This window comes from Lysinibacillus sp. Ag94, from assembly GCF_023242215.1.
GTDB lineage: Bacteria > Bacillota > Bacilli > Bacillales_A > Planococcaceae > Lysinibacillus.
In genome coordinates this window covers 2,354,118-2,584,803 of record NZ_CP096780.1, presented here as the reverse complement: position 1 = coordinate 2,584,803, position 230,686 = coordinate 2,354,118, and the positions used below count along the sequence as shown (strand labels likewise).

210 protein-coding genes, 6 pseudogenes, 3 riboswitches and 1 other annotated feature (1 of these 220 running past the window's edge) are annotated in these 230,686 nt (G+C 35.4%); of the genes and pseudogenes, 120 read left to right on the top strand and 96 right to left on the bottom strand.

Annotated features, from left to right (window positions below; translation table 11 throughout):
• A protein-coding gene (locus MY533_RS11920; protein ID WP_248716118.1) for a class I SAM-dependent methyltransferase crosses the window boundary here: on the bottom strand, positions 1-98 show its 5' end (the start). The gene continues 817 nt to the left of window position 1, outside the view; 98 of the gene's 915 nt are visible here — the first part of the coding sequence; it begins with the start codon at positions 96-98; the stop codon falls past the left edge of the window.
• Positions 99-233: 135 nt separating this feature from the next.
• Positions 234-932, bottom strand: a complete 699-nt coding sequence (locus MY533_RS11915; protein ID WP_248716117.1) for a YetF domain-containing protein — start codon at positions 930-932, stop codon at positions 234-236.
• A gap of 335 nt (positions 933-1,267) precedes the next feature.
• Between MY533_RS11915 and MY533_RS11910 the strand changes: the two genes are divergently transcribed.
• The 9 genes and pseudogenes from MY533_RS11910 to MY533_RS22310 all read left to right on the top strand — a co-directional run bounded on the left by MY533_RS11910 (position 1,268) and on the right by MY533_RS22310 (position 8,424).
• Positions 1,268-2,074: an aminoglycoside adenylyltransferase domain-containing protein gene (locus MY533_RS11910; protein WP_248716116.1), complete on the top strand. Its 807-nt coding sequence runs from the start codon at positions 1,268-1,270 to the stop codon at positions 2,072-2,074.
• 291 nt (positions 2,075-2,365) lie between these two features.
• Complete coding sequence (locus MY533_RS11905) at positions 2,366-2,875, top strand: isochorismatase family protein (protein WP_248716115.1); 510 nt, start codon at positions 2,366-2,368, stop codon at positions 2,873-2,875.
• Between the two features lie 375 nt (positions 2,876-3,250).
• Entirely contained in the window at positions 3,251-3,532 is a 282-nt protein-coding gene (locus tag MY533_RS11900; protein WP_248716114.1) for a hypothetical protein, read from the top strand.
• A 23-nt stretch (positions 3,533-3,555) separates the two neighbouring features.
• On the top strand, positions 3,556-4,131 hold the full coding sequence (locus tag MY533_RS11895) for a DUF1697 domain-containing protein (protein ID WP_132360896.1): 576 nt from the start codon (positions 3,556-3,558) through the stop codon (positions 4,129-4,131).
• Positions 4,132-4,611: 480 nt separating this feature from the next.
• On the top strand, positions 4,612-5,016 hold the full coding sequence (locus MY533_RS11890; protein ID WP_371873349.1) for a BlaI/MecI/CopY family transcriptional regulator: 405 nt from the start codon (positions 4,612-4,614) through the stop codon (positions 5,014-5,016).
• Positions 5,016-6,051 (top strand): annotated as a pseudogene (locus tag MY533_RS22315) (M56 family metallopeptidase); the annotation flags it as partial. The gene MY533_RS11890 and the pseudogene MY533_RS22315, both read left to right, overlap by 1 nt.
• Positions 6,052-7,055: 1,004 nt before the next feature.
• Positions 7,056-7,160: pseudogene (locus tag MY533_RS11880) on the top strand (cell filamentation protein Fic); the annotation flags it as partial.
• 595 nt (positions 7,161-7,755) lie between these two features.
• A complete protein-coding gene (locus tag MY533_RS11875; protein ID WP_371873248.1) occupies positions 7,756-8,190 on the top strand; it encodes a DUF3267 domain-containing protein in 435 nt (144 codons plus the stop codon).
• A gap of 141 nt (positions 8,191-8,331) precedes the next feature.
• Complete coding sequence (locus tag MY533_RS22310) at positions 8,332-8,424, top strand: HTH domain-containing protein (protein ID WP_371873247.1); 93 nt, start codon at positions 8,332-8,334, stop codon at positions 8,422-8,424.
• A gap of 625 nt (positions 8,425-9,049) precedes the next feature.
• Here MY533_RS22310 and MY533_RS11870 read toward each other — a convergent pair.
• Positions 9,050-9,499: a putative iron-sulfur cluster-binding metallochaperone gene (locus MY533_RS11870; protein WP_248716111.1), complete on the bottom strand. Its 450-nt coding sequence runs from the start codon at positions 9,497-9,499 to the stop codon at positions 9,050-9,052.
• 350 nt (positions 9,500-9,849) lie between these two features.
• Here MY533_RS11870 and MY533_RS11865 point away from each other — a divergent pair, with 350 nt between their 5' ends.
• Entirely contained in the window at positions 9,850-10,023 is a 174-nt protein-coding gene (locus tag MY533_RS11865; RefSeq protein ID WP_185903505.1) for a hypothetical protein, read from the top strand.
• 731 nt (positions 10,024-10,754) lie between these two features.
• Here MY533_RS11865 and MY533_RS11860 read toward each other — a convergent pair.
• A complete protein-coding gene (locus MY533_RS11860; RefSeq protein WP_371873246.1) occupies positions 10,755-11,681 on the bottom strand; it encodes a DMT family transporter in 927 nt (308 codons plus the stop codon).
• Positions 11,682-11,889: 208 nt separating this feature from the next.
• Here MY533_RS11860 and MY533_RS11855 point away from each other — a divergent pair, with 208 nt between their 5' ends.
• Positions 11,890-12,375 carry an Lrp/AsnC family transcriptional regulator gene (locus tag MY533_RS11855; RefSeq protein ID WP_248716110.1) on the top strand — a complete coding sequence of 162 codons (486 nt, stop codon included), beginning with the start codon at positions 11,890-11,892 and terminating at the stop codon, positions 12,373-12,375.
• 69 nt (positions 12,376-12,444) lie between these two features.
• The gene (locus MY533_RS11850) at positions 12,445-13,014 is read left to right on the top strand and encodes a histidine phosphatase family protein (RefSeq protein WP_248716109.1); all 570 of its coding nucleotides are present in this window, start codon (positions 12,445-12,447) and stop codon (positions 13,012-13,014) included.
• Between the two features lie 371 nt (positions 13,015-13,385).
• On the opposite strand, the gene MY533_RS11845 is transcribed toward MY533_RS11850, so the two are convergent.
• The 3 genes from MY533_RS11845 to MY533_RS11835 all read right to left on the bottom strand — a co-directional run bounded on the left by MY533_RS11845 (position 13,386) and on the right by MY533_RS11835 (position 14,723).
• Entirely contained in the window at positions 13,386-13,778 is a 393-nt protein-coding gene (locus MY533_RS11845; RefSeq protein ID WP_248716108.1) for a YkvA family protein, read from the bottom strand.
• A 195-nt stretch (positions 13,779-13,973) separates the two neighbouring features.
• Positions 13,974-14,363, bottom strand: coding sequence for a spore coat protein (locus MY533_RS11840; RefSeq protein WP_132360856.1), 390 nt, complete (start codon positions 14,361-14,363; stop codon positions 13,974-13,976).
• A gap of 213 nt (positions 14,364-14,576) precedes the next feature.
• Complete coding sequence (locus MY533_RS11835) at positions 14,577-14,723, bottom strand: YjcZ family sporulation protein (protein ID WP_132360854.1); 147 nt, start codon at positions 14,721-14,723, stop codon at positions 14,577-14,579.
• Positions 14,724-15,206: 483 nt separating this feature from the next.
• Between MY533_RS11835 and MY533_RS11830 the strand changes: the two genes are divergently transcribed.
• Entirely contained in the window at positions 15,207-15,743 is a 537-nt protein-coding gene (locus MY533_RS11830; protein ID WP_248719199.1) for a helicase, read from the top strand.
• A 152-nt stretch (positions 15,744-15,895) separates the two neighbouring features.
• On the opposite strand, the gene MY533_RS11825 is transcribed toward MY533_RS11830, so the two are convergent.
• Complete coding sequence (locus tag MY533_RS11825) at positions 15,896-16,537, bottom strand: GDSL-type esterase/lipase family protein (RefSeq protein ID WP_248716107.1); 642 nt, start codon at positions 16,535-16,537, stop codon at positions 15,896-15,898.
• 163 nt (positions 16,538-16,700) lie between these two features.
• The gene (locus MY533_RS11820) at positions 16,701-17,468 is read right to left on the bottom strand and encodes a MerR family transcriptional regulator (protein WP_248716106.1); all 768 of its coding nucleotides are present in this window, start codon (positions 17,466-17,468) and stop codon (positions 16,701-16,703) included.
• A gap of 340 nt (positions 17,469-17,808) precedes the next feature.
• Between MY533_RS11820 and MY533_RS11815 the strand changes: the two genes are divergently transcribed.
• A complete protein-coding gene (locus MY533_RS11815) occupies positions 17,809-19,200 on the top strand; it encodes a hypothetical protein (RefSeq protein ID WP_248716105.1) in 1,392 nt (463 codons plus the stop codon).
• Between the two features lie 679 nt (positions 19,201-19,879).
• Complete coding sequence (locus MY533_RS11810; RefSeq protein ID WP_248716104.1) at positions 19,880-20,065, top strand: hypothetical protein; 186 nt, start codon at positions 19,880-19,882, stop codon at positions 20,063-20,065.
• Between the two features lie 285 nt (positions 20,066-20,350).
• On the opposite strand, the gene MY533_RS11805 is transcribed toward MY533_RS11810, so the two are convergent.
• The 3 genes from MY533_RS11805 to MY533_RS11795 form a co-directional block, all read right to left on the bottom strand.
• Positions 20,351-20,785, bottom strand: a complete 435-nt coding sequence (locus tag MY533_RS11805) for a hypothetical protein (protein WP_248716103.1) — start codon at positions 20,783-20,785, stop codon at positions 20,351-20,353.
• A 603-nt stretch (positions 20,786-21,388) separates the two neighbouring features.
• On the bottom strand, positions 21,389-21,721 hold the full coding sequence (locus tag MY533_RS11800) for a hypothetical protein (RefSeq protein ID WP_132360844.1): 333 nt from the start codon (positions 21,719-21,721) through the stop codon (positions 21,389-21,391).
• Between the two features lie 385 nt (positions 21,722-22,106).
• The gene (locus tag MY533_RS11795) at positions 22,107-22,301 is read right to left on the bottom strand and encodes a hypothetical protein (RefSeq protein WP_248716102.1); all 195 of its coding nucleotides are present in this window, start codon (positions 22,299-22,301) and stop codon (positions 22,107-22,109) included.
• 308 nt (positions 22,302-22,609) lie between these two features.
• On the opposite strand from MY533_RS11795, the gene MY533_RS11790 reads away from it, so the two are divergent.
• From MY533_RS11790 to MY533_RS11770, 5 genes are all read left to right on the top strand, one after another.
• On the top strand, positions 22,610-23,035 hold the full coding sequence (locus MY533_RS11790; RefSeq protein ID WP_248716101.1) for an acyl-CoA thioesterase: 426 nt from the start codon (positions 22,610-22,612) through the stop codon (positions 23,033-23,035).
• An 11-nt stretch (positions 23,036-23,046) separates the two neighbouring features.
• Complete coding sequence (locus MY533_RS11785; RefSeq protein ID WP_248716100.1) at positions 23,047-23,421, top strand: DUF423 domain-containing protein; 375 nt, start codon at positions 23,047-23,049, stop codon at positions 23,419-23,421.
• Between the two features lie 360 nt (positions 23,422-23,781).
• Positions 23,782-25,098 (top strand): SPFH domain-containing protein, encoded by a 1,317-nt coding sequence (locus MY533_RS11780; RefSeq protein WP_248716099.1) that lies wholly within the window; start codon positions 23,782-23,784, stop codon positions 25,096-25,098.
• A gap of 14 nt (positions 25,099-25,112) precedes the next feature.
• Positions 25,113-26,216, top strand: coding sequence for a TFIIB-type zinc ribbon-containing protein (locus MY533_RS11775; protein WP_371873348.1), 1,104 nt, complete (start codon positions 25,113-25,115; stop codon positions 26,214-26,216).
• Between the two features lie 470 nt (positions 26,217-26,686).
• Positions 26,687-27,892: an EAL domain-containing protein gene (locus MY533_RS11770; RefSeq protein WP_248716097.1), complete on the top strand. Its 1,206-nt coding sequence runs from the start codon at positions 26,687-26,689 to the stop codon at positions 27,890-27,892.
• An 865-nt stretch (positions 27,893-28,757) separates the two neighbouring features.
• Here the strand turns inward: MY533_RS11770 and MY533_RS11765 are convergent.
• From MY533_RS11765 to MY533_RS11750, 4 genes are all read right to left on the bottom strand, one after another.
• On the bottom strand, positions 28,758-29,090 hold the full coding sequence (locus tag MY533_RS11765; RefSeq protein WP_142510633.1) for a hypothetical protein: 333 nt from the start codon (positions 29,088-29,090) through the stop codon (positions 28,758-28,760).
• A gap of 125 nt (positions 29,091-29,215) precedes the next feature.
• Positions 29,216-29,605 (bottom strand): hypothetical protein, encoded by a 390-nt coding sequence (locus MY533_RS11760; RefSeq protein ID WP_248716096.1) that lies wholly within the window; start codon positions 29,603-29,605, stop codon positions 29,216-29,218.
• 5 nt (positions 29,606-29,610) lie between these two features.
• Entirely contained in the window at positions 29,611-30,699 is a 1,089-nt protein-coding gene (locus MY533_RS11755; RefSeq protein WP_248716095.1) for a hypothetical protein, read from the bottom strand.
• Positions 30,700-31,170: 471 nt separating this feature from the next.
• Complete coding sequence (locus MY533_RS11750; protein WP_248716094.1) at positions 31,171-31,512, bottom strand: ATPase; 342 nt, start codon at positions 31,510-31,512, stop codon at positions 31,171-31,173.
• A gap of 705 nt (positions 31,513-32,217) precedes the next feature.
• Between MY533_RS11750 and MY533_RS11745 the strand changes: the two genes are divergently transcribed.
• Positions 32,218-32,910 carry an SDR family oxidoreductase gene (locus tag MY533_RS11745; protein WP_248716093.1) on the top strand — a complete coding sequence of 231 codons (693 nt, stop codon included), beginning with the start codon at positions 32,218-32,220 and terminating at the stop codon, positions 32,908-32,910.
• Positions 32,911-32,937: 27 nt separating this feature from the next.
• Here MY533_RS11745 and MY533_RS11740 read toward each other — a convergent pair whose 3' ends face one another.
• On the bottom strand, positions 32,938-33,333 hold the full coding sequence (locus MY533_RS11740; protein WP_248716092.1) for an alpha/beta fold hydrolase: 396 nt from the start codon (positions 33,331-33,333) through the stop codon (positions 32,938-32,940).
• A 146-nt stretch (positions 33,334-33,479) separates the two neighbouring features.
• Here MY533_RS11740 and MY533_RS11735 point away from each other — a divergent pair, with 146 nt between their 5' ends.
• The 3 genes from MY533_RS11735 (at position 33,480) to MY533_RS11725 (ending at position 36,402) form a co-directional block, all read left to right on the top strand.
• A complete protein-coding gene (locus MY533_RS11735; RefSeq protein ID WP_248716091.1) occupies positions 33,480-34,091 on the top strand; it encodes a flavin reductase family protein in 612 nt (203 codons plus the stop codon).
• A 220-nt stretch (positions 34,092-34,311) separates the two neighbouring features.
• Positions 34,312-35,817 (top strand): serine hydrolase domain-containing protein, encoded by a 1,506-nt coding sequence (locus tag MY533_RS11730; protein WP_248716090.1) that lies wholly within the window; start codon positions 34,312-34,314, stop codon positions 35,815-35,817.
• A gap of 195 nt (positions 35,818-36,012) precedes the next feature.
• A complete protein-coding gene (locus MY533_RS11725) occupies positions 36,013-36,402 on the top strand; it encodes a RidA family protein (RefSeq protein WP_248716089.1) in 390 nt (129 codons plus the stop codon).
• A gap of 222 nt (positions 36,403-36,624) precedes the next feature.
• On the opposite strand, the gene MY533_RS11720 is transcribed toward MY533_RS11725, so the two are convergent.
• Together MY533_RS11720 and MY533_RS11715 are read right to left on the bottom strand one after the other, a co-directional pair.
• Positions 36,625-37,674 (bottom strand): DUF418 domain-containing protein, encoded by a 1,050-nt coding sequence (locus MY533_RS11720; RefSeq protein WP_248716088.1) that lies wholly within the window; start codon positions 37,672-37,674, stop codon positions 36,625-36,627.
• 93 nt (positions 37,675-37,767) lie between these two features.
• Positions 37,768-38,712 (bottom strand): helix-turn-helix transcriptional regulator, encoded by a 945-nt coding sequence (locus MY533_RS11715; protein ID WP_248716087.1) that lies wholly within the window; start codon positions 38,710-38,712, stop codon positions 37,768-37,770.
• A 102-nt stretch (positions 38,713-38,814) separates the two neighbouring features.
• Here MY533_RS11715 and MY533_RS11710 point away from each other — a divergent pair, with 102 nt between their 5' ends.
• Positions 38,815-39,348, top strand: coding sequence for a dihydrofolate reductase family protein (locus MY533_RS11710; RefSeq protein ID WP_248716086.1), 534 nt, complete (start codon positions 38,815-38,817; stop codon positions 39,346-39,348).
• A gap of 18 nt (positions 39,349-39,366) precedes the next feature.
• On the opposite strand, the gene MY533_RS11705 is transcribed toward MY533_RS11710, so the two are convergent.
• Positions 39,367-40,389 (bottom strand): serine hydrolase domain-containing protein, encoded by a 1,023-nt coding sequence (locus MY533_RS11705; RefSeq protein ID WP_248716085.1) that lies wholly within the window; start codon positions 40,387-40,389, stop codon positions 39,367-39,369.
• A gap of 353 nt (positions 40,390-40,742) precedes the next feature.
• Positions 40,743-41,066 (bottom strand): class I SAM-dependent methyltransferase, encoded by a 324-nt coding sequence (locus tag MY533_RS11700; protein WP_248716084.1) that lies wholly within the window; start codon positions 41,064-41,066, stop codon positions 40,743-40,745.
• 336 nt (positions 41,067-41,402) lie between these two features.
• Here MY533_RS11700 and MY533_RS11695 point away from each other — a divergent pair, with 336 nt between their 5' ends.
• The gene (locus MY533_RS11695; RefSeq protein ID WP_248716083.1) at positions 41,403-41,906 is read left to right on the top strand and encodes an AAA family ATPase; all 504 of its coding nucleotides are present in this window, start codon (positions 41,403-41,405) and stop codon (positions 41,904-41,906) included.
• A 45-nt stretch (positions 41,907-41,951) separates the two neighbouring features.
• On the opposite strand, the gene MY533_RS11690 is transcribed toward MY533_RS11695, so the two are convergent.
• Positions 41,952-42,770 carry a non-homologous end joining protein Ku gene (locus MY533_RS11690; RefSeq protein WP_248716082.1) on the bottom strand — a complete coding sequence of 273 codons (819 nt, stop codon included), beginning with the start codon at positions 42,768-42,770 and terminating at the stop codon, positions 41,952-41,954.
• 104 nt (positions 42,771-42,874) lie between these two features.
• On the opposite strand from MY533_RS11690, the gene MY533_RS11685 reads away from it, so the two are divergent.
• Together MY533_RS11685 and MY533_RS11680 are read left to right on the top strand one after the other, a co-directional pair.
• Positions 42,875-44,698, top strand: a complete 1,824-nt coding sequence (locus tag MY533_RS11685) for a DNA ligase D (RefSeq protein ID WP_248716081.1) — start codon at positions 42,875-42,877, stop codon at positions 44,696-44,698.
• Between the two features lie 571 nt (positions 44,699-45,269).
• On the top strand, positions 45,270-45,713 hold the full coding sequence (locus MY533_RS11680) for a PH domain-containing protein (protein ID WP_248716080.1): 444 nt from the start codon (positions 45,270-45,272) through the stop codon (positions 45,711-45,713).
• A 48-nt stretch (positions 45,714-45,761) separates the two neighbouring features.
• On the opposite strand, the gene MY533_RS11675 is transcribed toward MY533_RS11680, so the two are convergent.
• Entirely contained in the window at positions 45,762-46,682 is a 921-nt protein-coding gene (locus tag MY533_RS11675) for an MBL fold metallo-hydrolase (RefSeq protein WP_248716079.1), read from the bottom strand.
• A 339-nt stretch (positions 46,683-47,021) separates the two neighbouring features.
• On the opposite strand from MY533_RS11675, the gene MY533_RS11670 reads away from it, so the two are divergent.
• Positions 47,022-47,210: an NUDIX hydrolase gene (locus MY533_RS11670; protein WP_248716078.1), complete on the top strand. Its 189-nt coding sequence runs from the start codon at positions 47,022-47,024 to the stop codon at positions 47,208-47,210.
• A 41-nt stretch (positions 47,211-47,251) separates the two neighbouring features.
• On the opposite strand, the gene MY533_RS11665 is transcribed toward MY533_RS11670, so the two are convergent.
• Positions 47,252-48,208: an MBL fold metallo-hydrolase gene (locus MY533_RS11665; protein ID WP_248716077.1), complete on the bottom strand. Its 957-nt coding sequence runs from the start codon at positions 48,206-48,208 to the stop codon at positions 47,252-47,254.
• 137 nt (positions 48,209-48,345) lie between these two features.
• Here MY533_RS11665 and MY533_RS11660 point away from each other — a divergent pair, with 137 nt between their 5' ends.
• Positions 48,346-49,833, top strand: coding sequence for a methyl-accepting chemotaxis protein (locus MY533_RS11660; RefSeq protein ID WP_248716076.1), 1,488 nt, complete (start codon positions 48,346-48,348; stop codon positions 49,831-49,833).
• A 425-nt stretch (positions 49,834-50,258) separates the two neighbouring features.
• Here MY533_RS11660 and MY533_RS11655 read toward each other — a convergent pair whose 3' ends face one another.
• Positions 50,259-51,503 carry a nucleoside permease gene (locus MY533_RS11655; RefSeq protein ID WP_248716075.1) on the bottom strand — a complete coding sequence of 415 codons (1,245 nt, stop codon included), beginning with the start codon at positions 51,501-51,503 and terminating at the stop codon, positions 50,259-50,261.
• Between the two features lie 397 nt (positions 51,504-51,900).
• On the opposite strand from MY533_RS11655, the gene MY533_RS11650 reads away from it, so the two are divergent.
• Together MY533_RS11650 and MY533_RS11645 are read left to right on the top strand one after the other, a co-directional pair.
• Positions 51,901-52,113: a hypothetical protein gene (locus MY533_RS11650; protein ID WP_248716074.1), complete on the top strand. Its 213-nt coding sequence runs from the start codon at positions 51,901-51,903 to the stop codon at positions 52,111-52,113.
• A 985-nt stretch (positions 52,114-53,098) separates the two neighbouring features.
• Positions 53,099-53,530: an HD domain-containing protein gene (locus MY533_RS11645; RefSeq protein WP_248716073.1), complete on the top strand. Its 432-nt coding sequence runs from the start codon at positions 53,099-53,101 to the stop codon at positions 53,528-53,530.
• Between the two features lie 62 nt (positions 53,531-53,592).
• On the opposite strand, the gene MY533_RS22140 is transcribed toward MY533_RS11645, so the two are convergent.
• On the bottom strand, positions 53,593-53,721 hold the full coding sequence (locus MY533_RS22140; protein ID WP_256469532.1) for a YjcZ family sporulation protein: 129 nt from the start codon (positions 53,719-53,721) through the stop codon (positions 53,593-53,595).
• 97 nt (positions 53,722-53,818) lie between these two features.
• On the opposite strand from MY533_RS22140, the gene MY533_RS11635 reads away from it, so the two are divergent.
• The gene (locus tag MY533_RS11635) at positions 53,819-55,135 is read left to right on the top strand and encodes a hypothetical protein (RefSeq protein WP_305883942.1); all 1,317 of its coding nucleotides are present in this window, start codon (positions 53,819-53,821) and stop codon (positions 55,133-55,135) included.
• Between the two features lie 907 nt (positions 55,136-56,042).
• Here the strand turns inward: MY533_RS11635 and MY533_RS22305 are convergent.
• On the bottom strand, positions 56,043-56,132 hold the full coding sequence (locus MY533_RS22305; protein WP_369128051.1) for a helix-turn-helix domain-containing protein: 90 nt from the start codon (positions 56,130-56,132) through the stop codon (positions 56,043-56,045).
• A 334-nt stretch (positions 56,133-56,466) separates the two neighbouring features.
• Between MY533_RS22305 and MY533_RS11630 the strand changes: the two genes are divergently transcribed.
• The 6 genes from MY533_RS11630 (at position 56,467) to acnA (ending at position 65,589) form a co-directional block, all read left to right on the top strand.
• Positions 56,467-58,548 carry a serine hydrolase domain-containing protein gene (locus MY533_RS11630; protein ID WP_248716072.1) on the top strand — a complete coding sequence of 694 codons (2,082 nt, stop codon included), beginning with the start codon at positions 56,467-56,469 and terminating at the stop codon, positions 58,546-58,548.
• 126 nt (positions 58,549-58,674) lie between these two features.
• On the top strand, positions 58,675-58,863 hold the full coding sequence (locus tag MY533_RS11625) for a hypothetical protein (RefSeq protein ID WP_248716071.1): 189 nt from the start codon (positions 58,675-58,677) through the stop codon (positions 58,861-58,863).
• Positions 58,864-59,200: 337 nt separating this feature from the next.
• A complete protein-coding gene (locus MY533_RS11620; protein ID WP_248716070.1) occupies positions 59,201-59,746 on the top strand; it encodes a GNAT family N-acetyltransferase in 546 nt (181 codons plus the stop codon).
• Positions 59,747-61,052: 1,306 nt separating this feature from the next.
• On the top strand, positions 61,053-61,505 hold the full coding sequence (locus MY533_RS11615; RefSeq protein ID WP_248716069.1) for an SMI1/KNR4 family protein: 453 nt from the start codon (positions 61,053-61,055) through the stop codon (positions 61,503-61,505).
• A 116-nt stretch (positions 61,506-61,621) separates the two neighbouring features.
• The gene (locus MY533_RS11610) at positions 61,622-62,029 is read left to right on the top strand and encodes a GNAT family N-acetyltransferase (protein WP_248716068.1); all 408 of its coding nucleotides are present in this window, start codon (positions 61,622-61,624) and stop codon (positions 62,027-62,029) included.
• A gap of 854 nt (positions 62,030-62,883) precedes the next feature.
• Complete coding sequence (acnA, locus tag MY533_RS11605) at positions 62,884-65,589, top strand: aconitate hydratase AcnA (RefSeq protein WP_248716067.1); 2,706 nt, start codon at positions 62,884-62,886, stop codon at positions 65,587-65,589.
• 76 nt (positions 65,590-65,665) lie between these two features.
• Here the strand turns inward: acnA and MY533_RS11600 are convergent, their stop codons facing one another.
• Positions 65,666-66,058 carry a hypothetical protein gene (locus MY533_RS11600; protein ID WP_248716066.1) on the bottom strand — a complete coding sequence of 131 codons (393 nt, stop codon included), beginning with the start codon at positions 66,056-66,058 and terminating at the stop codon, positions 65,666-65,668.
• Between the two features lie 737 nt (positions 66,059-66,795).
• On the bottom strand, positions 66,796-67,938 hold the full coding sequence (locus tag MY533_RS11595) for an MFS transporter (RefSeq protein ID WP_248716065.1): 1,143 nt from the start codon (positions 67,936-67,938) through the stop codon (positions 66,796-66,798).
• Between the two features lie 176 nt (positions 67,939-68,114).
• On the opposite strand from MY533_RS11595, the gene MY533_RS11590 reads away from it, so the two are divergent.
• Entirely contained in the window at positions 68,115-68,966 is an 852-nt protein-coding gene (locus MY533_RS11590; protein WP_248716064.1) for a LysR family transcriptional regulator, read from the top strand.
• Positions 68,967-69,015: 49 nt separating this feature from the next.
• Here MY533_RS11590 and MY533_RS11585 read toward each other — a convergent pair whose 3' ends face one another.
• On the bottom strand, positions 69,016-69,600 hold the full coding sequence (locus MY533_RS11585) for a DJ-1/PfpI family protein (RefSeq protein WP_248716063.1): 585 nt from the start codon (positions 69,598-69,600) through the stop codon (positions 69,016-69,018).
• A 141-nt stretch (positions 69,601-69,741) separates the two neighbouring features.
• On the opposite strand from MY533_RS11585, the gene MY533_RS11580 reads away from it, so the two are divergent.
• The 5 genes from MY533_RS11580 to ileS all read left to right on the top strand — a co-directional run bounded on the left by MY533_RS11580 (position 69,742) and on the right by ileS (position 76,333).
• Positions 69,742-70,185, top strand: a complete 444-nt coding sequence (locus MY533_RS11580) for an Lrp/AsnC family transcriptional regulator (protein ID WP_248716062.1) — start codon at positions 69,742-69,744, stop codon at positions 70,183-70,185.
• Positions 70,186-70,307: 122 nt separating this feature from the next.
• Positions 70,308-70,829, top strand: coding sequence for a sigma-70 family RNA polymerase sigma factor (locus MY533_RS11575; protein WP_248716061.1), 522 nt, complete (start codon positions 70,308-70,310; stop codon positions 70,827-70,829).
• Entirely contained in the window at positions 70,822-71,775 is a 954-nt protein-coding gene (locus MY533_RS11570) for a YobA family protein (RefSeq protein WP_248716060.1), read from the top strand. The genes MY533_RS11575 and MY533_RS11570 overlap by 8 nt, the downstream gene beginning before the upstream one ends.
• Before the next feature lie 164 nt (positions 71,776-71,939).
• Positions 71,940-72,785, top strand: coding sequence for a DUF2785 domain-containing protein (locus tag MY533_RS11565; RefSeq protein ID WP_142510468.1), 846 nt, complete (start codon positions 71,940-71,942; stop codon positions 72,783-72,785).
• A gap of 146 nt (positions 72,786-72,931) precedes the next feature.
• Positions 72,932-73,171, top strand: a binding site (T-box leader).
• A gap of 54 nt (positions 73,172-73,225) precedes the next feature.
• Entirely contained in the window at positions 73,226-76,333 is a 3,108-nt protein-coding gene (gene ileS / locus MY533_RS11560) for an isoleucine--tRNA ligase (RefSeq protein ID WP_248716059.1), read from the top strand.
• Positions 76,334-77,136: 803 nt separating this feature from the next.
• Here the strand turns inward: ileS and MY533_RS22135 are convergent.
• Positions 77,137-77,259, bottom strand: coding sequence for a hypothetical protein (locus tag MY533_RS22135; protein WP_256469405.1), 123 nt, complete (start codon positions 77,257-77,259; stop codon positions 77,137-77,139).
• Positions 77,260-77,541: 282 nt separating this feature from the next.
• On the opposite strand from MY533_RS22135, the gene MY533_RS11555 reads away from it, so the two are divergent.
• The 5 genes from MY533_RS11555 to MY533_RS11535 all read left to right on the top strand — a co-directional run bounded on the left by MY533_RS11555 (position 77,542) and on the right by MY533_RS11535 (position 81,933).
• On the top strand, positions 77,542-78,027 hold the full coding sequence (locus tag MY533_RS11555; protein WP_248716058.1) for a DinB family protein: 486 nt from the start codon (positions 77,542-77,544) through the stop codon (positions 78,025-78,027).
• Positions 78,014-79,987, top strand: coding sequence for a S9 family peptidase (locus tag MY533_RS11550; RefSeq protein WP_248716057.1), 1,974 nt, complete (start codon positions 78,014-78,016; stop codon positions 79,985-79,987). Before MY533_RS11555 ends, MY533_RS11550 begins: the two co-directional genes overlap by 14 nt.
• A gap of 94 nt (positions 79,988-80,081) precedes the next feature.
• Positions 80,082-80,555 carry a GNAT family N-acetyltransferase gene (locus MY533_RS11545; protein ID WP_248716056.1) on the top strand — a complete coding sequence of 158 codons (474 nt, stop codon included), beginning with the start codon at positions 80,082-80,084 and terminating at the stop codon, positions 80,553-80,555.
• Positions 80,556-80,672: 117 nt separating this feature from the next.
• Complete coding sequence (locus tag MY533_RS11540) at positions 80,673-81,173, top strand: hypothetical protein (protein ID WP_248716055.1); 501 nt, start codon at positions 80,673-80,675, stop codon at positions 81,171-81,173.
• Between the two features lie 82 nt (positions 81,174-81,255).
• Entirely contained in the window at positions 81,256-81,933 is a 678-nt protein-coding gene (locus MY533_RS11535; protein WP_248716054.1) for a DUF3885 domain-containing protein, read from the top strand.
• A gap of 246 nt (positions 81,934-82,179) precedes the next feature.
• On the opposite strand, the gene MY533_RS11530 is transcribed toward MY533_RS11535, so the two are convergent.
• Positions 82,180-82,782: a LysE/ArgO family amino acid transporter gene (locus MY533_RS11530; protein ID WP_248716053.1), complete on the bottom strand. Its 603-nt coding sequence runs from the start codon at positions 82,780-82,782 to the stop codon at positions 82,180-82,182.
• 107 nt (positions 82,783-82,889) lie between these two features.
• Here MY533_RS11530 and MY533_RS11525 point away from each other — a divergent pair, with 107 nt between their 5' ends.
• The gene (locus MY533_RS11525) at positions 82,890-84,317 is read left to right on the top strand and encodes an aminotransferase-like domain-containing protein (RefSeq protein ID WP_248716052.1); all 1,428 of its coding nucleotides are present in this window, start codon (positions 82,890-82,892) and stop codon (positions 84,315-84,317) included.
• 107 nt (positions 84,318-84,424) lie between these two features.
• On the top strand, positions 84,425-84,577 hold the full coding sequence (locus tag MY533_RS11520) for a hypothetical protein (protein WP_248716051.1): 153 nt from the start codon (positions 84,425-84,427) through the stop codon (positions 84,575-84,577).
• A 352-nt stretch (positions 84,578-84,929) separates the two neighbouring features.
• On the opposite strand, the gene MY533_RS11515 is transcribed toward MY533_RS11520, so the two are convergent.
• A complete protein-coding gene (locus tag MY533_RS11515; protein WP_248716050.1) occupies positions 84,930-85,346 on the bottom strand; it encodes a YjdF family protein in 417 nt (138 codons plus the stop codon).
• Between the two features lie 720 nt (positions 85,347-86,066).
• Between MY533_RS11515 and MY533_RS11510 the strand changes: the two genes are divergently transcribed.
• Both MY533_RS11510 and MY533_RS11505 read left to right on the top strand, forming a co-directional pair.
• A complete protein-coding gene (locus MY533_RS11510; protein ID WP_248716049.1) occupies positions 86,067-86,657 on the top strand; it encodes an O-methyltransferase in 591 nt (196 codons plus the stop codon).
• 67 nt (positions 86,658-86,724) lie between these two features.
• Entirely contained in the window at positions 86,725-87,870 is a 1,146-nt protein-coding gene (locus MY533_RS11505; RefSeq protein ID WP_248719196.1) for an oxalate decarboxylase family bicupin, read from the top strand.
• A gap of 71 nt (positions 87,871-87,941) precedes the next feature.
• On the opposite strand, the gene MY533_RS11500 is transcribed toward MY533_RS11505, so the two are convergent.
• Positions 87,942-89,093 carry an MFS transporter gene (locus tag MY533_RS11500; protein WP_248716048.1) on the bottom strand — a complete coding sequence of 384 codons (1,152 nt, stop codon included), beginning with the start codon at positions 89,091-89,093 and terminating at the stop codon, positions 87,942-87,944.
• A 99-nt stretch (positions 89,094-89,192) separates the two neighbouring features.
• Here MY533_RS11500 and yeiL point away from each other — a divergent pair, with 99 nt between their 5' ends.
• Positions 89,193-89,855 carry a transcriptional regulator YeiL gene (gene yeiL, locus MY533_RS11495; protein ID WP_248716047.1) on the top strand — a complete coding sequence of 221 codons (663 nt, stop codon included), beginning with the start codon at positions 89,193-89,195 and terminating at the stop codon, positions 89,853-89,855.
• 6 nt (positions 89,856-89,861) lie between these two features.
• Here yeiL and MY533_RS11490 read toward each other — a convergent pair whose 3' ends face one another.
• Positions 89,862-90,152, bottom strand: a complete 291-nt coding sequence (locus tag MY533_RS11490; RefSeq protein ID WP_248716046.1) for a hypothetical protein — start codon at positions 90,150-90,152, stop codon at positions 89,862-89,864.
• A gap of 282 nt (positions 90,153-90,434) precedes the next feature.
• On the opposite strand from MY533_RS11490, the gene MY533_RS11485 reads away from it, so the two are divergent.
• Positions 90,435-91,415 carry a diaminopimelate dehydrogenase gene (locus MY533_RS11485; RefSeq protein ID WP_248716045.1) on the top strand — a complete coding sequence of 327 codons (981 nt, stop codon included), beginning with the start codon at positions 90,435-90,437 and terminating at the stop codon, positions 91,413-91,415.
• Between the two features lie 537 nt (positions 91,416-91,952).
• Here the strand turns inward: MY533_RS11485 and MY533_RS11480 are convergent.
• Complete coding sequence (locus MY533_RS11480; protein WP_248716044.1) at positions 91,953-92,501, bottom strand: GNAT family N-acetyltransferase; 549 nt, start codon at positions 92,499-92,501, stop codon at positions 91,953-91,955.
• A 110-nt stretch (positions 92,502-92,611) separates the two neighbouring features.
• Here MY533_RS11480 and MY533_RS11475 point away from each other — a divergent pair, with 110 nt between their 5' ends.
• From MY533_RS11475 to panF, 17 genes are all read left to right on the top strand, one after another.
• Positions 92,612-93,277, top strand: a complete 666-nt coding sequence (locus MY533_RS11475; protein ID WP_248716043.1) for a GrpB family protein — start codon at positions 92,612-92,614, stop codon at positions 93,275-93,277.
• Between the two features lie 418 nt (positions 93,278-93,695).
• On the top strand, positions 93,696-96,884 hold the full coding sequence (locus MY533_RS11470) for an AfsR/SARP family transcriptional regulator (protein WP_248716042.1): 3,189 nt from the start codon (positions 93,696-93,698) through the stop codon (positions 96,882-96,884).
• A 292-nt stretch (positions 96,885-97,176) separates the two neighbouring features.
• Positions 97,177-97,995, top strand: a complete 819-nt coding sequence (locus MY533_RS11465; protein WP_248716041.1) for an alpha/beta fold hydrolase — start codon at positions 97,177-97,179, stop codon at positions 97,993-97,995.
• A gap of 397 nt (positions 97,996-98,392) precedes the next feature.
• Positions 98,393-99,604 (top strand): substrate-binding domain-containing protein, encoded by a 1,212-nt coding sequence (locus MY533_RS11460; RefSeq protein WP_248716040.1) that lies wholly within the window; start codon positions 98,393-98,395, stop codon positions 99,602-99,604.
• Positions 99,605-99,695: 91 nt separating this feature from the next.
• Complete coding sequence (locus tag MY533_RS11455; protein WP_248716039.1) at positions 99,696-100,472, top strand: ABC transporter ATP-binding protein; 777 nt, start codon at positions 99,696-99,698, stop codon at positions 100,470-100,472.
• Positions 100,447-101,154, top strand: coding sequence for an ABC transporter ATP-binding protein (locus tag MY533_RS11450; RefSeq protein ID WP_248716038.1), 708 nt, complete (start codon positions 100,447-100,449; stop codon positions 101,152-101,154). The genes MY533_RS11455 and MY533_RS11450 overlap by 26 nt, the downstream gene beginning before the upstream one ends.
• Positions 101,155-101,169: 15 nt before the next feature.
• A complete protein-coding gene (locus tag MY533_RS11445) occupies positions 101,170-102,042 on the top strand; it encodes a branched-chain amino acid ABC transporter permease (RefSeq protein WP_248716037.1) in 873 nt (290 codons plus the stop codon).
• The gene (locus tag MY533_RS11440; protein WP_248716036.1) at positions 102,039-103,058 is read left to right on the top strand and encodes a branched-chain amino acid ABC transporter permease; all 1,020 of its coding nucleotides are present in this window, start codon (positions 102,039-102,041) and stop codon (positions 103,056-103,058) included. The genes MY533_RS11445 and MY533_RS11440 overlap by 4 nt, the downstream gene beginning before the upstream one ends.
• Positions 103,055-104,059 carry a 3-oxoacyl-ACP synthase gene (locus tag MY533_RS11435; RefSeq protein WP_248716035.1) on the top strand — a complete coding sequence of 335 codons (1,005 nt, stop codon included), beginning with the start codon at positions 103,055-103,057 and terminating at the stop codon, positions 104,057-104,059. The genes MY533_RS11440 and MY533_RS11435 overlap by 4 nt, the downstream gene beginning before the upstream one ends.
• A 12-nt stretch (positions 104,060-104,071) precedes the next feature.
• A complete protein-coding gene (locus MY533_RS11430; RefSeq protein WP_248716034.1) occupies positions 104,072-104,983 on the top strand; it encodes an intracellular short-chain-length polyhydroxyalkanoate depolymerase in 912 nt (303 codons plus the stop codon).
• On the top strand, positions 104,967-105,698 hold the full coding sequence (fabG, locus tag MY533_RS11425; RefSeq protein ID WP_248716033.1) for a 3-oxoacyl-ACP reductase FabG: 732 nt from the start codon (positions 104,967-104,969) through the stop codon (positions 105,696-105,698). Before MY533_RS11430 ends, fabG begins: the two co-directional genes overlap by 17 nt.
• Positions 105,699-105,714: 16 nt before the next feature.
• Positions 105,715-107,181, top strand: a complete 1,467-nt coding sequence (locus MY533_RS11420) for a class I adenylate-forming enzyme family protein (RefSeq protein ID WP_248716032.1) — start codon at positions 105,715-105,717, stop codon at positions 107,179-107,181.
• 199 nt (positions 107,182-107,380) lie between these two features.
• Positions 107,381-107,746, top strand: a complete 366-nt coding sequence (locus MY533_RS11415; protein WP_248716031.1) for a hypothetical protein — start codon at positions 107,381-107,383, stop codon at positions 107,744-107,746.
• A gap of 324 nt (positions 107,747-108,070) precedes the next feature.
• Positions 108,071-109,765 carry a methyl-accepting chemotaxis protein gene (locus MY533_RS11410; protein ID WP_248716030.1) on the top strand — a complete coding sequence of 565 codons (1,695 nt, stop codon included), beginning with the start codon at positions 108,071-108,073 and terminating at the stop codon, positions 109,763-109,765.
• A gap of 165 nt (positions 109,766-109,930) precedes the next feature.
• Positions 109,931-110,074, top strand: a complete 144-nt coding sequence (locus tag MY533_RS11405; RefSeq protein WP_248716029.1) for a hypothetical protein — start codon at positions 109,931-109,933, stop codon at positions 110,072-110,074.
• A gap of 204 nt (positions 110,075-110,278) precedes the next feature.
• Positions 110,279-110,542: a YhdT family protein gene (locus tag MY533_RS11400; RefSeq protein WP_248716028.1), complete on the top strand. Its 264-nt coding sequence runs from the start codon at positions 110,279-110,281 to the stop codon at positions 110,540-110,542.
• Positions 110,542-111,987, top strand: coding sequence for a sodium/pantothenate symporter (gene panF, locus MY533_RS11395; protein WP_248716027.1), 1,446 nt, complete (start codon positions 110,542-110,544; stop codon positions 111,985-111,987). The genes MY533_RS11400 and panF overlap by 1 nt, the downstream gene beginning before the upstream one ends.
• 961 nt (positions 111,988-112,948) lie before the next feature.
• Here the strand turns inward: panF and MY533_RS11390 are convergent.
• Entirely contained in the window at positions 112,949-113,731 is a 783-nt protein-coding gene (locus MY533_RS11390; protein ID WP_248716026.1) for a TSUP family transporter, read from the bottom strand.
• 124 nt (positions 113,732-113,855) lie between these two features.
• Here MY533_RS11390 and MY533_RS11385 point away from each other — a divergent pair, with 124 nt between their 5' ends.
• The gene (locus MY533_RS11385) at positions 113,856-114,638 is read left to right on the top strand and encodes a TrmB family transcriptional regulator (protein WP_248716025.1); all 783 of its coding nucleotides are present in this window, start codon (positions 113,856-113,858) and stop codon (positions 114,636-114,638) included.
• A 73-nt stretch (positions 114,639-114,711) separates the two neighbouring features.
• Here the strand turns inward: MY533_RS11385 and MY533_RS11380 are convergent, their stop codons facing one another.
• Positions 114,712-115,083, bottom strand: coding sequence for a nucleotide excision repair endonuclease (locus tag MY533_RS11380; RefSeq protein ID WP_132360684.1), 372 nt, complete (start codon positions 115,081-115,083; stop codon positions 114,712-114,714).
• 195 nt (positions 115,084-115,278) lie between these two features.
• Positions 115,279-115,389, top strand: a riboswitch (SAM riboswitch).
• 137 nt (positions 115,390-115,526) lie between these two features.
• On the opposite strand from MY533_RS11380, the gene metA reads away from it, so the two are divergent.
• Positions 115,527-116,462, top strand: a complete 936-nt coding sequence (gene metA, locus MY533_RS11375; protein WP_248716024.1) for a homoserine O-acetyltransferase MetA — start codon at positions 115,527-115,529, stop codon at positions 116,460-116,462.
• Positions 116,463-116,538: 76 nt separating this feature from the next.
• On the opposite strand, the gene MY533_RS11370 is transcribed toward metA, so the two are convergent.
• The 7 genes from MY533_RS11370 to plsY all read right to left on the bottom strand — a co-directional run bounded on the left by MY533_RS11370 (position 116,539) and on the right by plsY (position 124,221).
• Complete coding sequence (locus MY533_RS11370) at positions 116,539-118,002, bottom strand: GerAB/ArcD/ProY family transporter (RefSeq protein WP_248716023.1); 1,464 nt, start codon at positions 118,000-118,002, stop codon at positions 116,539-116,541.
• Between the two features lie 536 nt (positions 118,003-118,538).
• The gene (locus tag MY533_RS11365) at positions 118,539-120,146 is read right to left on the bottom strand and encodes a GerAB/ArcD/ProY family transporter (protein WP_248716022.1); all 1,608 of its coding nucleotides are present in this window, start codon (positions 120,144-120,146) and stop codon (positions 118,539-118,541) included.
• A 34-nt stretch (positions 120,147-120,180) separates the two neighbouring features.
• Positions 120,181-120,414 carry a hypothetical protein gene (locus tag MY533_RS11360; RefSeq protein ID WP_248716021.1) on the bottom strand — a complete coding sequence of 78 codons (234 nt, stop codon included), beginning with the start codon at positions 120,412-120,414 and terminating at the stop codon, positions 120,181-120,183.
• 3 nt (positions 120,415-120,417) lie between these two features.
• Entirely contained in the window at positions 120,418-121,617 is a 1,200-nt protein-coding gene (locus tag MY533_RS11355) for a Ger(x)C family spore germination protein (RefSeq protein ID WP_248716020.1), read from the bottom strand.
• 14 nt (positions 121,618-121,631) lie between these two features.
• On the bottom strand, positions 121,632-123,179 hold the full coding sequence (locus MY533_RS11350) for a spore germination protein (RefSeq protein WP_248716019.1): 1,548 nt from the start codon (positions 123,177-123,179) through the stop codon (positions 121,632-121,634).
• A gap of 129 nt (positions 123,180-123,308) precedes the next feature.
• The gene (locus tag MY533_RS11345) at positions 123,309-123,599 is read right to left on the bottom strand and encodes a HesB/YadR/YfhF family protein (protein WP_132360662.1); all 291 of its coding nucleotides are present in this window, start codon (positions 123,597-123,599) and stop codon (positions 123,309-123,311) included.
• A 19-nt stretch (positions 123,600-123,618) separates the two neighbouring features.
• On the bottom strand, positions 123,619-124,221 hold the full coding sequence (gene plsY, locus MY533_RS11340; protein WP_132360660.1) for a glycerol-3-phosphate 1-O-acyltransferase PlsY: 603 nt from the start codon (positions 124,219-124,221) through the stop codon (positions 123,619-123,621).
• Between the two features lie 665 nt (positions 124,222-124,886).
• On the opposite strand from plsY, the gene parE reads away from it, so the two are divergent.
• The 7 genes from parE (at position 124,887) to MY533_RS11305 (ending at position 133,487) form a co-directional block, all read left to right on the top strand.
• Positions 124,887-126,863 carry a DNA topoisomerase IV subunit B gene (parE, locus tag MY533_RS11335; RefSeq protein ID WP_248716018.1) on the top strand — a complete coding sequence of 659 codons (1,977 nt, stop codon included), beginning with the start codon at positions 124,887-124,889 and terminating at the stop codon, positions 126,861-126,863.
• On the top strand, positions 126,860-129,292 hold the full coding sequence (gene parC / locus MY533_RS11330; protein WP_248716017.1) for a DNA topoisomerase IV subunit A: 2,433 nt from the start codon (positions 126,860-126,862) through the stop codon (positions 129,290-129,292). The genes parE and parC overlap by 4 nt, the downstream gene beginning before the upstream one ends.
• A gap of 410 nt (positions 129,293-129,702) precedes the next feature.
• A riboswitch (TPP riboswitch) is annotated at positions 129,703-129,812 on the top strand.
• A 151-nt stretch (positions 129,813-129,963) separates the two neighbouring features.
• Complete coding sequence (locus MY533_RS11325) at positions 129,964-130,959, top strand: ABC transporter substrate-binding protein (protein ID WP_248716016.1); 996 nt, start codon at positions 129,964-129,966, stop codon at positions 130,957-130,959.
• Position 130,960: 1 nt separating this feature from the next.
• Complete coding sequence (locus MY533_RS11320; RefSeq protein ID WP_248716015.1) at positions 130,961-131,251, top strand: thiamine-binding protein; 291 nt, start codon at positions 130,961-130,963, stop codon at positions 131,249-131,251.
• A complete protein-coding gene (locus tag MY533_RS11315; protein WP_248716014.1) occupies positions 131,251-132,021 on the top strand; it encodes an ABC transporter permease in 771 nt (256 codons plus the stop codon). Before MY533_RS11320 ends, MY533_RS11315 begins: the two co-directional genes overlap by 1 nt.
• A complete protein-coding gene (locus MY533_RS11310) occupies positions 131,999-132,748 on the top strand; it encodes an ABC transporter ATP-binding protein (RefSeq protein WP_248716013.1) in 750 nt (249 codons plus the stop codon). Before MY533_RS11315 ends, MY533_RS11310 begins: the two co-directional genes overlap by 23 nt.
• Positions 132,738-133,487, top strand: a complete 750-nt coding sequence (locus MY533_RS11305) for a TatD family hydrolase (protein WP_248716012.1) — start codon at positions 132,738-132,740, stop codon at positions 133,485-133,487. Before MY533_RS11310 ends, MY533_RS11305 begins: the two co-directional genes overlap by 11 nt.
• Positions 133,488-133,978: 491 nt before the next feature.
• Here MY533_RS11305 and MY533_RS11300 read toward each other — a convergent pair whose 3' ends face one another.
• Positions 133,979-135,397 carry an aminotransferase-like domain-containing protein gene (locus MY533_RS11300; RefSeq protein ID WP_248716011.1) on the bottom strand — a complete coding sequence of 473 codons (1,419 nt, stop codon included), beginning with the start codon at positions 135,395-135,397 and terminating at the stop codon, positions 133,979-133,981.
• Between the two features lie 112 nt (positions 135,398-135,509).
• Here MY533_RS11300 and MY533_RS11295 point away from each other — a divergent pair, with 112 nt between their 5' ends.
• The 3 genes and pseudogenes from MY533_RS11295 to MY533_RS11285 all read left to right on the top strand — a co-directional run.
• Complete coding sequence (locus tag MY533_RS11295; RefSeq protein WP_248716010.1) at positions 135,510-136,433, top strand: DMT family transporter; 924 nt, start codon at positions 135,510-135,512, stop codon at positions 136,431-136,433.
• A gap of 142 nt (positions 136,434-136,575) precedes the next feature.
• Positions 136,576-137,238, top strand: coding sequence for an MBL fold metallo-hydrolase (locus tag MY533_RS11290; protein ID WP_248716009.1), 663 nt, complete (start codon positions 136,576-136,578; stop codon positions 137,236-137,238).
• Positions 137,239-137,344: 106 nt separating this feature from the next.
• Positions 137,345-137,530 (top strand): annotated as a pseudogene (locus tag MY533_RS11285) (DUF5360 family protein); the annotation flags it as partial.
• Here MY533_RS11285 and MY533_RS11280 read toward each other — a convergent pair.
• The 5 genes from MY533_RS11280 to MY533_RS11260 form a co-directional block, all read right to left on the bottom strand.
• Positions 137,527-137,709 (bottom strand): hypothetical protein, encoded by a 183-nt coding sequence (locus MY533_RS11280; protein WP_248716008.1) that lies wholly within the window; start codon positions 137,707-137,709, stop codon positions 137,527-137,529. The pseudogene MY533_RS11285 and the gene MY533_RS11280 sit on opposite strands and share 4 nt — an antisense overlap.
• A gap of 366 nt (positions 137,710-138,075) precedes the next feature.
• Positions 138,076-139,620: a solute symporter family protein gene (locus MY533_RS11275; protein ID WP_248719195.1), complete on the bottom strand. Its 1,545-nt coding sequence runs from the start codon at positions 139,618-139,620 to the stop codon at positions 138,076-138,078.
• Positions 139,621-139,628: 8 nt separating this feature from the next.
• The gene (locus tag MY533_RS11270) at positions 139,629-139,967 is read right to left on the bottom strand and encodes a DUF485 domain-containing protein (protein WP_132362119.1); all 339 of its coding nucleotides are present in this window, start codon (positions 139,965-139,967) and stop codon (positions 139,629-139,631) included.
• Positions 139,968-140,456: 489 nt separating this feature from the next.
• Positions 140,457-142,010 (bottom strand): solute symporter family protein, encoded by a 1,554-nt coding sequence (locus MY533_RS11265; RefSeq protein WP_248716007.1) that lies wholly within the window; start codon positions 142,008-142,010, stop codon positions 140,457-140,459.
• The gene (locus MY533_RS11260) at positions 142,011-142,346 is read right to left on the bottom strand and encodes a DUF485 domain-containing protein (protein WP_248716006.1); all 336 of its coding nucleotides are present in this window, start codon (positions 142,344-142,346) and stop codon (positions 142,011-142,013) included.
• A 586-nt stretch (positions 142,347-142,932) separates the two neighbouring features.
• Between MY533_RS11260 and MY533_RS11255 the strand changes: the two genes are divergently transcribed.
• From MY533_RS11255 to MY533_RS11225, 7 genes are all read left to right on the top strand, one after another.
• Positions 142,933-143,520: an SCO family protein gene (locus MY533_RS11255; protein ID WP_248716005.1), complete on the top strand. Its 588-nt coding sequence runs from the start codon at positions 142,933-142,935 to the stop codon at positions 143,518-143,520.
• Positions 143,521-143,756: 236 nt separating this feature from the next.
• Complete coding sequence (locus MY533_RS11250) at positions 143,757-144,161, top strand: 2-thiouracil desulfurase family protein (RefSeq protein WP_248716004.1); 405 nt, start codon at positions 143,757-143,759, stop codon at positions 144,159-144,161.
• Positions 144,162-145,030: 869 nt separating this feature from the next.
• The gene (locus MY533_RS11245) at positions 145,031-145,735 is read left to right on the top strand and encodes an ABC transporter ATP-binding protein (RefSeq protein WP_248716003.1); all 705 of its coding nucleotides are present in this window, start codon (positions 145,031-145,033) and stop codon (positions 145,733-145,735) included.
• A 2-nt stretch (positions 145,736-145,737) separates the two neighbouring features.
• Entirely contained in the window at positions 145,738-148,062 is a 2,325-nt protein-coding gene (locus MY533_RS11240) for an ABC transporter permease (protein ID WP_248716002.1), read from the top strand.
• A 387-nt stretch (positions 148,063-148,449) separates the two neighbouring features.
• Positions 148,450-149,409: a 2-hydroxyacid dehydrogenase gene (locus MY533_RS11235; RefSeq protein WP_248716001.1), complete on the top strand. Its 960-nt coding sequence runs from the start codon at positions 148,450-148,452 to the stop codon at positions 149,407-149,409.
• Between the two features lie 43 nt (positions 149,410-149,452).
• Complete coding sequence (locus tag MY533_RS11230; protein WP_132362134.1) at positions 149,453-149,836, top strand: cupin domain-containing protein; 384 nt, start codon at positions 149,453-149,455, stop codon at positions 149,834-149,836.
• Positions 149,837-150,290: 454 nt separating this feature from the next.
• A complete protein-coding gene (locus MY533_RS11225; RefSeq protein WP_132362136.1) occupies positions 150,291-151,544 on the top strand; it encodes an MFS transporter in 1,254 nt (417 codons plus the stop codon).
• A gap of 181 nt (positions 151,545-151,725) precedes the next feature.
• Here MY533_RS11225 and MY533_RS11220 read toward each other — a convergent pair whose 3' ends face one another.
• Positions 151,726-153,339, bottom strand: a complete 1,614-nt coding sequence (locus MY533_RS11220) for a PucR family transcriptional regulator (RefSeq protein WP_248716000.1) — start codon at positions 153,337-153,339, stop codon at positions 151,726-151,728.
• A 149-nt stretch (positions 153,340-153,488) separates the two neighbouring features.
• On the opposite strand from MY533_RS11220, the gene MY533_RS11215 reads away from it, so the two are divergent.
• From MY533_RS11215 to MY533_RS11145, 15 genes are all read left to right on the top strand, one after another.
• Positions 153,489-154,934, top strand: a complete 1,446-nt coding sequence (locus MY533_RS11215; RefSeq protein ID WP_248715999.1) for an allantoin permease — start codon at positions 153,489-153,491, stop codon at positions 154,932-154,934.
• 15 nt (positions 154,935-154,949) lie between these two features.
• Entirely contained in the window at positions 154,950-156,329 is a 1,380-nt protein-coding gene (allB, locus tag MY533_RS11210; protein WP_248715998.1) for an allantoinase AllB, read from the top strand.
• 427 nt (positions 156,330-156,756) lie between these two features.
• On the top strand, positions 156,757-158,382 hold the full coding sequence (locus MY533_RS11205) for a lactate permease LctP family transporter (RefSeq protein ID WP_248715997.1): 1,626 nt from the start codon (positions 156,757-156,759) through the stop codon (positions 158,380-158,382).
• 361 nt (positions 158,383-158,743) lie between these two features.
• The gene (allC, locus tag MY533_RS11200) at positions 158,744-159,973 is read left to right on the top strand and encodes an allantoate deiminase (protein ID WP_248715996.1); all 1,230 of its coding nucleotides are present in this window, start codon (positions 158,744-158,746) and stop codon (positions 159,971-159,973) included.
• A gap of 27 nt (positions 159,974-160,000) precedes the next feature.
• Positions 160,001-160,804 (top strand): (S)-ureidoglycine aminohydrolase, encoded by an 804-nt coding sequence (allE, locus tag MY533_RS11195; protein ID WP_132362148.1) that lies wholly within the window; start codon positions 160,001-160,003, stop codon positions 160,802-160,804.
• 131 nt (positions 160,805-160,935) lie between these two features.
• Entirely contained in the window at positions 160,936-161,985 is a 1,050-nt protein-coding gene (gene allD, locus MY533_RS11190; RefSeq protein WP_248715995.1) for an ureidoglycolate dehydrogenase, read from the top strand.
• A gap of 17 nt (positions 161,986-162,002) precedes the next feature.
• Positions 162,003-163,757 carry an acyl-CoA synthetase FdrA gene (locus tag MY533_RS11185; RefSeq protein ID WP_248715994.1) on the top strand — a complete coding sequence of 585 codons (1,755 nt, stop codon included), beginning with the start codon at positions 162,003-162,005 and terminating at the stop codon, positions 163,755-163,757.
• Complete coding sequence (locus MY533_RS11180) at positions 163,757-165,022, top strand: YlbE family protein (protein ID WP_248715993.1); 1,266 nt, start codon at positions 163,757-163,759, stop codon at positions 165,020-165,022. Before MY533_RS11185 ends, MY533_RS11180 begins: the two co-directional genes overlap by 1 nt.
• Positions 165,019-165,789: an oxamate carbamoyltransferase subunit AllH family protein gene (locus MY533_RS11175; protein WP_248715992.1), complete on the top strand. Its 771-nt coding sequence runs from the start codon at positions 165,019-165,021 to the stop codon at positions 165,787-165,789. Before MY533_RS11180 ends, MY533_RS11175 begins: the two co-directional genes overlap by 4 nt.
• A gap of 5 nt (positions 165,790-165,794) precedes the next feature.
• Positions 165,795-166,727 carry a carbamate kinase gene (arcC, locus tag MY533_RS11170; protein WP_248715991.1) on the top strand — a complete coding sequence of 311 codons (933 nt, stop codon included), beginning with the start codon at positions 165,795-165,797 and terminating at the stop codon, positions 166,725-166,727.
• Positions 166,728-167,663: 936 nt separating this feature from the next.
• On the top strand, positions 167,664-168,098 hold the full coding sequence (locus tag MY533_RS11165) for a GNAT family N-acetyltransferase (RefSeq protein ID WP_371873346.1): 435 nt from the start codon (positions 167,664-167,666) through the stop codon (positions 168,096-168,098).
• A gap of 391 nt (positions 168,099-168,489) precedes the next feature.
• Positions 168,490-169,437 (top strand): alpha/beta hydrolase fold domain-containing protein, encoded by a 948-nt coding sequence (locus MY533_RS11160; RefSeq protein WP_248715989.1) that lies wholly within the window; start codon positions 168,490-168,492, stop codon positions 169,435-169,437.
• A 290-nt stretch (positions 169,438-169,727) separates the two neighbouring features.
• Positions 169,728-170,249: a hypothetical protein gene (locus MY533_RS11155; RefSeq protein WP_248715988.1), complete on the top strand. Its 522-nt coding sequence runs from the start codon at positions 169,728-169,730 to the stop codon at positions 170,247-170,249.
• A 742-nt stretch (positions 170,250-170,991) separates the two neighbouring features.
• The gene (locus MY533_RS11150) at positions 170,992-171,177 is read left to right on the top strand and encodes a site-specific integrase (protein WP_248715987.1); all 186 of its coding nucleotides are present in this window, start codon (positions 170,992-170,994) and stop codon (positions 171,175-171,177) included.
• Complete coding sequence (locus tag MY533_RS11145; RefSeq protein ID WP_248715986.1) at positions 171,167-171,658, top strand: tyrosine-type recombinase/integrase; 492 nt, start codon at positions 171,167-171,169, stop codon at positions 171,656-171,658. The genes MY533_RS11150 and MY533_RS11145 overlap by 11 nt, the downstream gene beginning before the upstream one ends.
• Positions 171,659-171,777: 119 nt before the next feature.
• On the opposite strand, the gene MY533_RS11140 is transcribed toward MY533_RS11145, so the two are convergent.
• Both MY533_RS11140 and MY533_RS11135 read right to left on the bottom strand, forming a co-directional pair.
• A complete protein-coding gene (locus MY533_RS11140; RefSeq protein ID WP_248715985.1) occupies positions 171,778-172,491 on the bottom strand; it encodes an SDR family oxidoreductase in 714 nt (237 codons plus the stop codon).
• 32 nt (positions 172,492-172,523) lie between these two features.
• Positions 172,524-173,075 carry an NAD(P)H-dependent oxidoreductase gene (locus MY533_RS11135; RefSeq protein ID WP_248715984.1) on the bottom strand — a complete coding sequence of 184 codons (552 nt, stop codon included), beginning with the start codon at positions 173,073-173,075 and terminating at the stop codon, positions 172,524-172,526.
• A gap of 370 nt (positions 173,076-173,445) precedes the next feature.
• On the opposite strand from MY533_RS11135, the gene MY533_RS11130 reads away from it, so the two are divergent.
• Positions 173,446-173,784 carry a winged helix-turn-helix transcriptional regulator gene (locus MY533_RS11130; protein WP_132362202.1) on the top strand — a complete coding sequence of 113 codons (339 nt, stop codon included), beginning with the start codon at positions 173,446-173,448 and terminating at the stop codon, positions 173,782-173,784.
• Positions 173,785-174,720: 936 nt separating this feature from the next.
• Here MY533_RS11130 and MY533_RS11125 read toward each other — a convergent pair.
• The 8 genes and pseudogenes from MY533_RS11125 to MY533_RS11095 all read right to left on the bottom strand — a co-directional run.
• Positions 174,721-175,497: a GNAT family N-acetyltransferase gene (locus tag MY533_RS11125; RefSeq protein WP_132362220.1), complete on the bottom strand. Its 777-nt coding sequence runs from the start codon at positions 175,495-175,497 to the stop codon at positions 174,721-174,723.
• A gap of 262 nt (positions 175,498-175,759) precedes the next feature.
• Entirely contained in the window at positions 175,760-175,960 is a 201-nt protein-coding gene (locus tag MY533_RS22300; protein ID WP_371873242.1) for a YxiJ family protein, read from the bottom strand.
• Between the two features lie 278 nt (positions 175,961-176,238).
• Positions 176,239-178,095: an alpha/beta fold hydrolase gene (locus MY533_RS11120; protein WP_248715983.1), complete on the bottom strand. Its 1,857-nt coding sequence runs from the start codon at positions 178,093-178,095 to the stop codon at positions 176,239-176,241.
• Between the two features lie 57 nt (positions 178,096-178,152).
• Positions 178,153-178,719 carry a TetR/AcrR family transcriptional regulator gene (locus tag MY533_RS11115; protein ID WP_248715982.1) on the bottom strand — a complete coding sequence of 189 codons (567 nt, stop codon included), beginning with the start codon at positions 178,717-178,719 and terminating at the stop codon, positions 178,153-178,155.
• Positions 178,720-179,843: 1,124 nt separating this feature from the next.
• A complete protein-coding gene (locus tag MY533_RS11110; RefSeq protein WP_248715981.1) occupies positions 179,844-180,482 on the bottom strand; it encodes an HD domain-containing protein in 639 nt (212 codons plus the stop codon).
• A 211-nt stretch (positions 180,483-180,693) separates the two neighbouring features.
• Positions 180,694-182,217: a succinyl-CoA:acetate CoA-transferase ScpC gene (locus MY533_RS11105; protein WP_248715980.1), complete on the bottom strand. Its 1,524-nt coding sequence runs from the start codon at positions 182,215-182,217 to the stop codon at positions 180,694-180,696.
• Between the two features lie 196 nt (positions 182,218-182,413).
• Positions 182,414-183,337 carry a LysR family transcriptional regulator gene (locus MY533_RS11100; RefSeq protein ID WP_248715979.1) on the bottom strand — a complete coding sequence of 308 codons (924 nt, stop codon included), beginning with the start codon at positions 183,335-183,337 and terminating at the stop codon, positions 182,414-182,416.
• Positions 183,338-183,423: 86 nt separating this feature from the next.
• A pseudogene (locus MY533_RS11095) lies at positions 183,424-183,601 on the bottom strand (AsnC family transcriptional regulator); the annotation flags it as partial.
• Between the two features lie 343 nt (positions 183,602-183,944).
• Between MY533_RS11095 and MY533_RS11085 the strand changes: the two are divergent.
• Positions 183,945-184,580: a LysE family translocator gene (locus MY533_RS11085; RefSeq protein WP_248715978.1), complete on the top strand. Its 636-nt coding sequence runs from the start codon at positions 183,945-183,947 to the stop codon at positions 184,578-184,580.
• A 493-nt stretch (positions 184,581-185,073) separates the two neighbouring features.
• On the opposite strand, the gene MY533_RS11080 is transcribed toward MY533_RS11085, so the two are convergent.
• The 4 genes from MY533_RS11080 to MY533_RS11065 all read right to left on the bottom strand — a co-directional run bounded on the left by MY533_RS11080 (position 185,074) and on the right by MY533_RS11065 (position 187,310).
• Entirely contained in the window at positions 185,074-185,226 is a 153-nt protein-coding gene (locus tag MY533_RS11080; RefSeq protein ID WP_248715977.1) for a hypothetical protein, read from the bottom strand.
• A 637-nt stretch (positions 185,227-185,863) separates the two neighbouring features.
• The gene (locus MY533_RS11075; protein WP_248715976.1) at positions 185,864-186,115 is read right to left on the bottom strand and encodes a hypothetical protein; all 252 of its coding nucleotides are present in this window, start codon (positions 186,113-186,115) and stop codon (positions 185,864-185,866) included.
• 360 nt (positions 186,116-186,475) lie between these two features.
• Positions 186,476-186,835, bottom strand: coding sequence for a hypothetical protein (locus tag MY533_RS11070; RefSeq protein ID WP_248715975.1), 360 nt, complete (start codon positions 186,833-186,835; stop codon positions 186,476-186,478).
• Positions 186,836-186,884: 49 nt separating this feature from the next.
• Complete coding sequence (locus MY533_RS11065) at positions 186,885-187,310, bottom strand: hypothetical protein (RefSeq protein ID WP_248715974.1); 426 nt, start codon at positions 187,308-187,310, stop codon at positions 186,885-186,887.
• A gap of 249 nt (positions 187,311-187,559) precedes the next feature.
• Here MY533_RS11065 and MY533_RS22130 point away from each other — a divergent pair, with 249 nt between their 5' ends.
• A complete protein-coding gene (locus MY533_RS22130; protein WP_256469404.1) occupies positions 187,560-187,676 on the top strand; it encodes a YdhR family protein in 117 nt (38 codons plus the stop codon).
• Positions 187,677-187,852: 176 nt separating this feature from the next.
• Here MY533_RS22130 and MY533_RS11060 read toward each other — a convergent pair whose 3' ends face one another.
• The 11 genes and pseudogenes from MY533_RS11060 to MY533_RS11010 form a co-directional block, all read right to left on the bottom strand.
• Complete coding sequence (locus tag MY533_RS11060) at positions 187,853-188,794, bottom strand: oxygen-dependent tRNA uridine(34) hydroxylase TrhO (protein WP_248715973.1); 942 nt, start codon at positions 188,792-188,794, stop codon at positions 187,853-187,855.
• A gap of 523 nt (positions 188,795-189,317) precedes the next feature.
• A complete protein-coding gene (locus MY533_RS11055) occupies positions 189,318-190,187 on the bottom strand; it encodes a PhzF family phenazine biosynthesis protein (protein WP_248715972.1) in 870 nt (289 codons plus the stop codon).
• A gap of 30 nt (positions 190,188-190,217) precedes the next feature.
• Positions 190,218-191,264, bottom strand: a complete 1,047-nt coding sequence (locus tag MY533_RS11050) for an ornithine cyclodeaminase family protein (RefSeq protein WP_248715971.1) — start codon at positions 191,262-191,264, stop codon at positions 190,218-190,220.
• An 810-nt stretch (positions 191,265-192,074) separates the two neighbouring features.
• A complete protein-coding gene (locus MY533_RS11045; protein WP_248715970.1) occupies positions 192,075-192,506 on the bottom strand; it encodes a GIY-YIG nuclease family protein in 432 nt (143 codons plus the stop codon).
• An 82-nt stretch (positions 192,507-192,588) separates the two neighbouring features.
• On the bottom strand, positions 192,589-193,194 hold the full coding sequence (locus tag MY533_RS11040; RefSeq protein ID WP_248715969.1) for an undecaprenyl-diphosphatase: 606 nt from the start codon (positions 193,192-193,194) through the stop codon (positions 192,589-192,591).
• Positions 193,195-193,395: 201 nt separating this feature from the next.
• A pseudogene (locus MY533_RS11035) lies at positions 193,396-193,650 on the bottom strand (aminoacyl--tRNA ligase-related protein); the annotation flags it as partial.
• Positions 193,651-193,754: 104 nt separating this feature from the next.
• Positions 193,755-194,396, bottom strand: coding sequence for a 5,6-dimethylbenzimidazole synthase (gene bluB / locus MY533_RS11030; protein WP_132362230.1), 642 nt, complete (start codon positions 194,394-194,396; stop codon positions 193,755-193,757).
• Between the two features lie 219 nt (positions 194,397-194,615).
• Positions 194,616-195,248 carry a type 1 glutamine amidotransferase family protein gene (locus tag MY533_RS11025; RefSeq protein ID WP_248715968.1) on the bottom strand — a complete coding sequence of 211 codons (633 nt, stop codon included), beginning with the start codon at positions 195,246-195,248 and terminating at the stop codon, positions 194,616-194,618.
• A 75-nt stretch (positions 195,249-195,323) separates the two neighbouring features.
• Positions 195,324-196,286 (bottom strand): helix-turn-helix transcriptional regulator, encoded by a 963-nt coding sequence (locus MY533_RS11020; protein WP_248715967.1) that lies wholly within the window; start codon positions 196,284-196,286, stop codon positions 195,324-195,326.
• A gap of 63 nt (positions 196,287-196,349) precedes the next feature.
• Positions 196,350-196,563: pseudogene (locus MY533_RS11015) on the bottom strand (helix-turn-helix domain-containing protein); the annotation flags it as partial.
• A 1,462-nt stretch (positions 196,564-198,025) separates the two neighbouring features.
• On the bottom strand, positions 198,026-199,930 hold the full coding sequence (locus MY533_RS11010; protein WP_248715966.1) for an acyltransferase family protein: 1,905 nt from the start codon (positions 199,928-199,930) through the stop codon (positions 198,026-198,028).
• A 964-nt stretch (positions 199,931-200,894) separates the two neighbouring features.
• Between MY533_RS11010 and MY533_RS11005 the strand changes: the two genes are divergently transcribed.
• A complete protein-coding gene (locus MY533_RS11005; protein WP_248715965.1) occupies positions 200,895-201,239 on the top strand; it encodes a phosphoglycolate phosphatase in 345 nt (114 codons plus the stop codon).
• 818 nt (positions 201,240-202,057) lie between these two features.
• Here the strand turns inward: MY533_RS11005 and MY533_RS11000 are convergent.
• Both MY533_RS11000 and MY533_RS10995 read right to left on the bottom strand, forming a co-directional pair.
• A complete protein-coding gene (locus MY533_RS11000) occupies positions 202,058-202,309 on the bottom strand; it encodes a GNAT family N-acetyltransferase (protein WP_371873239.1) in 252 nt (83 codons plus the stop codon).
• A 299-nt stretch (positions 202,310-202,608) separates the two neighbouring features.
• A complete protein-coding gene (locus tag MY533_RS10995) occupies positions 202,609-202,950 on the bottom strand; it encodes a hypothetical protein (RefSeq protein WP_248715964.1) in 342 nt (113 codons plus the stop codon).
• 788 nt (positions 202,951-203,738) lie between these two features.
• On the opposite strand from MY533_RS10995, the gene MY533_RS10990 reads away from it, so the two are divergent.
• The 4 genes from MY533_RS10990 to MY533_RS10975 all read left to right on the top strand — a co-directional run bounded on the left by MY533_RS10990 (position 203,739) and on the right by MY533_RS10975 (position 206,221).
• On the top strand, positions 203,739-204,248 hold the full coding sequence (locus MY533_RS10990; RefSeq protein ID WP_132362254.1) for a DUF3231 family protein: 510 nt from the start codon (positions 203,739-203,741) through the stop codon (positions 204,246-204,248).
• A gap of 488 nt (positions 204,249-204,736) precedes the next feature.
• Positions 204,737-205,090, top strand: coding sequence for a gamma-type small acid-soluble spore protein (locus MY533_RS10985; protein WP_248715963.1), 354 nt, complete (start codon positions 204,737-204,739; stop codon positions 205,088-205,090).
• Between the two features lie 410 nt (positions 205,091-205,500).
• Positions 205,501-205,791, top strand: a complete 291-nt coding sequence (locus MY533_RS10980; protein ID WP_132362258.1) for a hypothetical protein — start codon at positions 205,501-205,503, stop codon at positions 205,789-205,791.
• Positions 205,792-206,032: 241 nt separating this feature from the next.
• Complete coding sequence (locus MY533_RS10975) at positions 206,033-206,221, top strand: hypothetical protein (RefSeq protein WP_248715962.1); 189 nt, start codon at positions 206,033-206,035, stop codon at positions 206,219-206,221.
• Between the two features lie 743 nt (positions 206,222-206,964).
• On the opposite strand, the gene MY533_RS10970 is transcribed toward MY533_RS10975, so the two are convergent.
• The 6 genes from MY533_RS10970 to mmgD all read right to left on the bottom strand — a co-directional run bounded on the left by MY533_RS10970 (position 206,965) and on the right by mmgD (position 214,410).
• On the bottom strand, positions 206,965-208,023 hold the full coding sequence (locus MY533_RS10970) for an enoyl-CoA hydratase/isomerase family protein (protein WP_248715961.1): 1,059 nt from the start codon (positions 208,021-208,023) through the stop codon (positions 206,965-206,967).
• 14 nt (positions 208,024-208,037) lie between these two features.
• The gene (locus tag MY533_RS10965; protein ID WP_248715960.1) at positions 208,038-208,823 is read right to left on the bottom strand and encodes an enoyl-CoA hydratase-related protein; all 786 of its coding nucleotides are present in this window, start codon (positions 208,821-208,823) and stop codon (positions 208,038-208,040) included.
• Between the two features lie 26 nt (positions 208,824-208,849).
• Positions 208,850-210,508: an acyl-CoA dehydrogenase FadE gene (locus MY533_RS10960; RefSeq protein ID WP_248715959.1), complete on the bottom strand. Its 1,659-nt coding sequence runs from the start codon at positions 210,506-210,508 to the stop codon at positions 208,850-208,852.
• Between the two features lie 47 nt (positions 210,509-210,555).
• Positions 210,556-211,470, bottom strand: a complete 915-nt coding sequence (prpB, locus tag MY533_RS10955) for a methylisocitrate lyase (protein WP_248715958.1) — start codon at positions 211,468-211,470, stop codon at positions 210,556-210,558.
• Between the two features lie 287 nt (positions 211,471-211,757).
• A complete protein-coding gene (gene prpD / locus MY533_RS10950) occupies positions 211,758-213,191 on the bottom strand; it encodes a 2-methylcitrate dehydratase (RefSeq protein ID WP_248715957.1) in 1,434 nt (477 codons plus the stop codon).
• 97 nt (positions 213,192-213,288) lie between these two features.
• Positions 213,289-214,410, bottom strand: coding sequence for a citrate synthase (gene mmgD, locus MY533_RS10945; protein WP_248715956.1), 1,122 nt, complete (start codon positions 214,408-214,410; stop codon positions 213,289-213,291).
• A 191-nt stretch (positions 214,411-214,601) separates the two neighbouring features.
• Positions 214,602-214,796, bottom strand: a riboswitch (cobalamin riboswitch).
• Between the two features lie 876 nt (positions 214,797-215,672).
• Between mmgD and MY533_RS10940 the strand changes: the two genes are divergently transcribed.
• Entirely contained in the window at positions 215,673-215,948 is a 276-nt protein-coding gene (locus tag MY533_RS10940) for a YqhV family protein (RefSeq protein WP_248715955.1), read from the top strand.
• Positions 215,949-216,620: 672 nt separating this feature from the next.
• Here MY533_RS10940 and MY533_RS10935 read toward each other — a convergent pair.
• From MY533_RS10935 to MY533_RS10915, 5 genes are all read right to left on the bottom strand, one after another.
• Positions 216,621-216,824, bottom strand: coding sequence for a DUF6366 family protein (locus MY533_RS10935; protein WP_248715954.1), 204 nt, complete (start codon positions 216,822-216,824; stop codon positions 216,621-216,623).
• Positions 216,825-217,212: 388 nt separating this feature from the next.
• On the bottom strand, positions 217,213-218,031 hold the full coding sequence (locus MY533_RS10930) for an SPL family radical SAM protein (protein ID WP_248715953.1): 819 nt from the start codon (positions 218,029-218,031) through the stop codon (positions 217,213-217,215).
• Positions 218,032-218,249: 218 nt separating this feature from the next.
• Entirely contained in the window at positions 218,250-218,783 is a 534-nt protein-coding gene (gene adaB, locus MY533_RS10925; RefSeq protein WP_248715952.1) for a methylated-DNA--[protein]-cysteine S-methyltransferase, read from the bottom strand.
• Positions 218,767-219,405: a bifunctional transcriptional activator/DNA repair enzyme AdaA gene (locus MY533_RS10920; protein ID WP_248715951.1), complete on the bottom strand. Its 639-nt coding sequence runs from the start codon at positions 219,403-219,405 to the stop codon at positions 218,767-218,769. The genes adaB and MY533_RS10920 overlap by 17 nt, the downstream gene beginning before the upstream one ends.
• 89 nt (positions 219,406-219,494) lie before the next feature.
• Positions 219,495-220,208, bottom strand: coding sequence for a 2OG-Fe(II) oxygenase (locus tag MY533_RS10915; RefSeq protein WP_248715950.1), 714 nt, complete (start codon positions 220,206-220,208; stop codon positions 219,495-219,497).
• A 167-nt stretch (positions 220,209-220,375) separates the two neighbouring features.
• Between MY533_RS10915 and MY533_RS10910 the strand changes: the two genes are divergently transcribed.
• Positions 220,376-221,287, top strand: a complete 912-nt coding sequence (locus MY533_RS10910; protein WP_248715949.1) for a DNA glycosylase — start codon at positions 220,376-220,378, stop codon at positions 221,285-221,287.
• A 394-nt stretch (positions 221,288-221,681) separates the two neighbouring features.
• Positions 221,682-223,106, top strand: a complete 1,425-nt coding sequence (locus tag MY533_RS10905) for a VanZ family protein (protein ID WP_248719194.1) — start codon at positions 221,682-221,684, stop codon at positions 223,104-223,106.
• A 409-nt stretch (positions 223,107-223,515) separates the two neighbouring features.
• Here MY533_RS10905 and MY533_RS10900 read toward each other — a convergent pair whose 3' ends face one another.
• Together MY533_RS10900 and MY533_RS10895 are read right to left on the bottom strand one after the other, a co-directional pair.
• Positions 223,516-223,872 carry a hypothetical protein gene (locus tag MY533_RS10900; protein ID WP_248715948.1) on the bottom strand — a complete coding sequence of 119 codons (357 nt, stop codon included), beginning with the start codon at positions 223,870-223,872 and terminating at the stop codon, positions 223,516-223,518.
• Positions 223,873-224,989: 1,117 nt separating this feature from the next.
• A complete protein-coding gene (locus MY533_RS10895; RefSeq protein ID WP_248715947.1) occupies positions 224,990-225,895 on the bottom strand; it encodes a cation diffusion facilitator family transporter in 906 nt (301 codons plus the stop codon).
• 593 nt (positions 225,896-226,488) lie between these two features.
• Between MY533_RS10895 and MY533_RS10890 the strand changes: the two genes are divergently transcribed.
• Together MY533_RS10890 and MY533_RS10885 are read left to right on the top strand one after the other, a co-directional pair.
• Positions 226,489-226,677 carry a hypothetical protein gene (locus tag MY533_RS10890; protein ID WP_248715946.1) on the top strand — a complete coding sequence of 63 codons (189 nt, stop codon included), beginning with the start codon at positions 226,489-226,491 and terminating at the stop codon, positions 226,675-226,677.
• A 236-nt stretch (positions 226,678-226,913) separates the two neighbouring features.
• Complete coding sequence (locus MY533_RS10885) at positions 226,914-227,261, top strand: hypothetical protein (RefSeq protein WP_248715945.1); 348 nt, start codon at positions 226,914-226,916, stop codon at positions 227,259-227,261.
• Between the two features lie 54 nt (positions 227,262-227,315).
• Here the strand turns inward: MY533_RS10885 and MY533_RS10880 are convergent, their stop codons facing one another.
• The 4 genes from MY533_RS10880 to MY533_RS10865 form a co-directional block, all read right to left on the bottom strand.
• Positions 227,316-228,977, bottom strand: a complete 1,662-nt coding sequence (locus tag MY533_RS10880; protein ID WP_248715944.1) for a hypothetical protein — start codon at positions 228,975-228,977, stop codon at positions 227,316-227,318.
• A gap of 494 nt (positions 228,978-229,471) precedes the next feature.
• A complete protein-coding gene (locus MY533_RS10875; RefSeq protein WP_248715943.1) occupies positions 229,472-229,753 on the bottom strand; it encodes a hypothetical protein in 282 nt (93 codons plus the stop codon).
• Between the two features lie 10 nt (positions 229,754-229,763).
• The gene (locus MY533_RS10870; protein ID WP_142508126.1) at positions 229,764-230,153 is read right to left on the bottom strand and encodes an SHOCT-like domain-containing protein; all 390 of its coding nucleotides are present in this window, start codon (positions 230,151-230,153) and stop codon (positions 229,764-229,766) included.
• Positions 230,154-230,166: 13 nt separating this feature from the next.
• Complete coding sequence (locus MY533_RS10865) at positions 230,167-230,532, bottom strand: DUF2089 domain-containing protein (protein WP_132362300.1); 366 nt, start codon at positions 230,530-230,532, stop codon at positions 230,167-230,169.
• Positions 230,533-230,686: the final 154 nt, after the last annotated feature.

Here is a 230,686-nt window from a genome sequence, read left to right as displayed (position 1 = left end):
AGGTAGTCATCAAAAATTTTAGGGGTATCGAAATGACTATGATAGGCTCTACTAAAAGCTGAGATTAATGAAGTTAAACTGGATTCATCTTTGTTCATACAAGTACACTCCTTCAAAAAAAATAGGATTCCCCTGGCCAGGAGAATCCTATTTTACAGATAAATTCCGTAAAAGTAAATTATTGCATAAAATACTTTTTTTGTCAAGTTTTATGCACTGAGAAGTCACTAAATTTAGAAAGCTCCTTCATCAAATTTTTGGATAAATATTTTTCCGTTCGGTTGAATTTCTGCATAGAAAACTTCTTCGATTGATTGTATATTTTCCTTTTTTAATTCGTTGTCTAACCATTCTCTACTTTTTCCAACTTCCAATAGATTTTGTGTCAATAGCTTCCCATCTGTGATAACTTCAATGGGGATAAAAATCGGAGGTGGAGGAGATATTTTTAAATCTATCTTTTGCGTGCCTTGAAATTCAGGCTTTTTCAAAATACTAAGCATGCCATTTGGTTCTAATATTGCATAGTCAATTTCTGTAATTGAAAAAATTTGATATTGTCTAATCATCATCGTAAGGTCATCAATATTTATTTTAGTGTTTGCTAAAGCTTTTCTATCTATTTTTCCCTTTTTAATAACGATTGTCGGTTGTCCATCAAGGAATGTTCTTGCTTTTCCGGATTTTAGTGCGATATAACTAATTAAAGTAGTAAGCGCACACCAAACAATTAAGCTTAGTAAAAATTTTGTGAAGACAATTGTTTTTAAAATTACCATGTTGGCTGCAATGGAACCAATTGTAATACCAGTTACGTAGTTAAAGAAGGTTAAGTGACTTAGTTGTTTTTTTCCTAGAAACCTCGTAAGTGTCAGAAGAACGAAAAAAGTAATAACCGTTTGAACAACTACTTGTATATAACCTGTGTACAAATTCTCCCACTCCTTATCTAATCCCTAGAATACCCAATGAAATTTTAAAAGATACCTCCATACAACAACACAGGTAGATTCAAATTTATAGTTATTAAAAATCTAACAGAATCAATACATTATTGGATCTTCATCATAAGTAAAGATTTCCGTTTTGCTTCGTTACTCTATCGATAATCCCTAAGGAGTCGCCACGTCTCCAATCAACGTATTAAGGTATACATTTCTACAAATTGTATTTCTTATCTTTAGCAATAAACTTATTATTATCAATAATGGGAAAAATACTTTCGTTTTGGTAATATAAGTATTATCTGATTAAAAGGAGAGTTTTTATGGATTCTAGAGTTCCTATGCAAGTTCGAAAAATATTAAATGAATATATAACCCTATTTCAAAATAAACTACCAAATATCCTTGAAGGTTTCTATTTACATGGTTCAATTGCTCTGGATGCTTACATAAACGGTTGTAGTGATATCGACTTTATTGCAGTTGTTAATAGATCCTTAACCGAAGAAGATGCGAAAGTAATAGCCAATCTTCACAAAGAATTAAATCGACAATACAAGGATACAGGTATGGATGGATGTTATTTACTTGTTGAGGATATTGGCAAGAAACAGAGTGAAGTAAAAGGCTGTTTAAACGTCAACGAAGGCAAAACAAATTGGGGAAATGATCATATTAACCCAATTACTTGGTGGATTTTAAAAAATAAAGGTATAACAATTTTAGGACCGGATGTAACTACATACAGCTTTAATGTAGATGAGAGCGTGCTTGGTGAGTATGTACTAGGAAATATGAACAGCTATTGGTCGAATAGATTAAAAAAAATTAAAAAATATAAAGCATTTTTAATTCCAAATAAATTAGTTGACTTAGAAGTAGAGTGGTCAATAACAGGGGTTTTACGGCAATTTTACACACTGCAAGAACAAGATATTGTTTCAAAAGTAGATGCTTGTAAATATGCAATACATCATTTACCAGAAGAATTTCATAATATTATTAACGAAGCCATTAGTATTCGAGAAGGCTCCACTATTCGTTATTGTCATTCGAAAAAACAACGCATTGATGACACTATTCAATGTATGGATTATATACTTAAGCAATGTAATAGTGTTAAAATTTAATAAATTGTGGTTGCATCAAAAGTTGGCGATGACATTTTTAAAAACGTATGTCATGTCAATAAGTCAAAACGAAAATCAGCCATGATTGCGATGAGCTTGAAATGTTAATTTTACCTATATGATACCTTTTGTGGGAAAATATGATAAAATTAATTAGTCTTAAATGACAATTAGGCTTTAGGGGGTAGATAGTATGAACAAAAAATATGTTAGCGCCGTGATAAACAAAAAGGGGAAATCGTCTAATTAATAATTATATCGTGTTTCCTCAAATTGAAAGGGGAAAATGATTTGAATCAAGCTCTACTTATTATTGATGCGCAGCAACAATTAATGGATGGTAATGAGAATGAAAGGGCTGTTTTTAAGAAGGAACAGCTTATTAGAAATATCAATTTAGTCATCGATAAAGCAAGAAAATCCAGTGTTCCAGTCGTCTTTGTAAGGGATCTCGATGTTGCTGAAGGTAAAGCGAAAGGATTTGCTATTCATAATGGCATTAATGTTCCTAATGAAGCAAGGGTATTCGATAAAAAAGCAACGAATTGTTTCCATGGGACTGAACTGTTAAATCATTTTCAATCTCAAGAAATTAAACATGTAGTTGTAATGGGCTGCTCGACGCAGCACTGTATAGATAGCGCCGTAAGAACTGCGACTATTAGTGGTTTCGATGTCACGTTAGTTGGTGATGGTCATTCAACAGCGGGTAGTGATGTTTTTAGTGTAGAACAAATTATAAAGCATCATAACAACATGATACGTATAGATAAGAAAAAATGTATAAGGGCACTCATTTGATGGGTGTCTTTTCTTTTGGTGATAATACCTCTAATATACAAATTGCATTTAGTATGTTTAATATATTAACAATACTGAACAATACGAGGTGTACTATGAAAAGCATACTATTAAACGAGAGCAAAAGGTATTAATTAAGGATTTGGTACTTATATTGAGTCCGCAGGTGGTGCAAGGTCACTAGGTAAGGTATGGGGATACTTGTTGATATCAGGTGCTCCAAGATCACTTGATGACATGGTGAATGACTTGCAAATAAGCAAAGGTATAAGCATCATTGTCCGTTCGACAAGGTGTTCATATTTCTTTAATTCGTAAAGTAGACAACGGATATTAAGAGAGTCTTTTTCGATTGATAAGAAGATGTTGCTTGCAATGAAAAAAGCACCATTTCCAACTCATACTGATCAATTGCATCAGATAAAGTCATCTACGCTTGTAATGGGTGGCGAAGGAAAAGTTTTAACAGGCGTTGATGAAAGGAAAGGATCCCAAACTATTTTTAACCATATTCATAATGCAAAACTAGCATTATTCAAAAATGCATTCGACCCTTTAAGTACGATGCGCCGAGATATTTTTAATGAAATGATTATTGATTTTCTAGAGGATAAGCCATTGAAGCAATATAAGGATGTAACTATTATTAGTAAATAAATTAAATGGAAAGGTAGGTTTGTATGTCAATATATATTGCACTACTTAGAGGAATTAATGTAGGCGGGCACAATAAAATAATCATGGCAGAATTAAGAAGTTCTCTTGAGCAACTAGGATTACATAATGTGAAGACATATATCCAAAGTGGAAACATCCTTTTTGAATCAGAGGAAAATGAGGAGCTTTTGCAAACGAAAATTCACGAAAAAATTAAAGAGGATTTTGGGATCTCTAGTGCTGTTGTCATTAGGACAGCAGATGAAATACAACAGATTGTAAATCAATCCCCTTTTTCAAATCAGGAGATTTCAGAAGCGGAGCAATCCTGTAAGGGGGAATGCTTGCATGTTGCTTTGTTGCCGGCAGCTCCTTCGAAGGTCAATAGCGACATTTTTTTATCCTATGCAAACGAAAGAGAACTTAGTGTCATTGATGGAAGAAATGTGTATCTATTATTTTATGACAGCATTCGAAACTCCAAACTCGGTAATCATCTGAAAAAGCTTGAAATTCCAGCAACTGTACGTAATTGGAAAACGCTCATAAAACTTTCAAGTATGGTTGAGGAATTCAAACATAAGAAAAGTGAACAATGATTTTGAATCTGGTACTTAAATGGCTGAATAACCAAAAATTTCATGATTTGTTCAGAAATTGTTTAGAATTATGTGGTAAACTAGTAATGTCATGGTTAACAGACGAACACGCATAAAAAAGTCTAGGTATTCACGGCACTGAGTACCATTTTGAGACAGTAAGAAAACACCTTATTTTACAGCCAGTTGACGGTATTGAACCGGCGACTGGTTGTTTAATTTTGTCAATACATACATGTAAGTTAAGAGGTGATTGTTCGATTAGAACAATCACCTCTTGTGCTAACGGAGCAGATTAATGCTAAAGGAACAATTTTAATGGGTATTATTTCATTTAATAAAGCCATACTTTATGTGATGCTATGTTCTTTTAATGCATGAGCGTTCTGTTTAAAAATTTAAATAAGATTGACAATTGTTGATTACAAATGTAATATTTGTACATGGATTACATTTGTAATACAAGGAGGTGAGTTTTATATTATGAAAGAATTACCTAAGATATCCGAAGCTGAATTGGAAGTTATGAAAGTTCTTTGGTCAAAATCCCCGCAAACAGCAAATGAAGTAATTAAAGTATTAGAGTCAACAACGGATTGGAAACCGAAGACAATTCGAACACTTATTACTCGATTAGTCCAAAAAGAAGCCATTTCTTACCGTCAAGATACAGGGCGTATATATGCATATTTTCCTTTAGTGTCACAAGATAAGTATCTTCAAGTAGAAACAGAATCATTACTTAAACGTTTCTATGGCGCAGCATTTAAACCTCTACTTGTGAACTTCTTAAAAGAAGAAAAGTTGTCTTCAGAAGATATTAACGAACTTAAACGTATTTTGGATGAGAAGACTGAGGAAAATCAGAGGAAGGAAAGCTATTAATGATGGATATGTTTATAAACGTCTATCTACCTCACTTTTTTAATTGGTTGATAGAAACCTCAATTATGGCAAGTATTCTAGTTGTTCTAATCTTATGTGTAAAACTTTTGTTTAGAAATCAGTTAAATCCACGATGGCAATATCTACTTTGGATGATATTAATTGTAAGACTTTTATTGCCATGGTCTTTTAGTAGTACCTACAGTATCTATTCTATCTTTTCAAACGGTAATGGGACTGCTGTTACAAGTTTTTATTCTTCAAAAGAACATATGAAAGAATCGACAAATATAGACTATTCAAAAGTTGCTAAAGAGGATTCCTTTGTAGCTGGTTCAACCCAAGTAGCTAAGGAAAATAAGAAACAAAGTCGCAATAGTGCAAACCAAAATGATGTGACTTTTTCTTTTTATACAATCCTTATATACATTTGGCTTACTGGGGTTATTATTTTGGGCTTTACTACTATCATTATAAATAGGCGTTTACTCCACTTCATAAAAAAACAGCCTATGATTACAGATCAGAGGATTGTCACAATCTTTGAGAATTGTAAAAAATCTATGTCTGTTCAACAGAAAATCCCACTTTTTTTTGCTGGCAATATTTTAAGTCCAACTGTAGTCGGATTTATTAGGCCAAAGGTGTTATTGTCAGGCGTACACTCGAAAGTATTAAATGAGCAACAGCTACGATACATTTTTCTTCACGAATTAGCCCACATCAAACGAAGAGATGTTGGGATGAATTGGCTTATGTATGGCTTACTCATTCTAAATTGGTTTAATCCTATTCTTTGGTATGCCTACTCATGTATGAGAGAAGATCAGGAATTAGCCTGTGATTCATTAGCTCTTACATATATAAATTCAGAGGAGCAACTTGCATACGGTCATACTATTATTAGCCTTTTAGAACACTACTCAAATTTTTATCAAATACCAAGTTTAGCAAACTTAAGTAGAAATAAAAAAACTTTGAAAAGGAGGATCCTTATGATAAAAAAATTCAAAAACTCTTATCGTTGGTCTGTATTTGGCGTTGCTACTTTAATCGCTGTCTCATCTATATCTTTAGTAAATGCACGTGTAGATAAACCGACTAACGCGATGAATGAACATACGGAATTAAATGAAGAAAAAGGGAAAACAGAGGTGGTCCAATTAAGTGTCAAAAATAGCGAACCAACAAACGGTCCACTTACAGAAGTAGGTCAGTGGCATACTGTACTTAATGGTATTAAAGCTACATTAGTTAATATTAAACAGATAGACAAGACCTATGATATGGGTGCTATTAAATTTACTATTAAATCCATCAAATTTGTACAATGGACAAATTTACCTGAGTTTACTGTAAGAAAATTCAAAGAGAATCATGGGAAAGATCTAAATGATGAATTAAATTTTATTGAAATATATTATAAAGTTGAAAATACAACCGATAAAGATATAGTTTTCTACCCTGCTGATACACTTACAATGAATAATAAAACTCAAATTAAATCGAAGGATTTCTATTTTCCATCATTTGATTCGATAACCCTCAAAAATAAAGTAGTCGATGAGAATTATATTCAAATTCCAAATTTAGAGGTTCCATTTAGTGAAATTAATACGATAAATATTATTACGAGTATTACGAGTGATGTATTGAACAAGGAAAACTCTACAATTTTAAACCCGAGTAAAAATATAAGAATTAATTTATAATATAAATAATATATAGTGAAACAGCTAGCTAAATTGAACTGTCCTCCAATTGACAATACAATGTTTGTGAAGGATTGTACTTAAATGAACGGGGTGCTTTACTTGAAGACCATTGAATTGTTTGGACAACTCCTTTTTCTTAATTTAAAAATTGATTATTTATATAAAAGATTGATCATTATACGTTGGACAATGAGGAGATTTTATTTAAAATACAGTTGAAGAATTAAAAGTTCCATATGAGTTTTAAGAAAATGGCAATCAAATGTTGAAAATAAAAAAGGTTAGAAGAACAACGTTGGACGATTTCTCAACAATCAGCTTGAATTGAATCGTACAGAAGAACGACTTTCAAAGAAGAAAGCCAAAGATTTATACGATTTAGGAAAGAGGAATGAAATAGAAGTAGGCACATTCAAGGGTCTAGTGGAGCCATATTAAACATAAATGATCAAAATTTTTATAAAAAACTCATACTTAGTTAGAAAGATTAACTCCATTTTGATCAATCTTTTGTCAAAATGGAGTTTTAAATAAAAGTTGAAGATAATTTTTCAAACAACCCTATTCTAAAGCTAAACGTCCTCTATCAGATATAGCCCTCAAACTGGCCGCTTCCGACGCATGAATAGCATGAATAGTAATCCAAAGCTTCTCAATATAGTATTCAATAATCAGCTATTTTTTCTTCCTATAAACTCCACAAAAATGTGACAGGTTCTCAAAAAAGAAAGTGTTATTTATTGTTATTCAATTAAATCTTGATAATATTCCTTATTGTTATATTGATATTTTATTTTTAAGTTATTCTTTGTTGATTTGTATCGGATTAATAAAGCATAATTATTAGGTTTTTTTTCACTACCAAATAAACTTCTTCCTACCAATTTGAAATTTTTAACTTCAATTAAATCAGGATTATTAAAATCCTCTGTGATAACTATTTCATCTGTATAGTTAATAATTCTTGTATCTTCATTAATATTTTTATTATCAATGAAAATTTCTTTTATTTTCTAGTATTTCATTGAGAGATTTTGGATTTACTTCTGCTGGATTATCAATAACTATTAACTTAAGCGTTATTTTGGGGATCGTCTGCCTATTAATCATTCACGAACTACTTCATTTGATATTCATTCCTAATTTTATGAAATCAGAAAAAACGGCTGTAGGGCTTACTCTGTTCGGTGGTTTTGTCATGACGGAAGAAGAAATTTCAAAATCAAGATATGTATTTATTACGATTGCACCTTTTATGATACTTTCAATAATTTTCCCTCTAATTTTCAGTGCATTTGGACTTTTAACAACGACATTAAAGTTCCTGATTATACTTAACTCGCTGGGATCGTCAGTTGATTTACTAAATCTTCTTCTTATAATGAAACAGGTACCGAAAAATGCAACTATAAAATGTAATGGATCAAACACTTATTGGAAAAATGCTCAGACTGAATAAAATGGTAAAGATAACGCATAAATGAAAAATAGAATCATTGAAAGAGGATGAAGAAATGAAATCAAACCGCATGTTTAGTATTTTAAATTTATTAGTGAATCATCAAAAAATGATAGCTCAAGAATTGGTTGAAAGCTTGAAGTGTCGAAACGAACTATTTATCGCGATATTGAAGCACTGAATTTAGCGGGAATTCCTATAGTGAGTTATCCAGGTCAAGGTGGGGGATTCTAGCCAACTATAAACTTGATAAAAAGTTTCTCTCTATTGCAAACTATACTAATTGGTTTGTATGAATAGTAAACAGACAGAAAATAATATTAATCAGCTAATTACTAAAATTGGGGAAAAGATGAGTAAACGATACTTAAAAATGCCGATATTGTCATCGGCTTATCATCATGGTTTGCGGATAACAGCTTTCAAGATTATGTACTACACTTTAGAAAAGCAATTAGAAAACAGTTATTAATGGCAATTGAATATCGATAAGTAGAACCATCTAAACAACTAATCAAATACTCATCGTGGTATCTATATGCTTTTTGTTTGGAGAGGAATCAGTTTCGTTTGTTTACGGATGTCTTGTATATAAGTTGACTATAGTGAAGACTGGGCAACTTTTTGGGGATTAGCGGTAGAGGGACGAAGGTAAAAAACATCACATCCTGTGATAACGCCTTCGTGGCCAACATCGTGCTGGCCCGAGACCATGGAGCGAGCATCGCGAGTGAAGCAGCTCATCGGACGCCCCTAGGAAGCTTTGCTCTGTGCGAAAGCGAAGCGTCAGCTACAAAGCAAAAGCACCTAGTTAGAACGGAAATCAATTATACGTTATGATGAAGGGCTATATTTTTCATTAGGCTAGACCTTTTATATATTTCGTAACATTCCCTAAACAACAACTACCTTGAGGGTTATTTACCTCACAGCCACAACGTTGTTCTTTTATATTTGCTCGAATATGTTCTAATGGAGTAGGAGCAAGTTCATTTTCAACATGTTGTTTAATTTTTTCTTTAGTCCAATCAAAACAATAACAAACCGGTGTACTTAATGAATCATTCTTTTGATGTACATCTATCTTAATATCAGATAGAAGATACTCTTTTTTGCTCGTATCAAAATAAACGACATGGCAATCTTTAGTAGCACAAAAATAATGATCATTCATAGCGTTTATAGATCCTAATACAGATGGTTTCATCATTGATTTAATAGTTATTAGTTGTACACTTTTAGCTTTATTTTTACAAGAGGGACAACTAATAATCTTTTCATTTTTAAGGCCACTACAACAATGTTCCATCGTCTTCCACCTCGAATATTTTATTTTCAGCCGTTATAGTTCAATACCCAGCATTCGTACTTAATACACTTTATTCAGAGTATAAACCATGGACAAAGGCAGAGGGGAAAGGAATTCTATTTACCACATAAATTGAAGCATAATCTTGACAAGACAGTGAACACCCGACGAGCTTTTGAATTCTTTTTTGAAAATCATTAACGCTTATTTTACAATGAAATTAATACCAAAAGAAAAAAGAGCATTATTTAGCGTGAACTACATTCTGATTTGTTAGCAGGTCTAACAATTGGGATGCAGTTTAAATTGTCGTCTATGTTTTATAAAATACTTTTAAGGTGATAAATAGTATGTTTTTAGGATTTGAATGGCTCCCTAAAAAATGGGGGAAAAGAAAAGTTTCGGAGCGGTTTCTTCAAGCAAAATTTACTGAAGAAGGTAAAGGGATTACGATTACTACATATGCTATTGATTTATATATAATATCGATTCCTTTAGAAGTGAAAAAATATAATTCACTTTAATTTCTTTTAGCTGGTGTCCAAGCCTCCTCTGAAATAAAGACGGTCGGACTAAGAACGGTTTTCTTCACCCATGAAGTGGAGGAAACCGTTGATACATCCATGTTTATATAGGAAGGTTGTTGCAAAATGGGTCTCTTCATAATAATGCGTTTTGCAAGTTAAGAAATGGTATATATGATTTTATTTAGAAAGTGCATTAGCAGCGTTTTTCTGCAAAATTCCAAAAAACCTTGTATTAACTACGTTCTACGCCTTTATATGAATTTGGAACGTTAAAAATCTGAATTTTGATTATTATATTTTATTTTTAACTTTATCATGAATAGAATTATTACTAAAATCATCAGAAATACACCTAGATTGAGTAGCCCATGTCCTAAGGGATAGTTTATTGCATATTCTTTTTGAAATTCCAATAGCTCTTGACTACTTATAGAATTAATATCTTGTAAAGGGAAAAGGATTATTTGTAATAAAGATCCAATTACTATTAAACAAAATGATAAAAAAATTATGCTAAAAAGTGTTATCTTATTAAAAATAAATCGCATAATGTCACCTCAGTTTTATCTCTATTTTTTAGAATAGACGTTTTTACTCAATAAAGGTTGTTCGATACAAAAAAGCTCCCAAATCAGGTTCGGGAACTTTTTATACTTAACTTTATATTACTTATGACGCGACCCTTATGAGAAATCAGCCTACCTTAAGTGAAGCATTTTACTCTAAGATTAGTTAATGGGTTTTATTGACCTAGATTTGAAGAAGAATTTCTTTAATTGATTCGTTTTTGCTTTAAAATACGAAAATAAAAAGCATCCAATAATAACTATCAATCCCCCAATTCCTTGCGTCCATGAGATGCTCTCTCCTAAAAATAAAAACGCTAGAAGTGCAGTGAAAATGGGATTGAAATTAAGGAAAACACCGGATGTGGTAGCCCCTAACTTTTGAATACCAATGCCCCAAAGTACCATACAAACGACAGTGGAGATAAACCCCGTATATAAAAGTGATAGTATAAAAGAATGATCAACATTAGAAATGGTAAAATCCCTAAGGTTAAACGGCAATAGGATTAGAAGTCCAAATATTCCTGAATACAATGTTGCCATTAGTGGCGAGGTCGTTTTCATTGCCCATTTATTACACACAGAATAAATTCCCCAGACACATACAGCTGCAAGCATCCATAAATCACCCAAATTAAAATGAAAAGACAATAATAGGTTGAAATTTCCCTTTGAGAGGACGAGAAGAACACCGAACAGTGACAGTAGCATTGCAATTGCTTGAAGTACATTAATCTTTTCCTTTAGGAAAACAGTTGAAAAAATCGCAATTGAAATTGTATTTAATGTAGATATGAAGCCAACATTCGTTGACGTCGTTCTTTCTAAGGCTAAAAATTGAAAGATATTGAACAATACCACACCTGTTACACCCATTAACAATAAAGGGAGGAGGGCATCTCGAGAGGGAAGTAATCTTTTTTCTTTCCACCACACCGTTGGAAGAAGCACAGCGACGGCAATGAGCCATCTTAAGCTCGTCAATGTTAACGGAGAGGCATGATCAACAAGAGATTTGGCAACTACAAAATTGCCTCCCCAAAGTAAACTAGTTAAAAGCATTAATAAAACATAGACATTCTTCAAATCACGATCTCTCCTTTGATTTCCGTATGTATAATTGAGATTTTTAGATAAAAGAATAATAACATTTTTATCTTTTTAACTGTATAATATTTTGTATGATGAATGAAAAACAAAATAACATTAAGAATAACTGGATTTTTCAAAAAAAAATTAAAAAAAGTCGCCGAATGAAGCTGGGATTTCGAATATAAAAAAGGGAGAAAAATGCATGAAAGATGTTGAAGGAAAATTATTAGATAGTGTTGATACTCAAATACTGGATATTTTACAGAGAGATGTTCAAATAAGTAATGTGGAGATAGCGAGACGGGTGAATTTGTCCCCACCAGCAACCCATACGAGAATAAAACGTTTAGAAAGTGAAGGATTTATTGACAAACAAGTTGCTATTTTAAATCAAGAGAAACTGGGATTCGATTTACTGTGCTACGTATTCATGAGTACAAATATTCATCAAGCTAAGGAATTAGAAGCTTTGGAAAATGCCTTAAAAACAATGACAGAAATATTAGAATGCCATTGTTTAACTGGAGAGTATGATTATCTTTTAAAGGTTGTTATTAAGGATCGAAAAGAATTAGATTGCTTTATTAGAAAATTAAATAGACTGGGCATATCCCGCATTCAAACGAACTTATCTTTACGAGAAATTAAATATTCAACAGTCTTACCGATATCAGAAGTTGAACGGTAGAAGTTCTGGATTTTTAGCATCGTCATATAAGTGGTTTAGGCAAAAAAAGAAGCAGTACAGGGGGCATTTATGAAAACATTTATATATATGGTACGACACGGTGATTCACCAAAAGACGGAAATGAGAGAACGAGAGAATTAACTGAAAAAGGTAGATTAGACGCTCAAAGAATAACTGATATTCTACTAAAAGAGGGTATCGATACTGTTATCTCAAGTCCGTATAGTCGTTCAATCTTAACTGTTCAGAAAGTAGCTGAACAAATAGCAAAAGAGGTAATTGTGTTTGAAGATCTTAAAGAGCAAATTTTTAGTGCTGGGGACAAGCGGATCTCTGACAAGGAATTATACCCTTTATTAGAAAAGTCGTTTTCTGATCCAATCTATGCTATAGAGGGAGGCGAGTCAAATGCTGCCTGCCAACAACGTGCTATTAAAGTTTTAAAAGAATTATTAAAGACATATCAAGGACAGAAAGTAGTAATCGGCACACATGGGGCTGTTATGACTTTAATGATGGGGTTTTATGATAGTAGATACGATCTGGACTTTTTACTACATACAACAAAGCCGGACATATACAGAATGGAATTCGATGGGCAAGAATTGGTTGAAGTAAAAAGATTGTGGAAGGTTTAAGCAAGGGCACTGACGAACTTATGAATCCTAAAATATTGAGCATTTATAATCAATTTATATGAAAAGGTGTTGGTGTAGATTTACTTTTTAAGTAGTTGTTTAGTTATTTCCAGATGTTTCTAGATTGCGGTATTAACTAAAAGAACTAGGGGGATGGTGTAGGAAGGGAGATAGATAAACGAAACAGCTTAAGCGAAGAACCGAAATTGTCGTATATTACGAAGAAAAACAACGGATAAAGCGGCTGAGCCTCTTAAAGCAAGGATCAAAGATTACGGGTAATTAGAAACCGAAAATTTCCGATGTTGGGCAAATGAATATTTAAAAAGAAAATGTTCAGCAAGGAAGATAAAATCTTGCTGAACATTTCTTTAAATATATTGAATAATAATTTTACTAATCCAAGCAGCAAAGATAACCCAGATAATAATAAAAAGTATCCCAACTAACCAATTCTTTGGTTTTTTAGATAGTTTTAACTTTTCTGCAGCTTCTTTATTGTCCTCTACTATATATGGTGGAATTAGTTTTAAAGCGAAGATAATTCCTAAAGGTACTATTATTAAATCATCAAGATACCCTAGAACAGGAATGAAATCTGGAATTAAATCTATAGGGCTAAAAGCATAAGCAACTACGAGTATTGCCACAAGCTTGGCATACCAAGGTGATCTGGGATCTTTATAGGACAAATAAAGTATAAATAAATTTTGTTGTAGTTTTTTAGCTAAGGCTTTTAATTTTGATATTGAACTATTGTTCATTGATGATCGTCCCTTTTTTACTATGAAGTATAAGTTATCTAAGTAAAAAGGGAAATAAAAATTAATGAACATATGGGAAGAAGTTAAAGGTGGAGCCTTCATTATTTTTAAGGTTTTTCTATAAATTCCCAATGTCAGTCAATATCAAAGTTCTGTTCAATATATAATACTTTATCATCTGACAAGTTAATTTTATTAATTAATGAAATCTTGTGGTACACATTCACGAACACCAGAATTTCTCAATGAGTTAAATAAAGCTGCACCGATTCTTAATAAAACATTGTTATCTGTTCCATTTTCTAAATCATAAATTACGTAGTATGCATTATCAACTGTAAAAATACATTTTCGTTCTAATTTAAATCCAGGTGGTACAGTTGGAAGTTTAATAACTGGTCGAATCACAGGTGTATCCCCTTCATCTCTGATAAAATTGAATGTTTGTTGGTCAATCTCATAAATGTTAACGGGATCAATCTCCACACCTTGATCTGGAATTGTAATTTCATCTTCAACTAATAAGAAAAAGCGTTCGTTTCGAAAATTGAAAAGACTTCTCGCTCCAATTTCAAATGATGCCATTTATATTCACCTCCTTTCTATTCAATATTTTATTCATATCAAATACAGTTGTTTGGACAAAAAGGAAGGTGGAATGAAGAATAGTAATTATTTAATTTTCAATCTTATAATTAGCCATCCTGTTTCTAGACAGAAGTCTATCCGATAGGATGCTTATGAGTAAAGTAACTATAAAAGGGCCACCAGGCGAAGGCGACCCTTAAATCGGAAATTTTAATACTCTCTATTCAAAAAAGTAGCGCCGATAATAATTAGAAGTATAAATAGAACAACAATTAAGGCAAATGAAGAACCACTACCATATCCGCCACCATAGTAGCATCCACTATTTATACCACCAACGTTGCCGTAGTATCCCATATATATCCCTCCTTTCTACAATCTATTATATGTAAGCTGTAGAGACGGAGTGGGGTGTTAAACCATATAGCTATAGGCATTAAAAAATATTTTTTTGTGAGATAAGAAAATAAAAAAGGGTCACTTGGGATAGGAGTGACCCTTAGTAAAACCTTCGGAGGTGTAAGGCTAAATTAGCTTTACCTTACTATTATTATGATGTGATAGTTATGTTTGTATAGTGAATAGCCTGTGACATAGAGATGAAAATAAAAAAACAGTATTGCAAATACAAGCAAAAGATTGTAGAAGTGCAAAAAACGCATTACATACGTGATTGGGATTGTGATGTTGAAGCTTTCCACCAACTAACAGCACAGGTTAGTTAAACAAGGAGATTTATTGGTAATTGTAGAATAATTAAATATAATCTTCTATATTGTATTTTCTAACAGTTACTAAATTTGATAGGAGTGACTACAATTGCGTATTGAAAAAAACGAAATGTACCCACATTGCTCATTTATCACTAGAACGGTGGAAGTTGGCGGCCTTTCTAAATCACAGCTTATTCAGAAATTGAAACAGTACTCTATCTTGATGAATGAGTATGGAGAGAAGTTGTTTACTGCTGATAAATTTACCACCTCTGATAAGAAGTACAGCCTTCAGACGGTTGAACTAACTGTTGGAGACCTTGGCTTTCCTGATGGAGCTAATTCGGATCGAATCTTTAAAAGAGCTGAGGAACTTGGTTTGAAATTGTGTCCGCTTGAGCTAGGACCTTATCTAAGAATGGAGTATTTGGATCAAACTGAAGGTTATTCAGAGGATTCTTTACAGCAACAACAAGCTCCATCTGGCTCTATAACAATAGCATCCGAAAAACTAACTGAAGACGATAATTTTCCGAAAGGTTTTTATCTTAGACGAATTAACGGTGTTTTATGGCTTCGTGGATACCGTGCTGATCATCTACATATTTGGAACCCTAACGATCATTTTATCTTTTGTCAAAAAAACACGACAGAAGAAATGTGAATAAGGTAAATGCGTTGTGATTTGAGGAATTTGTAATTCCATCATTTCCATTTCTGATATGGTTCAAAGGCTGACAATGATTGTCAGCCCCTTGCTAGAAAAATAATAAGTAATAGCTCATAAAATAAAAAGGATTAGATTGTACTCAGCCCTTAGCTATATAACGGGGAATAACCGAGCTTACTTAGAGCTAATGCCATTTGATAGTATCCCCTACTATTAGGATGAATGCCTCCTGATGATAGTAAAGCTTTTTCGTTTCCCTTAAATACATTATAGATATCAGCTACTTTTACATTCAATTCCCGACCAAAACGGTTAATTAATGCATTAAACGCTCGAATACCCTCATCTGCTATAGGAATATCGTTAAATGGATTGTATAAATTCTGTAACCGTAAAATATATTTTTCTTGTTTGTCTTGATGATGAATTTTTTCTACTATTTTTGAGATGTTTTTCCCTGATTGCTTAATAGCATGAGATATACATTCTTCGTTTTTATTTATGAGAAATTCTTTAGCAGCGTTTATTAAATCATTCCCTCCAGCTGTTATCGTGATAATATTTGCACACTTTACAGCTTCCCTCACAATCGGCACATTAAGCATAGCTAAAACATCCTCAGTCGTTGCCCCTGACCTTGCATGTTTTTGATAAGAAATACGCTTTGTTAAACTTTGCTGGCTTAGATATCTATAATATTCAACATATCCAGGGTCTAAAAACGGGACCCCGATACCTACAGTAAGGGAATCGCCTATTGCAAGATAACGTAAATGATTGAAATCCATATTTCACCTCAACTTATTAGTTATGTTCTTATAATATTCAGTAAAAGATGAATGTGGAAACGATGCCTAAACAAAGTAAGTAATCGGGATAAACAGTAAAATGTAATTGAATCGATAAAAGTTGAGGAAAAGCCACGAAAAGAACATGAAATATTTGTGATTTTTATTCCATTTCTCCTTGCTTCATATAAAAATCTAGTGCTTGATTAAACCATTTTTGTTCATCCTCAGTGAAAGGAGAAGTTGTCATATTTTCAAGTTCTTGAATATCCAGTTCTTCCAAATTAGTATTAGCTAACTTTTGCATTAAATCGTCACCTAGAAATGAAAAAATGGAATCTAAATAGTTTTTGACCATCTCTTGTACTTTGAAGTCATCTATAGGTTTACCATATAATTGTTTCATTTCATTAGAAAATTGAATAAATGTTTTATCCAACATAATTTTATCTTCCTCTGATTTGATTGAAAGTTCTTCTGAGAGGTCTGTTAAACGATGTCGTTCCATCCATTCTTCATGTTTATGTTCTACTTTCATATTGTAAATAAGGCTAAATAAAATCGTACTATCTACTTGTCCTTCTTCTTCGAGTAACTTTATTACTCTGTTAATTGCTTGTATGGATTGTTCAATTTTTTCCTTTTCACTTACTAAAGCATTTAAATGAAGTGATAAACTTTCATTCAAATCAACGTTAAAACGCGACTCATTTAACAAAATTGCTATTTTATCTAGACGATACCCTAGAAATTTTAGGCTTATAATTTTTTGTAAAGTAATAATATCTTGAAAATAGTAAGTGCGATGCCCAGAAGAAGGATTCTTTTCGGGTTGTAATAAACCAATTTCATCATAGTAATGCAAAGTAGGTATTGGCAATCCTGTCTTTTCTGAAAATTCACCAATTGAAAACTTTCTATCCTTATTCATCAAAATTCCTCCTATCAAAAGTATAGCTTAATCATACAACCTAAAGTAACTTGAGGTTCAAGGGAAAATTTTAAGAGATTCTTGAATAATTGTTAAAAGTACAAACGGTTTATATGTTACATACGTTTACTTCGTGCATTAAGTAAACAAATGAGAGATAATTGGGGGTAGGAGGTTATGTAAATATTTACCTTACTTGGTATTTGTCATATCCTTTATATAGGGGGGAGACAGACTGACGACCGACCTGCGCTTAGCAGACTAGTTTGCAGCATGACAAACTTGGCCGGCTCATATTTATGTGACTTTAACTAGAAACTATTAAACATGAGGTGAAAAAATGACAGTATTAAATACAGTAAACGAAGCTTTAAAATTCTTTAACGAACAATTTCCAGAAGGTTCTTCTTATAGGGGAGCTGGAGAAGCACAAATTGCACAGGGGCGAATTCTCGAAGGGCGAGCAGTTCCAGGAGTTGGTTTACAACGCATGGGATGGCAAATTCAATTCTTGACAATGCTTTACGACAAAATTGGTCCAAATCATTCAGATTCTTGCCGTGTGATGAGTGCAATTGTTCATAACTTAAATATCTTCTATACAACACCTATTCACACTAAAACGGAGGCCACAATTGAAATTCCGAGTGGTAGTACAGCTTGGGAAGCTGGGGTTGTTGAAATTGATCCAGGTTATCCAATTATGTTAGTAGCATTATCTATGCTTCGTAAATCAACACATGCGTATAATAATTTAGGTTTAAATGGTTCAGAAGATTCTCAAGCGTACTTCAATACAGCACTTACTCGACACTATCAAAAAATATTATATCACTGCCAAAATTCGGGTCACGGAAAAACTCTTATGACTGATCCGGGATCATTTGGTACAACCAGTCCAACTGTTCGTTCATTCACAACAGCTGATGGATCAACTTTTAAAGTGGCTAATGGCGTTGTTAATACTACATATATGATGTTAGGGTCTTTAGCTTACTATCATGACGTTGTACTTAACCATTCTCAAACTGAAGTTGAAAATGATCCTCTTTATACAAATATTTTTAATGCTGGAGTTAATTTGATTAACGCTTTTGGTAACGCTGTTGATTCGGATTGTGTTTCGATTGCAATTGGTGGTGGTGCTAAAGGTACTACATGGGCACAATTACGAGCACCGTATGTTTCATCAGGATATGATTCATATGTAGGTGCATCGCTTGTTTGGTTAGGTCATGGCATTGTTCCAACAAATAATATTTATACACTTACAGAATCGACTCTAGTTACTTCTTCTATACAGCTAAGCAATTATTACAAAAATTATGTGCTTACTAACAGATCAAATGCTCCGATGGCTATGGTCCCATTAACTAATGGCTCACCAGCCACTTTATCTGGATCTACTTTCACAGCTGCAAAAACATTCTTTGGGACTCAGACGCCAACTAGTGACGAGGTTTTAAACCTTACAGGGCTAATTAATGATCATCCGTATTCAACAGGATATTTATATACATTCGCTAATAACGGAGATTCAGATTTTATTAACAAAGTCGATAAAGCGGTACGAGAATCTGGCGAAGGTTTATGGAGAAGTACAGCTGAAATGGGGACAACTTCTTCAATCGTTGCTTATGGTCGACGAGGGGAAGCGGCAGGTCATCGTACATTATCTGGTTTAGCCGGGCTTCTTCAACGTGGTATCCCAACAGTGACAAACGGGCAGTAATATTTAATTAAGTACATTAAACATTCAGTCATGTTCATTTAAGCGTGACTGCTCTTTTGCTCTGGAAAGTGAGTGTCGAGCAGTTTCAATAAGTATAGCTGCAAAATGAAAAATCTGTTAAAAGGGGCTGGGATATAACTAAATTGTTCCTTCATAAAGCCGAAAAATCTCTAAATTAACAAAACACGATAAATGAATATCCGAACTATTCCGAAACACTTCATGAGAGTTTCATTGAATAGCTCCTTATTCTCAAATCACAACATATTCAAATGGTTCAGTAGCTGGGGTTGATTTCAGTGTTTACGATGAGGAAGGCAATGTAATTGAACCACCAATCGATAGTGATACCAATTTAATAACACCTTTATCTGAAGGTACCACTGGTGGACTTGGAGTAACGGTTCAGGATATAGTTGCGCAAAAGGGGTTACAGTGTATGCTGGAACGCTTATACCTTCTGTAGATCTGAGATTTATGGCAGATTTTTGTAGCCATCAAGGAGCTTATGACGAACTCTCTAGAGTTTATTCGGCATCTGGTGAAATAAAAGCGAAGGTAAGACCTAAAGAAGGAGCAAATCAGTGCACAGATTGTATATATTTAAGAGTAGCCAAAGACACTTACTGGGTTGATTCTTCATTTTAATTATCTTAACTAACGAAAGAAGGTTATTTTAGTGGCAATAGAAGGTTTATTTGGTTTAATCATTGAACCACTCTTATGGTCATCAGTTGTTTTTTTTAGCTTACAGACAATTATTGTTACCTTCAACAATGCTGATCCAAAAGCAAAAAAATATGCAATCGTCACTAGTGTCTTAGTGTTTTTATTAGTTATATCAGATGATATTATGAGAATGTAGTAGACAAACCCAAAGAAATTTAAAATTGTCCTCAAACTGAAGAGGCTGGGACAAAACCCATCTTTAAACTAAAAAGCCGGTGAAATTTTACGATCAGTAAAATTTCACCGGCCTCAAGGGCATGAACCAATCTACCGAACAATCAACCGATTCCGTGTCCAGCCAGAAGTAGTAAAAGAGTTGATTGGAAAGTACCAAGAAATGCAGGAAATACTAGATTTATATAGGCAACTACGGAACATAGGCGGGCAAGTGAAGATTTGAAAGAAAATGTGCAGTTTTGAGTTAATTAGTGAATTTAGATAACTTATCAACTTCTTCAGGAGTAATATTTTTAACTTTATAAGAAATAACGGCCTTATTTGAAATAACTTTATACTTTTCTGAAGTTTCACCAGGAGGTATACGAAAAGTGATGTTAATTAGTTTAAATGGTGGATTGTGAGCACCTTCAAAAGAAATAACCCTCAAACTAACATCATAGTAGTCATTTTGTCTATTTCTTTCAATTTTTTCGATTCTTCCATAATCGAATAATTGATTATTACCGTATGAAGACATTGTTTCAAGAATTGGTAGACCTAATTCACGTAAAAATACTAACTCTATAACACTCGGTGGTTGATCTTGTGGGAAATATTCAGTATCTGATTTAGCAAAAGCAAAATTTATGGCTAGGAAACTCATTAAAAGTAACGAGATGATTATTTTTTTCATCATAAAAAAATTCCTTTCTGTATTTGTTTGTTGTTATTTGCAAATACGAGTGATTTTATGTACCTAAATTTGGACTAATCTCAAATTAATTTTACTGAACAATATGATAATCTAACGAAAATAGAGCGATTATAATAGCGCTCTAAAAAATCCAAAAAAATCCCATATCCATCGGAATAGCCTAAATAAAGAATCTAAGTATGGCAATAGAGACAAGTAATAAATGGTAAATCTTAATAGGTAATATTTTTTCGAGTAAGGTTTTATAAATTGCTACACAAACCACCATTAATAGCAGGTAGTAATAATATAGGCGAAATAAAACAAAGTAGTCTTTCAATCTTAAATAGGCAATAAAAAGTGAAGTTGTAAGTACATTGATATTATAGCGTTACTAAAATATTTTACTTCCGAAATTCAGAATTATGTTACATGAAATTAATGTGATATTCAATTTCTGCATAAAAAAGAGCACTCTATTAAAAAAGAATGCAACGTTTCAAGTATACAAAGAACATGTGTAAGAGTTAAAGGAGCTTACTTTCAAGAAAGACCCAAAGAAGAATTTAACAAAAAATTAGTAGAGGGGGTAAAAAGCAAAAGGTGTTAATCTTCCTTTTGCTTAATTTCTAAAAATATTGAGAAACCAATTGCAATAAACATTACTATAGAAAAAATAATGGTAGAAGTGGATTTAAAAGAGAATGATGTAATCAATAAAGCAAGAGAACAAATGATAATGGCTATACGTAATAAAATATTTGTTCTTTTACTAGGTTTGAAAAAGTCTTCTAATACACCAAGTAAAATACAAAATCCTATAAATGCAAGATACTCATATAAAAGTATGGGTTCTAAATGTTCTGGACTGAACCTCATTAACTGAAACAAAGAAATGAGAATAAGAATGTATTTTGTAAATTTAAAAATGCCTGACAAAGTATCACCTCATTTTAATAATAGGTAACTAAATAATGTAAGTCTAGATGAAATTAGGAATAAATTTTTCGGAAGTCACTTCTTTTCAGTAAACCCCAATTAAGTGGGGTACATAGGGTAAAAACGGATACCTTTCTTACCAAATTAATTATTAAAACGAAGATTCTGAATTTTGTAAAAATCAAAAATTTTAATTTTCTCTTGTTCAAAAACAAAAACCCAACAATTCTAACTGGTTCTGTTTTGAAGTACAAAAAGCAAAATCGCAGGTTAAAAGACAATTAATTATTTTATGTACAACTTAGTTTGATATTTCGTGCATCAAAAGTTAACTAAAGCAACCCGTTCGTCAAATATTGTTACCGAACATCAATGTGTGTTTCTCTTATTCTATTACTATACTAAATGAGATATTAAGCTTATCCCAAACCCAAGCCTGAAAAATTCTATCTATTTCTATTTTTAGTGCTTTATCATCCAAATCATCATCAATACCTAATTCTTTAAAAGTAAATGTTTCTGTCACCTCTGTACCTTCATATTTTGTACTACTGAATGAAAAAGTAACTGTCTTATCCATTGTTGGTTCACCCTCCTATTTTAACCCTGCATAAACCGCCTTTTATTACAGTTTACATTATTCCTTCATAATGCACTAAACTACATCGTTGGTTGAATATAGTTCCTTGCCATATAACTTATTACGCCAACTAATTCGTGCGAAAAAAGATTATGTATTCGCATCGTTATAGAACGTTTTATAATGTAACTTTATTTATACGATTTGATATCTTTTTTATAGTGTTTTTTAGAGTTTTGTACTCGAAAACAGAACCCGTTACACCAAATCAATATTTTTACGCTATAATGTAGGACGAGGTGAAGAAAATGTTTGTTAGTGAAAAACAAATCGAAATTCGATATGCTGAGACCGACCAAATGGGCGTGGTGTATCATGCGAACTACATCATTTGGATGGAGATAGGCCGTTCTCAGTTAGTAAATGATGCAGGCTTTGTGTATGCTAAGTTAGAAAAAGACGGTTATGTATCGCCAGTGATGGATTTATCCATTTCTTATAAGGCTGCTATGCATTATGGCCAAGTGGCAACGGTCCGTACATGGGTGGAAAAACACGATCGTTTACGTACAACATATGGCTATGAAATTTTACATGAAGATGGCACGATTGCAGCTACTGCTCAGTCCGTACATATTCTAGCTCAAAAAGATACGTTACGTCCGGTATCCTTAAGTAAAATTGATCCGGCATGGGATGCGAAATACAAAGAAATCGCACGCGAGACGAAATAGGAGAATCGTATATGGAACTTTTATTGGCAATCGGTGCAATTATGGCTTGTCTTGGTGTTGTGCTAGGCGCTTTTGGAGCACATGCACTAAAAGATAAATTTGCGTCACCACGCTATGCTGCCATTTGGGAGACTGCGGTGCAATACCATATGTATCATGCATTAGGCTTACTAGGGCTTGGGATTTTATCGAGTGAAGCCCTTTTAGGCGCTTCAAGTATGCTTTCTTGGGCAGGCTATTTAATGTTGGCAGGTATTGTGTTTTTCTCAGGCAGTTTGTATGTATTAGCAGTTACAGGTGTGAAAAAGCTTGGTGCGATTACCCCAATCGGTGGTTTGTTATTTATCGTTGCCTGGGTGCTTGTAGCTATTTCCGCATTATCTTAAGAAACGCTAAGATTCACTAAAAAAACGATATAGTAATTACAATATGGTAGAGGTAGTTCCTTTGGAGCTATCTCTTTTTATAGAGAAGTTTAAAAAAAATGAAACAAATCATCCTTTTTATGCGTACTACATAATGATTAGATTATTTATCTTTCGGCGAATGTCACTGATTCGGCAAGAAGTTTATTTTGGGTTAGCTTAAAATAAGATAATGGCTAACGGACTGCATCGGTAAAAACGCCACGGCAATACCGAAATGACTGGTCTAAGCACAAAGCCGAATCCGGACGCAACTAAGCTGAGGCATAATTGATATGATAAAATAAGTCTTAAGTATATAAGTTGAAGGTGGGAATAAATATGGGTTTATTAAAAGCAGGAGTTGGGGCATTAGCAGGTGTTCTAGAAGATCAATGGCGTGAATATTTCTATTGTGAGTCGCTGTCAGCGGATGTGCTTGTGGAAAAGGGGCGTAAACGTACTTCTAAAAGAGGGTCAAATAAAGGCAATGACAACATTATTAGTAATGGCTCTATTATTGCTATCAATGAAGGGCAATGTATGATGATTGTCGAGCAAGGGAAAGTAGTAGAGTTCTCTGCGGAGTCTGGTGAGTATGTTTATGATACATCCACAGAGCCGTCGATAATGTATGGCAATGATTTGTCCGAAGGTATAAAAGAAACATTCAAGCAAATTGGCAAACGCTTCACATTTGGCGGAGAACCTGCAAAGGATCAGCGTGTGTATTATTTTAATAAAAAAGAAATCGTAGGTAACAAATATGGGACACCTGCACCGATTCCTTTCCGTGTGATCGACCGTAATATCGGCCTAGATATTGATATTGCTATTCGTTGCCATGGTGAATATTCATATAAAATTGTCGATCCATTATTATTCTATACAAATGTATGTGGAAACGTTGAGCGTGAATTTACAAGAGATGCCATCGATAGCCAATTAAAAACAGAATTGATGACGGCGTTACAGCCGGCTTTCGCACATATTTCAGCAAGCGGGGTACGCTATAGTGAAATTCCTGCACATACGGTTGCTCTAGCAGATGCCCTAAATAAAGTGTTATCAGAGAAGTGGCTAGCAACACGTGGTTTAGCAGTTGTATCATTTGGCATTAGTTCATTAAAAGCATCTGAAGAAGATGAAGCAATGATAAAACAATTACAACGAAATGCAGTAATGCGTGATCCAGGTATGGCTGCAGCTCATTTAACAGGTGCACAGGCGGAAGCAATGATTGCAGCAGCTAATAATGATGGCGGAGCAATGGCAGGATTTATGGGCATGAACATGGCGACACAAGCGGGCGGTGTTAATGCAGGACAGCTTTACCAAATGAATGAACAAAATAAACAGGCAGCTCAACAAGGACAAACAGCGACGAACTCAGCTACATGGAAATGTGCATGTGGTAATGAAAACACGGGTAAATTCTGTTCAAATTGTGGATCACCAAAGCCAGCAGAAGAAGGATGGACTTGTACATGTGGTGCTGTCAACAAAGGCAAATTCTGTAGCGAATGTGGTGCTAAAAAACCTTCAGGAGCATTACAATACGTTTGCGATAAATGTGGTTGGCTACCAGAGGATCCTGCAAACCCACCAAAATTCTGCCCAGAGTGTGGCGATGTGTTTGATGAGAATGATGTTAAGTAAGGAGATGACTAATGATGCCAACGCAAGACGCTGAAAATGCTAAACAAGTAAAGCTTGATTTTGACGCTGAGTGTCCATCATGTAGTGCATCCATTGAATTTAACCCAGCAACTGGAAAGCTAACATGTCCTTATTGTGGCTATGAAACTGAAATTGCAGCCCCAGAGAAGGAAGAGGAAAAAGTTGCCCAGGAAATGGATTTTGCAATGGCTGAAGAACGTGGGAATTTTAACTGGGGTGTTGAGAAAAAAACAGTCATTTGCAAATCCTGTGCGGCAGAAACGATTTATGATGCATTACAGGTAGCTGATAGTTGCCCATACTGTGGCTCTAATCAGGTTATGGAGGCTAGTGCTGAAAATACACTAGCCCCGAACGGAGTATGCGCATTTGAAATAACAGATAAGCAAGCGGGAGAGAACTTCCAAAGTTGGATTAAGGGAAAATGGTTTACACCGAGAGCAGCAAAAGAGAGTGCAAAGCCTGATTCATTTAAAGGGGTATATCTTCCTTATTGGACTTTTGACACGAAAACAAGCTCAAGGTATTCTGCAAGGTACGGTAGACATCGCACAGTTACAGATAAAGATGGAAATACTCGAACTGAAACTGATTGGTATTCTACAAGTGGTTTTTATCAGGAATTTATTGATGATCATTTAATCAGTGCGACAACACGTTATGATCGTAATATGATGAGAAAAATAGAACCCTTTAATTTACTTAATAATAAAGCCTATAAACCAGAATACGTATCAGGATTTTTATCAGAACGCTACAGTATTGGTTTACAGGACGGATGGAGTCAGGCGAAGAGGGAAATTTCTGATCATTTGAATGCACAAATTACGTCAAAAATACGTTGGGAACATAATGCGGATGTAGTATCCAATTTACATTTCTCAACGACTCATGATGATATTACATACAAATATCTAATGTTGCCGATTTGGCTTTCTTCATTCCGTTACAAAGAGAAAATTTATCGATTTATGGTAAATGGACAAACAGGTCGAGTAGGTGGGGATGCTCCAATTTCACCACTTCGTGTAACAATTGCGGTTATCTTATCTTTAATTACAATTGCGATTATTTGGTATTTCTTCATGTCAGAATAGTCATGAGCAGTATTCCTGTAGGATATAATCCATACTTTGGAATACTGCTTTTTACTGGTGTGGGTGAACGGCTGAATAATTTTAGGATAAAAGATGAAAACCTTTAATGATCATAGCTCTCATATTGAATTGTTGCATAAGTTATAAGAAAGGTATTCTGTGCGATTTTTTTATACAGCGATACAGGAAAAATTTTGTGAATGAAATTGAGTGACGCTAAATAACAATAAGCTTACTCCAGCAACCTATTAGGCGAGAAAGTCGTTTTAGTGATGAATTGTCAGAAAAAAATAAATCAGTTAGGTGGAAGTTTGTTAAGTTTCAGAACTGATTTTTTCCATAAAATAACGCCATGTGAAGTTGCCAATTTACTTTAAACAAATTATTATACAGTCAGAGAGCTTTTTTCATGTAATAAGCTGTGAATGCAATGTTATTCTTGGATAACATCATGTATGGAGGTTTCGACAATGGATGCAATTGAAGTTTTAACAAATTTAGATCAAATACATGGGTATTTTCAACCTATTTTTAGCGCGGATGCGCATACGGTGATTGCCTACGAAATTTCCGGACAGTTACAAATCGAGGGTCAACAAATTAATTTAAAAGATTTTGTGAATAATGAAGATATTCCAGAAGAGTATCGTATTGATATGGAACATAAAATTCTACATGCTGCATTAGCAAAAGTAGAAGAAATCGGACAGGATATTGATATTTATATTCCTAGTAACCCGAACTTACTGATGCAGGATTTTGGTGAAAGTCATTTTAATATTATTCAACAATATATAAGTGAAGACGATTTACATCGTATTGTATTAGTTGTTTCTGAGCATCGTTTTTTAGGCGATATTCATAAGCTGCACCATGCAGTACGTTACTTTACGACTTTTGGTGTCAAAATTGCTGTTCAGGAAGTAGGAGCGGAGAGTCATTTAGAGCACATTGCACTATTATCACCACAAATTTTAAAGGTCGATATTCAAGACTTAAATTATGATTCTTGGTCTGCACAGTCTGATATGATATCAGCAATAGGTAGTCTCGCGTATAAAATTGGCGCAAATCTTTTATTTGAAGGTATCGAAACTGTGTATCAATTGCAGTTTGCTTGGAAGAACGGGGGCCGATTTTATCAGGGGCGATACTTGGCAAACCCTGCCATAACATTCGTAGAGAAGGATATTTTAAAGGAACGTTTTAAGGAAGAATGCCAGCAGTTTATTACCTCTGAAAAGAAAATTTTAGAGGCACAATATTTCGAGTTGAAAAAGCTGAGAGAGGAGCTAGAAGCGATTGTCCATCGTGTCAAACCTTCTAGTGACAACATCATACTTTTAGAGCATTTAGCGCAGCTATTGGATAGTTATTCGTTCCGAGTATATATTTGTAATGAAGATGGCTTCCAACTTTCTCCAAACGTAATGCGTATAGATGGACAGTGGGAATTGCAACCTAGAGCTATCAATAAAAACTGGAGTTGGCGCCCGTACTTCCTACAAACAATCATTAAAATGCGCAACGATCAAAGTGGAGAAATCTCAGAGCTTTATCGAGATATCGAGACAGGGGAAATTACAAGGACATTTTCTATTGCTATTAATGAGCATGAATATTTGTTCGTCGATCTTTCGTATGATTTCCTATACGAGCATAATATATTTAGATAGTTCTATGAATGAAGGGTACAAGAAAATAGCTTGTACCCATAATTTGTGTAGTAATGTTTAGTGCAATAGTTAATGAATATCTCACGTACTAACGCTGGCGGCCAGTAATAACCGAGTAAGCGTTTTTTAGTGTACTTTTTTACGGCAGTTAGTAAATTAAATGAAAGTACGAAACGATCGCTTTGTAGCTTCTATGGGCGAAAAAGGTAACTAATTAGCTTATTTTGCACCATGTTATACAGTTAATCCGTTTATCCTCGCTACAGGACGACAAAGACTCCATACTTTGAAGATAATTTTAGCTAGCATATCGCAAGAGGGAAAGATGTACTCCAAGTTCTATTAAAATCCCGGAATGGAGGAAGCGTTTCAATTCTTAATTTTTCTTTTAAATGTTTTCAGCAAAGAATGTGGAATATAACAATTGAAAGACAATTTTGAATAGAAGTAAGTGAAAAAAAGAAAACAGTATGGTCAGTTGCTACTGCAGTCTTGTACTTTTAAATTGTCGTTTGGTTCGGGGGCAAGTGCTGACAATGATCAAGGTGCTGGTGGTACTCCGCCGCCGCCCATTGCATGCATTCCTATTCAAGAAAAAAAGAGAAATCGAGGTTATTCGAGTTCTCTTTTTGCTTAACTTCTTCATTAAGTTATGCTATTTACTATTCTAGTTCTCTGTTAATGGCCACGTATTTACGAATGTTTCCTGTACTTACACAAAGCCCAATTCGTTTTCTACCTATAAGCAATTTTCCACGGACAAAAAATCTCGTGAAATGCAAAGTAGCCTTAAGACTCGAAAAACTGGTTCTACATCGATTTTTCGTTGTCGATAGATGGCATCCAATAATTTGTTGGACTCTTGTTATTTTAAAGGAATACCAAGTCCTAAGGCAGAAGCGATCGATACAATAGAGCTAATAACACCTAGTATACTAGTTAACTTCTCTAATGGTTTTTTAGCTTTCTCTTTATCTCCATTTTCTATGTGAGTTTGAAGAAGTTCAAAATTAGCTTCCGCAATCTCTCGTTGTTCCTCAGCTAGGTGTTGAATTTCTTCATGAAGCTGTTGTAAAGCATTGATAATGTCATTAGGCAAGCTTGCTATCCCTTGATTGAGTGTACCATTGTTTTCAATAGTTATATTACCTTTGTTTTCTCCAAAAGTTAGACCACCATATTTACTAGAATCACCCATATAACCATCTCCTAAGATAATAGTAACTTTCCCGAGCTTTGATACTTTCTCTAATAATTGATCAGAATTTTCTTCGGCTAAAATACCGATAATTTCTCTTAAACTCTCAGGTTTATTTTGCTTACTTAACCCGACATTTTCCGTTTTGTTATTAATTTTTTTTTTGAAAAACTTTGTCTGAAATCATCACTTAATTCGATTATTGGAATGGCGTTTAAAGGATCAAAACAGTTTTCGGTACCACAATACTTGCAAGGAATGAAATCAATATTTTCAAGTTCAGATTTATTAGCAGTAAAAATACTTCTACTACATTCCTCGCAGTGAAATTCTAATTTTATAACGAGCGCTTCTTTTTTTTCTAATTCAGATAATGTATCAATAACTACTCCAAGAGGTAAGTTAGTTATTTTTGCAATATAACTATGGTAAAATTTTTCAATCTTACTGATAGCAATTGCCTCAAGTGCATTATCTATTTTTTGAGAAATTTCCCATGGCTTTAAATTGCTCAATACTTTTACCTCGCAGAATAAATTTGGTAAATCAATTTTTCTCTAATATAATCCAATACAGGCTCAGACGCAAATACATTGAACTTAAATGTCTTTGTATTGACGCCGATTCGAATAGAATATTCTTGTTTCACGCCATCAACACTATGTTCAAATAATATGGATCCTTTTTGTTTGGATAGATAAGGTTCTAAATAATTGTATAATGGTAAACCTCTTAGTTCTCTAATACTACCTAATCCTATTGTTTCAAGACCACTTAAAAGGAGCAACGTAAAAGGTGTTGTTTCTAAAATGCCAGTAATATCTTCGCTATTTAAATTTTGCTCTAAAATGGATAATTCACCATTAGTATAGTATTCGTCAATTGCAGAAAGTATACTCACAATTGATTGACCCTGTGTTTCTTCAAATGTATTTACGGATCCTGCTGGTCTTCCTGTAGCATCAATAAGCCTTCCTTGAAGTGTATCTGCTAAAGACTCAAGATTTCCCCCATACTTCTCTAACAAATCATGTTGTTTGAATTCATATTTATCATCGACTGTTTTAGTTAACCAAGCAATGATTTTTTTGGCAACAGCTGAACTTGCGCGTACTTCAATTATTCCCTTGTTTTCATCAATATAAACTGTTGTTATTTCGTGCTTAATGTATTCTCTTCGGTTAGCTAAAAAGTAATCAACATTAACACCAGTTCTATGAATAAATCTTAAATAATATGCTTGAGAACCTTCGATGTCAGCAGCAGCAATAATCGTAGGATCAATAGGGACATTTTCGCTGTTTGGTGTAACTACTTTTTCGAAAGGGTTAAATGGCATTTTATCAATAATACTTTGTTTAAATCCGATTAAACCAGTATTATTTGTCGCCTGAAACCAAGCTAAAGATACTGCTCCAGAGAAAATATTATTGCTTATCATTTTAAGAACATCGCCTTCAATATGATCAAAAGAGTTCCACACTCTACTAGCTAATTCATTTACATTGCCAGTTGTTTCTAAAGTCAATTTATTACAAATCTCTTTAAGTTGAGTTTTGCTTAATTTATGCAAGTCTTGGGGGAAAATTAAAGATTTAATTGTATTCATTTAACACCCTCCAGAATTATATTCTGTGTTCGATGAAATTATGTCGTTTTATTAATAAATATAATATTATATGTATTGAATAACCAAAAAATGACATAAAAGTGTTGATTGACATGGGGGTTTGAATGAATTGGAACTTATATGCATCGAAATGAATAAAAATCGTATAGCTCTTTAGTATTATTTGTTGCTTGGATTTTTAAAAGAAATAACTACTATTGAATGGGGATTGGTACGCTTTAAGATAGGTATCATTTTCGTTTTGTGAAAAGAAAATAGTGCGGAGGAACTATTGAATCGGAAGGGTCTTGATTAGGAGAAAACAAAGTAATTGAATTAAGATTCTCTACTCGTTGATTCAGCAGTGTGTAAATTTAGGGTACAAGGGAGAAATTTTTCTCAAATGTACCCCACTTGATTTACCTTTAAATACTTTAATCGAAGAGTGTTAGTAAAGATTTGTTCCTATTATTAAAGAATCTCTGTTAATTCTGAATTCACAAACCTTTGGGCAGTAATAAGAACGCCTGAAGCTGTTCTTCCATATACACTATATAATCCGCCAGTTTGATTAGGAACAATTTCAACTTCATACTGAGCTGCACCTCCTACACTTGGCGTTACAAAAGTAGAAGCGTTAGCATTTGCCGCAAATGGAGTTGTTGATAGTAATTGTCTTGTACCGTTAAGTCTAAAAACTCTTACAACTCCAGTTAGTAAACCTCCAGTAAGATTGAGAATTTTGATACGAACGCTAGTTGCATTAGCTGGTTGATTTCCTGTATTTTCAATTGGACCAGTAGTTAAAGGCAATATATTTCACCTCCTTCGGGATAAAAGATTTATAATCTGCAGATTACATACTCATAGTATTCAGTAGCTATTGAAACGCTCTAAACGTTTTAATCAATTTTTTATAAAAATGTAGAAGTTGGTTAATAGAACTATTTAAATTTTTCAGCTATAGCAAGTGATGCCTGTAAGGAGTATCTTCTAAAATCTCTCTACTTAATGGTGGTGCATGATGGATATTTTTAAAACTTCATGAATGACATACGTCTACGGAAATATGGAGGTGAAAATATTTGAGGAAGATCGTTATAATAGGTATAATCATAGTTTCGGTCATGAGTGGATGTAATCATAATTAGATACCGGAAATTTCAGAAGAACAGGCAAAATCAATTGAGTTAAAAGCCATGCAAAAAACATTGGTAAAGTTGAAATAAAGTCAGTTGGTTATAACAAAAACGAAGATATTGTTTAATGGGAAAATAAAAAAAAGAACGGAACAGACGATATTGATGACGAAATTGGCAAAATAATAAATGATGAAACCTCAATATGTTAAATTCTGCAGAGAGATTAATGCGCATCATATAGCGACAGAGATTGGTAACAATACGTGTAACACTCCTCCATACTAATAGGGCAAGTGTGATGATTCAATTCAACAAATCCTCATATTGATTGGTTTTCTTACTTTGGTATAATTAACTGCGAGAGAGGATGATCAATATGAGCAAAAATATCGTTGTTATAACAGGGGCTGGCAGTGGTTTAGGTGCAGCACTTGCTAAAAAATATTCGGCTTTAGGCAATCACATTTGTTTACTCGGCCGTACGAAATCAAAGCTTGAGCATACGGCTAAAGCTTTAACCAATGGCTATTCTATTTATGAGGTTGATGTTACTTCGAAACAAATGGTTGCTCAAATAATTCGTTCTATACAAGATGATTTTGGTTCAATTCCATTACTTATTAATAATGCTGGTGTTGGCTATTTTGATAAAGCTGAAAACTTAAATGAGGATTCAGTTCATCAAATGATTGATATTAACTTAAAAGGAACAATTTTTTGCACACAAGAAGTACTAAAAGGTATGAAAGAACACAATGAAGGAACAATCGTCAATATCGTTTCTACAGCTGGTTTAGAAGGAAAAGTAACAGAATCTGTTTATTGTGCTAGTAAATTTGGTGTACGTGGATTTACAGAGAGTCTTGCACTTGAATTAAGCGATACCGCTATTAATGTATGCGCTGTGTACATGGGTGGCATGAGAACAGAATTTTGGGACGGTGTGTTTACCGATGAAAAAACTAAGACATTAATGGATCCAAATGACATCGCAGATATTATTATGGAAAATATTAAACCAAGAAAAGCGTTAGCTGTAACTGAAGTTGTTATTAAAAATAGACGATAATATTTGAAATTAAGATGACCAGGCTCTTCATTTAAGTCGAGCCTGGTCACTTTCTATTTCATTTACTATTTCGTCAAAATAACTAAGATACAGTAAATGTCCTTTATTTTCAATTATGTGTAATGAGGAATCTGTATAAAGCTTGTTTAGTGTTTTAGCCGTCTTTAATGGCCAAACATTATCTTTTTCGCCATGCCAAATGTAAATTTTATAGGGACGAGCGGCATAGTTTAAAGAAACTTTTTCAGTCATTGCCACTGCATCATAGTACACTGCTAGCCCATTATTTTGATAAGCTTCTACGGCAGCTTTTGTTATTACTTCTTGAAAATGCCTTTGATTGGCTACTAATTGATCAGCCTCAGGCATTTTATCAATCGAATCTTTAACCGTTGTTTCTATATGATGGTTCTCTTTTTTCATAATGAACCTCCTTCTTTTTAAAAAGTATATTTAACTTTTTAATCCTATAGTCAATTAAGTATTTAATATGTAATCCATATTTCGATGAAAATCGAAATATCTATCTTGTACTATATAAATTGAAAGTACGGTTAGGAGGAGATAAAATGACTCAAATTGCTAACACAGAGATGATTAATCCAAAAATTCTTTACTACGGGACTCCTGTAATTTTATTAACTACGCTAAATGAAGATGGCACAGTAAATATTAGCCCTCTGTCGTCATCATGGGCGTTAGGAGATTGTATTATTTTGGGAATTGGGCTTGGGGGCAAGGCTATTGAAAATTTAGAACGACATCCTGAATGTGTTATTAATGTTCCAGATCCTTCATTATGGGAGAATGTAGAAAAATTAGCGCCATTTACAGGAAAAAAAACCGTTCCTGAATATAAGCTAGCAAATGGATTCACATTTGAAAAAGATAAATATGAAATTAGTAATTTAACACCTAACGAGTCTAAATCAGTAAAGCCTACTAGAATTGCGGAGTGTCCAATTCAACTAGAGGCAAGAGTAAAACATATTCGAATCCCTGATTATGCTTCATTTTTTGCCATTGTTGAGACACAAGTCATACATGTACATGCTCATAAGGAAATTATCGTTAAAGAAAATTATATTGATCCAAATAAATGGAGCCCACTCATTTATAATTTCCGCCATTATTTTGGACTTGGGCATCAGCTAGGGAAAGCTTTTAGGGCAGAAATTTAAATCTAAACGATCATCAAAAAAGGTTGGCACTCACTTTTATGGGTAGCTGATCTTTTTGCTTTTATTCAAGATTTTCAATAAGCACGGTACGTTACAAAACTGTCATGTTGTCATGTTATTTGTCATGTAAAACAATAGATATCGTATTAATTCCTTGTTATAGTTAACAAAGTCATTAAGGAATTTATAACCTTGTACCTAGCTTAGAGGAGAAATGAAAATGAAACTATTATTAAAAATCTATCCGTTTATATTAGCTATGATTGTCATCTTTTATAGTATAACGCCTACAATAGCAAAGGCAAATTCAACTGAAAAAATTCAGAAAATTGATCAATTTGTTAAAGAACAAAAGGCGATTAGTAAAATTCCTGGAATATCGGTAGTAATTGTTGAGAAGGGGAAAACGGTTTATGAAAAAGGCTTTGGATATGCCGATGTTCAGTCAAAAACACCAGTGACCTCTAATACATTATTTGAACTAGGATCTACATCGAAAGCATTCACAGGACTAGCCATTCTCCAATTGGAAAGGGAAGGCTTACTAAAACGTTCTGATGATGTCCAAAAGTATATCCCATGGTTAACGTTAAAATATAATGGCAAGCCTCAGTCCATTACTATTAATCAGTTTCTATATCATACAAGTGGCATCACTACTAACACTCTATATAATATCCCAAAAAGTAACGAACCGAATGCTCTTGAGTTGACCGTCAAAAAATTGCTTAATCAGCCTTTAAATAGACAACCGGGTAGTTCATACGAATATGCAACACTCAATTATGATGTTTTAGGCCTAGTTATTGAAAAAGTTTCAAAACAACCCTTTGATATGTATATCAAACAGCATATATTAGAGCCGATTAATATGAAGGATTCATTTGTTGGACTTCATCAAGTTAAATCTAATGAGATGGCGTCAGGATATAAGATAGGGCTTATGAAAGAGCAGGCTTATACACCACCTATCTACCGTGGAAATGTGCCTGCAGGGTATATAATAAGTAACATAAATGATATAGCAAAATGGTTAAAGTTACAGTTAGGCAATAGCCAAATATATTCGATTGATAAAAAAATTATTCAAGAATCACATATTCCAGATCAATCTGTTGAACCTTTCGATAAGGATACATACTACGGTAGTGGGTGGGGAGTGATAGAAAGAAATAAAAAACAATATTTATTTCATGCCGGGGAAAATCCAACATTTACATCTTATTTTATGATGCAGCCTGATCAACAATTGGGAGTGGCCATATTATCTAATATGAATTCGAGCTATACAACAGCGATAGGTCAAGGTGTGATGGATTTATGGGAAGGGAAAACGGTTGATACTGTTCATTCTGATAACCTTCAGAAGCTGGATAAAGCTGTTTCACTTTTATGCGTTATTATTGTAGGCTTTGGGATGTTTTTAAGCATTCTATTGTTAAAAACCTTGAAGGAAATTATTAAAAAACAACGAATTAAAGTAGCTTTAACTATGAAAAGGACCTTATTATTAATCTTGCATTCTGTAAGTGTTGCAATAATCTTTGCACTAATGAGTATGTCCCCAAAAATTTTAGTAGATGGATCAAATTGGACGTTTATTAAAGTATGGGGTCCAACCTCAATCACTGTGTTATTTTATAGTGTTATAGTGTCAGGTGTGGTTTATTGTTTATTGGGATTAGTGAAGCTTTTTACCGAAAACCAAAATCGGTTAAAAGTGTAGATATTTGATTTTTTATGAAAAACGTGGTAATTTGAATTTAACTTTAGGTAAGGGGGAGAATCCAAATGAAAAAAAGATCAATATGTTTTTTAAGTATGGGTATTGGATTCTCAACAGCTGTTTTTTTCTAAAATTGAGTTTTAAGGGACGAGTCTGCCCTTTTTTAGAAAAATAAAAACCTAAAGGAGAATAACCATGAATCAAATAACACGCAAAAATCCTATCCAAGTACCTAGCCCAGTTGGCAATTACAGTCATCTTACAATAATCCCTAAGAATGCAACAATGTATGCATTATCTGGACAGATTGGAGTAGGGGCTAGCGGTGAGTTGCCATCATCACTATCTGAGCAGGTTAAAAATACATTGAAAAATATTCAAATTATATTAGAGGCAGAGGGACTTAATACAGACAATGTGGTGAAGGCCAATATTTGGGCAACAGAAGAAATTGATTGGGATGACTTCGATCAACAATGGGAATCGATGTTTGGAAATCCCTATCCCTCTATGACGATAGCCTATATTACGGCTTTAGGACTCCCTGATATTAAAATAGAAATAGATATTTGGGCTGCTAAATAAGTAGAGTACCGACAAAATCTTTATGATTTTGTCGGCTTTTTATGTAAACAAAATAGAAAAAAGGTCACTTTTCTTAAGAAAAATGACCAAAAAATAAAAAATTAATAATGGGGGTGTGTTTCTTGCCCATTATCTGAGCAAGCTGGAAGCGAATTAGGTACATTACTATTTTATGAAGAATGAAAGCTAATTGTTAGGTATTTGTCATTTTAAGTTTTTTGGTTAGGAGCGTTCCTTAAAATCAGAAGTTTTTAACAATGAAGGTACTGTCCAATAAGTACCCATTCGCCACAACCATTCTAATGGTCCAAATTTAAAGTATTTAAGCCAAATTTTGCTAAACAGTAGTTGGAACATGTAAATGCTTATGCAAATCCAAAGAGATTGGATAAAACGAATATTGCCAATAAGGTCAAAAGTGTTGCCAATTAGTAAGATGAGCGCTGTTTGCCCTAAATAATTTGTTAATGCCATTTGGCCATAGTCTTTTAATGGTGAAAGTAAGGCCTGGCATAAAGGAAGTTTAAGTAATAACATTAATAAACCTACATAAAATGCCGATACAAAAGGGCTAAATTGAAGACCGATTAATGAAAATTTTTCAATGTTTGTCATATGTTCAGTCATTTCATCCGTTGTCATATTGTCAATGTTCACCATTGCCTCAGGGACATAATGCCATTGATACAGCAAGCCACCTATGCTAATCATGAACATAATCACTGTAAAGGTTAATATGCTTTTACGATTGTCATGGATCTTTTCAAAAATTCGATATTGCCCAGCAGCTAATCCTAGTAAAATTAGTGGGAACGGCATCGCGATTTTGATGCCATAATAAGCTGTTATGGCTAATAGGATAAGCCCTAAAGTTATGTTTATTTCTTTACGAACTTTGTAAAATGGTAAAGCAATTAGCCCGAAAATTGCATAAACGGTTAATGCTTCTCCAGGTTGGAAATAAAAATGTACAAGCCCAATTAACAATAAAATAATAATTCTTCTAATAAATAAAAGATAGGCGTTATTATTTTTAGCCATTGCTCGGGAAATAAAAATATAAAATCCTACACCAAATAAAAATGAAAAAATCGAGAAAAACTTACCTTCCACAAATAATATTAAAAATCTGTTATAGGCAATATCTATAGATGTGTCCGGTGTTTTAATCCATAATAATGCCGGAATATTTACTAATATAATGCCTAATAAAGCAAATCCTCTTAAATAATCTAATGTATCAATTCGTTTGTTTAGTTCAATTGGTTGCATGTTTTCTCCTCCTCACTTACAAAGTATAAGAAAATTGTCCATAAAGTAGTAACGATGAATGTTACGCCAATCTTACAAAATCGTCATAAAACATTAATCATTTTCTGGATATATAGATAGGATGTCCTTTGCCTGCTGTCGTAAAATATTGATTAATTCTTTTGGTTCTACAATTTGAGCATGCATACAAAGTCGATAAAAGAGGGGACTTATAAAATTTAGTTCACCTTTGTCTATTATGGAATCGATATAGCCTGTGCCATCTTCATTGATGACGACTAAGTCTTCAAAATTTGGTTCGCTTTTGCATTGTCGTACACCTTCCCTTGTTAATAGTACATGTAAACGAATGGGTTGTTTAATCTCATAGGTGTTGCCAAACCACTCCTCTAGATTTAAAAATTTCTCTTTGTTTTCTTCGCTTTTTACGATAGAAAGAATACGATCTACACGAAACAATAATATTTTTTGTTTCGTGAAGTCAAAGGCGGGCATATACCATAATCCATCATGTGCGTATACACCAATAGGATGAATATGTTTCGTTGTTGTACCCGATTTAGATTCATATTGAATATGTAGATTTTTGTTTTCAATAGCTAGCTCTAAAACAGCCTTCAATAAAGGTGTTTCAATCCCGCGTTTAGGATTCCAAAACGCGATATAGGATTGAAGTTTATCCACTTTGCGCTTCGCCTCCTCCTGAAGCGAGTTATAAAGCTTATGAGAAGCGGACTTACTTTCCGTATTAAAAGGTAAATCACGATAATAGTGTAGTGATTGAAACGCAAAGAAAATTGAAACTGCTTCATCTTCTGTAAATAAAATAGGGGGAAGAAGTCTGCTCGATAGAACAGTGTAGCCACCGTTTCGCCCTTGTTCAGCGTAAATAGATAAGCCCATATCACTTAAATCTAAAATATAGCGATGAACTGTACGAATCGATATATTGAATTCATCAGCAACTTCCTGAGCGGTAAACTTCTTTTTTGCACTAACAAACAGCAGGATATCTAATAAACGTTGTGCTTTTGACATTTTCTCACCTTTTCTTTTTTAATCATGCCAGTAGTTGTCATGTATTGTGTATAGTATAAATATTGTTCATGAGTTTTACAAAAAAGAAAAGGAGATGACAGTATGTCACGAGAAATCATTTTATATATTGCGACTAGTTTGGATGGATTTATTGCGAAAGAGAATGATGATTTACAATGGCTAGAAGAAACAGAGGGGGAAGGGGATGCTGGCTATTCAGACATGTATCAATCCATCGATACTATTATTATGGGCAAGAGAACGTATGATTACGTTGTAGACCATCTTGAGCCTTTTCCATATTCCGATAAGAAATGTTATGTATTCACAACATCACGATCTGGTAAAAACGAACATGTTGAGTTTGTGAATGAAGAAGTTGTAGCGTTTACGAAAAAATTAAGGGAACAGGATGGCTCAAAAATTTGGATGGTAGGTGGAGCAGAAATTCTCGATGCCTTCATGAAGGAAGCGTTAATAGATGAAATCATTATTACAATGACACCGCATCTTTTAGGCTCTGGAATTCCACTGTTTAAGAATCATAACCCATATCAAGATTTAAAGTTAGTCAATACACAACGCTATGGGCAAATGGTGCAAATGCATTATGAGGTGAGGAAAGAGGCTGAATGATAGCCTCTTTTTCTGTTTTTAGTTATGCGAATGGTAGATTTCACCCATGATACCTTTCATTTGATGCGTACCTGTATCAGTATTAGTCATCATAATAAGTCCTTGTTCGAGGAATGGATAGGCTACTAGCATACATTGAAACCCAGTACCCCAGCCAAGAGAAGAAAATTCGAGCTTTTCGCCCGTGCCATCTAGAAATACCCCAAGGCCCGCCCATTCTTTACATCCTTGTGGGCGGCACAGTTCATTTAGTTGTTTTGTCGTCATGCCGATTTTACTTTGTCCTTTAACACCTTTCATTACATCCAGTAATAATTTTGTTAAATCGCTTGGAGTAGTCCATATACCACAAGCTGCAATATAAGGGTAAATAGAATAGTTCCCTGGAATTAATGCCCCATTTCGATCGTGACCACATGCAAAATTATCTAAATTTGATGTTGAAAGAGAAGTAGAAAAAGTACTGTTCGTCATGCACAGTGGTTTAAAAATAATATTGTCCATAAGATGAGAAAAAGGTTTTTGCGTTATATCTTCAATCAATAATTGAATAAGACAAAAGCCTGCATCAGAATAGTGAAATTCACTTTCAGGCTCAGAAGTTACTTCGATTGAAGTTGCGCAATATGGAGTTGTACCATTCAATATTTCCACCATGGACGGTATTTCGTGAAAAGATTTTAGTTCCAAAAAACTGCCCTCAGGGTCCACAATACCAGATTGATGACATAGTAAGTTGCGTAATGTAACTTTTTTGTGCTTTGTCAATGGATTGTCAGGAATTTTCCATGAAACTAATTTTTTATTAACATCTTCATCTAAATCTACCATCCCTTGTTCCACTAATTTCATCACTAAAATACTTGTTAGAAATTTACTGATTGAGCAAGCATTAAAAACGGTATGCTCATTAACTTTTTTATCGGTACCTACCTCCAGAACACCATAATGACCTGTGCTACTGATTTTTCCCTTATCGATAGCTACTAGACTTAGGCCAGCTATACGGTAATGCTCCATACGTTCACGAATGTTTATCATCTACTTAGCTCCTATTTTTATTCTTAATTATAACAGAATGTCGGAACGGACGTTCGTTTTTTCGTATTATTTTAGTAAACGTGCGTGTACAATCATTGATGGACTATCTTTTGTAAAGTCATTTTTGTTCCATGATCCATAGATGTGTAACACTTCGAACCCATGTTGTTCTAATAGCCTTTTCATTTCCATTGGCTATGTATAGCGAAGTCGAATTGAATCTTCGAAAGTAGCGTGTTCTAGCTTATTTATTGAACGGCAAGTTAAAATTTGTGTGATAGGGTCATATTCTTCACGATGCTGAATAGTTAGTTTTCCACCTTCGCTATTGACTGAACTTTCTTCGTATTCATCTACGATAGACAGTTCAGAATAGTGTTTCTCGTATCAAATACAAATTCTTCTCCTGGATGTAAAGGCTTTTTAACGGAATGGAATAAAGCATTTTGACTTTCATTACTTAAAAAATGTTGAAATGAATTTCCTGTCATAAAGACAAAATTTGATGTGATTGGTAATTGAAGCTGTGTACAGTCTTGCGCTGTAAAATGTATATTAACATTCTCCTTTCTCGCTTTTTCAATGGCCAATTGTAGCATCCCTTCATGGCCACAGGCTAATTCAATTATCGTATCATTATTTTTGTTAAGAAGATTTTCAATAAAATATAAATCCACGTTATAATTTTCATGAAGTGCATCATATTCAATAGGGTTATTTTATTTCTCTAAATTTCCATTAAACTCATTTTGATACATATAATTCAACTCCGTCAATTTTATTTTTATTTGAGATATATTGTATAATAAATGCAATATTCACACAAATTAGGCCTTGTCATAAACGTAGGATTGATTTCCTTTGCTTTCCTACGGTGTCCGATGAGCCGCTTCACTTGCACTCCATGGGCTCATCTTAACGCTATTCCCAAGGAGTCGCCCAGCCCCTGTCATCACTAAATACTGGTGATGAGTTACATAATTAATAAACTATGAAAAATAGAGGGGATTCGTTTGAACAAGAAATTTCTATGCAAAATACATATTATAGGCTCTGTTGCTAGTGGGAAAACAACTTTAGCGAAAGAATTATCCACGAAATTAAACATACCATATTATGAATTAGATAATGTTGTTTGGATAAGGCAAAATTCCGGTGATATTAGAAGGACCGATCAACAAAAAGTGGATTATTTACATAATATTATTCTTACAAATGCGTGGATTATTGAGGGCGTTCATAATGAGGACTGGGTAGCACAAAGCTTTTTGAATGCCGACTTAATAATTTTTTTAGATACAAATTATTTCATCAGAATCTATCGAATCATAAAAAGATTTACGCTCCAAAAACTCGGTTTGGAAAAGTCCAATTACAAACCAACTTTTGCGATATTCATTAAAATGTTTAAGTGGAATCGTTATTTTGAGGAGATTGGCAAACCTAATTTTTATCACAAATATGGAATATATTATGACAAGCTATTAGTCATCTCTAGTAAGAGGCAGATTCTTTAAAAAAAGCATATCCAAAATAATGGATACGCTTCTTCTGTGTACATTTTAAGCATTTTTTTTCGTTCTTGGTGCTCGTTTTCTTGTTGTTGGCTTTTTTGTTTTTTCTAATGAGGCTTGAAGAGCTGTCATTAAGTCCGTAACATTATCAGGTACTGGACGTTTATCACTTGTCGAGATTGTATTTGTAGCTTTTTTCTCCTCTATAAGCTCCATTAAAGCATTGCGATAGTCATCTGTATATTTTTCAGGATTAAATTCTGTTGTTAATTGATCGACTAACATGAGTGCGGTTTCTAGCTCTTTTGGAACAATGTTTTGTTCACTTGGAATACTTGGGACATCACCAACACTCCTTACTTCATCAGGGTAATGAATCGTTTCCATCACTAAAGCGTTTTGATAAACACGGACAATGGCTAATTGCTCTTTTGAACGGATAATAATTTTGGCCACACCTATTTTTCCAGATTGTTCCAATGTTTGTCGTAATAGGGCATAAGCCTTTCCGCCAGTCGAATCAGGAGATAAGAAATAAGTACGTTCAAAATAAATAGGATCGATTTCAGTTAATTTTACAAAATCGATGATTTCAACTGCCTTATCTTCATTTTCCTTCCGCAAGTTCTCTAATTCTTCTGGATCTAATACGACAAACTTATTTTTGGCATATTCATATGCTTTAACAATATCCTCATCTTTTACTTCTTGGTTACAGCCTTCACAAACCTTTTTATAGCTAATAGGGGTATGGCATTCTTTATGGAGTTGTCGTAACTTAATGTCTTTATTTTCAGTTGCAGCATGAAGTTTCACTGGTATATTGACAAGACCAAATGAAATACTGCCTTTCCAAACTGTATGCATTTGTATCACCTCGTTTTTCTTACTATGATATATTTTGCTTATTTTTATGTATCTTAAAGTGAAATCGTCAAAAACTGAAGGTAAAAAGCAAAGTAGGTATTCAAATGAAACCAATGCTATTAACAGAAGTGCTCGAAACGCCTATCGGTGAGGAATGGATGTACGAAACAAAGTTTGATGGATTTAGATGTATGTTAGTATGGGATGAACAGCCGATGCTAATAAGCAGAAATGGCAATAACTTAACGCACCTGTTTCCAGAGATACTTGATTTTTGTAAGAGCATATTTACTAACATTAAAAGGTTTTTACCATTAACATTGGATGGTGAATTAGTTTATTTAACGAATAACTTTAAAAGTGATTTTTCACTTGTCCAAAAAAGAGGGAGGATGCAAAACAAAGAGGTTATTGCTACGCATGCAAGAGACTTTCCTTGTCATTATATTGCATTTGATTTACTGAGCTATAAAGGGGAGTCGCTGACCAATAAATATTTAAAAACACGCAAACAGCAACTTTCTAAGCTTTTTACAACTTTAAAGCTCCCGGCGACTGTCGATTATGAGGATTCATGTCCTTTGCAAGTGATTAACTGTGTGGAACATAGTGAGCCTCTTTGGCAGGCTATTAAGATTTACAATGGAGAGGGAATGGTTGCAAAGAAGAAAACGAGTAAATGGATAGGAGATATACGCTCGACCCATTGGTTAAAAATAAAGAATTGGAGATATGTAACGGTCATAGTGACGAAATATGATCATGGAAATGGTTATTTTCATGGCAGTATTTATCAACAGGGAGTGTTAGTTGAAGTAGTTATTTTTAAACATGGAATGTCAGAGGAAGAGCGGAAAACACTCATAGCTTTTTTTCAAGCAAATGGACTGAGGAATAATGAAACATGGAAGCTGGAGCCGTCCATTTGCCTTGATATTGCCTGTATTGATTTCGATGGGAGCAAATGTCGAGAACCGCGTTTCCATGCATTCCGACTGGAGATGTTGCCAGAGGACTGTCATTGGCAGCATATGCAACGTCAACTTTATCCTATCCCTGATTCGGTACAGATTACGCATCCTGAGAAGCCTGTTTGGCCTGAAATCGGTATTACGAAGGATGATTATTTGTATTATTTGCAAATGATTTCTCCGTATTTGCTGCCTTTTTTGCGAGATCGACCACTTACGTTAATACGATTTCCTCATGGAGTGCCTGGTGAAAGCTTTTATCAAAAAAGTAGTCCTGAGAAAATACCTGCATTTGCTTCAACAGGATGGATGGACGATATTCATTATCTTGTATGCAACAATCTTGAAGCATTACTATGGTTAGGTAATCAGCTTGCATTAGAGCTGCACATACCATTCCAAACATTGCAAACTGAGCATCCGACTGAGATTGTTTTCGATTTAGATCCTCCTTCTGTTGAGCAATTTTCACTTGCTGTTACCGGGGCACTGGATTTAAAGGAAATTATCGATTATTTTAAGCTACAATCCTTTGTTAAAACATCAGGAGGCAAAGGAATACAGTTATATATACCGTTACCCGAAAATGCCTTTACTTATGAAGAGGTGCGAGTATTTACTGAATTTGTTTGTCGTTTTTTATGTGAGCAAAAACCGGAATTGTATACAATCGAACGATTAAAGAAAAATAGACATCAAAAATTATATTTAGATTATGTGCAGCATGCAGAAGGCAAAACGATTATTGCCCCATACTCGACTCGTGGCAACGAAAAGGGGTTAGTAGCAACGCCATTACACTGGGAAGAAGTCAATGAGCATTTAACACCAGACCTCTTTACTATTCCCGCTGTACTGGAGCGAATGAAAACTGTGAGCAACCCCTTTAAAAATTTCCGTCAAGTAGGAGAAAGTCAGGATTTTAAATTAGCCTTAGAGCGTTTAAAAGAGCAATGATGTTTACTAAATGACCAGGCTGATAGAAGATAAACTTCGATAAAAGGAAAAAGCGTCGGCATTATTGGAGGGCACTGAAAAAGTCATATCTTCCCACATTGCGAGGTATTCAACGATTAAATCGTTGAATACCTCGCTTTTTTCATTTGGCACTGTGACTCTACTGTTGTTTTCCGAAGCATTCCGCTCGCTTTCCGCGGGCGAGCGCCGAGCCTCCTCCTACGCTTCGCTTCGTGCGGGGTCGTCTGTCTCGCTTTCCCGCAGGAGTCGAGCGATGCTTCTCCAAACAACGCAATGTATCACACTATTATTTTAGTCACGCTTTCCTTTATAATAAAAGAATTAATGTGCAGGTGGTGCCCCCCGATGATTTCAAATCAAGAAACCCTTAATTTAAGTCCATATTGAACAAGAAGTGCCTTATTTTTATCTGAAAAAGGTTAACAAACTTATTTGCAATCTATTTCCCATGTTTGATACATTAAAAATTAATGTTAAATTACATATAAGGTTGACTTGATTTACTTATTAAAATTTAGCGAATATTAATAAGAAAGGTGAGCTAACTATTATGGTTTATCAAGCAAAAACAAATATTTTTTACACAATCATTGTGTTTTTATTGGTTTGGATATTTGGCGCTATTTCACTTTTTCCGTTCATCACATCTTTATTAATTGTTGTTATTATGTTAACGGCCTTTATTGTTTCATTTGTTTTTATTTTTTGGTACGTAAATTCGATTAAGTTTGTTTTCTGTGAAAATTATCTTTTAGTCAAAGGTGGGCCATTCAAAAGTAAGATTTCGTATCAAAGTATAGCAAGGGTTTCTCCTACGACAGATAAATATACTGGTTATCTAATTTCATCATTTGATAAGGGTCTGGAAATATTTTATAAAACAGCGAATTACGGTAGTATAAAAATTTTACCAGAAGATAAAATGAAGTTTATTTTAGAGTTAAAAAAACGATGTCCTAATGCACAGATTTTGCAGAATCAACAATTCGAGTGAGAGGGTCAAATTACTTCGCCCTCTCTTTAAATTTATTTAACAACTGTTTTAAGAATTTGACAATTCTCTTAGTTGTTTTAAATTTTGTTGATAAATCTCAGGTGAACGCCAATCCTTATAGATATTAGGGATTTCAATATCCTCATTTTGCTTGCTCTTTTCTGCAATAGTAGTTAATTCAGCTATATAGTTGATTATTTTTGAGATATCTTCTTTAACCCCTGTTGGGCCGTGTCCCGGTACTGCCACGTCAATTTCTAGTTTTTCAACTGTTTTTAAAATATTACTCCATTTCAAAGGGTCAGTCTCTTCAAAAAACGTTGGATGACAGTTCACAAATAATAAATCACCCATAAATATTACTTTCTCATCAGGAATATAAAGCATTGCATCACAATATGAATGGCCTCCTCCTAACGTGAAAAGCTTTGCAAAACGTTGTGTTCCTTGAAAGGTAATTTCATTTTTAAAAGTTTGATTCGGTAAAACTAATTCCAAAGAGGGTAAAGAATCATTTAATTCATTTAGAGAATTTATTTGGTATTGTATTTGGGGATCGTTAGTTTGAATTTGTTGCTCTTTTAAGGATAGAATATAGCTTTTTAAACCTTGAATATCATTTTTCTGTTTACTGAATCTTGAGGGATGCACATCTCTTATTTTTGAGTATGTAATTTGACTTGAAATAATAATTGAATCTATAGATGTTTGGTTGCCTCGAATATGGTCGCCATGCCAATGACTGTTAATAACCCATGTAACAGGTCGGTTTGTTATTTTTTCAGCAACGAACTTTAAGTCTTCAGATGCTTGTTGAGTGTTAAATGTATCAAAAACGATAATTTTATCGCCAAGATCCACAAAACCTGCATTTCCTACAGCCCCTCCACCATCTTTAGCTATTGCTGCATATATCCCTTTACCAATTTGGTCTAGTTGAAAGTGTTTACTATAAAACGCATCGCTCAATGAACTCACCTCGTATCTATTTTTTCCTATATTTTCTATATTCGATAATGATTAAAACATTCCCTTTAAGATTTAAAAGTTGCTACATCTGTATACGAATTTGTCTTGCTCTATAATACATCGAAAAATGGTAAAATATGATAAAAAATTTTTGATTGAAGTAGTCTATGCTTATGTATCAGGGGAGGGAGGGCAGCTGCTCTAGTTATGTTAATAGAATATACATAACTACTACAATAAGCGTATTAAGAATGAACACGCAATGTAGTTCGGTGCAACATCGAAAAAAGATAGGTTCATAGAAAGATAGAGTTAACGTTGAAAGGCAGGCGGTTTTAGATGAATACACAAAAGCAAGACATCACATTTCCAACTAAAGATGTTACCAGTGATGGTATTGAAGAAAGGTTAGAATGGTTACCTATTTCGAATCTTCAGGATGCCTTTCTATTCCCGGAGTTCTTTAAATCAGAACTCACTTACTTGCCTGATGAAGATTTCGTAACCTTTGAAGAAAAAAGAACATAAAAAAAAACAGAGAGGATTACTCCTCTCCAGTTAAGTCTGCTTTAATTTTGTGAATTCTTTTTCTCTAAGTAATCCAGAATTCCCATTGCCGAAACAATGGTATCGAATGGGATTGTTTGATAAACCGGATGCTTTTCTGCGATACCATTTTCCTGTAAGTAGTTATACAAAAGTTCCTTCAAGCGAGTATCTAAAAATTGTACTTGTTTTTTAAAGTCACTAGATACCAGTAACGCCTTTTTCCCCTCAGCTAAAAATAGCGGTGTCCAGTAGCGCACTTGTCTATAAGCTTCAGCTGGATTTTTATAAGCACCGAAATGTCCGAAATACAATTCTGAAGCATTTAATTTTTCATAAAGCTGGATAGACTGCTCCATTGTATCTGGATCATACTGATTCGGTGAAGTGGAGGGAATAATTAAATCAATGGCTTCGTTGTCCATTTCCGGATAACGTACACCAGTTGTATCTCCTACAAACAAGCCATTCGTAGCAGAATAATGCATAGATACATGATGCTTAGCATGACCTTCTGTATGATAAAACGTTAACTGATGTTGACCTAAAGATAGTACTTCCTCATGTCCAATTTCTATAATGCGTTCAGCATCGATAGGAACAATTGGATCAAATAGACGATCGAATTCTGCTCCATAAACACTCTGCGCACTTGCAATTAGACGACTAGGATCAACCATATGAGATACACCTCGTGGATGTACAACGAATTTTGCATTTGGGCAGTTTTGTAAAAACAAGCCTGCACCTCCTGCGTGGTCTAAATGAATATGCGTAACAATTACATATTGAATATCCTCTAGAGAAATATGTAATTCATCTAAACCTTCTACTATATAAGGCATAGACGGACTGGCGGAAGTCTCGATTAATGCAATTTTTTCATCGATAAGCAAATAAGAGCTTGTACGCTGTTCCCGATTTAAATCGTGTGTATCAATACAAAAAAAATTTGGTGCAAGTTGTTGGACTCTCCCCATAAATAATCCCCCTTTATTTTCGAAACGTATTAAAAATTCTCTAAAATACATTTTTTATCTACAAAAAGTAGTTGTTATACTTTATAATAATAGAAAAACACAATGAATGTCCATTCATTTTTAAGGGGGGGACTAGTATGGAGAAAAATATTCACTACGATACAAGAAAAGTCCATCGTGTCAATTTAGCCATTATTTCAATTTTAGCTGTTTTAATTTGTGGACCGTTGATACTCTCAAAGGGCATTATGTTTTTATTTGTTGGACTAGCCGTTATGGCATTGGCAATTTGTAATTACTTTTTACCAATTAACACGTATGTTAAAGGCTTTATTTTTGGAATGATTCCTTCAAGTACTGTTTTTGCTTTATTTTTAGTTGATAGTTTTTCATTAAATAAACATTATATTTTACTTTGTTCTGTGGCCATTATCGCCCTTTATTTTAAAAAGGAATTACTTGTATTTTTCGGTGTGCTGACTAATATCAGCTTTCTGATTCTTTATATGGCTAATTCGAAATCATTATTAGGGCCATTTGATGATATAACTGTATTTATAACGCTATTTGCGATAATGAATGGCGTCATTATTGCATTATATTTAATCGCTAAATGGGGCAATGAACTAATTGAACATGCTACTATTCAACAAAATGAAGTGAAGGTGTCTTTAAATGAGCTTGAAAATACGTTTCAGGAAATTGAAAAAAGTAGTCAAGCCTTGGATGAACACGTTACGCAATTCCAACAAACAATGCAGCGAATATCTGGATCAAGTAAACAAATTCTTACAGCTACTGAGGATATTTCCGCAAGTATTCAGCAGGAGTCATCTAGCTTGCAAATGATTCATGGCACGATGAAGGAATCTGTGCATTTTGTCAACGAAACATTCTCAATTTCAAAGGATACTATTTCTAAATCTACTGATTTGCAGCAAGAGATACTAGTAGGATGGGAGAAAATGCAAGATGCGATGGTGCAAATGGGCGTTATGAATCAAGCGATGAGTTCTACAGCTGAAACTGTGAATGAGTTACAGACAAGTTTGAAAACGGTAGATAGCTTACTAAAGGGCATACAGCATATTGCAGAGCAGACGAATCTCCTTGCGCTTAATGCTGCAATTGAAGCGGCAAGAGCGGGGGAGCATGGTAAAGGATTCGCCATCGTTGCTGATGAAGTACGGAAATTAGCGGAAGAAAGTGCTGCTATTACGGTAAGTATTACGAATGTAACGAGAACTTTGTTCGAAAAATCAACAGAAGCTCATCAACGCTCTGATGACGGTGAAAAAGCGTTACAACAAGGGGAAATGCTGTTACAAGATGTAAGCAACTTCTTTAATATTTTAAAAGATTCATTTTCAAAGTCTAACTTCGATTTAACAAGGGGAATGAATGACCTAAGCAGCGCTATTTCGCAGTTTGAAACAATCCAATTACAGATTGAAAAGCTTAATGATATGACCGAACAAAATGCGACTTCCACAGGAGAGATTGTACACTCGGTGGAGGACGAACATAATATGCTAGAGATGATGACGAACACAACTAGTCATATTCAGGAATTAAGTGATACTTTAAAGTCGCTTGTGATGAAAAAGGAAAGGGAAGCTTTTTAAAAAACGAGAAGCCTTTAAACAGAATAGCGCAAGAAATCAACGTTTCTAAATTGATTTCTCGCGCTTAGCTTTAATAATTGGTACCGTAGTCATCATTACAATAATACTTTTTTACCAATGAAAAAAATGAACTTAAATAAATATCTGATTATAAAAAAATGGGTCGGTCCGTATTGTTGATGTTTCTAACAAATTTAGAGGTGCAGGTTGTTAAACCCTTTGATTTCAGACAAATGAAAGTGTTCACTTAAAATACCATCCATCTAATCGACATTTGACTTTTAAAATTGACGAAGAGAATCTTGAGCGTAAAAGGGCGGTTGTCTCCAATTGACATTAAAGTTTGAACTTAAGTAGTTCTATTACGTAAAGAGCCTTACACGATGGACGGTAAGGCTCTTTCTTTTCCTTGAAAGAATAATTCACTATTTCATTGTTACATTTTTCATTTCATGATTATATTTAAAAACGATGGCAAAAATAATGGCCAAAACAAGTGTATAACCGCCAAAGAACAACCAAATATTTTGCCAATTTCTTACGCCCTCAACTGTGAAATAATCAACTACTTTGCCACTAATTACAGCTCCAAAATAGGCGCCAATACCATTTACCATTGTACTAAATAATCCTTGAGCACTGCCTCGAATTCGATGATCGACTTCTTTTTCAACAAAAATCGCTCCCGAAATATTAAAGAAATCAAAGGCACAACCATAAACGATCATTGATAACAGCAATAGTAAAAATCCTCCGCCAACTGGGCTTCCATACCCAAAGAAAACAAAACGTAATGTCCATCCAATCATACTGATGAGTATTACTTTTTTAATGCCATACTTACTTAAAAAAAACGGAATGGTGAGAATGAAGAATACCTCTGAAATTTGTGACACTGATAATAAAATAGCTGGATATTTAACAGCAAAGCTATTTTTATAATCAGGGTTCAATGCGAAGTCATGTAAAAATGGATCACCGAATGTATTCGTAATTTGAAGCGCAACGCCTAGGAGCATAGAAAAAATTAAAAACAAAGCCATTTTTTTATCTTTAAAAAGAACAAAAGCATCAAGTCCCAAAAGGCTTATCCATGACTTGTCCTTTATTTCATTGGAAGTTGGGCATGCCGGAAGAGAAATTGTGTAAAGTGCAAGTACTAACGAAGAGCCACTAGCAATAAATAATTGAATATTACTTAATTCAATTTTGGCAAGACTAATAATCCACATCGCAAGAATAAACCCAATTGTCCCATAGACACGAATAGGAGGGAAGTCCTTTACAACATCAAACCCTTTGCTTTCCAGACTAAAATAAGAAATCGTATTGGATAATGCAAGTGTTGGCATGTACACGATTGAGTTAAAGAGCATTACCCAGAACATCATCGTAGGATCTGAAATTTGAGCTGCAGAAAATAGGGTAATCGCACCGAGGAAATGCAATATTCCATATAACACATTGGCTTTTACCCACCGATCTGCAATAATCCCTATAAGACTTGGCATAATAATGGCTGCAAGACCGTTAGAACTATACACGACACCAACTTGTGCACCGGTAAAATGCAACGTATTGATCATATAAGAACCAAATGTAACAAGCCAAGATCCCCAAATAAAAAACTGTAGAAAAATCATTATTTTCAGGCGCAATTTTATATTCATTTTTTCCTCCTATAGAAAGTGATGGAGTTTTAATTACTTTGTGATGTTCTGCGGTAATGTCACTATTGAGTACGCATTTGTAGAAGTAGGAGAAGTTACCGTTTTAGACTTTAGAACATATCTACAGCATTTGCTCCTAATGACAGATTCATACGAATTTTATTGGAGTTTCTTCTGTTGATTCTTAGATAATAATTAACAGAATTGTAAATTGTTGCAATGTATACGCTTATTACGAAGATGCCAACGTGAAAAAATGCAAGGAGAATTTTCCCTTTATTGAATCAATGCAACATCTGTATAACTGTACTAGCTCTTCAATTTTTAATGTGCAATCAAGTGTTAAATAATATAATTATTGAGTGATGTAAAAACTTGAAGTTTAGGAGTAGGTATAATGTTTATTATGGCAATATTGGTCACTTTAATTTTCGGTAGTTTTTCTTACATGTTGTTAAAGTTTCCAGAGGACTTTTTAAAAATGAGTTCCTTTTCAGATAAATTTACTGAGAAACCATTTTTAAAAAAGTTCGTAAAGTTTATGGGCTGGTGGTTTTTATTACTAGTGGTAGGCGTGTGGATTATAGCAATCATCTCTTTATTTGAATAAAATTATGATGGCTGATAATGAGGATTGTCATTTTAACCTATAGTTGGGGGAAACAAAGGGATAACGTTTCTATACATATTGTTTTCATTAAAGTGATACCCGTTTAAATATAGTGATAATTTTCTTCACTTTCCATACTTCTATATACGCAGTGCGATTTATATACAAAATCGCACTGCATTTTTTGTTTCATCATTTTAATAATGATGTGATTAATAACAAAATCTAATTACTTTACTAGTGCAGAACTTGAAGCGTTGTTTAAATGTAAAAAGAAAAGGACCACGCGACGTGAAATTTATTTTTTTGGAAGAGTTTGGCCTTGCAAAATCAATTCATTACCGCCGAAAAAGATGGCTTGTCAATTACACTGAAATATTGACAGTCCCTTAACTAACCTACAATTTAATTGATAGTTGAAAATTAATAAATTTGTAAGGAATGAGTAAGAAAAAAGAGAAAATCGATTCGTACAATTTTAAGTAGAAACTGGGAAAATTAAATGACTCATAGTGACAATTCTTTAGCATACGAAGCCGAGAGAAATGCCTCGGTATGAGGGCCGAGGTGGCTTAAACAACGCCTGCGCAAAGCGTTCTCTCAATGTGTGATGTGCAGGGAAGTAATGTTTTGGTGGAGAGCTATATGTAAATTTAGAATCTGAAAAAGGGGGAACTTTATATGCAATTAACCAATATTTTTCCTATAATTTCATTAGGTACACCATTTTTTATAATTCTATCAATAGTATCAATTGTGATTGGACTATGCCTGATTTTTTTTGGTTTTGTAAAGCAAAAAAATCATAAAAAGAGTACGCTAGCGACATGTTGTATTGTTTTAGGATTTTTAATTATTATTACACATACATTTCAAATCATTGTGAGAACAATTTAATGCTATAACAAAAAATAAAACAGCAAGCTAGTACAAAAATTGTGACTGCTTCAGCAATATCAAAAAGCCTGAATTCTCAGTATTAAAATTGAGAGGAAAACCTTATATCAGTCACCCTATTGAAGTTGCAAGTATTTTAGAGAAAAAGGGCTTTTTAGATACTAAACATATCATAACAGCCCTTTTTCACGATTTATTAGAAGATACAGACGCTAGCGAACAAGAGATTTTCTTTTATGGAGGAAAAGATGTTCTAACTGCTGTGAAAATCATAACTAAAAGTAAGGGCTACAAAATGGAAGTATATATCCAAGATATTAGAAATAATCCCATTGCCAAAATGGTGAAATTAGCAGATCGACTTCACAACTTGTTAAGTGCTTTGGTTGCGAATGAAAAGTTCCGAAAACGTTATGTGAAAGAGACGGAAGAGTTTTATCTCGATTTGGCTAAGGGTACACCTTTTGAAGAAGATATTCTAAAGGCTTTAAGTGCATTAAAGGATACTTTCCAATATTGAATCTTTGAGGGAAGAAACTACAAAAGGATCACTATGCTGGAGGCTACCCTTAATCGAAAATATTAATACTCTCTATTCATGAAAGAAGAGACGAAAATATTTAGAAGTATTAATAGAATAACAATTAAGGCAAATGATGAACCATTACCATATACGTTACGATAGTAAACGTAAAATAAATTTAATACTATTATTGGATTATATTTATTTTTAGGCCATATAACCTAGTGATATGTCTATTTCAATATTTCTAATAAAAATATGATGAAATAGGGAGGAGGTGATTCTATGAAAATTAATAACTTTCAAAGTGGGTTGAACGGAGAAATGGGGGAAACTGGACTACAAATAATAGAGGGGAGAATAGGAGCAACAGGGGCAACTGGACTTCGGGGAGTAACGGGCACGACAGGAGCAACAGGTCCAACCGGTCTTCAAGGAATAGCGGGCACGACAGGAGCAACAGGTCCAACAGGTCTTCAAGGAATAACGGGCACGACAGGAGCAACAGGTCCAACCGGTCTTCAAGGAATAACAGGGGTAACAGGAGCAACAGGTCCAACCGGTCTTCAAGGAATAACAGGGGTAACAGGAGCAACAGGTCCAACCGGTCTTCAAGGAATAACGGGCACGACAGGAGCAACAGGTCCAACCGGTCTTCAAGGAATAGCGGGCACGACAGGAGCAACAGGTCCAACCGGTCTTCAAGGAATAGCGGGCACGACAGGAGCAACAGGTCCAACCGGTCTTCAAGGAATAACGGGCACGACAGGAGCAACAGGTCCAACCGGTCTTCAAGGAATAACGGGGACGACAGGAGCAACAGGTCCAACCGGTCTTCAAGGAATAACGGGCACGACAGGAGCAACAGGTCCAACCGGTCTTCAAGGAATAACGGGCACGACAGGAGCAACAGGTCCAACCGGTCTTCAAGGAATAACGGGCACGACAGGAGCAACAGGTCTAACAGGTCTTCAAGGAATAACGGGCACGACAGGAGCAACAGGTCCAACCGGTCTTCAAGGAATAACAGGGGTAACAGGAGCGACAGGTCCAACTGGTCTTCAAGGAATAACGGGCACGACAGGAGCAACAGGTCCAACAGGTCTTCAAGGAATAACAGGGGTAACAGGAGCAACCGGTCTTCAAGGAATAACAGGGGTAACTGGTACTACTGGTCCAACAGGTTCGAATGGTCCGGGCCTAATGGAAGTGTACTTAAGTACAGATCAATCCGTTGCAAACAATGATTTTCTTGGGATTGGAAGTGCATCAGCTACTTTCATTAAAAATACATTTGTTGTTCCTCAAAATGCAGTTATAACAAGTTTAACCTTTAATATACGAGATCATAATTTAACTGCTGGTGATACTGCATCTGCACAAATATATTTAAGTACAAATTGTGGTTTTACTGCACCGGTACCTACTGGTATCATAGCAACCATTACAGGACCTAGTACATCTGCTTCGCCAAATTGTTGTACAACTACAACGTCAAATTTCTCAGTAAATAGTTGTACTCTTTTGTCTGTAGAAATAACAACTTCTGGTGGATCTTTTGCAAACGGTGTATCAGCAACTATTCGATATCATTCCCCTTAATGAAAATATTACTAACTGAAACCTTTTGGGGAAACAAATTTAGAAAAGAGTTTTGAAAAAGCCGCAATAACGTGGCTTTTTTACATATTATTGTTTTTATCATTGTATAATGTAATTTTACTTATTTGCTTACGCTCCTACTATTTAATATTCCTGTCCAGAAATTGAGTGAAGCATAAAAATTGCCGTTCGAAATCCAACGTATTTAAAGGATATAAAAAAACAAAAAAGGAAAACTGCTTTAAAGTTTGGAATTAAGACTCTTTTGCCATTAAACGCCGTTACTCACAGTGCAATATTTGCTACTGGTCTTACTACAGGATGGAAATATTATGAGAATTGCAAGTCTTGTATTTAGAAAATAGGGTACATCTTAGTTCTAATTAAAAGGAGATAGCAATTGATTGTAAAATTAATAATAAGTGTAATAAATTTATTAACAATGAATTTCGTAGGATTTTATATTTACTGAAATAGCAAAGGTTGTTTAATTCCCCTGATGAAAGCGTGTTACTACAATCTGTGCCATTGTTTTTGTTTTCTTGTAGTTAACGGATGGTGATTTATGTTATTGAAGTCTTATAGCAGTATAATTCCAATTATGTATAGAAAACTTCGCTTTTAAGTAGACAACCAAGTTCAATCATCTCCGGAATAGATGTTCTATATCCGCTCGATCATTTGAGCCAGACGGAAAGCAATAGTGAGTTAAAACAGGTGCATTTACTGGTTCTGAAGCAGCCAAATAAGCGATCTGATAAAATAAAAACAGCTTTCTTCCACCTTTTTAAAACAGAGGTACTGCTAATCTCATATTTCGTCAACACCTCCATCTGTGAATAATTCAGTCTTCCATAGCCTCTAATTTTAACTCTTTTTTATAAAATTTACATGAAGTATCTTCTGGTTATCCTTCACGTCCACCTGCTTCGTATTTCATTTTCCACCTCTGTAAAGTTTGATAATCTAATGAAAACCTTTTACACAATTCATTGATAGAATAGTAACTTTCTTCGAGTAATGAAGGATAAGTCCTTAGATAAACAGATTTTATTTTTTAATCTGTCTACCTAAAAGGTAAGCATATTTTTCAGCCGAGCTGGTCTTTTTAATTTTCTTATTCATAATCAACCATAAGTCTTAAGTCCGATATGGTATCAGTCTATCATTGTATTTACGAGTAAATAAAACTTTGATATTCTATTTATGGAAAATATTTCTTGTCAAAGGGGTGATCAAGGTGTATAAGTGAACAAAAAAATTTTATTTGTATGGGAATAAATTATTGTTTTAGGAAGTGTGTATCTAGAAATCAAGGAGGCAATTCATTTATGAAAAATAAATTATCTGCGGTGTTAGCTGCTACGTTAGCGTTAACGATGAGCCTACCAACAGGTGCGATGGCGTTTTCTAGCAGTCAGAATACGGTTGTCGCTAGCCAAGAATTTGCTAGTCAAGAACTGAAAAAGATTGCGACAGAGAAAGCTACCCTACTTACGAAGTCCTATGAGACGACTAGTGTGCAGTATGCGCTAATTGATAATGGCAAACTTGTTTTATCGGGTCAGATAGGCAAGAACGATATGAATGGGAAACAGCCGCTGACCAAAGATACCCTATACGGGATTGGTTCAGTCAGTAAAATGTATGCAGCTGCGGCTGTAATGAAATTGGTGGACGAGGGAAAAGTGGATTTGGATGCTCCTGTCGTCCACTATGTTCCTGATTTCAAGATGAAAGACGAGCGTTACAAAAGCATTACACCACGTATGCTGTTGAACCACTCCTCAGGCTTACAAGGTAGTTCGTTTAATAATACATTTTTGTTTAAAGATAATGATACCTATGCCCATGATAACTTGTTGCGGCAATTGTCCAACCAGCAATTGAAGGCGGATCCTGGCGCGTTCTCAGTATACTGCAACGACGGCTTTACGCTAGCCGAGATTATGGTGGAAAGAGTTAGCGGTATGAGCTTTACCGAATTTATACATCATCGGTTTACAAAACCCTTAAAGCTAAATCATACGAAAACGCCGCAGGACAATTGGGAAAACGTTAAGCAGGCAGGGCTTTATTTTCCAACGTACCAAGGGCAGCTTCCTACTGAATCTGTGAATGTGATTGGTACGGGAGGGATCTCTTCCACAGCAGAAGATATGGTGCGATTCGCACAAATATTTATGGGACAGGGAAAAGGAATCCTCTCTGATAAGGCAGTCAAGGCGATGGAGCAAGAGGAATATAAAAAAGGAATGTGGCCAGGGGATGGAGATAATATTGTGAACTACGGTCTTGGCTGGGATAGTGTGAAACTATATCCATTCAATGAATATGGGATAAAGGGCTTGGCTAAAGGCGGCGACACAGGACTGCAACATGCTTCACTGGTCGTACTTCCTGAACAGAAGATGGCAGTAGCTGTATTGTCATCAGGCGGTAGCAGCACTACAAATCAACTGATGGCGACTGAATTATTGCTCGCGGCGCTTAAAGAGAAGGGCACAATTAAAGAAATTAAGCCGAACAAATCTTTTGGCAAGCCGGTCAGGGCTAAGATGCCTCAAGACGTAGCAAAGAAAGCGGGTTTTTACGGCAATAGTTTCAGTCATTCAAAAATAGAAATTGCGAAGAATGGAGAACTGATCTTACTATCTAATCCAGAAGAAAAATATGTATATACTGCGGATGGAAGCTTTATCAATGAGTCAGGTACCTCCAAGCTCAACTTCGTCACTGAGAAGAATAGACGAACATATTTGAAGGAGAGCACATTTATAGCGATGCCAGGTTTAGGGCAAGAGGTGATTACTCACTATTTAGCCGAGAAACTAGAAGACAACGTGTTATCGAAGGAAACTACTGCCGCATGGGCAAAGCGGGAAGGCGTTAAGTACTATCTTGTAAACGAGAAATATAGTTCTGCTCAATATCTCGTACCAATGATGCTGACAACACAAATTAACCGTAATGAAGGTCTAGGGGGCTATTGGGACGGCAGAAAAATTACAGGCCCAAATACGGCTGCGCATCAGCTCCAGATTCCTGTGATGGCAGGACGTGATACGACGGAGTCTCGTTTCTATACAGAAGACGGTAATGAATATATGGAGATGTCCGGATTGTTATATGTAAGTGGAACTAACGTAAAACCGCTTGATGCAAGCCAATCATCCAAAGTTACACTACAAGCAAATGGGCATGCGAGATGGTTTACAATCCCGCAAGCTATAGCAGGGAAAACGATGACCGTAGCATTGCCATCGCAGAGTTCGTTCGCGGTGTATGATGAAAAGGGAGTATGTATTAATTTTACCGTTGTGAGCGGCAATAACAAAGTAAAACTGCCGAAAAATGGAACGGTTGTATTTGCTGGCGCGCCGAAATCAGAATTTGCAATTACGTTGAATTAATTAATTTTAGTGATGTACAGCAACTAAAGCCTTCCGCAGATATTAGTAAATTTCGCATCTTAACAGGCACATACGCTATAAACAAGCAGCTGAAAATGTCTTAGATATATTAAAGAATCGTTTCGGTTGGGTAGCGTAATCGAACAAGATAATGCTAATTGGCGTGTTAAAACAGGAACGTTTACTGGCATGGCTGCAGCACAAGGTGGAGCTAGTAAAATTAAAGCAGCTAAGTTGGCTCAAGTAACAAATATAGTAGCTGAATGTTTAATGTCCAGGTACTCAATTAATTTTGAGCCTGGGCTTTTTATTTAACAACGTCAACGGGCCCATTGAGAGGGTCCCAACGAGAGACAGTCAATAAAGCTAGTAATGACATGGTTTGGTCTCCGCAATCTCTAAATCAACCATCTAGTTCTTTTAATCTTTCAACAAGTTTTTTACATGAATTTAACGCTTACGCTGAATATTAGCTGGAATGGTAAGATAGGAGAATATGAAATTGTAAATTATCTGACAGGTATTAAGAAATAATAGAATAAAAAATTTTTGATGAAACTATTTTTAAACTCATAACGTAATAATAATTGGTTGTGCAAAACATTTATACATATCAATACTATATTTTTAAAATGATGGAGGGAAAAGAAATATGACAGTTAGTTATTGGACAGGGCAAAATCTTACACTACGAGCGATACAACCAGAAGATATCGTTGTATTTGAATTTTTAGATGACGAAATTCTACGTAATATGGATTCAATACATTTTCCTCGCTCCGCCGATAAAATGAGTGAGTGGGTAGAAGAGCAATTATCTGAAGAAGATGATGAATTCCGCTTTATTGCAGTAGATAGGGACAATAATATTGTTGGTATGATTGAAACATTTGATTGTGATCTAAAAAATGGAATTTTTGATTATTATTTAGCTGTATTTGAACCATACAGAGGTAAAGGATATGCAAAAGAAATGATTCTTATGGTTCTTCGCTTCTTCTTTTCAGAGCGTGCATATCAAAAAGTCAATACATCCGTTTACTCTTTCAATGAGCCATCCATGCGCTTGCATGAAAAATTAGGTTTCATGAAAGAAGGGCAACTAAGAAATATCATTTTCACAAAAGGAGCTTATCATGATGGTATTTGCTATGGAATGACAAAACAAGAATTTGAACAGAACCATGGGATTTTGTGAAAAAATACAAGTCAGCAAATTAAATTAACAGTTCTTCTTTGAATTATTAATGCCAATCTTCCTTACGCTTAGGGAAGATTGGCTTTTCGTTGCTATTAATTGCCACACAAGGTGGAATTCGGGGAAAAATATATAAATTAATGAAGTGATAGTAAAGTATTTAAAAAAGGAAAGAATTTATTACATTGAGGCGAAGTTATTTATTACATCAAAACAAAAAATGAAAGAAAATCTAAAAAGTGTTTTGCTTTCGATATATTAGCTACCACTAAACCTCTATTAAATAGAAAGAACAGAACTTCTTTCAGCTATTATTGAACCTTCAATAGTTTTTTGGTTACACCTTCAATAGAAGGTAATGGTAGCGAAATATTCCAACTAACAAAAGACAAAACATGGAAGGCATCGTAGGCATACGATGTGATTCAATGTATAGAATAAATTATCGTGGTACTTATGAAGACCTAATTTTAAAAAAGATAAAAAAGTTATTTCTTTTTTTACTAAAGCCCCCGTTAATTTAAGTGCGATTCATCACAAATTCTTAGATATTCTCAATGAAAAGTGGATCACACCATATTTATTAATTTTCTCATATTGTTTTTAAGCTTCTTTGTTTTTGTAACACTCAATGAAAAAATAGAATAGGTTAACTAAAAACCAAATCTATGTTAACTTATAACTATACCATTATTTGGAGGTGGTTTTTTTGTCTGTAAAGAATAAAACATTACTTAGCTCGGTTTTTGGTTTGGTATTATTTACTTTAGGAGGATATAGAATCTTTACTAACAACTTAGAAGCTATGTCAATTCTAGTAGCATATATTTTCTTTATTTGCGGATTGATAGGCTTTGGTTTTAATGTAGTAAAGTTGTCAAGAATCTCTCGATCTTAGCATTGCCTAGTTGCAATGCTTTTTTATATTGCACAATCTCTTTCAGATATTCATTCAATGTAGTGATGGAATTTAAAATTCCGCAGTGGTATCTGTTTAAAGTAACCTTCTTACTTTATTTATAAATCTACATTAGTCGGAAGAATTTCAGGTTGGTAACAGTAGTTATTGCCTTTTTACGAATCGGTAAATTGCTCTTCTTTGTGTGGCTTTGAAAAAGTTGAACCGGATTTTCCTATCTATAAAAAAGGGAATTCGGTTTTTCTTGTGGATTAAGAACCTGTTAAGTGATAATAAAGTTATTCCATTAAAGGGCCAGATTGGTTTATCGAAATAACTTGTATAATAATTTTAGAAATAGCTATAGAAAAATGAGAGCGCAAGAACATTTAGAAGGGAAATAAAAAAATGAATGACAAGATTATTTCAATCATTTCCACATATGAAATAGATGGAGGTTTTACAGGTGGTGTAAATGAAGATACGATTCGAGAAGCAGCACAAATGCTAAACATTACATTCCCAAGCAGTTATCATTGGTTTTTAAAACAATATGGTAGCGGCGGAATTAAAGGAATGGATATACACGGCTGTAAGACAACAGCCGCGGATTCTTCAGTTGTTTACCACACACAATTGTATAGAGAAAAATATAACTTACCTGTACAATATATTGTTCTAGAAGATATCGATGGTTGTGTGAGTTGCTTAGATACCAATCAAATGAACGATGGCGAGTGCCCTGTTGTCTCTTGGAGTCGTTTTTCAAAGGAACTATATGCAGTTACCTATGAAAACTTCAGCGATTATCTATTAGATTATTTACAAGAATGTGTAGATAATTGTTATGATGAGGATTAATTGATTATATTACTACGAATTGTGATTTAAGTAATGAAGAACATTGAGTTGTATATGCAGCTCTTTTTTCTTTATTGAACTAACGGTGCAGTTTAATAAAAGAAGGGACATATTTTATGAAAGAAATTAAATCGACATCTATTCAACCTAATGTAAGAGAACTTTTATCCTTCGCAACATCTGAAAAGAATGTCGAGAAAGAATATAAATTATATATACAATCTCCAGTAAGAAAGTTATATGGATATGACCTTGAATCTGAGGTTGTTGGTTGTATTGGAATAGAATTTTTAAGTCCAAAGCGTTGTGAAATAAAACATATCGCAGTATCTCTGGATCATAGAGGAATAGGTATTGGGAGTAAAATGATTAACTTCGTTTTGGAAAAATATTCTTTATCTTTTATGTTTGCTGAAACCGATAAAGATGCTGTGAAATTTTATGAAAATTATGGATTTAAGATAACGAGTTTAGGTGAAAAGTATCCAGGTGTGGAACGATTTCGGTGTATTTTAAAAAGTTAATAGGACTAAGTCTTCTTCAACTATCGGAGGCATTGTTCAATAGAGTAGTCGCTTTTTTACTAACGATGTAGAATACTTTAATAAGATTTGAATTAAAAAGAGGTTACGATTATGCGAAATAGAGGTTCGGTAGTAATAGTAGAAAATGATAAGGTTGGTTTAATTCAAAATTATAGATGGCTCTGTTTTAAACCAGAAGAAAAGACAGCCTTTCGTTAAATTACAAACATATTGTTACAATGGTAGAGCTAGAGCGCAATATGTTTTGGAGATTGCATTGTAAAGTCCAATATTTAGAAAAAACTATTTCTGAATTGTTAAGAACAGTATTGTTTAAAGGATTTTGTTTTGATAAACAACCTGAGTAATGTATCTAAATAAAAGTACATAAAAAGTCACTCAATATTTATTTATAAAATAAGTGACTTTTTTTAATTTTTCAAATATAATTATCTGTACAAAAACACAAATTGTTGTAAATTATAATCTTTGTTAAGATTTTTACTATATAAAGTACCTGTCCAGGCGCGATTGTTATAAATTATTCAATATTATAGGTGGGGCACCATTTTAAAAAAACTACGAGTGCCCCAGAAAGTGCCCCAGTTAAATACATTTAAATACCCTTAAATAGAAGGGTATAAAAACCTCCGATTTGCAAAACCTTCATATTATGCACATCAAAAAATTAAAAACTTTAGGTTCGATATCAAGGTCATAAGGATTACTTATTGAAAAAGATAATATTAATGTAATTTACTTATGAATATAAATGAGCTATCATGGGTATTGGAGAAAAGATGCTTTAAAAATTTATATAGCCTTTTCAAAAAGATATTTAGGGGGATCCGCAAATGGCACAAGGTAATTTACACAACAGCCGCGCATCATTCGAAGTTAATGGTAAAACTTATAATTACTATGACTTAGCTGCGATTGAAAAAGCTGGCGTTGCAAAAGTTTCAAACCTTCCTTACTCAATCAAAGTATTATTAGAATCAGTTTTACGTCAATATGATGCATATGTTATCAAAGAAGAGCACGTAAACGAATTAGCAAAATGGGGTAACGGTGCAGATCCAGAAGCAGAAGTACCATTCAAACCTTCTCGCGTAGTATTACAAGACTTCACTGGTGTACCAGTAGTAGTTGACCTTGCTTCTCTACGTTCTGCTATGAAAGAAATGGGTGGAGATCCAAGCAAAATCAACCCTGCTATTCCAGTTGACCTTGTAATTGACCACTCAGTACAAGTTGACAAATACGGTAATGCATCTGCATTAGCAGCAAACATGGACCTAGAATTCGAACGTAACGCTGAGCGTTATAACTTCTTAAAATGGGCTCAAACTGCTTACGATAACTTCCGTGCTGTACCACCAGCAACTGGTATCGTTCACCAAGTAAACTTAGAGTATTTAGCTCCAGTTGTACACGTAAACGAAAATGCTGACGGTACATTCGAAACTTTCCCAGATTCAGTAGTAGGTACTGACTCACATACAACAATGATCAACGGTATCGGCGTTCTTGGATGGGGCGTTGGTGGTATCGAAGCAGAAGCAGGTATGCTTGGTCAACCTTCATACTTCCCAATCCCAGAAGTTATCGGTGTTAAATTAGTTGGCGATCTTCCAAACGGAACTACTGCTACTGACTTAGCATTAAAAGTAACTCAAGTATTACGTCAACGTGGCGTAGTTGGTAAATTCGTTGAGTTCTTCGGACCTGGCGTAACTAAATTACCACTAGCTGACCGTGCGACAATCTCTAACATGGCTCCTGAATATGGTGCTACATGTGGTTTCTTCGCAATTGACGAAGAATCATTAAACTACATGCGTTTAACTGGTCGTGACGAAGAGCACATTGCGGTTGTAGAATCTTACTTAAAAGCTAACCACATGTTCTTCGATCCAACTTTAGAGCCAGTTTACACTGACGTATTAGAAGTAAACTTAGCTGAAATCGAACCAAACCTTTCTGGTCCAAAACGTCCACAAGACTTAATTCCACTATCTCAAATGCGTACTCGTTACAAAGAAGCAGTAGTGGCACCACAAGGTACACAAGGTTTCGGTTTAACTGAAGATGAATTCTCAAAAACTTCTGTAGCTAAATTTGCTGAAGGTGATGTAGAAATCCCAACAGGTGCTGTAGCAATCGCTGCAATCACTTCTTGTACAAATACATCTAACCCTTACGTATTAATCGCTGCGGGCTTAGTTGCGAAAAAAGCTGTAGAAAAAGGTCTAACTGTTCCTAAATGGGTAAAAACTTCTTTAGCACCAGGTTCTAAAGTAGTAACTGGTTACCTTGAAGATTCAGGTTTACAAACTTACCTTGACCAAATCGGTTTCAACACTGTAGGTTACGGTTGTACAACATGTATCGGTAACTCAGGTCCATTACTTCCTGAAATCGAAGACGCTATCAAAGAGAACGACTTATTCGTAACTTCAGTTCTTTCTGGTAACCGTAACTTCGAAGGCCGTGTACACCCACTTGTAAAAGCTAACTACTTAGCTTCACCACCACTTGTTGTTGCTTATGCACTTGCTGGTACTGTGGATATCGACCTACAAAAAGATTCATTCGGTAAAGATAAAGATGGCAACGAAGTATTCTTCGCTGATATCTGGCCTTCAACTGAAGAAGTTAACGCTGTATTAGGTACTGTAGTTAACCGTGAATTATTCCAAAAAGAATACGAAACTGTATTCACAGCAAACGAAAAATGGAATGCAATTGAAACATCAACTGAGTCTCTATACACATTTGATGACAAATCAACTTACATCCAAAACCCACCATTCTTCCAAGGTCTTGCGAAAGAGCCAGAAGCTATCAAAGGCTTAGAAGGCTTACGCATTATGGCGAAGTTCGGTGACTCAATTACAACTGACCATATTTCTCCAGCTGGTGCAATCGGTAAAGATACACCTGCAGGTAAATATTTAATCGAAAACGGTGTTGCAATCCGTGACTTCAACTCATACGGTTCTCGTCGTGGTAACCACGAAGTTATGATGCGTGGTACATTTGCAAACATCCGTATCCGTAACCAAGTTGCTCCTGGTACAGAAGGTGGTTTCACTACTTACTGGCCAACAGGTGAAGTAGAGTACATCTATGACGCATGTATGAAATACCAAGCACAAGGTACTGGCTTAGTAGTACTTGCTGGTAACGATTACGGTATGGGTTCTTCTCGTGACTGGGCTGCTAAAGGTACTAACTTACTTGGTATCAAAACAGTTATCGCACAATCTTACGAGCGTATCCACCGTTCTAACTTAGTAATGATGGGTGTTCTTCCACTTCAATTCATGCCAGGTGAATCAGCTGATACTTTAGGCTTAACTGGTAAAGAAGAAATCTCTGTAAACATTACTGACAACGTGAAACCACGTGAAATCTTAACAGTTACTGCTAAATCTGAAGACGGATCAGTTAAAACTTTCCAAGCTTTAGCTCGTTTCGACTCAGAAGTAGAAGTAGACTACTACCGTCACGGTGGTATCCTACAAATGGTTCTTCGCGCGAAAGCTGCTCAGTAATCATTTAACTAAAAAACCGATCTCTTAGGAGATCGGTTTTTTGTGTCTGTACATAAAAAATGCGTGGATTGGTTAATTACTCAGTTTCCAACTGTTTGTAATAGTTTTCTACAATAGGATAAATATCCGGGTTTGAATCATAGTAGGTATTATCAATTTCACTTAATGTGAATTTAAATTTTCTTTCACTATCAAAAAGAGTAATCCCATATCTCCATCCAACACGTGCTTCTTGATTGTCTTGCGGAGTATACTTTATATCTTTAATTAGAGCAATGAAATCATTGATTTGTTCTTGCCTAGTTATCGATTTTGAAGCACCAGTTGAACCATCTTGGATAACTACTTTATCTATTTTTTCAATTTTTGCATCCTTATAAAAGCTTTCTAATGATTGCGTTTTCCCATTTGTACAAGCAGAAACCAAAAAAAGACTTACCAACAAAATTAGAAACAAAAATTTTTTCATTAGATTGCCTCCAAAAATTTCATTCTATTGCAATTAGACGAAATAGTTTACTAATAGTTACAGATATTGGGCGTGCTATTGCCTCGATAATGGTAGATAGAACTCTTAATGATGAATAGAACAACCGATATCGTGGATAGAACGACCGAAATCGTGGATAGAACCTCCAAAGACGGAAAGCCCCATCGAAACGAAGGAAAGAACGGACGAAACAACGAAGAACCGCGAACATCGCTGATAAAACCGCAAACATCGCTGATAGAACCACAAACATCGCTGATAAAACCGCAAACATCGCTGATAAAACCGCAAACATCGCTGATAGAACCACAAACATCGCTGATAGAATCGCAAAAAGCTTGTTAGCAGCGAAACTTTATGGTTTAGCGGCGTTCTTTGTGTGGTTTGCGGCGAAACTCAAAGTTTTAGTGGAGAATTTTAACATAATCTGTAAAATTTAGGGGAACTAAAATCGGGTTGAAAAACTTTGTATAGAATTTTACACAATATAAAGGACTTGACAGAAGAATCGGCAGAGCGACGGAAGACCCCGCCGAAGTGACGGAAAGAATCGCCAGAGCGACGGAAAGCCCCATCGAAACGACGGAAAGAAAGGCCAAAACGACGGAAAGTCCCATCCTAAAATGAAAGATTACCCAGTTAAAGTTGCCATTCTAACTATCAAAATGACGAATAGAATCATCAAGTCAATAGTTAAACCGCAATTATTAATTTGTCTAAACACTAGATTTGTTCTTCAAGCTAAAGAACTGTAAACAAATGGCGAAGGACATAGAGATTACTGCGAAATAAATCAATGTTATTGTTCCAATGTGTAAGGAAAGTACAATACCGCCTAAGCTTGCACCGATTGCACTGCCTAAATAATTTACTGAACTGTTTAATGCTACTGCAGAACTTCCGTTTTTCGGCTGAAACGATAGTAAAATATGTTGTTGAGGTGCTTGGCATGCCCACCCCATTACGCCCCAAACAAAGAACGGTAAGTACTTTAATATAGGTAAGCTAATCATTATTGGTATACAAATAAAGGATAAAGTTAAAGTAAATAAAATGATTGTAACTAAAGATTTTGGTTTTCCGAAATAGTCGATTAAGTAACCAATCATTATACTTCCAACTAAGCCACCGAAGCCCCATGCCCAAAGATATATCGTAATATTACTGGAGTCTGCCATTTCTTCTAATAAGGGAGATAGGTATGTGTATAATCCTAGGCTCGCAACACTGGCGAAAAATGTTATACATACGGTTATAGTTACTCTTTTATCTAGGAACATTTTTAATCGTTCGTTAAGTGCAGGGGGAGGTGTTGTTGGGAAATCAGGCAAAAAAATAACCATACATAAAACTGCAATGACTCCGATTAATACTAATAGCCATAGTGTTACTTTCCAATCAAATACGTTCGATATATAGATGCCTAAAGGAACACCAAGCACTGTTCCCAAGCTCATGCCCCCTATAGTCAATCCTAGAGCTCTTCCTTTCTTGTCACTAGAAACAAACTTTGTAGAAGCCGCTACAGCTAAAGGCGAAAATAAGCCAGCGCCAGTTCCCGCAATTGCTCTCGATAGTAGAAGAATAGAAAAGGTCGGCGCTAAAGCTGTGATGCTATTCGCTATCGTAAAGATAAACATTGACCATATTAAGATTTTTTTAATTGGTTTTCCAGCAAGTAAAGAAGAAAATACCGGCGCTGATATTGCGTAAAATAACGTGAAAATGCTTACAGCTTGGCCAACTTGCGCTGTACTTTTTTGATACGTATCACTAATTCCTGGGAGAAGCCCTGCGATCACATAGGCATCAAAACCTAAGGCAAACATGCCAAAGGATAATAATAAAACATTTTTCATTTATAGAACCTCCATATATTAATAATGCTAAGTATTATATCGATTAGATAACCTATAACAATATGTTATAATCGAAGTACCATCTATATTTAATAGGTTACTAAAAAACGTTGAATATGGAACAATCACTATTTTATAGGGATATAACAAATTGTTATAGGGTATGGAGGAATACAATGAATACAGAATGGTTACATAGTTTTATTGCTGCTGCCAATCAAAAAAGTTTTTCTAAAGCTGCTCAAATTACGAATCTATCCCAACCTGCACTAAGTAAACATATACGAAACTTAGAGAATAATCTTGGCATCGAACTATTTCATAGGACATCCATTGGTATCGAATTAACAGAAGCTGGTGAACGTTTCTACACTCGAATTACACCCGTTTTGGCTGAAATATCTGCCATTCGTAAAGAATTGCAGCTCTTTAGTCAAAGCAATCCTATTGCTATTGGTGCTCTGCCTAGCTTAGCCACTTACTATTTGCCAAACAAAATGCAAAAACTTAAGTTACTAGATCGACCTATAACATTAATGATTCAAAATACTTCAAACGAACTGCTACAATCTTTAGAAAAAGGTAGACTTGATGCAGTCTTTGTGGATGCCAAATATACCGGAGAATCTTTGTGGACTTGGGAATTGTTTACGGAACCTTACTATGCAGTGTTTCCTGTGAATCATCGTTTTAATTCAAGAACAACAGTTGAGCTTGCAGAATTGTGTGAGGAACCGCTTATTGTTCATCAAGCTCCTTGTGATTCAAGGAAGGATATAGTAGAACAAATACAATCACTTGGTTACACACCGAATATCATAAGTGAAGTGAACTTTGGTGATTTCGTTTTTGGGGCTGTAACTTCTGGAATGGGAATTACGATTGTACCCGAGCTAATGGCTAAAAATATCGGTCATCTTCAACTTTTTGCTTTACCTATTCATAATTTTGGGAGATCCAGAACGATTTCATTGGTTACAAAAAATAAAGAATTAGGATCGAAATTCTATCAATTAATATCAAATTAAATAGAAAAGAAGCTGTCTCCAAACGTTTAGGGGAGACAGCTTCTTAAAATTATTTAAATCCCATTAAATCCTTAACCTTTTTTGTATTTTCCTCAGATGTTAGCATTTCGAGTAAGCTAAATGCAACGTCGAATGCAGTTCCAGGATTTGATGATGTAATAATATGTTCAGTTTGAACAATTCGTTCATTGACGATGTCTGCACCATAGGATTGTAGTTGTGCTAATCGTTTACTTGTTGGATGATTATAAGTAGTAGCTTTTCGATTATTCAGCACTCCGCTATGACCTAAAATTAGGGAAGCTACACAAACCGTTGCAATCGGTTTTTTATGTTCATCGAAATGACGAACAACCGCCTGGAATTCCTCACTAAAAGCATCATCATAAAATCCAGCTTCCTCAAATCCACCAGGAATCGCAAGTGCATCAAAATCCTCTAATGAAATTTCATGCAGCAATTTTTCGGGAGCTACGTTAAAATTCCATGTACATTGCAATTGCTGATGTAATCCAACTGTCACGATCTCTGTTGTGCCGTCGCCCTCCCATTTATTCCAGCCAAGTACATCTGTAAAAACACTCGCTTCAACAGCCTCAAATCCATTTGCTAATAGTAATAATATTTTTTTCATGTTGGTAATACCTCCTTTATATGTTTAATTGTAAAGAAAAGGGCTATCTAATGACAGAAGCTGTATAATGTAATTCAGATGAATTGCTTTATAATAAAAGGAATTCTAAGAAATCTAATTTATTAAAAAAGGTGGATATGTATGGATCAAATAGATAAAGAAATTTTAAAGCAATTGCAACGAAATGCAAAAATTTCGATGAAGGAATTAGCGGTGATGGTTCATTTATCCTCTCCAGCAGTTATTGAGCGTGTTAAAAAATTAGAAGAGCAGGGGATTATTGAAGCTTATAGCACAAAAGTAAATTTAAAAAAGTTGAATCGCGACATTCAGGCTATTATTTTATTTAAATCCATTGATTGTAAAAGTCTTTCGAATTTTTGTAACGCACATCCCGATGTCCTAGAGTGCTATCGTGTCGCGGGTGAAATTAGTTATATCGTCAAAATTGCGACCAACTCAGTAGAAACATTAGAGATGTTTATCGATGACGCAATGCCTTATGGAACGCCATCAACTAATATTGTGCTTTCTTCAACAAAAAAAGAGGTCATTGCACCTTTTTCTGCTGAAAATTTAAAATAATTGAGTCCGGAACTGAGGACAGCAGAGAAAAATCCATCATAAACAGATTTTATTTAAAAAAATCCAACATAAAACAAACCTCTATACTGTGAACACCGTTTATAGGGCAGAGAGGGGGAGAGATGTTGCTTGAAATTAAAGAACTCGAAGAAATAATGCAGCAGCATACAGAAAGGCTCATCCGACTTGCCTTTTATTACGTCAAAGATTTACAAAGTGCTGAAGATATCGTTCAAGATGTATTTATTAAATTTTACGATAATCAGCAAAACTATGAAGAAAGAGGAGAACTACGGGCATATTTATCGAGGCTCGTCATTAACAAAAGTAAAGACTATTTACGCAGCTGGACATATCGTAAAATACAAGTTCAACAGAAAATCTTTGCCAAGCAGGCTGTCACGAAAAGGGACATGCTCGTGCAGCAGGATGAACAAACCTTAGTTGAAAACGCCATCCTAGCACTACCATTAAAACAGCGTGAGGTCCTTATTTATTTTTATTTTGAGGAAATGCCTGTTATAAATATTGCCGAGCTTTTATGTATTCCTGAAAGTACTGTGAAAACAAGGCTACGTCGTGGGCGAGAGCTATTAAGGCCGAAGTTACAGCATATTGAATGGGAGGTCCTACTGCATGAGTAAAGTCGATGTGAGGGTATTAAAGGATTTAACCGAAAGCAAAAAGCGTGTTATGACCAATGTAGTACAGCAATTGGAACAGCGTGAGATGAAAAAAAGATCTTGGCGTTGGCAATATAGTGTAATGTCTATTATATTAACAGTTTGTATTGGAATATTTCTGTATACCCAATTCAACGGAAGTCAGGAGCAATCAGCAAGTTTACCGACTGTTTTAGATGAAAAGTTTCTAAGCTTTTATTTGGGAGAGGATCCAAGGTTTAATGATCAGAAATGGTCCGATGATGAAAAGAAGTATAAGTTTGAATCCTTTTTACAGGTTGAATCTATATATGCTTACGCTCGATCAAAGGGGATAGTACCTACGCAAGAACAAATTGATGAACAGCTTGGAATGTTGACGGAAGAGATTAAAAATCAAAAATTTGCTAAACAATTACAAATGTTGAATCTTACAAGAGAAGAATTTATCGAACAATATATAAAACCATTCTCTATTAAAATAGTTACAACCAAGTTACTATTGGAGCAAGAAAAAGATCAATACAAAGGTGTAAATAAGTCGATGCAATATTTATTAATGGAAAGAGATGCTTTGAATTATTTAGAGGGACATTATAGTCAAGAAATAGCAGCCTTACGTAAGAAATATAATATTCCAGCGGGAGAAAAAGGAATCCATTCAAAACGTGGAGTAGTCGTTGCAATCAAAGAACATGAATTTTTAGTCGTTTCGAATGCAGATGTCTCGAATATTGGTAAATTATCAATAGAGGACATCGTACAAAAACATGGTAATGGTACATGGTTCCCATTAATTGATGCCCCTACAACATTGTCGCTTGGGGACTATGTTGAAGTTAAATATAGCAGAGATTTTTGGGATGATGACTCTATTATAAGGAATGCGGTTATAGACAGCATAAAAATACTAGAAGAGAATAATTAAATTAAGGCTAGACATTCAAAAATTCCAAGAATGTCTGGCTTTTTTAAACTCCTCCTGTATTTGGATTATGGTACAATTGATGTAAGCGTTTGTATAAACAAGGGGCATCATAAAAAGATGGTTAAGCAAATTCTTTTAAAAAGGTTAGGGGAGAAAGATTGGATATGATACTAAATAATAGCTTACTTAAGGAAATTGAATTAAAAAAAATATTAACAGACATAAACAGTGGAAATAAAACATGGCAGCAAGAGGACCAAACACAAATTGTACAATCAATGATGCTTCATATCGGTTCATTAGATAGCGAACTGAGAGATGACTTAATATATGGTTCGTTTTATGATTTAATTTTAGAAAAAAACTTACTTGAGCATTCTCTTTTAACAGAGCTTTTAGATTATAGTTTGAATAATTCGCTTAATAAGGGTATCGAAGAAAGCGAATCAGATTTAGTTTTTACGCGCACATTTACGTCACTTCTTATCGCACTTATTTTACATAGGGATAATGCAGATGATTTTTTATCTGAGCACAAAATAAATGATTGTAAAGATCAATTACTAGCTTATTTATCAGCTGAAACAGATGTAAGAGGCTACGTGCCTGGTAAAGGATGGGCTCATAGTGTTGCACATATGGCTGATGCGATCAATAAATTGGTGAAAAATCCAAAATTAAATAAAGACTCTTATAGCGAAATTATAAGCACATTATGGAACGCCGTTTTGCAAGAAAATTATGCTTTCATTCACAATGAAGATGAACGGGTTTTAGTACCTATTTTCACAATGCTGGAACACGGTTTAGAGGAGCAAGAGATTATAAAATTACTGGAAGAATTACCTTCCGCTTTAAGCATAAGAAAAGGACAGCTTGATCTACAGCATCACAGAATTTTACTCTTTAACTGTAAAAGCTTTTTAAAAAGCTTTTATATTAAAACAAATGGAAAGCCTAAGTTCGCAGCTCTTCATAAGAGCATCGAAGCATGTCTCGATGAATTATAGGTAATTGGTTCATCATCAAAAGTTGAGGGTAATATTTTATTATAATGAATGTCATGTGGTCGGAACGGAAATGAACAAAATATTAGTATTTTGTAATTATTGACAGACAAAAATTAGTTTGTTAAGATGAGTGACAATAAAAGCATACAAATTCGTTGATGAGAAAGAGTAGTGTTTCATTTTGTTCTACAGAGAGCCGACATATTGGTGGAAGTCGGTGTGCAGGTGTTACATGAAGATCCTCTCTGAGAAGATTGGCTGAACATAGTAAGCTAATCCGGGTGTCTACCGTTAAAAAGAACACGTATGATTGTACGTTGCTGAGTGCTATTGAACGTTGCTTCAATAGAATTAGGGTGGTATTCGCGGTTAACCCCGTCCCTTACTTGGGACGGGGTTTTTTGTATGCCTTTTATACATTTAGTATAGGAGGAATGTACATGCAAGTCGAAGTGAAAAAAGAAACAACTGTAGAAAGAGAGACAAGGATTCGTCGATTGTGGGAACAAGAAGGAACGTTCCGAGCGTCTGTGGCGAACCGTTCTAGCAATAAGCCTTTTGTTTTTTATGAAGGTCCGCCAACCGCGAATGGTTTACCACACGTAGGTCACGCATTTGGCAGAACAATTAAAGATGTTGTGGCTCGATATAAAACGATGCAAGGTTATTTGGTTGAACGTAAAGCTGGCTGGGATACACATGGTTTGCCTGTAGAGTTAGGCGTGGAAAAAAAGCTAGGTATCTCTGGCAAGCAAGAGATTGAGAGCTATGGTGTTGAACAATTTATTCAAGAGTGTAAGGGCAGTGTCTTTACTTATGAGAAAAAATGGCGCTCCTTTACGGAACAGCTTGGCTATTGGATTGACATGGATGACCCGTATTTAACGCTAAGTAATGATTATATTGAGTCCGTTTGGAATATTTTAAGTCACGTGCACAAGAAAAAGCTTTTATATAAAGGGCACCGGGTTTCACCATATTGCCCTAGCTGTCAAACATCATTAAGCTCTCATGAGGTTGCACAGGGCTATAAGGATGTAAAGGATTTGTCTGTCACAGCAATGTTTAAGCTAAAGGATAAAGATGAATATTTTCTAGGCTGGACAACGACTCCATGGACATTACCCGCTAATGTTGCATTAGCTATGAATCCTAAGCTTATGTATGTTCGAGTGAAGCAGCACAATAAAATCTATATCGTAGCAAAATCACTAGTGAATAAAGTTTTTGCTGATTCTGTTGAAGTGTTAAGTGAACATGAGGGGCATGAATTTGAAGGTGTGTCGTACACCCCTCCATTTTCTTATGTCAAAGTGAGTAAGGGGCATGTCGTTGTATTAGCGGATTATGTCACAGAGCATAGTGGAACTGGTATCGTCCATATCGCACCTGCGTATGGGGAGGACGATTATAAAACGGTACAGCAAAATGAGCTGTCGTTTGTGAATGTTGTTGATGTAAAGGGTTGCTATACAGAAGAGGTTCCAGAGCTTGCCGGTAAATTTGTGAAAGATTGTGATGTCGATATTATTAAAATGCTTGCGAAAAAGGAGCTATTGTTTGATAAGGAAAAATATGAGCATAGTTACCCTCATTGCTGGCGTTGTGATTCACCATTGCTTTATTACGCAACTGACAGTTGGTTTATCAATATGTCTTCATTGAAAGATAAACTTTTACAAAATAATGAACAAGTTACATGGTATCCTGATCACATTAAACACGGTAGATTTGGCAATTTCTTAGAAAACTTAGTGGACTGGAATATTAGCCGTAATCGCTATTGGGGTACACCGCTAAATGTGTGGGTTTGTCAGGATTGTGGTCATGAAGAGGCGGCAAATAGTATGGCATCTTTAAAAGAATTAGCGAAAGACACTTTCCAAGGCATCGAGCTTCACAAACCGTATATTGACAAGGTTGTGTGTACTTGTCCGAAATGTAGTGGTGACATGAAACGTACACCAGAAGTAATCGATGTATGGTTTGATAGTGGATCCATGCCATTTGCGCAGCATCATTATCCTTTTAGAGACCTTACTACTTTTCACAACCAATTCCCTGCTGATGTTGTCATCGAAGGCATCGACCAAACACGAGGCTTTTTCTATAGTTTATTAGCGGTTTCGACTTTATTTACAGGGAAGGCACCTTATAAAAATGTCCTTTCCTTAGGGCATGTTTTAGATGAGCATGGGCAGAAAATGTCGAAAAGCAAAGGGAATGCATTAGAGCCAGTTGAACTAATAGAACAGTACGGAGCAGATGCTTTAAGATGGGCATTCTTAGTGGACAGTTCTCCTTGGAATCCTAAACGCTTTTCTAAGAAGATTGTGATGGATGCGAAATCAAAGTTAGTCGATACACTAGATAATACGTTCAAATTTTATCAATTATATGCAGAAATAGATGGCTTCCAGTACGATGCTGAAAAGATAGGTAAACGTACAAAGCTAGATCATTGGATACTTTCTCGGTTACATCATACAATTCAGCTTGTGACAAAATCAATGGATGACTATCAATTTACACAGGCAACACGTGAAATCGGCAAGCTTGTGGAAGAACTAAGTAACTGGTATATCCGTCGCTCACGAGCAAGATTTTGGGCAAATGGGCTGACAGAGGATAAACGAGGTGCCTATAGTACACTGTATGAGCTACTAACGACAATTTGTCAATTACTAGCGCCATTCACACCATTTATTGCGGAAGATTTATATCGACAATTAGCAGGAAAAAGTGTTCATTTACAAAACTACCCAACATACAATGAATCGCTCGTTAATGCTACGCTTGAAAAAGAGATGGCGAATATTTTAACAGTCGTAGAGCTTGGCCGTAGCATCCGTAATAGTCAAGGAATCAAGGTAAAGCAGCCATTAAGTGAAATCATTGTTTCTGTAGAAGGCGAGTTAACAGATTATCAACCATATAGCGAGCTCGTGAAGGATGAATTAAATATTAAAGAATGCGTTTGGACATATGATTTTTCAGCTTACGAAACGGTTCATTATAAGCTTAATTTTAAAACAGCGGGTGCAGCATTTGGAGCTAGAGTGAACAAAGTAAAGGATTATGTAGTGAATTTAAATGACGAGGAGAAAAATATATTACAGCGAACGGGTTCAATAGCTTTATCGATCGATGGGGAACAGGTAACATTGTTAAAATCCCACGTGTTAACCGAATCCATTGTAAAGGACCAGTATATGTTAGCAGAAGATGCTTCATGCCGAGTTCTTATCAATGCTCATCTGACATCTAGCTTACTTGAGGAAGGGCAAATTAGGGAGTTAATTCGCACAATTCAAGATACACGCAAACAATGGAAACTGCCTGTTGAGCAATATGTATCGATTTCGATTACTGGAAGTGCTAAAGCAATAACCATCATCCAGCAGCACGAAGCGGTACTAAAGGCAAATGTGTTATTAAAGGATATTCATTATGTGAAGGATATTCATTATGTGAGTGACCATCATAGTGAACAATATATGGAGACAGAAGTGTTTGATGAAAAAGTTACTGTTTATTTCAAGCTATAAAATTCTTTATGATCGGGTAAGTTTCAAACGCTCTGATCCACAGAAGAAGTGGTCAAGTAAGACCAAAAATTAATATTTTATAATGCACTTAACACAATCAGAAATCGGCTATTTTTTAAGCTGAACTAATTTTAATATTAGTTCAGCTTATTTGTGTTTAAAGATATAGTTTGAGTTATATAAAAGTATAGTATTCTGTAAATATTCTAACAAATTGTGTAGCGAGGAATAAATAAATGGAAAAACTCCTTTTAAAAAAATTGACTATAATGAAGTGTAAATTAGCCTTATTCAACTAAATCGACCGTAGATGGATCCTCATGTTGTTTCTTTTTTTACTTACTATACAGCCTATACAACCAACAATAAATATAAGGATTGCAATGATTTCAAGTGGCACGAATAAAGTCAGAAATCCTAATCCTGCAAATCCGTCTTTTTTTATGTCTGCATAAATGAATGAACCAGCAACTGTGAATATAGGCGTAAAAAATATCGCTAAGTACATGCCCCATATCACAAAATTTAGTGACCAAGAACGTTTAAAAGTAAGAACGAAAGCCATTATAAAAAAAATTATAAGCACCGCGGATAATGAAGTTATAATTTCAACCACGCTCCTTTTATTTCCTATCTTTATAAACTACTTTTAATTTTAACATAAATATCCAATTCAAAATCATCTCTAGACTTTATCATAGACGAACAATCCGTCTTTTTGACAAAGCTACACTGGAGAATATGGGAATTAAACAAAAATAGAGCGAGTAAACGCTCTATAATTCCACTAAGTATTTAAGTAATTACTTATTTCTTTCAAGTTCTTCAATCCGTTTTTCTAACTTTTTAATCTTAGCATCAGCTGAGACAGCAAAGGTGAATGATAAACAAGCAAAAGAAAAGGCCATAAGTGCAAAAGAGTTCATGTAAATACCTCCGAATAAAAATAAAGGAATACTGTTTTACTTTACGTATAAAAAATGGAAAAGGTTTCAAATAGTTCATGGCGATTGAAAAAGATAAAGCTGCAGCGTCGTTACACGCTACAGTAAACGAATGAACACTTTGAAGAAATTAATACATAATGTACTTATCGAATATCAAGAATTTGTAAAGAATCATATTTAAACTAACGCAAGTTTGTTGGGGAGGAAAAAGTTGGATTTATATCGAAATATTATGTAATAAGTTTGATTGGAGCGCCTGCAATGATTAAATTCTTTAAATATAACTGGCAAGTAAGAGATCAATGGTTTGATTGGTGCAATCAACTGACAATTGAAGAGTTGTTAAAAGACCATAGGGGTGGGGTAGGAAATATTTTATATACACTTTTTCACATAATTGATGTGGAATATAGTTGGATTCGTGGTATTCAAGGGAAAGAAGATGTAGCATTTCAGTTTGTTAATTACAATACACTTGAAAAGGTTAAATTTCTTTCAGCTAAATCACGAAATGAAATAGCTGAATTTTTAGCAACAAATTTAGGGAGTTTAAAAGAAAAGCTAGTCAGTGTTTCTTGGGATGAAGATACATATACTGTTGATGAAATATTACACCATATCATTACGCACGAAATACACCACATGGGTCAACTTTCTGTGTGGGCGAGAGAATTAGAATTAAGCCCTGTCCCAGCTAACTTTATTGGAAGAGAGTTAATGAGGAGGACTATTAATGAAAAGGAATGAAAAAACATATTTAAGTATAGAAGAGATTATTTCATTACCAACCTTATTCGATACAAACATAAGTGATGATGGCAAAAACGTAGCATTTGTCAAGAAGATGGCTAACTGGAAAGACAATATTTATAGGAATCATGTATGGGTATATGAAAAAGATAAGGGGCAGTGTTCCCCATTAACAACTGGGGATATGGATAGTTCAAACCCTTTATGGTCTCCAGATTCTAGAGCTATCGCATACCTTAGTCCAGTTGATGATGGGCATAATAAGAAAAACCAGATCTTTGTTAAGTCTAAAGATGATTATAGGGGTGTTCAAATTACTGATGAGAAAGAAGGGGTCAGTAAATTCAAATGGGAGCCTACTGGTAAGGGTTTATATTATGTTGCACCATCAAAAGAATCTAAGGCGATAAAGAAACGTAAGGAACTATATGGAGATTTCCATCAGATAGGTAAGGAATACCAGAAAAATTGTTTATATTATATTGAAATAGAAAAAGTGATACAAAATGATAAAGATGAACACGAAAATAGAGTTGTTAATCAACTAACTGATGGTAAGGATTTTCATGTTCATGAATTTGATATTTCAAATGATGGGAAAAAGGTTGTATTGATGGCTACACCAAGTCCAAATATGGAAGATTATAATAATGGCGTTCTATACGTACTAGATAGTAAAGCTAGGAAACTACAAAAGATAACGATAGATAAGTTGTTGGCAGGGAATGTTTGCTTTTCTCCTGATGGTAGCAAAATATGTTACTCAGCAAGCATAAGGGAGAAGGATTATTATAAGACCCATATACAAGACAGTACGCTAGAAATATATGGTATGAATAATGGAGAGCTAATTCAACCTTTAACAGATTTTGATAGTACGGTTATGCCATTACAGTGGACAGCTAAAGGAATATTAATTAGATGGCAGAATAAAACTAATTATCTTATTGGGTTGTTATCTGAGAATGGCTCTGTGGAAATGTTAAGCGATAAAGTAGATAGCTTTATTATGGATGCTTCTATAACACGGGATGGAAATCATCTATCCTATAATAAGGCTATAACAAATGAAACCTTTGAAATTTATTTAGACGATAAAAAAATAACAAGTGAAAATAGCTTTTTCAAAGGAAAGCTTAAAAGTAATAGGGAAATAATCTCATGGCAAAGTAGTGATGGTCTTGAAATAGAGGGAGTTTTATCAACCCCAGTCGACTTTGACGCGAATAAAAAATACCCCTTATTAGTGGTAGTCCATGGTGGTCCAGCTTGGGCATCATTTCCAATATTTTCGAACTGTTTTAATGAGAAATATCCTATTGAACAGTTTATCGAAAAAGGCTTTATCGTTTTAGAACCAAACTATAGAGGAAGTTCTGGTTATGGTAATGAATTTTTAAAAGCAAATTATAGAAAACTAGGGATTGTTAACTACGATGATGTTATATCTGGAGTGGATCAACTAGTTGATAAAGGGATGGCAAATAAAGATAGAGTAGGGGTTATGGGCTGGAGCAACGGGGGATATATAGCAGCTTTCTGTTCTACATTTAGTAGTAGATTTAAAGCTGTTTCTGTTGGAGGCGGAATAACGAATTGGAGAACCCAATATGTAAATACTGATATACCTTACTTCATAAGGACGTATTTAGGAAATGATCCATGGAATGATCCAGAGGTATATACTAAAACATCACCAATGACATATATTAAATCGGCCTGTACTCCTACTTTAATTCAACATGGCGAACAGGATGCAAGAGTACCAACTCCCAATGCATATGAGCTATATCAAGGATTGAAGGATATGGAAGTTGCTACAGAATTAATTATTTTTAAAGGAATGGCATATAGTTCTGACCAGCCAGGAATTAATGTGGCAATTATGAAGCAGAATTTAATGTGGTTTTCCCACTATATTCTTGGAGAAAGCATGAAAGATTTTACGGTTTTATGAGGATAACCTCACAGGATGCGAAGGAACAAATGGTTTTCCATTGATTTTTAAGATAATTTAAAAATTTTTTTACATAAATACGAGGGGGATTAAAATGGAAATTCGTTCAGTTACAGGTTCAGACTACTATGTAATTTCACCGCTAATCAATGAGTGGTGGGGTGGCAGGAATATGTCGGATAAGTTACCAAAACTATTCTTCGACCATTTTACACAAACGAGTTTCATTGCAGAAAAGGATGGTAAACTTGTAGGCTTTCTAATAGGATTCCTTTCTCAAACTCATTCAAATGAGGCGTATATTCATTTTCTTGGAGTGCATCCTGAGTACAGAAAGCATCATATTGGACAACAATTATACAATAAATTTTTTTATGTTGTAAAACAAAATAATCGAAGTATTGTTCGATGTATAACGTCACCTGTCAACAAAGCTTCGATTGCCTATCATACGAAGATGGGTTTTGAAATGGAAGATGGAGATAGAATTGTTGATGGTCTATCAGTAAATTCCGAATATGACGGACCAAATCAAGACAGAGTTTTATTTATAAAAAAATTAGATTAAACGCTATAGCATTTTGGGTGAAAGCTAGTAGAATGGGAAGATAAATTAGAGATTAGTTTGATAAAATGCAGAAAATTCCAGTTATTGTTGAGAGAAAGTAAGAAGAGAAGGTGTACTATGAACACGAATGATCGGAAAATAAGATTAGCGTTGCTCTTACAAAAGCAAAAAGAGAAAGAAAGAAATGATGAATTGCAGATGCAATTAGATTGGATGTTGGAGCCGTTTTCAACTAAAGAAAGTATTATGCTGATAGATATTGAGGAAAAGGCGAAAATGAAAACTGAATTTATTGCGAGCATCCCAATAATTGAATGGGTAAGTCTAGATTTAGAGAAAATGAATAACAAATTCGTGATACATAATGTTAATAGCGATAAGGTTGCATCGTTTTTAAACTGTGAAGAACTTTACACCGAGAATCCAGTTTATCTTTTCTTACAAGACGACCTACCACCTTACAGTACATTACCTTGGCTAAAGATGCCACTATCCAAGGTTATTGAAAATATTATTCATTTAGCAGCAGAAGATGCCTATCAACAGTATGTATTTTGCCCATCACCTAAATTTGTAATAGAGTTCGTTGAACCTGACTTAATAACCATTGCTTGGTAACAAGGGGTTCTTGATAGATACGTTTCACTAACGGCGCAGGTTAGTATAATAATGATAGTAATCACTAGAAAGAATGGAGTGAATGACGATAGATGTAGGTCAATATTTACATAATGCTTTTCCAGGGCTTACTTTGGCACCTAGTCTTTATCATCAATGGAGTATTGGAATTCACTTTGAATTAGGGACAGGGATTTATCAGCTTAAAGATGATGGTAGTCTGAATAACGAAAGGTTTGACTGCGTTTACAGTCAAGCATTGTCCATTTTCAACGAACTTTTTTCTGATTTGGATGAAATTTTTCTGGTTACGAATGTTTATCTGCACAGGTCTAATACAATTAAGAAAAATCGAATAAAGATTTATGATCGCTATGTAAAAAATAAAAAATTAAAATGCCATTTAAGACAAGAAACTTTACCGTATGTATTTGATGTTGATGAAGTTGACGATTATTATACTTGTCGATTTTCCCTAAAGTGCCGCAAACAAGATTTGAAATTTCCATTGCTTATTAAAGCAGCGTGTAATGAGGATTTCCCCTTAAAACCTAGGTTTGATAAACAATGGGGGCCAGGTTCAAACTATCCAGATGTGTTTTTTATAAATATGACTAAAAATGTGATCTTTTTTATTTATGATGATAGAGGATGCGAGGTCATCGCAACTAATAAAGAAACTATATTCCCTTTATATAAAAAATACGGAGATTGGATTGATGAATACTCACGAGAAGAAATTATTAAACGTTTTAAATAAGAGTTTCAATATGTAATTTTAACAACTTCTATAATCACTTGTTTTTTGGAACTCCCAGGAATACTTCGCTTTTAAAACTGCTCTGCTCCGTTAGTTAAATTTACAGATATCTTTAAACAAAAATAAAAGCTGAACTCTATCGAAATTAGTTCAGCTCATTGTATTTAGGATCAGGAAATATAACAGTCTTACTCAACTTTTGGCTTTTCATAAAAACAGGATACTGAGCGTTTTTAATGTCATAGATTACAGTAAACCACTAACAAGGTAGAGAGCGGTTCCCCAAATAAAAATCGCTGAGCATTTATTAAAAATATTCATAAGCTTACCAGAGCTATCTAGTTTTTTTAAGGATGCTCCAGCAATGATAAGACCGAAAAACCATAACCAAGAAATCAAAACACATGATGCAGTGAACAACATTTGCTCCGTCCCGCTATATTTTAAAGCACTCGTCCCGATAACACCTATTGTATCTAAAATAGCATGTGGATTTAAGAGAGAGACCGAAACTGCAAATAAAATTTGTTTCTTTACAGGAAGTGCTTCGTTATTATCGGTAGATGCAGGATTTGAGCGCCAAATTGTATAGCCCATATAGAGTAAGAAAAGTATCCCTACACTCATCAAGGTGATACGCAACCACTCAAATTGCAGCACAATTATAGATAAACCAAATACCGCAAGTAGTATTAGAAGCGTATCACAAATTGAGGCAGTGATGCTGGCGGGTAAGGCACGAACTAGATGGGGCTGTGTTGCACCTTGGGAAAAGACAAAGACATTTTGTACGCCAAGGGGCAAAATAAGTCCAAATGCTAAAATCATTCCATGTAAAAATGCTTCCAATGAAATACCTCCTTTCACTAAACATTTTAAATATGTTATAACTAAAAGAAAACGACCAATTGGATGGTTTTTAAGCCATCCAATTTCGAAAGTTTGAGGTGATACGGATGAGCTGGCAACCAAGTAGAGAGGGAGACATGACATTACAGCAGCAAATTATTCAGTGGATTACTGAACATATTGAACGAGGGGATTGGGTGGCAGGAACAAAGCTACCGACACAAAGACAGCTAGCGATGCAGTTTGGGGTAAACCGTAGTACTGTTCAACAGGCGTTAGAAGAGTTAAAAGCAGTAGGAATATTGGAATCGAAAGTAGGTTCAGGTATTTATGTGGCACAAAATTCCTGGGATTCATTAATTGTACAAACACAACCAAATTGGCAAAAGTACATAGACACAAGTCTCCATAAGCCTAATTATCTTACTATTCAATTAATCAATGAATACGAGCAGCGAGAAGATATCATTCGATTGGGCACTGGCGAGCTAGCACCTAGTTTATTGCCCACCACTGAAATTGAAGCTTCTTTGAAAGAGCTCTCTTTGCAGCCGAAAGCGTTAGGCTATTCATCACCACAAGGTAGCGATAAACTTCGAGAAGCGATTTGCGAATATGTGAAAAAAAGAGGGATTCATGCAAAGCCGAAAAATGTTTGTATTGTATCTGGTGCACTTCAAGCATTGCAGTTGATTGCTGTAGGACTACTTGAACAGGGTTCTATCGTATTCCAGGAACAGACGTCTTATTTAAATTCAGTCCATCCTTTCCAGTCTGTAGGTATGCAAATGCTGTCTATCGATCGTGATGAACAGCTCGCACAAACGTTAGCCCAAAAGAAAAGAAAAAGGCAGGCCGTATTTTATGCTGTTCCCACTTTAAACAATCCGACTGGTGGAGTATGGACAGCGTTTGAAAAAAGGCAACTATATCAAGCGTGTAAAGAATCTCGTATTCCTATCATTGAGGATGACGTCTATCATGAATTGCTCTTTGAAGCTGCAACGCCACCAATTAAATCAATGGATGAAAGCGGGCAAGTCCTTTATATTGGCAGTGTTTCGAAAACATTAAGCCCCGGACTTCGTATTGGCTGGTTAATTGGGCCAACTACAGTAATTGAGCGATTAGCAGATATAAAAATGCAAACAGATTACGGATCAAGCGCCATCTCACAGGAAATTGTGCTGCATTGGTTGCAATCAGGGAAGTATGAAAAGCATATTAAGAGTTTGCGGAAAGAATTAATGTGGAGGGCCAATTTTGTTGAGGGTATATTACAAGAGAAATTTGGGAAAATTGCTAGTTGGGATAAGCCGAAAGGTGGCTTTTATATTTGGCTAAAGTTTCACGAGCCAATCGTAGATAAAGAGTTATTCACCAAGCTATTGCATCGACAAGTTCTCATTAATCCTGGCTATATTTACGATCCGCAAGATACTCAGCATATTCGATTATCATATGCCTATGGAACAGAAGTAGAGCTGGAAAAAGGCTTAAATATCCTATTTGAAATTGCAAGCAAGAAAAAATGAAGTTTCAAGTAGATTCTAAAGAAGCCCGCTTTTTGAATGTCCTGTGGCAAAAACCACACTCATCTTACGGGTATGAAAGATAAATGCTGTAGACAAGAGAGTGATTCATGGCATGGGTCATAGTCGTTCCCGATGAAAAAATAATGATATTTGAGCAAGGCATTAAATGGGTAGGTGGATGGATGAACGAAAAATGGCTCCATGATAGCGGGTTATTAGAACATGTAGATTTGGCGTGTCAAGTCCTTAATATTGTGTAAAATTTTATACAAAGTTTTTCAAGCTTGATTTTAGTTTTCCTAAATTTTACAGCTCACGTTGGAATTCGCCGCTAAAACTTTGAGTTTCGCCGCCAACCACACAAAGAACGCCGCTAAACCATAGAATTGCGCTGCCAACCAAGCAAAGAACGCCGCTAAACCATAAAGTTTCGCTGCTAACAAGCTTTTTCGCGGTTCTATCAGCGAAGTTTGGCGGAGGTCAAATTTGACAAAATTAACTCACTTTCAATATCCTCCTAATCCTTCTGGAGAAAAGTGGGGGGATATTAAAAGTTTAGCAAATCCCTAATAAAAAAACTGACAACATTAGTTGTCAGTAAAAAGAATGATATTACCTACCTTTATGTTTATTTTTAGACTTTTGAACTTTGATATTCCGAATATATTCTTTGCGTTCTTCTTTAAGTCGTTTATTGGTAATAGATTTTTCTTTTTTTCTAAGTGCCAGCTCTGCTTTTATCGCTTCCTCGGCCTTAGAGGTGATACTTGGATTTCTTAGTTCTTTTGCAACTTTTCTTTGAAGCCTTTTAGGGTTGATTTTCTTCATTTTAATTTGTTGGATAGGTATTCCATCATGTTTATCATTATTTTTGATAAAATCCAACAAATTTTTATTTACAAAATCAAAGACTTCTTGATCTTTAGGTTCATTCCCAAAAGTATACTTGTATGCTTTGTATTTGTTTTCGGAAATGGTTTCTATTAGCCCTATATAAAATTGGCCATCATAAAAAATGGTTAGTTTCATAGTAGGTCCCTCCTCATAGTAAAATCGAATGATGGACATCCCGAGGAGGGGAAGGTTACTGACATCATATTAATGATGCATCCGGACTACCAACCGAATCGTGTTTTTTCATTCAAATAGTATTATAAACGATTTGTTATTATTTGTAATGGAAAATTTATGATTCCGCTATCAATATTATGTAATATATGTAATTTTTATCATAAAAATAGCCGCAGTGTCATCATACGAAATGAAAGAGGTTTAAATCAAAAAAGAGCAACTAAAACTGCGTTCTAAAATTTAATTTATTAATTTGGTCAACTATCTCTTTTGTTGAATATACAGTAGCGAAAATAAAGACAGCCTTTAGTAAAGCGGGAATAGATATTGCCATGCATCGGTACAACTTTTAACTTTTTTATGCTATGAATACTTTATTTAATCTAGGAAATTAAAATAACGGTGGGATAGCAAACTGCAATGACGTTTGGGGCGATGCATAATACTAAGCTATCCCGAAGTAAATATATGTAAAATTATTCGATAACATTCCAACTGTAAATATAGTTAAAATAATAAGATGGGTTAAGCATTTTAAGGAGGCGTCAGACTAAAACCGTTATACATAGTAGCGATTACTTTGAAAAGCACCTTTACTAAAGGAAGTAATGTTTTACAAAGGGATTTTAAGGGAAAAAGCGAATATATAGTGTAAAATCGTAAAGGTGGTTGGTCATTATGGTATCGAAATATCGCTCCAATACATATATTCCGGAAATGGTGAAGGCATGTAAATTGTTAGCCCAAAGACATGATTTCAAGCATTCTTGCTCAGATGAGGCAGGAAGATTGCTGTCAGTACTTGTTGGTCAAATCACACATGGGACAATCCTTGAAGTCGGGACTGGCTTTGGGGTAGGCAGTGCTTGGATTCTTTCTACCATTGCACCAAATGTTCAATTTGTCTCAGTTGATCATGCAAAGGAAAAAATCGATGCAACTGCTCAAACACTTCGTCATCAGCAGGCAGAATTTTTAGTAGGTGACTGGAAAGAAGTGATAGCGAAAGGTCCTTTTCAATTTATTTTTGCTGATGCAGCAGCTGCTAAAACGATTGAAGGCGTGCAACTATTGGAGGCATTAGCAGTTGGAGGTATGTTAGTGATGGACGATTTTACACCAGAAGAACATTTTCCAGAAGAATGGAGAGGGAGGCCTGATAAGGTTAGGGACTTTTGGTTAAATCATAAGGAATTAAGAGCTACCGAAATCTATTTAACACCAACATCCTCTGCTATCCTCGCAACAAAGCTGAGAGGGAAAGAATAATTCCAGTAAAAAATCCATACATATTTACATAACGATTTCTTTATGAAGAGGTGAATCATTGGAGAACATGCCAGAGGGCTATTCTTATGTTCCGCAGCCTATTCGGAAAGACGGGGCAGGGTGGGTTGATAAAGGGCCGAGAGATTTTATGAGGGATCTAGAAAATCCAAATTTGCTTGTCCCTCCAAAAACAGATGCTGGACTTGTACCAAATTTAAAATTCTCTTTTTCTGATACACATATGGTTTTAAAACATGGCGGCTGGTCTCGAGAAATTACTGTTCGTGATTTGCCAATCGCCACTACATTGGCAGGTGTTAATATGAGTTTGACACCAGGTGGAGTACGTGAACTGCATTGGCATCAACAAGCAGAGTGGTCGTATATGCTTCTTGGTCATGCACGCATTACAGCAGTCGATCAATATGGGCGTAATTTCATTGCTGATGTAGGACCGGGAGATTTATGGTATTTCCCACCTGGAATTCCGCATTCCATACAAGGTCTTGATGATGGCTGTGAATTTCTACTGGTGTTTGATGATGGACATTTTTCAGATCTCAGTACATTTTCAATATCTGATTGGTTTGCTCGTACTCCTAAAGATGTACTGTCCTCTAACTTTGGTGCTCCTTTGAGTGCTTTTAATCATATTCCAAAAGAACAGGTCTATATTTATCAAGATAAAGTTCCAGGACCTCTAGACACACAAAAAGTACAATCCCCATACGGTACAGTCCCTCAAACCTTCAAGCATCGCCTGCTTGCCCAAACTCCTATTAATACTCCTGGTGGTAGCGTTAGAATTGTGGATTCAACAAACTTTCCTATTTCAAAAAATATCGCTGCAGCGCTTGTCGAGATTAAGCCTGGTGCAATGAGAGAGCTGCATTGGCACCCGAATAATGACGAATGGCAATATTACCTGCAAGGACAAGGGCGTATGACAGTGTTTGCTGCAAATGGTGTGGCTCGAACATTCGATTATCGTGCAGGAGATGTAGGGTACGTACCGTTTGCAAATGGTCACTACATTGAGAATACCGGCACAGAGACATTATGGTTCCTTGAAATATTTAAAAGTGATAGATTTCAGGATGTTTCGTTAAATCAATGGATGGCCCTTACTCCCTCTGAGCTAGTCCAAAGCAATTTAAAGATTGGTCCTGAACTTCTTAACGTATTAAGAAAGGAAAAATGGCCAGTTGTATAAATAGCTTATCCAAGGGGAGTGTATAGAAATGCAGGTAGGAAAGATCAAAGACCTTTCCTACCTGCATTTTTTTAATATTGATATTTATTTCTAGTTGCAAGCAGTATACCGATAGCTGGAACAGTACAAATAAGCATTGCTGCAAATGATAGTCCAGGTGAAATCTCGTATAAATAGCCGCCTAAAAATGTAAGGATCGCTGTACTTAACCCCATTGCTAATGCAGAGTAGAGGCCTTGCGCATTTGGAATTTGTTCCTTCGGCAATGTTTTTGTTAAATAGCCGATAAAAGCGAAATGTGCGAGAGCGAAAGAAAATGCATGCAATGTTTGAGAAGCGATAAATACCCAGACATTAGGGAATAGGTAAATAAGTAACCAACGTAGCGAAGAACTACTTGCTGCTAAAAGTAATAAAGAAGATGAGCTCCATTTTTTAAATAATGTATCAGCCTTCATAAAGTATAAGATTTCGCAAATAACGGCGATGTTAATAATCATCCCCATATAGAATGGATCAACATGTAAATCCCCTAAATATATATAGCCATAGCTGTAATAAGAAGCATGTGCGCCTTGCAACAGAATAACAACTAATAAAACAATAGGGAAGCCTTTAATAGACCATAATGTTTTCATCGACAATGATTTTGCACGTTGTTCTTTCGTCGGTACAATGAGTAACTCTTTCGGTGTAGCCATTTGTTGCATCAACAGCATACCAATCAGGCCGACCACCATACTCCAGAAGATAATGTCATTGCCAAATGCACCTGTCAGCATACTAATGATTAATACTGCAATGACAAAGCCAAGGGAACCATAGGAACGGCTTTTGCCATAGTGTACATTTCCATGTTGTACGAGCGTTGCTGCACTACTTTCAACGGCTGGTAGCAGTGCTGGATAGAAAACGCTAAATAAAAGGGTAATGATAAGAAGCGAGATAAAGCTCGTGCTTAGTATGTAAAGTAAAGTTGTGACTAGTGCACCTATTGCAAGAATGCTAATGAGTCGTTTATTATTCACATATTTTGCAAGCGTCGGGAAGAAAAATAGATTTGATGTTGCACGAGCTAAAAGACCACAGCCCATTACGACGCTAGCCTGTGAAACAGTAAGATGTTTGGCATCTACAAGCCAACCAGTCCAGTAAGGTAAGAAAATACCCCATGTAAAGAAAAATGCAAAGAAATTTTGAGAAAGCCATCGTTGATTGTTCATAAATTTTTTTGTACCTCCAATTTAACTATGTTGAATAATAGCACGTTCATCGTTACAATAATGTGAGATATCTCACATTTCGGAGGAGAGAGTAAAATAATGCATATACTGACAACTGAAGAACGTTCTTATTATCTTGATAAATATCCAATAGATGATTTTTTTTCTTTTGAAATTGATCCATTTCTCGAAATATGTAAGTTTGACAAAGGTGAATGGATTTTTCAAGAAGGGTCATTTCCAAATACGCTATACTACATGATCGAAGGAAAGGCAAAGCTATACATGACACACAAAAATGGCAAGGTCTCGCTTATCGATTACTTGGAGGCACCACGTTTTATGGGGGAAATTGAGTTGCTTAATGAGGCAAGATATACGAAAGGGATTCAGACAGTAACCGAGACGATTTGTTTTTCGATTACACAGTCCTGCAAAGAAAAGTTACTCACGGATGTACTATTTTTGCGTAAACTTTGTGTGTTTTTAGGGGAAAAGGCGTTCAAAATGACGTCAAAATATACACAAAATCAAGCATTTCCACTTGAAAATCGACTGGCTGCATTTATTCAATTTTCGTCAGATCAAGGAGTTTATAAGGAAAAGCATACTGAAATCTGTGAATATTTAGGGGTTTCCTATCGACATTTATTATATGTACTTGCGCAATTTTGCGAAGAAAAAATTTTAGAGAAGAAAAAGAATGGCTATCACATTTTGAATGAAGAGCGTCTCGCTGAATTGGCACAGGAAATACTGTGAGGAGTGCTATTGCTTATTGTATTCACTTTTTTTAACTAACCAACGTACTATGTCCTTTCCGCTATAGTAAAAGGAAGCCTCATTGACTCTTTGGTTTTGTGTGGAGATATTTGAGGTTTCCTCCATAACGCCAAAAGGTATAACCCTTAAACATTGGTGTGTGTTCGGTGGAATCTTTTTGTGCTTTGCTTTAGTTTCGATATAAGCTGTAGTAGATTTTTGTGCATTTTGGATTGGACGAGTGAGTAATTTCCCTTGTTCCATTGTTGTGCTTGGTGAATAACAATTATCTTTCATTCAACATGCCCCCTTTGTCGTTAGTGTTATTGTACAAGACATACGGTCGGAATAGTCTCAATTTACAAGGCTTTAACGAAAACTTAAAGGTTAGTCGTTAGATTTGTAAAATGTAACCGTATTCATGCCATTAACGAATAGAAATCATAGAAAACTTGTATAATTTCAAAGGAAAAACACGTACTCGAACTATTGTGAATTTTCCTAACAAAACGTATTATTGTAATTAGATTTAACGTGAAAAGTTTCACAGAGTCACGTAATCGTGAGGAGGAATTTTTAATGGGTGCAATTCGAGTAGGTATTGTAGGTTATGGAAATTTAGGGCGCGGAGTAGAGTATGCTATCTCGCAAAATCCAGATATGGAATTAGTAGCGGTATTTACACGTCGCGATCCTTCAACTGTAAACATCGCAAGTAATGCAAGTGTATATTTAGTAGATGATGCTGAAAAATTCCAAAATGACATTGATGTAATGATTTTATGTGGTGGCTCAGCGACAGATTTACCAGAGCAAGGACCACATTTCGCACAATGGTTTAATACAATTGATAGCTTTGATACACATGCGAAAATTCCTGAGTTTTTCGAGGCAGTCGATGCAGTAGCTCAAAAATCTGGAAAAGTATCAGTCATTTCTGTTGGCTGGGATCCAGGTTTATTCTCATTAAATCGTATACTTGGGGAGACAGTTCTACCAGTGGGTACAACTTATACTTTCTGGGGAGATGGATTAAGTCAAGGACATTCAGACGCTATTCGTCGTATTGAAGGTGTTAACAATGCTGTACAATACACATTACCAATTAAAGAGGCTGTAGACCGTGTTCGCAATGGTGAAAATCCTGAGCTGACAACACGTGAAAAACATGCACGTGAATGCTGGGTTGTTCTTGAGGCAGGTGCAGATGCTGCAAAAGTCGAGCAAGAAATCGTGACGATGCCGAATTATTTTGATGAGTATGACACTACAGTAAACTTTATTTCTGAAGAGGAATTTAAAGCAAACCACACTGGCATGCCACACGGTGGATTCGTAATTCGTAGTGGTGAAAGCGGCGCTAACGACAAACAAATTCTTGAATTCTCATTAAAGCTTGAGAGTAATCCAAACTTCACGTCTAGTGTTCTAGTAGCTTTTGCACGTGCAGCTTATCGCATAAACGAAGCAGGGGACAAAGGTGCTAAAACAGTATTCGATATCCCATTCGGTCTGTTATCATCAAAATCAGCTGCTGAATTACGTAAAGAACTTTTATAATAATCAAAAACAACCACTGAAAGAAGTTAAAGCTTCCTGCGGATGTACAACTGCTGAAAAGTAAATTAAACCTCCATTCATCTCACACCTTTTAGTGAGGTGAGACTACGGCTGAAAGAGGTAAAACTATCTATTAAGAATCTGGGACATAACTAAATTGTTCCTTCATAAAGCCAATAATCTCTAAATTAACAAAATACGATTACTAGAAAAACCGAACTATCCCGAAACACTTCATAAGCGTTTCATTGGATAGTTCGGTATTTTTGTTGGCTGAAACACATTTGTCCCTTGTAAGTGAACGAATCGCCCCACATATGTAAGGCAGATTTTTACAATAACCGTTCGGGTGCATACATATAAACCATCGCTCAAACGGTTATAAAAGGAAAATTATATTCACGTTTTTGAAAGTTGAATCTTTGATTTTCGTAAGCTAACGGTTCTCTTTCCTTAACATTTTATATAAGAAGATTGACTTTTTTTCTTATGAGAGTGTGTACGAGAAACAGTATTATTCTTGTCTACTTTATAAGCTTACTTTGCGTTTATAAAGTAAACTAGATGATCAGTCCATTTGTCGTCTTCGTATATGAATCCTTTCCTCGTGCATTCATAAACCATCCCAACACCTTCTGCTAACTTTATAGATGCTATATTATCAAGGTTTATGTGAGCTTCAACTCGATGATACTTTAATTTTTCAAACGCTAGAGCAATGGCTGCTTTTACAGCTTCTTTACCATAACCTTGTTTCCAAAAGTGGTTATGAATTGTATATCCGAACCTGGCCCATTGAAATTCTTCCCTCATAATTGTCGAAAAGTCTATAAAGCCAATATGAGTATTGTCCACTTTTCTAAACACTCCAAATACATATACTTTGTCACTCTTTGCCATCTGATGATGTTTAGTAACTAAATCACGAAACCATTCTTTCGTACAGATGCTCATATCTAATTTACCTTCATCGTATTTATGTTGAGAAGGTAAACGATTTTCATATTGGGTAAGCCAAGTAGAATAATCACTTTCTTCTATTAATCGAATAACTAATCTTTCTGTTTCCGTCCTTATCTTATTCAATCGAACACCTCATCTATTTTATTCTTATATAGTATATACGATATATGGAATTTATCTCCTTTTAATCAATTATGCCTCGGTAAATTTGATTTTATGGATTGTAATTATAAATGCAAACTATATTGATGAATGCAAAAGAAAATCTTGCGAAGAATCCAGATGAAATATTTCATGTTGGCGATAAGGTAAAAGTGGGCTATGATGGTAAAATAAAGGATAAAGTGCCGATTGGAATTGCTAATGTACCGCTTTGTAATTGGGGGGAGTTTTATATGGAAAAAGTAAATTTTTTTAATAGTGAACTATTTCATGAAAAAGCTGAGAAAACTTTTTTGATACACAAAAATAAAATAACAGAATTTCTACCAGAGGCTGATATCCAGCATGTTGGTAGTTCAGCAATTCCGAATAGCCTTACTAAAGGTGATTTAGACATCCAAGTACGTGTTGGTGCTGAACAATTTTCGAATGCAGTAGAACTCCTATCTAATTTATATGAAAGTAATGATGGAAGTGTCAAAACGGATACCTTTAGGGCATTTAAAGATGATACAACTATACCTCCTTTAGGAGTTCAATTAACTGTAATTGATTCTGAGTTTGATTTCTTTTGGAAGTTTAGGGAAGTTTTATTGGCAAATAATAAATATCGAGATGCATATGATAAATTGAAGCAAGAATATGAAGCCAAATCAATGGATGCCTATAGGGAAGCTAAAGATATCTTTTTCCAAAGACTTATGGAAACTTCTGAGTTTAAGAAATATGACAAATAATTTTTGTGCCGCATTCGTCTATGGTAAAGAAACTTGAAAAAATAGTAGTAAAATATTGCGCGGGGTATAAAGCGGTACTCCTCTCGTAATTTGTTTTTAGAACAATTACGATACGCGAGTTTTCTCATAATAGTATTAGATTTTAAAACGCATAAAAAGTTTGGGATGAGTTTATAAGTATGCCATATATACTAGTTGATTGGAGTGGAGACTGGGTGACTACTAGAGAATTAGCGTCATAGACATCCGATGCCCCAGGAAACTTTGCTCTGTGCGAAAGCGAAGCGACAGCAACGAAGCGCCCAGTTAGAACTGTAATCAACCCCACGTTATAATGATGAGTCTAGAATTTAAAAGATTTTATGCTTTGAAAACTTGAAACCTTACATAACCAGTTGAATGGGGAGGTTATCACCAAATGACTACAGACATTATTATTCAATCAAAGTGTATTCCACCGAGTCCTTCCAATCATTGTATTAGTAGAGCTATATTAATGAAAACATTGAAAAAAAACCTAAACCATTCTTGCACACTAATCCACAGTGGAGCAGGGTATGGCAAAACAACCATCCTTACACAATTTCTACATGCACAATCAAGCAAATTTTCCTGGTATAGTGTGTCGGAGGAAGATGATAATATATTGCCGTTTTTAAGGCATTTATTTTTTAGTATCAAACGTATTGTTCCGAGCTTTGGTCAAGAATTTGATGCATGGAATCAATTATCCCGTTTTCCGAAAATAGAGGAACTTAATCGTTGGTTTAAGCTATTTGTTAATAGTTTATGTGAAATCGAAGTGCCGATGTTAATTGTCATTGATGATTACCATCTTGTCGATCATGAATTTCATATTAATTATGTGATGGAAAAGATAATTGAGTTTTCACCACCGAATATTCATTTTATCATCGCCTCTAGAACGTTACCGAATTGGGATATTACGAGAAAATTAAAGCTACAAAAAAAATTACTCGTTATTTCAGAAGGTGAATTAGTGTTTTCTTCAGAGGAGATCGCTGTTTTTTTCGAGGAATATGTAACAGTACATTTAACAGAAGAAGAAATATCTAAGGTTTTAGAAATTACAGAAGGTTGGGCAATTAGTATTTCTTTATTAGCAGAGCAATGGAACAATGAATCCTTAGAGCATTGGCTAAATGTCTCTACTAATGATCTATTCACCTATTTATCAGAGGAAGTTTATGTTAAAATGTCAGCATTCGAGCAAGAGACGATACTAAAGCTGGCGATTTTCCCCACATTTTCTGAGGAGTTTATTGCACAATTTTATGGTTTGGAAATAGCAGAGGCGTTAAAACAGTTTGTACAGCGACATTTATTTATTCAACCGATCACAACGGATGGTTTATATCGTTTTCATGCATTGTTCATTCGCTTTTTAGAGCTAAAATGGCGACAAAATGCTTCACAATATATTGCATTACATAAACAAGCAGCATTGTATTATGTAAAAGAGCACAATATACAAGCTGTTCTTCATCATGCATTTAAAACGAATGAACAGGATTTTTGTGGTGAATTATTACAAAATCATGCTGAAAGTCTAGTTCGTGCAGGACAATTTGAGTGGCTATTAGAAAAAATAAATCGATTTTCAGCTGATGAAAAATCGAAATATTACAAATTATATTATTTTGAAGGTGAGTGCCACCGCTATCGTGCTTATTATGAAAGAGCGAAGCAGTCCTATGAACATTGTGCAAGCATCGCGAAAAATAAGAATGATTATCTCTTTATGACGAAATCGCAAGCAGGTTTAGCACATATTTATCTTGATACAATCCAGCCAGCATTAGCAGAGCCATATTTGAAAAAGGCATTAGAGCTAGCGAATCATACACCGTTAAATGAAGAGGAACTTCTCGAATTGCAACGTCAGTATGCAGAAAATTTGGTGAATTTAGGGAAGGCTAAAGGTGCACAAATTTTTATAGGTGAGGTTGCTTTGACGGAGGATGTGCTACAAAGAGCAAATGTCGATGTTCGAATATTGTTAAGAACAGGGCAGCTACTAGAAGCAAAGGAATTGCTAACGCAGCGGTTGGAATTACCGCCACAGCTTGTCGCGACACATAGAGAGAGTGAGCTGTTGGCATCATTTGTCTGTGCGTTATTAGGGCTGGGGAAGGATGCATGGTATGCTGCTCAGCATGGGATTCGTAGGGGGTTACAGGAAAAATCAGTTTTTATTGAGGCGGTTGGTTATATTCGCAAAGCACATGCTTTACTATTAATAGATTTTCCGGACTATCAAGGAGCCTGCAATGCTTATGAAAAAGCCCTTACATTGTTGAATACCATTAATATTTCTCGCGTAAAGGCCGAACCGTATATGGGACTAGCAATTGTCAAACATGCGCAAGGAGATATTGTTTCTGCTAAAAAATATGTAGCCCTTGCATTACGGGAAACGGAGCAAGTTCAAGATGCATGGATGACCGCTCTTATATTAATCGCCGAGGTTAAAATTATTATTTCACAACAGGAATTTGCACAAGCGCGGCAATTATTAAAAAAGGCACAGCGACTATTCCACGACTGTGGCGATCAAAATGGTGAGATGCATGTTCTATTCTTTCAATCGGTCATTGCCTTCAAAGAACATAATCTTCAACAATTCAATCATTATTTTCAGCAGTTTGCCCAGTTATGCATCAATAATGGCTATGACTACTTTTTACAAAGGAAGACCATTCTCGGTCCGCAAAATCGGATAATTTTTTATGAGCTTTTACAATTTAGTAGAAAATGTGATGGAGAAAATGCCGCTATTTTAGCAATGCGTAACTATTTTCAAGTAGAGGACAATATTGTTTATCCACATGAGGAAGTACGGGTAAATTTATTCGGAAGCTTGGATTTAATAAGAGATCATCGAAAGCTTGAAGATAAAGAATGGCAGCGTGATAAATCGAAGGAGCTCTTCGTCTATTTATATTGTCATCGCCACCGTTTTGCACCAAAGGAAGAGATGGCACAGGCATTATGGCCAGAGCGGAATGTTAATTCGCTCGATAGGGATTTCAAAGTTGTCTTGAATACGTTATTAAAAGTTCTTGAGCCAAATAGAAATGCGCGTCAGGACAGTTTTTTTATTCAGCGTAAAAATAATATGTACCAATTGCAGCAAATTCAAATTTTGCAAATTGATGTCGAACGCTTCCATTACTTTTATGAATTAGGGATGGAGGAATTCGATCCGCAATTGTCAAACGAATGGCTGCATCTTGCTGAAACAAGCTATACGGATGCACTTTATGCTGAAAAAAAACAATTAGATTGGCTTATACAGGATCGTGAAAAATTACAGTCATTATATATTGAAGTACTAGAAAGATTGGCACAAAATGCGACGAGACAACAAAATTATAAGCAAGCTATTTATTATGCAGAAAGAATGATACGTGAGGATCCGCTATGGGAAGAAGGTTATCGGTTGTTGATGTATAGTTACTATCAATTACAAAACCGCTCCCTTGCGTTAAAATGGTATGAAAAATGTGTGCAGCAATTAAAAAATGAACTAAATACAACACCGATGGAATCGACGATGGTAGTTTATGATTTAATAATGGGCTAGGACGAATTAGAGCAAAGATTCCTGGGGTCGTCCGATGAGCCGCTTAGGCAACAGATGTTTTTTGTGCGAAAGCGGAGTGTAACGTAGCGGCAGCAACAGATGTTTTTTGTGCAAAAGCGAAGCAACAGCGGCAAGATGTTTTTTGTGCGAAAGCGAAGCAACAGGAAGTTGGTCACGAAGGATGTGATGTTTTTTCCTTTGGTCCTCTATTGCTAATCCCCAAGGAGTCGCCCTATCTTCACGCCAATCAACCGATTCCTATAAGAATTATAAAAATATTGGAGGAACTACTATGTCATTTTGTAAGGTAAGTAAGGCGAATATTTACTATGAAATAATAGGGACCGGAACACCAATCGTTATGCTCCATGGATATTCGCCAGACCACAGACTAATGAAGGGATGTATGGAGCCTGTTTTTGCAGAAAGGGAGGGCTGGAAACGAATCTATATTGACCTTCCTGGGATGGGCAAAACGACAGACTATGAAAAGATCGATAATTCAGATGAAATGCTAGAGGCCGTAGTAGAACTAATTCACTCATTACTACCAAATGAACGTTATTTATTGGTAGGAGAATCTTATGGTGGATATTTAGTACGAGGAATTTTGAGGGAGTATCATGAACAAGTTTTAGGGGCTGGGTTTATATGTCCACTGATTATTCCTAATAAACAAAGTCGAACAGTACCAGTACAAAGTATTGTTGCGGTGGATAAAGAGTTTTTATCGACATTAACGAAAGAGGAACTAGAGGATTTTAGCTCACATCTTGTTGTTTTAGATGAATATAATTGTCATCGCTATACAAATGAAGTGTTAGCAGGTCAAAGAAACGCAGATGTAGAATTTTTAGAAAAAATCCAAGGAAGCTATCGTTTTTCTTTTTCTGTAGATGAAATTTCATTTAATAAACCTTGCTTATTTTTGCTGGGTAAACAGGATTCAATGGTTGGCTATAAGGACGCTTTTGCCATTTTAGATAAATTCCCAAGAGCAGCCTTCACCATTTTAGATAAGGCCGGGCATAACTTGCAAATTGAACAAGCGGAATTGTTTACGAGCCTAATGAGTGAATGGTTGGAGCGGGTAGAAGAATTTAATAATTAATCTTTAGGGCTAACTATAAGGATTCACCAAATTAGGTGAGTCCTTTTTATGTGCGCTCAGAAAACTGTAAATTTCTAAAAGATTCCGATAAATCGATAAAAGATTCCGATAAAATCAGAAATTGTTCCGATAAAAAACAATTTTATTCCGATAAATCTCACTTTGCTTCAAAAAAGGGCTGCAGCTAAGATTTGAGTACATGAAGGTCGATATTTTTCAAAAGTTGGGTGATAAACAATCAAAATTTCTCGATAAATTTTAAAAATGTTTCGATAAACCTTCACTCCCGGAAAAAACACACTTATGTTGTAACTAATTTGTAACTGAAGTTTTATATAGTGTTTTCATAGCAACGAAAGCGCTTTCTATTTTAGTTCATTATGAAAGGGGTTTTGGGATGAAGAAGCATTGGCTATTTATGCTTTTATTGATGCTGACGATGTTGATGGTGGCTTGTAATTCAGAGGGGTCTGAAGACGATACAAAAGGGACTACTGAGGTAGGTGGCACGATTAAAATTGGTGTGCTTGCGTCATTGACGGGTGCCCTTGAGTCGTATGGGAAACAAACAAAGAATGGCTTTGAATTAGGGATTGATTATGCTACAGGAGGCACGATGGAAGTTAACGGTAAGAAAATAGAAATTGTCTATGAAGATACAGAAACAAAGCCTGAGGTTGCGGTACAAAAAGCGACAAAGCTATTAGAAGATGACAAAGTTGATTTCTTAGTAGGTTCCTCTAGCTCAGGTGATACGCTTGCTGTTCTACCTCTGGCGGAAGAATACCAAAAGATTATGGTGGTAGAGCCGGCAGTAGCGGATAGCATTACGGGCTCAGAATTTAATAAGTATATTTTCCGTACAGGTCGAAATTCTTCCCAGGATGCTTATGCAGCGGCGGCAGCGATTGCAGGAAAGGGTGTTAAGATTGCAACGTTTGCACCGGATTATTCTTTTGGCTGGGATGGGGTGAAGGCATTTAAGACTGCTGCGGAAAAGCTGGGCGCAGAAATTGTTTTAGAGGAATATGCCGATCCAGCAGCAACTGATTTTACGTCCAATTTGCAAAAAGTAATTGATAAAAAACCAGATTATTTATTTGTTGTATGGGCAGGTGCAAACTCACCGTGGAATCAAATTGCAGATTTGAAAATTCAAGAAAAGGGCATAAAAATTTCAACGGGTGCACCAGATATTATTGCATTAAAGTTTATGAATCCGTTAATTGGTATGGAAGGGTTCTCCGTTTATTATCATACGTTACCACAAAATGATATCAATAAATGGTTAGTTGAGGAACATAAAAAACGCTTCAATGAAGTTCCGGATTTATTTACGCCAGGAGGCATGTCTGCAGCTATCTCAATTGTAGATGCGCTGAAAAAATCAGATGGTGATACGGATGCAGAAAAACTTATCGGCATTATGGAGGGGATGTCATTTGAAACGCCTAAAGGAAAGATGACTTTCCGAAAAGAAGACCATCAAGCATTACAGTCGATGTATTCTATCCGTCTGGAAAAACAAGATGGTGTAGATTATCCGGTACCAGTGCTAATTCGTGAGCTTAGCCCTGAAGAAACGGCACCGCCAATTATGAATAAGTGACATTACGAGACAGATATTTTTCTGTCTCTCTTCACCCACTTTCAAATGAGAATGGGTGAAGAGAGATAGAAGTACTTGAAAGGAGAATACGATGGAACCTATTTTACGAACAGAAAACTTAACTATTCGTTTTGGCGGACACACAGCTGTCGACCAGGTGAATTTTAATATGCCAGAAAAACATTTGAAATCAATTATTGGACCGAATGGAGCTGGAAAAACAACCTTCTTTAATTTGCTTAGTGGAGAATTAAAGCCGACTGCCGGGGATGTCTATTATAAGGGACAATCGCTTGCGCAAAAATCAGCGATTGAAAGAACGCGAATGGGGCTAGGGCGATCTTTTCAAATTACGAATGTTTTCCCGAACCTGACAGTATTAGAAAATGTCCGTCTGGCTGTGCAATCCAAGGAGAAAATTCGTTTCCAATTATTTCGGCATTATAAAAGCTATAAGGCGATTACAGAAAAAGCAGAGGAACTATTATCACTCGTCTTGCTTGACAATAAAAGAGATGCGCTCACGACAATGCTGTCCCATGGGGAAAAGAGAAAGCTTGAGATTGCGATGCTGTTAGCACTTGATACGGAAATCCTTTTACTCGATGAACCAACGGCAGGCATGTCCTTAGAGGAGGTGCCGACGATTTTAGAGGTGATTCGCACGATTAAAAATCAAGGTGATAAAACCATTCTCCTCATTGAGCACAAGATGGATATGATTCTAGATTTGTCGGATTCGATTATGGTGCTATTTAACGGCCAGCTTCTAGCGGATGGAACACCGGAGGACATCATGAAAAACGAAACCGTACAAAATGCATATTTAGGAGGTCTGTACGATGAACACCTTACTGAAATTAAATGATGTCCACACATATATCGGTCAATATCATATTTTGCAAGGGGTCAATTTTGAGGCAAAGGAGGGGCAGGTAAGTGTACTGCTCGGCAGAAATGGTGCAGGCAAAACGACCACCTTAAAAACGATTATGGGGTTAACACCTGCTTTAAAGGGAGAGGTAGAATTTCGCTCACAATCTATTAAAAAAAGCCCGACCTATAAAGTGGCAAAATTAGGAATAGGTTATGTACCAGAAAACCAAGGGATTTTTGCAGATTTAACCGTTGAGGAAAATATGAAAGTGGCCATGCGTAAAGAAGATACGGCTACTTTAGAGCGACAAAATTATGTGCTAGAGCTTTTTCCAGATCTAAAGAAATTTTGGAAGAAGGCGGGCGGACATCTTTCGGGTGGTCAAAAACAAATGCTGTCAATGGCACGGGCATTTATCAATGATAGTAAATTAATGTTGATTGATGAGCCTTCTAAAGGACTAGCGCCGATAGTGGTAGAGAAAGTGATGGAGGCCATCGTTGAAATGAAAAAGCAAACGTCCATCATTCTTGTTGAGCAAAACTTTATAATGGCGAGCCGAATTGGTGATACGTATACGTTGATCGATGATGGTAGAACAGTTCACTCGGGCAACATGCAGGATCTTATCCATCATGAAGAATTAAAACGAAAATATCTTGGAATCGGATAAAAGGTGGTGTACTTATTGGAGCTATTCGTCAATCTACTCATTAATGGCCTGGCAACTGGCATGTTAATTTTTTTACTGGCGGCAGGTCTGACGTTAATTTTTGGATTAATGGATGTTTTGAACTTTGCTCATGGGGGGTTATTTGTTTGGGGGGCTTATGCTGGCATCTTTACGTATATGTTCACTGAGAGCTTTCTCATTGGCGTTGTAGGTGCCATCGTAACAGGAGCTTTACTCGGGCTCATTACTGAAAAATTAATTATAACACCTGTGTATGGCAATCATATTCAGCAAATTTTAATTACATTAGGGCTGATGCTTGTGCTACAGGAGTTGATTAAAGTTGTTTTTGGTCCAAATGGTGTGGCAGTAAAAACACCGAGCTACTTAACAGGCAGCTGGGAAATTGGGGACGTTATTATTATAAAATATCGATTTTTTATTATTGTAGTAGGTTTTATCATTTTCAGTATTTTCCAATACATGTTAAAGAAAACGAAAATTGGGCTAATCGTTCGAGCGGGTGTACAGGATAAAGAAATGGCACAGGCACTCGGCATTCATATAAAGCGGGTATTTTTATATGTTTTTATGGTTGGTGCGGCACTCGCAGCACTTAGTGGCATGTTAATGGCTCCGTATTCAGGTGTTATCTATGCGGAAATGGGCATGGAGTATGCGATTCTAGGTTTTATCGTTGTCGTAATCGGAGGAATGGGCAGTTTTTCAGGCTCTCTATTGGCAGCAATTTTAGTCGGTTTAGCAGGTAGCTTCATGGCATATTATGTGCCAGTGCTATCGCTTGCGGTCAATATGATTTTAATGGCTATCGTCTTAATTTTCCGTCCACAAGGTTTATTTGCTATGAGAAAGGAGAGATCGACATGACAATGAGGCTATCATTGCAGCATCTATGCTTTTTCCTCATAGTAGCGATTTTAGTACTTCTTCCTTTCGTTAATGATTCAAGGACGCTCATCATTTTATTAACGCAAATCTTTATTTTCGGTATTTTAGCGATGAGCTATGACATTCTCCTTGGCTATACAGGTATTGTGTCGTTCGGGCATGCGATGTTTTTTGGTTTAGGTGCCTACACAACGGCTGTTATGCTGAAACAAATGGAGCCAACACTTGTAACATTTTTATTTTCAATCGTAGTCGGTATGTTGCTAGCAGGGTTTATTAGCTTCTTAGTAGGATTATTGACACTTCGATTAAAAAGTCATTTCTTTGCGATGCTGACATTATCTTTTTCGGGACTATTTTTAGTAGTGGCAGAAAAATGGCGTTCTGTTACATACGGAAACGATGGTTTTACGTTTAGAGCACCCGAAATGTTTAGAGATCGAATGACGTTTTATTTCATCGTGCTAGCATGCTTAGTCGTTATTTTTATTGCGCTAAATCGTTTCGTTCACTCGCCAACTGGTCGAATTTTAATTGCTGTTCGAGAAAATGAACAACGAACAAAATCATTAGGCTATAACACCTTGTACTATAAAGTGATTGCATCAATAGTTGCAGGAACCGTTGCAAGTTTAGCTGGCTCTTTATATGCTGTGTCATTACGATTTGTCAATACGAGTGTGATGACAATGGACATTACGCTAGATGCATTATTAATGACGATTATTGGCGGTGTGGGCACATTAGTTGGTCCTTTATTAGGATCGGCTGTTATTGAATATGCCCAGCATGCACTTTCGGGGTTAGCTCGTGATTATCCAATATTTGAACGATGGATTATCTTCTTTGGAATTCTTTATATTTTAGCTGTTATCTTTTTCCCAAAAGGAATTATTGGATCACTGCGCCTGATGTTTTGGAAATGGCGATTAAAGCATAAGGACAAAAACCAAACATCGGTTGTCCCGTCGCAGGAGAAGGAGCGATTTGAATGACAGTAGGCATTGTAAGCACAGGAATTTATATTCCAAAAACGAAAATGACCTCTAAAGAGATTGCGAGGCTTTCCAATATTCCAGAGGATATTATTCGACAAAAAATGGGCATCTATGAAAAGCCTATTCCTGGTGAGCAAGATCATACGGTTCAAATGGGGATATGGGCAGCGCAGGACGCTATACGCAAAGCTCAAATCGACCCGAAAGATATTGATGTTGTCATTTATATGGGAGAGGAGCATAAGGAGTATCCCTTGTGGACTGCCTCGATAAAAATGCAGGAGGAGCTAGGGGCCGTAAATGCTTGGGCATTCGATGTACAATTAAGATGTGGCACGACCATTATGGCACTAAAACTAGCGAAAAGCTTAATGGCGTCGGATGATTCCATTCAGACGGTCCTCTTAGCTGGTGGCTATCGAAATGTTGATTTTATCGATTATAGCAATCCTCGAACACGCTTTATGTACAATTTAGCAGCTGGTGGTGGCGCTATCCTGTTACAAAAAAACTATGACAAAAATCAGTTATTAGAGGCGGATATTATGACGGATGGCTCGTTCTCAGAGGATGTAGTCGTGCCTGTCGGTGGTACAAAAAAACCTTTAACGCCTTCTGATTTGGAAAATAATTTGTATCAGCTCGATGTGATCGATCCGATTGGGATGAAGGAGCGCTTAGAGCAAAAATCTTTAAGTAATTTTTTGAAGGTAATTCGAACATCCTTGGCGAAAAGTGGATTAAATGAGGGGGATATTCGTTATTTAGCGATGCTTCATATGAAAAAATCAGCGCATGACTATATTTTATCTGAACTCGGCCTGCAGCAGGAGCAATCCATATATTTACGAGAGTATGGTCATATTGGACAGATTGACCAAATAGTATCATTGCAGCTGGCGTTAGATGAAGGCCGTATCCATGATGGAGACATCGTCACACTTGTTAGTGCAGGTATTGGTTATGTCTGGGGAGCTATTACGATTCGATGGGGATAAGGGGGAAATGCGTTGTTAAAAACGGTTCAGCTATCTAATGGAGAAACGATTGCTTATCGTAAACGTCAAGGGGGAGAACGAGTTTTATTACTTATTCATGGCAATATGACATCCTCCAAACATTGGGACGTTCTAATCGATGCATTGGATGAAAAATATACAATTTATGCACTGGATTTACGAGGTTTTGGTGGTTCATCTTATCATAAACCAATTTCTGCGATTAAAGATTTTAGCGATGATGTGAAGCTTTTTGTGGACGCCATTCAATTGAAACAGTTTGACATGATTGGCTGGTCAACGGGCGGAGCTGTATGTATGCAGTTTGTCGCACAGTATCCAGGCTATTGTCAGCAGCTTATTTTACTAGCCTCGGCATCTACGAGAGGTTACCCATTTTACACGGATTTAGGTACTGGCAATCAAGCTGCATTAAAAAGGGCATTTACCTATGAAGAAGTACTCGTCGATACATTTAAAACAAAATTAGTACAAGGCTTCTATGATTCGAAAAATGTGCAAGGCTTACAGTCGGTCTGGAACGCACTTATATACACGCATAATCAGCCTAGCCCGGAACACTATCAGTCATATGTGGAGGATATGTTGACGCAACAAAATTTAGCTGAAGTTTATCATGCATTAAATGTCTTCAATATAAGTGCTGTTAATCATGAGGTCGCCAAGGGCACTCATGAGGTTCAACACATTACCATTCCCGTTTTAGTGTTAAGAGGGGATCGTGATTATGTCATAACAGAAGGAATGAATGAAGAAATAATGCTCGATTTAGGCGCGAATGCACAATTCGTCAGTTTAAAAGACTGCGGTCACTCTCCATTAATTGATGATTTACCACAGCTTACAACTGAAATTGAAGCATTTTTAGAAATTGGAGGAAAAAATTATGCGTTTAAACAATAAAGTTGCCATTATTACAGGAGCAGCGAACGGGATTGGCTATGCTGCTGCTGAACGATTTATTGAAGAGGGTGCATTCGTTGTCATTGCAGATTTTAATGAAGAAGCAGGTGCTTCAGCTGCCCAGCAATTAGGTGACCAGGCATTATTTGTGCAAGTAAATGTTGCAGATAGGGAAAGTGTCAAGAAGCTAGTGACAACAGTTATAGAGCATACGGGCCGAGTTGATATTTTAGTGAATAATGCAGGTATTACTCGCGATGCAATGTTAACAAAAATGACGGAAGATCAGTTTCAGCAGGTGCTTGATGTGAATTTGACTGGAGTATTTCAGTGTACACAAGAAGTAATTCCACATATGATCGCTGCTGGTGGAGGAAAAATTATTAATACATCCTCTGTTAGCGGTGTTTATGGCAATGTTGGCCAAACAAATTACGCCGCCACAAAGGCCGCTATTGTTGGCATGACCAAAACATGGGCGAAGGAATTAGGGCGCAAAGGCATCAACGTGAATGCGGTTGCACCTGGCTTTACAGAAACAGATATGGTGAAAAAAATGCCAGAAAATGTGCTAGCACAAATGCGCTCCATCGTACCACTGCAAAGATTAGGAACACCTAGAGATATTGCCAATGCTTATTTATTTTTAGCATCTGATGAGGCTTCCTATGTCCACGGTCACACGCTTCATGTGGATGGAGCAATTATGATGTGATAAGGGGGCTTTCAAGATGTTTGTAGAGCAATCCTGGATTTTAAAACGTGCATCTCTAACACCTGAACGTCTAGCATTGGTGAACTTAGAAACTAAGGAACAGTGGACTTATCAGCAATTAACAGAGGAAATCACAAAATGGAGTCATTTTTTTGAGCGCCAAAACTTGCAAGCAGGGAGTCGTGTAGCCGTATTTGCGAAAAATCATATTCAGCTTTTTGCTGTCTTATTCGCCTGCGGATTAAGAGGCCTTATCTATGTGCCATTGAATTGGCGTATGAGTACGGCGGAATTAACTGATATTTTGACGGATGCTACGCCTTCTTTACTGCTTTACGATGAAGAAATGAATTGCCCTTTATCTTTCGAAAACATGCATTCCCTTCGTGTAGCTAATGAAGGAGCTACGCTAACCATTCGAGCAGTAGACCTTAATGACCCTTGGCTAATGATTTATACAGGGGGCACAACTGGTAAGGCGAAGGGTGTTGTCCTATCCTTTAATTCTGTAAATTGGAATGCGATAAATACAATTATTAGCTGGGGCTTGAGCGATAGTGATTGTACGTTAAATTATATGCCGTTGTTCCATACAGGAGGTTTGAATGCCTTATGTATACCGCTGCTAATGGCTGGCGGTACAGTTGTTATTGGTGATAAGTTTGAGGCGGAAAAAGCTCTTAAGGCGATTAATCAGTACAAGACAACGATTTCGCTTTTTGTGCCAACAATGTACCAAGCGATGATTGCGGAGGATTACTTTAAGAGCAGTAGCTTCCCTTCCGTGAAAGTTTTTTTATCAGGGGGCGCACCATGCCCGTATCCAATATATGACGCATTTTTCAAGAAGGGACTATTTTTTAAAGAGGGCTATGGTTTAACAGAAGCGGGGCCTAATAATTTTTATATTTCACGAGAGGCCGCTTATTTAAAAAAAGGTGCCGTAGGGAAGAGCATGCAATTCAATGAAGCTAAAATTATCAATAGTGCAGGAGAAAGCTGTGCACCAAACGTAGTCGGAGAGCTATTAGTTAGAGGGAAGCATATGTTTCGCTTTTACTGGAATAATCAGCAGGAGACTGAAAAAATCATTCAAGATGGGTGGTTAAAAACTGGCGATTTAGCACTGATGGATGATGATGGTGATTTTTACATTGTCGGTCGCAGTAAAGAGATGATTATTTCTGGTGGAGAAAATGTTTATCCCCAGGAGGTAGAGCAATGCATTTTACGCCATCAGCGAGTGCAAGAGGTTGCGGTGATTGGAATGGTGGATGATTATTGGGGTGAAATCGTGGTGGCCGTTATCGTTTGCCAGGATAAGCAAGATACTATATTAGAGGAAATCAAAGAAATCTGTAGTAAGTATTTAGGTCGCTACAAAATTCCAAAAAAGATTATGTTCATCGATGAATTGCCAAAAACAAGTGTTGGAAAGATCGATAAAAAAGTATTACAAATGTATGTGAAAGCTGCGAATTAAACCAGCTGCAGGAATAAAGATAAAAAACGCTTGGATATCCAGGCGTTTTTTGCTGCTATATTAAGCAACTTCTTATCGCTTAAAGACAGCTAGAAGAGACTTTTACTTTGTGGCTATGTTAAAATATTGCGAGTGAAATCGGGTTTTTTACGATGTTATCAAGTATCAAGGAATAGAACGAAGAAAGGGCAGTACTAAAATGGAAAACGTATCAAATGTAGAAAAATTGGAATCAATAAAATCGTTACAATCGACAATCAATAAACTCGAAAATGCCTTATCCCAGATGATTCAAAAAGGCGCAAATATTACCTTAGTAAAGAAACGACTCAAAGCTGTTTGCATTGGATTAGCAATGCTAGAAAACGTTTGGCATCAAAGCCCCCATCATTACACCCAGGCAGAATTAGCAGAGGCTCGCAATGTTCTTACTAGTTTATTTCCATCAATTGAGAAAGTATATGTTAAGTCAAAGGCTGGTAGTCCCCAAAAAACGCTTTTAGAAAGAAGAATTAAAGCGTTGGAACTAGCTGTTCTAGCGATTGATGAGCTTTCCAATAAATAACTTATTCAATGGCCACTTTTCTTATATATGGAGATTTAAACTCCCCCCAAAAATGCTAGTGAGGATTGGTGACAGTAGAGACTGACTTCTCCTTGAGGATTAGCGTCACAAATAAGAACTTACAGCGAAGTGAAACGGCTCATCGTACCCTCTCAAGAATGCGCACAGTCTCAACCTCACATTTCTCAAAACACCCTATAATGATTAAAAATGTTAATTTATTGATAATATATTGAAACTATTTACATAATGATGTTTAATAAACTTGGCTTATTTTTTATACATAATATTCCTAATAACTATGAGAAAGGAGAGAAAAATTTATTGCGTACTTTTAAAATTAGTACAAAATTTAATTTACTTTTAGTGGGAGTCATCCTATTTTTAAGCGTTATGATTGGATTTGTTTCCCATATACAAGTAAAACAAATTATGCGTAACAATTTTGAACAGAGCATAACCCATATTTCAAAGGTTGGTTATATGCTGCTAGAGGAACGATTTAAGGGAGATTGGGCTATACAAGATGGGGAACTTTACAAAGGCGATACAAAAATTGTTAATCAGGAAGCCTTTGTAGATGAGTTAGGAGAAAGCATAGATGGCGGTGTAACCATTTTTCAAGGGTCAAAAGGACTGATCACCAACCTAAAGCTAAATGGAGAACGTTTAGTGGGCAAAGATGCTGATCCAAAAGTCGTTGAAAATGTCATGAATAAAGGAGAAACCTTTATAGGTGAAGCTGATGTTGTAGGAACGAAATATTTAACACTCTATGCACCGATTAAAGATGCAAATGGAGACATCATTGGCATGTGGTTTGTCGGTGAAACAATAGATGGGGTTAATACAATTATTTTTGCCTTTATCGGTAAGCTTCTCATTGTATTGTTCATCGGAGCAATCATAGCTGTATTAGGTAGCTTCCTTTTCACAAGAGCATTTGTGAAACCGCTTCATGAAATAAACAATCAACTACGAGATATTGCGGATGGCGAAGGAGATTTAACAAAACAGTTACAAATTAATTCCAAGGATGAAGCAGGGGAGCTAGCGCAATCTTTTAACAAAATGCTGACAAGCTTAAAAGTATTAATGCAACAAATAGCACAATCGTCTAAACAGGTTGATGTATCTTCTGATGGCTTAACAACTAAATCGCAGCAAACAGCAGCTATGACGAGACAGCTAACGTCAACATTAGAAGATATAGCGGATGGTTCAAAAACGACATTACAAAGCACAAGTGATAGCCTAACTGCCATGCAGGAAATGGCCATAGGCATCCAACAAGTTGCTGAAACCGCTTCAATTGTTTCAGATGCTGCTGATTTAATGAGTGATGAGGCTACACAAGGCAATGATTCTTTGAATCGTGTATTGAATCAAATGACAATTATTAATGAATCATCTGGCAATGTAGAGGCACAGGTCCGTATATTAGGTGATCAGTCACAGCAAATTGGCAATATCGTTGATGTGATTACAAACATCGCCGATCAAACGAATTTGCTGGCTTTAAATGCAGCTATTGAAGCGGCTCGTGCTGGTGAACAAGGAAAAGGCTTTGCTGTCGTTGCTGATGAAGTTCGCAAATTAGCAGAACAATCAAAGGAATCTGCTGACCAAATCGCAACACTTATTCATTCCATTCAAAATGATACAGCCAATGTAATTTCGGCTATATCTAGTAACTCGAAGGAAGCAGCATCAGGTATGGATGTTGTAGATGATACAAAACTGGCCTTCCACAAAATTATGCAGTCGATTAAAGGAGTTAGCACACAGTTACATGACATCTCTGCCGTGACAGAGCAAATGTCTGCAAGTGTTGAAGAAGTTACAGCCTCAACAGAAGCAATGGCACGCATTGCAAGCAAGGCAACCGAAAGTACGGAGCACGTGACGCTAACAGCGAAGGAGCAATTAGCTTTCATAGACAATATGGCCTCTTCAGCCAAAGAGATGGCACAACAGGCAGACGAGCTTCAAAGCTTATTAAAAAAATTTCAATATTAAGGTTGAAAAACGCTTGGAAATCCAGGCGTTTTTCAATTTTTATAGGAAAAAGAGGATTTTTTTTATTGTAAAAAATGAAAATGACAAAAACAAATTGAGGAGTTAAAGCAAGTATGTTTCGGGTTTTATGTCCTGTTGCTGCAGTTCAAAAAACGAGTTGGCGAAATGAAACATGTAGAAAATTCTTCACAGCAAGTAGGTGCGTTTGTGGTAGATCATGATTTTGAAGATGAAGATGATTACTGGGCTTGTGTTGAAGTACATAAAAGGGCCAATTATAAAATAATGGATACCTATAATGTGGATTGAAGCGAATAAATAGCAAAGACTTAAATGGCATCTAGAAATATTTCATAGCTAGGAAGATAGCGAAAATTTAGATGTGGAGCTATTAGATACCATAGATCTAATGTTTTTTAAAAAATAGCTTGAGCTATTGATATTTATTTTTTCACAAAGGTTCCCATAATACGAACATATCAGTAAAATAGAGTAGGTTAGGGGGACTGTATTTTGAAAGATCAACGCTTTAAAATTGCGCATCGAGAGGCGCTAATCGGTATCGGGCTTGTTATCGTTAACTTTGCGATTTGGTTTGGCTTTGCTTATGGACTAGGCTCTGGTGATCCAACAAGCTATACGTATGTATTCGGTTTCCCTGCATGGTTTTTCTATAGCTGTATTGCAGGGACAGGTTTTATGATTATATTAATCTGGGCCGTCATGAAACTCTTTTTCAAAGAAGTACCATTTGACGATGAGGAGGTGGATCAATAATGCATTGGCAAGTTATTTTTCCACTGCTATTATTTCTAGTCATCATTTTTGGTATTGGGATCTGGTCAAATAAGTATGTACGCTTTTCCAATTCATTTTTACAGGAATACTTCCTCGGTGGTCGTGAAATGGGAGGCTTTATCCTCGCTATGACAATGATTGCTACGTACGGTAGTGCAAGTAGCTTTATAGGTGGACCAGGCGTTGCATACACGAAAGGGCTTGGCTGGGTATTGCTGGCGATGGCGCAGCTTCCTGCAGGTTATTTCGTCTTAATGATTTTAGGGAAGAAATTTGCTATTATCGCACGACGTTATCAAGCCATCACGTTAATAGATTTTTTACGAGAACGCTATAAGAGTCATGCTATTGTTATCCTATCGGCTATTAGTATTATCACCTTTTTATTTTCTGCAATGATGGCCCAATGGGTAGGTGGTGCTCGATTAATAGAATCATTAACTGGCTTAAACTATACAACTGCACTCTTTATATTCGCGATTTCGGTATTAGTGTATGTGATTATTGGGGGCTTCCGTGCTGTTGCACTAACGGATACGGTGCAAGGCTCTATTATGGTTATCGGAACCATTATTTTATTAATTGGGACAATCATCGCTGGTGGAGGAATCGATAATATTATGGCCTCACTTGTCGCTGAGAATCCGAATTTTGTGTCTCCATTTGGAGCAGAAGGTGAGTTAACGCCATTATACGTATCTACATTTTGGATTTTGATTGGTGTTGGAGTTGTGGGACTTCCACAAATCGCAGTTCGTGCTATGAGCTATAAAGATTCTAAAAGTATGCATTTAGCTATTATCATTGGCACTATTGCCATTGGGACAATTATGTTTGGGATGCATCTAATCGGTGTTTTAGCACGACCAGTGATACCGGGTATTGAAATTGGTGATAAAGTTATGCCGATGCTAACATTAAAGGTTTTACCACCATTTTTAGCTGGCATTGTTTTAGCTGCACCGATGGCAGCAACGATGTCTACAGTCAACGCATTACTGATGCTTGTAAGCTCCACAGTAGTGAAAGATATTTACTTAAATTATATAAAACCAACAGCGAATGATACGGAAATTAAGCGTGCAAGTTTTATTGTTACGACAGTGATCGGTCTAGCCGTTGTCGTTTTTGCTCTAAATCCACCAGATTTATTAGTATGGCTAAATTTATTCGCTTTTGGCGGACTCGAGGCAGTCTTTATTTGGACCGTCGTATTAGGACTATATTGGAAAAAAGCCAATAAGTATGGAGCTATCGCGTCAATGATTTCGGGTATGATCCTTTATATAATCATTGATCGTTTTTATCCTTCTGTCTTTGGTATGCACACCGTGACAATTCCAATCGTCGCTTCCTTAGTCATATTTGTTATTGTTAGCTTATTAACAAGTCATAAATTTAAAAATGAAAAGTTGTTTATTTAAATTAGAAAACGCCGTAGTGATAGAATATCTACGGCGTTTTATATTGCAGACAATAAGTGTTGGATAGAATGTTCGAAATGATGGATAGACTATCCAAAATCGCGGGTACGGAGCGAAGGAAAGAATTACTGATGTGGCGGATAACCTCCGAAGTGACGGGAAGAACCCTTGGAGCGACAGATTAGAACTACTGAAGTGACGGAAAGAATCCTTGGAGCGACGGAAAGAACTACTGAAGAGACGGAAAGAACCACTGGAGCGACGGATAGACTCTCCAAATGATGGATAGAATCACCCAAAACGTGGATAGAACATTCGAAATCGTGGATAGAATTACCCAAAACGTGGATAGAACAATCGAAATCGTGGATAGAATCCCTGGATTGATGGATAGAAAGTTCAAAGTGAGTCCCTATGAAGCGACGGATAGACCCTCCCAAGTGACGGAAAGCCTCTCCGAAGAGACGGAAAGAACCTCCAGAGCGACGGATAGACTCTCCAAATGATGGATAGAATTACCCAAAACGTGGATAGAATCTCTGGATTGATGGATAGAAAGTTCAAAGTGACGGAAAGTCCCTATGAAGCGACGGATAGACCCTCCCAAGTGACGGAAAGCCTCTCCTGAGCGACGGAAAGCCTCTCCGAAGAGACGGAAAGAACCACTGGAGCGACGGATAGACTCTCCAAATGATGGATAGAATTACCCAAAACGTGGATAGAATCTCTGGATTGATGGATAGAAAGTTCAAAGTGACGGAAAGTCCCTCTGAAGCGACGGAAAAACCCTCCCAAGCGACGGAAAGCCTCTCCTGAGCAACGGATAAGACCCTCCCAAGTGACGAATAGCCTCTCCTGAGCGAAGGATTGAACCAAAAAAACCCCTTCGAAATGACAAAAGCCTCTTCAAATTAAAGAAACAGAACGCCAAAGATTGTCGACAAGCTAAGACACCGTAGAGCTAAAAATCTACGGCGTTTTTTATGTAATCATAAGCATTTTTAGTTAACAACGTTATCGTTACGATAATAAATAATACGCGGACAAAGCCGCTACCTTTTTTAATCGCCATACGTGAGCCTACAAATGCACCGGCAATTTGAGCGATGCCCATTAGTAAACCATAGGCATAATGAATCTGACCTAAGTAGGCGAACATTAAAAGGCCGGCAAAATTACTGGCTAAGTTTAAAAATTTCGCGTTTCCTGCTGCTTTTAAGAAATCGAAGCCGATTAATAAAAAGCTGAAGATTAAAAATGAGCCAGTTCCTGGACCAAGAAACCCATCATAAAACCCAATTGTAAATAACAACAGCATGAATAGGACTAAGTGCGTAAACTTTAAATTTTTGACTGCAGCTACTGAACCCCAATCTTTTTTAAAGATTGTATAGACGGCAACAGCTGCAAGCATTATGAGCATAAGTGGTTTTAGTAATTCAGGATTAATTAAATGAACGGTCCATGCACCAAAAAGTGATCCCACAAAGGCGAGGGGAAAGTATTTAATAACTGAACGAATTTCTAGCTGACCAGATCGATAAAAAGAGATGGTTGATGTTAAAGAACCCATGGTGCCGGCAAGTTTATTAGTGGCTACTGCAGCTGCTGGATTTAAACCAGCAAACATAAGGGCAGGTAACGCAATTAAGCCTCCACCCCCAACGACTGCATCCACAAAGGCGGCTAAAAATCCAAAAGATATTAATAATATGACTACATTTACATCTACTTCAAATAGCATGTTTACACCTCTTTCGATAGTTACTACCGAAATAGTAACTAAATTTCACTTTGCTGTAAAGAATTATTTTTTATTGGCTTATCTTTATAGCCTTAACTTATAATAAAGGAAATGGAGGGATCGAATGGTTGAATTAATCGCGCAATTAAAAGAACTAGGATTCACAGAATATGAAGCGAAGGCCTATATTGCACTCGTACAAAATAGTCATGTTAGTGCCTATCAAGTAAGTAAAAACTCCGGTATCCCTCGTGCAAGAATATACGACATACTTGATGTACTTGTTGAAAAAGGGTTAGTACTAAAAGAAGAAACGGCAGATCAAACGATATACTCTTCCATTCCTGTCGCTGTGTTTTTACAGCAAATTCAGCAACGTTGGCAATCGAATTTCACATCGATTAGTGATCAATTAGAAAAATTAGAAGTAAAAGAGCAGGAAGCGGAGCATAAAGTTGTCACGATAAAAGGAAAAGAGGCAATCGTTAATTATTGTCAGTCATTATTAAAAAAAGCGGAGAAAAAAGTTATATTATCGATGTGGGAAGATATGTATGGGGAATTACGAGAAGCTATACAAGAGGTCGCACAGCATATTCCGATTCATGGTATTACATTGAATGTGGATGAAAATGTTTCACCCTTAGACCAGCATCGAACTACACAATATACGAGAAAAACTTCTACGCCACATTGGTTTATTTTGTCTGTAGATGGTCAAGATATGATTTATGGTCACTCTCCAGCACATCATGAAACCGCTTTTATTACCAATGATCCTGTTCATATTTATTTATTAGAGGATTATATCTGGCATGACGTGCTTATTAATCGCCTTTTAAAGCGCGATGATACGGAGCTTGAGGAATGGATTACGAAAGAACGTAAAGCATTTTTTTTAGAATGAAAATATTGAAAAAGAATCTGCAAGCCTCCATGTACATTTCATAAGGCGAGCAGATTCTTTTTTTCGTTAATTATTAATAAAATACTTTATCGACATTGTATTTAGCGCGGAATGAATTGATCGCGTACGTTTCATAAATTTCACGTTCCATTGGATCTTCCACTTCATACACTTCAATTTTGAAAACTTCATCACGATGATTTTTCATCGGTGACACATTGTCCTCAAAATGCTTTTTAATACGTTGACGAATTTTACGTGCTTTACCTACAAATAAAAGTTCGTTCTCTTCATTGTAGAATAAGAAAATACCACCCTTTTCACGAGTGATTTTATGGAAGTCGATAAAACCATGGTATGGTGTGATTGGTACATCTCCTGGCTTTAAATCTTGTTCGCGTTGGCGAATTACTACATCTGGTTTTGGAAAATCAATTTTAATCAAACTATTCACGTTCCTCTCTGTTACTAAAGGTATATGTTAACATAAGTACAACATGTTTACCATCAAATAATGAATGTAAACATTCAAGTTTAGTGTTAAACAAATGACATCATGACATGCATGATTAATAACAAAATATTCTATGTATTATTGATATTCTTAATTGTTCATGTTACAATTCTTTTTAATTAAATAATCTTATCAAGAGAAGTTGAGGGATTTGGCCCGATGACGCTTCAGCAACCTCTAACGAAAGTTAGAAAGGTGCTAATTCCAGCAAAGGATTTGTCCTTTGAGAGATAAGAGTGAACGTGGAAAAATCCTTCTCATTCTATCTCATATGGAATGAGGGGGATTTTTTAATTTCATCGTTTGATATTTGACTTTGCGCAGGGCCCGTGCATTGAATGTAACAAAAGAAATAAAAGAGAGGGGAATGCAAGATGCCAATTAATATTCCGAAAAACTTACCAGCTGGAGAACATTTACGTGAGGAAAAAATCTTCGTAATGGAAGAGGACAGAGCGAAGACGCAACAAATCCGTCCGTTAAATATATTAATTTTGAACTTAATGCCAGAAAAGGAAAAAACAGAGCTTCAATTACTTCGATTATTGGGGAATACACCGTTACAAGTAAATATTACATTTTTAAATACAGCTACGCATGAATCGAAAAATGTCAGTAAATCACATTTACAGTTATTTTACACGACCTTCAATCAAATCCGTCATCGCCGTTATGATGGTATGATTATTACAGGTGCACCAGTAGAAAAAATGGAATTTGAAGAAGTGAACTACTGGCAGGAAATTTCAGAAATTATGGATTGGTCTAAGACAAACGTAACATCGATTTTACATATATGTTGGGGTGCACAGGCGGCGTTATACCATCATTACGGTATCGGTAAAATAGGACTTCCTGCTAAATGCTCAGGTGTATATTCTCATGTCATTACGGATTTAACAGTGGATTTAGTACGAGGCTTTAGTGATTCATTTACGGCACCACATTCACGATATACATCTGTATCAATTGAAGAAGTACTTAGCCATCCTGATTTACGCTTACTCTCTTATTCTGAAGATGCTGGTGTTTTTATTGTGCAATCTAAAGATAATAAAAACATTATGATTACGGGCCATCTTGAATATGATGCAACGACTTTAGCTGATGAGTATAGTCGAGATGTTGCGAAAGGATTAGATATTGAGGTACCAGTGAATTACTTCCCACATGATAATCCCGCAAATGAACCGATTAATACGTGGCGTGCCCATACACATTTATTATTCTCCAATTGGTTGAACTACTATGTTTACCAAGAAACACCATACGAATGGGATTTCGTCGATCAAATTGAATATCATATTTAATGCCATTTAATAGCAATTAAAAATGATGACCTTGATTGGAGAGGGTCATCATTTTTTATGCCTTTATACTGTAAATTTAATTTTTATCACTGTTTGGGGTATTGCCAGTATCGCTATCATTCTGTGTAGTATTGCTTGAAGCGTTCTCACTTTTGCTCGGTGAAGGATTTTCACTATATCTACTACTATCACTTTGAGTAGAGTTATTACTACTACTTTCATCGTGTGAAGTATTTCCTCCATTGTTGCTACTACCACTTTGAGTAGAATTATTGTTATTACTATTACTTTCATTTTGAGAAGCATTACCGCTATTATTGCTACTATCACTCTGAGTAGAATTATCGTTATTACTATTACTTTCATTTTGTGTAGCATTACCGGCATTGTTACTACTACTATTTTGAGTAGAATTATCATTATTATTGCTACCTGCACTTTGAGTAGCATTACCGTTAATTTTGCGGATTTTCGCGATAAGTAATAAAACTAATGGTAAGAAGATTGCGAAAATAGAAGAAAAAATAGGCCACGTTTCTCTATTGTAAATTTCTGAATGAATGATACTAGGATGAATAATTTGTGAAAGTCCAAGGATAATCATTCCGAATGGGAAAATGAGCGGTCGATGATTTTTAATTTTACATATTTGTGCGATGCCGATGACCCCAGCGTAAAAAAACATAAAAGTTTTAATATAAATTGATATTAACCACATGGCTGCCATAATCACTTCAATACGTTGTAAAAAATTCCCGATTGAAATTCTTTGGGCTAATGAATAGCTAGGAAATGTCCTAGAAGCAGTATTTGCCGGACCTAGGACAAGGATAGCTAATGTTATGATAGCAATTAAGACAATCCCTCCAAGAATTGTACCAATGTAAAACCCTTTTTGTGCTGATTTATGGACGTTAATAGTAGAAGGAAAAATCATTAATAATATGACAAGTGGGAATGAAAAAATACTCATTAATCGAATTATACTAATAAATAATGATTTTGCTGGTGCCTCCATTATTGGCTGTAGATTTTCCATATGGACGGATGGTGAAATAGAAACTACGAATAAAATAAAAATTAAAATAAAAAATGGGAATAGTATTTCTGCAAAACGGGCAAAAACTTCAATCCCTAGAAATGCAGCATAAATAATGATAATACTGAACAGAAACGCAAAGGCCATTGTAGGTGTTTCTGGCAAAACTTCTGTTTTCATGAAAATGCCAATGAAATATAATAATTCACCGGCAGAAAGTAAGGATAGAAAAATAAAACCAATCGAAGTTATTTTTCCGAAAAAGCGACCTAATATCTTTTCATTAGCTTCTACAAATGTAAGGGCAGGTGTCCGTTTTCCTACAGTAATGAAAAGCTTTATTAAAAGTAAACTTAAAACGACACTTATAATCGTGGCAATCCAGGCATCTTGTTTGGCTTCACTTGTTACACTAGCAGGGCTAATTAAAATGGCTGTTCCAATTGAAGCGAGAAAGGTAATGATCATAAATTGCCTTGAGCTAATTATTTCTTTTTCCATTTGAACGCTACCCCTTTTCTCTTAACATAAAGATCCTTATTGTTTTGGCAGGGAGACAATTAAATCTTTAATTGGTGAAAAAATAAAGGTAAGCAAGTCTAATGGGCTTGGAATTTTGATCCTTTATAAGACCCCAGTTTTAATGCAGCAACGATTAATAAAAAAATCGAAAAAATAACGATTGTTTTTGTTCCTTTATTATTTAAAATTTGGAATCATTCGTTTGATTCCTTTATTGACTCCTGCTGTTTTTAAACAAGCCATTTATATAGATGATCGCTAACGCAAACTTGTTATTCTAGTGTGCTTTACAAATTTTGAGAAAGAGGACCTATGGTATCCGTAATTATAAATAGAGATTTACATAACTATATAATGTACAACTTTGAGAGAAGATAAACCAAGGTTGGAATTGAATTCATATAAATTCTTTTCAGCGGATGACCAAACACCTGTAGCTTTCGGTACAAAAAATGTAAAGAAAAAATGATGACCATGAAACGATAGGTTCATCATTTTTTTATGCCACTATGTTGTTAATTTCCTGGAGAATCTTTATTTTTATCACTATTTGGCGTATTGCCGGTATCGCTATCATTCTGTGTAGTATTACTTGAAGCGTTCTCACCTTTGCTTGGTGAGGGATTTTCGCTATTGTTGCTATTTTCACTTTGAGTAGAGTTAACGTTACTACTACTACTTTCATTTTGAGAAGCATTACCGCCATTACTGCTACCATCACTCTGAGTAGAGTTATCGTTATTACTATTACTTACATTTTGTGTAGTATTACCGCCATTACTGCTACCATCACTCTGAGTAGAGTTATCGTTATTACTATTACTTTCATTTTGAGAAGCATTACCGCCATTGTTGCTACTACCACTTTGAGTAGAATTATTGTTATTACTACTACTTTCATTTAGAGAAGTATTACCGCCATTGTTGCTACTACCACTTTGAGTAGAATTATTATTACTAAGAGAAGCATTACCGCCATTACTGCTACTTTCATCTTGTGTCGCAATACCGTTTTTACTATCATTTTCATTTCCATTAATTTTGCGAATTATTGTGACTAGTAATAAAACCAATGGTAATAAAATCATTAAAACAAAGGAAAATATAGGCCAGATATCTCTATTGTAAATATCTGAATGAATAATATTAGGATGAACAATTTGTGAAAGTCCAAGGATAATCATGCCGAGTGGAAAAATGAGCGGTCGATGATTTTTAATGTTAAATATTTGTGAGATACCGATCACCGAAGCATAAAAATACATAAAAGTTCTAATATAAATAGATATTACCCACATGGTCGCCATAATCACTTCGATACGCTGCAGAAAATCCCCAATTGAAATTCTTTGAGCTAAAGAATAACTAGGAAATGTCCTAGAAGCAGTATTTGCCGGACCTAGGACAAGAATAGATAGTGTGATGATCGTGATTAAGACAATCCCTCCCAAAATTGCACCAATGTAAAAACCTTTTTGTGCAGATTTTTGGACGTTTACTGCGGAAGGGAAAATCATTAATAATACAACAAGCGGGAAAGAAAAAAGACTTATAAATCGAATTATACTAAAGAATAATGATCTTTTTGGTGTTTCCATTATAGGCTGTATATTTTCAATCTGGATGGATGGTGAAATACAAATGACAAAGAAAATAAAAATTAAAATAAAAATTGGACATAGTATTTCTGCAGAACGGGCAAATACCTCAATACCTAAAAATGCTGCATATATAATGATAATACTGAACATAAATGCAAATGCCATCGTAGGTGTTTCTGGCATAATTTCCGTTTTCATGAAAATTCCAATGAAATATAATAATTCACCGGCAGAAAGTAAACATATAATAATAAAGCCAATTGCAGTGAATTTTCCGAAAAAACGACCTAATATCTTTTCATTAGCCTCTACAAATGTAAGGGTAGGTGTTCTATTTCCTAAAGCAACGAAAAGCTTTACTATAGGCAAACTTATAACGACACCAATGATTGCTGCAATCCATGCATCTTGCTTTGCTTCGCTTGTTACACTTGCGGGGATAATTAAAATGGCTGTGCCTATTGAAAAGAGAAGGGTAATGATCATAAATTGTCTTGAACTAATGATTTCTTTTTCCATCATGAACGCTACCCCTTTCTTACATAAAGTTGCCTTATTACTTTGTCAGGGAAATGAATAAATCCTTTATTGGTGAAAAAATAAAGGTAATTAAATCTATTGGGCTCGGTATTTTAACTTTTAATGAGACCGCAACATTTAATACAGCACCGAGCATTAAAAAAATCGAAAAAATAACGATTGTTTTCGTTTCTTTATTTTTGTTTAATGTTGGAATGAAGACAAAGGCTATAACAGCTGTAATTAATAGTATAAAAATCGTCATAATCATAGATTATTCTCCCTTCGGCTTCTTCACTAATGAATTTTCCATCGTCCCTAATCCTTGTGTGTTCACATGTACTTCAACTTTAACTGGTACCTCTTGAAATATAGTTAGCCAGTCTTTTTTTATTTTTTTCCACTCTTTCGGATTTGTGCGATGAAGTTCTGAACCAAATCCAAAAATATCGACCCGATAATTTTGCTGAACTGTTTTAATTGTTTCTTCGATTCGTTTTTTAATAAGTTCTTCTGTTTTTTTATTGATGTAGTGAATCGATTTTTCTTTAGTAAGGTCTATAGTACATTCAACTTCTCCTACATTTTGGCTAACATCTATAAAAACATTGATTTTTGGTGCTCCATTTTCAAATTTACCTTTTATTTTCGTCTTTGAGTGCGTAATCTCTGTTGATAGAGTACCTTCCTTAGGGCAAGCAAGAATTTCAATTGTACTTTCTATTTTGTCCTTTAAAAAACCTAGACTTCTACTATCTTCTTCTGATAAAATCCCAATGAATTTATCTTCTTTAAAAACCCCTAAGCCAGCATACTTCAATACTACAGAAGACTTCGATTTTTTAACATTCGATGGATCCTTTCCCGCACTTTTATCTCCATGTATTTCAATGGCAGACATGACTACACTTGTTTCTTTGTTATTTAAAATATTGATTAATTCGTCAATTTTAATGGATTGTGTTGTACCCCAAGTTTTCTCTGACGTTTTAAGAGAATTTAGTAATTTGTTAGCCGGAACTTTTTCGATAGGTGTTAATACGTTTAAAACTTCGTCGGCAGTCGCCTCATGAGCAACGATGACATCGAAGTCATTTCTGAATTCATGATCTCTTGACACTAAATCTAACGGTTCGGCCATTCCTTCTTTTGCTAATTCATCACCTAGTACAACGATTTGAAGGTGAGCGAAATAAAGTTTTCTAGCTGTTACTGTTGTCATTTTTCTAATGGCCTCAAAAACCGTTTTACCTTTTGAATGATAGGTAATAACGGGTGATCGTCCTGAAGTAGGCTGTTTGGAGGAGATTTCACCAGGATCTACAACTTGAACAGTTATTTCGAACTCATTATCTACCTTATCTATTCCTAATGCAGCGACAATGGCTAATTCATTGAGTTCACGCTTACTCCAGCAACCACTTAAAAGTAAAGTAAGAATCATTAGTAAACATATTGCCTTATATTTTGACATGGTTTATTCCTCGTTTACACATTCTTTTGATTCCTTTTTTTCGTATTAAAATATTTATGACCTCTGACAGTATTTTTTTGACTAATTAAGCGTGGTCGAGTCAATAATGCTCTGCGTGGGAACAACACAAGGGCATCTTTTTGATCATCTACAATTAATGGCCCGAATGGACTTAAATATGGAACACCGAAAGTTCGTAAACTGCATAAGTGTAAGAGAATGATCATCAGGCCAAACATCACACCAAACAATCCAACAATTGCTGCTAAAATCATTAATGGGAAGCGAAGAGCACGGACTGTATTGGATAAGCCATAAGCAGGGAATAAAAAGCTACAAATAGCTGTAAGTGCCACAATAATGACCATTACAGCTGAGACAATTCCTGCTTCTACAGCCGCTTGACCGATCACTAATGTTCCAACAATGGATACGGCTGGTCCAATCGTCCTTGGCATTCGGAGACCTGCTTCTCGTAATACCTCAAATGCAACCTCCATGATGAGTGCTTCCACAACGGCAGGGAAGGGGACGCCTTCTCGCTGAGATGCAATACTTATTAGCATAGGAGTCGGTAGCATTTCTTGATGGAAGGTGGTGATTGCTACGTATAGCGAAGGCGCTATCAAGGCTAGACCAATTCCAAAAAATCTCAATAAACGTACAAGAGAACTAATCATCCAATGCTGATAATAATCTTCAGCAGATTGTAAAAAGGATGTAAATAGAGCTGGGACAACTAGGACAAACGGTGAACCGTCCACTAGAATTGCAATTTTTCCGTCTAATATTTCACCAGCAATAACATCAGGTCGTTCAGAATTATAAACTGTAGGGAATATGGTCGTTTTAGAATCTTGAATAAAATCTTCAATGTAGCCGCTTTCTAAAATACCATCAATATTAATACGATCTAATCGGGAAAGAACCTCCGCTACTATTTTGTCATTCGCAATGTCATTTAAATACATAACAGCAACATCCGTTTTTGTTACTTCACCGACAATACGGGACTTGATCCAGAGATTCGGACTTTTAATTTTCCGACGGATCAGAGCCGTATTCGTTCGCAATGTTTCCGTAAAGGCTTCCCTAGGACCTCTAATGACCGACTCTGTTGAAGGCTCCATAACAGCCCTATCTTTTGCACCTTTTGTACTTGTTACAATTCCAGTTGAAGATTCATCTAATAAAATGACCGTATCACCATTCAATATCGAATTGTACAGTGTTGAAAAATTGAAAATATCATTAACATCGCCGACTGTTAAACAAGAATCTCTTAAATGGCGAATAATCTTGTCTATTTCTGTCTCATCACTTGCCTCAATATCAAGCATTAGTTTATCAATTACAGAATCAGAAATGGTTATTTTATCGGTTAAGCCATCTACATAGATAATCGCAAAAACAAATTTTTCAGCTTTTCCAATGGTAATTTCTCGTATGATAAGGTCATCACTATTCCCGAGTGCTTTTTTAATTATCTTCAAATTTTGAGAAAGAGAACTAAACAGTTGGTCATTGTTTTGGGAGGTATCCGTAATTTTAGAAATAGACATTTTCATTTCCTCCTCAAGATTTTACATAACTATAGAATGTACAACTTTGAAAGAAGATAAACTAAGGTTGGAATAGATTCAAAAAAAAAACAATGTTCCCTTCGTTTTCAAACGAAAGGGAACACTGCTTTATTTTTTATACTCATATTTTAATTCGTCATTTGTAATATCCACATCTACATATAAACTGTGATTATTGAAAAACCATAAATCTTTTTCATCTATATAGTAAGTAACATCGTCAATAACTTTCTTAACACCGATGTTGAATGGTTCTTCGCGTGTCATACCTAGGGAAAAGCCTTCGTGAAAAGGACTGGAACCACCATATCTAGCATAAAAACGAATCGTATCTCCGGAATCTACTTCCATCTCTTGTTTGAACCATTGTAGGGCTTCATCTGTTAGTACAATATTCATTAGAATGCTCCTCTCTATATTACAACCATTTCACCTTTGGTTCAGTACCATTTTTAATGCGTGCAATATTTGCTCGGTGACGGTAAATGATAAAGGTAAATAAACAAGCTATTAAAATACCTAACGCAAAGTCGCCTGTAACAAAATAATAACCGATTGAATAAATAAGTGCTACTAAAGCGGCAATCATGGAAGTTAAACTTACAATCTTTGTAATTTTTAATGTTACAATAAAAACAATAAATAATAAGACAAAAAGAGGCCATGAATATCCTAAGAGAACGCCAGCTGATGTTGCTACCGCTTTCCCTCCGCGGAAACCTGCAAAGATTGGGAACATATGACCAATAACGGCTACTAGTCCAAGTATTAGCGAATGGATAGTGACATCAGAGAATAGCGGAAGAGCTACAAGTAATACGGCTGTTGTACCTTTTAAGACATCCATAATCGTTACGATGATTCCTGCTTTTTTTCCTAAAATACGAAAAGTATTTGTCGCACCTAAATTACCACTTCCATGTTGACGAATATCAGTTTTATAAAAAATTTTGCCTATCCATAACCCAGAGGGGATCGAGCCGATTAAATAAGCACATAAAATAATAAGTCCATTTAGCATATTTGGACTCCTTTCATTCATTGATTAACACTTGGTACTAATAATATGTAATAAATATTCTACACTTTTTCTCTATAATCTACAATGACATGAAGGAGATTTCTTCGTGTATCTTGAATTCATTACAAAAGATAACTATTTTACAAGGATTTTTATATGTATATGACTTTAGGTTAGTCTTTTAGACATGATTCATATAGGCAGCATGAAAACCCTTTCTAAAAATATAGGTAAAAAGGCAATTTTGTCAATCACCCATTCCTTTGGTAGAATAGAAGTCTATCTTTAATTTCTAGAGTAAACTAGTACGAATTTCTTTAGACAGAAGAAACCCATTTATTACTGTACCTGTATATTTTTCAGAGAAAAGTCAAATGCTTTTGAATGAAAGTTCAAAGCCCTCAGCGATTCGTAGCGTTTTGAAAAAAGTAATGATCAGTGCAACTAAAACTTACTGCCTTGCGTCAAAGGAAGAGAAGAGTTCTTAATACATATTGGAGCAATTATTGCAAATTTTTCTTCCGGTAAAACAGATCAAAACGATGAAGCTGTGAGGATTTTTAAAAATTTTTTGGGCCTGTCACTAGATATTGTTAGGAAATGCTATTATTATTAGGAAGAGAATATAAATAGAACATGCGTTTGTTTTTTGGAGGGGAAATTTTTTGGCGAATAAACAGTCACCAAGCGTCTATAATGATGACGCCATTCAAGTATTAGAAGGATTAGAAGCGGTACGAAAACGACCCGGCATGTATATCGGTTCTACGGATGGCCGTGGACTTCATCACCTAGTATATGAAATCGTTGATAATGCGGTGGATGAAGCTTTGGCTGGCTTTGGTTCTCATATCATTGTCACTATTCATAAAGATCAAAGTATCAGCGTTCGAGACTTCGGCCGGGGAATGCCAACAGGTATGCATAAGATGGGGAAACCGACTCCTGAGATTATCTTCACTGTCTTACATGCCGGTGGTAAATTCGGACAAGGCGGCTATAAAACAAGTGGTGGCTTACATGGCGTAGGTTCGTCTGTTGTTAATGCTTTATCCACTTTTTTAGAAGTTACGATACACCGCGATGGTAAAAAATATCGTCAACGTTTTGAAAACGGTGGCCATCCTGTGACGACATTAGAAGAAATTGGACAAACAAAGCAGACTGGAACGCTTGTTCATTTTTTACCAGATGACACGATTTTTTCTGTAACAAAATACAATTATGATACGCTTGCAGAACGTTTACGTGAGTCAGCGTTTTTATTAAAAGGCTTAAAAATTGAGTTAATCGATGAACGCGAGGAAGGCAAAGGTGATGTTTTCTTTTATGAGAACGGCATTGAAGCTTTCGTTGCGTATTTGAATGAGGAGAAAGACGTCCTTCATCCTGTTAAGTACGTGGAAGGGATCCAAGACGAAATTGAAGTTGAATTCGCCTTTCAATACAACGATGGATACTCCGAAACAATCCTTTCATTTGTTAACAATGTGCGTACACGAGATGGTGGAACACATGAAACAGGTGCCAAGGCAGCATTAACACGTGTTTTTAATGAATATGCACGAAAAATTGGCCTGTTAAAAGATAAAGATAAAAATCTTGAAGGGACAGACATCCGAGAAGGCTTAGCGGCGATTGTTTCTGTTCGTATACCAGAGCATTTACTACAATTTGAGGGTCAGACGAAGGGCAAGCTTGGTACGAGTGAGGCACGCTCGGCAGTAGATAGTGTTGTGTCGGAGCAAATTTTATATGTGCTTGAGGAAAACGCAGAATTGTCTGCATCTCTTGTTCGTAAAGCTATTCGTGCGCAGCAAGTACGTGAAGCGGCTCGTAAAGCACGTGAAGATGCACGAAACGGCAAGAAGAGCAAAAAAGCCAGTACTATTCTTTCTGGAAAATTAACGCCTGCACAATCTCGAAATGCAGCGAAAAACGAGCTGTATTTAGTCGAAGGTGACTCTGCAGGTGGCTCTGCAAAACAAGGGCGAGATCGTACGTTCCAAGCGATTTTACCTTTGCGTGGTAAAGTTATTAATACAGAAAAAGCAAAGCTGCAGGATATTATGAAAAATGAAGAGATTTCAACGATTATCCATGCAATAGGTGCTGGTGTTGGAACAGATTTCTCTGTCGAGGATTCAGCGTATGACAAAGTCGTTATTATGACCGATGCTGATACGGACGGAGCGCATATTCAAGTGCTGCTGTTAACGTTCTTCTATCGTTATATGCGACCATTGATTGAAGCTGGAAAGGTATTTATCGCATTACCACCACTTTATAAAATATCAAGAGGCACTGGTAAAAAAGAAGTGACTGAATATGCTTGGACTGAAAATGACTTACAAGCGGCCATTAAAAAAGTTGGAAAGGGTTACATATTACAACGTTATAAAGGGCTTGGTGAGATGAATGCTGACCAGCTGTGGGATACGACAATGAACCCTGAAACACGTACATTAATACGTGTGACGATCGAGGATGGTGCACGTGCTGAAAGACGTGTGACCACTTTAATGGGCGATAAAGTAGAGCCGCGCCGTAAATGGATCGAAGCTAATGTAGACTTCGGTATGGAGGATGATTCAAATATTTTAGACAATGAATTCATCCAACAAGAGGAGGACCAAGCATGAGTAGTACGGAAAAATTTCAAGATTTACCTTTAGAAGAAGTTATGGGTGACCGTTTTGGTCGCTATAGTAAATATATTATTCAAGACCGCGCGTTGCCTGATGCACGTGACGGTCTTAAGCCTGTACAGCGACGTATTTTATATGCGATGTTTACAGAGGGCAATACGAACGATAAACCATTCCGTAAATCAGCAAAAACTGTCGGTAATGTTATCGGTAACTATCATCCACATGGTGATAGTTCAGTATATGAAGCAATGGTGCGTATGAGTCAGGATTGGAAAGCGCGTCATATGCTCATTGAAATGCATGGGAATAACGGTTCTGTTGATGGTGACCCACCGGCAGCGATGCGTTATACCGAGGCAAGACTTTCTGCTATTGCAGCGGAGATGCTACGCGATATAGGCAAGAAAACAGTTGAATTTGTACCGAACTTCGATGATCAGGATATGGAGCCAACTGTTTTACCAGCTCGTTTCCCGAACTTACTAGTCAACGGCTCAACTGGTATTTCGGCCGGTTATGCAACAGATATCCCTCCTCACGCACTTGATGAGGTGCTAGACGGTGTTCTTATGCGTTTAGATAACCCAAATACGACTGTCGATGATTTAATGACCGTTATTAAAGGGCCTGATTTCCCAACAGGTGGGATCATTCAAGGTGTCGATGGCATTAAAAAAGCATACGAAACAGGACGCGGTAAAATCATTGTGCGTGCGCAAGCAGTCGTTGAGCCAATTAAAGGCGGCAAAGAGCAAATTGTTATTACGGAATTACCGTACGATGTAAATAAAGCAAATCTTGTGAAGAAAATCGATGAGCAACGTGTCGATAAACGACTTGAAGGAATTGCGGAAATTCGTGATGAATCGGATCGTACAGGCCTACGTGTTGTCATTGAACTGAAAAAAGATGTTCCTGGACAAGGAATTTTAAACTATTTGTTCAAAACAACTGATTTACAAGTAGCTTATAATTTTAATATGATTGCTATTCATAATCGTCGTCCGACAATGATGACATTACCATTGTTACTGGATTCTTATATTGCCCATCAAAAGGAAGTCGTGACGAACCGCTCCATTTATGATTTGCAAAAGGCAAAAGATCGTTCGCATATTGTTGATGGCTTGATCAAGGCACTATCCATTTTAGATGAAGTCATTGCAACCATTCGTTCTTCTAATGATAAACGAGATGCGAAAACGAATTTACAGGAGAAGTTTGACTTTACAGAAGTGCAATCGGAGGCAATCGTTAGCCTGCAATTATACCGTTTAACAAATACGGATATTACGGAATTACGTGCTGAACAGGAAGAATTAAATAAATTGATTGCTAAGCTTGAAGGTATTCTTAATAGTGAAGCAAAGCTTGTACGTGTTATTAAACAGGAACTACTTGACATTAAAAAACGCTTTGCAGAGCCTCGTCGTTCAAAAATCGAACAAGAAATTGAAGAAATCAAAATTACGTTAGATGTCCTTGTCCCAAGTGAAGAGGTTGTAGTGACGGTCACAAAGGATGGCTATATTAAGCGTACATCTACACGTTCACATGCAGCTTCGAATGGTCAGGATTTTGCAATGAAGGATTCCGATTATTTATTATATGAAGCAAATTTAAATACACAGCATCATCTACTGTTATTCACAAATCGAGGCAATTATATTTATCAGCCTGTCCATGAACTACCTGATATTCGCTGGAAGGATCTTGGTCAGCATATTTCAAGTATTGTACCGACTGGGGAAGATGAATCTATTATTGCTGTATACGGTTTTGAGACTTTCGAACAGGCAAATACGTATATTTTAACAGCTACGAAGGATGGACAAATTAAACGCTCACCTTTAGCTGATTATGCTGTTACACGTTATTCGAAGCCGATCAAAACGATGAATGTTAAGTCAGGCGATGAAATGATTTTTGCAGACATCGTGACAGACGAAGCAGAATTAATGTTAACGACAGATACTGCCTATGCAATTCGTTTCCCAATAGAGGAATTGCCAGTAACGGGTGTTAAAACAGGCGGTGTGAAAGGGATTACGCTGAAAGACGGCGAAGCCTTAGTTGGCATCAATGTTTTACCGCCAAATGCTACTGCATATGTTGCGATTGTGACACATCGCGGTGCGGTGAAAAAAATGAATGTTGCCGAGGTAGAGATGACGAGTCGTGCAAAACGCGGCTTAAAAGTGTTAACAGAATTAAAGGCGAACCCACATCGTATCGTGGCTGTAGTAAAGGTTGCAGATGAGGAACAGCTAACAATCGAGACGGAAAAGGGTGTGCAAGAGATTCTTGACGTACAAGCATTAACTCGAGCAGATCGCCACTCCAACGGTTCCTTTAAAGTAGACATTGCTACTGACGGTGCCATTTCACATGTCTTCACGATCAAAAAAGAAGAGAAATAAATTAGTTTTCTAGCCCAGTTCCTTGTGAGAGCTGGGCTTTTTTTACCTAATTGAAACCATTGAGCTCGGATATATATGGAGCATTGTATGATGCGCTTTATATAATAGAAAAGTCGGTTGAAATCTGGTTTGGTCGATGCTCATTTAATTGCGACGTTTAGAATGCTAGATCTTTTTCTTTGCTATTTTTCATCATTAGTAAGAAATTTTATGTAATTTGTTTCCATCGTCAATATAAAAGCTCTCCCAAAGGTGATTTTTACAAAGAAAAGAACATGGCGTTATTCAACAAAAGGAATTGAAGGAAGGCATAGAGCTTTATAAAATTATATTAGCAGCGCTTTTACGCAAATAGAGCCTTGTCATTTCCGGATAGATATGGGTATAATAATCACGAAAAGTTCATATGGGAAAGAATGTAGGGGGGCTGGTGTTGCCAGCTGAGATTGTGTCCGATAGACACTGACCCTTTGAACCTGATTTGGCTCGTACCAGCGTAGGGAACATCTATTCAAAAAGAAAATTTTTGATATTGATAGTAAAACGTCTGGGAGGAATCCTAGGCGTTTTTTGTTTTCAGATTTTTGTTGTATACACAGACCGTGAACGCTTTCTTCTGGTAAAGACATTCATTCATGAACATTTCACACTACTTACTTGGAGGATTAAGCATGAAAAAATGGTTATTGGTCCTAATGGCTGCACTTTTCACATTAGTGGGCTGTAGCGAAAAAGAGGCTAAAAAGGATGCTAAAGGATTAACAAAAGTATCGGTTGTTCTAGATTGGACACCGAACACAAATCATACCGGTTTATATGTAGCGGAAAAACTTGGCTTCTTTAAGGAACAGGGTTTAGATGTAGATATAATATTACCCGGCGAGGCGGGAGCAGATCAGCTTGTGGCGTCTGGCAAGGCTCAGTTTGGCGTAAGTTATCAGGAAGGGATTACACAGGCACGTGTGCAAGATGTACCTTTAGTATCGATCGCGGCGATTATTCAACATAATACTTCTGGCTTCGCATCCATTGCATCAAAAGGCATTACGTCACCGAAGGATTTTGAAGGTAAAACTTACGGTGGCTGGGGGGCACCACTTGAAAAGGCAGTACTGCAATCACTAATGCAAACAAAAAATGCAGATATTAATAAATTAGATATTGTCAATGCAGGCGATATAGATTTCTTCACAATGATGAAAAAAGATATTGATTTTGCGTGGATTTATTATGCATGGACAGGTATTGAAGCAGAACTGCGTGGCGAAAAACTCAACATGCTATATTTAACAGATTATAGTGATCAGTTAGATTACTACACACCTGTACTTGCTACAAATGAAAAAATGATTAAGGATGATCCTGAGACGGTAAAAGCATTTGTCGCTGCTGCAGCAAAGGGCTATGACTATGCAATAAATCACCCTAGTGAGGCGGCTGATATTTTACTAGAAGCGGTACCTGATTTAGATAAGAACCTTGTGCATAAAAGTCAGGAATGGCTAGCAGATAAGTATCAAGACGACGCAGCACAATGGGGCGAGCAAAAGCTAGCTGTCTGGGAAAATTACGCGAAATGGATGGCGGACAATAAAGTTTTAGAGGGCGAATTTAACGCAAAACAAGCATTTACAAACGACTTTTTACCGAAAAAGGAGACAAAGTAACATGGCAAACTCATTAATAAGTGTACAAATTATCCCGAAAACTGAAAAATATGAGGATGTGATCCCGTTTGTCGATGCAGCGATTGCGGTTATCGACGCATCAGGGGTGAAATATGAAGTTCATCCATTAGAAACGACAATGGAAGGTGAGCTAACGACTTTACTACAAATCATTGAAAAAATGAATGACAAGATGATCGAGCTTGGCGCTATTAATGTCATTACGCAAGTGAAAATTTTATATCAGCCATCCGGTATTACAATGAATACACTAACGGAGAAATACAAGTAATGAGGCAGGCTTTCAAACAAGGAAGGACGATAATTTTTATCGCCTTCCTCTTATTCATATGGGAACTTATTGTCCGTTTTGCAGATGTGCCACATTGGCTATTGCCCACACCAAGTGCCATTTTGAAAGAAGGCTTTCAATCGTATGAGACGTTTGTGCCACATGCTATAGCGACTGTTCAATTGGCACTTCTAGGCCTTGCCATTGGAATAATGTGTGGGCTAACGGTTGCTGTGCTATTACATCGTTTTACGCTTGTGCGGGAGCTATTTTATCCTATTCTTATTATGTCACAAAATGTCCCAGTGCTCGTTCTAGCACCACTCTTAATCATTTGGTTTGGCTTTGGTTTATTGCCAAAGCTCATTATTATTTGTCTTGTGTGCTTTTTCCCCATTGTTATTTCCGCAATGGATGGCTTCCGTCAAACTTCACCTGAGCTGAAGCATTATTTTGAAATGATTGGGGCAACGAAATCACAAACCTTTTGGAAGCTAGAATGGCCATATGCGTACCCGTCGATTTTTTCAGGCATTAAGATTGCAGCGACGTATAGTGTGATGGGAGCTGTCATTGCAGAATGGTTAGGTGCGAAAATGGGGATTGGCGTCTATATGACATTGGCGCAATCTTCATTTCGAACGGATCGCGTGTTTGTTGCGATTTTTTCCATTATTTTGTTAAGTTTACTATTATTTAGTGCGATTCGGTTATTAGAAAAACTTGTTGTGAAGGGGAGAGGAATCCATGCTAAGCATTCAAAACATTGATAAATCCTTTAATGCTCTTCCTGTTATTCGCGATTTATCATTTGAGGTCAAGGACGGCGAATTTGTGGCGATTATCGGACCGTCAGGCAGTGGTAAAAGCACACTCTTTCAATTAATTGGTGGTGTCTCTTCTATTGATAAGGGAGCTATTTTATTAAACGGTACAGATATCCAACAAAAAAGAGGAACGATCGGCTATATGCCTCAGCAGCCATGCTTACTACCATGGCGTACGATACTAGAAAACGTCGCGATTGTCGAGGAGCTTCATGGAAAACCAAATATGAACGTAGCCCAGGAATGGTTAGACAAAGTAGGGCTTGCTGCGTTTGAAAATGCCTATCCGAATGAGCTGTCAGGTGGTATGCAACAGCGGGTATCATTTATTCGCGCGATTGTCAGTAATAAGCCCATTTTATGCTTAGATGAGCCGTTTTCTGCACTTGATGAGTTTACAAGGCTTGAAATGCAGGCTTGGCTTTTATCGATTTGGGAGAAAGATCGAAAATCGATATTGTTCGTAACACACAGTATCGAGGAAGCTCTCTTTTTAGCGGATCGTATCATTGTGCTCACGAAACGGCCAGCGACGATTAAAAAGGAAATAATCGTACCTTTTGCAAGGCCACGCCAAGAAGAAATTCGCCATTCCGCTACATTTACAGCTTTGAAACAACAGCTATTCACGTATTTAAAAGAAGAAAAGGATGAGGCGAATGTTGATTGATGCACATATTCATTTAGATCAGTATAAGGAACACGACATTCCAACTTTGCTAGAAGAAGCTGAACATGTCATTGCCGTTAGCATGAATCTTTCATCGTCCGAGAAGACGTGGAAGCTGGCGAAAACCTATGCAAAAGTAAAAGCAGCATTTGGCTTTCATCCTGAACAACCGTTACCAAGTGAAGCCGAGGAAGAGGCATTATTCGAGTGGATACGCCAACATGCTCATGAAATGGTTGCAATCGGCGAGGTAGGGTTGCCTTATTATTTGAGGCAGGACAAGGCAGTAGATGTTCGTCCGTATGTGGCATTGTTAGAACAGTTTATCGTATTGGCGAAGGAATTAAACAAACCGATTGTCTTACATGCGGTTTATGAGGATGCGGCGATTGTTTGTGATTTATTAGAAAAACACCAAGTAACGAAAGCGCATTTTCATTGGTTTAAAGGCGATGAGGAAGTAATTGAACGGATGATTTTTAATGGATATTTCATTTCTGTCACGCCTGATTGTACGTATGAGACTGAGATTCAACAACTTATCAAAAAATACCCAATCGAGCTGATGATGGTAGAAACAGATGGACCTTGGCCGTTCAAAGGTCAATTTGACAATAAACGAACATCGCCTTGGATGATGGATCATTCCATCGAGGTTATCGCTGCGATAAAAGGTCTCACAACTGAGGAAGCGGCGCGTATCATTACAAAAAATACGACAACATTTTATAATTTATAACAAATAATGCAGCTGTTCTTTTAAAGAGCAGCTGTTTTTTTGTTAAAAGTATCATAATCGAATGATAAAGCATCGAATATCGCTGATAAAAGTATCATAATCGCTGAAAGTGCCTCGAACATCGCTGATAAAATTTCAAGTTTTAGTGGCGTTCTTCCTTTGGTTGGCGGCGCAACTCACACTTTTAGCGGCGAATTCCAATATAAGCTCGACAATTTGACTAAACCATAGTCAGAGTTGAAGAATATTGTATAGAATTTTCCAATATTAAGGACTTGACTATAAAAGAGCTAGAATCGCTGATAAAACCACGAACATCGCTGATAAAAATAACTGAATCACTAACTTTGGTTACGAAGGTGCTTTTAGGAACGTCCACTTTTAAGCGAAACTTTAATAAGGGATCCATTTATTAACTTAACTTTTGCAAAGTAAAATGGGAATGCGGGCCATGATTTAGCTTTGCAAACCTTTTATCCAAGCCCTTCCCATCACTTAGAAAGAGATTGTGCCACTGCAACAAACCTCTTTACCCCTTCTCGTAGTTGTTTTTCATTTACATAAGAATAGCTTAAACGTATCCAGGATGATAGTTGTTTTAATGGATCACAAACTTGACCTGGCACAAAGGATATAGATTGTTCGATACATTTGGTTATTAATAATTCAGTTGGAATATTATCTGGGAGTTGCAGCCATAAATTAAGACCGCCTTTTGGACTGATCCATTTCCAATCTGTTACTGCTAGCTCTTCCTCCATGATTTCCTTTCGAATCTGTAGGGCGATCCGGATTTTCTCCAAGTGCTGCTGCAATCTTAGTGAAGTAAAGTAATGGAGAAAAATTTTTTGATTGAGAAGTGGTGAGCCATTATCAGCTAACGATTTTACTGTTAGTAGTAAATTCATTAATGATGATTGACAAATAACAGCCCCAATTCTCAAACCAGGTGAGATATATTTGCAAAAGCTTCGGATATAAATGACAGTTCCAGCAGTATCATATGTGTAAATTGGTGATGGCGGGGCATGATCAAAATATATGTCATGATAGGCATCGTCCTCAATTAATAGACATCGATATTGTTCAGCTAATTCTACTATTTTTTTCCGCTGCTCAGCTGAAACAGTATATCCAGTCGGGTTATGGAATGTTGGGTTGAGATAAAATAGGCGTGGTTTATATTGTTTCATATATAATTCTACCTGCTTTAAATCGTACCCGTCTGGATGGATATTAACCGTTACAATTTGAGCTCCTTGTGCTCTAAAAATATCTATCGCAGCACTATAGCTTGGACGTTCAAATAAAACGACGTCTCTTGGCTTAATGAAAGTTTGAGCGATTAAGTGAATCGCTTGTTGTGAGCCAGAAGTGATTAACAGATTATCTGCATCGAGATGAGTTTTATACTGATTAATAAAATATTGAGTGAGTGTTTCACGAAGCTCTAAATCACCTTGCACAGTTGAATAAGTTGCAAGTACTTTGGGATAAAGGTCAAACACTTCCTTCACGTAATCTGAAAAATAATGATTAGGTAAAAGATTTGGATCAATTAACGCCTGAGAAAAATGATAGGAAACAGGTGTTTGATGGATTTCAGATAAATGATTTTTTTGCATGTATGCAGAAACAATTGGATTGTCCAGATCTAGATTTTCAAGATTTTTTGTCACTTTTGATTGGACAAAATAGCCTGCTTTATCTTTTACATAAAGTTTGTCATGCTGTTTCAATAATTGATAAGCCTTTAATACAGTTAATCGATGAACATTCATTTCAGATGCTAACTGGCGGACGGAGGGAATCTTTTCATGTTCTTTCCATTCTTTACGTTCTATTCTGTGCAATACATAATCATATACTTTCTTAAAAAGATAGTCTCCATTTTGAATCGCTTTGCTCACATCGATTCCTCCTATTCAAGACGATTGTACCACGATCCAATTTAATCTGTTCTATCTTTTTCAATCTGTTCTATAGTCTTTCTTTTATGATTGAAAAAGAGGAGGAGTTTTAATGGTTATTATTAATTATTTCTTTATGTGTTTGATTTTTGGAACGACATTTTTAGCGATTAAAATTGGTGTTGATGCAGGATTGCCCCCATTTTTATCAGCTGGACTTCGTTTTTTCATTGCTGGTTTGCTGCTATTTAGTTTTATGATTTGGAGAGAAAAAACGACAATATGGTTATTATTTCGGAAAGAGATGTTTTTTATAGGAGTAGGTTTAACCTTTGGGACGTTCGCTGCATTATACTGGGCAGAACAGTATGTGACATCTGGGATTGCAGCTGTCTTATCTGCTACAGGTCCAATGATAATCATTGTTATTCAGACATTCATATTGAAGCAAACAGGAAATTGGAAACCGTTTATTGGTTGTGTCGTCGGAGTCATTGGTGTCATGCTCTTGATTTTACCTAGTTTTTCAATTGAGATTAGTCCTTACTGGATGATTGGTTGTTTCGCCATTATATTGGGTGAAGTTTTTTACGCATTTGGAACGATTTATTCGAAGCATGTCAGCCGAAAATTTGAATCGACATCACCTATCGCTTTAAATGCAGCGCAAATGATGCATGGTGGGATTTTATTAATCATTTTGTCATTTTTTTCAGAGAACATTCAGCTTGATTTTCTTTTAAGCCCAGCGTCAATTGGCTCTTTTCTTTATTTAACTATTTTTGGCTCTATGATTGGCCATAGTATTTATTATTGGCTTGTTTCACAGACAAATCCTGTGTTTCCTTCTACATGGCTGTATATTTCACCATTAATTGCCGTTTTGCTAGGTGCCACCTTTTATCATGAATATATTTCTTGGCTAACAGTTATAGGAACTTTGACGATTATTGTTGGAACGGTTTTAGTCAATTTCGAAACATTACGGAAGCTGCTTTGGGGGAAAAGGACTGTTCTTCAGGATGTTAAAAATTAACCTGCTAGATTTTGTTCCGAGTTAGTGAATAAGTAATGCTTCGTAATAGAGTATATTAAGGAAAATTTAGCTTTATTATTTCGACGTTCTTATGTAACTAAACCCATTTTTAAAATCTAAATTTATAAAGGAGCCAAAAGTTATGGAAATTTTTAAGGGGGTAGAAATGCTCCAGCTTGAATTTCGTGGAAATATAATTCATCCAACTCTTTTATGGGATCAAGAAATGGCTGTTTTAATTGACACTGGGTTCACCGGACAAATTGAAGATTTACGCGTGGCAATGAAAAAGGTAGGGGTGTCGTTCGACAAACTAAAAGTTATCATTTTAACGCATCAGGATATTGATCATATAGGTAGTCTTCCTGAGATATTACAGGAGTGTGGAAGTAATATTAAAGTTTATGCTCACGAACTAGATAAGCCTTATATCCGGGGAGATTTACCTCTTTTGAAAGATGGACAAATAGAGAATCCACCGAAGGGGAAAGTGAATGAAACCTTGATTGACAGTCAAGAACTGTCATATTGTGGCGGGATTCGTGTTATTCATACTCCTGGGCATACTCCTGGTTATATCAGTCTATATTTGAAACAAAGTAAAACACTGATTGCCGGGGATTCGATGTACAGTGTAGACGGAGTAATTAGGGGAATTCATCTCCCAACCGTACTGGATTTAAAAGAGGCTCGACTTTCTTTGAAGAAATACCTAGACCTCGATATTGAAACTGTGGTTTGTTACCATGGGGGACTAACTACAAATAATATTAAAGATCAGATACAAAAAGTAAGTTCATATTAAAATTTTTAGAACTGATTGTTGAATTATCATAATATTGACATTATCGAAAATAAGGAAAAGAAAATTGTTTTTTCGTTTTCCGATAGGTAGCTGAATATCTTGAAAGCTATCTCCGGCACTAACATTTTGCTCAGGATTACAGGCGATTTCTTTTTGGACATTAAAGCTTGATTTTGATCCTATGTGGTGGATACCTAACCTATTTCTTTTACTATATCCACTGTACTTTATTCCAAAGCTTATTACAGTTAAACATCGAGATGTCTCATTACAAGCAAAACACAACCACTAATCATCCTCAGTGTGGTTGTGTTTTCTATGTTTTGTAAAATTTTGTTCAAGGCTCTCTTTTTTAGTTTTCGTTACACGTTCATGTGTACTGAAAGGGGAGAACTGACGATTTTTCTCAACGTCTTTTCCTTCGGTACGCTTAATAGACAAGCGCTTCTTTTTTGCTTTTGATTGTGTCATTGTTATTCCTCCTTTTTATTCTAACTATACCATAAAATGGGGTTAATTTCGGTTCTAACTATGCGCTTTATTACTGAAGCTAAGCTATCGTACAGAAGCCATTTGTTGCTGCCGCAACGCAATCGCACAGAAATACATTTGTTGCTGAAGCTACGCTATTGCACAGAAGCCATTTAATGCTGAAGCGACGCTATCGCACAGAAAACATTTGCTTCTGACACTACGCTTTCGCATAGAAAACATTTGCTGCTGAAGTCTTTCTTTTCGCACAGAGCAAAGCTTCATAGAGGCGGTAAATGAGCTTGAGCAACAAGTTAACAAAAAAAAACCTCGTAAGTATTATTAACTTACAAGGTCATTGTTATATTAGTGAGATACGTCCTGTACAGAAATACCTGTGTTAGCTTTAACATCCACTTCACGATATTTCTTAGCATCTGATTCCTTAGAAAGTAATGTTCCGATGAAACCACCAAGGAAGCCAAGTGGTACAGAAATTATTGCAGGATTCGTTAACGAAATTAATGGATTCCCAACGAAAATTGCTTTTCCTTCAACTGGATTCCAAAGGTTTGGTGAAACTGCAACAAGAATTAAAGCAGAGATTAAACCTGTTAACATTGCTGTAATAGCACCTGCTGTATTAAAGCGTTTCCAGTAGATTGTATAGATGATTACAGGTAAGTTAGATGAACCTGCAATACAGAATGCAAGTGATACTAAGAACGCTACGTTTAATGTTTGTGCACCAAGTGCTAAAAGGATTGAAATAACAGCGATTGTGATAGAACCGATACGAGCTGCAAGTACTTGCTCTTTTTCCGTGATTTTGCCTTTTTTAATGATTTGACCATAAATATCATGCGAAAGGGCAGATGCACCAGAAAGTACAAGACCAGCTACTACCGCTAAGATTGTTGCGAAAGCTACCGCACATACGAACGAGAATAGTATGTCTCCACCAAGTGCTTCCGCAAGAAGTGGTGCAGCCATGTTACCAGCAGCGTTTGCAGAAATAATTGCTTCTTTACCAACGAATTTAGCTGCACCGAAGCCTAAGAAGATTGTAAGAATGTAGAAAATACCTACAATCCATGTAGCCCAGATTACTGAGGATCGAGCAGTTTTCGCATCTTTTACTGTAAAGAAGCGCATTAGGATATGTGGAAGTCCCGCTGTACCTAATACTAAAGCGATTAACATTGAAATAGTATCAATACCATTTTGATATTTAAGACCTGGGTTCAAATAAGCTGCACCGCTATCAGTTGCAGTTTCCATTTCTTTAAACATCGTTGCAATACTAAAGCCGAATTCTTTTAATACTAAGAATGAAATAATAACTGTTCCTAACATTAAAAGACAAGCTTTAATAATTTGTACCCAAGATGTTGCAGTCATTCCACCGAATAGTACGTAAGTCGTCATCATAAAGCCTACGATTAATACGGCTACCCAATAGTCGATCCCTAAAAGTAATTGAATAAGTGCTCCTGCACCAACTAGTTGTGCAATCATGTAGAATAATACAATTGTAATAGTGCTTAAAGCTGCTGTACCACGAACTTTAGCGCTATCAAAACGCGCTGTGATCATGTCTGCTAATGTAAATTTACCAAGATTACGTAATGGCTCAGCAACGATGTATAGAACTACTAAGTAAGCTACTAAGTATCCGATAGAGAAGAAGAATCCATCAAATCCAAATAATGCAACTGCTCCGGCGATCCCTAAGAAAGATGCTGCTGATAAGTAGTCACCTGCGATGGCTAGTCCATTTTGCCAGCCTGTTAACCCGCCACCTGCAGTATAGAAATCACTTGCAGAAGATGTTCGTTTTGATGCCCACCATGTAATAACTAATGTTAAACCAACAATGGCTACGAAGAAGAATATGGCTGTAATACTCATCCCGTTATTCATCGGCGGCCACCTCCGTTCTCGTATTCAGCGATAATCGCCTGTGCTTCTTTATCAAAACTATTCGCTTTTGCTACATATACGTGACATAAGCCCCAAGTCATGATGAATAATCCTGCTGAATATAGCCACACCCAAGTAATTTCCCCAATTGCCTTTTGGTGTAGTACTGTCGTGTACGAAGTAAGAATTGGTAGCAACATATAAGCTACTAAGAAAATCACAGTTATTGACCAAAGAAATGATTTCTTTCTTCGAACAAGCGCTTTAAATGATTCTTGACTTGCAATTGCATCATAGTCAATCACGACGCCCTTGCTTGCTTGATTGTTCCCCATTAACATTCCCCATTTTGTGTTTATTTTTACTGCTTAAAGACTTGAATTTGCTAGTTTAGTGAATTCACATCTTCATTTTATGAGACAGTTCACAAAATTGCAATACTTTTCAGAAAAATTATGAAAAAATAATTTTCAGAAAAATAGTCTTAAAAGAGAATATACATAACAAGTCCTAGAAATAAAATGATTTCGGAAAATTCTGATAAATAAATGAGGGTAGGTCAATTCTAGATTTGTGAGTGTGAAATTCGCATAAAATTTCAAAAAGAAAATGGTTTTTTATAAAAAATAAACACTATTTACTCAGTGAAAATCGATTTTTTTTGAAAGAGAATAGTATTGTTCAATAAGTAAATTGGTAAATTTTTTATAATAAAAAGTTAAAAAACCCGACAAAAAATCGAGTTTTTAAACCTGATATTTTTATTATGAATGATAGGACGATTGATATAGCTTTTTTCAATTATTTGGATTGCAAAAAAGCGATCAATGAGAGATATCAGAGACGGATACACCTGTATTTGCTTTCACACGAATTTCCTTGTAAATGCGATCTGCTTCTTCCTGTGGTACTTTGCTAGAAGAAAGAACAGTGCCTAAATAACCTGCGATAAAGCCAAGTGGAATTGTAATAATCGCTGGAACTGCTAACGGTACGATAGGATTACCAACAAATATTGCCGCACCTTCAACAGGACTCCATACATTTGGCCCCATAGCACCTAAAACTAAACATGATACTAAACCAGTTACCATCGCTGTTATAGCACCTGTTGAATTGAATTTTTTCCAATAAATTGTGTACAGAATAACAGGTAAGTTTGCTGAAGCACCGATACAAAATGCGAAGGATACTAAGAATGATACATTCAAGTTTTGCGCAAATAGTGCAAGGATAATGGAAACAAAGGCAATAGAAATTGAACCAGTTCGAGCTGCTACAACTTGTTGCTTTTCTGTTAATTTACCACCTTTAATGATTTCTCCATAAATATCATGAGAAATCGCAGAAGCCCCTGTTAAAACTAAGCCCGATACAACCGCTAAAATAGTTGCAAATGCTACGGCACCGATAAATGCCATTAACACATCACCGCCCAAATAATTTGCAAGAAGTGGGGCTGCCGTGTTACCAGCTTTACTTTCAGCAAGGATTTCATCGATCCCTACAAAATTTAATGCTCCGAAGCCTAAGAAAATAGTTAATGAGAAGAAAATAGCTGTAATCCAAGTCGTCCATGAAATAGAAGAACGAGCAGTTTTGGCATCTTTAACGGTGAAGAAGCGCATTAAAATATGAGGTAACCCAGATGTTCCTAAGACAAGCGCCATCATCATCGAAACCGAATCAATTGAACTTGTATATTTCATCCCTGGTACAAGGAATTTCTCGCCATGATCCACAGCGATCGTATCAAACATTTTCATTAGAGAGAAGTCGAATTTAATTAATACTAATGTAGCTAATAAGCCTGTCCCAAATAAAAGAAGGCTAGCTTTTATAATTTGCACCCAAGAAGTAGCTGTCATGCCACCGAATAATACATAAGTCGTCATCATAACACCTACGATTAAAACCGCAATCCAATACTCTATACCAAATAATAGTTTAATAAGAGCACCAGCACCTACTAATTGGGCAATCATATAAAGGATTACGATGATAATTGTTCCTGACGCAGCTACCCCGCGAATGCGTTTTTCATTAAAACGGGCAGTAAGCATATCTGCTAAAGTATAACGACCTAAATTACGCATCGGCTCCGCAATTACATAAAGAAGAACTAAGTTAGCTACTACATAGCCTACAGAGAAGAAGAAGCCATCAAAACCAGTTAAGGCAATCGCACCAGATACGCCAAGAAATGCAGCAGCAGATAAGTAGTCACCAGCGATTGCAAAACCATTTTGCCAACCTTTAAGACCACCACCAGCAGTATAAAAATCTGCCGCAGAAGACGTACGTTTCGCTGCAATATAGGTTACTACAAGCGTTAAACTAACGATCGCTAAAAAGAAACCAACGGATACTAAGTTCATTTATTTTCCACCTTTCGCCTGATACTCAGCTAGTACTGCTGCCGCAGCTTTATCGAATGAAGCAGCTTTTTTCACATACACTGTGCAAAGAACGATTGTCATCATGAATAATCCTGCTGAATAAACCCAAACACCTGTAATATTTCCGATGAATTTTTGTTGTAGTACAGGTTGGAAAGCAAGGATCGGTAACAAAATATAAAGGGTTAAAAATACTGCTGTAATCGAGAAAAGAAAGGTATTCTTCTTTTTCACGAACTTGTTGAACGATTCCATAGCTTCAATTGCGCTATAGTCAACTGAATCTTTATTTTTGTTTCCAGAAATGTTTACCATTATTATTCCCCCTAAAGTGATATATTTCTGTCTTAAACGACATATTTCTTTTTTTCTCGTCGTTATATTCACTTATTTTATGGGGAAGATTCTTATAATGCAATACTAAATTTTGAGTTTTTATAATTTTTAATCATTTTCAGATTATGGAAATAACATAGAAATAATAAGGATTTAATAGAAATAATCTGTATAAAAGAGAATGGTGTTTTTTATAGAATAATATTCTAATAATAGTTTAATGATGATAATTGTGAATTTAGGAGAAAATTCGAACGTGAAAGAGAAATTTCGGGAATTTATTATTGCGTTTCCATATGTAGGATATGCTTAAAAATTAAAAAAACTTTGTTATATAACAATTATATGATGTCTTGGGAAATAACCAAAATAGTAAAAAACAGTTTTAAAATATTTAAAAGAATTGTGAATTGTCTAGAAATTATAGGATATTAATATACCAAAATCATACAATATACATTGAATGGACATAAAAAAATGAAAGCTTAAGCTCATATCTTGTATTCAGTAACTATAATTTATACAATAAAAAACGATGGTAAATGGAAGGGAAGTGTGCAAATATATGAAAAAGAACAGTGTCTTGCTCGTGTTGATACTAACATTAAGTAGTATTCTAACTGGTTGTGGAAGTTATAAATTTGAACCTGAAATGAACATAGAAGTACAGGATTTTTCGGTAACTAATCAAAGAAATGAAAAGGTTAGCCTTAATGATATTAAAGGCAAGCCGTCGTTAGCGATGTTCATCTTTACTAATTGTAATACCATTTGTCCGCCAATGACGTATAACATGACAGAGGTACAAAAGGCACTTCAGGATAAAGGCATGGAAGATTATCAGATTTTAGCGTTTAGCGTTGATCCTCAGGTTGATAAGCCAGAAGTTTTAAAAAATTATTTAAAAACATATTCAGCACCCGATGAAAGCAAATGGCAACTATTGACTGGCTATGATCAAAAGTTTATTGAACAGTTTGCTATGAAATCGTTTAAATCACACGTGAAAAATGATCCAAATACTGACCAAGTTATACATATGGGAAGGTATTACTTAGTTAATGCTGATGGGATTGTTGTGAAAGATTATGATGCTTATACAGATGTACCAGTTGAGACGATTGTGGCAGATATGCAGGCGTTAACTAAATAATAATAAATAACTCAGAGGTTGGAATTTTTTATTCAACGTCAATAGTCAAGGTATATACAATGTGCAAGATGATAAGCTGAACTATTTTTTTAGTAGTTCAGCTTTTATTTATAATTAAAGATGTATGGAATGCTTATAATTTTTTTATCTGTTTACTTGTGTTAAACAATCGGGCCAGATAATGAAGTCAGAAATGACATTTAACATAAGGTAAAATTTTATACGGGGTGATAGCAATGATATTAGTAAGTTCTTGCTTAGCAGGATTAAAAGTAAGATATAACGGTACGCATAGTTTGGATAATAAGATTCGTAAACTAATAGAAGACAATAAGGCGATTGCTGTATGCCCTGAATTACTTGGTGGGTTTTCAACTCCTAGAGAACCTGCTGAAATAATAGGTGGTGATGGGGAAGATGTATTAAATGGTAAAGCCAAAGTGATTGAGATATCAGGTAAAGAAGTTACGAAATTGTACATAAAAGGAGCTTACGAAACATTAAAAAAGGCTATAGAGTTTGGAGCGACAATAGTCGTTCTTAAAGAATATAGTCCATCTTGTGGAAGTTCAATGATTTATAATGGTGAATTTAGAATACAAGTCATATCTGAAGAGCAGTTTTCCGATAATATTTGTTGAAATTATTAAAGATATTCAATTATAGAGCGCAATCCTGGGACAAGGATAAGCGCTCATTTTTGATTTTATGGCCATTTAATTAATAACTTACTTTAATATTTCTATTAAATACAGCTGACATTGGGAAGAGTCAAATTTAAACTAATGGAACAGGATTATTTATGAGGATAAATTTGGTTATGATTGAAATTTATGCAATAATGGATGTATTAACACATAATTCGGGGAGGTTTTTGTACAAATTATAATACTAGCTATTTCTACGTTTCTACTTATAGGGTTGTTTATTTTAGTTCGTTGAATCCGTTCTATGTACAAATCACCAAAGGGGGAATAATTCATCCTCTTCTATTTTTAACACCATGATTTTCATTTCTTTGTGAACTAAGCCTCTAACATCTTGTCATTCATCATTCAAATATTCAGTAATCGATAATTATATTATGTCTACTAAAATTCAATAAAAGATACTGAAGCATTTTTAACCCTTCTTTTAAAAAAGGGAAATTTAAATGTATTTTTTACCAAACGTGTATATATTTAATTTTAGCAGCTTATATATTATTAGAATGATTTAACTGCTTTTGGCCGAATCCGGGCGAAAAAATGCCGAGGCATTACGGCCGTCCACATCATGGAATCTTCTTGAGGTCGTGACGCGTGATGTGGTTGAAATCTCTGCACAGATCGGTAGATTGAATTCCTTTTATGTCGATTTAAATTTCTAACATTTTGCCGTGATTAACGGCTTCTTAATAAAGCTAAGCAACAAAAAGAGACAACTAAAAGAAACTCTAAAATATACGACAAATGTTGTTTATTTTAGAGTTACTTGCCGTTGATAAAAATTATTTGAGGAGATGAAATAAATGAAAAAGCTGATCGAATTTAAAAACGTAACGAAAGAATACAAAATAGGAGAAGTCCCAATCAAAGCCCTTAATGGTGTTGATTTTTCCATAAATGAAGGGGAATTCGTCGTTATTTTAGGGGCTAGTGGTGCGGGTAAAAGTACGATTCTGAATCTTCTTGGCGGTATGGATACGGCTACCTCTGGCCAAGTCTTTGTTGGGAATCAAGAAATAACAAGATTGAACGAAAAAAAGTTAACGGAATATCGTGGGGAGAAAGTGGGCTTCGTCTTTCAATTCTATAACTTGATTCCGAATTTAAATGCTCTTGAAAATGTTGAGTTCGCTACTGAAGTATGTAAAAACAATTTGGATGCTAAAGATATTTTACATAAAGTCGGATTAGCGGATCGTATGAAAAATTTCCCTTCCCAGCTTTCTGGAGGAGAGCAACAAAGAGTAGCTATAGCTAGAGCTGTTGCGAAAAACCCTTTGCTTTTACTCTGTGATGAACCAACCGGCGCTTTGGATTATGTAACCGGCAAGTCTGTATTAAAGCTTCTGCAAGATTTAAATAGAGAAACGAAGAAATGTGTTGTTTTAGTCACACATAATTCGGCCATTGCCCCTATGGCTGACAAAATTATTAAAGTAAAAAGCGGACTGATAGAAAGTGTTACGATAAATGAGGAAAAACAAAGTGTTGAAGGGATTGAGTGGTAATCATGAAATTGCTTTTAAAATTATTAAGGGACATTAAACAGTCTATGGGGCAATTTATAGCCGTCGTGATTGTTATTGCAGTAGGTGCTTTTTTCTATGCAGGACTAGTAACCTACAGCAATAATCTTAATACGTATACGACGGATTACTTTCAAAAACATAATTTAAGCGATTTACATGTATATTACAGTCAGCTTTCTAAAAATGATGTCACTCGGTTAAGTAAAATTGAAGGTATCAATAAAATCGAAGGACGTTATACCTTTGATGGTACGCAAACGTTTGAAGATTACAAAACAACATTAAAAATTCATTCGATCCCAGACAACAATGAAATAAATACACCTACCATAATTGATGGTAGTATCCCATTAAAAAAAGATGAGATTTTATTAGATTCTCATTATGCAAAAGAACATCAATATCGTGTTGGCGATCAAATCACGATAAATGCGAATGAAAGTAGCTTTAATTTTATAATTAGTGGCTTAGGTGAGAATGTTGAACACGCAAAAAAGAATGAAATTCAAGACCATAAAGCATATGGAGTCGCTTATATTGCTGAAGAAACATTACCTGAAATTTTAAATGGCTTTTACTTTAATGAAATCATCGTGGATGCTACAGAAGGTTACGATATTGAAAAGTTAGGCAAATCAATAGAAGAGCAGTCCAAGCAGCTTAGCTATTTAGATCAAGTAAATAAGGAACGGACGTTGAACTATTCTAAAATCAATCAAACGATTAAAAATAATAACTTAATGAGTAAAGTTATCCCATTAGTACTTTTTTTGATTGAAGCGATTATCCTTTTTCTCGCTATGTCAAGGACTATGGATTCGCAAAGGAATCAAGTTGGTATTATGAAGGCTTTAGGTGTAAAAAACAGCAATATTATGCTTCACTATATGGGATACCCTATGCTGGCAGGTATACTAGGCTCTATTATAGGTTGTGTCATTGCCGCTTTTGTATTTATTCCTTTAGTCACTAAGTCTTGTGCAAGGGCCTACTCTTTGCCTGACATAAAATTCTCACTCTCTTTATTGTCAATCATCCCACCAATTATTTTCTCTAGTGCTTTCGGTGTTCTATCGTGTTACTTAAGTGGTAGAGCAATATTAAAGGAAAACGCGGCTCAGGCTATGCGTCCTAAACCGCCAAAGAGGATGAAAAAGCTCTTGATAGAAAGAATTCCAGGTTTATGGAGTCGTATTTCCTACAGCTATAAACTCATTTTGAGAAATATATTTTTAAATAAACGAAAAGCTTTAGCAAGTTCAATTGGTGTTGTTGTAAGCACCGTGTTATTGATTACTGCTTTCGGTACTCAAGCATCCTTGCTAAAAGTAGCAGATCAAATTGAAGATGTTTATACGTATGATCTAAAAGTCGATTATACAATGGGTACAAATTTTAATACGGTAAAACTACCTTCTGAAATTAAAACTAGTTATTTGTTAGCCACTCTTCCTATTGAAATCATAAAAGATAATGACAAAGAAAGCGCCAATTTAGTAGTTACTGAACAAGAAAACAATCTCGTTCATTTCTTCGACGAAAATGACAATAGCATTTCTTTAGAAAATAACGGTGTGCTTGTCCCAAAATCTTACGCTGATAAATATCATATTTCTAAAGGGGATCATATCAACATAAAGTTTACAGCGCCAGAGCTAAAAGATACTTCTGTAGAAATGAAGGTTTTAAATATATCTACACAGTATTCGAATCCATCATTTTATAGTACACCAGAGTACTTAAAGAGCTTTAACATAGACTACAATCCAACTTCACTTTTAGTTCAAACAAATAACGCTACAGATGCTTTGAGCGCTCGTAATTTTTTTGAAAAAGATCGCAGTGTAGATACAATTGCCGATAAGAATGAATTAAAAAAATCAGCACAATATATTGTGAAGCAAAACAGTTTTGTATTTATCATGTTTATCACAAGCGCCATCATACTGTCCTTTGGTGCCATCTATACGATATCTTCCATCAACATATATGAAAGGAATCGTGAGCTGGCAACACTGAAAGTATTAGGCTATCAAAAAAATAAAATAAACCGATTAATATTTTTGGAAAACATTATCCTAACAACATTTGCGGTCATTGTAGCTTTACCAATCAGTGGCTATGTCTATAAAATTATAGTAAAGGCTCTATCAAGTACCCATCAGCAAATACCAGATAAATTAAATATGTTCATCATATTCGTCTCTATAATTGTCGCGTTCCTACTTACTATAGTGTCTAACTTACTTCTTAGAAGAAAAGTGACGAAAATAAATATGATAGAATCGCTAAAAAGTGTGGAATAGAGTTTTTATCGTAAAGGTGTAAAAGGTGACCATCGATTGCTTAAAGAGGTCGACAAAAAACAATATGTGGGTAAATATATGATGATAATGAATCAGTCCGATAATTTTCGGGCTGATTTTTTATTTGCACGAAAGCTTTTGTCGAAAATATGTAATGTCGTTCGTATTTTTGTTAAAAGTGAACAATGTTTTTTAATCACTCGTATCCTACAATAAAATTAAGCTTTTAGCATGAAAAATAAGAAAAAACAGGAGGGTGAATCAATGTAAATACTAGATTTTTTGTGCGAAGTATACAAAAACAAACGAAGTGTGATTCTCTCCTTCTAAACTATGGACACTAGTTAATCAACAGACGTATCGACATAAATAGGAGGAATGGATTGTATGTTAGTTAAATTGTTAGAACCATTAAATGTTCCAGATTCGATCATTGAAAAGTTAGCAGAACCAATCAAACAGGGCGGTCATGAATTTGTGTATTACAATGAGAAAACGTCTGATTGGGCAGAATTAGCAAGTCGTAGTGAAGGTGCAGATGTTATTATGATTGCGAATAATCCTTATCCTACAGAAGTAATTGATCAAAATGACAAGTTAAAATTAATCAATGTGGCCTTTACAGGTGTTGATCATGTAGGAATCACACAAGCTAAAAACCAAGATATTATGGTATGTAATGCAGCTGGATATGCGAATCAAGCGGTTGCGGAATTAACGATTGGCTTAGTATTGGACGTGTATCGTCGCATCACTAAAGGTGATAGGGAAATTCGTGACGATCATTTCCTAGGGGCATTCCAAGGTAGTGAAATTAAAGGTAAAACAGTTGGATTAATTGGTACAGGTAAAATTGGTTTAATGACTGCTCGATTGTTTAAAGCATTTGGTGCAAACTTAATCGCTTCAGATCAATCTAGTAGAAATCCAGAAGCTAAAGAATTAGGTATCAAGTATATGGAGTTAGATGAGTTATTAGCACAATCAGATATTGTGTCATTACATATTCCATTACTACCTAGCACGAAAGGCTTAATTTCTAGAGAAAAATTACATTTAATGAAGGAATCAGCCATTATCATCAACTGTGCACGAGGCCCAATTGTTGATAATGATGCATTGGCGGATGCATTAAATGCAGGGCGAATTGCTGGAGCGGGTATCGACGTATTTGATATGGAACCGCCTATTCCTGGATACTATAAACTATTACACGCCAAAAATGTAATTTTAACACCGCATGTAGGTTTCTTTACGGATGAAGCGATGGAACTGCGTGCTAAAATTGCATTCGATAACACTACAGCATTTTTAGACGGTAAACCCCAAAATATTGTTAAACGCTAAATAATGTAGGTTTTTTGGAAATTTGAAACAAGGAGAAAATACAATGACATTAAAAAAAATAGCAAGAAAAGATTTAAAAAATCGTATTTTCCATTGGCCAGATATTCAAGAGTTTAGAGAAGAAGAAGCGACAAAGCATATTTTCTATGAAACACCTAATACTGTAGGAGCTGTTTGGTGTATGCATCCAGGACAAGATTTGCCAATTCACTCGCACGAGAAAGCTGATGATATTTGGATTGTTGTCGAAGGAACAGCAGATTTTTATCCAGAGTGTGGTGAAATGGTTCAAATTAAAGCTGGAGATGTTGTTGTTGCACGTGCTGGTGAAAAGCACGGAATGACGAATAATTCTGATAAAGATTTTGTAATGTTAGGTATTGCGGGGCCAACACCAATCGGCTTTATTCCGCATAAACATCATTAATTAAAAGTGCACGTCTGTTGATTAGCTAGTTTTCATAGTAAAACGAAAGATTCCTCCTTGTAAATGTAATATCTACATGGAGGAATCTTTCGTGCCAGCACTAAGGATTGTCACACCTTTAGCAAAATTTTATTTTACAAAGCAGAACTGTTGCACTGTAGATTATGGTCAGTCCGATTACCTATAGGGTAGTCGGGCTTATTTTTTGGTTTACTTGAGCCTTCCATACTGTCCGAAGAGTTTGCGAAGATACAAAAGCACTGCGCGAAAATAGGCAAGTGAGAATACCATAAGTCATACTTCATAAAAATTTCAAGCATAAGTTTTTTGTCTGAAATGTGCAATGTTGGTTCTGTTTTTGTTAAAAGTGAACAATGTTATTTACGTACTCATACCCTAAAATTTAATTAAGCACTACATAAGTAAAAAAAACGAAAAATGGGAGTGTCGTATTATGGGACAAACAGTTAAAAATGACCCGAATTATTACAAAAAAATAATTGTTGCACTGTGTTTAGGTTGGGTAGTTATTTGGATTTATCGCACAATACTTACGCCAATATATCCACAAATTCAAGAATCGCTAGGGAATATAAGCGATACTCAAGTAGGACTTATTGCTTCAATCTATTTCTTTGCCTATACAGGTATGCAAATTCCATCAGGAATACTCGTTGATAAATTTGGTCAAAAACGAGTATTAATCCCTGCATTCATCATTTTCTCATTAGCAGCATTCGTCATTGGAACAAGCTCGTCAATCACGCAAGTGTACATCGGCGCCTTATTGGCAGGTCTTTCGACTGGCTCATACTACGGTGCAGCTTTCTCCTTATCAGCTAAATATATGCCAAAAGATAAGAAAAGTTTTTCTAATGCAATCATAAACAGTGGTTCAGCGTTAGGGATGGTTATTGGTTTAATAGGCTCATCTGTATTAGTAGGTGGTCTTGAAATTAAATGGAATTTCTTACTTTATATTATATCAATCCTCATTTTAGCTGTAACATTTGTGTTTGCTTTATTTGTTAAACAAGACAAAAAATTAGCTACAGAAGAACTAACAGAAGATAAGAAAACAACACAACATACAGATTCTAAAGTCAATTTATTCTCACCAAAACAATTAGTTGTCTATTTTGTCTATTTTGCAACATGTTATGGTTATTACATGATTGTAACATGGTTACCGTCATTCCTTGTCACAGAAAAAGGATTCGAACAAGGTTCAGTAGGCTATGTAGCTGCTTTAGTTGCAATCTCAGCAGTACCGGGTGCACTGATTTTTTCTAAATATATTGATAAAAATGCACATATGCGTCTGAAATTAATTTTCTTCTTGTTAATTGGTGCAGCGCTAACAATTAGTCTAACAGTATTTTCCCCTAACCCAACAGTACTTTATGTTGCACTAATCTTATATGGTTTACTAGGCAAACTTGCAATTGATCCAGTATTAATCACGTATGTAACTGATTCAGTATCTTCAAATACAGTTGCTAAAGCATTAGGTTTCTTTAACTTCTTTGGTATGACTTCATCGGTTGTTGCGCCAACGCTTACTGGTTATATTGGTGACATTACTGGCTCGAAGGTATTAGCATTCTATATTGCAGCAATCCTTCTTGCAGCAGCAGCGATATTATTTTTCCTTGTAGTTATGTTAAGTGAAAAAAAACAGCCCCTAACTTCTGTAACTCAAGAATAAAACAAGGCTTCCATCAGTGGAGATTTTCTACATCTTCCACTGATGGTCTGCTTTTTTATATATTTAAATCAGGAATATTTTATTCATTTTTAACTGTTATAGGTAATAGAACACATTTCCATTTTCTTCACTAAAAAAATCCCGCTAAAAAGCATGCAAAATAGCTTTTTAGCGGGATTTTTTAAAATGTAATTTTTTCTGATGCAAATAAAGCTAATCTAATATCCAAGGAGGCTTCGGAAGCTTCGACAGACTGACCTAAAATTTCTTCGCATTTTTTAATACGATATTTTACTGTATTACGATGAATAAAGATATCTTCTGAAGTCTTTGTGAGGTCGCAATGGTTTGCCAAATATACTTTTAAAGTATGTTTTAGTTCTTTTTCCTTCGTTGTTTTCGGATAGGCTAATGAACCTAATGTGTACGTGATAAACGGCTTTAATTTGTTGGCTGGTATGAGTTGTAATAATTCTTCTACACTTTTGGATTTATAGAGTTCTATAAATCCTACTTCACCATTTTCAAACTTATTATCAAAAGCTTCATTTGCTTCGAAATAAGATAGTGGTAACTGTGAGAATTCAGAGACTTCATTACCAATACCAAACGATAATGAATTATTAAAAAACTTTTGATACTCTTTATTGAGATATTTGCAGTAATCTAAGTAATATTGATGTCTCGTTTGTAAAAGTATCGTAAAGCGATGCTTACCTGGAGACGTATATATACTGATAGTGGGATCAATGTCAATTAACTTATGCGTTAGCCATTCAAAAGTCATTTGATACCGCTCATTCAAATAGATATTATTTTCTACATCTTGTTCTTTATCGATCGCACAAATTATTACTTGATAGTAATTTGATGGTTGGATATGATGCTTTTTTAAAAACTCAGGGTGCTGCTTGACAGAAATAAGGTTATCAGGGTGTTCAGACATGAGTGATTCAAAAAATCTGTCCACATCCTGTTGTTCCGCTTCCTTAATTTTACTATTTTTATAGATTGCAAGACTGAGAGTGTTTACAGCCTGTTCTATAGCTAGCAAACTAAATGGATAATTGAGCGTATTGACGTTTGAAACCATAAGATAATAAGGAAAATATTTAAATGCAGGAACCTCAAATATAATATGTTCTTCCTGGAAAGCTTCTCTATTATTAGGCGTAATATGCTTGGAATTTAAACATCTTTTAAAATAATTAAGATTTTTTTGAACATTTTCAGGGTGTTGATTGAAGTGATGGCTCATTGATTTAATTTGATAAAGAGGATTTAATAGCATCACTGGAACTCTGAGGAGTCTACTCATCCGTTCAATCATCATTTCCAAACTTAACCCTCTCATAAGCATCGTATTTAATTCTTGTTGGATATCTAATGCAAAATATAATTTTTCAGTTTCTTCATCTAAAATATATGACGAGATGTGATGAGTAATCGATCCTAGATTCCAACTATCAGGGATGCTAATAACTGGAAATTTTAATTCGTTTGCGAATTCTATGACTTCATCATCTAATTTTTTTAAAAATCGGGAAAGCTTGATACCTATGCCTGCAACTTGTATATCATTTAATTCTCTAATGAGATCAATTAATCCAGATTGATTGTCTTGATAACACATACCAGTTGTTACGATAAATGAGTGTTGTGCAGTAAAGTCTTTGATATCAGGTGTCTCTGTAATATCGACCATTTCTACCACTCTCTCTAAATCGCCTTTATCATTTAACAATGTTAAATCTGAAAATTGTTGTACAGACATTATTTCTTTTAATGTTGTCATAAGAACTCTCTCCTAATCTTTGTTTGAAAAAGCCAAAATAAAAATTAAATATGTATGATGTTACAAAGATAACCTATCACACTGATTGTATACTATTTTTGAAGGTTATTATACGTATAATCCTTTATTAATAATAAAGGAGAATCATTATGTTAAAAAAAGGTCAGGATATCCAACGACATCCTTCGTTTTTTGAAAAGCGCGGTTACAACAAGGATATCATGCCAAAGTTGCTTGAACAAAGAAATTCATCCGCATTTAACTTTTTTACACTGTGGATGGGGGCAGTGCATAACATTCCTAATTATACAGCTGTCGGTGGCTTCTTATTATTAGGTTTATCACCATTTCAAGTGATGTTATCACTTGTTATAAGCTCATTTTTAATTGCCTTACTACTTGTTGTAAACGGTTACGCAGGCTCAAAATATGGTATCCCATTCGCCATGCACTTAAGGCATACATATGGTGATATAGGTGCTAAATTACCAGGTGTATTACGTGGTGTTGTAGCCGGCATTGCTTGGTTTGGTTTACAAACATTTGCTGGCTCACAAGCTTTATTGATTCTAATGAATAAAATTTTTCCGGGATTCAATGACATTGGAGATGGTACTACAATTTTAGGTATTACTATTCCCGGATTAATCGCTTTCTTGTTATTCTGGGTAATTAACTTTGCCATTGGTATTGGCGGCGGAGGAACCTTAAATAAATTTACTGCTATTTTAAACCCAATGATTTATATAGTTTTTGGTGGAATGGCAATCTGGGGCATTAAAGTTGGTGGTGGACTCAATAAAATTTTGAGCTATGAACTGAGTTCGGAGGGTAGTATTTTATATCAAACCATTTTAGCGTTTATCTTAGTGTTTAACTCATTACTTGGTGTTTGGGCTGCTCCAGGGGCAAGCGTTTCTGATTTCACACAAAATGCGAAATCAACAAGAGCACAAATTTTCGGACAAGTTTCTGGTATTGTTGTTGCACATATTTTGTTTGCATTTTCAAGTGTAACAATTTTAATTGGTGGGTCCATTTATTTTGGTCAACAAGAGTGGAATATACTAAATATTATCAATCAATGGGATAGTGTATGGGCCATCTTCTTTGCTACAGGTGTACTTCTTATGACAACAATTTCTACAAATGCAACTAGTAATATTATTCCAGCGGCCTATCAAATAAGTGCGTTATTTCCGAAGTATATAAATTATCGGCGTGGAGTATGGATTGCATCGATTGCAAGTATTATCACTATGCCATGGAAGATGATGGAGAATAGTGAAAGTATCTTCATGTTTTTAAATATGATCGGTGCCATTCTTGGTCCGGTTGCTGGTGTGATGATTGTAAAGTTCTACTTCATTTCAAAGTGTAGGATCAATATCGATGAATTATATTTTGATAGTAATAGCAACGAACGACCAAAGGTGAGAATCAATATACAAGCTTATATTGCGACAATCGTTGGAGTATTCATATCTCTATTAGGTTTTATACCGAGGTTCCATGTCATTTTGGACTTTTCGTGGTTTATCGGATTTTTCACAGCAGGTATTTTACTTTTATTATTAAACGTTTTAAAAAAATAGAGGAGGATGATTCTCATGCAATTCGATTTAATTATTAAAAGTGGATTAGTTATTCTAGAAAATGGTGAGCAAGAAGTCGAAATAGGCATAAAAAATGGTAAAATCGCCGCAATTGGTAAAGATTTAGGTGAAGATGCACAAATTATTGATGCACAAGGCTTGATCGTATCTCCAGGCATGGTAGATGCACACGTACATATCACGGAACCAGGAGGAGGCTATCGCGATGAATGGGAAGGTTATGATACAGGTACACGGGCATGTGCAAAAGGTGGGGTAACAACAATTATCGAAATGCCATTAAACCAAATACCCGCAACAATCAATGGCTCATCTATTAAAGAAAAATTTACAGCTGGAGACGGGAAATTATCCGTAGATGTTGCAAGCTATGGTGGATTAGTGCCATTTAACTTAGACGGTGGTATTCAAGAATTAGATAACAATGGTGTCGTTGCCTATAAATGTTTTGTAGCGACCTGTGGTGACCGTTCTATAGAAGGTGATTTCATGAACGTTGATGACTATACACTTTATGAAGGTATGAAACAAATTGCGAAGACAGGTAAAATCTTATCTATTCACGCTGAAAATGCTGAAATTACTGATAGGTTAGGCGAATTAGCATATAAAAATGGCGAAACATCATTACGTGCTTATGTAGATTCACGACCTGTATTTACAGAAGTGGAACCAATTCGAAAAATAATCCTATTTGCTAAAGAAACCGGTTGTCGCGTGCATATCGTTCATGTAGCTTGTGAGGAAGGTATAGATGAAATTGTGAAAGCGCAGCAAGAAGGTGTCGATATTACATGCGAAACATGTACACACTATCTATATTTCTATAAAGAAGAATTAGATACTATCGGTCCAGTTGTAAAATGTTCGCCGCCAATCCGTGAACAATCTCGTTTGGAAGGTATGTGGAATCGTGTACTTAATGGGGATATTTCATTCGTAACATCAGATCATTCACCATGTACACCAGACTTGAAAGATAAGGACAATGCCTTTGAGGCTTGGGGAGGTATCGCAGGTGTACAAAATAACGTAGACATATTATTCGATGAAGGTGTACAAAAACGAAACATGCCATTAGCTCAATTTGCAGCGATTATTGCTACAAACCCTGCGAGACGTTTTAATCTAGAACAAAAAGGTAGCATCACAGTAGGGAAAGATGCAGACTTCGTATTTATTAAAAAAGATGCACCTTATGAATTAAAAGCCGAGGACTTAGCATACCGACACAAAATTAGTCCTTATGTTGGGCGCAAAATCGGAGCACAGATAGTGAAAACAATCCTTCGCGGTGTTGAAATCTATGACAAAGATAAAGGAGTTGCAGATGAGAAAGTAGGTCGATTTATCTCTCAAGCAATAGATAATTAGCCGTGATTTATCCAAACAAGCGATATTGAATGAAATAGACTTTCTACATCATGCCATTGGACGTGGAACAACACTTGCTACATTCTGGGAGAATACTTTTAAATATCTATGTTTATATTGTTTTGGACATGGCATAAAGTACTTACTCTTTAGAGTAGTAGAAAATAGGTCCTGTTGCGCTTTAAATATACTTGTATCGGAGCATCGTAAATAACGTAGAGGACCTTGAAAAGATCTTTATAAGTATATAATGTTTCATACCTATTCCTCTGAAAAAAGGTGCAATGCTTATGGAATTGCGATGTATGAACGAAGAAGAACAAAAAACTCGTCTATCGTGTTTAAGCATAAATGGATATCTACAATCAAGTTAGTTTAGCTCAATTCAAATTTTAAGAAATAAACTACTTAGAAAGAAGTGACAACGATGTGGTTTCAACAATACGATCCACTTGGAAACGAAATAGTGAGTGGAATCATAGCCTTCCTTCCCATTCTTCTATTTCTACTAAGTTTAACAGTCTTTAAATTAAAAGGGGTTTATGCAGCAGCATTAACATTAGGCTTTACCCTTATTATTACCGTCGGATTCTTCGGAATGCCCATTACGAAAGCCTTAGGGGCAATTCTTCTCGGTACAGGCAAAGCGCTATGGCCAATCGGATATATCGTTATTATGGCTGTTTGGTTGTACAAGATTTCAGTTAAAGCCGGAAAATTTGAAACAGTACGTGGTAGTATAGCTAGTATTACAGAGGATCAACGTCTTCAACTATTGCTAATTGGCTTTTGCTTTAATGCTTTCTTAGAAGGCGCAGCAGGATTAGGTGTCCCAATCGCTATTTGTGCAGCATTACTTGTGACTCTTGGTTTTAAACCAATTAAAGCTGCTGGACTTTGCCTAATTGCTAATGCCTCTACAGGTGCATTCGGTACAGTTGGAATTCCAGTTATTACAGGTGCTCAAGTAGGTGGTATGGAAATTTTAGATCTTTCTAGAATGACAGCATTTATGTTACCGTTAATTTCATTTCTCGTTCCGTTTATCCTCATCTTTATTCTAGATGGGCTCAAAGGAATAAAAGAAATATTCCCAGCAATTTTAATCGTCAGTGGCGCATTTTCGGGGCTTCAATTACTAACGATTACTGTTATCGGGCCGGAGCTTGCGAATATTATCCCTTCTTTAGCTAGTATGATAATTTTGGCAGTATTTTTAAGAAGATGGCAGCCTAAAACGATTTATCATGAGCCTGGTGTAGAAGCAACAGGAAATTTAAAAAACTACTCTATGAGAGAAATCATGGTAGCATGGTCACCATTTTATTTACTCACTGGTGTTATAGCCATTTGGAGCCTCCCTACATTTAAAAATTTATTTGCAGCAGATGGTGCACTTAATTTTACAAACGTTGCCTTGAAAATCCCAGGGTTACATGATCAAGTCATGCGTACACCGCCAATAGTAACCGAAGAAATACCTATGCCAGCAATCTTAAATCTTAACTTTGTATCAGCAACAGGAACAGCGATTCTAGTGACAATTATTTTAACAAGTATTCTATTTCCTGCGTTAAACATAAATCAAACCGTTAATTTGCTCGGTGGCACCATTAAAGAATTGTGGTTACCAATTTTTACGATCGTTCTTGTAATGGCTTTTGCAAATCTCTCGGACTTCTCGGGTCTTAGTACTTCTTTGGGACTTGCACTTGCAAAAACCGGTGACTTCTTTCCATTTGTAAGTCCAGTATTAGGATGGATTGGTGTCTTTCTCACTGGATCTGTTGTTAATAATAACGCGTTATTTGGTAGCTTACAGGTGGTTACTGGGACGCAAGTCGGTATATCACCCTCTTTGTTAATGGCAGCCAATACAGCTGGAGGTAGCGTGGCAAAATTGATTTCACCACAATCTATCGCTATTGCAGCAGCAGCCGTTAATGAGACTGGGAACGAGTCAAAAATCTTCCAATATACATTACGGTACAGCTTAGGCTTGCTACTTCTCATATGTATCATGACATTTGGCTTATCATTTATCTTAAAATAATTAAAAAATGAACTAAACCGCATGGTAAATCAGAGTTTTCACATTGATTTACTATGCGGTATTTTTTAATAAAGATAAATTCGCTTCCTTCAGCTATTTTTGAATGCTGATGGAGTTGTATAAAAAAAGCTGGAACTTGCTCCGTACGTACGACTACTTAGTAGCCTATACATAATCGATAGCTAACGGTATTCATTTTTCGTGCTCGGCGTTTACCTCTGATCCAGCTTTTGAACCTTTATCCAACATATATTTGTTGATAGTGCATAAAAAGAGCTTCCATAATTGTTTGTTCTGTCAATGAATGGTTGTGAGTATGGTCCTATAATAAAAGTGTATTAGAGGAAGGAGTGAAAGAGTAATGGATATTCAATTAACGTTTGAAGCTTTAGATAAGAAATTCACAGGTTTTGGGGGCTTAGAACAAGGTGGAATTACACGCCTTTTATATTCTCAAGAATGGAATGATGCGGTTCGTGAGCTGGAAAAAACATTCAAAGAAGAAGGATTAGAAGCAAGCTTTGACGACATCGGGAACTTATCTGGGCGTCTTGTTGGAAGTAAATATCCAAAAGAAACAATTTTGACAGGATCACACATCGACACAGTTGTTGAAGGTGGGCATCTGGATGGTCAATTCGGTATCTTATCTGCACTTGTTGCTGTGAAATATTTAAAAGAAAAATATGGTCAACCACTACGATCATTAGAAGTATTATCGCTTGCAGAAGAAGAAGGTAGTCGATTCCCTTACACATTTTGGGGTAGCAAAAACTTCTTTAACTTAGCAAAAAAATCGGATGTTGACACAATTGAAGATGCTGAGGGTATTAAGTTCGAAGATGCGATGCGTAAATCAGGTTTTGATTATCGGAAAACGACTGACGTTCGTAATGACATCAAAGCATTTGTTGAAATTCATATTGAACAAGGTAAAGTGTTAGAGACAGAACATAAAACAATCGGTGTTGTCAATGGAATCGTCGGTCAAAAACGCTTCACGATCAATTTAAAAGGTGAAGCAAACCACGCTGGCACTACGCCCATGTCATTACGTCGTGATACAGTTGTTGCCTATAGTGAAATTGTTTCGGACTTAACAAAACGTGCTAGAGAAATTGGGGAACCACTTGTGTTAACGTTCGGTCATGTCACACTTGTACCAAACACAGTAAATGTAGTTCCTGGTGAAATTACGTTCTCAATAGATTGTCGTCATATTGATCAGCAACTATTAAATGATTTTGCAGCAGAAATCGAAAACAAAATTAAATTAGTCGCTGAAGCAAATAGCATGACGTATGATATTAATTTATGGATGGATGAGGCACCAACATTGATGGACAAAGAAATCGTTCAAATCATTGAACAAGCAGCAAAGAATAATGTAGGTGATCAATATAAAGTGATGCCATCCGGTGCAGGACATGACTCACAAATTTTTGCTCAATATGTTCCAACGGCGATGTTGTTTGTACCTTCTATTGGTGGAATTAGTCACAACATTAGTGAAGAGACGAAGATAGAAGATCTTGTTAAAGGTATTGAAGTATTAAGCGATGTACTTTATGAACTAGCATATAAAGAATAAAAATAAAGAAAAAGGAGCCAGATACTTATGGGTTACTTAAATCAAGTTCAAGGATACAGAGAAGGTTTATTAGAAACACGTTCTGTCATTAAGAAAGACAATTACGCGGTAATCACACCAGACGGCCTAGTTAATAATGTTGTACCTGGCTTTAAAGATTGTGATGTAACAATCTTAGGATCTCCACGTTTAGGTGCAAGATTTGTAGATTATTTAGTAACAGTAAAAAACCAAGGTGGAAACAAAGCTGGTTTCGCTGGTGATGGTATTCAATCATTTGTATACGTTGTTTATGGCAAAATCAATGCTTTTGCAGATGGTAAAAGATACGAATTAACAGAAGGTGGGTATTTATATGTACCCCCACACTTACAGTTGACGTTTGAAAATAATAATAACGGTGAAGATAGCCGCTTATTCTTATACAAAAAACGTTATCAACCTCTTAAAGGACAACCTCTTAAAGGGTATACTCCAGAAGTTGTTACAGGGAATGTGAACGACATCGAACAAGAGGCATATGAAGGTATGAAAGAAGTATTAATTCAAGACTTATTACCAAAAGAAATTGGATATGACATGAACATTCATATTCTTTCGTTCAAGCCAGGTGCTTCACATGGTTACATTGAAACACACGTTCAAGAACATGGCGCTTATGTTTTAAGTGGACGAGGCATGTACAACTTAGACAACGAATGGATGCCAGTTGATAAAGGTGACTATATCTTTATGGGTGCTTATGTACCGCAAGCAACCTATGCAATCGGTTTAGATGAACCATTCTCATACATTTATTCTAAAGATGCAAACAGAGATATTGATTTATAAAAGTGAGTATAGGATCTCCGATAGTTATCCAAAGATAAATTAGGCATCTTAGTTACAAAAGATATTCAAACATACATTCTAAATTATTTAGAATCTGACACAAAATATTAATTATATAAGGAGTAAAAAAGATGCGTGTATCTAGAGAAGAACTATTTAATTTAATGAAACAAAAGTTTATGAAAGCGGGATTAAATGAAGGAGCGGCACATGATGTTGCAGATGTATTAACATACGCCGATCATAGAGGCATTCACTCCCATGGTGCCGTACGTGTTGAATACTATTCTGAACGCATTGCAAAAGGTGGCATAACAGCAAATCCAAACTATACATTTGAACAAACAGGTCCAGCATCTGCGGTCTTTAATGGAGATAATGGTCCAGGTCACCAAGTTGCAAAACAAGCGATGGAAAAAGCAATTGAAATGGCAAAAAAATCGGGTATTGCCGTTGTTGGTATGAAACATATTTCGCATAGTGGTGCATTAGGTTACTTTGTTGAAATGGCGGCGGAGCAAGATATGGTTGCCTTAAGTATGTGTCAATCAGATCCAATGGTCGTGCCATTTGGAGGAACTGAGCCTTACTTTGGTACAAATCCAATTGCCTTTAGTGCACCATCCGCTGATGATCGTATCATCACATTCGATATGGCGACAACTGTCCAAGCATGGGGCAAAATCTTAGACGCAAGAAGTAAAAATGAATCGATTCCAGATACATGGGCAGTAGATGCAACTGGTGCACCAACTACGAATGCAAGAGATGTTCATGCACTCTTACCGATTTCAGGTCCAAAAGGGTATGGATTAATGATGATGGTGGATATTTTATCAGGTAGCCTTCTTGGAGTCCCACATGGTATACATGTGTCTTCCATGTATCAGGACTTAACAAAAGGGCGTGATTTAGGTCAACTTCATATCGTGATTAACCCTGCCTATTTCACAGATTTAGATGCTTTCAAACTACAAATTACAACAATGCTCAATGAATTAAAAACACAGCCAGCCGCAGAGGGCTATGGAGAAATTTATTATCCAGGTGAACGCGGTATATTAAGAAGTCAGGAATATGATAAGGAAGGTATTGAAATCGTAGACGATATTTACAACTACCTTGTGTCAGACGACGTTCATTACGATCGTTATCACGGAAAAAATAGATTTGCAGAATAATAAATTGGAGGATCATCATGTTATACACAATTATAAAAGAAAACACTTATAAAGACTCCATCGTGTTAATGCTTTTATCCAACAAGTTGTCTGCAATTGATGGTGTAAACAAAGTATCGATCATGATGGGAACACCAGCGAACAAAGACATTTTTAAATCTTCTGGCTTAGGCACGGATGAATTAGAAAAAGCAAAGCCAAATGATATCGTTATCGTTGTAGATACAGAGCAAGAAGAAAAAGTAGACGAAGTGAAAGAAGAAGTAGAAATTGCTTTAAAAGGTGATTCGGATTCACAAAATACGTCTAAAGATCAAGAAGCTCACAACTGGAAACGTGCAATGGAGCTTGCGAACAAGCCGAACTTAGCATTAATTTCAATTCCTGGTCAATATGCAGCGATGGAAGCGGAAAACGCGTTGAACGAAGGCTTACATGTGTTTATGTTCAGTGACAATGTTTCTAAAGAAGACGAAGTGAAATTGAAACAAAAAGCGCATGAAAAAGGGTTATTAGTGATGGGTCCAGACTGTGGTACGGCACTTATTCACGGCGTACCTCTTGCCTTTACCAATAACGTAAACGAAGGCGATATTGGTATTGTTGGTGCATCAGGTACAGGGATCCAAGAAGTAACAACAATTATTGACCGTTATGGAAAAGGTGTGACAAACGCACTTGGTACAGGTGGACGTGATCTATCAACGGAAGTTGGTGCGATCACGATGTTAGATAGCATCAAAGCGTTAAACCAAGATCCGAAAGTAAAAGTCATTACCGTGATTTCTAAACCACCTGCAGAGGAAGTACAGCGCAAAGTATTAAACCTATTAAGAAATATTAACAAACCAGTTGTAACGTTATTTTTAGGTGACAAACCTTCTTACCAAGAAGAGAACATCTATCATGCTTATACACTTGAAGAAGCAGCGGTTGTAGCTGTCCAATTATCAAACGGTGACAAACCAAATTTTGAACCGACAACAGCTGATGTAAACGTTGTATTAAAAGAATCACAAGTTGGTATTAAAGGTTATTATTCAGGCGGTACATTAGCATCTGAAGCAGCGATGTTAGTGAGAGATGCTTTCAAAGATACAATGACTACAGAGAAAAGTGAAAGCTATGTTTTAAAAACAAACAATCATGAAATCATTGATTTAGGTGATGATGTATATACAAAAGGTAAACCACATCCGATGATTGATCCTGAAAAACGTATCGAAATGCTTGAAAAATCTATGGACGACCCTGGAACAGCAGTCATTATGATTGATAACGTGATTGGTAACGGCGGTCATGAAGATATGGCTAGTGAACTAGCACCAACAATCAAACGTATTTTGGACAGTGCACGTCAAGATGGTCGTCAACTTGCAGTACTTGCAACAGTTGTTGGTACAGCACAGGACATCCAAGGTTATGATAAACAAATTGAGATTTTAAAAGAGAGTGGTGCAATTATTTGTAAGACAAACGATCAAATGGTTCGCACAGCTATCCAACTTGTAGGCGGTACAGTGGAACAACCAATCGTTGATGTACAAAAATTTGATTATACAGAAGAAAACTTGGCAGTCGATGAGAAAATTATGTCCTTCATTAATATGAAACCAAGTGTCATCAATATTGGGCTAAAAAGCTTTACGGAAGCTCTTCAAAACAGTGGCTCCGAATGTGTTCAATTTAACTGGCGTCCAATTGCTGGTGGCGATGAGAAGTTAATGAAAGTACTTCAATTCTTAAACTATTATGAAGGAGGTACAATCTAATGGGTTACAAAACAATAAATGAAGCGAACGAAGCCGTTATCCAGAAGATCATAGCAGCAGCACCATTCTTAACGGATGTTGTACCTGCGAAATCTGTGATTCCTGAACTAGAAGACTATGTGTTATTACACGCTGGGCCTCCTATTAAATATGAAAATATGACAGATCCTATGCAAGGTTCCTGTGTTGGCGCAATCCTTTTTGAAGGATGGGCAGAAGACGAAAAGAATGCACGTGAATTACTGGAAAGCGAAAAGATCACATTTATTCCATGTCACCATGTGAATGCTGTTGGACCAATGGGTGGTATCACTTCACCTAACATGCCAGTACTCGTTGTTGTAAACAAAGAAAATGGTAATGAAGCGTACTGTCAAATGAACGAGGGCATTGGAGCCGTTTTACGCTTTGGCGCCTACAATGAGCAAGTCATCAATCGTTTACATTGGATGAAAGATGTGCTAGGTCCTGTATTAAGTAAAGCCTTAAAAACATTTGATGAAGGCTTGAATGTCAACGTATTGATTGCTAAAGCTATTGCAATGGGCGATGAGTTCCACCAGCGTAATATTGCAGCTTCACTTGCATTTTTAAAAGAACTATCTCCAGTCATTGCATCATTAGAAGACGTAGAAAAAGAACAACGTACAGAAGTAATCCAATTCTTAGCTGACACAGACCAATTTTTCTTAAATATTGCTATGGCGACTGGTAAAGCAATCATGGATGCAGCACGTACTATCGAACACGGTACAGTTGTTACCGCAATGTGCCGTAACGGTGAAAACTTTGGTATCCGTATTGCGGGTATGGGAGACGAATGGTTTACTGGTCCTGTTAATACCCCGCAAGGATTATACTTCACTGGTTATTCAGCAGAAGATGCTAACACAGATATTGGCGATTCAGCGATTACAGAAACAATCGGTGTTGGCGGCATGGCGATGATTGCGGCACCTGCAGTTACACGCTTCGTTGGTACAGGAGGATTTAATGATGCGCTTGAAATAAGTAATCAAATGACAGAAATTTGTATCGGCGAAAACCCGAACTATATTATTCCAACATGGGACTTCAGAGGCGCATGTTTAGGGATCGATGCACGGAAAGTTGTAGAAACCGGAATAACACCTGTCATCAATACAGGGATTGCCCATAAAATTGCGGGTTATGGACAAATTGGTGCCGGTACAGTACACCCGCCAATCGAATGTTTTGAGAAAGCCATCACAGCATATGCTGAAAAGCTAGGTTTTAAAGGATGATTTTACAAGCAAGTGCGGTTGGTCCAATCGCACTTGAAGTATTGAATGAAGGAAACACCTTTACCGTGCACAGTATTTTTGAAAAAGGTTTGAATATGGTTGATCGACATGGCGAATTGCTATTTGCTGGTACCGACGAAAATGGGACATTTCCATTCGGCATCTTGCTTGATCATCAAACTAAACAAACGATAAAGTCCTATATAAGAGTGGGCGATACATTAACATTTCACACTAATCGACTCTTTCATAACTGTTTTGAACTGGTGTTTAATGTAAAAATACTGCCGTTATATATGGATTTTGATCATGCAAATATCAATAGACTAAAAGAAAATTTCGAATGCATTTCATTTACATCCTATGAATCAACAGATTTTGAACGAGCACGTGTGTTGGCCTTGATCGATAGATTACATGATCCAACCCAAAATCTTGAGAAGTTATTCCGTTATTTTATTGGACGTGGACAAGGTTTAACACCAACTGGTGACGATATACTAGTCGGCATATTGTACGGGCATTTTCTAAATAATTTTATCGAACATAAACATCTTGATACTTTAAAAGCTTTAATCAAGGAACCTTTAACGACCATTGTCAGTAAGCGCTTTTTAACATGTGCTCTAGATGGTGTATTTAGTTCGAAGATTACAGCATTACAGCACGATCCATCCTTAGAAAGCTTGAAAAGCCTTATTGAAGTTGGCTCTTCATCTGGGATGGATACGTTATATGGCATTTACATGTCGTTAATGAAGGAGTGAAAGAAATGGGAAAGAGTGTAGTTATTGCATTGGGCGGTAACGCAATTTTACAGCCTCAACAAAAAGCAACCTATGATAATCAATTCAAAAATGTAGTGTCTGCAACTCGTCATATGATAGAAATGAAGGAAGCGGGGCATAAAATTGTCATTACACACGGCAATGGCCCACAAGTGGGAAATATCATTGCCCAAAACGAAGCTGCTAAACATGTAGTCGAACCACTACCAATCCATGTTTGTAACGCAGAATCACAAGGTTTCATCGGTTATATGATGGAAACTGCTTTAAAAAACCATATTAAAGAACGAGACATTCATGCAAATGTGGTTACATTGCTAACAATGGTTGAAGTGGACAAGGGTGATCAAGCCTTTAAAAATCCGACTAAACCAATTGGTGTATTTTTCTCGGAAGAAGAAGCGCAGCGTTTAGAAGAACAAGGCTTTACTATGGCAGAAGATGCAGGTCGTGGATATAGACGCGTTGTCCCTTCACCAGAACCACAAGTGATTCATGGTATAGATGAAATTAAACGTTTAATTGATGAAACGATTGTTATTTCATCTGGTGGTGGCGGAATACCTGTATATCGTGAAGACAGTGGTCAATTACATGGTATTGAAGCAGTCATTGATAAAGATCGTTCAGGATTAAAACTTGCACAACAAGTGAATGCCGATGTTTTCATGATGTTAACAGATGTCCCAAATGTCTATATCAATTTTGGGAAAGAAAATGAACAAAAATTAAGCCAAATTACCATAAAAGAAGCTGAACAATACGTTGCAGAAGGCCAATTCCCAGCAGGTAGTATGTTACCAAAGATGCAAGCAGCTATCGAATTTGCAAAACTAGGCAAAGAGGCAATTATTTGTTCATTAGATCAAGCGGTTGCTGCATTAGAAGGAAAAGCAGGCACACGTATAATACACTAAGGCTCTTGATAGCTACATAAACAAGAGACGGATAAGTTAAAACCTTAAAAAGCACAAGAAATCAATTTTAGCAACATTGATAGCTTGCGCTTTTTTTGATAGTTACGCTTCTTTTTTTATCATTCCTATTCGGCAACTCCGATTCACAGCGCTTAACAATGTCGGTATTTAAAACAAAGCTAAGTAAGCAAAGACCTAGAATAGGAAGAAGAACAGTATTCAGGTGGACTTTCTAAGTTGGATTTTTGACGAGGACAAGAATACAGACTATTTTTGGCTGTTACTTGAAACAATAAATCGAGGGCAACGTTTATAAAAAAAGGATAGTCAGCTTTTGGGAAGATAGTTAGAGGCGAAGAAATGCGTCTCTTTTTCAATGTAAGCTCGGCATACGTAGGAACTCTAGGATGAAAGGTTCAGAAGCGGGAAGATAGAAGGGATGGTTAGCCGATAGCAATGGATCTGTGGTATCGCGGAATCAGAAGGCAAAGCACATACCTGAGGCACGCAAATCTCATAGAAGTTTAGGGATGATTGGGGTGGGTGTCAACTATACTTTCAACACGAAATTGATCTTAGCGTGAATGCAAAGCTCGCTGTCTTTTTTAAAATTTTTCAAGAAAAATGCTAATTTTACGGGGTTGCGAACGTGCGTTCCTATTTTGGTGAATCGAGCTAAAGAGGGAAGTCAGTCAGTTACATACAGGAACATTAAGAGATAAAGCAACTACAAATAAAAGAAGGCTGTTTTTTGCTTTTCAACTCCCTTTGCGCTTCATGGATAGCTAACGGAGCTGTTTATAAAAGAAACTAGCAAAAAGTTTTATAAATGCTAAAATACCTGCAACAGGTACTATTCATCGAATTTACCTCAGGAAAATAATATAGAAAGCAGTAAACAAAACTTGAGGAGGTATTGTAGTGAACCGATACAAAATGATTATTACTCAGTATAATCCCAAATACGCTGAACAAACAGTGGATATGTGGCGAGATAGTAAGGAACAGGCTATTGGTCAGAAAGAAATTCACAGCTTTGAAAGTCACCTTTATTTTTTAAACCATATATTATCTGAACAGTTTCAAATAGATTTAGCGTTAATTGATGAAAAAGTAGTTGGAATGATTGCCTATAATGAATGGGAAATAAATCAACTATATATTCATATAGATTATCAAGGAATCGGAATAGGTCATACATTACTAGATAAAGTAAAAGCACAATCAAGCGGGAGATTAACATTACACACTTTTGAAGTAAATATAAATGCACAACGATTTTATGAAAAACAAGGATTTGCAATCATAGGTAGAGGACACGAAAATGAAGAAAATTTAGCTGATATTCAATATGAATGGAAATCCACATAATGCAAATGTAAACGATGATTGTAGGTCTAGGTAAATAGTTGATCATCCATTAATTTATTAGAAAACAGCCTAAAAGAAACATGGCTATTATGTGCAAAATGGAAAAATTCAGGGGATACCTTTGTTATAATAGTTGAAATGGAGGCTCATGCTCACTTTTTTACGAGATGGAAAAAGGATTTTAAAATTTTTTATTTTGACGTTGAAGCATAGTTCAACCTTTATACTGTACACGATGCAGTATAGATCAAAAACGCCTCCGTTCCATTAAGACATTCTATCCAAGTTGTTAAAAACTTTTGATAATAAGATACATGGCTATCTCCAATCATATCCTGTTATGAAACAACAAGATGAACAAGAAAAATGTTTAAAGGAGAGAAAATGAAAAATGAGTGTAGAAATTTATACCGGGGAACGTTCTGAAGAAAGCGTTCAATTTGAAAAATTGTTAACTTCCGAAAGTAATAAAAAGAGTTTTTCTAGTATTGAAAACACCGAAAAGTTTGTTAAGCAAATGGGATCTGAAAATATAAAACCATATGTTATTGGGGACGATGTTCAATTTTTAAATGATGTTAAGGAGCAATCATTCGAGGGCATGCAGGTTTTCACATTAAATGACCAAGAGTCCCTGAAGCAAAAAGTTATTCTATATATACATGGTGGTGCTTGGACGAATCAACCTTTAAATTTTCACTGGTGGTTCTTGGATAAAATAGCGCAATCTTTAAATGCGAAAATAATTACTCCTATTTACCCTAAAGTACCTCATTTTAACTATAAAGATACTTATCCGAAAATTCTAAACCTTTATAAAGAAATACTTGAAACTGTTGAAAGTACCAAGCAATTGACCATCATGGGAGATTCGGCAGGCGGCAATATAGCACTTGCGCTGGCTCATCTTTTAAAAATGAATCATTTGCCGCAACCAAAAGATATTATTTTATTGTCTGCATGTGTTGATATGAGTTTTGAAAATCCTCATATAGCTGAATATGAAGAAAAGGATCCGATGTTAGCTAGAGAAGGAATGGAAGTCATTACAAAGATTTGGGCAGCTGATAAAAATGTACAAGACTCGTTGATCAGTCCGATATACGGTGACTTTAAAGGACTTGGGAAGATTACTCATTTTATTGGAACACATGAATGTTTATATCCAGATGCAATTAGACTTGATGAAAAGCTAACAGAACAGGGAATTGAAATCGATACTTTTGTTTATCCTAAAATGAATCATGTGTTTGTTGTTATGCCAATCCCTGAAGCGGAGAATGCACAACAGAAAATTATTTCTATAATAATTAGTGCATTGAAAGAAATGGAGAGTTAACTGTACATGAAGCGGCCACCAGGAGGGAAAACTTCGTTTAAAACAAGAACTTCTATGACTTTATTCGTGCAAATATAGAAGATAAAAGTTAATCGACTATATTACGAAAGAAATCGAGCATTAACCTGCGATGTGTGTAATTTAAAGGTGTCTGAAAGTACGTATTCGTATAATCAATCAATTCATAAAATACATGTCAGTGAATAAAAGCTATTCACACGCAATGAAATATATAAATCCTTTTTCGGGAGGCGAAATAATTAATAAATTAAAATAGGAGGAAATTTGAATTGAGAAAAATATACGTATTACTTTTTGTTTTTTTGTTTATTGGGAGCAGTAACCTTGTTCATGCAGAAGATAAAACAACAAAACAAGGAAGTTCGTATGATGTTAAGAAACTTTATTTAGACAACGGTTTTACTGAGGTTAATGAAGCAATAAAAAAAACCGAAGATTTATTAAAAAAAAATTTAGAGCTTCCAACTCGTGTTCCACCAATTACTTTTACACATATTGTAGGAAGTTTTAGCAGTGCATCAGGAGGACCTAATTTAGAAATTTCTTATTTAGATGAGAATTCACCACGTACCCGTTTTAAAATATTGGTTTCCAAAACGCCTCCTTCTTCAAATGATTCTAAAAAAATACGTTTAGAGGATGGTAATGAATTACTTTATTATAATCACAGTGATTTTGATGTGTTTGTAATTGAAAAGAAAGAACTTGGATACACTTTTATGATTGATAAAGAGAGCAGTAAAAAAATTACTATGGATGGTGTAGTTAAAATTGTTAACTCTATGGAATAAGTTGGAAAACATTCTTATTTATAAAAAGTTTTAACTTTTTCATTTAGCTGATAAAAGTATAAAATGTGGAGGTGATGTTAATAAAGGATGGCTAAAACCAATCGTGAAAAAGCTTTAGTGACGAAAATTTTTCAAAGGTAGTTTGATTGCATTTTATGAATTATGAAAAAATGAAATTCGATAAAACATTACAAAAAATACAGTCCGACGCCAAAAAATAGTAATCAGTGAAAGCGTGAGAAAATAAAAAATTTATGGCAGATATTACGTATTTTCACACGCTTTAGGATGATTGGTGATATTGGGTGTCGGCATAATTATATATATTTAGTTACAAATAAACGTTTGACTGACTTGATTATAGAAACGTAAAACAACGTAAACTCATAGTACAAACGGATTTAGATTTTTTGCAAGCACTTAAAGAAATACCAGTTTACATTTTTTTAGCTGTTTTGTCTCAATGTTATTAGTATACTTTTCATTGATATACAACTTCCTATAATTTATATTATGTAAACTAATTTTTTTGGCGAGGAGGAGGGCTTAGATACGTCAACTACCCATAATATCTGTACTTTTCGACTTGTAATTCTTAAGTTCCTAATAATTTTCATGTGAACGATAACTCTCCTTTTTTACGATAATGGGATGATTTTGTACAGAATGCAGCCATTGATGAATTTGTTTTGTATATCCAGTTAATACAGTCACTAGTTATGAATACGATTTACAACTCTTCTTGACCTTTTTATCGGATCATGGCTGTTCAACCTGTTTAAATGAGATCACCAAGACCCAAGTACGTCGCTTTATCCAATATTTATTAGGATCATTAAAACAAAAACCTCGTTCGGTGAACCGAAAAATTTCTTCAATAAAATCATTCACAAAATATTGTTTAAAGGAACAATACCTTGCTAAATGATTTTACGCGCGGGATTGAATCGCCAAAGACCAATGATAAACTTCCTGTCTATATGACATTAACGGATCTAAAACAGCTATTTGACTATTTAGAACGCGCCCAATCACGTTTTTCGATGCGGAATGAGATAATGTTGAAATTGTTAGCAACAACAGGTCTGAGGCGTTCTGAGCTCGTTTCATTGACCTGGGAACAAGTTGATTTGGTAAGTGAAACAATTCGAATAGAAGGAAAAGGGAAAAAAGAACGTATATTGCCCCTTCATCCACACTTAATGCCGCTTCTGGCATCTTATAAAGCTTCTTTAAGATCATATCAAATTTATCCAACAGAACCAGTTTTCCTTAATAAAAATAGTAAAGCATTAGATCCGCGTGGGTTACATGTCATCTTTAAAGATGTATTGAAAAAGGCAGGCCTCTCGCCTACCCGCTTTACACTGCATAACGGATGTTACAACAAAATAAGGAAAACGTGTTAGAGTGCCTTTTAAGCCCAATGGAGCTGGGAAGATTAAAAAAACACCATCCTTTCGTATAGTTCTACAAAAAGAATAGCGTTTTTTCTTGTTTAGTGGATATATTTTCCTTATCTGCTGGCTTAAGTTAAAATGTGACCGCCTTCTACATGAAGAACGGTTCCAGTCACGAAACTATTTTGTAGCAAGTATAGTACGCTTTGTGCAACATCTTCAGCTCTTCCTATTCGTTTTACAGGGAGTTTGTTTTCAACTGCATTATAGAAGTTATTACGTGCTTCTTCTGGCATTTTGCTGCGGGAAGGTGTATCAATTATTCCAGGTGAAACGATGTTTACTCGGATCGGAGCAAGTTCTAAAGCCAAAGTCTGGCCTAGATTCGAAATAGCCGCATTGACTGCCCCTAGAATTGCTGAGCCAACCATAGACTTGTAGGCTACAACCCCGGAGAACAAAGTGATTGAACCGTTTGGTAAAATTTTCGAAGCACCGTATTTCGCTGTATAATATTGTCCCCAGAATTTGTTTTCAAATAGTTTTCGGGCTTGGGCTGTATCCGTTTGGAGGAATGACTCGCCGGATGTTTCTGCCGCGCTTACCACAAGATGATCGAACTGGCCGATCTTTTCAAAGAAAGACTGGACTTGCTGTTCTTGCGTTGTATCTAGAGTATAAGCCGTTGCTCTATCTCCTAGTTGCTCTTTTGCATTCCGTAATTTATCTTCGGAACGGCTGGCAATGATTACTTCTGCCCCATGAGCTATTAGCTGTTTAGCTGATTCCAAACCAATCCCAGAACTTCCACCGATAATTACAACTTTTTTATCTTTTAACATGTTTTTCTCCCCTTATACGTTTACTTAATAGATTAAAAATTCAATATCTCTTGCAGATGTAAATCAAGTTCGGATACAAACTTTTCAACTTTCGGATTTTTGACTACATCATAACAAGAGAAACTCTTTAAAGGTTTCATTCCGAGAAATTTCTGTATTCGATGTAAATGACTTAATGCATCTTCTAGGCTGCTCCCTTCAAAAAATTGACTTGGATCGTTAAATGCTTTTTCAGGAGCATTCCAGGTAGTCGAAAACATATATTTCTTTTCAGTCAACAACCCGCCTTTTCCATACTGATCAGCACCCCTAAAAAATAAACCATAAGCATATACTTCATCCATATACGACTTCAATAAGCCCGGGACACTGAACCAATAGATAGGTGTTTGGTAAATGACAATATCAGCCCATATAAATTTTTGTTGTTCTTCTTCGATTTTATATCCTTTTTGAATAATTGTTGTTTTTACATTGTTTTTTTCACTTAAAAAACTGACCATTTTGTTCATCAATGTTTGGTTTAAATTCCCCTCTGCTGAACTATACTTCTGATGACCGTTAATTATAAGTATATTTTTCATCTTTATCTAGCTCCTTTAATTATATGATTTCTAAAAAAACTGCCTAGCGTGTAGTTGATAACCCTACTGCACTTAAGGTAAAATTCAAATCGTTTGCTTCATCCGGAAGAATACTCATGATGATGTATCAATAGCAAAAGCATTGATTTATATAGCAATGAGAGCAAACGGTAGTTTGTTTCGTTGATTTCTTGCAATAATTTTAGTCACCTCCTCAATAAGGGATGAAATTATAAGTACAACGATATTATAAATATAGTAACTTCATTTACGGAAGTAGTGATATTTATTTCATAAAGTTTCTGAAAGTATACTATTGTGATATGATAAGGTGAATTAAACAAAAAAATTTTTCGGGAGGATGTTTCATATGAGTGTTATTGAGCCAGTAATATTAACCAAAGGAGCACCAGGTGAGACTTGCCCCATTGCTAAAACGCTCGACGTGATTGGGACAAAATGGACTTTTTTAATTATTCGCGATCTGCTTATAGAAGGAACAATGCGATTCAGTGACCTATTGAAATCAATGAATGGAATTAGCCCGAAAACACTTTCACTCCGTCTTAAGACACTAGAAGATCATGGGATATTGAATAAAAAGGTATTCCCGGAGGTTCCCCCTCGTGTGGAATATACGTTAACAGACAAAGGAAAACAATTGGAAGGTATTTTCATTGAATTAAAGAGATTTGGATTAAATTTATAAAAAATTAAAATAAGTCATTCTTTAAATTTTGGTAAGTTAATTATGAATCATATCAGAGCATTTTTATTTTTAAATCTATTTCTCAGGCTATGAACTATACAAACTACGCTATCACCGCATATTGATAGTAAAGTAAAGCTATTTTAGCCTTACACCTCCGAATTTTGTTACTTAGGGTCACTCCTATCCCAAGTGACCCTTTTTATTTTTTTCCTTAAAGTGTTCAATAACACTTGTTTAAATTTAATTAAATGAACCTAGGCTGCTTCACTTTTGTCTTTTATTAGATTTTGCAAGATCATAATCAACACCTTTTTTAAATACTTTTTAAAAATTCAGAGTATCAAATTTATTACTTGTCGCTTCTTTCAATCCTTTAGTAATCTTTTCTCAATCAATTCAACAATATAAAAAAAGTTATCCATTTAAAAAAAGAGTCGAACATACAAATTTGTATGTTCGACTCTTCAAGTATTCCCGTTTTAGAATCTCAATATATATTTTCTTATGAACTTGAATCGTGATTCTGTAACAACAAGCTAAGTTCATCTCTCTTAGAGAGGAAACCCCCACAACACTAGTTGTTACTCTTTGCGGAGATGCAGCAGATAAAAGACTTGGGCGAAGACTACTTTGATAAACAAAAAGAACAATCTATTATTCGATATTCTGTTCGGAGACTTGAAAGTTTGAGTTACGAAGTGACCATCACTGAAACGGTTGCTTCCTAATACAAACTAAACCAGATCTTTATTTTAGGCGCTACCATTTTTTCAATATAAAGGTCGCGTTTTTTAGCATGGATTTTTTTAGTGCCAGAGATTTTATTTTCATGGGAGTTGAATAAGAAAAGAAACGCTTATTCCACAATCGCACCCTTTAACGGAATAACACATGAGCTTCTATTAGCTAGTTTTTTAATAAGAGGCGGCTCTACTACTTGGTAGAAGGTGACTGGCAGCCATAAGAATATGCAAGACATAGAAAACCACTCTTTTCTAGGATAGGCCTACTCATTGAACTGGCGTCAACAGTAAGGAAAGGATGCCCATTTTCATATGCCTTTTTTGCACGAGTAGCTAAAAGTGCTGTATAATAACCTTTTCCTCGGAACAACGGTAGTGTTGAACCTCCCCATAAGCTGGCGAAGGAGGAGTTTTCTTCTAAATACATCCAAGCTGCACTTACAAGCTGACCATCTTCATAAATTCCATAAAGGTATAGGGATTCAGGATTATTTTGTTTATCTCTCCAAAGTCTTTCACCCAGCTCAGCATGCGGTACATTCCAGATGGCATCTTCTAGAACAATAATGTCTTGAATTCCTTGTTCATCTGTTATTTCCTTTAAATTGAAGTGTCGGTCATTATTAAGCAAGTGGTGCTGTTCATCTAACTTCATGACCATTAGTGCTTCAGGGTCATCTATTGTGAATCCTTCTTGTTCAAGAATATCTTTCAAACTAGCAGGCTTGTCGTAGTTATACACCTTCCACTCAAAATCCTGCTCAAGGTTACTAAAATAGTTTAACTCGTTCTTAATAATTTCTCTTACATCACCTTCGTTTACATTAGATGAGACAATGAACCCTTTTTCACCAAACTGTGAAATGTGACGCACGACATGTTCTGTTTCCTCTCTTATGTAACCTTTTACTTGAGCTTCTTGTCGAAGTTCTTTGTGGAATAGTGAGATTAATTCATTTTTATCCATGGGCGACCCTCCTATATTTTAAAAATTCTTTTGCTAACGAATCTTATTCCATTAATCAATATATTGATTAGTACCAATTATTTCAAAAGAAGACATTCGATTCAATCTTTTTTTTCGTAAAAAAGACGCTTTTCCTTGTTCCATAATCGCGCTCTTTAATTGAATAACGATTAACCTTCGATTAGCTGGTTTAGTTCAATAAAGAAAAAAAGGGCTGTCTATGCAACTCATTTTATTGAATTTTGTTGTATAAATTTCAAGTTCATTTCTCAAAAGTCAGATTTATTTTTGTGTAAAGATTCTGTCGTTTTAATGGATAATGGTTATTTGACAGCAGCTGTAATAATAATTTTCTTGCTTGCTCAAAGGTTTTATATTCCTGAAAGAAATGATTATAGTTTGCAATCCGGTCTTCAAGAAATCCATATTGATTATAGTATTCAAAAAAAGACTTATAAAGCATGTCAATTTGTCCTTATGGAATTTGATTTGTCATATCTTCTAAAACATAACTTAGCGTTCCAGATATGTTCACACAGTAATAACGAAAATCTTCATAGAAATCCACTTCATCCTCGTCGGATAATTTCAATACTGATATGTACGCTGTAATTGATTAGCTGTTTAGATTCTTAAGTATATATATTCAGCGTTCATGTAGACAATCTTTTTTTCAAACAGTACGACTTTATTTTAAAGACACAATGATCTTACTACCATCTTTTTATTTATCCCATACTCTTATCTGCTAGTACTACTATTTTTTATTACCAAATTAGCCGTTTCACTCGGATGGTTAAGAGGAAAATGATGACCATATGGAACAAAATCAACCTTACCAAGATGCGAAGGAGCAGAATAGCCTCTGTCATAATCCCCCCAAATAATGCGAAGATTATACTTTGTTACTTCATTGAAATCACCTTGATCCTTTTTTAATAGTAAACTGTTAAGCTGAACCGTAGTATTTAAAATTCTAGGAGAAGTAAAACTGTTACTTATTTTTTCAATATAATGTTCAGGGATGTTCTCCTTACTTTCAAATAAACCATTACTTAATAAATAACGCTCTATCAAATTAGTAGTTGCCAATTTCAATGTCCATTTGTTCATAAATTGAGGAACATTTATCGATTTAGCATTTTTTTTAGCAACAGGTGGCTGAAGTAACGTAATTGTATACTTCTTATCTATGTACTTTTGTACTAATGCTTCCAAAAGAATATACGCACCAAATGAATGGCCAATTAGATGGGCACCGTTAGTAGCTTTCTCCAATAACTTTTTTAATACATTCAAATAGATATTTAAAAGATTTTTCTCTCGTTTAAAAGGAGAACGTCCCAAACCTGGAAGGTCCATGATCCATACAGGTCGACCCGTTTTTTCATGAAGCTCTTTTCCTAAAGGAAATAAATCCTCTCCATCACTTAATAAACCATGTAATAGAATAAACGGTTTACCCTCTCCTTGTGTTTGATAAATGGTCGTATTATTACATAATGTTCGTTTAAATAAATGACTTTGCTGGCCATTTTGATACATCATGCGATAATCCAGATCAGCTATTACGGCTGGGAAAAATTTCATTACATTTATCTCCTTAAACCAATCTTCTCCCATAATTTTTTTCACGGAACCATTTGAAAATGTTCGTTTTGTAATAAAGTTCAGCCCATCAGCAGGAATTTGGGTTATTTTGCTTACGCCACTATTCATAAGTGCTTTCATAAATGGCAATGGGGCAGAAATTTTAGGTGCAGTTATATTCATACTTTCTGACGTAGCATCTAATAATTCTGAAATATTCTGATCATGTTGTTTATCTTCAACAAGTGTATATGTTTGTATAGTTGGTTGCTCCAATCTGAAAACCTGCACAATAAACTTTGCTAGTTCATCGTTTTCAATAAGTGGTAATCTATATTTCTTACCTCCAGGGATCACTGGCAAGAGCCCTTTTCGCATACTCATCACAAGTAAGCCTAAGTTTCCTGTTTGCTCCGTACTCCCTGTTTTACTACTACCAACTACAGTTGGTGGATTAATTACTGAAAGCGGATAACCTACTGTTGATGCCTGCTGACGGATATAAAGATCTGCTAAAAACTTTGTTCTCTCATAGGGATTTTTTATTTTCAAAAAATTGTTTCCTTCTTTAAACACATCTATCGCAATCTTGCTATTTTTATCATCAAAGGGACTCATATAGCCTACAACATGAATAAATTGTTGCAATCCCTTCAATTGGTGAATATTTTTAGCGAATTCACTAATATGTTGGGCACCATTCAAAAATACAGAAGCTGCCTCTTTGCTAGTCGCTTGAATATCCATGGGGCCTCCTGCGTGAATAATCACATCCGTTTTCAATACCAACTCCTTATCTTCAGCACTTAGACCTAAGTCTATTTTCGTTAAATCACCTTCAATAAAGTGCATATCTGTCTCTTTTAAGATACCTCTTTCTTGATAAATGCGTGTTGCTTTACTTTTCGATCTCACTAATAGAAGAATTGTAACATGCTCTTTGGCTAATTCCTTCACTAATTGCTTTCCAATAAAACCTGTTCCACCAGTTAAAAATACTGTTCTCATAAAAATCCTCCTTGTAGTACTATTCAGTACTAATTTGATGTAAAAAAAATGCTTCTTTTATCGAAGCAAGTTAAACAAATGATCTGCTGTTTTCAAGATTACAGTTGCATCCTCCAGTGTTTCTGAAATAAATAGCGCTCCTTCAAGATTTGTAATAAAAAGAGATGCAACCTCGTCAATATTAATTGTCTTTCTAAATTCACCATTCTCTATCCCTTGTTTAAGTAATAGAGAAACTTTCGTTTGTAATCCTGCAAAAAAAAGACCTATTTTTTCTTTTACTTTTGTGGCATTTGTAGGGCTTTGAATATAAAGCGTAATAAATGGACAGCTCCCCTTATATTCTCTCGTCTGAACTCCTTGTGATATTTGCTTTAAAAACAGTTGGATACGATCTTCAACTAATAATTGGTTTTGAGATAGTAAGCCATCAATTGCAGATTGATACATTTCAATCCAATAATCAACGACCCCTTCCAACAATTCTTCCTTATTAGAGAAGTGATAATACACATTAGACTTTGAAACTTTGCTTACACGAACTAATTCATCCATGCTTGTATAAGCAAACCCTTTTTCTAAAAATAATGTTGCAGCTACTTCAATCACACGTTTTTGATTCATTAATTTTCCTTTTGTCATAATTAGTACTGTACAGTACTATGAAAGGTGTTGCAAGTATTTTTGTTAGTTTAATAAAAAAATTGATCAAAAAAGCTATACTTTAATTGATTTTACTGCTAAAAATCAATCTCGTTTTGAACAAAGTTGAACTGAATCCCAAAACTGTTTTGGATGGCTTGTAATTTTTCAGTTTTAACGCTAGGTTCATATATTTTGTAGTCACTAAATTGTTTAGAGGAGATGCTTTTATGCCCATTTCAGTACAGCATATTCGACATGCTACGATTACTGATTTGATCCGATGTTGAGGAAGCCGGTAAACTTTCACCTGTCCCTTTTAATGCTGCCATGATGAACTTGTTTTGTATATCGAGATGAAAAAAATTACTCAGTTAATACAGTCACTAGTTATGAATACGATTCACAACTCTTCTTCCCCTTTTAACAGATCATCAAGACTGACCTAAGTACGTCGATTTATCCAAAAACTGTTGGGATCTTTAAAACAAAAACATCGCTCGGTAAAACTGCCAGAATGATTTATGTTAGATAACTTTAACTATAATATTCGTATTTTACAAGATACATGAAGTGTTCAGCCGATGAGTGAATAGCATTCCCACTCCTTAAATGCGTATATTTAAGGTTGTTGAGTGTAATATAATTCGGTTTTCATCTTTTTGTCAGAATTATTTATGAACAATTAGCTTTAACAATATATATAACTTCAATTTATACTTCCCGCAACGGCTTTTTCGCTAGTCTTGGACTGATTGCTTTAACGATGTCTGTTAGTGTTACGCCATTCACAAACTGTGTTTTTTTGCTATTTGGAAATTGAATTGGTAATTTTTAAATTGATATAATAACTCTCCTTTTCAATTTTTGTTTCCATTTAGGCAAATAAAAATCTATATTTATCTAGTGAGGATATTAAATAATCTAAAAAGACGCTTTCCATGTTTCCAGGAAAGCGTCTGATTGTTGAACAACGATAATCATCCTAAATTACCCTTATTCCTCTATTGGTCAGAAAAATACGGATTTAAACGTTTAAGAATTCAAAGAATAACCCTGTACAAATGTTTAAACCTTCTACCCTGTTACGCTGTCATTGCGGTTTCTTATTCTGACCATGGTGAATGTAAGATACAATGACAGAAATTCTTATTTTTATATTCTGGTCTAAAATGTTGAACAATATCTTCTTTCATATTACCAAAAGTAGTTTCTGGCTTATGCTTAAAGCCCCCATAAAACGCTGGAATAATTTCTTTTTTGAAATTGTTACGAGGGAAGGCTTTTATAATTTCTTCACGTAAGTGCGCAGGGAATTGTTCAAATCCATCCCCCATCACATCTAAGCCAACACCTGAAAAGAGTAATCCTACTTCAGTCTCTTTATGTTCTGCAATGCCAGGTGTAGTGTGTAATGCGATTGCATCCCATACTAGACGAATCGATTCATCTGGAATTTGATACTGCTGTAAGAAGCTTCTTGCTGCATTTGCACCGTCCACTTCAAATCGTAAATCTGGACTACTAAATTTTTCTGTTAAGCCTAAATCATGGAATAATGCACTAACATACAGCAACTCTAAATCATAATTCTTTTTTGCATTTTGTCCGTTGACTGCACCAAATAAAAACACACGATTTGAATGATTCCACAACAAGTCATTTCCATGCTCACGTAAAATATCTACTGCATCTTTCGCCAATTGAGAATCTGGAATTTTAATGCCTGCTATTTCTTGAAACATTATAAAAAACCCCTTTACAATTTGATAGTTCTTATCTTTATGAACTTGTCTCCATTGTAAAGAGAATTTTATCATGCGTCTATCACATCATTTCTATAATAATAATAGATAAAAACTATAATGTAGTACTTAAAAAATATTTTAATTTAGACTTCAGAAAGAAAAAATAAAAAAGGGCTACATATTATATATGCACCCTTTTTTAGTCTCATTAATTATTTTTTATCTTTTCTTTCTCAATTAACATCGTACCTTTTTCTTTTAAGTTTGTATGGAAAGAGAAAGCTTTTTCAAGAATGTGTGGTGTATGACCGCCCACTTTTTCTTTTGCTTCTTCAAAGTAAGCACGTAATTGTGGTCTATACTTAGGATGTGCGATTTCGATAAGCTTTTCTGCTCTCTTCACCGGTGGAAGTCCACGAAGATCAGCATATCCTTGCTCTGTCACAATTACATCTACATCATGCTCTGTATGGTCAATATGCGACACGAAAGGAACGATTGTTGAGATAGCGCCATCTTTTGCTAGAGAAGACGTTACAAACATTGTAATTCTAGCATTACGTGCAAAGTCACCAGATCCACCAATTCCATTCATTACTTTTGTTCCGCTAACGTGAGTTGAATTTACGTTTCCGTAAATATCTACTTCAATTGCAGTGTTAAACGAAATAACGCCTAAACGACGAATAATTTCTGGATGATTAGAAATTTCCTGAGGTCTGAACAAAACTTTCCCTTTGTATTTTTCTAAATCTTCAGCTAGTGAATCAACACGCTTCTTAGAAAGTGAGAACGAAGTACCAGCTGCAAATTTAACTACACCAGCATCGATCAAGTCGAAGATACCATCTTGTAATACTTCAGAAAAAACTTCGATATCTTTAAACTGAGAATGTTTCATACCATTTAGAACTGCGTTAGCAACAGACCCTACCCCAGACTGTAATGGAGCTAATGATTCTGTTAATTTTCCTGCTTCTACTTCACCAGCTAAAAATTCTAATAAGTTATTTGCAATTTGCTGTGTTTCTTCATTTGGCTCAAATAACGGTGAAGGAATATCAGGCTGTTCTGATAAAACTATCCCTTTTACTTTATCTGGATTAACTTTGATTCCAATTTCTCCAATTCGATCTGAAACTTTGTACAGTGGAATCTCTCTACGTTCACCTTGATTTTTCGGTACAAAGATATCATGCAGACCTTCGTACCCTTTAGGCGCAGTAGTGTTAAGTTCAATGATAACGTTATCAGCTTTCTCCACAAAGATGGGTGAATTCCCTACAGAACCAGTTGGAATAATATAACCTTCTTCAGTGATGGCAGCTGCTTCGATTATTGCATAATCAATGTTTCCTAATGCCCCTTTTCTTACTTCTTCTGCTGTATGTGATACATGCTGGTCAATATAGTATATCTCACCTGCATTGATTTTCTTACGCATTACAGGGTTAGCTTGGTAAGGAACACGTAAATTAATGATGTCAGCTTCCGCCATTGATTGGTCAGCAGTTGGTCCTAATGAAGCTCCAGTATATAGGTTGATTTTGAAATCTTCTTTCTCGCCACGTTTAGAAAGTGCAAGTGGAAACTCTTTTGGTTCACCGAAAAGTGTAAACCCACTCATTCCAAGATTCATCCCGTCTTCAATCCAAGAAGCTGCTTCCTCAGCCGAAACAATTTTATCTAAAAATTCTTTATTTCTAATGAATTGACTTAAATCTTTTTCCATTAACAATCACCTCATAGTAGTTTTATACCTTGTTTTTAACTTTACAAATTTTTGACATGATATTCATAGACATTGTTGCCAAAAAAACCCCCTTACAATGTCTACTTCTCATCTTCATGAGCTGTCTTGTCTACATTGTAAAGAGGACTCCACTGTTCGTCTATTACATCATTTCTATAATAATGATAGATAAAAACTATAATACAAAATCATACAAAGAATTAATGTCATCTTTCTCTATGTGAAAATGAAGCTTTTCGATTTCACGTACTAGTAACTTTATATATTCACGTGCTGCATAATTAATAAAACAGTTCTTTTTAAACATGAGATAAACTGCCCTTGTCAAGGATGGTTTTTCAATTTGTTGGAAAAATAAATCCTCTGTATCATAAAATTCGTATAATGTACGCGAGATAACACTACGACCAGCACCACTTCGAACTAAATCTAAGATAGATTTAATACTAGACGTTTCAACTATAGGCTCTAATGGCTTACCAATTTCATCGCTGGTCTTATTAAGTACTTTTCTACATTGATGCATACTAGGAAATAAAATAAGAGGGCCATCTAAAACAGAAGAAAATGATACTTTTTGATCTTCACTACTTTGATTACTAATTAGATAAAATTCTTCATCATACAACTTCGTTACTTGCAACAGTTCATTTTGATTAAGTTGAAAACCTATACCAAAATCAGCTCGATTCTCGAGAATGGCCTGTTCTACTTGGTCTGTTGTTTCAATGGACACTTTAATGTTCGGGTATAGCTGGTTAAATTGAATACACAAAGTAGATACCAAATCCGTTATTTCCCCTGGCAACACTGCAATCTTCAATTCCCCGACTTCTACTTTCGAAAAAGCTGCAATTTGAGAAGATATACTTTGAATAGAACTTTGAATGTTCAATGCTTCTTGTTGGACAATTTCACCTACCTTAGTAAGTTCAATTTTCTTGCCAACACGGTTAAATAGTGAATATCCTATTTCCTTTTCAAGCGTCTTAATTTGATGGCTTAAAGTGGGTTGTGAGATTCTTAATTTTTCAGCTGCTTTTGTAAAATGTAGTTCTTTACTAACCATTAAAAAATACTCTAAATGCCGTAATTCCATACTACTTCAATCCTTTTTAATGAAATTTTTATCACTTTTGTTAATCAGATAATTTAGTTATTAAGTTATTGTATTTTAAAGTAATAATCCTTTGATGTAAACAATATTAGTGCAGAAATTGGACGGTTTATTTTTTTAGAGAAACATGTGCATGGTAACCTTCAATAATAATTTCCCTACTCGCTCAGCTTCTTCTAATTCCTTCATTGAAATTTTTTCATTTAACTGTAATAATCCCACGATTTTTTTATCAATTTGATCCATAAATTAATCAACCTTTTTTTATAAAATAGAATACCCTAAATTCTTTATATAATAAATCTAAACAATTAAATATCCTTATTAAACTTATTTATCAGCCTTCTATATATGTATAAAATAAGGACATTAGGAGGCGATTTGCGGTATGAAAAAGATTCTATTATTATTAGCTGACGGTTTTGAAGCAGTAGAAGCTAGTGTATTTAGATGGAGATGATACTCCAGATAAAAGAGAATGGAAACAATATGTAATAACAGAAGATAATGTATCGATAAAAGGTAAGTGTCCTTTTCATGCACAATTTAATGAAAAGAATATTAATTGACTAAAATGGGAGAATTTTTTATGATTGCAACACTTTTTACCTATATTTTGTTAGGTTTATCTTTAGCAATACCTGCAGGTGCTATGACTGTTCAAATGACTAAACAAGGAATGAGAAATGGTTTCGTATATGGTTGGTTTGTAGGTATCGGAGGAATGACTGTAGATTTATCTTTAATAGTCCTGATTTATCTAGGGTTCTCTAGTGTATTAACCAATCCATGGGTACAGGCAGTTATGTGGCTACTAGGTTTTGTGTTTTTAATGTTTATTGGAATACAAAGTGTTAAAGAAGCAAAGTCAGAAGTGAACATAGAGGGTGAAGATCCTAATAGATCTTTATTAACAGCTTATTTATCTGGTTTTATGATTGCTATATCACCTGCTAATATTGTATTTTGGATAGGGGTCTTTGGTCCGATTCTAGTTTCTTCATTAGGTAATGCAAGTATATCTACATTTACATTAATAGCTGTAGGTATTTTATTAGGTATCTTTATGCATGATATGGTCTTATTAAGCTTTGTTCATTTTACTAGACGTTTTCTAAATCCAACCTTTATTAAATGGGTATCTATATCTGCCGCAATAGTACTATTCGGATTTAGTGGTTATTTTGGTTACGAGTTTATAAAACAAGTACTTACTTTTATCTAGGTTCGACGATAATACAATGATTCTTGAAATAGATGACCAGGCTCAACATTAATAGCAGAGCCTGGTCATTTTCTATTTCATTAATATTTCGTTGAAATCTAAGTCGCCGTAAATGTTCTTTGACGCGTTATGGATCCAGTCTTGGATTTACTCCTACTGCTGAAGGCGTATAGGGGGTTTGAGAATATCTTATACAGAGATAGCGAGCGTTAAGTACTATTTATCTTAGCCAGCCGGTTCATTCGGCACTGCGTGGGAGTGAAAGAAAGACCTTGGGGAAAAGAACCCTCAAGGTCTAAAACATTAAAATCCGTATGTATTTTCTGTTGTCTCACACAGTTCCTTTATTAATTTGCCCATAAAAGACTTAGCGAAATCGATAATATCCCTCTATCCCTTTCTGCTATTAAAGTTTCAAGAACCGAGACAACTAACACTTCTTGAACTTTCTCATCAGCCGCAGCCATCTCTTCAAGGAAGCTATAGAGATTACTTATTTTCTTTCTGTTCCACAAGTGACTTGATTATGCATACCAAAGATGACGTGTGGTAAATCCTCCTCAAGCCACACGATTTCTTCTTCATAATAGGGTTTAATTTGCGGTACTCCAACTAATAAACGTTCAATTAAATTATCATACTCCAACAGTTTTCACCTCTTACTATTTCCCTGCTAATGCTTTTTGTAAATCAGCATAAAGAGCTTGTCCCACCGCATTGTCCAGTGCATTGAGATTTCCACCATCCAACAGTTTCTGTAATTCCGCGCTATAGTCCTTACCTTTTTGGCCATGAATTTTTTCGCACCAATAACTTTACCAGTTTTCAGTTCATAGCATGCATTGTTGTACCATTATCTTCCTACCTCTATTTCAACCCCAGACAAATACGAATAAGCAATTATTAGTTTCGGTCTACTCGTTTATCCAACGAACGAATATGTAGCTGTAGTCCTTTCACTTGTGTTTGTAGTTACTTTCTACTTAAATAAATTGCGCAGAAAAATATTCAATTTGGGGCCTTCCTGATAACCGTTGAATGCAATCCTCACAAAATATGAAACCATTCTGAAAACAAGCGAAACACTAGAAGAATTAAAATGAGAAATGAAAAGTTATATGATGTATTACAACCATTATCGAGGCAATGGAACTTGAAAAAGCTGCTGCCTGCAAAATACAGACAGCAGCATCAAGAGGTAGCCTAGCTTTTTTTCAAAATGTCCTTTACAAAGTGTACACTTTATTCAATCCCGCAAGGTTTTTAATATAACCACTTACACTCTATGCCCTGGAAAATGTAATGGTTTCTCCAATATTAAATGTTTTACTTTTCTTCTTTCCGTCCAATTTCCATGTTATTGTGATCGTTCCTTTACTCAATAAATCTTTGATATCCTTATTTTCAAGCTGCTTATAATTTATAATGATTTCATCTTTATATTCTATCATATTTTTTTCTGGTTCTTTATTTTGATAACTAGAACCGTTCCAATAAACGTCTTCCCCTAATAACTCACGAAATGAATAAGGCATGTTTATTTCTAAATCATCTATATTATCAGAATAATCTACATTTAATGTAAATTCTAGTTTTTTAAAGTTATTTTTCTGAGATTTATCTATATTATTATTGTATTTTTCCTGAGTCTTTTCATCAAGCTCAATTATTTTAGTATTAATATTAATTATTGGGTTAAAGCGATAATACGTATAAGTACCTACCCCGACTACTAAAAAACTAGCAAAAGAATAACTATGAACCGACTTTTGTTCAAAATATCCCTCCTACTTAAAAAGAAAAACAATAACTTAATGCTCAAGCATAGGTTATTGTCTTTCTATCATCAATTATGATTGAATTAACTTATTAATTTAACTTACTTTAATAACTACTTACCAGTATAATACATTATCATCCCATACCGACCACTTTTGTTGATTAGTACTTATACTAACGTCAAATGAAAGGCCACCTGTTATATTTCCTTTTTCGTAGTTAACGCTTGCTGAACCACCAACAGTTGTACTAACTGTCGAATAAGTGTGTATATATTTTGTTCCGTAACTTAAAGCATTATTAGTTTTTTTATTTATATACACAGTTGCATAAGAATCAAAATTTAGCTTATCATCTTCTACGTTAAATAGGTAGACACCAGAACTACTTTTACTACCATCTCTTTTAGACACAGGACTACCTGGTACAGCAGCATCATAATAAGTACCATCATTAGCGTTCCATTCAATTGACACTACGTCTATAGTTGATGCATAAACTTCACTTACTCCATTAGTAGTCCAACTAGTTATTTAATCTCCAGAAAGAATCTCCTGATCTTTTAGTTGAATAAGCTGTTAGAGTCATTTGAGAAGGTTTGATAGCTGCTGGTTCAATTCCTACATCCGCACCTTTATTATCTATGTTTAGGGTAACGCCAACTAGTTCTAAATTTGCTTTAACTTCATCAAGATTATTTTGATTATCTTTTACGATATTATACATAAATCTGTCAAACTCTTCATCAGTTAAATTAAGAATTTGTTTTTTATAGAATGATAAGTTTGTAATAATTTGAGAGTTTGATGCATTGCTAAAGTCATTGGCCATAATTACTTCTTTCTTTTGACTATAGCTAGTATCATCAATTTCAGAAGCGTAAGAATTGGATACAAAAACTGTTAAAGAAATAAATAGAGTTGCAAACAATATAGTAATAATTTTCTTCATATTATTCCCCTCTATTTTTCTGAATTTTTAAATTAATAAGTTAATTCACTGAAATTATAATACAATTATTACTTTGAAAACCACTCTTTTGAAAAAATTTTTAAACAATTTCTGAAAAGTTCATAAAACCTCCTTACCATCCAAAGCGACAACACATTACCCTGCCTATTCAATCCCTTCTTTTATTACATCTGTATCAACCATTTAAATTTTTTTAGAAACATAAGAAACGGCTAAAAATATTTAGATATGCACTCTAAAAGATTAGCTGGCTTTGGGGTAACAGATGTCAATGGAAAAATCTTTTTCATTAATTCTAAACTTACTGAGATCTATAAAGGACCGGTAAGTAAACAAATTAAGTAATTAAATTAACCATCTCGTTTCAAATCCAACATTTTTTTTTGCAAGAGATTTTAATCTTATTTGTTATGTCTTCTATTGACAAAATAAATACCCCTTGATACAGCAAAAACTACTCTGTATCAAGGGGTATTTTAGTGTTTAAAAAATGACGTTTTTTAAGTTTAGACAGCTTTTGCTTATACTTGTAACGCCTCAATTGTTTGAGCTACTTGCTCTTCTGTTAAATTGTGACGCACGATGTAGCGGTTGCGCGCATGCTTTGTACATTCGATTGTACAGCCACCTAAATGCTTTGCTTCATTTTCTTCAGATGCAATGATTTGCTTGTTACATTCAGGGTTTGCACAGTTAATATATCGTTCACAAGGTTCACCGTCATAGTGATCGCGACCGATAATCACATGCTCTACTTGATTGATTGGCACCGTTAAACGCTCATCAAATACGTACATTTGACCATCCCATAATTGGCCTTTCGCAACAGGGTCTTTTCCGTATGTTGCAACACCGCCATGTAATTGACCGACATCGCCAAAGCCTTCACGTTTCATCCAGCCCGAAAATTTCTCACAACGAATCCCACCCGTGCAATATGTTAAAACATTTTTTCCTTCGAATAGCTCGCGGTTTGCACGTACCCATTCTGGTGTATCACGGAAGTTTTGTACATCTGGTCGTATCGCGCCACGAAAATGGCCGACATCGTATTCATACGTGTTACGCACATCTAATACTACTGTATTTTCATCTTGCATTTCAGCAAGGAATTGTTCTGGTGACAGGTAGCGACCTGTTAATTCATGAGGGTTTACATCTTCTTCTAAGCCTAAGTTTACTAACTCACGACGTGGGCGTACGTGCATTTTTTTGAATGCATGCCCATCTACCGCATCAATTTTAAAGACAATGCCTTCAAATAATGAGTCTGCTTGCATGTTTGCCATGTATTGCTCTGTTTGCTCAATCGTACCTGAAACAGTACCGTTAATGCCCTCATTGGCTACTAAAATACGACCTTTTAAACCGATTTCTTGACACATTGCTAAGTGCGCTGCTGAAAACGCAGCTGGATCTTCAATCTTCGTGTAATGGTAATATAATAAAACTTGATAATTCATTGTTTCCACCTATCATTTCATATATTTGCAGGATATACCTGATAGCGTCTTTTACGACCTATTAAACATAAAGGATAATCATTTAATATGCTATCGGTAATTAGACTGAAATGGGTATAAATATAGTTTTTTTCAAAGAATTTGTGAAGTGGTCAGCGGACTTTTTTATAAAGAATGATATTTCACAATCTGGCCCGTTTGTGGAAGAAGAAAAAATCCTGCTTTGAAATTCAAATGCGTACTCTAAAATAGCGCTGTGAAAGCAATCGAGATTCAGTAACACGTACAGTTGCCCATCTCAATCGCTCTCACAGCGCATAATAAAAGCCTTCCATGTTTTACGGATGACATGGAATTAAAATTTACCTTGTCTTTTCAAAACAAATGGTCACTAATGGAAAATAATCATCTTTAGAGATATTTGTAAAGCCTGCCTGCATCCTTTAAAAGTTCTTCCTATTTATCTGAAATGACTAAATGGCTATCTTATTATTTCAATTTAGTAGAAATTTATATTCTACAATTATATTTCAACCTCTGTTTCAGACAAATTCAATGCTTTTCCGCCCACCTTTACCTCAATAATTTCTTTCCCTTGAGTCGTTAACGCTATAACTATTTCTGAAGGTTTTTTCATAGAGTAACCTTGCTCAACAGATACATTAATAACATGCTCAGGTTTGATTTTACCGTATTTATACAGATAACATGAAAGGGCACCATTGGATGTACCAGTTGCAGATTCTTCTGAAATTCCATATAAAGGTGCCAAATTTCTACAGTGAGCATTTGAACCATTTAGTGATTCAAGGGTAAACATATGATAACCAATGGTCTTGTATTTATTGCTGATATTTGTTACTTTTTCAAAATCTGGCTTTATAGAGTTTAATATATTTAAGTTTCTAATCGGTACAAGTATATCCCTAAGGCCAGTAGATACAATTTGCACTGGTAGATCTCCCAGCATTTCATCTATAGTAATATTTAAGGAATCTGCAATTTCCTCCTTGTCTATTATTTCATAATAGCTTGGAGCATTTTGATCCATCATAATTGATAGGTCTTCCATTACTTCTACATTTAAAATTCCAGCCTTTGTTTCTTGAGAATACTTTCCTGGTTTAATATATCCTTGGCTTGAAAGTGTATAGAACGCTGCTATCGTTGCATGGCCGCAAAGTTCAACCTCTTCATTAGGTGTAAAGAATCTAACCTTGAAGTCAGCAAGGTCTGACTTCATGACAAAAGCAGTCTCACTAAAACCGATGATACCTGCTATTTTTTTCATGTCCTCATCTGATAGATAATCAGCGTTAAGTACCACTCCGGCAGGGTTCCCACCCTCAATGGATTTTGCAAATGAATTTAATGTATAAACTTTTACCTTCATAATAGGATCCCTCCAAATTGTATGTCGATTTTATATTTGCACGATTGTCCCAACATTCATTTCTTCTGCTTTTGATACAATATATTTTGAAACTGCAAGATCCTGCAATGCTATGCCAGTACTATCAAAAATCGTAATTTCTTCATCACTTGTACGTCCTTTCGCATTTCCAAGTATGAATTGTCCGATTTCAGTCAAATTGTCTTTGCCTAATATACCAGCCCTTATAGCACTTTGTGTTTCTCCAACTGTCGTTGCTTGTGTAATATCATCTACATATACAGAAGCTACCTCAAAGATCTTTTCATCTATTTCCTGTTTTCCAGTCATGTCTGCCCCCACACAGCTGAAATGTATGCCTGGCTTAATCCACTCCTTAAAAATCAGTGGTTTTTGCGAAGGCGTTATTGTAATTACTGCATCGGTTTCTTCCAAAGCTTTCACTGGATTTTCTACAGCTACAAACTGAACTGACTCAATTCTTTGTTTCCAGCTCTTATTATAAGTATCGTTGATATCATTTTTGATTTTTTCTAGTTCCGTCTTTATTGAATACTGTAATTTTGATGCATTTTCATATTTTACGGGGTCATATATATATACCTTGGTTATTGTCTGAACTTGAGATAGAGTGGCTGCTATTTGAAAAATCGCCTGAACTCCTGTACCAACAATCATTAGTGTTTTTGAATCTTGTTTTGACAGGTGTTTCACGCCTATTGAACCTGCTGCTCCAGTACGCATTCCCGTCAAATAACTTGCGTTGATCATTGCCTTAGGAAATCCATTCTTCAAATCAAATAACATATTCAGCCCTGTTATAGCTGGAAGTCCTTGATTTTTATTATCACCAAACCATGAAACGAGTTTTAATCCAAACACATCTTCTTCATTAAGCATCCCTGATTTAATATCCATTTCTGCCTTACCCTCAAAAATCACCTCAGATACCATGGAGAATAGTCTCGCCTGATTGTTGGCTTTAAGCGCATAGGCTTTTTCTACACATGCTACTGTATTCTTGATATCAAGAATGTTCTTAACATCATTATCACTTAGAATTCTTATTGGTACCATAGTGATCATTCTCCTTTAAAATTTTACTATCTGTTAATGAAATTGTATTTGAACAACAACAAAAAGTCTCCAACCATTCTTGGTTGTTATTTAACCAACCAAATGATAAAGTACAAGTACTATGATTTTGGAGGAAACTCTTTCAGAATTGGTAGCAGAACAAATTTTTTAAGTTTTATATAGAAATTTAAATATTGCAGATAATTATAAAAATGAGAATTGAATAACCACTGTATGAGATTCGAAAGCATCATCAACTCCTCTAGTTCCTGAAGTTTTGAATCATTAATCTAGCTAATTTTATAAAAAAACAATTGTCTTATAACTCAAATAACCCATGCGCAGAACCCGAACTTTAACAAAAATATCCATAGTTCTGCGTATTTGTTCGGCTCCCTAAAGCAAACCTCCCTTAAAATAATAAATCTGAGGGAATACAAAACACACACACTTCAATTTTTACTCAAAAACCTACTAAGCCTTTAATATCAGACTATTTCTTCTCTATCAATATTATGAACTCCACATGGGCTGTCAGAACACCTTATTAATCCTATATAGCGACTATACTTATATGTCTCTGCTAGTTTCTCGATTATTATTTATGTATTTTTAATTGTTGCGCTTTCTTTCGGAAACATTCCTAATAGAGCCAAAAAATGGACGAGGTTTATTAAATCGAGTGAGAGGAAGATTTGTAAAAAATGCTGATTGGGATTCTACGAAAAAAACGATAATTAGCACGGCTAGTTATCGTTTTAATGTGAATCTTAAGAACGTACTTAAATAAACGAGCAAGCATTAGTGTATTTAATTCCTATTATATCCAAACGACCTACTCTGTAATACTTCCTTCCAAAACGCTTCACGTTGTAAAATAATCGTGTCATCAATTTTTGCATTGTAATTTTCTAATATGGCATATTGGAAATGTTGTTTAACATAATCGATTCCGTTTTCTACTACTAGTTGTTTTAGTGCATGATTACCACCATGTCCGTTTTGAACATAGCTTGACCATCTTTGTAGCAACATTCCACTATTACTAGTGGCAGAGCCGATGTAAAGCTTACCATTGGATTTATCAGTTATAACATAGACAGCTTTTTGGTTTTCTATAGCAGAGATCCAATCACGTTTCCCACGAGTTATAATCGTATGTAATTGCTGATATGACAATTTTACTTTGTCATAACCAGGAAAATCATCACCCTCAAAAATTGACGGTAAAATTTGTTGCACAATTAAGTCGTTATGAATATCTTTAAAATAGCGTTTGAATTCCTTACTTTACAATTTCATTGTTTGCCTGCGTTTATCTTATCTAAACTTTAGATTTTTTGGCTTCATGAAATTTGCTAGTGATTACTTTTTCAATGGATTCGCATTTAGTAATTACGGTTGTTATTATTGTTAAACTTGGAACTGTAAAGTAAATTATTACTGTAGAAGCAATACCAATAAAAGCACCTACAAGAACATCTAATGGATAATGAACCCCAACCCAAATACGTGAAACTCCGACTAATATTGCTAGCAAAACCCAGACAATCCATTTTCCTTTTTTAAACAACCAAAATGACATACAGAATGAAAAAAATAAAATGGTATGATCGCTAGGAAAAGAATTATTTATTGTTTTTTCTATTAACTGATTGGTATTTGAAAGTACCGCAAACGGTTGTTGATTAAAATGCAATAATCCTGCAACTTTCCCCATTGTCTCAGCTAAAATAAATGAAATACCTCCACAAATGAGCATCATTTTGTTTTCTTTATTTTTGGTAAACCAGAATAGTATAACAAAAATAGCTAAGAAAAAAACTGTATATTCAGCAATAATAATCATTGGTAAATTGGTGAATGGGAATTCTTTCCCTAGATTATTAACCATTCTGAATAAGCTATTATTTATTTCCGATATGTTCAATATACTCTCTCCTTTAGCTTTATATAGCTATGATAAGAAAAGATATATCGATGAACTATCTTTTAAGATGACAATAAGGAGTTAAATCTAACATTATTGTCACTTTGACTCGAAATTTAACTAATAACTTTAGGACAAGTTCATTTTAAAAGGCAATACAATTACCTGTAAAGGATATTTAAAATAGCTCTTACCCGTTATTTATTTTGGTGCAATTACTTCTTTACCACCCATGTATGGTCTTAATACTTCAGGAATTACTACGCTTCCATCAGCTTGTTGGTAGTTTTCTAAAATAGCAGCAACTGTACGTCCAATCGTTAGACCTGAACCGTTTAATGTATGAACATATTCTGGGTTTGCATTTGGCTCACGACGGCAGCGAATATTTGCTCGTCGTGCTTGGAAATCCTCAAAGTTAGCACAAGAAGAAATTTCGCGGTACATGTTTTGTGATGTCTAGAATTCCTGAATCACCGGTTAATTCCGGATGCACAATAAGAGTTTCCTATGCAATTCAACATCATTCAAGTAACGCATCCTGATAGATTAATAAGTCTTTAGTTTTGCCCCCATTTATTTTCGAAAATAAGATGTTCTAAAGAACGCCTTTTTTCCCAATTAGCTAACTCCAAAATAGGTTTTTCTGGGTAATCATTAGTATAACCAATTGATATAAGAGCAATAGGATCAATGTGTGGTGGTATTTCTAAAATGTCTCTAATGTCATTCTTTTTATAAAAACTTACCCACCCCATCGCAAGTCCTTCAGCACAAGCTGCTAGCCACATATTTTGAATAGCACAGGCTGTTGATAAAATATCTGTTTCAGGAATTGAATTACGTCCTAATACATGTGAACCTCCTCTTGTAGGATCACATGTAACACAAATAGTTAAAGGAGCTTCTTTTAAACCCTCAATTTTTAAATCAAGGAATTTCATTTGTTTTTCCCCATCATAATGAATAGCTAATGCTCGCCTTTCTTTTTCAGCTGCCCAAGCCAATTTTTCTTTAATTTCATCAGTGGAAATCAAAATAAAGTTCCAAGGTTGCATAAATCCTACTGAAGGTGCATGATGAGCTGCATTTAATATTCTATGTATAATGTTTTCAGGGATGGGAGTTGACAAAAAACTTCGAATATCTCTCCTATTATAAATCACTTTATAAATAGACTCTTTTTCTTCATTAGAAAACATAAATTTCTCCCCTTTCTTTTACAAAAATATTTATTTTTAATATTAACTGATTTTTCATTATTCTGCCACGTCGTTTGAAGGAAAATGCATAATTACAAAATTAAGGGATTTTCAATACTCCATAAGCTTTTTTAGTTATATTCAAAAACCATGCTTTGACATTGTCTAGAGCATGGTAATTATTTAAACTATATAAATCTGCTAAGTTGATTTTTTAGCTCACCTATTTATTGAATTCATTAACTGGAAGAAGTATTCAGGTTTGTGGGTCTTATTTAGGTTATACCATGAATGTAATGTATCGGGTGCAAATACATCTAATTTTTTCAGTACTTCCTTCGCAAATTCCAGAGGTGCTACCCCTGATGCAGTAATCAAATTCTCACCAGTTACCGCAGGTCCCACCTCATAAAATTTTTCTCCTTTATAATTAGGACAGACCATTTTAATATACTCTAAGTCAGTGCTTGTGTGTTTTCTAGAATCTAAGTATCCCATATTCGCAAGAGCCTCAGTTGCCCCACAAATTGCAGCAACAATAGTACCAAGCTTTAAAGCTTCGCCACTTCTTCTTAAGATAGGTTGATGAATTTCTTCACTCCAAGTAGTCCCACCAGGTAAGACTAAAAGATCTTTACGCTCAAGTGTACATTCATCAAGAGAAATATCTGGTTTTATGCTCAGTCCCCCCATCGTAGTAATCATTTCTTTATTAGCTCCTACTGTAATTACTTTTAAAGGTGCTATATCTTTTTTGAAATATCTTCCTGTGTTTAGTTCGGCAATCAAATATCCATATTCCCAGTCTGACATTGTATTAAATACATAAAGATACACTTTTTTTGTTTGCATTCTATAACGCTCCAATCTCAATTAATATAGCCTATTATAAGATAACTTCCCTGACAGCTAACGTCAGTGAAGTTATCATACTTGATGAAATTGTATTAATTCCGACAAAACTTCAATAAGTCTTTTTTTTAGACTTATTGGCTCAATAACTTGAATAGCTTTACCATACGGTAAAAGTAAATAAGGTACATATGTATGTATAATTTCCTTTTCAAGAAGAAATACTGCTTGATTTGAAGTCCGTTCTTGTAAATAATGTCCTAAAAACCAATGTTGGCAAAGATCCCCCAACGTCCCTGTATTCCCATTAATAACTAAAGAAGTAATCCCTTCTTTATCTTCTATAGTTGGAAGGAGGTTTTTCATAAAAAAGTCACGTGCTGAAAAATTTTCTGGCCGGTTAAACGTATTTTCGGTTAGCATTAGACTTTCAATTCGATCTACTCTAAAACTACGGATATCATTCCTAAGATGACAAAATCCAATCACATACCACTTAATATTCCAATAGATAATTCTGTACGGATCGACCAATCTATAATTTAATTGCTTTTCGCCACTTTTATGGTAAAGAATTTTTACTGAGTACCCGTCAGCTACGGCCTGCTCCAACTCCTTCAAAAAAGGTTCTGTAGAGAGTGAACTTAATCGACTTATTACTTCAAGACTAGTTAAATGTTGATTTATCTTTGTTTCCTGCTCTTGATTTGAGTATTTACTTAGTTTTGAAATGGCCCTATTTAGTGCTTCACCTCCATAATATCCGGCTTCTTCTGCAAAAACAGCAGCGTGAAATAGTGAAGTTTGCTCCTCAAAATCAAAAAAAAGAGGAGCTTCAATAAAATTATTTAATAAAGTATATCCACCGTTATGTCCTGTGTCTGAAATTATAGGTACACCACTTGTTGAAAGTGTATCAATATAACGATAAACAGTCCTTATATTCATCTCTAACTTTTCTGCAATTTGTTTTGCAGTAATTTTTTCACCTGAACGAAGCATCCATAGAATTGCTAACATATTGTCAATTTTAGGCATATAATTCCACCTCTATAAGGAATTTATTTTCTATTATATATTTCCGATTTTTGGTATAACCCATCAACTGTTCCTTTCCGATAGCTTTCTATATATAATGAGGCCCTAGACACATTTGTAATTTCACAAATTGATTTACAGTCATTTCTCCCTCTTTATAAAGCTTTACTGCATAATTCATTCCTGCATGATTTTAATGATACTTCTTTAACCGACCTTTAAACTTTCCTTCTTTCTTGGCCAGTTCAATCCTTTCACGCTGCCGCATACGGATAAGATATGTTTAAATTGTAAGCAACAACAGGTCTGAACTCGTTTCATTAACCTAGGAACAAGTTGATTTGGTGAATGAAACAATTCGAATAGACGGAAAAGAACGGATATTGCCCCTTCACCTACACTTAATTCCGCTTCTGGCATCCTATAAAGCTTCTTTAAGATTCTATCAAATTTATGCAACAGAACCTGTTTTTCTAAATAAAAATCGTAAAACATTAAATCCGCGGGGTTAACATTTAGAAGTAACGTTAACATTGTCTAACTTAGGGATTTCCCTTTTCTATTAGGTTGTAATCATATCATATATGGATTATAGTCCTTTAATAAAAAATAAAGTTTAGTTCTGCAAACACTTTAGAAAGATAACTTTAAATATATTATTCGTGTTTTATGCAATTTGAGAAGCGTTCAGACGATGGACGAATCGCATTTTTACTTATTAAATACGAATGTTCATGGTAGTATAATGTGAAAAAGTTCGTTAATTATCTATTTTGTCAGAGGAGCTGTTTTTTATTAAATCTAAAACAGGTGATATTTTTACCGTACTAGTTACATGTAGCATAGTTATGGGTTGAATGGTCAATTCCATGCAGCGAAAGCTCAGCTGGGCGTTAAACTACTATGTCTTAATAAGACTAAAGGTTGGTTAGTTCCCCTACCGTTAACATGTTAAATAATCCAGAAAAATAATATTTATTAACCTGACAAACCGTCTCCCCAGTAAAGAAACTATAAGACTCACATCTAGGTCAAACTGCAATACTCCAACATAAATTATTTATCGATTATGTATTTTTACATGGATTATACAAATAATTATTGGTAATTTTTGATAGAGTGGGTATGGAGATGCTTTATGTATTGGCGTATTGTTCCTTTACGAAAATAAAATTGGAGACCATCGATAATAGTGATCTTTTTCTTTATCTCCGAATAATATTTCCTTACCTAACGTGAAATATTGGTTACATAAAGAAAAACCAGAATGGATATCTCCATGCTGGTTAAATCTAACTTTTGGGGTTCACTACATTAATGGACGGACTTTATGCTTTAATTTAAGTAAATATATACTTCTACAGTATTATATTCTTCTAAATATACAAAGTCCCGTCTTTCTACGTTATAAAATGCATTTCCTAACCCTACTTTATCACCTACATTAGGTAATACAGATATCGTATTTTCAATTTTATTAATCACATGACCTTTACCGTTTGCATTGCAATATATTATAGTTAACTTCTTCAGAAGAAATCACTCTCCTTCTGATTTATCATATGTAGATAAATTCAATAATACTTATGCGATAAAACTAAAAAGTTCATTATTAATAATAAATTTAAAAAAGGTCACTCATTAAAAACAATGAGTGACCTTTCAAAAACCTACTATATATCAAGAGATACATTATTATAAAAGTTCTCTACTAAAAAATTGAGCACTATATATAGTAGCTATGCCCATTTATTAGTCCCGTTATTTATTGATTGCTGAATTAAGCCGGTAAGGATTTTAACCCCTTTTGGTACTAAATGAACGCCGTCTGGTTCAAAATATTCCGGATGATTAATCGCTGCGGCATGCCAATCAATTAATGTGATATTATCGTACATTTGTGCTTTTTCATACAATGCATCATTTACATTTCTTTCCCATGAACGTGGTACTCGTGTATTGACTAAATAAATATTGGCGTTCGAGAAAGCTCCAAGAAGTGTCTCAATTTGCTTATCAGTAAAGTAACCGTTTGTGCCAAGTTGAATTATAACAGCCTTGTCTGATTGATTGAAACTAGCGTAATTTGGTACCAACTTAACAGCTTGATGGACTTGTCGCCCGATTTTTGCATCTATTGTTATGTTAGGGTATATTTCTTGCAAGCTTGAAGCAATATCTATCATTAGTGAATCTCCAATAGCTAGTATACCCTTGTAAGTTTTTTTAATAGAAACAGCATCTGAAACATTATCTTCCTTTTGGACCTTATTAGTTGTTTCAATTGCTTCTTTATTATCTTCTTTAGAAGAATCTTTCTCAGCTATTTCTAAATTCTTAACAGGTTCCTTACTGTTAGTAGACTGTTCTTCCCCATTTATTTTGATATCGGTCGGATGATCCTTCATTGAATCCTTTTGTGTTTCTCCACCCATACCTACGATTCCAGTAATAAACGCTACTAGGAATAAAGAAATAAGTATAGTTGATATTTTATTTGTTAAAGTAATACTTCCCCATTTTTTCAGATTAAACACAAAATATTTACGATAAAATGATCGGAATCCTTGTTTACGAATTGGCGATTCAATAAAACGATAAGATAGTTCTGCGATTACCAGTATAAGTACTAGTTGTAAGCCTACACGCCAATAGGCAGGATTCCCAATTTCATGTATTGGAGTACCCAGCACTATAATTGGATAATGCCAAAGATAAATTCCATAGGATCTTGAGCCAAGCCAACATAGAGGTTTCCAAGAGAGTAGTTTTCCTAAATAACTAGCTGGATGACAAACACAGGCTATTAATATAGCTGCATTTATACAGAAAAGGAACATACCTCCCTTGTATAGGAAAGTTTGATATTCATCAACAAAAATAAGACAAAAAATAATGATACTAAAAGAAATCACACTTATAGAGTTTAGTGTATTGACATTTTTATTTGATAATTTTTTTGATGTAAGTTTTTTCATAGGCCAAACGAAAGCTAACCAACAGCCTATTAATAACTCAAATGACCGAGTATCTGTCCCATAATATACTCTACTTGGGTCTTGCCCTGGTTGATATAGCATACACATTAACACTGCGGAGCTTAAAGCCGCAATAAAAACGAAAATCGATAATTTACTTTGCTTTTTAAAAACATAAAGCCCAATAATCAATAGAATTGGCCAAAGAAGGTAAAATTGTTCCTCGATTGCTAATGACCATAAATTTTTTAGAGGGGAAGGAGATCCGAAGCTATCAAAATAAGATAGTTTATGAAAAATGAACCACCAATTACTTGAATAAAAAACAGAGGATATTGCGTCTCCACGTAACGAATTTAAAAGCTCCTTGTTGAAAAACATTACCCAAACGAATGTAGTCATAATCATTACATACGCTGCAGGTAGTAGACGTCTAAACCGCCCAATCCAAAATTGACCTAAACTAACAGTCAATTGGTTCCCTTTTAAAGGTAAAACTGTAGAGGTTATTAAATAACCTGATAATACAAAAAATATATCTACTCCTAAGAACCCACCTCTTGCCCAACCGAAGCTAAAATGATATGCAATTACAGCTAAAACTGATAAAGCTCTAATACCGTCTAGTCCTGGGATATAACGATGATTAAAAGTCTTGCCTGACATAACTCTCTATTCCTCCACTACACAAAATTTATCAACGTTATTTATGATGTTAAAATGTTAATATAAAGCTAAACATCGTCCCCTTTTTCTTCAATTATTATCAATTCCTTCGCTTAAATTAAAAGCCTATTAGATACTAAAAGTTTAAAAAATATCCTACAAAGTGTTCGAAAATCTAAATTTACTTCCTGAGGGCAAGGAGGAAAGTATCGAATCTTCACGTTCATAAAATGGAATTCTATACTAGGGTGCTTTTCTTTTGAAAAGGCTTTCTTTCACCACAATAAATATTCACAAAATACTTAGGGATAAAAGAGAACTTTTACTTTCTATATTTCTATTTAATATTAAGTAAGGAGAGTGATTCCTAAAAAATTAACAACGATTTAAAATATGTAATGTAATCGTAACACAATTGTAATATAACGTTCTAAATTATAAAACAAACCTCTAAAAAAATACATAATAAAATCCTTAAAATAATCTTAAAAATTTTATTATGTATATTCATCTACGCAATACCCATTTAACTACCTTTACAGGCTGATTTCTCGAAGATTATTACCATTCAACTAGCGGAAAAGTTAATTGAAGAAGGATATTACTGTAATATTACAATTGTTACAAAAGTATGAAATAAAAAAGTATAACATCCTGTAATTTCTATAGAAGTAATACATTGATTTTACTTCCATATTGCTTGTGGCTAGTCCTCCTCCATTATGTAGCTATTGGATTTGTAACTTGCGCAAGTTTACTGTTATTGGATAATTTCACATCTTAATTGTTTAAATCTCTACATAACTTGCCTCAAGTAAATATTCTCAGTACCTATAGACCTCCTGAAACTAAAACTTACAAAATTATAAGTCTCATGTCACCAAAATTTAATTGTTAAAACTGGAATTATGTTTTAGAATAGCTTTTGTTGTATAACAATAAGAAAATGTGAGGAATAATTTTAATGAAAGACAAAGGAATAAGATTTTTAGCTATTTTTGGCGGTACTACAATTATTGCTCTAGCTGTAGCGGCTTTTTTCCTTATCGACCAAGGTATGCCTAAGGAATTTAGTGAAGAAGCATGGTCAGATACTAAAGAAAAAGCAATACAAACTACTGTGGAGCATTTTAAAACTGAAAACAATATCGATATTACAATAAATGAAGTTAGTTTTTCAGGTGAATACGCAACACATGAAGTATATTTAGAAGGTTATGTTGTCGGTAATGAAAATAAGAAAATATCTGCTGTTGTAGATACTTCTGAAGATGATTACCAAGTAAAATCTGTTAATATGAACGCATAATTCACTTTATACAATCCTCTTTGAACAGTTAACTTAATTGTTAACTGTTCTGTTTTTTTATTGCACAATTTCTCTCGTTGATCCTTACAAAGTGTGTACTAAGGCAATTAATATTAAAATCCCTCACAAAAAGATCGTTTTTCACTAAAATGTACACTATAAGATAGACGCTTTCAAAAAGGTCACTTATAGGATATTTTTTGTTTATAATGAAGAAAAGAACGAACGGTGGTAACTAGTATGACTAAAAATTTATTTTCGAAACAACAACAAGCATAATTAAAATTAAATCCATACGTTAAAACGGTAAGTGCAAACGCGATTACTTATACAGATGAATTTAAAGAATTTTTTCTTGATCAATATGATAAAGGAAAATATCCAAGTTAAATTTTCCTTGAGGTGGGTTTTGATATTGAAGCCGTTGGTCCAACACGTATTCGGAGAGCTTCACAATCGTTGGTGTACGGCTTATAAAGAGCATGGGCTATAAGCTTTGAAGATGCCAGAATACATACTTCAGGCAGCCCTTTAGAGCGTGAAGTAGGCTTAGAAGAAAAATACGCCCGCTTAGAGGAGAAGACGAAGTTGTTAGATTAGTGAAGAAGGTCTCTTGATTCGTCAAAAACAAAATGAAGTAGATGACTTGGTAAAAGAAGTTATTTTAATGGCCTTTCATTTTGATAAAAAGCCCCCTGCCACTATTAAAAGTTTAGAGTATCAATTGAGACCAATCAATAGAAGACGTCTATTAGATACTAAACGCCCGTCATTTTGTTAATGTATACAGGCGTTTAGTATTTTAGTTACTTACACTGTTATGCTAATGCTTTTGTACGGTGCTCATTAAATTCCATAATACGTGTTTCATGGATAAAACCCATTTTCTTGTAAAAACCAATGGCATTATCATTCTTTTCCCAAACACCTAACCAGATGCTTTTTTTGTTTTGTGCTACAGCTATTTCCATCGCTTTGTTAATTAAATGTTTTCCAAGTCCTTTTCCTTGATATTTATTTCTAATGTAAATTCTTTCAATTTCTAGTAAGTCATCCCCCCATATGTTCAAATGACATTTACCTTTAAATTGCCAGCAGCTTCTTAACTAAAAGAAGTCTTAAAATATGCTTTTACTGTGGTGGCATTTTAATCTTAACATTGAGGATTTCTTTCATTGGGAAATTCACGTTGCGAAGCTTCCTCATTGCATGCTGAATAGGTAGCTATTGACTGGACTTGTTACATACTACAGATATTATGGACAAGTATGTCCTGACAACCAAAATTACTATCGAGGAAAGGATAAAAGAAATCAATAAATAACAAAAAGCATAAGCTATTTACGCCTACGCTTTTCAAAAATTAATGTTAAGACATCGATATTCTTTTACAAGCTACTTTTGCAGCTGGAATTGCAACACCAGCACCGAGTGCGGCATCTACTGATTCTCCCCAAGAACCACTGCTTGCCTTTATTTCGTTCCCTGCTGTCAAAACGCCTTCCGCTACAATTTCAACACAATCATAATAGTCTGGATTAGGATTACATTCAAGATACTGTGCAGCTAATTCGTCTGCTTTTTTTTGTATTGAAAGTCGACCTTGTTCAGCCAATGAACTAAAAACACTCTCAGCTTGCCCACCAAAATGTACTATTACGTCGTTAATGTCTCGACCAGTACGATGTATTTCTCCCATTTCAGATGACATATTTAGTCCTCCCAATCCTTGAAATTTGAACTTCTTAAGTTCACAAATATTTTATCCAACTGTGATTGGTCTTATCCATCAACAACTATTTCTTTTTGGTTTACATAAAAAAATTCAACATGTTTGTTTGGAAATTTCCGTCTCTGGATTTGGACAAAAATTCCGAGACATATTCTAAAGAATTGCTTATTTAATGACTTTTCGGGTGTCCGTAGATTCATGTCCTCGTACAATATCTGTATTTTTCGGCTTCTATTTCCGAAGCTCGCTATATTTTTCATGTGAACGATAACACTCCTCTTTAACGATAATGGGATGATTTTGAACACATAATAATTATTTAGAAGATGTTCTTTTGGTTGTTTGTTTTAAATACTAGAACATACATTATCTTGCGGATAACTATGCGTTGCACTTGCATCGCCCAATTTTTAAAAAGTACTACGCTATTCCAATCATAATAATTTCATCAATTTCCTATTTATATTTTTAAATACAATTTCATGGTTAATAAACTATATAATCATAACTTCTAAATCATATTATAAATATGTAAAGTAAATTTGCTTTGCATCCCGTTTCCTTCTAAGGGTCACTCCATCCCAAGTGACCCTTTTTAATTTTTTTCTAAACAGAAGTGACAACAAGCAATTCTTTTTATCTTTCCTTCATTTCTTTAAAGGTCACTTCGAACAAATAATCTTTTTATATAAAAATCGAATTATTTTTCTTTTTTAACCCATACTATCTATGTTTGAAAATGTTCAAATAAGAGAGGAAGAGCAAGTATGGGAATACTTAGTGGCAACCCAAAAGACGAGCCATTACACTATGGAGAAGTCTTTAGTATCTGGACACATCTCACTGTAAATTATGGTTTTATTGCTGGATATCAAACGTTTTACAATCATTCTGGTGATGAAGATTTAAGAAAAATAATCGAAGATATCATCGACACTTGTAAAGAAGAAGCAAAACAGCTAGAAAAAATATTAAAAACTAACGGTGTTGCTCTCCCCCCTGCACCACCGGAGAGACCAGTTGCACGAATAGAGGATATCCCCCCTGGTGCTAAATTCAATGATCCCGAAATTAGTGCAGCCCTAACAGGTGACCTTGCTGCGGGGTTAGTTACATGTAGTCAAGTTATGGGCATGTCAACTAGAGAGGATATTGCTTTAATGTACGCTCAATTCCACACAGGTAAAGCTCAACTCGGCGCAAAACTGTTACGTCTTAATAAGACCAAAGGCTGGTTAGTTCCCCCACCTATGCATGTGGCTTATCCAGAAAAATAGTATTTGATTAAACCTGACAAACCGTTCCCCAGTTTAACGCTGGGGTTTTTAACTGTTCTTTTAATTACGAGGTAATATTATGCACATATTTTCATGGTTATCAAAAGGAACAAGTTTGTTATATTTCTTACCTTCGATTATTTTATTAATAGTTGTCATTTTAGTTTGTGTGAGAATCTACCTTGTAATATTCCTAAAAGCTCTTTCACCTAAAATATTTAAAATATTTTTGATACCTGTTGTCCTTTTAGGTTTTTTTTCTGGGCTATTCCATTGAACTTGGGATTTTATGAGTTTTTTAGAGCTTTTTTTATGCTCTATTTGCATTTAATTCTCAAATTGTTCATTAGGTTACTGTAACATGGGATAACGCGCTTTTTTTCTTATTTCTATATATAAAAATACTTTAAATATTGCTTACTCCATTTAGGATAACCTACGAATAATAAAGCATCTTTTGTACAGACTAATTTTAGGAGGTGAAATACATGAATAAAAACAACCAAAACTTTAACTCGATGAACCAAGAATTTGGGAATGAAACTGATGTTAATCAAATTAGACAACAAATTCAACAAGCAGAAGCTAACAAAAAACAAGCTTCTGGTACAATGAACTCGATGAGCCAAGAATTCGGGAATGAAACTGATGTTAATCAAATTAAACAACAAATTCAACAAGCAGAAGCTAACAAAAAGCAAGCTTCTGGTACAATGAACTCGATGAGCCAAGAATTCGGAAATGAAACTGATGTTAATCAAATTAGACAACAAATCCAACAAGCAGAAGCTAACAAAAAGCTAGCTTCTGGTCGATTTGAAAATAATAACAATACAAAATAATTGATTATCATCCCAAAACCGGCAATTTTTTTGCCGGTTTTCTCCATTATTTCTCCAAGCATATAGACTCGTATGATTATTTATTTTTAAATATACATGTCCATCGACTAAACCTACTCATGCCATAGTAGTGTTAGCAAATCAGTTTAGCTTCTACCTATTGTTTCGGATCACTCCATATATCATTCCGTCATTTTTTGACTTTTGCTATCCCTTCTATTCCCTTTTCTCCTGTACATTGTCCTCTTTAAAATCATATATTTTAAAAATAATACATACTTTGCATGTAAGGAGGAATTAACATCAAAAAGATCACCTTTTCCATTATTCTTTTGTTAATTACAATTGGCATCTACGTATTTTATAATCGTAATTCCCAATCTGTTACAGATATTTCCTCATATGCATTTGTGTCGAATTCCGAAGAACAACTAAAAGTAGTTGAAGAGATAAATAAAAAGATTGGAGAAGTTGAATTAACTAAAAAAATTATAAATGGTCTCGTAGAACACGGATTTTCTCCAGACAAAAGAATCCTCTATACAATATATTCACCTGAAAATAAAGTTCTAACAATTTCACTATCTAACTTTGATAGGGATGATAAAACAATAAATAAAATAACTAACATTATTAATACTATTTCAAAAGAAAACAATCTCGGCACATTTTCAGTGGAGTTATCTGATACAAAAAAATAATATTGGCTGAAGATTCGAACAATACTTATCTCGATTGGGTTTGGCATTTCAATAACATTTATTTATAATGAAAATATCTGCTGCTGTAGATACTTCTAGAAAAATCTATTGAAATGAACACCTAATAAAAATCCACTTTTTTTAATACCATTTGAACAGTTTACTTAATTGTTAACTGTTCTTTTTATTGCACATGTTAACCTTAAAGCTTGAATATTTTCACATAAATTGGAGGGATAAAATGTCTGGTAATTTACGTTTCTATACGCAAATTGTTTCAACAATTTTATTTGTCATCCTTGTTTTCATGAATTTTTTAGGGTATTGGACAGCTGACAGATTCGTTCAAATAGTATTTTTCTTTAGTATGATTTTCGCTGTTTTCAGTGTGGGTATTGAAATGGAAAAAAAACTAAAAAACAGAAGCTGATTTATTCTAACCAGTTTTTTACTGCACAATATAGTTTGGATATTAGTGATGGAAGTTAAAATTTTGCTTTGGTAATAACCTGCATGTTCAAGTAGTCTGCCTCGTTAATACAAAAAAAGAGCTGCATATGAAACTTAATGATCTTCAAGTAGAGCCCCGTTACTAAACTTCCTCCCACAATAAAGCAAAGAATCCGTCATCATCAATTGTATATTTCTTGTTTCCTATACTAATATCAGCATGTTTTTAAAAACTATTGCTATGGGGTCAAGTACTTCAAACAAGCTTTATTTATTAGGTGATTTTTTGTGAAAAAAAACGCTTACCCTTTTAAGGATAAGCGCCTATTATTTTTTTGAAGAAAGTGATTGAACCTTACTATTTAAGTTTGCCCCCCTCAGAATAGTAGAGAAAGAAAGTTCTGCGAGCCCAGGTTCCTCATGTAATAACAAGAAATATGCGTTCACAAACTGGATTATAAATTGCCACAGGTATCTATGGAAAAATGATGAGACTGGGACATATGTGTTTCAGCACAAAAATACCGAACTATCCAATAAAACTCTCATGAAGTATTTCGGAATAGTTCGGTTTTTCTAGTTATCGTGTTTTGTTAATTTAGGGATTATTCGACATTATAAAGAAACCATTTAGTTATGTCACAGCCTCTTTGTTTCAAAAAATTAATTTCGCATCTATAATGAAATATCAGACTTTCTACTCCTTCAAAAAGGATTTTTAAACTATGACTTTACACTGTTATCATGAAAAAACTTCTTCGTATCTTCATCTGTAAATTCAGCTAATGTTTTATAGGTATACTGTGGATTTCGATCTTTATCTATGAGGACAGAGCGTACACCTTCAAAGAAATCTTCATGTTTTAAAAAGTTTTTTGCTAAGATTAAATCTGTCGCAAAGCATTCTTCTAATGTTTTATCTCGTGCATCAAGAAGCTGCCGTAACGTAATTTTTAACGAAGATGGAGATTTAGATAGAAGTAACTGCTTTGTTTCATGTGAAAATTTACTTGCGTCATTATCTAAAGACGCTACTATTTCTTCTACTGTATAGTTAGAGAAATGTTGATCTATTTTATTTTGAAGACTGGCAAGTTCACTATTTGTTAATGGGTTGCTTGAATACTCCTCGATTAATTGATTTAGAGCTATGCTGATCTCTTGTGTATGCCAGTCAGTTTGTTCGATGCTTGTTAGGAATTTGTGTAGATTATCGCTTGTCATATAGCTATCAGCACCATTGACAAAAAGAACGTCCGCAGCTTGGATAACAGATGCGGTTAATGCTAAATAGTATCCTACAAAGCCAGGTGCTTTGTTTAAGAAATAGGCTGCTCCAACATCCGGAAAGAAGCCGATATTCATTTCCGGCATAGCCCATTTTGTCCGTTCAGTAACGATTCGGTGGCTAGCCCCAAAGGTTAAACCGACACCACCACCCATGACAATGCCATCAAGGCAGGCAATAATTGGTTTTGGATAGTGATAGATAGCCAAATCTACTTGATATTCTTCTTCAAAAAAAACTTCGGCATTTTTAAAAGCCTCTTGACTGGAGCGAGCATTATAAAGTGTTTTAATATCACCTCCAGCACAAAATCCCTTCTCACCTGCACCTCTTAGGATAATAAGATGAATTTTATCATTTGCTTGCCACTCCTTTAGTTTCTCGCCGATAGGTTTTAGCATTTCAGTGGAAAGTGAGTTTAAAGCTTTAGGACGATTCAATGTAATGGTTGCTGTTCCACCGTCACTGATCGAAAATAGTACTTCGTTTTCCAAATTGCATTCCTCCCTTACGAATGTTTAAATTCTGGCTGTCTTTTTTCAATAAAAGCCTGAACACCTTCTTTAGCATCCTCTGTTAAAAATAGCTCAGCAAAACGTGTTCGTTCAAGTTCCAGTCCTTTTTGAAGATGAACGTTGCCACCCTGCATTACACATTCAATTGTACGAGCTACACTTGTCATACTTTTACCATCAACAAAGGACTGAGCAACAGCTTTTGCAGTTGGCAGTAGTTCCTCCGGTTCAGTTACCAGTTGAATAATGCCTAGCTGAAGTGCCTCGTCGGAACTTAATTGTTTACTTGTTAAAATTAATTGTAGGGCTTTCGCCTGATTCGTTATTCTACTCAGTCGTTGTGTGCCACCGAATGTTGGGAGTAGCCCAAGTTTTAGTTCTGGTAAGCCAAGAATTGCATTACTCGAAGCGATTCTGAAATGGCAGCCTAACGCTAACTCTAGTCCTCCTCCAAGGGCTGGACCATTTATAGCTGCGATAACAGGCTTTTTCATACCTTCAATTTCATCACATAGAGCTTGTCCTGCCTCGGCCATTTGCAATGCTTTTTCCTGTTGCCCAAAAGCAGAAACAAATTCCTTAATATCTGCACCAGCTACAAAAAATCGCCCGTTGCCCGTAATAATGATGGCGTTTGTTTCTTTGTCCTCTGCTAGCTCTTGGAAAATGAGACGAAGATTTTCAATAGTTGCTGATGACAACGTATTTGCTGGTGGATGATCTAAATGAATAATCGCGATGGAACCTTCTTTACTTACATTGGCAAATGTATCGACCATGATCGTTTCCCTCCTGTTTATGAAATTTAACTAATAGATTTTGGATTGTTGATAATACTTCTTGCAATCGCTCTCTTCTTCATAAAGAGATTCTGATGTAGCGGGATGTTTAAGTGTTGAATATCATCCAGCCATGTTTTTCGTATTTGCTCAGTTGTTTCAGCAGCAGCAATAATGTCAATTGTTCTTTTTTCAATTTTACGGTAGCCCTCTTGGCACAATATGTCTGTCATCAAATTTTTCATTTTTTCATGTGCTGCCTTTTCCGTTCTTAGTAAAGAAGATTCCATAATATAAATATCCTTTGCTATATTAGCCAACAGACGCATGTATTCTTGTTCTTGTTCTAGATTAATTTGTGCAGCTGAAATGACAGTCATTGCCATTTGCATTAAATGCTTGGATAGTTGGATATATCGGTGATTATCATCTGCTGGTTGGCACCCTCCTGAATAACTTTCTGTAGAAGCTGTTTGTGTATACTTTTTATATAATATTTTAGCAATTGTTAAGCGATTGATTTCATTTGTTCCTTCAAAAATACGGCTAATTCTTGCATCACGATACAAACGTTCTACTTCATAATCTTGCATATAGCCATATCCGCCATGTATTTGAACCGCTTCATCTACAATTTTGCCAAGTGCTTCCGAGCAATTGATTTTATTGATGGCACATTCCATAGCGAAATCGGCTATTTTTTGAACTATGGATTCTGTACTTTCTAATTCAATAACATCATCCATTTCTCCAGCTGTTCGGTATGCAGCACTTTCTGCGCCATAAATTAAAATCGCCATATTAGCAATTTTTTCTTGAATCATTGTGAAATCAACGATCGGCTTTTGAAATTGTTGCCGTTCCTTACCGTAATTCACTGCTAATTGGAGTGCCTGTTTGGAAGTTCCAATGTTTGAAAAAGCGAGCTTTAGGCGTGCCATATTCAATATATTCATAGCAACTTTATGGCCTTTTCCAACCTCTCCAAGAACATTGTCCATTGGTACGACAACATCCTCTAAAATAAGTGTAGCCGTCGAAGACCCTTTAATTCCCATCTTCTCTTCTTCCTGCCCTATAGATACCCCTGTTAAGGTACGTTCTACAATAAAAGCGGTCATTCCTTCGTTTGTTTTTGCAAAAACAACAAAGATATCTGCTAGCTGGGCATTGGTAATCCATTGTTTTTCACCGTTTAATACCCATGCTGTACCATCTTCATTCAAAATCCCATTTGTTTTTGGATGTAACGCATCTGAACCTGCGTCTGGCTCAGTCAGGGCATAGGCTCCAATCCATTCACCTGAAGCCAGCTTAGGTAAGTACTTTAGCTTTTGTGATGCATTCCCAAAATAGACATAGGGCAATGTACCAACTCCTGCATGAATATTGTAGGAGACACTAAAAGAGCCCCCGTAGCCCATTCTTTCTGCAACAAGCCCTGAAATTTTTTTATTGAGTTCAAGCCCCCCATAGTCTTCGGGTATTTCAATGGCAAGTAAACCAAGGTCCCCTGCTTTTTGAAATAATTGACGAGTGACTTCATATTGATGCTGCTCAATAGCTGAAATTTTAGGTGCAACATCCTGTTTAATGAAAAGCTCTGCAGTTTTTGCTATGAGCTCTTCCTCATCATGAAATTCCTCAGGTGTAAAGATCGACATTTTGTTTTCTAGTTTATCCATACAAGCCCTCCTTGAAAGAAAGAGGAGAAAAGCAGATTGCTTTTCTCCTACTTGATTTCCTCTTTAGGTAAGATAGTTTTCGCCAACTCACTATCTAAATCTTCGAATTTGTAATAGGAGATTGTTTCATATAATTCATTTCTAGTTTGCATATCCTCAATAGCTTCCTTTTGAGTCCCCGTATTTTTTATTAAGTCAAACACTCGCTCATATGCTTTTGCTGCTACTCTCATTGATGTAACGGGATAAATAACCATCGAATAGCCCATTTTTTCAAACTCCTTAGCTGTATAATAAGGTGTTTGTCCAAATTCAGTCATATTAGCTAATAAAGGCGCATCTAGCTCACTAGCAAATTGTTTGAACTCTTTTTCTGTTTGGAGAGCCTCAGGAAAAATAGCATCTGCGCCAGCAGCTACATAGGCATTGGCTCTTGAAATAGCCTGTTCTAAACCTTCTACAGATCTTGCATCAGTGCGGGCAATAATAACTAAAGTAGGCGCTATTTGTTTAATCATTTTTATTTTCTGTATCATTTCCTCTTGGGATACGAGTGTTTTACCATTCAAATGTCCACATTTTTTAGGTAGATTTTGATCCTCTAACTGTACAGCAGCTACTCCAACCTCTACCATTTCGCGAGCTGTACGTGCAACGTTTAATACACCGCCAAAGCCAGTATCAATATCCACTAGTATTGGTAAGTTAGTAGCTTGGATAATTTCACTAGCACGCTGAGCCACTTCATTTGAATAAATTATTCCTAAATCAGGTAAACCCCTACTTGCTGTGTAGGCAGCTCCAGAAAGATACAATGCCTCAAAGCCAACCTTTTTAGCCATTAAGCCTGCCATCGCATCATGAGCTCCTGGTATTTGCAAAATAGTAGAACGCGTTATTAAAGCTCTAAATTGGTCAGCCAATTGTTTTTGTGTCATTGCTTCATTGACAATCCAAGCCATTTTAAAGACCTCCTATAAATGAATATGCCTTGGCATAATTGAGTCCAGAATCAGCTTTGTGCTTGCGCGAAAGCGAAGCGTCTGCAACAGATGTTTTTTGTGCGAAAGCACAGTGCAAACGTAGGTCTGCAACACATCGATGTAGGTCAGTTAGCCGTTATCGCATGGTTTTAACATCCTATTTCTGATTCCATGACATCCGCCGGAGGCACTTCTTTCAGTAGATGTTTGGACAACCGCTATAAAGTGATTTATTCTTTCGATACATAAAACACAGCTGATAAAAGTTAGATGAATAAATCTACAAATTCATGAACAGCGCTATTTTCGAGCATCTTTTTATTAGCACAAAGCTCATTAATTTTACTTAATTGTTTTTGAGAATAATGTGTACTAATATTTTGTTGGAATTTATCAATGATTTTAGGGAATGCTTCCTCACGACGGAAACGATGGCCTAAAGGATATTCACACTCTACTAATTCTGATGATGTCCCATCTTTGTAATAAACTTGAACAGCATTAGCAATAGAGCGCTTTTCAGGATCTAAGTAATCGATCGTATATTGTGAATCCTCAACAACAACCATTTTATTTCTTAGTTCATCTATACGTGGATCTGCTGCCATGTCATCTTCGTAATGGTCTGCCATAATATCACCATAGATTAGCCCAATTGCTGTGATGTATTGAATACAATGATCACGGTCAGCCGGATTATTCAATGGGCCCTCTTTATCGATGATGCGAATAGCTGATTCATGTGTCGTTATGACAACTTTTTCAATATTATCTAAACGATTTTTCACTTCATGATGTAAGTGAACAGCACATTCTGCAGCTGTTTGCGCATGAAATTCAGCCGGGAAAGAAACTTTGAAAAGAACATTCTCCATAACATAAGAGGTAAGCGGTCTTGCAAGCTTTAATTCTTGTTTATTAAAGAGTACGTCTTGGAATCCCCAGCCAGGTGCAGATAAGGCCGTTGCATAACCCATTTCCCCTTTCACAGCCATCATGGCTAATTGTACGGCTCTACTTGTCGCATCTCCTGCTGCCCATGATTTTCTTGATCCTGTGTTTGGGGCATGACGGTATGTTCGTAAACTTGAATTATCAATCCAAGCATTTGATAATGCATTGATAATTTCTTGACGAGTTCCACCTAATGCCTTTGTCACAACCGCTGTTGTCGCGATTTTGACATATAATACGTGATCTAAACCAACACGATTCAGACTATTTTCTAATGCTAATACCCCTTGAATTTCATGGGCTTTAATCATCATTTCTAAAACGTCTTTTATTTTAAGAGGCTCTTTGCCTTCAGCAATACGAACACGACTCAAGTAATCCGCAACTGCTAATATGCCACCTAAATTATCAGAAGGGTGTCCCCATTCAGCCGCTAGCCATGTGTCATTGTAATCTAACCAACGAATCATGCAACCAATATTAAAAGCACCTTTCACTGGATCAAGTACATAGGAAGTTCCTAGAACACGCGTACCATTTGGAACGACTGTTCCGGGTACAACTGGTCCAAGTAGTTTCGTACATTCGGGATACTGTAAAGCCAAAATGCCGCAACCTATAGTATCTAATAAAACATAACGTGCTGTTTCGTAGGCTTCTTCACTTGTAATCGTTGTATTTAATACGTAATCGGTAATATCAGTTAGTAATTGATCTGTCTTAGATAGTTCATTTGTTTTTATCATCTATATCTTCCCTCCGTTGTACGAATTTGCTATACTAGTATACTGATGGACATTGGTCAGAATGCCCATCAGCTCTAAGGCGAGTTGTTAAACTTGATTATACCGACAATTCTTCAAGGTTATGACGCTCGCCAATATAATTGACACGAGGTCTAAATAATCTATTATTGTCATGCTGTTCAATGACATGAGCACATAAGCCGATCGTTCGTGATCCAAAAAAGATGGGTGTATATATTTCAATTGGCAATCCAAGCATGTAGTACACTGGTGCCGCATAATAATCTAAATTTGGGTATAACCCTTTTTCCTGTACCATCACTTTTTCACCAGCTTCACACATGTGATATAAGCGATGATCTCCTTGCTGCAAACATAATTTGTGTAAAGCCTCTTTCATAATTTGCGCTCTTGGGTCCATTTTTTTCATATAAACACGATGGCCAAAGCCCATAATCTTTTCTTTATTTTGCAGTTTGTTTTTCAGCAATGTTTCAAAGCCATCAACTGTTTTGGCTTCAAGAAGCATATACATTACTGCCTCGTTTGCCCCACCATGTAAATTCCCTTTCAATGATGCGACCGCCCCAGTTAAAGCACCATACAAATCAGATTGTGTTGAGGCAATAACACGAGCCGTAAACGTCGAATTTGGCATCTCGTGTTCACTATATAAAACGAGTGATTGATCAAAAATTTCTTCTTCTAAAGCAGTTGGTTTTCTACCAGTTATCATGTAATAAAAATTGGCACTATAGGAAAGCTGGTTATCAGGCTCCACGACATCTTGATCATTTAATGCACGATAGCTATTCGCTACAATATTAGGCATACCACCTAAAAGTCTATATGCTCGTGACAAATTCATTTCAGTAGAACGATCATTGATTTGCTGATCATAGCCTGCTAACACAGAAATGCCTGTTCTAAGCCCATCCATAGCATGCGTCCCATCAGGTAATAACTTGAAAATTTGAAAAATATCTTGTGGAACCTGGTAATTAGATTTCAACTTAACCTGTAAATCAGCTCGTTGCTCGGTAGTTGGTATTTCTCCATGTAACAATAAGTAGACAATGTCTAAATACGAATATCTTTGTGATAACTCAATCAAATCATAGCCTCGAATCACAATCTGACTTTCTACAGTGTCTAAAAAAGATAGCTTTGTTTCAGCGGCAATGATTCCATCGAGACCTGGTGAATAATTTAACTCCATTCATTACAACCCCTTTGTTTAATTATTCTTGTAAGCGTTACCATTAAAACACGAAAGAACAACAAAAAAACAACTTCTACCCCTTTGAGAAGCTGTTAATCTACAAAAGCATGACATAGCAAATAAACAGTGAATTTTCATGAATTCACAAAGATCATGTAGTAGCTAACACCTCCCTATCCTCGTAGGTCAATTGATGCTTATTTAGTGGCAGGTCTCCTGACTTATGATCAACGCTACAATAACACCTTCCCATTTTGACAAACAAAACAGTGGCTTTGTTATTGAACTCCTAAATACAGTTGCGGGACAGTGTTGGACTCTCACCAACTTCCCTTTTCATCAAATGGAATCAACTCCATTGAACCACCAAAATTTAGCATATTCAATTTGTCATTTTACCTTAACATAGAGTTTTTAAAACAAGCAATATAGGTAAAATTCTGAAAAGACAGACTATCGTTAACTATTTTTCTTTCTTGGTGAACTATTCTGCATTTTTTAGCAATATTTCGTATAAAAAAGATTTTTAAAAGGATCCCGCTGAACCGGTTTTAGAGAGTTTCTTTAAAAGAAAGGCGATCTCTTTTAAATTAGGCGTGAGAAATTTGGGTACATTTAGGAATTACGAAAATTTATAGGAAGTAGTCCGACTATAAGTGTTACAGCAATAATAATCAGCGGTTATCTGAGGGCCTAAAACAAACTATAGAGGAAGTGAGTTCTTTACCTTTTTGGTTATTAAAGACGCCAGGATCAATAATTTACGAATGATCCTGGCGTCTCGTTTTTCTTTTGACATATGCGGTTTTAAATTTGTGTTTAGCAACGTCGTTTGTTGTTCCTATATGGACGACTAGCTTTGCGATACAACATTTGAGGAAAATAGAAATTGTTATGAATGCTATTAGTATTCCTTGTTTCGGAATGGACTTTCTTTCGTTAAGAAGAATTTCATAATATTTTTGGCTAGCATACGCTACAGATAGTTGTTTTTAATAATAATTTAACCCGTTGCTAATACAAATATAACCCCTAAAAAACTATGTAGAAAATGGATATTCTATTTGAACTATTAACTAGAAAATCGCTTATTAAATGAACACTATATAGCATAATATAACAAGAATAATTAACACGAATCATACATATATTGATTTTAGTATTTCATATTAAAACAGAAGTCTACAACTATCCTAATGATGGAAATATAATATAAGAGAATTTTATTTTCACCTTTAAAAACTATCTATAAAGATTGGATGATGACAGTTATTGAAAAATCGGTTCTTGCTATGGTTATTTTACGCGTATTGTCTGGAAGTATTGAAGTAAGTGCTGGATTGTTGATGCTAAAGCTTAATAATTTAGAAAAAGCATTTTATATTAATACAATGCTTGCTTTGGTTGGTCCAACAGTTTTAATTGTAACGACTGCCATTGCATTATTTGGACTAGCTGATAAAATTCCAGTGACGAGAATTATTTGCCTTTTTACAGGAATTACTCTTATTATTGTTAGCTCACATATTAAGTGATAATAAAGTCAATATTCGACAATAATAAAATTCTTCCAAAAGTATGTTTTGCAATTGATGTTAATTACATTATTTTAATTTGACACACTCTAATGGCTGCTCCATTAAAACGTACATATCAGTATACCAATGGTAGTAATGCAAATTGAACAAAGTTTCGCACTTTACGTATGGCGACTTTTATAGGCGTGTGACACGATGCGTTTTTATATGTATAAGTAACAGCTACTTGCACAAATTAATATTGAGTGTATCGCACACACTTATTCGGTTGTGGCGTTGGTTGACCGTCACATCCTCCCTCATTTAGGGTCACCTTAACTCAGTGACCCTTTTAAAATTTTCTTCTCAAATTGTAAAAGGCTAAAGTTTTACCAAACCCTTGATCTCTTGGATTTTGGTAGGAAAACAAATTGAAACTAAATGAAGATGCTTTGAATTTTAAATTACGATTTACAGCTTTGAGCTTACTAAAACAATAAAAATAACGCTGTGAGAGCGATCTAGATTCAGTAACACGTACCGTTACCCATTTCGATCGCTCTCACAGCATAAAATAAAAGCTGCCATCCGTTTTTTTTACGGGAGACATGGAATATTTTAAAAATGGCCAAATTTAGTCTGTTTTCTTCAGATTGACTGATCAATGTAAAAAAATGAATTTTCGGGAAACTATTGACTAAAAAATAACTTATATACGATATATCCGATAAATAACAATATAATTAATACAACCGACTCTTTCCAACCCATACCAGTTAAATTACCGCCAATGCCTCTATTAATTCCATCATTTAAAGAACCAGTAGGATTATTTTTAAGTTCACTTTGTTTTAAACGTTCTCTTTTTTCTTCTGGTGTTTCCTTTGAATCCATGTGATACACCTCCAAAAAATTATTAGCTTATTTATAACACATATGGTTTTAAAAGTGTTAATTACGGATTATCTATCTTCCATTTTTTTATTGAAACCCGAAAAAAGCCTTTACGGATTTTATGCCTGTTAAGCGCTCTAATTTTCGAACGTGCTTAGATGGGATAGCCAATTTGGCTGTCCATGGAACAGAATTACCCCTTTTTCTTGCGATATACAAATCTTTATATATATCTATTTTATAATGGTTTTTACTATTCCTCGTCTAATTAGAGATCTCGTAACTTGGCTAATATTTGCTCACGTTCTTGTGCAAAATAGGCTTTCTTCTCTTCTGTTAATGCTTCCTGCTCATGATGAGTCGTAACCATGCAGGTACTACTTTACTGCTAAGGTTCGAATCCCTTCTGGCTAATGAAAAGTTCATCTTCCGAAAAATACTGCCGCATTCGTTTATAAACCATTTGATAGACGGATGGATGATACCATTCTTCCATTTCCAGATTTCTATATAACGCTTGTAAGCCCATCCTGTGTGTGCGTTTACCGCCACTGCCGTCCCCCATAAAATAATCATCAATACATACTCGGTTAACCAATGGACGTAATATTTCCGCAAATCGCTCGCTACTTGGTAATACGGGAGCGATCGCAACCTGTGCAGGAATACCGGCTTCAGCAAGCTGTTGGAGTGTTTTAAGCCTTGCCGGAATAGGAAGAGCAAAGGGCGTAAAATGCTTACGAATATCTTCCCTATCTGTCTCTACTGTCATACTTACCCGAACTTTATCTTTAAAATGTTGCAGTAAATCAATATCTCGACTTACTAATGGGCTTCTAGTCTGTACTAATAGGAAGTCAGGGGGATCTTCTACCATAACTTCTAGTAAAGATCTCGTCACTTTTTCCTGATACTCAATTGGTTGATATGGATCTGTACTTGAGGACATAAAAATGGTTACATTTCCTTTAGATTTGGCGCGATGGAGCTCCTTTTTTAATAGATTCGCAGCTCCGTTTTTAACATCAACCCAATTCCCCCATTCTCCTTCTCGAAAAAGAGCTACAGGCATTTCGCGTACATAACAATAGGAACACCCAAATGAACAGCCTGTATAAGGATTTAGGGAATGTGTATATCCAGAAAGAAAGCCAGTCCCTTTATTCAGAATGGTTTTCGGACTTTTATAAAATATTTCACTTTTCATGATGAACCTCCATTCAATCTAATGCTTCGGCGTAATTGCGTCCAAATTTTGAATTGCGCTTGCACAATTAACTCCATTCAAAATTTTGACATCCTCTGGAGGCTTAACTTGAATCAGCAGGGAGTTTGGACCCCCTCCTGATTTATATGTTTCTTCGTATTCATCCCTCCATTTATAGAAGTGGGGGACTTCTGCTGAATCAAGTTAAACGGCAATAATTACTCATTGCTAGATGAACCTCGTTTTTCTAGATCCAGGAGCTGTGTCTTCATTTCTAAACCGCCCCGATAGCCAGTTAATGAGCCATTCTTTCCTATTACACGATGGCACGGTACAGTCATTAATATCGGATTAGCTCCAATAGCCGCGCCTACAGCACGAACAGCTGCTGGCTTATTTATATTATTTGCAATGTCGGAATAGGATGACGTCCGTCCATAAGGAATTTCACAAAGTGCATTCCAGACTGCTAGCTGAAAGGGCGTACCTACGTACTCAAATGGAACAGTAAAGGTTTTGCGCTTTCCTTCTAAATACTGAGTGATTTCAATAACATAAGGTTCAAGCTTTGCATCATCTTCAACAAGAGGACTTCCTGGAAAGCGTTTCTTAGCCCATTCGAACAATTCCTCGAATGGTTTGTTCGGTGAACCTACAAACACAAGCCCCTTTGAAGTTGCAGCAATATAAAAATGCCAATCTTTAAACTTCAGTAAAGACCAATAAAGGGTTGGTTTATTCTTTGTTTCCATTGTACGTTTCCTCCATTTTACTCATTTGGCGAAATTGTGCTGGTGTCTGTCCAGTTTTCTTTTTAAATAAAGTAATAAAATAAGCCGCGTTAGCCATACCCACACATATGGCGATATCTCCAATCGCTTTATTTGTCTGAATTAAATACTTTTTTGCCGCGCGTACTCTCACTTGTTGTATATACTCAACCGGCGTAATGCCTTTAATCTTTTTAAATGTTCGATGCATATGATACGGACTCCCGTGACAAATAGTTGCTAACGACTCTAGCGTTAATTTTTCTGTAAAATTTTTATCAATGTATTCAGTAATTAAATTAACCCACTCGCTATCTGGCAGATTTTCATTCGTAGGCTTACACCGTTTACAAGGGCGAAAATTTGCGCGGAGGGCTTGTTCTGCGTTTGAAAAAATGCAGACATTTTCTTTTTTCGGAACGCGAGATTTACAGGATGGTTTACAGAATATCCCTGTCGACTTTACAGCGTAGAAAAATTGATGATTGTACGCTGTATCATTATTTAGTATTGCTTGCCACTTTTCATCTGTTATTATTTCTGCATCGTTCAAAGTGCTATAACCATCGTTTTCTTGATGTCCGTTATTAATTCTATTCGGCATTTATCTCACCTCTCCTTACAATATACTCCCTATAACTTCAGAATGTACAATTCTGGGAATAGAATCGCAAGATTTTGAAGTTTAATTTTTTATTTAGAGTCGTGAAAAATGATTCCAAGACCGTATCGTTCTCCAAAAGTAACCGTACTTACGCCGTGACGAACCGTATTTTTATAATATCCTTTTTTGCCTAGAACAGGTCTGTAATTTGTAGGAAAGATCAGCGCACTGCCTTGTTCTAAAGTAATGACATGTCCCCTACTCTGAGCACGAGGAATTTGTTCCACTAATAGCGATTCTCCACCGCCAAAGTCTTTATCTCGTTGATTTAATACAAATACTACTTGAAACGGGAAAAATATGTCGCCATATATATCTTGATGCAAACAATTATACCCGCCTGTTTCATACTTTAAGAGTAAAGGTGTCGGTCTCGTTTGTTCATATTTTTCACAAGTGTTCAAAAAATCTTGAAGATGATCTGGAAACTGTTCCGTTTTTTTTAAATAACCGAACCATCGATTAGCTGTTTTGGCCAATTCTAGATAAAAGGACTCTCTTAAACGTTGGATGATTTCAGGCAATGGATAGGAAAAATATTTGTACTCCCCATTCCCAAAGCGATATCTCGTCATATTGATTGTCGTTCTGTATGGTTCTTCCTCATAATACAATTTTATGAACAATTCACATTCCTCTTTTGTTAAAATCGCTGGAAGCTTTGCAAATCCTTGCTCATCTAATTCATTTTGAATGGAATCCCAGTTTAAGTTCTCGACGCGTGTTTTAATATCTTGGACCATTTTTATCACTCCCTTAAGCATTCTTGATAAATAACACTATAACCTCATAAATAGAAAAAAATAAGGTGTTTAGAATGTAATAGCAAGATAACAAAATTAGGTAAGATTATTATGTGATAAAGTAAAATTACAATAGAAAGTCGTCTTTAGATGAGGAGAATGGAAAAATGACATGGCATGAAGTCAATGATGATATTGTAATCACATTACCCGAAAATTTCGACATGAATGCTAACCTAGGCTATTTAACAAGGGAAAAAAATGAATGTATGTATGAAATAGAGAACGATAAAATTACAAAAGTTATTGCCATAGGAGACATTCGGTCCTTAGTACAGATCAGCGTAATCAATCATAAACAAATGGTTGTTCAATTCCTAAATAATTGTAGACCTGTTGAAAAGTGGAAGCGAGAGGAGATTGTCAAATATATTCAAGAATGGTTTGATCTTGATAACGATTTAACGCCATTTTATGAAATGGCAAAGGCAGACCCATTACTTAAAATGCCCGCCGAAAAATTTTATGGAATGCGAGTTATAGGCATTCCTGATTTATTTGAAGCATTATGTTGGGGAGTTTTAGGGCAACAAATTAACTTAGCGTTCGCATACGCCTTAAAGAAGCAATTTGTAGAAGGATTTGGCGATTCAATCGAATGGAATGGTAAAAAGTATTGGGTGTTCCCATCGTACGAACGAATTGCACAGTTAACACCTACCGACCTAGCAGATATTAAAATGACGGTGAAAAAAAGTGAATATATTATTGGAATTGCCAAATTAATGGCAAGTGGAGAATTATCGAGGGAGAAATTAATGAATATGAACTTTAAAGAAGCTGAGAAGAGCTTAATTAAAATACGAGGAATTGGCCCATGGACAGCCAATTATGTTCTCATGCGCTGCCTAAGGTTCCAGACAGCTTTCCCAATCGATGATGTGGGTCTTATTAATTCGATAAAAGTTTTACGTAATATGGACCGAAAGCCGACGAAAGATGAAATCTTAGAAATATCGTTTCCATGGAAAAACTGGGAATCATACGCTACCTTTTATTTATGGCGTGTCCTATACTGAATAATTATAACTTTATTAAGAAAGGAATCATCTTACTACGGTGATTCCTTTCTATTTTTTCCTAGAATATTACCAAAATATAAATTGTTGTACAGCTCATTTAATTTTTCAGTTTTGTTCTAACAATTTTGTGTTATTTCCTACCTCTTCTATAAGATATTTTGGTTATTGCTGTCACTTGTTCAACGCCTGTAGCTGATTCATTAAATATTTGAATCCTTTTATTTATCAGTTATTAAGAAATTCTTCATAAATAGCCTAGCTAAATATTAATAATTTCCATTTACAATTGATAGGTCGACAAAAATTACCTCAATTTAAGCCAATGAAATTAATAGTAGACTAGTCGTGTAGAACCGCAAATATCATCAGTTAGGAGAGTCTCACTTTGGGAATGACAGAGATTTTTAGTAATATTCGGTATTTAATGTTGCCTGTATTAATAATTATTGGAATTGAGTTCATACTGATCGCACTATATTATTTTTTTTATTATCGAAAACAGCCGTCAGATCGAAAAAAACAGATTCGTATAAAGAAACTTGTTCTTGGTGCAGTCTTCATCGGATATATTATTTTTGTGTTGGAGTTAACTGTTTTTGGTCGTGGCACTTCCCATTCCCTGCAGATGAACCTTCAGCCGTTTAGTGGTTATATTGATGCATGGAAAAAATACTCTTTACGTGATCTTCAAAATTGTATTTTTAATATTTTGATGTTTGTTCCTCTAGGCATTTTTTTACCTTTAATTAGCTCTAAATTCAAAAAATTTAAGTGGCTTCTTCTTATTGTTATAAGTGCTACGTTATCTATAGAAACGTATCAGACACTTTCAGGAGCCGGAATTTTTGAGCTTGATGATTTAATGAATAACTCACTTGGTGGTATTATGGGATACCAGTTATACAAACTAGGGGCTTCCATTGTTGATCACAAAAAAGTAAAAATAAAAAGTCTAGTCGGAAACCTTGCCATACCGCTATTGATGGGTTTGATTTTTGTTGGGATGAATATTGTCTACGCTCAACAAGAGTTTGGTCATTTAGCAATAAACGCTTATACAAAATCGAATATGTCAGATGTACAAATATCAACTTCACTGGAATTAAGCACATTACCGACAGTTGCCCCAGTATATAAGAAAGTCATTAAAAATAATGAAGTTGAGGCCCTATTGCAACAGAAATTAGGATTATCAGTGTTGGATGAACATGTTACTAGTGGTGATCGTGAAATTCTATTGGAGAATAAAGTAGGTTCCCAATACACGTTGTTTGTTGGTTCAGATGGATACTGGACATTAAAGGACAATAATTATACGCCAGGGCAAACTACTTTATCGGGGCAAGAGTCATTGCTTGACATGGCAAAGGCTACGATGGACGACTTTGATATACTACCCCAAGACGCTGAAATGACTGTACTGGATACTGGAAAATTTGCATGGAATCTTAAGGATAGTACTAATTTAAACGCTGATTATTGGACTGGAGACATAATGCTTGATCTTAAACAAGATGGCAGTGTTTCTTCGTTAGCATATAATATCCATATGAATCAATTTAAACGAGAAGTGAACATACTGTCTCCTGCAGAAGTGTATGAGCGAATAAAAAATGGGGAGTTTCCCCAAATAAAATATAATGCATTGGTGAATGAGGAAGATCTTGTTATAGAAAAAGGAGATCAACTTGATATAGAATTAATCGAGCTTTCTTATATGTATGATACGAAAGATTTCTATCAGCCAATATATAGAGTTTCTGGAAAGTATAATGGAAATGATTGGTTTACCTTAATTCAAGCAAGACGGTCGTAATTATGAGGCATTTACACACAAGCCCTTTCTTATGTTTTCTCTATGGCTTTTTTCAATGTTCTGCTTGTCACGGAAGCATCCTATGGCCTGAATACAAGCGTGAGCAGCACACTAGAATTTGAACGTAAACGACAATCGCTAATTAATCTAAAATATTATTATAAATCTGTACCGTATATATAAAATAAGGTGCAGATTTATATCTCACACCATCTTATTTATATTTACTATAGTAAGAGCTGGAAACGTACTTCTTTGTATAGCTGTTCTATGTAGTCCAAACCGCTGGATTTTCAATATCATCCACTTGTAGAGCATTCGTTCCATCAGTTTGGTAGATAGTCTATCTTGTTTTTCTGCCAAGATTCAATGAATGGAAAATATTTTTAGAGATGTTACCGACAACATTCTATTTTTTATTACGAATTACTACTTTTTCTTCTTCTCCTTCCCATTGAATTTGAATAGGTACATTATTGGGAAGGGCATCACACGGACCGCCGCATTTTACATGAATTTCAAATTCCTCTTCGTTTTCAAATTCGCCATTGCCAAATGTTGGGTTGTGAGAAGCTTCATATATTTCGTATTTAAAATTTAATGGTTTATTTTCTTGTCCAATATAAGAGATGATATAGCGTCTATTGCTATCCATTTCGCTTACCATTTTTACATACCAATTATCACTTTTTCCTTCAAAATATTGTTTTTTAAATTCTGGCTGACTTGGTTTTTTTTCATTTGCACAAGCAGCAAGTAGCATCATTAATATAAGACTTCCAATCAGCAATAAAATTTTCTTACTATCTACTCTAATAATTAATCATCACCCTTCTCGATATATAGTCATCTAATATTCTATTTACTGTAAAATTTCAATTTCAAATAATAACTTTGTTTCTTTATTTTTATGTTAAGGATTCCTCTTTTAAAATCACAAACCAGAAAGTTAACACAATGTTTGCAACTAATGTATGTATTAGGTGAATATACTTTAAATAGTAATTACCATAATTTATATGAATAATCCCTTTATGAACGATAAATTAGGAGCACTATCCGATAATTCGAATGAGTTATGACAATATTATGTAAACTACAAATTATTTATGATAGAGTGGTTCGTCAACTACTCATAAATATCTTTAATGACCTTAACGGATCTACAACAGCTAATGAGGTAATGTTTACATTGTTAGTAACTTCAAGTCTGAGAGGATCTGAACTCGTTTTCTTTAACATGGAAAAGATAATAGATGGAAATAGGAAAAAGAATGGATATTGCCCCTTCACCCACATTTAATCCCGCTTCTGGCATCCTTGCAACGTTTTTAAGATTACATCAAATTTATCCATCTAGAACCTGTTTTCCTGAAGCTACTATTATTTATACTTTTTGGATTTGAAATCAATGCCCCTGCTGCAGCGACTCTCTGCGCTTAAATACAATAAGTTTAAATGAAGGCGATACCCATATTACGTCAATCCTCTTTTTTTAAATGATCTTGCTCCAAGAGCTTACCTTTGTTTAATGATCATTTTTAAGTAAATCCCCGCTTTAAGTCCAAAGCATTTTTGTAGGATGTTTTCTCAATGATCGTTTAATATAGATAGTTGTTCTTCTTTGATGTTGACTTAGTAGAATAAGAAGATATATTTGTACAATGCAGAAGTTATATATGGGGATATATCGACGATTCTGGAAGAGGTAATAGAAAAGAGCATGTTTTTACTTTATTAGTAAAAAGCATGCTCTTTTAGTAATTATTTTTATATTGTAATAAAAGTCTGATTTATGTTTATTTTTATTGATTTCGTCAATATGCTCCTTAACTATTCATCGATAGCATTCAGCTTCTTTATTACCAGCACTTTTTTGTAAATTAGCTTTGATCAGGTTCTATATAGTAAGGATTTATATGAATAAGGACTTCCCCAACATCTGGGTATTTATTTAATAGTTTATTTTTTATATCACGAGCTATATCATGGCCTTGTTTAATTGTTAAATCATGATTAAGTGAAAGTCGAACGTCTAAAATCTTATAGTGACCGTGTTCTCTTGCACGAATTTTGTCTATTCGTTTTACTTGATAAAATTCATGAATAGTGGCTTCATAACCGTCTAAAAGATACTGCTCCACGCTTTTTTCCATTAAGATATCAACAGAAGGTCTAACTAATTCCATTGCGATTCTAAAAATAAAATAAGCTACTAAAGCACTTGCGATTGCGTCCGCGTATAACAAATATGTCCATCCAATTGCATTTCCTATAATCGCTAAGAGGACGCCTATAAATGCTGCAAGGGAAGCAATAATATCTCCTTTATGATCATAAGCAATCGCTATTATAGCCTTGCTATTCCATTTTTTTCCTTGTTTTATGGAGTATCTATATAATATTTCTTTCGCTATGTAAGAAATTATAGCTACAATCAATGCACTGTACTGTGGTACACCGGGTTGGTCAAAAAATGCTAAAATTGCTTCTACGAATATATAGAGTGAAACTAATATTAAAATAATGCCAACGATTGCTTCACTTATCACCTCTGCCTTACCATGCCCAAAGGGATGATCCTTATCGGGTGGTTTATTAGAGATACCTACAACTGCTAGCACAGCAATCGAAGCTACTACATCTGCCCCAGAGTGAATTCCGTCTGCGAATACAGCCTCACTACCTCCAAAAAGACCAAAGAAGATTTTCCCTATCATTAGCATTAGGTTGGATACAAGTGCAATCCATGCAACTTTTTTGCTAATTTGTTCTCTCTCACTAACCATTTATTTCTCCTCCGATTAAGAGTTTTAAAACTAAAAAATGAGGGGAGAAATTCTCCTCAAATCCCCTTAACCTACTTCATTCAATTAATACTCAACTATAATATCAGACGAATATCGAGTGGGTCTACAACAACCTTTTTTACCATTACTAAATAAATTTAGATTATAAAAATAAGTTGCCTCAGACCAAATTAAACAACGCGTATTTACTGTTCTTTTCTCTTTCGAATATCCTTCAAATTTATTAACGTGTTATTGCAAACTTTAACGTTAGGTTTTACAATTGGTATATATTGTATTTTTGAGAGTCGGGAGTGTGAATTGAAATATCAACTATTAACAAAAATAATGTTATTCCAATCTCTGTTTTTTGTGGTCAGCCTCGCTGGACTAAATGGGTGACCTATGGTTGGTGTGTGTTGGCACTAATTTTAGCCGGCGTCTACTTCTTTTGGGCGAGTGGTGGAATGGTCGGTCTTCCTCCTGTTAGCTATGGTTACGAAATCAGTGAATTGTTCCATAGTTCTATCTTCCGAGGATATGCGTTGATTGCGGGCAGCATTTGTATCCTCTCCATCCCGGGGGCACTTGCCATGGTACAATCTTGGGGTAAAAACCTCCCAAGCTGGCTTCTCCTCATCGTTGCCTGGTCAACGTGTACGGTATTACTATTTGGAATATCGACGGGCCTAATTGTTATTGATGCTCTTCGTCTCTTTGGTTTCATTCCTTTCCTTTGTCGGTGGATAAACCCGGTTTTATCCTTAGAGGACTCTTCTTAACAGGAGGAATTTTATGGAGCGTAAGAACACTTATTTATCAGCGTTGGCTACGTCATGCTTGCCTTTTCTGTGGTCGGGTCACTACGCCTTCATCTCCTCGATGGAGAAGATTTGCAAGAAATGCGGGTTATCTCTCGTGTATTCCTGCCCTGTTCTATGGAGGATTAAAAGTATATTGGAGTGCAGGGGGATCGTTAGGCTACATTAATAGAGAAGTCGCACTAGCTACAGGACATGTGGGCCAGTTTGATTTCACCGCAATCTTAGCCGCTCTTGCAGTAGTTCTTGCTCTAGCATTGATTCAACCATGGGGTGAGAAATTGCCACGCTGGCTTGTGCTTTTCATCGCCTTTGTAGCGTGTACATTGTTAACAATTGGAGGAATCGTTGGTCTTGCGACAGTACTGTTTCAAATAGGGAATTCCACACACCTTCCAACTGCTATGGGTGGACTGATTTTCCCTATATTCATCATCATTTATACATGCTTCTTATTTTGGGGTATTATGCTGTGTATAGCCGCTTGTTTCTATGCACAAAGGACACGTCGCTCATGTAAACACTGTCAAATGGCGGCTAGTTAAAAGAAAAGAAGCTATTTTGAAAAAGATAATCAAAATAGCTTCTTTGCAGGTTTATTAAAACTTAGGAATATTATTGTATCCTTCGATGATATCCCCAAATCCTTGGTTAATGAGAAGGTCCGCTACCGGTCGAAGAATTTCCTGTTTACTTTCCACGAGATATTGAGCTTTTGAGCGAATGAGTTGATCAAACATTTCACTTCGTTTTTCTCCAACAGCTTCCCAACATTGTTGAGACTTCAGTAAATCACCTAACGTCAAGAGAGGATAATCAATTCCGTCAAAAGAGAAATCGCCATTCACTTGATACCAGACATCTCCATTCTCTCGTAACCATTTTTCTCCGATGTTTTCAATACCCCGTCTCATATTTCTAGCTACGTCTAAATACGATGCTTCTTTTGTTTGTTGATAAGATTCTAGTAGGAAATTCATTTCTCCTAAAGCATGATTTAAAGATGTATGTGTTTTCTTTGTCTGCTGGGGAGAATAATAATCGGTCACAAGGTAACCACCTTCAGGAACTTCGATTATGTTGCCATTTTTCGTCTGATCGACCAAAAAATCTGCATAGGTGATCATCGAGTTTTTGAGTTCTTTGATGTCAAGCATGTCCCCTGTTTTTTTTAGGAATAGTGCGACATTCTCGTTATGCCTAGTATCGGTATAGGGAGCTTGGATGCCATAATCTTTTTTCAACCACGTACTCGTATACTCCGTTTCCCACAACCCTTTGTGATCTCCTTGAAAAATAAATAAGTTCGCAACAGAATTTAGTAGCAAATCGTAGTAGTATCGCTCCTGTGTAGTTTCATAGTAATTTAACGCTTTTTTATCTTGGACCCTCACCAGGTTTCGTCCATATCCTAATTTTGTTTCTGGTTCAATCGACCATGGAAGTTTTGAATAAGGCCCTTCTGCTGTATACCATTTGTTCGTTTCTTTGTATTGTTTAGTACTTTGGCTAATCCATTCATCGAGCGCTTCTTCTTTTTTAAATAGAGGCTCTTTAGATAGTAACAACCAATTTTCAGATACATCATTTCCAACTGATTGAAGTGGAAGTGTTACAGTAAGGCCATTATCATCATGCATTAATTTCAAGGCCTTTTTTTCACTCGTCAATTCTCGGACGACACTCTTGTCCCCGTTTTCATAGTTGGTTTTTAGTTCTTTCGATATGTAGTTTCGGCTTATCATCATATTGGTCACTAAGTTTTCGTGTTCCTTTACTGTTAACAGGCCGATAGGATAAGTGGTTGGATCTACACCGTATACATGATCGTGCTCATGCTGAATTTCCTGGCGTTCGAAATCTGTCAAATCATACTTTATATTTCCGCTTATGGGGTACGATATGGAGGCACTATACCCTTTACTGCTTTTGTTTTGTAATTGAGTGAAAATGAAGAAATCCCCATTATCGATTTCTCGAACAGTGACCTTGATGGAACCCATGTTTTCCCCATCTTCAAATAAATTATAAATCGTTGTTTGATCTGTTGAACGAATATATGATTTATTTGAACTATTGGTTTTTTGCAGTAGTAAACCATTGGCTTCCAAATGTAATTGTGCGGAGTTTGGTAATTCTAGTGCAACGCTCTCTTTAAGTTCAAATTTTTGATTGTCATCATCTTTTAATGACCATGTTATGAAGATAATGACGGCTAATACGAAACATAAAATGCTACTCCAGATTTTTCTGTTAAACAAATTTTCCCTCCAAAATATAACGATTTTTCAACATAAAAGTCACCTAAATTATACCAGTGTAGAATAAGAAAAACAATTTTTCGACCATAACTAGTTAACATAATTATAATTTTGAGAAATTAATTAAACTCATTCAAAGCAATTCCAGACGAATTATAAAAAAGGTTTGTATGTAATAAGTTTGTCAGTTATCTTTTAAAAGAAATTTTGTAATCAATCGTTGTTACTCTAAATGCATTATCTATAATTCATGCGCCGCTTAGACATTCTAGTAAGCAAAATCGTGAGAAAAATATGTAATGGCATGATACCGAAAAAATGATAAAAAAAATTCCTTTAATGCGCACTTTCGGAGTACCGAATGTCATCAAAAGAATCCTTTTATTTTATTTCTTATATCCAATTCAAATTATAATAAAGTAAATCTTAGTCAATTATCTTGTAATATAAGTGAGATAATTAGGCTTTTTCCTGGCGGTGTATTCTAGTATCAATTATAGTTTAACCTTAACCTCAGTACCGTCTTTCGCTTTGACATCGACTAGTACGATTCCTTTATAACTTTTCAGTTCCTTGACAATAGGTTTTAGCGCTTCTTTGTCAATTAGCGGAAATGTATAGTCCAGCTTTTTTCTTTCGAAGTGCTCTTTTGTCCATTTGTGTGCTTTTTGCTGAACAAATTTTGAAGACAAAATGGCAATAACAAAGCTTAAAAAAGCATATGGAACCGGGATGGTGAACCGAACGTCTTTTGCTTTCACTTTTACATACATCATAAGCAAATCACTATTCAATAATGACCGAAACGGTATCCCCGTTAGCCGATTTAATATCAACAATTTGGCCATCTAGTTCATTTTCGATTGCTTCGATAATAAGGTTTATGTCTATATCTTTAACGTATTTTTCCGATTGAGGAATACTCGCTGCGATACTGTGCCCAGCCATTAATACAACCTTGACAAGCTTTAAAGGTAAATTGACTGTGACATTATCATTTTCGGCTGATACAACACGAATTTTTAAAGTCTTATCTAAGTATTTAGTCGGTTTTTCTAAAAGGTTGTCATCCGTTTCTGCTTTCTCTTTTAATACTTGAATTAGTTCCGATGCCTTCTCTGCATCAATCTTACCTTCTTGAACCATTGTTAACACTCTTGAGATTTCCTCTTTCATAGTAAATTCCTCCTTATTCTTCTTTTAAAAGTTTAATGGCTTCTTCTGGTGTGATCTCGCCATTTTCCAACATCGTGACAACTTTTTTCTCGTCTACTTCATTTTTCTTCTTCTGCTCATATCCAAGGGATGAAATGATGTCTGTTAGCTTCCCTCGTACTGTTGGATATGAAATTCCTAGTTCCTTTTCAACTTCTTTGATATTCCCTCTGCATGTTAAAAATACTTCTACAAAATGAAGCTGATCTTTTGATAAGGATGCCAGCTTAGATAATTCAAACTCATTTTCAATCGTCGTGTGACAATGAGAGCACTGTAACTTTGTAATTTTCAACGTTTTACTGCAGACAGGACAATTTGTGATTACTTTATAAGCCATAATGAAGTCCTTTCCTTTTTGTTGATTTGATTATATAACAATTAATTAAAAATGTGAATAAAAAAATTAATTTTTACAATACATAAAATTAATAATATTAATTCGTTATTCAATATTATTGAACATCCATCTTCTTCCCTTTTCTCCCCCTGAA

Coding starts and splice junctions, on each gene's coding strand:
- MY533_RS11910 (WP_248716116.1), top strand. CDS start 1,268: ATGGATTCTAGAGTTCCTATGCAAGTTCGAAAAATATTAAATGAATAT.
- MY533_RS11900 (WP_248716114.1), top strand. CDS start 3,251: ATGAAAAAAGCACCATTTCCAACTCATACTGATCAATTGCATCAGATA.
- MY533_RS11895 (WP_132360896.1), top strand. CDS start 3,556: ATGTCAATATATATTGCACTACTTAGAGGAATTAATGTAGGCGGGCAC.
- MY533_RS11870 (WP_248716111.1), bottom strand. CDS start 9,499: ATGGAACATTGTTGTAGTGGCCTTAAAAATGAAAAGATTATTAGTTGT.
- MY533_RS11865 (WP_185903505.1), top strand. CDS start 9,850: ATGTTTTTAGGATTTGAATGGCTCCCTAAAAAATGGGGGAAAAGAAAA.
- MY533_RS11855 (WP_248716110.1), top strand. CDS start 11,890: ATGAAAGATGTTGAAGGAAAATTATTAGATAGTGTTGATACTCAAATA.
- MY533_RS11850 (WP_248716109.1), top strand. CDS start 12,445: ATGAAAACATTTATATATATGGTACGACACGGTGATTCACCAAAAGAC.
- MY533_RS11845 (WP_248716108.1), bottom strand. CDS start 13,778: ATGAACAATAGTTCAATATCAAAATTAAAAGCCTTAGCTAAAAAACTA.
- MY533_RS11840 (WP_132360856.1), bottom strand. CDS start 14,363: ATGGCATCATTTGAAATTGGAGCGAGAAGTCTTTTCAATTTTCGAAAC.
- MY533_RS11835 (WP_132360854.1), bottom strand. CDS start 14,723: ATGGGATACTACGGCAACGTTGGTGGTATAAATAGTGGATGCTACTAT.
- MY533_RS11830 (WP_248719199.1), top strand. CDS start 15,207: ATGTACCCACATTGCTCATTTATCACTAGAACGGTGGAAGTTGGCGGC.
- MY533_RS11825 (WP_248716107.1), bottom strand. CDS start 16,537: ATGGATTTCAATCATTTACGTTATCTTGCAATAGGCGATTCCCTTACT.
- MY533_RS11820 (WP_248716106.1), bottom strand. CDS start 17,468: ATGAATAAGGATAGAAAGTTTTCAATTGGTGAATTTTCAGAAAAGACA.
- MY533_RS11815 (WP_248716105.1), top strand. CDS start 17,809: ATGACAGTATTAAATACAGTAAACGAAGCTTTAAAATTCTTTAACGAA.
- MY533_RS11805 (WP_248716103.1), bottom strand. CDS start 20,785: ATGATGAAAAAAATAATCATCTCGTTACTTTTAATGAGTTTCCTAGCC.
- MY533_RS11795 (WP_248716102.1), bottom strand. CDS start 22,301: ATGGATAAGACAGTTACTTTTTCATTCAGTAGTACAAAATATGAAGGT.
- MY533_RS11790 (WP_248716101.1), top strand. CDS start 22,610: ATGTTTGTTAGTGAAAAACAAATCGAAATTCGATATGCTGAGACCGAC.
- MY533_RS11785 (WP_248716100.1), top strand. CDS start 23,047: ATGGAACTTTTATTGGCAATCGGTGCAATTATGGCTTGTCTTGGTGTT.
- MY533_RS11780 (WP_248716099.1), top strand. CDS start 23,782: ATGGGTTTATTAAAAGCAGGAGTTGGGGCATTAGCAGGTGTTCTAGAA.
- MY533_RS11775 (WP_371873348.1), top strand. CDS start 25,113: ATGCCAACGCAAGACGCTGAAAATGCTAAACAAGTAAAGCTTGATTTT.
- MY533_RS11770 (WP_248716097.1), top strand. CDS start 26,687: ATGGATGCAATTGAAGTTTTAACAAATTTAGATCAAATACATGGGTAT.
- MY533_RS11765 (WP_142510633.1), bottom strand. CDS start 29,090: ATGGGTGATTCTAGTAAATATGGTGGTCTAACTTTTGGAGAAAACAAA.
- MY533_RS11755 (WP_248716095.1), bottom strand. CDS start 30,699: ATGAATACAATTAAATCTTTAATTTTCCCCCAAGACTTGCATAAATTA.
- MY533_RS11745 (WP_248716093.1), top strand. CDS start 32,218: ATGAGCAAAAATATCGTTGTTATAACAGGGGCTGGCAGTGGTTTAGGT.
- MY533_RS11740 (WP_248716092.1), bottom strand. CDS start 33,333: ATGAAAAAAGAGAACCATCATATAGAAACAACGGTTAAAGATTCGATT.
- MY533_RS11735 (WP_248716091.1), top strand. CDS start 33,480: ATGACTCAAATTGCTAACACAGAGATGATTAATCCAAAAATTCTTTAC.
- MY533_RS11730 (WP_248716090.1), top strand. CDS start 34,312: ATGAAACTATTATTAAAAATCTATCCGTTTATATTAGCTATGATTGTC.
- MY533_RS11725 (WP_248716089.1), top strand. CDS start 36,013: ATGAATCAAATAACACGCAAAAATCCTATCCAAGTACCTAGCCCAGTT.
- MY533_RS11720 (WP_248716088.1), bottom strand. CDS start 37,674: ATGCAACCAATTGAACTAAACAAACGAATTGATACATTAGATTATTTA.
- MY533_RS11715 (WP_248716087.1), bottom strand. CDS start 38,712: ATGTCAAAAGCACAACGTTTATTAGATATCCTGCTGTTTGTTAGTGCA.
- MY533_RS11710 (WP_248716086.1), top strand. CDS start 38,815: ATGTCACGAGAAATCATTTTATATATTGCGACTAGTTTGGATGGATTT.
- MY533_RS11705 (WP_248716085.1), bottom strand. CDS start 40,389: ATGATAAACATTCGTGAACGTATGGAGCATTACCGTATAGCTGGCCTA.
- MY533_RS11690 (WP_248716082.1), bottom strand. CDS start 42,770: ATGCATACAGTTTGGAAAGGCAGTATTTCATTTGGTCTTGTCAATATA.
- MY533_RS11685 (WP_248716081.1), top strand. CDS start 42,875: ATGAAACCAATGCTATTAACAGAAGTGCTCGAAACGCCTATCGGTGAG.
- MY533_RS11680 (WP_248716080.1), top strand. CDS start 45,270: ATGGTTTATCAAGCAAAAACAAATATTTTTTACACAATCATTGTGTTT.
- MY533_RS11670 (WP_248716078.1), top strand. CDS start 47,022: ATGAATACACAAAAGCAAGACATCACATTTCCAACTAAAGATGTTACC.
- MY533_RS11665 (WP_248716077.1), bottom strand. CDS start 48,208: ATGGGGAGAGTCCAACAACTTGCACCAAATTTTTTTTGTATTGATACA.
- MY533_RS11660 (WP_248716076.1), top strand. CDS start 48,346: ATGGAGAAAAATATTCACTACGATACAAGAAAAGTCCATCGTGTCAAT.
- MY533_RS11655 (WP_248716075.1), bottom strand. CDS start 51,503: ATGAATATAAAATTGCGCCTGAAAATAATGATTTTTCTACAGTTTTTT.
- MY533_RS11650 (WP_248716074.1), top strand. CDS start 51,901: ATGTTTATTATGGCAATATTGGTCACTTTAATTTTCGGTAGTTTTTCT.
- MY533_RS11635 (WP_305883942.1), top strand. CDS start 53,819: ATGAAAATTAATAACTTTCAAAGTGGGTTGAACGGAGAAATGGGGGAA.
- MY533_RS11630 (WP_248716072.1), top strand. CDS start 56,467: ATGAAAAATAAATTATCTGCGGTGTTAGCTGCTACGTTAGCGTTAACG.
- MY533_RS11620 (WP_248716070.1), top strand. CDS start 59,201: ATGACAGTTAGTTATTGGACAGGGCAAAATCTTACACTACGAGCGATA.
- MY533_RS11615 (WP_248716069.1), top strand. CDS start 61,053: ATGAATGACAAGATTATTTCAATCATTTCCACATATGAAATAGATGGA.
- MY533_RS11610 (WP_248716068.1), top strand. CDS start 61,622: ATGAAAGAAATTAAATCGACATCTATTCAACCTAATGTAAGAGAACTT.
- acnA (WP_248716067.1), top strand. CDS start 62,884: ATGGCACAAGGTAATTTACACAACAGCCGCGCATCATTCGAAGTTAAT.
- MY533_RS11600 (WP_248716066.1), bottom strand. CDS start 66,058: ATGAAAAAATTTTTGTTTCTAATTTTGTTGGTAAGTCTTTTTTTGGTT.
- MY533_RS11595 (WP_248716065.1), bottom strand. CDS start 67,938: ATGAAAAATGTTTTATTATTATCCTTTGGCATGTTTGCCTTAGGTTTT.
- MY533_RS11590 (WP_248716064.1), top strand. CDS start 68,115: ATGAATACAGAATGGTTACATAGTTTTATTGCTGCTGCCAATCAAAAA.
- MY533_RS11585 (WP_248716063.1), bottom strand. CDS start 69,600: ATGAAAAAAATATTATTACTATTAGCAAATGGATTTGAGGCTGTTGAA.
- MY533_RS11580 (WP_248716062.1), top strand. CDS start 69,742: ATGGATCAAATAGATAAAGAAATTTTAAAGCAATTGCAACGAAATGCA.
- MY533_RS11575 (WP_248716061.1), top strand. CDS start 70,308: ATGTTGCTTGAAATTAAAGAACTCGAAGAAATAATGCAGCAGCATACA.
- MY533_RS11570 (WP_248716060.1), top strand. CDS start 70,822: ATGAGTAAAGTCGATGTGAGGGTATTAAAGGATTTAACCGAAAGCAAA.
- MY533_RS11565 (WP_142510468.1), top strand. CDS start 71,940: ATGATACTAAATAATAGCTTACTTAAGGAAATTGAATTAAAAAAAATA.
- ileS (WP_248716059.1), top strand. CDS start 73,226: ATGCAAGTCGAAGTGAAAAAAGAAACAACTGTAGAAAGAGAGACAAGG.
- MY533_RS22135 (WP_256469405.1), bottom strand. CDS start 77,259: ATGAACTCTTTTGCACTTATGGCCTTTTCTTTTGCTTGTTTATCATTC.
- MY533_RS11555 (WP_248716058.1), top strand. CDS start 77,542: ATGATTAAATTCTTTAAATATAACTGGCAAGTAAGAGATCAATGGTTT.
- MY533_RS11550 (WP_248716057.1), top strand. CDS start 78,014: ATGAAAAGGAATGAAAAAACATATTTAAGTATAGAAGAGATTATTTCA.
- MY533_RS11545 (WP_248716056.1), top strand. CDS start 80,082: ATGGAAATTCGTTCAGTTACAGGTTCAGACTACTATGTAATTTCACCG.
- MY533_RS11540 (WP_248716055.1), top strand. CDS start 80,673: ATGAACACGAATGATCGGAAAATAAGATTAGCGTTGCTCTTACAAAAG.
- MY533_RS11535 (WP_248716054.1), top strand. CDS start 81,256: ATGACGATAGATGTAGGTCAATATTTACATAATGCTTTTCCAGGGCTT.
- MY533_RS11525 (WP_248716052.1), top strand. CDS start 82,890: ATGAGCTGGCAACCAAGTAGAGAGGGAGACATGACATTACAGCAGCAA.
- MY533_RS11520 (WP_248716051.1), top strand. CDS start 84,425: ATGGCATGGGTCATAGTCGTTCCCGATGAAAAAATAATGATATTTGAG.
- MY533_RS11515 (WP_248716050.1), bottom strand. CDS start 85,346: ATGAAACTAACCATTTTTTATGATGGCCAATTTTATATAGGGCTAATA.
- MY533_RS11510 (WP_248716049.1), top strand. CDS start 86,067: ATGGTATCGAAATATCGCTCCAATACATATATTCCGGAAATGGTGAAG.
- MY533_RS11505 (WP_248719196.1), top strand. CDS start 86,725: ATGCCAGAGGGCTATTCTTATGTTCCGCAGCCTATTCGGAAAGACGGG.
- MY533_RS11500 (WP_248716048.1), bottom strand. CDS start 89,093: ATGAACAATCAACGATGGCTTTCTCAAAATTTCTTTGCATTTTTCTTT.
- yeiL (WP_248716047.1), top strand. CDS start 89,193: ATGCATATACTGACAACTGAAGAACGTTCTTATTATCTTGATAAATAT.
- MY533_RS11490 (WP_248716046.1), bottom strand. CDS start 90,152: ATGAAAGATAATTGTTATTCACCAAGCACAACAATGGAACAAGGGAAA.
- MY533_RS11485 (WP_248716045.1), top strand. CDS start 90,435: ATGGGTGCAATTCGAGTAGGTATTGTAGGTTATGGAAATTTAGGGCGC.
- MY533_RS11475 (WP_248716043.1), top strand. CDS start 92,612: ATGCAAACTATATTGATGAATGCAAAAGAAAATCTTGCGAAGAATCCA.
- MY533_RS11470 (WP_248716042.1), top strand. CDS start 93,696: ATGACTACAGACATTATTATTCAATCAAAGTGTATTCCACCGAGTCCT.
- MY533_RS11465 (WP_248716041.1), top strand. CDS start 97,177: ATGTCATTTTGTAAGGTAAGTAAGGCGAATATTTACTATGAAATAATA.
- MY533_RS11460 (WP_248716040.1), top strand. CDS start 98,393: ATGAAGAAGCATTGGCTATTTATGCTTTTATTGATGCTGACGATGTTG.
- MY533_RS11455 (WP_248716039.1), top strand. CDS start 99,696: ATGGAACCTATTTTACGAACAGAAAACTTAACTATTCGTTTTGGCGGA.
- MY533_RS11450 (WP_248716038.1), top strand. CDS start 100,447: ATGAACACCTTACTGAAATTAAATGATGTCCACACATATATCGGTCAA.
- MY533_RS11440 (WP_248716036.1), top strand. CDS start 102,039: ATGACAATGAGGCTATCATTGCAGCATCTATGCTTTTTCCTCATAGTA.
- MY533_RS11435 (WP_248716035.1), top strand. CDS start 103,055: ATGACAGTAGGCATTGTAAGCACAGGAATTTATATTCCAAAAACGAAA.
- fabG (WP_248716033.1), top strand. CDS start 104,967: ATGCGTTTAAACAATAAAGTTGCCATTATTACAGGAGCAGCGAACGGG.
- MY533_RS11420 (WP_248716032.1), top strand. CDS start 105,715: ATGTTTGTAGAGCAATCCTGGATTTTAAAACGTGCATCTCTAACACCT.
- MY533_RS11415 (WP_248716031.1), top strand. CDS start 107,381: ATGGAAAACGTATCAAATGTAGAAAAATTGGAATCAATAAAATCGTTA.
- MY533_RS11405 (WP_248716029.1), top strand. CDS start 109,931: ATGAAACATGTAGAAAATTCTTCACAGCAAGTAGGTGCGTTTGTGGTA.
- panF (WP_248716027.1), top strand. CDS start 110,542: ATGCATTGGCAAGTTATTTTTCCACTGCTATTATTTCTAGTCATCATT.
- MY533_RS11390 (WP_248716026.1), bottom strand. CDS start 113,731: ATGCTATTTGAAGTAGATGTAAATGTAGTCATATTATTAATATCTTTT.
- MY533_RS11385 (WP_248716025.1), top strand. CDS start 113,856: ATGGTTGAATTAATCGCGCAATTAAAAGAACTAGGATTCACAGAATAT.
- metA (WP_248716024.1), top strand. CDS start 115,527: ATGCCAATTAATATTCCGAAAAACTTACCAGCTGGAGAACATTTACGT.
- MY533_RS11370 (WP_248716023.1), bottom strand. CDS start 118,002: ATGGAAAAAGAAATAATTAGCTCAAGGCAATTTATGATCATTACCTTT.
- MY533_RS11365 (WP_248716022.1), bottom strand. CDS start 120,146: ATGATGGAAAAAGAAATCATTAGTTCAAGACAATTTATGATCATTACC.
- MY533_RS11360 (WP_248716021.1), bottom strand. CDS start 120,414: ATGATTATGACGATTTTTATACTATTAATTACAGCTGTTATAGCCTTT.
- MY533_RS11355 (WP_248716020.1), bottom strand. CDS start 121,617: ATGTCAAAATATAAGGCAATATGTTTACTAATGATTCTTACTTTACTT.
- MY533_RS11350 (WP_248716019.1), bottom strand. CDS start 123,179: ATGTCTATTTCTAAAATTACGGATACCTCCCAAAACAATGACCAACTG.
- MY533_RS11345 (WP_132360662.1), bottom strand. CDS start 123,599: ATGAATATTGTACTAACAGATGAAGCCCTACAATGGTTCAAACAAGAG.
- plsY (WP_132360660.1), bottom strand. CDS start 124,221: ATGCTAAATGGACTTATTATTTTATGTGCTTATTTAATCGGCTCGATC.
- parC (WP_248716017.1), top strand. CDS start 126,860: ATGAGTAGTACGGAAAAATTTCAAGATTTACCTTTAGAAGAAGTTATG.
- MY533_RS11325 (WP_248716016.1), top strand. CDS start 129,964: ATGAAAAAATGGTTATTGGTCCTAATGGCTGCACTTTTCACATTAGTG.
- MY533_RS11320 (WP_248716015.1), top strand. CDS start 130,961: ATGGCAAACTCATTAATAAGTGTACAAATTATCCCGAAAACTGAAAAA.
- MY533_RS11315 (WP_248716014.1), top strand. CDS start 131,251: ATGAGGCAGGCTTTCAAACAAGGAAGGACGATAATTTTTATCGCCTTC.
- MY533_RS11310 (WP_248716013.1), top strand. CDS start 131,999: ATGCTAAGCATTCAAAACATTGATAAATCCTTTAATGCTCTTCCTGTT.
- MY533_RS11305 (WP_248716012.1), top strand. CDS start 132,738: ATGTTGATTGATGCACATATTCATTTAGATCAGTATAAGGAACACGAC.
- MY533_RS11295 (WP_248716010.1), top strand. CDS start 135,510: ATGGTTATTATTAATTATTTCTTTATGTGTTTGATTTTTGGAACGACA.
- MY533_RS11290 (WP_248716009.1), top strand. CDS start 136,576: ATGGAAATTTTTAAGGGGGTAGAAATGCTCCAGCTTGAATTTCGTGGA.
- MY533_RS11280 (WP_248716008.1), bottom strand. CDS start 137,709: ATGACACAATCAAAAGCAAAAAAGAAGCGCTTGTCTATTAAGCGTACC.
- MY533_RS11275 (WP_248719195.1), bottom strand. CDS start 139,620: ATGAGTATTACAGCCATATTCTTCTTCGTAGCCATTGTTGGTTTAACA.
- MY533_RS11270 (WP_132362119.1), bottom strand. CDS start 139,967: ATGGGGAACAATCAAGCAAGCAAGGGCGTCGTGATTGACTATGATGCA.
- MY533_RS11265 (WP_248716007.1), bottom strand. CDS start 142,010: ATGAACTTAGTATCCGTTGGTTTCTTTTTAGCGATCGTTAGTTTAACG.
- MY533_RS11260 (WP_248716006.1), bottom strand. CDS start 142,346: ATGGTAAACATTTCTGGAAACAAAAATAAAGATTCAGTTGACTATAGC.
- MY533_RS11255 (WP_248716005.1), top strand. CDS start 142,933: ATGAAAAAGAACAGTGTCTTGCTCGTGTTGATACTAACATTAAGTAGT.
- MY533_RS11250 (WP_248716004.1), top strand. CDS start 143,757: ATGATATTAGTAAGTTCTTGCTTAGCAGGATTAAAAGTAAGATATAAC.
- MY533_RS11245 (WP_248716003.1), top strand. CDS start 145,031: ATGAAAAAGCTGATCGAATTTAAAAACGTAACGAAAGAATACAAAATA.
- MY533_RS11240 (WP_248716002.1), top strand. CDS start 145,738: ATGAAATTGCTTTTAAAATTATTAAGGGACATTAAACAGTCTATGGGG.
- MY533_RS11235 (WP_248716001.1), top strand. CDS start 148,450: ATGTTAGTTAAATTGTTAGAACCATTAAATGTTCCAGATTCGATCATT.
- MY533_RS11230 (WP_132362134.1), top strand. CDS start 149,453: ATGACATTAAAAAAAATAGCAAGAAAAGATTTAAAAAATCGTATTTTC.
- MY533_RS11225 (WP_132362136.1), top strand. CDS start 150,291: ATGGGACAAACAGTTAAAAATGACCCGAATTATTACAAAAAAATAATT.
- MY533_RS11220 (WP_248716000.1), bottom strand. CDS start 153,339: ATGACAACATTAAAAGAAATAATGTCTGTACAACAATTTTCAGATTTA.
- MY533_RS11215 (WP_248715999.1), top strand. CDS start 153,489: ATGTTAAAAAAAGGTCAGGATATCCAACGACATCCTTCGTTTTTTGAA.
- allB (WP_248715998.1), top strand. CDS start 154,950: ATGCAATTCGATTTAATTATTAAAAGTGGATTAGTTATTCTAGAAAAT.
- MY533_RS11205 (WP_248715997.1), top strand. CDS start 156,757: ATGTGGTTTCAACAATACGATCCACTTGGAAACGAAATAGTGAGTGGA.
- allC (WP_248715996.1), top strand. CDS start 158,744: ATGGATATTCAATTAACGTTTGAAGCTTTAGATAAGAAATTCACAGGT.
- allE (WP_132362148.1), top strand. CDS start 160,001: ATGGGTTACTTAAATCAAGTTCAAGGATACAGAGAAGGTTTATTAGAA.
- allD (WP_248715995.1), top strand. CDS start 160,936: ATGCGTGTATCTAGAGAAGAACTATTTAATTTAATGAAACAAAAGTTT.
- MY533_RS11185 (WP_248715994.1), top strand. CDS start 162,003: ATGTTATACACAATTATAAAAGAAAACACTTATAAAGACTCCATCGTG.
- MY533_RS11180 (WP_248715993.1), top strand. CDS start 163,757: ATGGGTTACAAAACAATAAATGAAGCGAACGAAGCCGTTATCCAGAAG.
- MY533_RS11175 (WP_248715992.1), top strand. CDS start 165,019: ATGATTTTACAAGCAAGTGCGGTTGGTCCAATCGCACTTGAAGTATTG.
- arcC (WP_248715991.1), top strand. CDS start 165,795: ATGGGAAAGAGTGTAGTTATTGCATTGGGCGGTAACGCAATTTTACAG.
- MY533_RS11165 (WP_371873346.1), top strand. CDS start 167,664: ATGATTATTACTCAGTATAATCCCAAATACGCTGAACAAACAGTGGAT.
- MY533_RS11160 (WP_248715989.1), top strand. CDS start 168,490: ATGAGTGTAGAAATTTATACCGGGGAACGTTCTGAAGAAAGCGTTCAA.
- MY533_RS11140 (WP_248715985.1), bottom strand. CDS start 172,491: ATGTTAAAAGATAAAAAAGTTGTAATTATCGGTGGAAGTTCTGGGATT.
- MY533_RS11135 (WP_248715984.1), bottom strand. CDS start 173,075: ATGAAAAATATACTTATAATTAACGGTCATCAGAAGTATAGTTCAGCA.
- MY533_RS11130 (WP_132362202.1), top strand. CDS start 173,446: ATGAGTGTTATTGAGCCAGTAATATTAACCAAAGGAGCACCAGGTGAG.
- MY533_RS11125 (WP_132362220.1), bottom strand. CDS start 175,497: ATGGATAAAAATGAATTAATCTCACTATTCCACAAAGAACTTCGACAA.
- MY533_RS22300 (WP_371873242.1), bottom strand. CDS start 175,960: ATGCTTTATAAGTCTTTTTTTGAATACTATAATCAATATGGATTTCTT.
- MY533_RS11120 (WP_248715983.1), bottom strand. CDS start 178,095: ATGAGAACAGTATTTTTAACTGGTGGAACAGGTTTTATTGGAAAGCAA.
- MY533_RS11115 (WP_248715982.1), bottom strand. CDS start 178,719: ATGAATCAAAAACGTGTGATTGAAGTAGCTGCAACATTATTTTTAGAA.
- MY533_RS11110 (WP_248715981.1), bottom strand. CDS start 180,482: ATGTTTCAAGAAATAGCAGGCATTAAAATTCCAGATTCTCAATTGGCG.
- MY533_RS11105 (WP_248715980.1), bottom strand. CDS start 182,217: ATGGAAAAAGATTTAAGTCAATTCATTAGAAATAAAGAATTTTTAGAT.
- MY533_RS11100 (WP_248715979.1), bottom strand. CDS start 183,337: ATGGAATTACGGCATTTAGAGTATTTTTTAATGGTTAGTAAAGAACTA.
- MY533_RS11085 (WP_248715978.1), top strand. CDS start 183,945: ATGATTGCAACACTTTTTACCTATATTTTGTTAGGTTTATCTTTAGCA.
- MY533_RS11075 (WP_248715976.1), bottom strand. CDS start 186,115: ATGCCTTATTCATTTCGTGAGTTATTAGGGGAAGACGTTTATTGGAAC.
- MY533_RS11065 (WP_248715974.1), bottom strand. CDS start 187,310: ATGAAGAAAATTATTACTATATTGTTTGCAACTCTATTTATTTCTTTA.
- MY533_RS22130 (WP_256469404.1), top strand. CDS start 187,560: ATGCACTCTAAAAGATTAGCTGGCTTTGGGGTAACAGATGTCAATGGA.
- MY533_RS11060 (WP_248715973.1), bottom strand. CDS start 188,794: ATGAATTATCAAGTTTTATTATATTACCATTACACGAAGATTGAAGAT.
- MY533_RS11055 (WP_248715972.1), bottom strand. CDS start 190,187: ATGAAGGTAAAAGTTTATACATTAAATTCATTTGCAAAATCCATTGAG.
- MY533_RS11050 (WP_248715971.1), bottom strand. CDS start 191,264: ATGGTACCAATAAGAATTCTAAGTGATAATGATGTTAAGAACATTCTT.
- bluB (WP_132362230.1), bottom strand. CDS start 194,396: ATGTTTTCTAATGAAGAAAAAGAGTCTATTTATAAAGTGATTTATAAT.
- MY533_RS11025 (WP_248715968.1), bottom strand. CDS start 195,248: ATGCAAACAAAAAAAGTGTATCTTTATGTATTTAATACAATGTCAGAC.
- MY533_RS11020 (WP_248715967.1), bottom strand. CDS start 196,286: ATGCCTAAAATTGACAATATGTTAGCAATTCTATGGATGCTTCGTTCA.
- MY533_RS11010 (WP_248715966.1), bottom strand. CDS start 199,930: ATGTCAGGCAAGACTTTTAATCATCGTTATATCCCAGGACTAGACGGT.
- MY533_RS11005 (WP_248715965.1), top strand. CDS start 200,895: ATGAAAGACAAAGGAATAAGATTTTTAGCTATTTTTGGCGGTACTACA.
- MY533_RS10995 (WP_248715964.1), bottom strand. CDS start 202,950: ATGTCATCTGAAATGGGAGAAATACATCGTACTGGTCGAGACATTAAC.
- MY533_RS10990 (WP_132362254.1), top strand. CDS start 203,739: ATGGGAATACTTAGTGGCAACCCAAAAGACGAGCCATTACACTATGGA.
- MY533_RS10985 (WP_248715963.1), top strand. CDS start 204,737: ATGAATAAAAACAACCAAAACTTTAACTCGATGAACCAAGAATTTGGG.
- MY533_RS10975 (WP_248715962.1), top strand. CDS start 206,033: ATGTCTGGTAATTTACGTTTCTATACGCAAATTGTTTCAACAATTTTA.
- MY533_RS10965 (WP_248715960.1), bottom strand. CDS start 208,823: ATGGTCGATACATTTGCCAATGTAAGTAAAGAAGGTTCCATCGCGATT.
- MY533_RS10960 (WP_248715959.1), bottom strand. CDS start 210,508: ATGGATAAACTAGAAAACAAAATGTCGATCTTTACACCTGAGGAATTT.
- prpB (WP_248715958.1), bottom strand. CDS start 211,470: ATGGCTTGGATTGTCAATGAAGCAATGACACAAAAACAATTGGCTGAC.
- prpD (WP_248715957.1), bottom strand. CDS start 213,191: ATGATAAAAACAAATGAACTATCTAAGACAGATCAATTACTAACTGAT.
- mmgD (WP_248715956.1), bottom strand. CDS start 214,410: ATGGAGTTAAATTATTCACCAGGTCTCGATGGAATCATTGCCGCTGAA.
- MY533_RS10940 (WP_248715955.1), top strand. CDS start 215,673: ATGATGACAGTTATTGAAAAATCGGTTCTTGCTATGGTTATTTTACGC.
- MY533_RS10935 (WP_248715954.1), bottom strand. CDS start 216,824: ATGGATTCAAAGGAAACACCAGAAGAAAAAAGAGAACGTTTAAAACAA.
- MY533_RS10930 (WP_248715953.1), bottom strand. CDS start 218,031: ATGAAAAGTGAAATATTTTATAAAAGTCCGAAAACCATTCTGAATAAA.
- adaB (WP_248715952.1), bottom strand. CDS start 218,783: ATGGAAACAAAGAATAAACCAACCCTTTATTGGTCTTTACTGAAGTTT.
- MY533_RS10920 (WP_248715951.1), bottom strand. CDS start 219,405: ATGCCGAATAGAATTAATAACGGACATCAAGAAAACGATGGTTATAGC.
- MY533_RS10915 (WP_248715950.1), bottom strand. CDS start 220,208: ATGGTCCAAGATATTAAAACACGCGTCGAGAACTTAAACTGGGATTCC.
- MY533_RS10910 (WP_248715949.1), top strand. CDS start 220,376: ATGACATGGCATGAAGTCAATGATGATATTGTAATCACATTACCCGAA.
- MY533_RS10905 (WP_248719194.1), top strand. CDS start 221,682: ATGACAGAGATTTTTAGTAATATTCGGTATTTAATGTTGCCTGTATTA.
- MY533_RS10900 (WP_248715948.1), bottom strand. CDS start 223,872: ATGATGCTACTTGCTGCTTGTGCAAATGAAAAAAAACCAAGTCAGCCA.
- MY533_RS10895 (WP_248715947.1), bottom strand. CDS start 225,895: ATGGTTAGTGAGAGAGAACAAATTAGCAAAAAAGTTGCATGGATTGCA.
- MY533_RS10890 (WP_248715946.1), top strand. CDS start 226,489: ATGGTACAATCTTGGGGTAAAAACCTCCCAAGCTGGCTTCTCCTCATC.
- MY533_RS10875 (WP_248715943.1), bottom strand. CDS start 229,753: ATGATGTATGTAAAAGTGAAAGCAAAAGACGTTCGGTTCACCATCCCG.
- MY533_RS10870 (WP_142508126.1), bottom strand. CDS start 230,153: ATGAAAGAGGAAATCTCAAGAGTGTTAACAATGGTTCAAGAAGGTAAG.
- MY533_RS10865 (WP_132362300.1), bottom strand. CDS start 230,532: ATGGCTTATAAAGTAATCACAAATTGTCCTGTCTGCAGTAAAACGTTG.